The 225,303-nt window shown below is 62.7% G+C and carries 202 protein-coding genes, 1 tRNA gene, 6 rRNA genes and 2 riboswitches (2 of these 211 only partly in view); of the genes, 104 read left to right on the top strand and 105 right to left on the bottom strand.

Going from position 1 to position 225,303, the window contains the following annotated elements; translation table 11 throughout:
* On the bottom strand, positions 1-978 hold the 5' portion of the coding sequence (locus ACZ5G6_RS21430; RefSeq protein ID WP_223934798.1) for a sulfite oxidase. The gene continues 126 nt to the left of window position 1, outside the view; only the first 978 of its 1,104 coding nucleotides appear in the window; the start codon lies at positions 976-978; the stop codon falls past the left edge of the window.
* Positions 979-1,139: 161 nt separating this feature from the next.
* Positions 1,140-2,174 (bottom strand): aldo/keto reductase, encoded by a 1,035-nt coding sequence (locus ACZ5G6_RS21425; RefSeq protein ID WP_223934797.1) that lies wholly within the window; start codon positions 2,172-2,174, stop codon positions 1,140-1,142.
* 277 nt (positions 2,175-2,451) lie between these two features.
* Between ACZ5G6_RS21425 and ACZ5G6_RS21420 the strand changes: the two genes are divergently transcribed.
* The gene (locus ACZ5G6_RS21420) at positions 2,452-2,943 is read left to right on the top strand and encodes a flavin reductase family protein (RefSeq protein WP_498687981.1); all 492 of its coding nucleotides are present in this window, start codon (positions 2,452-2,454) and stop codon (positions 2,941-2,943) included.
* On the opposite strand, the gene ACZ5G6_RS21415 is transcribed toward ACZ5G6_RS21420, so the two are convergent.
* A complete protein-coding gene (locus ACZ5G6_RS21415) occupies positions 2,940-3,737 on the bottom strand; it encodes a hypothetical protein (protein ID WP_498687979.1) in 798 nt (265 codons plus the stop codon). The genes ACZ5G6_RS21420 and ACZ5G6_RS21415 overlap by 4 nt on opposite strands.
* 186 nt (positions 3,738-3,923) lie before the next feature.
* Between ACZ5G6_RS21415 and ACZ5G6_RS21410 the strand changes: the two genes are divergently transcribed.
* Positions 3,924-4,328 carry a YchJ family protein gene (locus ACZ5G6_RS21410; protein WP_498687975.1) on the top strand — a complete coding sequence of 135 codons (405 nt, stop codon included), beginning with the start codon at positions 3,924-3,926 and terminating at the stop codon, positions 4,326-4,328.
* Between the two features lie 4 nt (positions 4,329-4,332).
* Here the strand turns inward: ACZ5G6_RS21410 and ACZ5G6_RS21405 are convergent, their stop codons facing one another.
* Both ACZ5G6_RS21405 and ACZ5G6_RS21400 read right to left on the bottom strand, forming a co-directional pair.
* A complete protein-coding gene (locus tag ACZ5G6_RS21405) occupies positions 4,333-6,297 on the bottom strand; it encodes an acyl-CoA dehydrogenase family protein (RefSeq protein WP_498687973.1) in 1,965 nt (654 codons plus the stop codon).
* 62 nt (positions 6,298-6,359) lie between these two features.
* The gene (locus ACZ5G6_RS21400) at positions 6,360-6,662 is read right to left on the bottom strand and encodes a hypothetical protein (protein WP_498687971.1); all 303 of its coding nucleotides are present in this window, start codon (positions 6,660-6,662) and stop codon (positions 6,360-6,362) included.
* A 339-nt stretch (positions 6,663-7,001) separates the two neighbouring features.
* On the opposite strand from ACZ5G6_RS21400, the gene ACZ5G6_RS21395 reads away from it, so the two are divergent.
* From ACZ5G6_RS21395 to ACZ5G6_RS21385, 3 genes are read left to right on the top strand one after another with little or no spacing between them, the layout of a single operon-like run.
* On the top strand, positions 7,002-8,459 hold the full coding sequence (locus ACZ5G6_RS21395) for a DUF3375 family protein (protein ID WP_498687970.1): 1,458 nt from the start codon (positions 7,002-7,004) through the stop codon (positions 8,457-8,459).
* Positions 8,452-9,360 (top strand): DUF4194 domain-containing protein, encoded by a 909-nt coding sequence (locus ACZ5G6_RS21390; protein WP_498687968.1) that lies wholly within the window; start codon positions 8,452-8,454, stop codon positions 9,358-9,360. Before ACZ5G6_RS21395 ends, ACZ5G6_RS21390 begins: the two co-directional genes overlap by 8 nt.
* Complete coding sequence (locus tag ACZ5G6_RS21385) at positions 9,357-12,824, top strand: ATP-binding protein (protein WP_498687966.1); 3,468 nt, start codon at positions 9,357-9,359, stop codon at positions 12,822-12,824. Before ACZ5G6_RS21390 ends, ACZ5G6_RS21385 begins: the two co-directional genes overlap by 4 nt.
* Before the next feature lie 68 nt (positions 12,825-12,892).
* On the opposite strand, the gene ACZ5G6_RS21380 is transcribed toward ACZ5G6_RS21385, so the two are convergent.
* A complete protein-coding gene (locus ACZ5G6_RS21380; RefSeq protein ID WP_223934788.1) occupies positions 12,893-13,396 on the bottom strand; it encodes an FBP domain-containing protein in 504 nt (167 codons plus the stop codon).
* A gap of 385 nt (positions 13,397-13,781) precedes the next feature.
* Between ACZ5G6_RS21380 and ACZ5G6_RS21375 the strand changes: the two genes are divergently transcribed.
* The 6 genes from ACZ5G6_RS21375 (at position 13,782) to ACZ5G6_RS21350 (ending at position 19,951) form a co-directional block, all read left to right on the top strand.
* Positions 13,782-14,861, top strand: a complete 1,080-nt coding sequence (locus ACZ5G6_RS21375) for an iron-siderophore ABC transporter substrate-binding protein (RefSeq protein ID WP_498687964.1) — start codon at positions 13,782-13,784, stop codon at positions 14,859-14,861.
* 5 nt (positions 14,862-14,866) lie between these two features.
* A complete protein-coding gene (locus ACZ5G6_RS21370) occupies positions 14,867-15,982 on the top strand; it encodes a FecCD family ABC transporter permease (RefSeq protein WP_498687963.1) in 1,116 nt (371 codons plus the stop codon).
* Positions 15,983-16,005: 23 nt separating this feature from the next.
* A complete protein-coding gene (locus ACZ5G6_RS21365; protein ID WP_498691983.1) occupies positions 16,006-17,079 on the top strand; it encodes a FecCD family ABC transporter permease in 1,074 nt (357 codons plus the stop codon).
* Position 17,080: 1 nt separating this feature from the next.
* A complete protein-coding gene (locus ACZ5G6_RS21360) occupies positions 17,081-17,905 on the top strand; it encodes an ABC transporter ATP-binding protein (RefSeq protein WP_498687961.1) in 825 nt (274 codons plus the stop codon).
* A complete protein-coding gene (locus ACZ5G6_RS21355; protein ID WP_498687959.1) occupies positions 17,902-18,954 on the top strand; it encodes a siderophore-interacting protein in 1,053 nt (350 codons plus the stop codon). Before ACZ5G6_RS21360 ends, ACZ5G6_RS21355 begins: the two co-directional genes overlap by 4 nt.
* Positions 18,955-19,114: 160 nt before the next feature.
* Complete coding sequence (locus ACZ5G6_RS21350; RefSeq protein ID WP_498687957.1) at positions 19,115-19,951, top strand: SGNH/GDSL hydrolase family protein; 837 nt, start codon at positions 19,115-19,117, stop codon at positions 19,949-19,951.
* A 15-nt stretch (positions 19,952-19,966) separates the two neighbouring features.
* Here the strand turns inward: ACZ5G6_RS21350 and ACZ5G6_RS21345 are convergent, their stop codons facing one another.
* On the bottom strand, positions 19,967-20,254 hold the full coding sequence (locus ACZ5G6_RS21345; RefSeq protein WP_223934782.1) for a YciI family protein: 288 nt from the start codon (positions 20,252-20,254) through the stop codon (positions 19,967-19,969).
* A gap of 68 nt (positions 20,255-20,322) precedes the next feature.
* Here ACZ5G6_RS21345 and ACZ5G6_RS21340 point away from each other — a divergent pair, with 68 nt between their 5' ends.
* Positions 20,323-20,802: a MarR family winged helix-turn-helix transcriptional regulator gene (locus ACZ5G6_RS21340; protein ID WP_498687952.1), complete on the top strand. Its 480-nt coding sequence runs from the start codon at positions 20,323-20,325 to the stop codon at positions 20,800-20,802.
* Between the two features lie 49 nt (positions 20,803-20,851).
* A complete protein-coding gene (locus ACZ5G6_RS21335) occupies positions 20,852-21,616 on the top strand; it encodes an SGNH/GDSL hydrolase family protein (RefSeq protein WP_498687950.1) in 765 nt (254 codons plus the stop codon).
* Between the two features lie 12 nt (positions 21,617-21,628).
* On the opposite strand, the gene ACZ5G6_RS21330 is transcribed toward ACZ5G6_RS21335, so the two are convergent.
* The 3 genes from ACZ5G6_RS21330 to ACZ5G6_RS21320 are packed head-to-tail and all read right to left on the bottom strand — an operon-like array spanning position 21,629 to position 24,361.
* A complete protein-coding gene (locus ACZ5G6_RS21330) occupies positions 21,629-22,450 on the bottom strand; it encodes an FAD:protein FMN transferase (RefSeq protein WP_223934779.1) in 822 nt (273 codons plus the stop codon).
* The gene (locus ACZ5G6_RS21325; RefSeq protein WP_223934778.1) at positions 22,434-22,886 is read right to left on the bottom strand and encodes an FMN-binding protein; all 453 of its coding nucleotides are present in this window, start codon (positions 22,884-22,886) and stop codon (positions 22,434-22,436) included. Before ACZ5G6_RS21325 ends, ACZ5G6_RS21330 begins: the two co-directional genes overlap by 17 nt.
* Before the next feature lie 14 nt (positions 22,887-22,900).
* Positions 22,901-24,361, bottom strand: a complete 1,461-nt coding sequence (locus tag ACZ5G6_RS21320) for a ferredoxin reductase family protein (RefSeq protein ID WP_498687946.1) — start codon at positions 24,359-24,361, stop codon at positions 22,901-22,903.
* A 396-nt stretch (positions 24,362-24,757) separates the two neighbouring features.
* Between ACZ5G6_RS21320 and rpmB the strand changes: the two genes are divergently transcribed.
* From rpmB to rrf (ACZ5G6_RS21290), 6 genes are all read left to right on the top strand, one after another.
* Positions 24,758-24,994, top strand: coding sequence for a 50S ribosomal protein L28 (gene rpmB / locus ACZ5G6_RS21315; protein ID WP_011776361.1), 237 nt, complete (start codon positions 24,758-24,760; stop codon positions 24,992-24,994).
* Positions 24,994-25,161, top strand: a complete 168-nt coding sequence (gene rpmG, locus ACZ5G6_RS21310; RefSeq protein ID WP_003798558.1) for a 50S ribosomal protein L33 — start codon at positions 24,994-24,996, stop codon at positions 25,159-25,161. The genes rpmB and rpmG overlap by 1 nt, the downstream gene beginning before the upstream one ends.
* Positions 25,162-25,165: 4 nt before the next feature.
* Positions 25,166-25,471 (top strand): 30S ribosomal protein S14, encoded by a 306-nt coding sequence (gene rpsN, locus ACZ5G6_RS21305; protein ID WP_216927432.1) that lies wholly within the window; start codon positions 25,166-25,168, stop codon positions 25,469-25,471.
* A gap of 997 nt (positions 25,472-26,468) precedes the next feature.
* Positions 26,469-27,989, top strand: a 16S ribosomal RNA gene (locus ACZ5G6_RS21300).
* 544 nt (positions 27,990-28,533) lie between these two features.
* A 23S ribosomal RNA gene (locus tag ACZ5G6_RS21295) occupies positions 28,534-31,679 on the top strand.
* 160 nt (positions 31,680-31,839) lie between these two features.
* A 5S ribosomal RNA gene (rrf, locus tag ACZ5G6_RS21290) occupies positions 31,840-31,956 on the top strand.
* Together the 16S, 23S and 5S rRNA genes form the textbook arrangement of a ribosomal RNA operon.
* Positions 31,957-32,096: 140 nt before the next feature.
* Here the strand turns inward: rrf (ACZ5G6_RS21290) and ACZ5G6_RS21285 are convergent.
* Positions 32,097-32,474, bottom strand: a complete 378-nt coding sequence (locus ACZ5G6_RS21285; RefSeq protein WP_498687942.1) for a nuclear transport factor 2 family protein — start codon at positions 32,472-32,474, stop codon at positions 32,097-32,099.
* Between the two features lie 92 nt (positions 32,475-32,566).
* On the opposite strand from ACZ5G6_RS21285, the gene ACZ5G6_RS21280 reads away from it, so the two are divergent.
* From ACZ5G6_RS21280 to ACZ5G6_RS21240, 9 genes are all read left to right on the top strand, one after another.
* Positions 32,567-33,523, top strand: a complete 957-nt coding sequence (locus tag ACZ5G6_RS21280) for an RNA polymerase subunit sigma-70 (RefSeq protein ID WP_498687941.1) — start codon at positions 32,567-32,569, stop codon at positions 33,521-33,523.
* 462 nt (positions 33,524-33,985) lie between these two features.
* Positions 33,986-35,506 (top strand): 16S ribosomal RNA (locus ACZ5G6_RS21275).
* A 544-nt stretch (positions 35,507-36,050) separates the two neighbouring features.
* A 23S ribosomal RNA gene (locus tag ACZ5G6_RS21270) occupies positions 36,051-39,196 on the top strand.
* Between the two features lie 160 nt (positions 39,197-39,356).
* A 5S ribosomal RNA gene (rrf, locus tag ACZ5G6_RS21265) occupies positions 39,357-39,473 on the top strand.
* An 88-nt stretch (positions 39,474-39,561) separates the two neighbouring features.
* A complete protein-coding gene (locus ACZ5G6_RS21260; RefSeq protein ID WP_498687939.1) occupies positions 39,562-40,125 on the top strand; it encodes a GNAT family N-acetyltransferase in 564 nt (187 codons plus the stop codon).
* Positions 40,126-40,420: 295 nt separating this feature from the next.
* The gene (locus ACZ5G6_RS21255) at positions 40,421-40,708 is read left to right on the top strand and encodes an HU family DNA-binding protein (RefSeq protein ID WP_011776355.1); all 288 of its coding nucleotides are present in this window, start codon (positions 40,421-40,423) and stop codon (positions 40,706-40,708) included.
* A 142-nt stretch (positions 40,709-40,850) separates the two neighbouring features.
* On the top strand, positions 40,851-43,112 hold the full coding sequence (locus ACZ5G6_RS21250; protein ID WP_498687937.1) for a bifunctional copper resistance protein CopD/cytochrome c oxidase assembly protein: 2,262 nt from the start codon (positions 40,851-40,853) through the stop codon (positions 43,110-43,112).
* Positions 43,112-45,085 carry an NHL domain-containing thioredoxin family protein gene (locus ACZ5G6_RS21245; protein ID WP_498687935.1) on the top strand — a complete coding sequence of 658 codons (1,974 nt, stop codon included), beginning with the start codon at positions 43,112-43,114 and terminating at the stop codon, positions 45,083-45,085. The genes ACZ5G6_RS21250 and ACZ5G6_RS21245 overlap by 1 nt, the downstream gene beginning before the upstream one ends.
* 380 nt (positions 45,086-45,465) lie before the next feature.
* Complete coding sequence (locus ACZ5G6_RS21240) at positions 45,466-45,888, top strand: endonuclease domain-containing protein (RefSeq protein WP_498691982.1); 423 nt, start codon at positions 45,466-45,468, stop codon at positions 45,886-45,888.
* An 85-nt stretch (positions 45,889-45,973) separates the two neighbouring features.
* On the opposite strand, the gene ACZ5G6_RS21235 is transcribed toward ACZ5G6_RS21240, so the two are convergent.
* From ACZ5G6_RS21235 to ACZ5G6_RS21220, 4 genes are all read right to left on the bottom strand, one after another.
* Entirely contained in the window at positions 45,974-47,002 is a 1,029-nt protein-coding gene (locus tag ACZ5G6_RS21235) for a hypothetical protein (protein WP_498691980.1), read from the bottom strand.
* 160 nt (positions 47,003-47,162) lie between these two features.
* Positions 47,163-48,863: a helicase HerA-like domain-containing protein gene (locus ACZ5G6_RS21230; protein ID WP_498687933.1), complete on the bottom strand. Its 1,701-nt coding sequence runs from the start codon at positions 48,861-48,863 to the stop codon at positions 47,163-47,165.
* Positions 48,864-48,872: 9 nt separating this feature from the next.
* Positions 48,873-49,391 (bottom strand): GNAT family N-acetyltransferase, encoded by a 519-nt coding sequence (locus ACZ5G6_RS21225; protein WP_498687931.1) that lies wholly within the window; start codon positions 49,389-49,391, stop codon positions 48,873-48,875.
* Positions 49,388-51,307 carry an FAD/NAD(P)-binding protein gene (locus ACZ5G6_RS21220; RefSeq protein WP_498687928.1) on the bottom strand — a complete coding sequence of 640 codons (1,920 nt, stop codon included), beginning with the start codon at positions 51,305-51,307 and terminating at the stop codon, positions 49,388-49,390. The genes ACZ5G6_RS21225 and ACZ5G6_RS21220 overlap by 4 nt, the downstream gene beginning before the upstream one ends.
* Before the next feature lie 266 nt (positions 51,308-51,573).
* On the opposite strand from ACZ5G6_RS21220, the gene ACZ5G6_RS21215 reads away from it, so the two are divergent.
* Genes ACZ5G6_RS21215 through ACZ5G6_RS21185 form a run of 7 tightly spaced genes read left to right on the top strand, consistent with a single transcriptional unit; the run spans position 51,574 to position 58,835 of the window.
* On the top strand, positions 51,574-52,539 hold the full coding sequence (locus ACZ5G6_RS21215) for an amino acid ABC transporter permease (protein ID WP_498687926.1): 966 nt from the start codon (positions 51,574-51,576) through the stop codon (positions 52,537-52,539).
* Positions 52,536-53,435 (top strand): amino acid ABC transporter ATP-binding protein, encoded by a 900-nt coding sequence (locus tag ACZ5G6_RS21210; protein ID WP_498687924.1) that lies wholly within the window; start codon positions 52,536-52,538, stop codon positions 53,433-53,435. The genes ACZ5G6_RS21215 and ACZ5G6_RS21210 overlap by 4 nt, the downstream gene beginning before the upstream one ends.
* Positions 53,436-53,448: 13 nt before the next feature.
* Positions 53,449-54,429, top strand: coding sequence for an ABC transporter substrate-binding protein (locus tag ACZ5G6_RS21205; protein ID WP_498687921.1), 981 nt, complete (start codon positions 53,449-53,451; stop codon positions 54,427-54,429).
* Positions 54,426-55,592: an LLM class flavin-dependent oxidoreductase gene (locus ACZ5G6_RS21200; protein WP_498687920.1), complete on the top strand. Its 1,167-nt coding sequence runs from the start codon at positions 54,426-54,428 to the stop codon at positions 55,590-55,592. Before ACZ5G6_RS21205 ends, ACZ5G6_RS21200 begins: the two co-directional genes overlap by 4 nt.
* The gene (locus tag ACZ5G6_RS21195; RefSeq protein WP_498687918.1) at positions 55,576-56,409 is read left to right on the top strand and encodes a DUF1684 domain-containing protein; all 834 of its coding nucleotides are present in this window, start codon (positions 55,576-55,578) and stop codon (positions 56,407-56,409) included. Before ACZ5G6_RS21200 ends, ACZ5G6_RS21195 begins: the two co-directional genes overlap by 17 nt.
* Positions 56,406-57,473: an LLM class flavin-dependent oxidoreductase gene (locus tag ACZ5G6_RS21190; protein WP_498687917.1), complete on the top strand. Its 1,068-nt coding sequence runs from the start codon at positions 56,406-56,408 to the stop codon at positions 57,471-57,473. Before ACZ5G6_RS21195 ends, ACZ5G6_RS21190 begins: the two co-directional genes overlap by 4 nt.
* Positions 57,474-57,482: 9 nt before the next feature.
* On the top strand, positions 57,483-58,835 hold the full coding sequence (locus ACZ5G6_RS21185) for an NtaA/DmoA family FMN-dependent monooxygenase (protein ID WP_498687915.1): 1,353 nt from the start codon (positions 57,483-57,485) through the stop codon (positions 58,833-58,835).
* A gap of 178 nt (positions 58,836-59,013) precedes the next feature.
* Here the strand turns inward: ACZ5G6_RS21185 and ACZ5G6_RS21180 are convergent, their stop codons facing one another.
* The 3 genes from ACZ5G6_RS21180 to ACZ5G6_RS21170 are packed head-to-tail and all read right to left on the bottom strand — an operon-like array spanning position 59,014 to position 61,635.
* Entirely contained in the window at positions 59,014-60,213 is a 1,200-nt protein-coding gene (locus tag ACZ5G6_RS21180; RefSeq protein WP_498687914.1) for an FG-GAP repeat domain-containing protein, read from the bottom strand.
* 59 nt (positions 60,214-60,272) lie between these two features.
* On the bottom strand, positions 60,273-60,716 hold the full coding sequence (locus tag ACZ5G6_RS21175; RefSeq protein WP_498687913.1) for a GNAT family N-acetyltransferase: 444 nt from the start codon (positions 60,714-60,716) through the stop codon (positions 60,273-60,275).
* 31 nt (positions 60,717-60,747) lie between these two features.
* Positions 60,748-61,635 (bottom strand): helix-turn-helix transcriptional regulator, encoded by an 888-nt coding sequence (locus ACZ5G6_RS21170; RefSeq protein WP_498687911.1) that lies wholly within the window; start codon positions 61,633-61,635, stop codon positions 60,748-60,750.
* A gap of 118 nt (positions 61,636-61,753) precedes the next feature.
* Between ACZ5G6_RS21170 and ACZ5G6_RS21165 the strand changes: the two genes are divergently transcribed.
* Both ACZ5G6_RS21165 and ACZ5G6_RS21160 read left to right on the top strand, forming a co-directional pair.
* The gene (locus tag ACZ5G6_RS21165; RefSeq protein WP_498687909.1) at positions 61,754-62,641 is read left to right on the top strand and encodes an aldo/keto reductase; all 888 of its coding nucleotides are present in this window, start codon (positions 61,754-61,756) and stop codon (positions 62,639-62,641) included.
* A gap of 89 nt (positions 62,642-62,730) precedes the next feature.
* Complete coding sequence (locus ACZ5G6_RS21160) at positions 62,731-63,660, top strand: threonine/serine dehydratase (protein ID WP_223934757.1); 930 nt, start codon at positions 62,731-62,733, stop codon at positions 63,658-63,660.
* A 90-nt stretch (positions 63,661-63,750) separates the two neighbouring features.
* Here ACZ5G6_RS21160 and ACZ5G6_RS21155 read toward each other — a convergent pair whose 3' ends face one another.
* On the bottom strand, positions 63,751-64,731 hold the full coding sequence (locus ACZ5G6_RS21155) for an ABC transporter substrate-binding protein (protein ID WP_498687907.1): 981 nt from the start codon (positions 64,729-64,731) through the stop codon (positions 63,751-63,753).
* Between the two features lie 273 nt (positions 64,732-65,004).
* Here ACZ5G6_RS21155 and ACZ5G6_RS21150 point away from each other — a divergent pair, with 273 nt between their 5' ends.
* The 3 genes from ACZ5G6_RS21150 to ACZ5G6_RS21140 all read left to right on the top strand — a co-directional run bounded on the left by ACZ5G6_RS21150 (position 65,005) and on the right by ACZ5G6_RS21140 (position 69,871).
* On the top strand, positions 65,005-65,994 hold the full coding sequence (locus ACZ5G6_RS21150; RefSeq protein ID WP_223934755.1) for an LLM class flavin-dependent oxidoreductase: 990 nt from the start codon (positions 65,005-65,007) through the stop codon (positions 65,992-65,994).
* Positions 65,995-66,105: 111 nt separating this feature from the next.
* Positions 66,106-68,742, top strand: coding sequence for a trehalase-like domain-containing protein (locus tag ACZ5G6_RS21145; protein ID WP_498687904.1), 2,637 nt, complete (start codon positions 66,106-66,108; stop codon positions 68,740-68,742).
* 154 nt (positions 68,743-68,896) lie between these two features.
* Complete coding sequence (locus ACZ5G6_RS21140) at positions 68,897-69,871, top strand: IS481 family transposase (RefSeq protein ID WP_223936064.1); 975 nt, start codon at positions 68,897-68,899, stop codon at positions 69,869-69,871.
* 26 nt (positions 69,872-69,897) lie between these two features.
* On the opposite strand, the gene ACZ5G6_RS21135 is transcribed toward ACZ5G6_RS21140, so the two are convergent.
* Positions 69,898-70,824, bottom strand: coding sequence for an AEC family transporter (locus ACZ5G6_RS21135; RefSeq protein ID WP_498687901.1), 927 nt, complete (start codon positions 70,822-70,824; stop codon positions 69,898-69,900).
* Positions 70,825-70,983: 159 nt separating this feature from the next.
* The gene (gene panD / locus ACZ5G6_RS21130; RefSeq protein WP_223934752.1) at positions 70,984-71,418 is read right to left on the bottom strand and encodes an aspartate 1-decarboxylase; all 435 of its coding nucleotides are present in this window, start codon (positions 71,416-71,418) and stop codon (positions 70,984-70,986) included.
* A 255-nt stretch (positions 71,419-71,673) separates the two neighbouring features.
* Between panD and ACZ5G6_RS21125 the strand changes: the two genes are divergently transcribed.
* The gene (locus tag ACZ5G6_RS21125) at positions 71,674-73,014 is read left to right on the top strand and encodes a phosphoribosyltransferase family protein (protein WP_498687899.1); all 1,341 of its coding nucleotides are present in this window, start codon (positions 71,674-71,676) and stop codon (positions 73,012-73,014) included.
* Complete coding sequence (locus tag ACZ5G6_RS21120) at positions 73,011-74,339, top strand: erythromycin esterase family protein (protein WP_498687897.1); 1,329 nt, start codon at positions 73,011-73,013, stop codon at positions 74,337-74,339. The genes ACZ5G6_RS21125 and ACZ5G6_RS21120 overlap by 4 nt, the downstream gene beginning before the upstream one ends.
* Positions 74,340-74,368: 29 nt before the next feature.
* Here the strand turns inward: ACZ5G6_RS21120 and ACZ5G6_RS21115 are convergent, their stop codons facing one another.
* The 4 genes from ACZ5G6_RS21115 to ACZ5G6_RS21100 are packed head-to-tail and all read right to left on the bottom strand — an operon-like array spanning position 74,369 to position 79,527.
* Entirely contained in the window at positions 74,369-75,904 is a 1,536-nt protein-coding gene (locus ACZ5G6_RS21115; protein ID WP_498687895.1) for a rhamnulokinase, read from the bottom strand.
* An 8-nt stretch (positions 75,905-75,912) separates the two neighbouring features.
* Positions 75,913-77,952, bottom strand: a complete 2,040-nt coding sequence (locus ACZ5G6_RS21110) for a bifunctional aldolase/short-chain dehydrogenase (RefSeq protein WP_498687893.1) — start codon at positions 77,950-77,952, stop codon at positions 75,913-75,915.
* 4 nt (positions 77,953-77,956) lie between these two features.
* Positions 77,957-79,123: an L-rhamnose isomerase gene (rhaI, locus tag ACZ5G6_RS21105; RefSeq protein WP_498687890.1), complete on the bottom strand. Its 1,167-nt coding sequence runs from the start codon at positions 79,121-79,123 to the stop codon at positions 77,957-77,959.
* Positions 79,120-79,527 carry an L-rhamnose mutarotase gene (locus tag ACZ5G6_RS21100; protein ID WP_498687887.1) on the bottom strand — a complete coding sequence of 136 codons (408 nt, stop codon included), beginning with the start codon at positions 79,525-79,527 and terminating at the stop codon, positions 79,120-79,122. Before ACZ5G6_RS21100 ends, rhaI begins: the two co-directional genes overlap by 4 nt.
* 124 nt (positions 79,528-79,651) lie before the next feature.
* On the opposite strand from ACZ5G6_RS21100, the gene ACZ5G6_RS21095 reads away from it, so the two are divergent.
* Positions 79,652-80,668: a LacI family DNA-binding transcriptional regulator gene (locus tag ACZ5G6_RS21095; protein ID WP_223934747.1), complete on the top strand. Its 1,017-nt coding sequence runs from the start codon at positions 79,652-79,654 to the stop codon at positions 80,666-80,668.
* Positions 80,669-80,728: 60 nt separating this feature from the next.
* Here the strand turns inward: ACZ5G6_RS21095 and ACZ5G6_RS21090 are convergent, their stop codons facing one another.
* The 7 genes from ACZ5G6_RS21090 to xylA form a co-directional block, all read right to left on the bottom strand.
* Positions 80,729-81,625, bottom strand: a complete 897-nt coding sequence (locus tag ACZ5G6_RS21090; RefSeq protein WP_498687884.1) for an aldose 1-epimerase family protein — start codon at positions 81,623-81,625, stop codon at positions 80,729-80,731.
* Entirely contained in the window at positions 81,622-83,142 is a 1,521-nt protein-coding gene (gene araA / locus ACZ5G6_RS21085; protein WP_498691979.1) for an L-arabinose isomerase, read from the bottom strand. Before araA ends, ACZ5G6_RS21090 begins: the two co-directional genes overlap by 4 nt.
* A gap of 35 nt (positions 83,143-83,177) precedes the next feature.
* The gene (locus ACZ5G6_RS21080; protein WP_498687882.1) at positions 83,178-83,885 is read right to left on the bottom strand and encodes an L-ribulose-5-phosphate 4-epimerase; all 708 of its coding nucleotides are present in this window, start codon (positions 83,883-83,885) and stop codon (positions 83,178-83,180) included.
* Positions 83,882-85,585, bottom strand: a complete 1,704-nt coding sequence (gene araB, locus ACZ5G6_RS21075; RefSeq protein ID WP_498687880.1) for a ribulokinase — start codon at positions 85,583-85,585, stop codon at positions 83,882-83,884. Before araB ends, ACZ5G6_RS21080 begins: the two co-directional genes overlap by 4 nt.
* 206 nt (positions 85,586-85,791) lie before the next feature.
* Entirely contained in the window at positions 85,792-86,778 is a 987-nt protein-coding gene (locus ACZ5G6_RS21070; RefSeq protein WP_498691977.1) for a LacI family DNA-binding transcriptional regulator, read from the bottom strand.
* 68 nt (positions 86,779-86,846) lie between these two features.
* Complete coding sequence (gene xylB, locus ACZ5G6_RS21065; RefSeq protein WP_498687878.1) at positions 86,847-88,277, bottom strand: xylulokinase; 1,431 nt, start codon at positions 88,275-88,277, stop codon at positions 86,847-86,849.
* Between the two features lie 115 nt (positions 88,278-88,392).
* Entirely contained in the window at positions 88,393-89,580 is a 1,188-nt protein-coding gene (gene xylA / locus ACZ5G6_RS21060; RefSeq protein ID WP_498687876.1) for a xylose isomerase, read from the bottom strand.
* Between the two features lie 82 nt (positions 89,581-89,662).
* Between xylA and ACZ5G6_RS21055 the strand changes: the two genes are divergently transcribed.
* The 3 genes from ACZ5G6_RS21055 (at position 89,663) to ACZ5G6_RS21045 (ending at position 92,417) form a co-directional block, all read left to right on the top strand.
* Complete coding sequence (locus ACZ5G6_RS21055) at positions 89,663-90,928, top strand: ROK family transcriptional regulator (RefSeq protein WP_498691976.1); 1,266 nt, start codon at positions 89,663-89,665, stop codon at positions 90,926-90,928.
* Between the two features lie 138 nt (positions 90,929-91,066).
* Positions 91,067-92,182 carry a YihY/virulence factor BrkB family protein gene (locus ACZ5G6_RS21050; protein WP_498687874.1) on the top strand — a complete coding sequence of 372 codons (1,116 nt, stop codon included), beginning with the start codon at positions 91,067-91,069 and terminating at the stop codon, positions 92,180-92,182.
* Positions 92,163-92,417 carry a hypothetical protein gene (locus ACZ5G6_RS21045; protein ID WP_498687872.1) on the top strand — a complete coding sequence of 85 codons (255 nt, stop codon included), beginning with the start codon at positions 92,163-92,165 and terminating at the stop codon, positions 92,415-92,417. The genes ACZ5G6_RS21050 and ACZ5G6_RS21045 overlap by 20 nt, the downstream gene beginning before the upstream one ends.
* 23 nt (positions 92,418-92,440) lie before the next feature.
* Here the strand turns inward: ACZ5G6_RS21045 and ACZ5G6_RS21040 are convergent, their stop codons facing one another.
* The 4 genes from ACZ5G6_RS21040 to ACZ5G6_RS21025 all read right to left on the bottom strand — a co-directional run bounded on the left by ACZ5G6_RS21040 (position 92,441) and on the right by ACZ5G6_RS21025 (position 96,097).
* Positions 92,441-92,620: a hypothetical protein gene (locus tag ACZ5G6_RS21040; protein ID WP_223934737.1), complete on the bottom strand. Its 180-nt coding sequence runs from the start codon at positions 92,618-92,620 to the stop codon at positions 92,441-92,443.
* 257 nt (positions 92,621-92,877) lie between these two features.
* Complete coding sequence (locus ACZ5G6_RS21035) at positions 92,878-93,717, bottom strand: sugar phosphate isomerase/epimerase family protein (RefSeq protein ID WP_498687870.1); 840 nt, start codon at positions 93,715-93,717, stop codon at positions 92,878-92,880.
* Positions 93,714-94,928, bottom strand: a complete 1,215-nt coding sequence (locus ACZ5G6_RS21030; protein WP_498687868.1) for a dihydrodipicolinate synthase family protein — start codon at positions 94,926-94,928, stop codon at positions 93,714-93,716. The genes ACZ5G6_RS21035 and ACZ5G6_RS21030 overlap by 4 nt, the downstream gene beginning before the upstream one ends.
* On the bottom strand, positions 94,928-96,097 hold the full coding sequence (locus tag ACZ5G6_RS21025) for a Gfo/Idh/MocA family protein (protein ID WP_498687866.1): 1,170 nt from the start codon (positions 96,095-96,097) through the stop codon (positions 94,928-94,930). The genes ACZ5G6_RS21030 and ACZ5G6_RS21025 overlap by 1 nt, the downstream gene beginning before the upstream one ends.
* Before the next feature lie 198 nt (positions 96,098-96,295).
* Here ACZ5G6_RS21025 and ACZ5G6_RS21020 point away from each other — a divergent pair, with 198 nt between their 5' ends.
* A complete protein-coding gene (locus tag ACZ5G6_RS21020) occupies positions 96,296-97,321 on the top strand; it encodes a LacI family DNA-binding transcriptional regulator (protein ID WP_498687864.1) in 1,026 nt (341 codons plus the stop codon).
* A 134-nt stretch (positions 97,322-97,455) separates the two neighbouring features.
* Positions 97,456-97,776 (top strand): alpha/beta hydrolase, encoded by a 321-nt coding sequence (locus ACZ5G6_RS21015; protein WP_498687862.1) that lies wholly within the window; start codon positions 97,456-97,458, stop codon positions 97,774-97,776.
* Here ACZ5G6_RS21015 and ACZ5G6_RS21010 read toward each other — a convergent pair.
* A complete protein-coding gene (locus tag ACZ5G6_RS21010) occupies positions 97,757-98,530 on the bottom strand; it encodes a sugar phosphate isomerase/epimerase family protein (RefSeq protein ID WP_223934732.1) in 774 nt (257 codons plus the stop codon). The genes ACZ5G6_RS21015 and ACZ5G6_RS21010 overlap by 20 nt on opposite strands.
* 229 nt (positions 98,531-98,759) lie before the next feature.
* On the opposite strand from ACZ5G6_RS21010, the gene ACZ5G6_RS21005 reads away from it, so the two are divergent.
* The 3 genes from ACZ5G6_RS21005 (at position 98,760) to ACZ5G6_RS20995 (ending at position 100,987) form a co-directional block, all read left to right on the top strand.
* Entirely contained in the window at positions 98,760-99,200 is a 441-nt protein-coding gene (locus tag ACZ5G6_RS21005) for a TraM recognition domain-containing protein (RefSeq protein ID WP_223934731.1), read from the top strand.
* Positions 99,201-99,215: 15 nt separating this feature from the next.
* Complete coding sequence (locus tag ACZ5G6_RS21000; protein WP_498687859.1) at positions 99,216-99,644, top strand: DUF4913 domain-containing protein; 429 nt, start codon at positions 99,216-99,218, stop codon at positions 99,642-99,644.
* A gap of 293 nt (positions 99,645-99,937) precedes the next feature.
* Positions 99,938-100,987 carry a PDDEXK nuclease domain-containing protein gene (locus ACZ5G6_RS20995; RefSeq protein WP_498687858.1) on the top strand — a complete coding sequence of 350 codons (1,050 nt, stop codon included), beginning with the start codon at positions 99,938-99,940 and terminating at the stop codon, positions 100,985-100,987.
* Between the two features lie 500 nt (positions 100,988-101,487).
* Here the strand turns inward: ACZ5G6_RS20995 and ACZ5G6_RS20990 are convergent, their stop codons facing one another.
* Entirely contained in the window at positions 101,488-102,342 is an 855-nt protein-coding gene (locus ACZ5G6_RS20990) for a LysR substrate-binding domain-containing protein (RefSeq protein ID WP_223934726.1), read from the bottom strand.
* Positions 102,343-102,498: 156 nt separating this feature from the next.
* On the opposite strand from ACZ5G6_RS20990, the gene ACZ5G6_RS20985 reads away from it, so the two are divergent.
* Positions 102,499-103,884 (top strand): MFS transporter, encoded by a 1,386-nt coding sequence (locus ACZ5G6_RS20985; protein ID WP_223934725.1) that lies wholly within the window; start codon positions 102,499-102,501, stop codon positions 103,882-103,884.
* 67 nt (positions 103,885-103,951) lie between these two features.
* Here ACZ5G6_RS20985 and ACZ5G6_RS20980 read toward each other — a convergent pair whose 3' ends face one another.
* The 5 genes from ACZ5G6_RS20980 to ACZ5G6_RS20960 all read right to left on the bottom strand — a co-directional run bounded on the left by ACZ5G6_RS20980 (position 103,952) and on the right by ACZ5G6_RS20960 (position 107,517).
* Positions 103,952-105,127, bottom strand: coding sequence for a N(5)-(carboxyethyl)ornithine synthase (locus ACZ5G6_RS20980; RefSeq protein WP_498687854.1), 1,176 nt, complete (start codon positions 105,125-105,127; stop codon positions 103,952-103,954).
* Entirely contained in the window at positions 105,124-105,258 is a 135-nt protein-coding gene (locus ACZ5G6_RS20975; RefSeq protein WP_263422337.1) for a hypothetical protein, read from the bottom strand. Before ACZ5G6_RS20975 ends, ACZ5G6_RS20980 begins: the two co-directional genes overlap by 4 nt.
* Positions 105,259-105,341: 83 nt before the next feature.
* Positions 105,342-105,803, bottom strand: a complete 462-nt coding sequence (locus tag ACZ5G6_RS20970) for a nuclear transport factor 2 family protein (protein WP_498687852.1) — start codon at positions 105,801-105,803, stop codon at positions 105,342-105,344.
* A gap of 153 nt (positions 105,804-105,956) precedes the next feature.
* Positions 105,957-106,030: transfer RNA gene (locus ACZ5G6_RS20965), tRNA-Gly, on the bottom strand.
* A gap of 80 nt (positions 106,031-106,110) precedes the next feature.
* A complete protein-coding gene (locus ACZ5G6_RS20960; protein ID WP_498687850.1) occupies positions 106,111-107,517 on the bottom strand; it encodes a M15 family metallopeptidase in 1,407 nt (468 codons plus the stop codon).
* Positions 107,518-107,866: 349 nt separating this feature from the next.
* Between ACZ5G6_RS20960 and ACZ5G6_RS20955 the strand changes: the two genes are divergently transcribed.
* Positions 107,867-108,310 (top strand): SRPBCC family protein, encoded by a 444-nt coding sequence (locus ACZ5G6_RS20955; RefSeq protein WP_498687848.1) that lies wholly within the window; start codon positions 107,867-107,869, stop codon positions 108,308-108,310.
* Here ACZ5G6_RS20955 and ACZ5G6_RS20950 read toward each other — a convergent pair whose 3' ends face one another.
* Positions 108,311-110,029 carry a CAP domain-containing protein gene (locus ACZ5G6_RS20950; protein ID WP_498687846.1) on the bottom strand — a complete coding sequence of 573 codons (1,719 nt, stop codon included), beginning with the start codon at positions 110,027-110,029 and terminating at the stop codon, positions 108,311-108,313. It abuts the gene before it with no gap.
* Between the two features lie 370 nt (positions 110,030-110,399).
* On the opposite strand from ACZ5G6_RS20950, the gene dcd reads away from it, so the two are divergent.
* Positions 110,400-110,975, top strand: a complete 576-nt coding sequence (dcd, locus tag ACZ5G6_RS20945; RefSeq protein WP_216927188.1) for a dCTP deaminase — start codon at positions 110,400-110,402, stop codon at positions 110,973-110,975.
* A gap of 46 nt (positions 110,976-111,021) precedes the next feature.
* On the opposite strand, the gene ACZ5G6_RS20940 is transcribed toward dcd, so the two are convergent.
* The 3 genes from ACZ5G6_RS20940 to ACZ5G6_RS20930 form a co-directional block, all read right to left on the bottom strand.
* Positions 111,022-112,221 (bottom strand): cation:proton antiporter, encoded by a 1,200-nt coding sequence (locus ACZ5G6_RS20940; RefSeq protein WP_223934719.1) that lies wholly within the window; start codon positions 112,219-112,221, stop codon positions 111,022-111,024.
* A gap of 6 nt (positions 112,222-112,227) precedes the next feature.
* Complete coding sequence (locus ACZ5G6_RS20935; protein WP_216927152.1) at positions 112,228-112,710, bottom strand: cation:proton antiporter regulatory subunit; 483 nt, start codon at positions 112,708-112,710, stop codon at positions 112,228-112,230.
* A gap of 65 nt (positions 112,711-112,775) precedes the next feature.
* Positions 112,776-114,179, bottom strand: coding sequence for an MFS transporter (locus ACZ5G6_RS20930; RefSeq protein ID WP_223934718.1), 1,404 nt, complete (start codon positions 114,177-114,179; stop codon positions 112,776-112,778).
* A 201-nt stretch (positions 114,180-114,380) separates the two neighbouring features.
* On the opposite strand from ACZ5G6_RS20930, the gene ACZ5G6_RS20925 reads away from it, so the two are divergent.
* Genes ACZ5G6_RS20925 through mnhG form a run of 6 tightly spaced genes read left to right on the top strand, consistent with a single transcriptional unit; the run spans position 114,381 to position 120,653 of the window.
* Positions 114,381-117,383, top strand: a complete 3,003-nt coding sequence (locus ACZ5G6_RS20925; protein ID WP_498687842.1) for a Na+/H+ antiporter subunit A — start codon at positions 114,381-114,383, stop codon at positions 117,381-117,383.
* Positions 117,380-117,880, top strand: a complete 501-nt coding sequence (locus tag ACZ5G6_RS20920) for a Na(+)/H(+) antiporter subunit C (protein WP_223934716.1) — start codon at positions 117,380-117,382, stop codon at positions 117,878-117,880. The genes ACZ5G6_RS20925 and ACZ5G6_RS20920 overlap by 4 nt, the downstream gene beginning before the upstream one ends.
* Positions 117,877-119,445: a Na+/H+ antiporter subunit D gene (locus ACZ5G6_RS20915; RefSeq protein ID WP_498687839.1), complete on the top strand. Its 1,569-nt coding sequence runs from the start codon at positions 117,877-117,879 to the stop codon at positions 119,443-119,445. The genes ACZ5G6_RS20920 and ACZ5G6_RS20915 overlap by 4 nt, the downstream gene beginning before the upstream one ends.
* Positions 119,442-120,008, top strand: a complete 567-nt coding sequence (locus tag ACZ5G6_RS20910) for a Na+/H+ antiporter subunit E (protein ID WP_223934714.1) — start codon at positions 119,442-119,444, stop codon at positions 120,006-120,008. The genes ACZ5G6_RS20915 and ACZ5G6_RS20910 overlap by 4 nt, the downstream gene beginning before the upstream one ends.
* A complete protein-coding gene (locus ACZ5G6_RS20905) occupies positions 120,005-120,283 on the top strand; it encodes an MrpF/PhaF family protein (protein WP_223934713.1) in 279 nt (92 codons plus the stop codon). Before ACZ5G6_RS20910 ends, ACZ5G6_RS20905 begins: the two co-directional genes overlap by 4 nt.
* Positions 120,273-120,653: a monovalent cation/H(+) antiporter subunit G gene (gene mnhG, locus ACZ5G6_RS20900; RefSeq protein ID WP_223934712.1), complete on the top strand. Its 381-nt coding sequence runs from the start codon at positions 120,273-120,275 to the stop codon at positions 120,651-120,653. Before ACZ5G6_RS20905 ends, mnhG begins: the two co-directional genes overlap by 11 nt.
* Here mnhG and ACZ5G6_RS20895 read toward each other — a convergent pair.
* Positions 120,650-120,910: a DUF4235 domain-containing protein gene (locus ACZ5G6_RS20895; RefSeq protein WP_223934711.1), complete on the bottom strand. Its 261-nt coding sequence runs from the start codon at positions 120,908-120,910 to the stop codon at positions 120,650-120,652. The two genes, mnhG and ACZ5G6_RS20895, sit on opposite strands and share 4 nt — an antisense overlap.
* Positions 120,911-120,946: 36 nt before the next feature.
* Positions 120,947-121,624 carry an NUDIX hydrolase gene (locus tag ACZ5G6_RS20890; RefSeq protein WP_223934710.1) on the bottom strand — a complete coding sequence of 226 codons (678 nt, stop codon included), beginning with the start codon at positions 121,622-121,624 and terminating at the stop codon, positions 120,947-120,949.
* A gap of 203 nt (positions 121,625-121,827) precedes the next feature.
* Positions 121,828-121,964: riboswitch (TPP riboswitch) on the top strand.
* 80 nt (positions 121,965-122,044) lie between these two features.
* On the opposite strand from ACZ5G6_RS20890, the gene ACZ5G6_RS20885 reads away from it, so the two are divergent.
* The 5 genes from ACZ5G6_RS20885 (at position 122,045) to ACZ5G6_RS20865 (ending at position 127,948) form a co-directional block, all read left to right on the top strand.
* Positions 122,045-122,665, top strand: coding sequence for an ECF transporter S component (locus tag ACZ5G6_RS20885; protein WP_498687830.1), 621 nt, complete (start codon positions 122,045-122,047; stop codon positions 122,663-122,665).
* Entirely contained in the window at positions 122,665-124,263 is a 1,599-nt protein-coding gene (locus tag ACZ5G6_RS20880; RefSeq protein ID WP_498687829.1) for an ABC transporter ATP-binding protein, read from the top strand. The genes ACZ5G6_RS20885 and ACZ5G6_RS20880 overlap by 1 nt, the downstream gene beginning before the upstream one ends.
* On the top strand, positions 124,260-125,054 hold the full coding sequence (locus tag ACZ5G6_RS20875) for an energy-coupling factor transporter transmembrane component T family protein (RefSeq protein WP_498687826.1): 795 nt from the start codon (positions 124,260-124,262) through the stop codon (positions 125,052-125,054). The genes ACZ5G6_RS20880 and ACZ5G6_RS20875 overlap by 4 nt, the downstream gene beginning before the upstream one ends.
* 116 nt (positions 125,055-125,170) lie before the next feature.
* The gene (locus ACZ5G6_RS20870; protein WP_223934706.1) at positions 125,171-126,694 is read left to right on the top strand and encodes a UDP-N-acetylglucosamine 1-carboxyvinyltransferase; all 1,524 of its coding nucleotides are present in this window, start codon (positions 125,171-125,173) and stop codon (positions 126,692-126,694) included.
* A 39-nt stretch (positions 126,695-126,733) separates the two neighbouring features.
* Positions 126,734-127,948, top strand: a complete 1,215-nt coding sequence (locus ACZ5G6_RS20865) for a glutamate--cysteine ligase 2 (protein WP_498687824.1) — start codon at positions 126,734-126,736, stop codon at positions 127,946-127,948.
* On the opposite strand, the gene ACZ5G6_RS20860 is transcribed toward ACZ5G6_RS20865, so the two are convergent.
* Genes ACZ5G6_RS20860 through ACZ5G6_RS20845 form a run of 4 tightly spaced genes read right to left on the bottom strand, consistent with a single transcriptional unit; the run spans position 127,945 to position 130,434 of the window.
* Entirely contained in the window at positions 127,945-128,541 is a 597-nt protein-coding gene (locus ACZ5G6_RS20860; RefSeq protein ID WP_498687822.1) for a hypothetical protein, read from the bottom strand. The genes ACZ5G6_RS20865 and ACZ5G6_RS20860 overlap by 4 nt on opposite strands.
* 10 nt (positions 128,542-128,551) lie before the next feature.
* Complete coding sequence (locus tag ACZ5G6_RS20855) at positions 128,552-129,760, bottom strand: O-succinylhomoserine sulfhydrylase (RefSeq protein ID WP_223934703.1); 1,209 nt, start codon at positions 129,758-129,760, stop codon at positions 128,552-128,554.
* Positions 129,761-130,171 (bottom strand): rhodanese-like domain-containing protein, encoded by a 411-nt coding sequence (locus ACZ5G6_RS20850; RefSeq protein WP_223934702.1) that lies wholly within the window; start codon positions 130,169-130,171, stop codon positions 129,761-129,763.
* Positions 130,168-130,434 (bottom strand): DUF1737 domain-containing protein, encoded by a 267-nt coding sequence (locus ACZ5G6_RS20845; RefSeq protein ID WP_223934701.1) that lies wholly within the window; start codon positions 130,432-130,434, stop codon positions 130,168-130,170. The genes ACZ5G6_RS20850 and ACZ5G6_RS20845 overlap by 4 nt, the downstream gene beginning before the upstream one ends.
* Before the next feature lie 14 nt (positions 130,435-130,448).
* Positions 130,449-130,560: riboswitch (SAM riboswitch) on the bottom strand.
* A 166-nt stretch (positions 130,561-130,726) separates the two neighbouring features.
* Here ACZ5G6_RS20845 and ACZ5G6_RS20840 point away from each other — a divergent pair.
* The 3 genes from ACZ5G6_RS20840 to ACZ5G6_RS20830 are packed head-to-tail and all read left to right on the top strand — an operon-like array spanning position 130,727 to position 134,699.
* Positions 130,727-132,055, top strand: a complete 1,329-nt coding sequence (locus tag ACZ5G6_RS20840; protein WP_498687817.1) for an NtaA/DmoA family FMN-dependent monooxygenase — start codon at positions 130,727-130,729, stop codon at positions 132,053-132,055.
* 2 nt (positions 132,056-132,057) lie between these two features.
* Positions 132,058-133,653, top strand: coding sequence for an aromatic amino acid ammonia-lyase (locus ACZ5G6_RS20835; RefSeq protein WP_498687814.1), 1,596 nt, complete (start codon positions 132,058-132,060; stop codon positions 133,651-133,653).
* Positions 133,650-134,699, top strand: coding sequence for a PLP-dependent cysteine synthase family protein (locus ACZ5G6_RS20830; RefSeq protein WP_498687812.1), 1,050 nt, complete (start codon positions 133,650-133,652; stop codon positions 134,697-134,699). Before ACZ5G6_RS20835 ends, ACZ5G6_RS20830 begins: the two co-directional genes overlap by 4 nt.
* A 102-nt stretch (positions 134,700-134,801) precedes the next feature.
* On the opposite strand, the gene ACZ5G6_RS20825 is transcribed toward ACZ5G6_RS20830, so the two are convergent.
* From ACZ5G6_RS20825 to ACZ5G6_RS20815, 3 genes are read right to left on the bottom strand one after another with little or no spacing between them, the layout of a single operon-like run.
* Complete coding sequence (locus ACZ5G6_RS20825) at positions 134,802-135,374, bottom strand: cupin domain-containing protein (protein ID WP_498687810.1); 573 nt, start codon at positions 135,372-135,374, stop codon at positions 134,802-134,804.
* Positions 135,367-135,771, bottom strand: coding sequence for a PAS domain-containing protein (locus ACZ5G6_RS20820; protein WP_223934696.1), 405 nt, complete (start codon positions 135,769-135,771; stop codon positions 135,367-135,369). Before ACZ5G6_RS20820 ends, ACZ5G6_RS20825 begins: the two co-directional genes overlap by 8 nt.
* A complete protein-coding gene (locus ACZ5G6_RS20815; RefSeq protein WP_498687808.1) occupies positions 135,768-137,435 on the bottom strand; it encodes a GMC oxidoreductase in 1,668 nt (555 codons plus the stop codon). The genes ACZ5G6_RS20820 and ACZ5G6_RS20815 overlap by 4 nt, the downstream gene beginning before the upstream one ends.
* Before the next feature lie 425 nt (positions 137,436-137,860).
* Between ACZ5G6_RS20815 and ACZ5G6_RS20810 the strand changes: the two genes are divergently transcribed.
* Complete coding sequence (locus ACZ5G6_RS20810; protein WP_223934694.1) at positions 137,861-138,349, top strand: carboxymuconolactone decarboxylase family protein; 489 nt, start codon at positions 137,861-137,863, stop codon at positions 138,347-138,349.
* 117 nt (positions 138,350-138,466) lie between these two features.
* Here the strand turns inward: ACZ5G6_RS20810 and ACZ5G6_RS20805 are convergent, their stop codons facing one another.
* Positions 138,467-139,921, bottom strand: a complete 1,455-nt coding sequence (locus tag ACZ5G6_RS20805; RefSeq protein ID WP_498687806.1) for an amino acid permease — start codon at positions 139,919-139,921, stop codon at positions 138,467-138,469.
* A gap of 251 nt (positions 139,922-140,172) precedes the next feature.
* Positions 140,173-141,114 carry an aminodeoxychorismate lyase gene (locus ACZ5G6_RS20800; RefSeq protein WP_223934692.1) on the bottom strand — a complete coding sequence of 314 codons (942 nt, stop codon included), beginning with the start codon at positions 141,112-141,114 and terminating at the stop codon, positions 140,173-140,175.
* A gap of 83 nt (positions 141,115-141,197) precedes the next feature.
* Here ACZ5G6_RS20800 and cls point away from each other — a divergent pair, with 83 nt between their 5' ends.
* On the top strand, positions 141,198-142,670 hold the full coding sequence (gene cls / locus ACZ5G6_RS20795) for a cardiolipin synthase (RefSeq protein ID WP_223934691.1): 1,473 nt from the start codon (positions 141,198-141,200) through the stop codon (positions 142,668-142,670).
* Between the two features lie 3 nt (positions 142,671-142,673).
* Here the strand turns inward: cls and pabB are convergent, their stop codons facing one another.
* The 3 genes from pabB to ACZ5G6_RS20780 all read right to left on the bottom strand — a co-directional run bounded on the left by pabB (position 142,674) and on the right by ACZ5G6_RS20780 (position 146,036).
* Positions 142,674-144,725 carry an aminodeoxychorismate synthase component I gene (gene pabB / locus ACZ5G6_RS20790; RefSeq protein ID WP_498687803.1) on the bottom strand — a complete coding sequence of 684 codons (2,052 nt, stop codon included), beginning with the start codon at positions 144,723-144,725 and terminating at the stop codon, positions 142,674-142,676.
* The gene (locus ACZ5G6_RS20785; RefSeq protein WP_263422336.1) at positions 144,722-145,225 is read right to left on the bottom strand and encodes an arsenate reductase/protein-tyrosine-phosphatase family protein; all 504 of its coding nucleotides are present in this window, start codon (positions 145,223-145,225) and stop codon (positions 144,722-144,724) included. The genes pabB and ACZ5G6_RS20785 overlap by 4 nt, the downstream gene beginning before the upstream one ends.
* Before the next feature lie 187 nt (positions 145,226-145,412).
* Positions 145,413-146,036, bottom strand: coding sequence for a TetR/AcrR family transcriptional regulator (locus tag ACZ5G6_RS20780; protein WP_498687800.1), 624 nt, complete (start codon positions 146,034-146,036; stop codon positions 145,413-145,415).
* 100 nt (positions 146,037-146,136) lie between these two features.
* Here ACZ5G6_RS20780 and ACZ5G6_RS20775 point away from each other — a divergent pair, with 100 nt between their 5' ends.
* Positions 146,137-146,454 (top strand): hypothetical protein, encoded by a 318-nt coding sequence (locus ACZ5G6_RS20775; RefSeq protein ID WP_498687798.1) that lies wholly within the window; start codon positions 146,137-146,139, stop codon positions 146,452-146,454.
* 363 nt (positions 146,455-146,817) lie between these two features.
* The gene (locus tag ACZ5G6_RS20770) at positions 146,818-147,924 is read left to right on the top strand and encodes an IS110 family RNA-guided transposase (protein ID WP_498685838.1); all 1,107 of its coding nucleotides are present in this window, start codon (positions 146,818-146,820) and stop codon (positions 147,922-147,924) included.
* Between the two features lie 458 nt (positions 147,925-148,382).
* Here ACZ5G6_RS20770 and ACZ5G6_RS20765 read toward each other — a convergent pair whose 3' ends face one another.
* The 3 genes from ACZ5G6_RS20765 to uriH are packed head-to-tail and all read right to left on the bottom strand — an operon-like array spanning position 148,383 to position 151,833.
* The gene (locus ACZ5G6_RS20765; protein WP_498687796.1) at positions 148,383-149,354 is read right to left on the bottom strand and encodes a ribokinase; all 972 of its coding nucleotides are present in this window, start codon (positions 149,352-149,354) and stop codon (positions 148,383-148,385) included.
* Positions 149,351-150,799, bottom strand: a complete 1,449-nt coding sequence (gene uriT / locus ACZ5G6_RS20760) for a uridine transporter UriT (protein WP_498687794.1) — start codon at positions 150,797-150,799, stop codon at positions 149,351-149,353. Before uriT ends, ACZ5G6_RS20765 begins: the two co-directional genes overlap by 4 nt.
* Positions 150,799-151,833: a uridine-preferring nucleoside hydrolase UriH gene (gene uriH, locus ACZ5G6_RS20755; protein WP_498687792.1), complete on the bottom strand. Its 1,035-nt coding sequence runs from the start codon at positions 151,831-151,833 to the stop codon at positions 150,799-150,801. The genes uriT and uriH overlap by 1 nt, the downstream gene beginning before the upstream one ends.
* Before the next feature lie 157 nt (positions 151,834-151,990).
* On the opposite strand from uriH, the gene ACZ5G6_RS20750 reads away from it, so the two are divergent.
* Complete coding sequence (locus tag ACZ5G6_RS20750; protein WP_498687791.1) at positions 151,991-153,025, top strand: LacI family DNA-binding transcriptional regulator; 1,035 nt, start codon at positions 151,991-151,993, stop codon at positions 153,023-153,025.
* A gap of 23 nt (positions 153,026-153,048) precedes the next feature.
* On the opposite strand, the gene ACZ5G6_RS20745 is transcribed toward ACZ5G6_RS20750, so the two are convergent.
* A complete protein-coding gene (locus ACZ5G6_RS20745; RefSeq protein ID WP_223934683.1) occupies positions 153,049-153,675 on the bottom strand; it encodes a LysE family transporter in 627 nt (208 codons plus the stop codon).
* A 177-nt stretch (positions 153,676-153,852) separates the two neighbouring features.
* On the opposite strand from ACZ5G6_RS20745, the gene ACZ5G6_RS20740 reads away from it, so the two are divergent.
* Positions 153,853-154,926, top strand: coding sequence for a DNA polymerase IV (locus ACZ5G6_RS20740; RefSeq protein WP_498687790.1), 1,074 nt, complete (start codon positions 153,853-153,855; stop codon positions 154,924-154,926).
* A gap of 40 nt (positions 154,927-154,966) precedes the next feature.
* Here ACZ5G6_RS20740 and ACZ5G6_RS20735 read toward each other — a convergent pair whose 3' ends face one another.
* From ACZ5G6_RS20735 to ACZ5G6_RS20715, 5 genes are all read right to left on the bottom strand, one after another.
* Entirely contained in the window at positions 154,967-155,950 is a 984-nt protein-coding gene (locus ACZ5G6_RS20735; protein ID WP_498687788.1) for an aldo/keto reductase, read from the bottom strand.
* A gap of 18 nt (positions 155,951-155,968) precedes the next feature.
* Positions 155,969-157,189: an RNA polymerase sigma factor gene (locus tag ACZ5G6_RS20730; RefSeq protein WP_223934681.1), complete on the bottom strand. Its 1,221-nt coding sequence runs from the start codon at positions 157,187-157,189 to the stop codon at positions 155,969-155,971.
* Between the two features lies 1 nt (position 157,190).
* The gene (locus tag ACZ5G6_RS20725; RefSeq protein ID WP_498687786.1) at positions 157,191-157,550 is read right to left on the bottom strand and encodes a YciI family protein; all 360 of its coding nucleotides are present in this window, start codon (positions 157,548-157,550) and stop codon (positions 157,191-157,193) included.
* Positions 157,551-157,666: 116 nt separating this feature from the next.
* A complete protein-coding gene (locus ACZ5G6_RS20720) occupies positions 157,667-158,482 on the bottom strand; it encodes a methyltransferase domain-containing protein (RefSeq protein ID WP_216926768.1) in 816 nt (271 codons plus the stop codon).
* A 70-nt stretch (positions 158,483-158,552) separates the two neighbouring features.
* Positions 158,553-159,065, bottom strand: a complete 513-nt coding sequence (locus ACZ5G6_RS20715) for a MarR family winged helix-turn-helix transcriptional regulator (RefSeq protein ID WP_223934678.1) — start codon at positions 159,063-159,065, stop codon at positions 158,553-158,555.
* Positions 159,066-159,228: 163 nt separating this feature from the next.
* Here ACZ5G6_RS20715 and ACZ5G6_RS20710 point away from each other — a divergent pair, with 163 nt between their 5' ends.
* The gene (locus ACZ5G6_RS20710; protein WP_498687783.1) at positions 159,229-161,400 is read left to right on the top strand and encodes an MMPL family transporter; all 2,172 of its coding nucleotides are present in this window, start codon (positions 159,229-159,231) and stop codon (positions 161,398-161,400) included.
* A 5-nt stretch (positions 161,401-161,405) separates the two neighbouring features.
* On the opposite strand, the gene ACZ5G6_RS20705 is transcribed toward ACZ5G6_RS20710, so the two are convergent.
* The 4 genes from ACZ5G6_RS20705 to ACZ5G6_RS20690 all read right to left on the bottom strand — a co-directional run bounded on the left by ACZ5G6_RS20705 (position 161,406) and on the right by ACZ5G6_RS20690 (position 165,384).
* Positions 161,406-163,655, bottom strand: a complete 2,250-nt coding sequence (locus tag ACZ5G6_RS20705; RefSeq protein WP_498687782.1) for a PEP/pyruvate-binding domain-containing protein — start codon at positions 163,653-163,655, stop codon at positions 161,406-161,408.
* Positions 163,656-163,684: 29 nt separating this feature from the next.
* Entirely contained in the window at positions 163,685-164,167 is a 483-nt protein-coding gene (locus tag ACZ5G6_RS20700) for a GNAT family N-acetyltransferase (RefSeq protein WP_498691974.1), read from the bottom strand.
* A gap of 68 nt (positions 164,168-164,235) precedes the next feature.
* Positions 164,236-164,583, bottom strand: a complete 348-nt coding sequence (locus ACZ5G6_RS20695) for an ArsR/SmtB family transcription factor (protein ID WP_498687780.1) — start codon at positions 164,581-164,583, stop codon at positions 164,236-164,238.
* 60 nt (positions 164,584-164,643) lie between these two features.
* Positions 164,644-165,384, bottom strand: a complete 741-nt coding sequence (locus tag ACZ5G6_RS20690; RefSeq protein WP_498687778.1) for an aquaporin — start codon at positions 165,382-165,384, stop codon at positions 164,644-164,646.
* 45 nt (positions 165,385-165,429) lie between these two features.
* Between ACZ5G6_RS20690 and ACZ5G6_RS20685 the strand changes: the two genes are divergently transcribed.
* The 4 genes from ACZ5G6_RS20685 (at position 165,430) to ACZ5G6_RS20670 (ending at position 169,127) form a co-directional block, all read left to right on the top strand.
* Positions 165,430-166,104, top strand: a complete 675-nt coding sequence (locus ACZ5G6_RS20685) for an arsenate reductase/protein-tyrosine-phosphatase family protein (protein WP_498687775.1) — start codon at positions 165,430-165,432, stop codon at positions 166,102-166,104.
* Between the two features lie 180 nt (positions 166,105-166,284).
* Positions 166,285-166,707, top strand: coding sequence for an arsenate reductase ArsC (locus ACZ5G6_RS20680; protein WP_498687773.1), 423 nt, complete (start codon positions 166,285-166,287; stop codon positions 166,705-166,707).
* Between the two features lie 28 nt (positions 166,708-166,735).
* Complete coding sequence (gene trxB / locus ACZ5G6_RS20675) at positions 166,736-167,725, top strand: thioredoxin-disulfide reductase (RefSeq protein WP_498687771.1); 990 nt, start codon at positions 166,736-166,738, stop codon at positions 167,723-167,725.
* A 28-nt stretch (positions 167,726-167,753) separates the two neighbouring features.
* Positions 167,754-169,127 (top strand): FAD-dependent oxidoreductase, encoded by a 1,374-nt coding sequence (locus ACZ5G6_RS20670; RefSeq protein ID WP_498687769.1) that lies wholly within the window; start codon positions 167,754-167,756, stop codon positions 169,125-169,127.
* Positions 169,128-169,130: 3 nt separating this feature from the next.
* Here ACZ5G6_RS20670 and ACZ5G6_RS20665 read toward each other — a convergent pair whose 3' ends face one another.
* Together ACZ5G6_RS20665 and ACZ5G6_RS20660 are read right to left on the bottom strand one after the other, a co-directional pair.
* Complete coding sequence (locus tag ACZ5G6_RS20665) at positions 169,131-169,988, bottom strand: prephenate dehydratase (protein ID WP_223934668.1); 858 nt, start codon at positions 169,986-169,988, stop codon at positions 169,131-169,133.
* A 114-nt stretch (positions 169,989-170,102) separates the two neighbouring features.
* The gene (locus ACZ5G6_RS20660) at positions 170,103-171,515 is read right to left on the bottom strand and encodes an aldehyde dehydrogenase family protein (protein ID WP_498691972.1); all 1,413 of its coding nucleotides are present in this window, start codon (positions 171,513-171,515) and stop codon (positions 170,103-170,105) included.
* A gap of 162 nt (positions 171,516-171,677) precedes the next feature.
* On the opposite strand from ACZ5G6_RS20660, the gene ACZ5G6_RS20655 reads away from it, so the two are divergent.
* Entirely contained in the window at positions 171,678-172,328 is a 651-nt protein-coding gene (locus ACZ5G6_RS20655; protein ID WP_498687767.1) for a LysE family translocator, read from the top strand.
* Here ACZ5G6_RS20655 and ACZ5G6_RS20650 read toward each other — a convergent pair whose 3' ends face one another.
* Entirely contained in the window at positions 172,329-172,919 is a 591-nt protein-coding gene (locus ACZ5G6_RS20650) for a TetR/AcrR family transcriptional regulator (RefSeq protein WP_223934666.1), read from the bottom strand. It abuts the gene before it with no gap.
* A gap of 123 nt (positions 172,920-173,042) precedes the next feature.
* Between ACZ5G6_RS20650 and ACZ5G6_RS20645 the strand changes: the two genes are divergently transcribed.
* From ACZ5G6_RS20645 to ACZ5G6_RS20630, 4 genes are all read left to right on the top strand, one after another.
* Entirely contained in the window at positions 173,043-175,040 is a 1,998-nt protein-coding gene (locus ACZ5G6_RS20645) for a primary-amine oxidase (RefSeq protein WP_498687764.1), read from the top strand.
* A 20-nt stretch (positions 175,041-175,060) separates the two neighbouring features.
* On the top strand, positions 175,061-175,504 hold the full coding sequence (locus tag ACZ5G6_RS20640; RefSeq protein ID WP_498687763.1) for a hypothetical protein: 444 nt from the start codon (positions 175,061-175,063) through the stop codon (positions 175,502-175,504).
* A 98-nt stretch (positions 175,505-175,602) separates the two neighbouring features.
* Positions 175,603-176,907 (top strand): APC family permease, encoded by a 1,305-nt coding sequence (locus ACZ5G6_RS20635; RefSeq protein ID WP_498687761.1) that lies wholly within the window; start codon positions 175,603-175,605, stop codon positions 176,905-176,907.
* The gene (locus ACZ5G6_RS20630; protein ID WP_498687760.1) at positions 176,882-177,694 is read left to right on the top strand and encodes a hypothetical protein; all 813 of its coding nucleotides are present in this window, start codon (positions 176,882-176,884) and stop codon (positions 177,692-177,694) included. The genes ACZ5G6_RS20635 and ACZ5G6_RS20630 overlap by 26 nt, the downstream gene beginning before the upstream one ends.
* A gap of 7 nt (positions 177,695-177,701) precedes the next feature.
* Here the strand turns inward: ACZ5G6_RS20630 and ACZ5G6_RS20625 are convergent, their stop codons facing one another.
* The 15 genes from ACZ5G6_RS20625 to ACZ5G6_RS20555 form a co-directional block, all read right to left on the bottom strand.
* Positions 177,702-178,604 (bottom strand): sigma-70 family RNA polymerase sigma factor, encoded by a 903-nt coding sequence (locus ACZ5G6_RS20625; RefSeq protein ID WP_498687758.1) that lies wholly within the window; start codon positions 178,602-178,604, stop codon positions 177,702-177,704.
* A gap of 17 nt (positions 178,605-178,621) precedes the next feature.
* Complete coding sequence (locus ACZ5G6_RS20620) at positions 178,622-179,080, bottom strand: carboxymuconolactone decarboxylase family protein (RefSeq protein WP_498687757.1); 459 nt, start codon at positions 179,078-179,080, stop codon at positions 178,622-178,624.
* A 159-nt stretch (positions 179,081-179,239) separates the two neighbouring features.
* Complete coding sequence (locus tag ACZ5G6_RS20615) at positions 179,240-180,466, bottom strand: pyridoxal phosphate-dependent aminotransferase (protein WP_498691971.1); 1,227 nt, start codon at positions 180,464-180,466, stop codon at positions 179,240-179,242.
* A 52-nt stretch (positions 180,467-180,518) separates the two neighbouring features.
* A complete protein-coding gene (locus ACZ5G6_RS20610) occupies positions 180,519-181,448 on the bottom strand; it encodes a PASTA domain-containing protein (RefSeq protein WP_498687755.1) in 930 nt (309 codons plus the stop codon).
* Positions 181,449-181,502: 54 nt separating this feature from the next.
* On the bottom strand, positions 181,503-181,979 hold the full coding sequence (locus tag ACZ5G6_RS20605; RefSeq protein ID WP_498687753.1) for a hypothetical protein: 477 nt from the start codon (positions 181,977-181,979) through the stop codon (positions 181,503-181,505).
* Positions 181,980-181,985: 6 nt separating this feature from the next.
* Positions 181,986-182,546: a hypothetical protein gene (locus ACZ5G6_RS20600; RefSeq protein WP_498687751.1), complete on the bottom strand. Its 561-nt coding sequence runs from the start codon at positions 182,544-182,546 to the stop codon at positions 181,986-181,988.
* Positions 182,533-185,166: a baseplate J/gp47 family protein gene (locus ACZ5G6_RS20595; RefSeq protein WP_498687750.1), complete on the bottom strand. Its 2,634-nt coding sequence runs from the start codon at positions 185,164-185,166 to the stop codon at positions 182,533-182,535. Before ACZ5G6_RS20595 ends, ACZ5G6_RS20600 begins: the two co-directional genes overlap by 14 nt.
* Positions 185,163-185,597: a GPW/gp25 family protein gene (locus ACZ5G6_RS20590; RefSeq protein ID WP_498687748.1), complete on the bottom strand. Its 435-nt coding sequence runs from the start codon at positions 185,595-185,597 to the stop codon at positions 185,163-185,165. Before ACZ5G6_RS20590 ends, ACZ5G6_RS20595 begins: the two co-directional genes overlap by 4 nt.
* A gap of 13 nt (positions 185,598-185,610) precedes the next feature.
* Entirely contained in the window at positions 185,611-185,949 is a 339-nt protein-coding gene (locus ACZ5G6_RS20585) for a hypothetical protein (protein ID WP_498687746.1), read from the bottom strand.
* Between the two features lie 3 nt (positions 185,950-185,952).
* Positions 185,953-187,473: a phage baseplate assembly protein V gene (locus tag ACZ5G6_RS20580; RefSeq protein ID WP_223934652.1), complete on the bottom strand. Its 1,521-nt coding sequence runs from the start codon at positions 187,471-187,473 to the stop codon at positions 185,953-185,955.
* Positions 187,470-188,228: a CIS tube protein gene (locus tag ACZ5G6_RS20575; protein ID WP_498687743.1), complete on the bottom strand. Its 759-nt coding sequence runs from the start codon at positions 188,226-188,228 to the stop codon at positions 187,470-187,472. Before ACZ5G6_RS20575 ends, ACZ5G6_RS20580 begins: the two co-directional genes overlap by 4 nt.
* 1,139 nt (positions 188,229-189,367) lie before the next feature.
* Positions 189,368-189,847: a phage tail protein gene (locus ACZ5G6_RS20570; RefSeq protein WP_159708998.1), complete on the bottom strand. Its 480-nt coding sequence runs from the start codon at positions 189,845-189,847 to the stop codon at positions 189,368-189,370.
* A 1-nt stretch (position 189,848) separates the two neighbouring features.
* Positions 189,849-191,288, bottom strand: coding sequence for a phage tail sheath family protein (locus ACZ5G6_RS20565; RefSeq protein ID WP_498687742.1), 1,440 nt, complete (start codon positions 191,286-191,288; stop codon positions 189,849-189,851).
* A gap of 35 nt (positions 191,289-191,323) precedes the next feature.
* On the bottom strand, positions 191,324-191,965 hold the full coding sequence (locus tag ACZ5G6_RS20560) for a hypothetical protein (protein ID WP_498687740.1): 642 nt from the start codon (positions 191,963-191,965) through the stop codon (positions 191,324-191,326).
* 334 nt (positions 191,966-192,299) lie between these two features.
* Positions 192,300-193,148: a helix-turn-helix domain-containing protein gene (locus ACZ5G6_RS20555; RefSeq protein WP_498687739.1), complete on the bottom strand. Its 849-nt coding sequence runs from the start codon at positions 193,146-193,148 to the stop codon at positions 192,300-192,302.
* Between the two features lie 109 nt (positions 193,149-193,257).
* On the opposite strand from ACZ5G6_RS20555, the gene ACZ5G6_RS20550 reads away from it, so the two are divergent.
* Positions 193,258-194,109: a phytanoyl-CoA dioxygenase family protein gene (locus ACZ5G6_RS20550; protein WP_498687737.1), complete on the top strand. Its 852-nt coding sequence runs from the start codon at positions 193,258-193,260 to the stop codon at positions 194,107-194,109.
* A gap of 17 nt (positions 194,110-194,126) precedes the next feature.
* Here ACZ5G6_RS20550 and ACZ5G6_RS20545 read toward each other — a convergent pair whose 3' ends face one another.
* A complete protein-coding gene (locus ACZ5G6_RS20545) occupies positions 194,127-195,059 on the bottom strand; it encodes an NAD-dependent epimerase/dehydratase family protein (RefSeq protein ID WP_498687735.1) in 933 nt (310 codons plus the stop codon).
* Between the two features lie 135 nt (positions 195,060-195,194).
* On the opposite strand from ACZ5G6_RS20545, the gene ACZ5G6_RS20540 reads away from it, so the two are divergent.
* The 3 genes from ACZ5G6_RS20540 to ACZ5G6_RS20530 are packed head-to-tail and all read left to right on the top strand — an operon-like array spanning position 195,195 to position 197,705.
* Positions 195,195-195,929, top strand: a complete 735-nt coding sequence (locus tag ACZ5G6_RS20540; protein ID WP_223934644.1) for a TetR/AcrR family transcriptional regulator — start codon at positions 195,195-195,197, stop codon at positions 195,927-195,929.
* Positions 195,930-195,970: 41 nt separating this feature from the next.
* Positions 195,971-196,777, top strand: a complete 807-nt coding sequence (locus ACZ5G6_RS20535; protein WP_223934643.1) for an oxygenase MpaB family protein — start codon at positions 195,971-195,973, stop codon at positions 196,775-196,777.
* On the top strand, positions 196,770-197,705 hold the full coding sequence (locus ACZ5G6_RS20530) for a DUF817 domain-containing protein (RefSeq protein WP_498687733.1): 936 nt from the start codon (positions 196,770-196,772) through the stop codon (positions 197,703-197,705). Before ACZ5G6_RS20535 ends, ACZ5G6_RS20530 begins: the two co-directional genes overlap by 8 nt.
* 3 nt (positions 197,706-197,708) lie before the next feature.
* Here ACZ5G6_RS20530 and ACZ5G6_RS20525 read toward each other — a convergent pair whose 3' ends face one another.
* Positions 197,709-199,016 (bottom strand): LuxR C-terminal-related transcriptional regulator, encoded by a 1,308-nt coding sequence (locus ACZ5G6_RS20525; RefSeq protein WP_223934641.1) that lies wholly within the window; start codon positions 199,014-199,016, stop codon positions 197,709-197,711.
* 398 nt (positions 199,017-199,414) lie between these two features.
* Between ACZ5G6_RS20525 and dnaK the strand changes: the two genes are divergently transcribed.
* The 4 genes from dnaK (at position 199,415) to ACZ5G6_RS20505 (ending at position 203,439) form a co-directional block, all read left to right on the top strand.
* Positions 199,415-201,280 carry a molecular chaperone DnaK gene (gene dnaK / locus ACZ5G6_RS20520; protein WP_498687731.1) on the top strand — a complete coding sequence of 622 codons (1,866 nt, stop codon included), beginning with the start codon at positions 199,415-199,417 and terminating at the stop codon, positions 201,278-201,280.
* Positions 201,281-201,282: 2 nt separating this feature from the next.
* Complete coding sequence (locus ACZ5G6_RS20515) at positions 201,283-201,942, top strand: nucleotide exchange factor GrpE (protein ID WP_498687729.1); 660 nt, start codon at positions 201,283-201,285, stop codon at positions 201,940-201,942.
* Between the two features lie 89 nt (positions 201,943-202,031).
* The gene (locus ACZ5G6_RS20510; RefSeq protein ID WP_498687728.1) at positions 202,032-203,006 is read left to right on the top strand and encodes a DnaJ C-terminal domain-containing protein; all 975 of its coding nucleotides are present in this window, start codon (positions 202,032-202,034) and stop codon (positions 203,004-203,006) included.
* Positions 203,007-203,016: 10 nt separating this feature from the next.
* A complete protein-coding gene (locus tag ACZ5G6_RS20505) occupies positions 203,017-203,439 on the top strand; it encodes a heat shock protein transcriptional repressor HspR (RefSeq protein ID WP_223934637.1) in 423 nt (140 codons plus the stop codon).
* Positions 203,440-203,444: 5 nt separating this feature from the next.
* On the opposite strand, the gene ACZ5G6_RS20500 is transcribed toward ACZ5G6_RS20505, so the two are convergent.
* Entirely contained in the window at positions 203,445-203,843 is a 399-nt protein-coding gene (locus ACZ5G6_RS20500) for a nuclear transport factor 2 family protein (RefSeq protein WP_223934636.1), read from the bottom strand.
* Positions 203,844-204,116: 273 nt separating this feature from the next.
* On the opposite strand from ACZ5G6_RS20500, the gene ACZ5G6_RS20495 reads away from it, so the two are divergent.
* Complete coding sequence (locus ACZ5G6_RS20495; protein WP_498687726.1) at positions 204,117-204,884, top strand: carboxymuconolactone decarboxylase family protein; 768 nt, start codon at positions 204,117-204,119, stop codon at positions 204,882-204,884.
* Positions 204,885-205,028: 144 nt separating this feature from the next.
* Positions 205,029-205,331, top strand: coding sequence for a DUF3040 domain-containing protein (locus tag ACZ5G6_RS20490; protein WP_223934634.1), 303 nt, complete (start codon positions 205,029-205,031; stop codon positions 205,329-205,331).
* Positions 205,332-205,352: 21 nt separating this feature from the next.
* On the opposite strand, the gene ACZ5G6_RS20485 is transcribed toward ACZ5G6_RS20490, so the two are convergent.
* Both ACZ5G6_RS20485 and ACZ5G6_RS20480 read right to left on the bottom strand, forming a co-directional pair.
* Positions 205,353-205,811 (bottom strand): hypothetical protein, encoded by a 459-nt coding sequence (locus ACZ5G6_RS20485; protein WP_498687722.1) that lies wholly within the window; start codon positions 205,809-205,811, stop codon positions 205,353-205,355.
* A gap of 101 nt (positions 205,812-205,912) precedes the next feature.
* Entirely contained in the window at positions 205,913-206,533 is a 621-nt protein-coding gene (locus tag ACZ5G6_RS20480; protein WP_498687718.1) for a CG0192-related protein, read from the bottom strand.
* Positions 206,534-206,642: 109 nt separating this feature from the next.
* Here ACZ5G6_RS20480 and ACZ5G6_RS20475 point away from each other — a divergent pair, with 109 nt between their 5' ends.
* The 3 genes from ACZ5G6_RS20475 (at position 206,643) to ACZ5G6_RS20465 (ending at position 209,126) form a co-directional block, all read left to right on the top strand.
* Positions 206,643-207,005 carry a hypothetical protein gene (locus ACZ5G6_RS20475; RefSeq protein WP_223934631.1) on the top strand — a complete coding sequence of 121 codons (363 nt, stop codon included), beginning with the start codon at positions 206,643-206,645 and terminating at the stop codon, positions 207,003-207,005.
* Positions 207,006-207,285: 280 nt separating this feature from the next.
* Positions 207,286-207,951, top strand: a complete 666-nt coding sequence (locus ACZ5G6_RS20470) for a GntR family transcriptional regulator (protein WP_498687715.1) — start codon at positions 207,286-207,288, stop codon at positions 207,949-207,951.
* The gene (locus ACZ5G6_RS20465; protein ID WP_498687713.1) at positions 207,948-209,126 is read left to right on the top strand and encodes an MFS transporter; all 1,179 of its coding nucleotides are present in this window, start codon (positions 207,948-207,950) and stop codon (positions 209,124-209,126) included. Before ACZ5G6_RS20470 ends, ACZ5G6_RS20465 begins: the two co-directional genes overlap by 4 nt.
* Before the next feature lie 60 nt (positions 209,127-209,186).
* Here ACZ5G6_RS20465 and ACZ5G6_RS20460 read toward each other — a convergent pair whose 3' ends face one another.
* Positions 209,187-212,645: a DEAD/DEAH box helicase gene (locus ACZ5G6_RS20460; RefSeq protein ID WP_498687709.1), complete on the bottom strand. Its 3,459-nt coding sequence runs from the start codon at positions 212,643-212,645 to the stop codon at positions 209,187-209,189.
* A gap of 165 nt (positions 212,646-212,810) precedes the next feature.
* Here ACZ5G6_RS20460 and ACZ5G6_RS20455 point away from each other — a divergent pair, with 165 nt between their 5' ends.
* Positions 212,811-213,659, top strand: a complete 849-nt coding sequence (locus ACZ5G6_RS20455) for a DMP19 family protein (RefSeq protein WP_498687707.1) — start codon at positions 212,811-212,813, stop codon at positions 213,657-213,659.
* Positions 213,660-213,969: 310 nt separating this feature from the next.
* Positions 213,970-214,917, top strand: coding sequence for a type IV toxin-antitoxin system AbiEi family antitoxin domain-containing protein (locus ACZ5G6_RS20450; RefSeq protein WP_498687704.1), 948 nt, complete (start codon positions 213,970-213,972; stop codon positions 214,915-214,917).
* Between the two features lie 98 nt (positions 214,918-215,015).
* On the opposite strand, the gene ACZ5G6_RS20445 is transcribed toward ACZ5G6_RS20450, so the two are convergent.
* The gene (locus tag ACZ5G6_RS20445) at positions 215,016-215,552 is read right to left on the bottom strand and encodes a COG4315 family predicted lipoprotein (RefSeq protein ID WP_223934625.1); all 537 of its coding nucleotides are present in this window, start codon (positions 215,550-215,552) and stop codon (positions 215,016-215,018) included.
* A 151-nt stretch (positions 215,553-215,703) separates the two neighbouring features.
* Here ACZ5G6_RS20445 and ACZ5G6_RS20440 point away from each other — a divergent pair, with 151 nt between their 5' ends.
* Together ACZ5G6_RS20440 and ACZ5G6_RS20435 are read left to right on the top strand one after the other, a co-directional pair.
* Positions 215,704-216,201, top strand: coding sequence for a sigma-70 family RNA polymerase sigma factor (locus ACZ5G6_RS20440; RefSeq protein ID WP_498687703.1), 498 nt, complete (start codon positions 215,704-215,706; stop codon positions 216,199-216,201).
* Positions 216,198-216,872: an anti-sigma factor family protein gene (locus ACZ5G6_RS20435; protein ID WP_223934623.1), complete on the top strand. Its 675-nt coding sequence runs from the start codon at positions 216,198-216,200 to the stop codon at positions 216,870-216,872. The genes ACZ5G6_RS20440 and ACZ5G6_RS20435 overlap by 4 nt, the downstream gene beginning before the upstream one ends.
* Before the next feature lie 3 nt (positions 216,873-216,875).
* Here ACZ5G6_RS20435 and ACZ5G6_RS20430 read toward each other — a convergent pair whose 3' ends face one another.
* The 4 genes from ACZ5G6_RS20430 to ACZ5G6_RS20415 form a co-directional block, all read right to left on the bottom strand.
* On the bottom strand, positions 216,876-217,358 hold the full coding sequence (locus tag ACZ5G6_RS20430) for an SRPBCC family protein (RefSeq protein ID WP_223934622.1): 483 nt from the start codon (positions 217,356-217,358) through the stop codon (positions 216,876-216,878).
* Positions 217,359-217,751, bottom strand: a complete 393-nt coding sequence (locus tag ACZ5G6_RS20425) for a hypothetical protein (protein WP_498687700.1) — start codon at positions 217,749-217,751, stop codon at positions 217,359-217,361.
* Positions 217,752-217,772: 21 nt separating this feature from the next.
* A complete protein-coding gene (trmB, locus tag ACZ5G6_RS20420; RefSeq protein ID WP_498687698.1) occupies positions 217,773-218,678 on the bottom strand; it encodes a tRNA (guanosine(46)-N7)-methyltransferase TrmB in 906 nt (301 codons plus the stop codon).
* Positions 218,679-218,749: 71 nt separating this feature from the next.
* On the bottom strand, positions 218,750-219,196 hold the full coding sequence (locus ACZ5G6_RS20415; protein ID WP_498687696.1) for a hypothetical protein: 447 nt from the start codon (positions 219,194-219,196) through the stop codon (positions 218,750-218,752).
* 135 nt (positions 219,197-219,331) lie between these two features.
* On the opposite strand from ACZ5G6_RS20415, the gene ACZ5G6_RS20410 reads away from it, so the two are divergent.
* Positions 219,332-220,609 (top strand): MFS transporter, encoded by a 1,278-nt coding sequence (locus ACZ5G6_RS20410; protein ID WP_498687694.1) that lies wholly within the window; start codon positions 219,332-219,334, stop codon positions 220,607-220,609.
* Positions 220,610-220,971: 362 nt separating this feature from the next.
* Entirely contained in the window at positions 220,972-222,078 is a 1,107-nt protein-coding gene (locus ACZ5G6_RS20405) for an IS110 family RNA-guided transposase (RefSeq protein WP_498685838.1), read from the top strand.
* Positions 222,079-222,403: 325 nt separating this feature from the next.
* Here ACZ5G6_RS20405 and ACZ5G6_RS20400 read toward each other — a convergent pair whose 3' ends face one another.
* Together ACZ5G6_RS20400 and ACZ5G6_RS20395 are read right to left on the bottom strand one after the other, a co-directional pair.
* Positions 222,404-223,696 (bottom strand): MFS transporter, encoded by a 1,293-nt coding sequence (locus tag ACZ5G6_RS20400; RefSeq protein ID WP_498687693.1) that lies wholly within the window; start codon positions 223,694-223,696, stop codon positions 222,404-222,406.
* Positions 223,697-223,727: 31 nt separating this feature from the next.
* Positions 223,728-224,948: a M20 metallopeptidase family protein gene (locus tag ACZ5G6_RS20395; RefSeq protein WP_498687691.1), complete on the bottom strand. Its 1,221-nt coding sequence runs from the start codon at positions 224,946-224,948 to the stop codon at positions 223,728-223,730.
* 138 nt (positions 224,949-225,086) lie between these two features.
* Here ACZ5G6_RS20395 and ACZ5G6_RS20390 point away from each other — a divergent pair, with 138 nt between their 5' ends.
* Positions 225,087-225,303, top strand: the 5' portion of a protein-coding gene (locus ACZ5G6_RS20390; protein WP_223934615.1) for an Lrp/AsnC family transcriptional regulator. 821 nt of this gene lie beyond the right edge of the window; 217 of the gene's 1,038 nt are visible here — the first part of the coding sequence; its start codon is at positions 225,087-225,089; its stop codon lies beyond the right edge, outside the window.

The following is a 225,303-nucleotide window of genomic DNA, read 5'->3' as shown; positions in this document are numbered from 1 at the left end:
CGGGCTCGCGACCCAGACCATGGTCCATGAACGCCAGGCAAAGTCACCTACTGCGGGTTCCAGGTGGGCCGGCATCCACTCGCCGTCGATCCCCACCTCCACCCGTTCCACTTCTCCGTGCCCTGACCACGCCCTGCCGTGCAGCATGACAGGACCAGCATCGACTACCCGGCGTCGGGTAAAGAAGTCAGGAATCCCTGGGGGCACCATCAGGGATCGGACGCGAATATGTGTCACCGGCAAGCCTGGCCCATCGGGCCCCTGGAGATAGTGATACGCAACTGCCTGTTGGAATCCCATGAAACGTGAAGTCACTGCCTCAATGGACGTCAGCCACTTCACACTTGCCATCCCATACCAGCCGGGCACCAGGAGCCGCAGCGGGAAACCGTGCTGGATCGGTAGCGGGTTGCCGTTCATGGCGTAGACCAACATGACTTCAGGGTGCATCGCTTCGGCGATCGAAAGACTGCGGGCGTACGGCTCCTCGACCCCACCTTGGATACCGCTGTCGGCGCCCGTAAAGACAAGTTCGACGGCGTCACTCGCCAACCCTGCCTCCTCCAGCAGTGGTGCCAAAGGAGTTCCGGTCCATTCTGCTGTGCCTACGGCTCCCAGCACCCACGGTTGGCTGAGGGGGCGAGGCTGCAAGAGCGAACGTCCGTTGCCTGCGCATTCCAGGGTGACTGGCATGGTGACAGCTGGCCGCGCCTTGATGTCGTCGAGACTCAGTTCCAAGCTGTGATCAACCGCGCCACCGAGTCGCAGGCGCCATGCCTCAGCGGATACGTGCGGGATATCGAAGTGAATCAGCAGGTAGTGCAGCCCGGCCGGCGTGATGTCGTCGTGAAGGGCTTCGAGCGGCATTGAATGGTTGCGGCCGGAGAGCTGCAGCTCTTCGTGGGTCAGGGGACCTTCGGTCGGCTGTCCCGGGATGACGGCTTTCGCCGCATCTTGCTTGACATGGGGTTTGGACATGGGAGGCGGCGTTCTACTGGACCTGACGCTGCGGCGTGCCGCAGCACTTAGGACAAGGATCACGCCATGGTCCAATGCCGTCAATAGGCGATTGTGGGGCCTGCTTTGCGTGCTTGCGGAAGACTGAAGCGCGCAAAGGGGGCCTGGCAACGCAAAACCAGCTACCGGCGTCGAAGTTCCGGGTACTCGAGGTGGGGAGCAACCGTGCCGGCGTCCCGTTCAAGGAAGTTGACTGCGGGGGCCACGATGTCATCGATTTCATCCAAAACGGCTTCGCTGAGCACCACGTCGGCGGCCTTCAGGTAGTCCGTCAGATGCTCCTCGGTCCGCGGTCCAATGATCACGCTGGTGACGGCGGGATGATTCAGGGCGAAGCCCACAGCAAGCTGGATGAGGGTCAGCCCGTACCTCGCGGCCAGCTGTGCGAGTGCGTCCGCCGCGTGCAACTTGCCCTGATTGAAGGGAGCGCTCACGTCGAACCGGCCCGGCACAGCGGCCGAACGTGAGCTTTCGGGCTGACCGGCGCCCACGCGGTAACCGCCAGCCAGCCACCCGCCGTCGAGCGGTCCATAACTCAAAACCCCGACGCCGTACTGCTGGGTAATGGGGAAGACGTCGCGTTCGTTGGCGCGAACCAAAAGCGAATATGGGACCTGGTCCACAACCGGTGGCGTCAGGTGGTTGGTGTTCGCAATCCACTGTGCCTCCACCAGTTGCGCAGGGCTGAACACCGAGGTGCCGTAATAGAGGATCTTGCCCTGCCGGATGAGATCGTTCAGGGCAGTGATGGTCTCAAGGAGATCGGTGTTGTAGTCGGGGCGGTGCGCTTGGTAGAGGTCGATCCGGTCTGTGTTCAGCCGCCTCAAGCTATCCTCCACAGCCCGGACAATCCACCTTCGCGAGTTCCCCGCATGTGCTGGATTTGATCCCATTTGGCCATGGAATTTGGTGGCGAGGAAAACGTCGTCGCGCCTTCCATGGATTGCCTGGCCCACCACGACTTCGGCCTCGCCCTGCGAGTAGATATCGGCGGTGTCGATGCTGGTGATGCCACCGTCCAGTGCCGCCTGGATGATGCGGATGCTCTCCGCAGGGCCGGTGGGAGCCGTGCCCGTGCCGAAGTTCAAGGTACCCAGCGTGAGCGGGCTGATCAGGGCGCCAGTGCGTCCAAGCGTTCGTAGCTCGTTGAGGCTCATGTCGGCTTCCTGTGGTGGGTCAGTGGTTTGGGAGCGGTGGGTCAACCGTCATCAATAGGATGTCCAATCGAGGCTACACACGGCCGTGGGACGCCCAAATGCAAACGGTAGAACTTCTTCGTTTTTCGTCTTGCGGGGTAATGGAAGGGGCCTTACTTCGCGACATTTCTTGACACGCGGCAACACAAATGTCTTCCGAATCAACAAATATTGCCGTTCCCGGAAGCGGGTGAATTATGGGAAAGGAACTCAATCGACGCACGAAGGGGACAGCAAAATGACACAGACGACGGTAGAAGAAACGGCGGCCATCAAGGCTGCATTTGCGCAGTTCCCGTCTGGAGTCGCTGCCTTCAGTGCCATGGTGGATTTCACGCCGGAGGCCTTGGTGGCATCGTCCTTCACCGTGGGCGTGTCATTGGAACCGCCGCTGGTGATGTTCGCGGTGCAGAACTCCTCCACAACGTGGCCCAAGCTCCGCCAGGCAAGAAGGCTGGGCGTGTCCGTGCTGGCCGAGGGCCAGGAAGCGGCCTGCCTCCAGCTTTCCTCCAAGACCCGGGACCGCTTTGCCGGATTGTCCACCAGCGTCAGTGACTCAGGAGCAGTACTGATCGACGGCGCCGTGCTGGGCTTCGAATGCGAGGTGGTCTCGGAGACGCCAGCCGGGGATCATGCGATCGTTGTCCTGGAGGTCAAGGCGACCACCATCAACCACGAATCCAAGCCACTGATCTACCACGGAGCAGCGTTCCGGCAGCTTGCTGCTTAGGAGTTGCGGCTGGCCCCGCTGAGCGAACCCTTACGGATCGGGCTCGAAGACTTTCCATTCTTGGAAGTGTTCGGGCCCGTTTTCTTAGGGCCGGCGTCCGGTGCCTTTGGGGCGGGTGGCTCGCCGTTGCTGGAGGGTGGTGTCGGCTCGCCCACCTCGCGGACGGTCACTTTGATGGCGGGTGGCTGCTCTGCTTTGGCTCGCGCGGCCGCCCTCTGTTCAGCTTCGGCAACGGCGTCGGCCCAGTCCTTTGCAAGCACGGGAGGTTCCTTGCTGGCGGCCACGAGCAATGGGTGGTGAGCGGCCTGCGTTTCAACCGCTTCTTTAACCTGGGTCGGCTTGGGCAACTTCCGGGGGCCGGCCTTCCACCCACCGTCCTTGAGGGCAGAAGAGGCGCCTGAGAGCCGGCGTCGAACATCCCCAAGGATGTCCTTTTTGGGTTCCGCGGCGACAGCACTGGGCTCAGGAGTAGCAGCTACCTCGGGAGTGGGTCCGGCAGGAACGTAGGCAAGATCTTCAAGAGGCGACGCAACAGGGTGACTGGAGTAATCGACGTCGTCACCCGCCAACGCGGGTACGTGTTCGGGAGCCGGGGGCAAGTGGACGATGGTGACTGTTTCCTTCTTGGGGAAGATCCCCACCATCGCCAAAAGAATCACCGACACAAGCCGTCCAACTCCGGCAACTACCAGAGTGATGATGACGATTATCCCGAGCCCAAAGAACATGAGGACAGCCATCCCCACTGTGCCCAAATACGTCAGGTTGATGGCGAGTGTTGTCGGATCCTCCACGTAGCCTCCCCTGGCTGTCGTTTTGTGATGCGCGCATTGCCCACCCAGCTTGCACATCTAGCCTACGGTCCAGCACTGACGGAATCACGCCCCGCACCACACTCTGGCAGGGTTGTTTCGAAGCTGTTATACGGCGTGGGAAAATATGTTGCCCAGCTCTCATTTTCAGCCTCGGATTGGGACCACATGACCCCAGATATCAGCCGACTCCGCAACGGAGTGTGCCCCTGCCTCTCCGGGGAGCAGTACGACGATTGTTGTGGGCGCTTCCACCGTGGGGACGCTGATGCGCCCACGGCCGAGCAGCTGATGCGCTCCCGGTATTCGGCGTTCGTCATCCTGGATCCGGAGTACCTCCTGCGGACGTGGCACGCGTCTACCCGCCCCGCGTCCCTGGATCTGGACGCCGACACGCAATGGCGCAGGCTCGACATCCTGGGTACGGCCAAGGGCGGGCCCCTGGACACCAGCGGGACCGTTGAGTTCGCCGCGCACTACAGGTCCGACGGCGAACGCGGCGTCCAGCGTGAACGCAGCCGCTTCGTGCGGGAAGGCAAACGCTGGTACTACGTGGACGGCGACGTCCTTTAGCGGGCTACCGATACTTACGGTGCAGGTTCTCCTTGCTTGAGGCGCCGGGGGACGCATCCGCGATCCACGGCCCGGTTCCCTCGGACTGGTCCAGGACCCCGGCTTCAAGCCAGGCGTAATCGCCGGCAAGAACCTTGCGCGAAAGGTGATGGTCGCCGTCGTCGGTGTTCCGCCAGAGCTGATCAAAGTATTCGTCCACCCGCACGCGGGCCTGTTCACAGTAGGCCTCGGCGAGTTCAAAGGCGGTAGCGCCGTGTTCCGGGTGGGTGCGCAGCAGCATTTCGGCGCGTGAGCAGCACGCGGCCATCGCGAACAGTTCGGCGCCGATGTCCACAATCCTGCCCAGGAACGCTTGCTTGTGCTCCAGCTTCGCCTGCCAGCGGCCCATGCCGTAGAAAGTCTGCCTGGCGAGCCGTCGCGAGGACCTTTCAACAAACCGCAAGTGCTTGCCCAGGCGCCCGAACTCACCGTAGGACCGCGGGTCCATGCCTGCCCCGGCCACGAGTTTCGGCAGCCAGCGGGCATAGAAGCCAGAAGCCCCGACGGCGGCCCGCGCCTTGTCTTGCAGGCTGGCGTCCGCTGAGGCGAGGTCGCCCGCGGCGGCAAGGTGTGCGTCCACGGCTTCGCGTGCGATGAGGAGTTTCATGATCTCGCTGGAACCCTCGAAGATCCGGTTGATGCGTAGATCCCGGAGAAGTTGTTCGGCGGCCACGGCGCGTTCGCCCCGGGCTTCAAGGGACTCTGCGGTTTCAAAGCCACGGCCGCCGCGGATCTGAACCAGCTCATCGGCTATCCGGCAGCTCAGTTCCGTGGACCACAGCTTGGCCAGCGCGGCTTCGATGCGGACGTCCTTTTGGCCCGCGTCGGCCATCTCGGCCGATAGTTCAAACACAGCTTCCAATGCGAAGGTGGTGGCGGCGATGAATGCAATTTTCTTCCCCACGGCCTCATGCTTGCCCACAGGCCGGCCCCATTGTGTCCGCGCGTTGGACCATTCGCGGGCAATCTTCAGGCTCCACTTCCCAGCGGCAACGCACAGGCCGGGGATGGAAAGGCGTCCCGTGTTGAGCGTGGTGAGGGCGATTTTGAGACCCTGGCCCTCGCGACCCAGCCGGTTCTCCACCGGCACACGCACCTGGTGGAAACGGGTCACACCATTCTCAATCCCGCGCAGGCCCATGAAGGAGTTCCTGTTTTCCACGGTAATGCCGGGGGAGTCCATCTCCACGACGAACGCGGAGATGCCGCCCTTGCGGGTGGTACCGTCGGCGTCGGTGTGGGCCGGAACCCTCGCCATGACTACTACGAGCTCGGCGATCACCCCATTGGTGGTCCAGAGTTTCACGCCGTCCAAAAGGTAAGACCGGCCGTCGTCGGAAAGAACGGCCGTGGCGCCCATGCGCGCGGGGTCGCTGCCGACGTCGGGCTCCGTCAGGAGGAAAGCAGTAATGGCGCCCGCCGCGCAGCGCGGAAGGTATTCCTGTTTCTGCTCGGGTGTGCCGAATTCCTTCACCGGCTCAGGAACGCCGATGGATTGATGTGCCGAAATCAATGCGCCAAGGCTCGGATGGACGGAGCCCACAAGAGCAAGTGCACGGCCGTAGTAGACCAGGGACAATCCCAGGCCGCCGTATTCGCGGGGGATTTTCATGCCGAAAACGCCAAGGTCCGCAAGGCCCGCAAGGTATTCGTCGGGGATCTTTGCGTCGCGTTCGATCACCCGGCCGGACATGGACCTGCAGAACGCCTCGAGTTTGGCCATAAACTCTTCGCCGCGCTCCACGTCCTCCATTTTGACTTGTGGCCAGGGGTGGATCAGGCTGAGGTCAAAGCTCCCCAAGTACAGGCCCTTGGCGAAGCTGGGCCGGTTCCATTCAGTTTCGCGGGCGGCCTCGGCAACGGCACGGGCTTCTTCTGCTGTGGCGTTGACGCTTGCGGCGGTGAGACTGCTGTCAGTAGCGGACGTCATGGGAAAACTCCTCTAGCCGGTTGTGCCGGATGGAGCCAGGGTCCGCCTCGGGTGGGAACCCTTCAGCTGTCCCTCAATGCTACCCGCGAGTAGCTACCCGTGCTAGGGGACACCTGTGGCTGGAATTCGGCCGGGATTTCCACTTGTCCTGCGTGGTGGACCAGGCTGTCCCAAGCGAAATTGATGCCATGTACCAAGCCGCCCAGGACCCCCTTGACGGTGTACCAGGCCATTCCCATAGCGCCGATGAGAATGATTGTTGCCATTGCTGCTGCTGCGATAAAAGCCACCAAAATTGCAGCGAAGGCCAGCGTTCCAATGAATACGTAAGTGGCTGTTTCAAGGGCGGTAAAGTCGAAATCCATGGTTCCCCCTATGCGACACTGCGTGGGTAGACGCGGCGTGGCTGCGTCGATGGATCTGACACTAGGGGTGGGCGTAGTTTTCGGCCAGCACAGAATCGCGTCGCAGGCGTGTCGATATGGGATCGAAATCGAACCGGGCGGTATGTTACGGAATGGTTGCGGCGAGTCGCTTCCGGAGCGTGCTTGGAAGGCTCGACGGCGGGCCGCCCCTGGATCGTACTTGGAAGGCTCGACGGCGCCACTTCGGCGCCCGCCGACGTGGCGCCGACGCTCTGCGTTAACCTTGTACGGGGCAGTTTCCGCTGCCAGCCAGGTTTCGCAGCAGCTGAAGGAGAGTAGTTGTCCCGTTCAGCCATGTCCTCCGCCGACGCCATCAGTGCAAGGCTCCGCGACCTCGAACAATTGACCAAGGGCCCGGCATGGGCGCTGACACGTTCGGCTCCGTGGGTGATCGCGGTGCTTCAGGCTTCCTTCACCCGCACCCGGCCGCAGCTTCCGCTGGAAGAGTTCCATGCCGACGTCGATGCTTTCCTTGAGCAGCTCCGCCGCCAGGAGCCGGGGCTGGGCGGCCAGCAGAACGGCAAGGCATTCGGCGATGAATGGACACGCAAGCAGTTCCTGACGCGCCGTAACCAGTCCGGCCAGATCGTCTATGAAGTGACCGAGGCTGCAGCCCGCGTGTTGGCGTTCCTTGACAGCCTTTCCAGTGAGCGCTCCACGCTGAACGGCTCGCGGTTGGGCACCCTCCTGGGCGATGTTGAGAAGCTCGCCAATGAGACCAACCCGGACCAGAGTGCACGTTTGGAAGCCCTCGAAGAGGAAATCCAGGAGCGCCAACAGCTCGTCGAGGACATCAGTTCCGGCGAATTCGATGGGCTGCTGGACGACGAAGAAGCAGTGGAGGCCGCCGGTAACATCCTCGACCTCGCCGCCAGCCTGCCGGCGGACTACAAGAAAATGCGCGACCGCATCGAGGAACTGGTGGGCGAGCTCCGCAACCAGATCATCGAGGAATCGCTCAGCAAAGGCGCCACCATGGCCCAGGTTCTGGAAGCCGACAAGCGCCTGCGCCAGAGTCCTGAGGGCCGAACATTCCGCTCGTTCACGGCTTTCCTGGAGGACCCTCAGCAGCAGTTGCGTTTCCGTTCCGCCATCGGCGAGGTACTGAGCCGGCAGTTCGCGGACGAGCTCTCGCATGAGGACCGCGAAACACTGAAGAACCTCGTGGCCGAACTGCGCACGCAGCACAGCCAGATCCAGCGGATCTACGGCAAGCTCTCCGAAAGCCTCAACACCTACATCCAGAGCGACGACGTCCGCCAGTCGGTCAGCCTGCGGAAGGTCCTCGCCGAGGCCGAGCAAGCCATCCGATCCATGCCCTACGAACGTGACCGACCCGGCCTGGTGCGCGGACCCGTCCTGTACAACGCAGGGTTCGAGTCGCTGGCCATGGTCAAGCTCTTCGACCCCGACGAATTCGCCACCCCACCCCGCCTGGCAGATCCCATCGCCTTCAGCGATTCGGATCGCGTGCGGTCTGCCCGCACCGGAAAAGCGAGGCCCGACGTCGTCCGCGCCGCCATGGCGGGTTCGGCCACCTTGGGCGAGGCGTGGGAAAACCTACCCGCCGAGGAACGGCACATCAACACTGTCCGATCCCTGCTGTCCATGGCACTGCACAGCGGCGCGGCCTTCGACCGCGCCGCCTGGGAACACATCGACTTCGAACAAATCGACGGCAGCATCCGCACTGCGTACTTGCCCGTCGTCACGCTGAATGAGGATTCTGATGACTGAGGAAATCACGACGACGGAAGTCACGACGACGGAAGTCACCGGCGATGAGCACGGCACCGTTGAGGCGGCTGAAGTCCCGGCCGAAACCGCTGCTCACGTCAGCCACTCCGATCAGTTCCGGGTCACCCCGCGGGACACGTTCGTTGATGGCGCGGCCCTTTTCCCTGGCGACACGGGCGTGCTGCCAATGAAGGTCCGTCACGCGCTGGTCAAGTTGCTGAAAGGCCCCTACATCGACGGCGGCCGCGACGAGAAACTGTGGACCACGCTCCTGGACAACCAGCTGATCCTCCGCAGCCGACTCTCGGAGCTGTTCCTGTCATTGCAGTTGGACCATGACCGCAAGATCGCCGTCCTCCGTCCCGTTGACCCGGAGATCGTCGGCGCCAGCTCCCGGTCAAGCATCCTCCGGCAGCAGCGTGCACTGAGCCGCGTGGAAACCATCGTCCTGCTCCGCCTGCGCCTCCTCCTCGACCGCCACGTCACGGCCCAGACCGACCCCACCATCACCCGCGAAGAGATCTCGGACCTCGTGGCCAATTACACCCCCGCCGGCCAACAAGATGCCCTCCGCGACTCCGACGTCGTCACCCGCACCATCACCAAGCTCCTGGCCCGCCAACTCGTCCTCCCCACACCCCTGGACGACACGTACACGATTAGCAACGCCCTCCCGCTGGCCCTCCCGTTCGAAAACATCGGCGACATCCCAGCCCAAATCGAAGCCCTCGTGGCAGTAGCGGCTGACGAGTCGGGCACAGAGCCGTTATTGGACATCGACGCAGAGAACTCCGCATCAGACGAGGGCGACTCTGATGGTGGGGACGACGACGCCGAAGGGGCGAGGCCGGTATCCATCGCGCAGGCTTACGCAACTGACGCTGAAGGGACCACGAAGTGACCATCGCAAGCATGCTTCCGCTCGGCGAGCTGACGAACCCGGGTCAGATGCGTTTGGCTCTGGTACAGGTAGTCAACTGGGGCACCTTCCACGGGGCGCACACCATGCACGTGGACCGAAAAGGTACCCTGCTGACGGGCAATTCCGGCGTCGGCAAGTCCACGTTGTTCGACGCCATGCTGCGGGTGTTCGATGCCCGTCCACGCTCCAACGAGGCCGCTGCACAGCGTTCCGGTGGCGCAGTGGAGGACAAGAGGACCACGTTCACGTACATGCGCGGCAAGGTTGGTGATAAGGCCGTCGGTGATGGCTCGGCCAGTGCCTTCCAGCGCCCTGGTGCCACGTGGTCCGCCGTCGCGCTGACGTTCGATAACGCCGCTGGCACGAAGGTGACGGTCTCCGCGCTGTTTGACCTGCCCAAGAACGGCACGGAGTCGAGCGTCGGCCGGTTCTACGTGATCGACAGCAAGCCCCTAGACCTGGAGGCCATCGAGGGGATTGCCCAGAAGCGTTTCACCAAGGGCGCGCTGGAATCGATTTTCCCGGACGGCCAGGTGTTCGATGTGCACAAGGCGTTTGCTGAGCGTTTCCGCCGGCTGCTGGGCATCAATTCTGACCAGGCGCTTCCGTTGCTCCGCGTGATCCAGGCCGGCAAGGGACTTGGCGGCAGCGTCAACACATTCTTCCGGGACCAGGTGCTTGATGCCCCGGCCACGCTGGCTGCCGCGGATGATGTGGTGGAGGAATTCAGCAACCTCATGTCCATTCGGCAGCGGCTGGAGGACGTCCGGCAACAGCGCGATCAGCTGGCGCCGGTCCCTGGGCTGAACAAGGATTACGCGCAGGCGTTGCTGGACGCGAACCGCCTGCGTGAGCTGGCCGGCGAGGAATTCGAGGCGTACAAACAGCAGCTCGCTGTGACTGTGCACGCCAAAACGTTGGCGCGTTTCAAGGAGTTGGCGCAGTCCAAGGCGCAGGAACTCGCGGCTGAGCGCACGGTCCGGGACGACTTGGCCAAAGAGCTCCGTGATCTTGAGCTGGACTACAACAACCGTGGCGGCAACGCGATATCGGCGATCGAGCAGTCGCTGGAAAACGCTCGCGTGGGCTTGAAGTTGCGGCAACAAGTGGAGGACTCAGCCAAGAAGGCGCTGGCCGACGCCGGACTGAACATTGAGTGGTCAGCCGAGGGCTGGGATCAGGCTCATGAGCAGGCTGCTACCCGTTCGGCAGAGTTGAAGGACGATTCGGAGGCCTTGAAGGAGCTCCGTTTCGAGGCCTTCGACGGCCATGCAACCAAGAAACGCGAGCTGGCTGCGGCTGAGCAGGAGCTGCGTTCGCTGCGGTCGCGCAAGTCCCTCTTGCCGCCGTCGAGCATTGAAAACCGTGCAGCGATCGCAGCCGCAACGGGCATCCCCGAGGAACGGATGCCGTTCGGCGGTGAGCTCATCGATCTCGCCGAGGGCCAGGATCAGTGGCGTCCGGCCGCAGAGCGCGCGCTGCGCAACCTGGCCACCACGCTGCTGGTTCCGGGTGAACACTTCGCTGCGGTCACGCGGTACCTGAACGACAACACGGTGCGCGGCGCGCTGCGCGCGGTGGATGTGTCCAAGCCGCTCGCCGGTGGGGCGCTGGCCGTGGAAGACGTGTCCGACGGCGACCTCTTGACGAAGTTGAGCATTCTCACCTCGGGCGCCAATGCAGACGCCGGGGAATGGATCCGTGAGCGGATCGCGCTGGACTTCGCCTACCCGTGCGTTGAGGATCCCGACGAGTTGGCGTCGATGGACAAGGGCCTCAGCCTGGGTGGCGTGGTCAAGCGCAACCGGCACACCGTGGAGAAGGACGATCGGTTCACGAGCCGTCAGGACTACGTGCTGGGGTTCGACAACGCGTCGAAGCTGGAACTTGTGGCCGCCCGCGTGGGCGAGCTGGAAAACGAAATGGCCAAGGCCGCGGAATTGGCGCAGAGCCGTGAAGATTCCCACCAAGGCATGGCCCGGCAGTTGGAAGCCCTGCGCCGGGTGGCTGAGGACGAACGGCCGTGGGAGCAGGTTTCCGCAGCGGTAGCAGCAGATGAATTGGCCCGGATCGAGCAGCGCCTTGCCGATGCCTTGGCTGCGCAGGCGGATCTTGAACCGCTGCGCGCCAACATTGAGGCCGTTCGGGAAAAGCACCAGTCCTCCACAGGTGCCGCAGCTGTGCTGCAAAGCGAGTACAAAGCCCTCGACCACCAGATGACCACGGCTGACGGCCTGCTCGATGCGGCGAGGTTGAAGCTTGAGCAAGCACCGCCGTCGGGCTCTACCGTTGCCGCTTTGGAACCGTACTTCGCTGGCGCCGCCGACGTTACGCAGCTCTACGAGCTGGACAACCTCGCCAATAGCGTTCGCAACAAACTGCTCGATGAGTTGCACGCAGCGGAGTCGCGGAGCCAAGCGACCGCCGAGCGGCTTACGCGCATTTTCGAGGGCTTCGTGCGCGACTGGGGTAGCGCCATCAGTGCCGACCATGGCACGTCGATCGGGGCAGCCGGGGACTTCGAATCCCGGTACCACGCGATCGTGAGCGACGGTTTGCCGGCCCAAGAGGCCGAATTCCGGTTGTTCTTCAACCAGCGCACGCACGAGTCCTTCAGTACGCTCCTGCATCTGCTGGACGAGGAACGGCGCAGCATCACAAGCCGCATCCTGCCGCTCAATGGCATCCTCTCCGAGGTCAACTTCCACGAGGGCAGCTTCCTGGAACTGGACATCAAGCAAACGCTTCCGGCCACGGCCAAACAGTTCAAGGATGCGATCCAGAATGCGCTGAAAGCCAAGCACACGCGCCCGTCGCGCAGCGCTGCTGCCACGGCTTCAGACGTTGACGACGACGCCGAGCTCACCGCCCGCTACAAGTCGCTGGAAACCTTGGTGAAGAGGCTCGGATCGCAGACCCCGGAGGACCGCCGCTGGCGTGCCGAGGTGTTGGACGTCCGCGGGCACTTGTTTATCCAGTGCAAGGAGCACCGGGAGGTGGCCGCGAAGTCGGCGAAGACCGGCAAGGCGGGCAAGAAGAAGACCGAAGTCTTCATGCATGCCGATACCGGGTCCATGTCCGGTGGTGAGCGCCAGCGTTTCACAGCGTTCATCATGGCCGCCGCCTTGAGCTACCAGTTAGGCATCGCGGAGCAGGGCTTCACCACCTACGGCACCGTGATGATGGACGAGGCCTTCGTCCTGGCCTCCGAGGAATTCGCAGGTGCTGGCATCAAGGCGCTCCACGAGTTCGGATTCCAGTTGTTGCTCGCCGCGCCTGAAAACGTGATCGACCTGTCGCGGCACCTCGGCTCCGTCACGGAAATCCTTCGGGACAAGCGCACCAATCGATCGGGCGTCCTGACCGCTCCCGTCATTGCAGGCCCGGGAGAGCCTGGCGCGTGGCGGTCCGAGGCGAACCCCGTGGACATTGTCCTCCGATAAAGCAACGCGGGGTCACTTATGGTCCATGGTGGAGACCCTAATGGGCAATAAGTGCCCCCGCGTTGCCTTTAGCGGGTGGAGGTCCCGCGGACCCGGTCCAGGAACTGGGCAGTCCGTTCCTCCAGGCCGGCGATTTGCCGAACCACGACGACGGCCGGGTCCGGGTTGATCTCGTTGACCGGCGGTTCCTTGCGGACGTTGGAACTGCAACCAAACTCGGCGCAAATCAGTGTCCCTACGGTGTTGCCGTCCTTGCCGGACTGTCCGGCCTTTTTGGCAACCCACAGGTAGACGTCGTCCTTGGAGAAAACGTCCCGGCACAGTTCACAAAGGACCACGCGCTTCTTCCCCGAACCACCCTCAGGAGCCCGCAGCATGATTCCCGTGAGCTGTCCCCTGTGGGAGACCACCAGGTAACCGCGTTGCGGCATCTTCTCATCGCGCCAGCCGAGGAACTCCAGGTTGTCCCATTCGATGGTTTCAATATCGCGGGGAAGGTTGAGCTTGGCGGCCTCGGAGCGGCTGGCATTGATGAATGATGAACGGATTTGTTGGGCAGTGATTTTCTGCATGGCAAAGCTTCTTTCGGGGTTGATCGACGTCGCGCAAACAGTAGGGCGCGAAGTGGCAAGGAGCGTCGGTCATCCGTGAAGGCAGGCATAGCGAAGGAAACCCCGCGTGCTTGGGGTGCTTACCTGGAGTGCTTGTACCTAGAGGGATGCCGACGTGTGAGGAAGTGCCAAGCAGGCCAAAATGGCCACCTCGCCAACCATGGCTGCAGCAACTGATGCAGTGCGCACGCTCATCTCCTCGTCGTTCTCTTTGGAAGCGGTAGTCCGCTGCCGATATCTTAGCAATGCCGCGCCAGGCAGGGATTACGTGACGCAAACGTTTCGTAATTCTTCGAAGGCTAGGCTAGCCTTACTTAGGTTCGCATCACTTACCCTAAGGAGTCCCGTGGCTTCCCTTCTTCCACGCCGCGCCCTGCTGAAGACTGCAGGCACCGCGACAGCCGCCCTGGCCGCCGTCGCCTTTTCCCTCACCGGCTGCTCCACCGGCCCCACAACGTCCACCCCGGCGTCCGAGCAAGCTGTAAGCGCCCAGTTCCCTGTGACCATCAAGCATGCTTTCGGTGAGACCACCATCAAGGAACAGCCCAAGCGTGTCGTCACCATCTCATGGGTCAACGACGACGTCGCGATCGCGCTGGGCGTTGTGCCCGTAGGCGTTCCGAAGAACGAGTGGGGCAACAACGACAAAGGCTCCACCCCGTGGAAGGATGCAGCGCTGGAGAAGCTCGGGGCCGGCTTCGGCACCGACAAGGCCCCGGTCCAGTTCTCCGAGGCCGATGGCATCAACTTCACCGAGATCGCAAAGCTCAACCCGGACGTCATCCTCGGCGCCTACTCCGGCCTCGAAGAAGCCGACTACAAGAAGCTTTCGGAGATCGCCCCCGTAGTGGCCTACCCGGAGCTGGCTTACGGAACGCCGTGGCAGGAAAGCACCACAATCATCGGCAAGGCCCTCGGCAAGGAGGCCGAAGCCAAGAAGCTGATTGAAGACACCGAGGCCACCATCAAGGACAAGGCATCCAAGTTCCCGCAGATCGCCGGAAAAACCTTCATCTATGGCAACGTCGATCCCGCAGAGCCTGCATCGAACGGCTTCTACACCGCCAACGACAACCGTCCGCGCTTCCTCTCCGAAATCGGCATGAAGCTCGCCCCGGTCGTAGAGAATGCCTCGGGCGACTCCAAGGAATTCTTCGTCCCGTGGTCTGCCGAAAAGGCCAACGAGCTCGAAGCCGATGTCTTCGTAACCTGGGTCGCTGATGACGCCACAGCCGCAACCATCAAGGCCGACCCGCTCCTGGGCCAGATCCCGGCCATCAAGAAGGGCTCCTTCATTACCGACGCCGACCAAACCCTGACGCTGTCCCTCTCTGCCTCCTCGCCGATCAGCCTGCCGTGGGCGCTGGACACGTTCCTGCCGCGGTTGGCGAGCGCGGCGGACGCAGCCGCCGCAGCCGGTAAGTAACTGCAATGAAACTGAGTACGACGACGGCGGCTTCCGCAGGGCAGGATACCGGCACCTTGGTGCCGGGCAGCCAGCGAGGCATCAGCCCTCGGACCGACGCAGCCGGTGGGGGAACCGGCGCGCGAACAGCAGGCAAGCGCACCGCCTGGCTGCTGGTCGCCGTCGTCGTACTCGCATTAACCTGCGCCGCATCCCTGGCGATCGGCGCGCGCGGTCTTCCCCTGGCAACCATTTGGGAAGCCGTCACCAACTTCAATCCGCAAGACGGCAACCACGCCGTGGTCATTGCCCGAATTCCCCGCACAGTGCTTGGCTTGCTCGCGGGTGCTGCGCTTGGCTTGGCTGGCGCAGCGATGCAGGGCGTGGCCCGGAACCCGTTGGCCGACCCCGGCATCCTGGGCCTGAACGCCGGTGCGGCCCTCGCCGTGGTGACCGGCATCTATGTTTTTGGCGTCAGCTCGCTGACCGGCTACATCTGGTTCGCCTTCTTCGGTGCCGCAGCTGCCGCCGTCGTCGTCTATGCGATCGCCTCAACGGGCCGTGACGGTGCGACGCCGGTCAAGCTCGCCCTCGCGGGGGCGGCACTGAGCGCTGGCCTGTTCTCGCTCATGAACGTCATCCTGGTCTCAAGTCAGGACACCCTGGACCGATTCCGGTTCTGGCAGGTAGGCAGCATCGGCGGCCGCGACTGGTCCGTCCTCCTGCCGGCACTGCCCTTCCTGGCGGTCGGCGCGGTGATCGTCCTTGCAGGCGGGCGTATCCTTAACAGCCTTGCTCTGGGCGACGACATTGCGCGGGGCCTTGGCCAGAACGTCGCGCTGGCTCGGGGCATCACCGGGCTGGGCATCGTGCTGCTCTGCGGATCAGCCACCGCCCTGGCCGGGCCGATTGGGTTTGTTGGCCTGGTGATTCCGCACGCGGTCCGCTCCCTGATCGGGCCGGACTACCGCTGGATCCTGCCATTCTCCGTGATCTCTGCCCCCATCCTGCTCATTCTCGCCGACATGATCGGCCGGGTGGTCCTGCTTCCCGGAGAAGTTCCGGCCGGCATCATGACGGCGCTTGTTGGAGCACCTGTCTTCGTCTGGCTCATCCGCCGCGGAAAGGGGGCCGGACTGTGAGCGCCCTCGATTCCCGCGCCGAGATGGCAGTTAATACCAATGATTCCCGCAAACATCCGCATTATCTGCCATCTCGCGTGCTGAGCCCGACGCTTTTCCTGGGCCTGGCTGTCGTCGTCATGTTCGCGGTGTATGTGCTCCTGGGCAGCTACACCGTGACCATCCCGGACTTCTTCAAGATCGTCACCGCACACTTGGCCGGCGGCGAGAAGATCCCCGGCGCCAGTTTCATCGTGATGGAGCACAAGCTGCCCCGCGCTGTTGTTGGCACTCTGATCGGCGTGGCATTCGGCCTGTCCGGGGCACTTTTCCAGACCATGCTCCGCAACCCGCTCGCGAGTCCGGACATCATCGGCATCAGCTATGGCGCCAGCGCGGCAGCCGTGACGGCAATCGTGATTTTCGGCGCTGGTGGAGCCGTGGTCTCGTGGGCCGCACTAGGTGGGGCACTCGGAGTTGCGGCCATCATCTATGCGATTTCGCGGGGAGGCCGGTCCCGCGGGGGAAACCGGGGCAACGCTGCGGGCAACCGCCTCATTCTTGCGGGTGTGGCCATTGCCGCCGCACTGACCGCGGTGGTCAACTTCCTCATGACCCGCGCGGACATCCGCACGGCCGCGGAAGCGCTCGTATGGCTCAACGGTTCACTGAATTCGGCCAATTGGGAGCGCATCGCCGTGCTGGCTGCATCGTTGCTGGTCCTGGTGCCGGCCGTCATGGCCCTGGCCGGCCCGCTGCGCATCCTGGAACTCGGCGACGACGCCGCTGCGGGGCTTGGCATCAAGGTCGACGCCGCGCGGCTGGGACTGGTGCTGACCGCCGTCGGACTTGCCGCCGTCGCGACCGCCGCCGCCGGTCCGGTAGCGTTTGTCGCCTTCCTGGCGGGATCGATTGCCCGCCGCCTCGTGCGTAAACCAAGCCTCCCGGCGTCGGCCTTCACCGGTGCGTTAATCGTGCTCGCCGCAGACTTCGTTGCCTCCAACATTGCCCCCCTGATCCTCGACGGAACCGTCCTCCCGGTCGGCGTCATCACAGGCGCCCTGGGCGCCCCGTTCCTGCTGTGGCTGCTGGTCACGTCGAACCGAAAGGAAGCCTGACATGGCCGTCCTTAATGCCAAGGACCTGACGCTGCAATACGAGCAACGGAGGGTTGTTGAAGGTCTCTCCACCGAAATCCCGGAGGGCAAAGTGACCATGATCGTGGGCGCCAACGCCTGCGGCAAGTCCACGCTCCTGCGCGGGTTGTCGCGACTGCTCAAGCCTGCCGGTGGTGCCGTTACACTCGACGGCAAGGACATCCACTCCCGTCCCGCCCGCGAACTCGCCCGTACGCTTGGCCTGCTGCCGCAGCACCCCACCGCGCCGGATGGGATCACAGTCCGCGACCTCGTGGGCCGCGGGCGGTACCCGCACCAAGGGTTTTTCCGGAGTTGGACCGCGGGTGACGACGCCGCGGTGCAGCGCGCGCTCGAAGCCACCGCAACGCTGGAACTCGCTGAGCGAAGCGTCGACGAACTGTCCGGCGGTCAACGGCAGCGCGTCTGGATCGCGATGGCCTTGGCTCAGGAGACGGAAGTCCTCCTGCTGGACGAGCCCACCACCTACCTAGACCTCGCACACCAGGTGGAAGTCCTGGACCTCGTAACCGACCTCAACCGCAGCCGCGGCACCACCGTGGCGATCGTCCTCCACGACCTCAACCTGGCCGCCCGCTACGCAGACCACGTCATTGCCATGAAGGGCGGGTGCATCGTGGCCGAAGGCCCTGCTCCCGACGTAGTGACGGAGGAACTGGTCTACAACGTCTTTGGTCTGGAATCCCGTGTGGTTCCAGACCCCATTTCAGGCACGCCCCTCATCGTCCCGATCGGACGCCACCACGCACAGCCCGCTTCAACCAACGAACTGGAGATCGCCTCATGAGTGCACAGCCGACACGGGCCACCGCGACTACCGCAGTGGAGCCCATGACCCTGGCCTTCGACGTCACAGTGACCGCGGTGCAGGAGCTGGGGCCGAACTTCCGTCGGATCACGTTCGGTGGCTACTCCCTGCGCGGCTTCGGCGTGGCAGGTGACACTTTGGACCTCCGTGTGAAGTTGATGATTCCTTCCTTGGACGAGGCCGGACAGCAGATCCCGCTGCCGGAATTCAAGATGGAAGAAGCCGGTTGGTACCAGGAATGGCTGGCCATGGATGCTGCCGTGCGGGGAGCCATGCGCACCTACACCGTTCGTTCGGAACGCCTTGATGCCGTGTACCCGGAGATCGACATCGACTTCGTCATGCACTTCGAGGACGGCCACGGCGGCCCTGCCGCCAGCTGGGCGAAGGCGGCGAAGCCCGGTGACGCCCTCACCATCATCGGCCCCAACAACCGCGCAGCCCAGTGCACCACAGCCGGAGCCTACGGCGGCATCGAATGGCGGCCTGGCCTTGCACAGCGTGTACTGCTGGCCGGCGACGAAACCGCAGTCCCCGCCATCAGCGCGATCCTTGAAAGCCTGCCCGCCGACATGACCGGCCACGCGTTCCTCGAGGTACCCGAAGCCGGGGATTTCCAGGACATCAGCACCGCCGCCGACATCGAAATCACTTGGCTGGCCCGGGGTGCAGCCATCGGACGCTCCCGTCCCCACGGCGAACTCCTCAAGGAAGCCGTTGCAAAGGCCGTTCCCGTGCCGGGCTGGGTTGGCCTCAAGTGCACTGAAGCCGCTGCTGGACCCGAGCCTGAAGACGTCAATGTCGACCAGGAAATCCTCTGGGAAACCCCGCAACGCATGGACGCCGCAGCCATCGAAGCCAGCAAGAACCCCACCCTTCCCGCCGGCGCGCTGCCGTTCTACGCGTGGATCGCGGGGGAGGCCTTCGTCATCAAGGAAATGCGGCGGTACCTGGTGCGGGACGTTGGTATCGACCGCAAGCAAGTGGCGTTCATGGGTTACTGGCGACGGGGCAAATCGGAGGGGTAAGCGTTCTGTTCCGCAGGGTCCGCCGCAGAGACGGTTTTGCCGTCGCCTTCCGATGCTCTCTCACTTCCTGTCGGTTTTTGACGGTTGCTCTCTCACTTCCTGTTCGTCCTGTTCACTTTGGGTTGGTGGGGGTGTAACCGCAGGGGGTTACCGTGGCCGGATGCGGGACGGTTACGCGGCTGGGAAAAACGGACGACGGCGGTATGTCGCCCTTGGAGATTCCTTCACCGAGGGTGTGGGGGACCCAAGTAAGGTCCTGCCCAATGGGGTCCGCGGCTGGGCCGACAGGGTGGCCGAGAAGTTGGCGAAGGCGCAGCCGGGCTGGGAGTACGCGAATCTCGCCGTGCGCAGCAAGAGGCTCCGGCACATCATCGATGAACAACTCGAGCCGGCACTTGCCATGCAACCCACGCTCGTCACTCTCTACGCTGGCGGAAACGACATCCTCGATTTCGGCACGGACATGGACGAGCTCCTCAATAACTATGAAGAGCTGGTCGCCCGGCTCGCCGAAACCGGAGCCACGCTGGTCCTCTTCACTGGCTTTGACGTGAAGGTCTCAGCCGTCCTGGAACCGTTTAAGAAACGCAACACCTTGTACAACCAGCGGGTCCGCGACGTGGCCGCGAAATACGGGGCCATATTGGTGGATTACTGGTGCTTCGACGCCTACAAAGACTCACGGATGTGGGCATCGGACCGCCTTCACATGTCCAAAGCGGGCCACAAGTACCTGGCAGCCCAAGTCCTGGACCACTTGGGAGTCCCGCACAAGATTTCTCCGAAGGAGTGGGAACCGCCCACGCGCGTGGGACTCCGCGAATGGGAACGCAGGCAGCGCCGCTGGATCCACGACTGGGTTCTGCCACTGTTTGGACGCAAACTACGCGGAGTCACCCTGGGAGACGCGCTGAGTCCGCGTTGGCCGCAACCGGTGAAAGTCCCACGCAAGGGTGGCCTGAAGAAGCTGATGGAAAAGCGGCAGGCTACGCGGTGAAGCTTCCAGCAAATCTCAGCTGTCCAGCAGGACTTCGTAGCCCTCGGCCACGCTGGTCGCCGTGAATTCGATGATCTCGAACTCGGCTACTCCGTTGCTGTAGAACGGATCCTTGGCCAGCGAGTCATCCAGCGTTGCCCGGTCCACCTTGGACAGCAACACACCTCCGGTGGCTGGAACGCGACGTCCCGACGCGAGGAACACACCGGCGTCGAACGCGTCCTTAAGCCAGGCCATGTGGCCTGGCCGGTGGAAGTCGACGATTTCGTCGGGAACTTTGTAGGTCAGGGAGACAACAAACATGCCGCCAGCCTATCGGTTGCGGCTGAAGCGGGGCCGGGCAAACCGGCTAATTCTCCTAAGATGGATCCATGACTGAACCCCGCTGGCTCAATGCCGACGAACGCCGTGCATGGTTGGCCCTCTTGAGTATCAACACCCTGCTCCCCTCGGCGTTGGATACGCAGCTTCAGTCTGCTGGAAAATTGTCGTTGTTCGACTACAACGTCTTGGCGATGCTCTCGGAAACCGAGGGCCGGTATCTGCCCATGAGCGAGCTCGCCGCGCGCACCAGTGCCTCGCTATCGCGCCTGTCGCATGTGGTCACCAAACTCCAGAAGCGCGGCTGGGTGGAACGCCAGGCACACCCTCGTGACGCCCGCGTCACTGTCGCCCACCTGACCGAGGCTGGCATGTCCACCGTTGTGGCCCTCGCTCCAGGCCACGTTGAGTCCGTACGGGCGCTGATGCTCGATTCGCTCTCGCCCGACGACGTCGCGGACCTCGCGCGCATCGGCGAGAAAATCGTCTCCCGGCTGGACAATAACCACTGGATCCTGCGCGAGTCGTAGCTCTATCCGTGTTTTTACGCAGGGGTCGAGCTAGTGGCAGACTGACGGCATGGATTTTTCTGCCCGCTATGTTGCCTTGGGGGATTCCTTCACCGAGGGCGTCGGCGATGACGACCCCACCGGCCCCAACGGTGTCCGGGGGTGGGCAGACGTCGTTGCCCGGCAACTGGCCCACAGCAACGAGGACTTCGGCTATGCCAACCTCGCCATCCGCGGCAGGAAGCTCCGCCAAATCATGGCAGAACAAGTGGACGCCGCCGTCGCAATGAAACCCACGTTGGTGACGATGTACGCGGGAGCCAACGACATCCTGCGGCCCAAGGTCGATATTGACTCGCTTTTGGAGGATTACGGCGCCGGCATCGCCAAGTTAAGCGCGACCGGCGCCACCGTTGTGCTCTTCACGGGATTCGATGCCCGCGGTTCGAAGGTTTTTAGCACGATGCGGGGCCGGACCGCGATCTACAACGAGCTGCTCCGTGAAATTGCCGAGAACCATGGTGCCCTCCTGGTGGATTACTGGCGGTTCGATGAGTACTACGACGTCAGGATGTGGGCGCAGGACCGGATGCACATGTCGACCGCGGGCCACGTTAATATGGCAAAGCGGGTGCTGGACGTCCTGGAGCATGAGCACGTGCTTGAAGTCCCCGACCTCGCTCCGCTTCCCACATTGAACCGGTCCGAAGCTATCCGGGCGAACGCGCGCTGGGTCCGGGAATTCGCTGGCCCTTGGGTGATGCGCCGCGTGCGGGGTACGTCGTCGGGCGATGGACTGAGCCCGAAGTATCCGTCCCTGATCCGCCCGGTGTAGTTGAGGCCGGGCTCAGGCAGCGTTACGGAATCCTGGCGTGGCGAGCATGGTTCCGGTCCTGCCAACCGCGAGCACTTCGACGCCCCACTTCTCAACCGCTTGATCCAAAGTGGGCGGCCCGCCTGAGACGATCGCCGTGGCCAGGACATCAGCCGTGACAATGTCCTGCGCCGCCACGGAAACCTGAAGGAACTCCGGGCGCCCTGGGCCAACCGCCCAGATGTGTTCTCCCCGTTCAGCCGATCCTGACGTCGCCAGGGCTCTCATTCCGCCGTCGGCTGAGCCGCTTAGGCTGTACGTGCCCAGCAACGTCTGGCGGTCGAATGGATCCACAATGCCGGCCAGCCAGGGTTCACGAACCTCACGTGAGGCACTCGAAGGTCCTGGCGATCCACTCACCAGTACGTCCCCTCCGGCGTTGAGGCACCAGTCGCGCAGTCCAAGCGCAATCAAGGACAGCTCAGCCTCGCGCATGGCGTGGGCTTTCACGATCCCCGACAGGTCCAATGTGCCGTCCGGTCGTTCAGCAGTGAACGCACCGTTGGTGGCCAACCGCCATTCGGAGGCCTCTACATAACGGGCCTGCATTGACTCCGAGGCATACGCCAATGCCAGCTCGCCCCGCGCCAGACGGCTCGCTTCGGACCCCTCCCGGTAGAGGCTGAAAGTCAGGTCGAGCTGCGTGAATATCTCTTCCACGACGTCGACGGCGGACTCCAGTTCGTCGACAGCCGTCTGGGGCGAGGTGCCGCTCGCCACAGTCAAGCTCACCACGGTGCCCATGCTGCGGAACGTACGCGCCCGGAGCTGTTCGACGTTAAAAGTTGGCTGCATCGAGGGCCGCCTGGAGGGAGGTGAGATAGGCCTCGCTTGTGACCGTCGCGCCACCGACGGTTTGTACGTTGGCTGATTGGGCCTGCAGGACTTCGGAACGCAGTACCGGGGCAGCACGGCTGCTGATCTGTGCCGACTTCCGTTCGGCATCCGTGAGCTGCAGGGCAGTGACTTCGGTGATCTTTCCGTTTTGGATTGTCACCTGCACTTGGACCGGGCCGAAACGGGTCTGGACCGACGCGCCGTCGTAGGTTGCCGCCGTCGAGCTTCCCGCGTTGTTGCCGCCCTTGGCAGGGGTGTTGCCGTTCGTGGCCGAACCGCCTGCCGTGGCGCTGCTGCTCAGGCTGGTGGTGGTGGATGTGCCTGTTTCGGCCACATGGGCTCCCGATTGCCAGCCTGCGAGCAGGATGCCCGCGGACGCCAGGGCTGTTGCCATTGCTGCCCGGATTCTCACCAGTCGAACCTTTCGTAGTGGAGTTGTTCCGCAGGTAGACCCGCGGACTGTAGATCCTGGACCACGTTGCTGGCCCAGCTGGCCGGGCCGCAGAGATACACGTCGGCGTTGGCCACGTCAGGGACATAGGAACGGATCGTGCAACCGGCCTGGACAGCCGATTGGGGGAGCCATGAGCCGGGACCTGCGGAGCGCGGACCGGTGAGGTGGAAGAGGGTTGCACCCCGGGTTTGGCAAAGGGCCATGATTTCCTGCCCGAGGAAGAGCTCCGATTCGTCGTGTCCGCGCAGCAGGACCGTTGCGTTGCCTGGCTCGAACGGCGTGGATTCGAGCAGCGCGCGGAGGGGTGTAATGCCGATGCCTGCGCCGATGAGGACTACTTTGTTGCGGCTCCTCGCTGCTGTGCTGAAGATTCCGTATGGTCCTTCGATGGCAACTTTGGTACCTGGTTTGAGCCGTGCCAGGCGGGCTGAGCCGTCGCCGAGGTTCCGGACGGTGATGCGCAATTTTCCAGGCGCCGAAGCCGTGCCTGGGACGGGCTCGGCGGAGAGGCTGAATGGGTGCGGCTGCCACCAATAGCCCGGGACCAGGAACCGCCAGAAGAAGAACCTGCCGCCGGAACCGGCCAGCTCGTTCAGGTGCAGCCCGGTCATTTCAATGCTGAACACGTCGGATGAGACCCGAACGACGCGGCTCACCGTGAGTTGGTGCCGGAACGTCGCCGCGATGGGCTCGATGACCCGGTTGTAGAGCAGGGCAGCGCCGGTCGCGATACAGATGGCCAACCAGTACCAGCGTTGCCACGTACCTTCCGCGAATAGTCCACCCACGCTGAACTGGTGGGGTATGGCGGTGGCAACGGCCGCATACGTCAGCAGATGAACCACGTACCAGAACTCGTACGGGAAGCGCCGGCGCACTGCCACCAGCGACGTCACCACAACGGCGATAAACAACACCATCGAAACGAACGCCAACCACATGTCCGGTACGTTGACCCAGAGGGAGATTGACTCGCTGATCGGGTCCAGTCCTTCGGCCGCGCCGTACCCAATGGCTATGAAGATTCCGTGCGCGAGGAGCAGATACAGCGCGGGCTTGCCCAGTGATTTGTGGATCTCCACTGCGCGGTCATGGCCAAAAGTGTTGTCGATAAAGGGGATCCGGGCCGCGAGGAGCACCATGAGGAGCACCAGGTCCATGCCAACCAATCCGGCCACGATTCCCAGGGCCGTTGCCGCTCCTGCGAGAGAGGAAAATCCGCTTGCACCGCCGTCGGCCAGCCACAAAGCCACTGCCGCCACCGGCGACAACCACCCAAGGAAACCGAGGATGTCGGCCCGGGCCCGCCGCCGTCGGGCTTGCATCCGAAAGAGTTCGACGGCGGCTGGTGCCGTCAATGGGCCCGGCGCCGCGGACTGGTCGGCACGCGAAACACGTGAGAGAAGCGATGTCATGATCCAAGACTCGCCAAGCATCCTTTCGTTCTGCTGTGAAAGGCCTTGGGGAGGCCTTATGATTCCTGATTGGTCTTAATTTGGCCTGACCCGTAGAATAGTTAGGCGCTAGGTAGTGCGGATCGTGTGCAATTGCTCCGGTTGGCGGTGAAGTCAGTCTGACTGACATCCCGATGGCCGGTAGTTAGGGGCTCAAGTTGCGTGCATTCCTGTATTCGCCCGGTATCCCAGGACTTCTTCCAGTGGTTTCCACTGCACGGTTCTGAGGCCCAACCTTCTTCGCCGCATTTGATGCGGAAACTACCGAAATGGTTTGGATCGGACGCGAACGCTGCCTGTCGCACGGTAACGCAGGAACATCTGCACGCCGTTACATTCAATCTTTGGAGGAGAGTCATGGCAGCACACTGCCAAGTGACCGGGGCCGAGCCGGGCTTTGGACACAGCATTTCGCACTCGCACCGCCGCAACAAGCGTCGGTTCGACCCGAATATTCAGAAGAAGCGCTACTGGGTTCCGTCCCTGCGCCGTAACGTCACCCTGACCCTGTCAGCCCGTGGCATCAAGACCATCGACGTACGCGGCATCGACTCTGTCGTCGCCGACATCCTGGCACGAGGAGTAAAGCTCTAATGGCAAAGGACAAGGACGTACGTCCGATCATCAAGCTGAAGTCCACCGCGGGCACGGGTTACACCTACGTAACGCGCAAGAACCGTCGTAACGACCCGGACCGTCTGGTCCTGAAGAAGTACGACCCCAAGATCCGCCAGCACGTCGAATTCCGAGAGGAGCGCTAAACACATGGCAAAGAAGTCCAAGATTGCTCGCAACGAGCAGCGCAAGGTCATTGTTGAGCGTTACGCTGCCAAGCGTCTCGAACTGAAGAAGACCCTGGTTGACCCCAACGCGACTGACGAAGCACGCGAAGCTGCACGCCTCGGCCTGCAGAAGCTGCCCCGCAACGCCTCCCCGATCCGTCTGCGTAACCGCGACCAGATCGACGGCCGTCCCCGCGGCACCTTCCAGAAGTTCGGTATCTCCCGTGTTCGCTTCCGCGACATGGCTCACCGCGGTGAGCTCCCGGGTATCACCAAGTCTTCCTGGTAATCACGAAGCTCTGAAAGGGCCGGTAACTGTTATGGTTGCCGGCCCTTTCTGCGTTTAAGCGTGCTTGTTGCTGAAGGAGGCTGGGTGGTTGCTGCGAAGGCGGACGGTTGGTGCGAAGGCGGCGGTCATCCTCTGCGCGTTCGCTCGTGCCTCGCTTGGACGCGCGCTGCCGGGTGACCGCCTCCTTTGGTTGTTCTCTCACGTCCTGACGTTTTTTGAGCATCGCTCTCTCACGTAATCGTTGTTTTCGAGCATCGTTCTCTCACATTGCGACGGGTGGGGGGTGTTCTCTCACGTCGTGAGGTTTTTTGGGCGTCGCTCTCTCGGGTAGTCGTGGTTTTTGGTGGGGTTGTTGGGGACGTTCGACGGCGGTAGTTGGCGTTAGTGCCTGGCGGCCTGGGTCGTGGGGCTTGACCCGTGTGACGGGCTTCACGGTAGTTGTTTTGGCGATTCCGGGCTGGTGCTAAGCCCTGGATGGGGGTGTTTGGCGTGTGTTTGCGGGGTTTTTGGGTGGTGTTGGGGTGGATTTGTGTGGGGGCTTGTGGGCGTGTAATGTCTTCTGAGTCGCCGCGAGTGAGACAGCTTGGAGCTGGAAGCCGTGGGGGCCGACCCCCTTTGATAACAGCCTGGAATATGGCGCGCTTTTGGGCGTGCGGGTAGCCGGGTGGGGCCGAGGATCGGATCGGGAATCGCGGGAACGCTGATTTGCCAGGATGCGGTTGTTCGGGTAAGTTTGAAAAGTTGCTCCGGAGCGATCCAGTGGCCCGTTTGGGTTGGTGGTGGTACAGCTTTGGAATAGTGACCTGTTGTTTGAGAACTCAATAGTGTGCCAAGTTTGTTGATGCCGATTGTTTTATTGATTGGTTGAAATTATGGCCGGATTGCTGCGCACCCCCGTGTGTGGTGGTCTGGTTTTCAGCTGGTTTCGAATTTTGTGCAGCCATGGTCCGTCGTTATTTCCGGTGGGTGTGGTTGTGTCTGTTTGATTTTTTTGTTTTCAACGGAGAGTTTGATCCTGGCTCAGGATGAACGCTGGCGGCGTGCTTAACACATGCAAGTCGAACGATGATCTCCAGCTTGCTGGGGGGATTAGTGGCGAACGGGTGAGTAACACGTGAGTAACCTGCCCTTGACTCTGGGATAAGCCTGGGAAACTGGGTCTAATACCGGATATGACTCCTCATCGCATGGTGGGGGGTGGAAAGCTTTTGTGGTTTTGGATGGACTCGCGGCCTATCAGCTTGTTGGTGGGGTAATGGCCTACCAAGGCGACGACGGGTAGCCGGCCTGAGAGGGTGACCGGCCACACTGGGACTGAGACACGGCCCAGACTCCTACGGGAGGCAGCAGTGGGGAATATTGCACAATGGGCGAAAGCCTGATGCAGCGACGCCGCGTGAGGGATGACGGCCTTCGGGTTGTAAACCTCTTTCAGTAGGGAAGAAGCGAAAGTGACGGTACCTGCAGAAGAAGCGCCGGCTAACTACGTGCCAGCAGCCGCGGTAATACGTAGGGCGCAAGCGTTATCCGGAATTATTGGGCGTAAAGAGCTCGTAGGCGGTTTGTCGCGTCTGCTGTGAAAGACCGGGGCTCAACTCCGGTTCTGCAGTGGGTACGGGCAGACTAGAGTGCAGTAGGGGAGACTGGAATTCCTGGTGTAGCGGTGAAATGCGCAGATATCAGGAGGAACACCGATGGCGAAGGCAGGTCTCTGGGCTGTAACTGACGCTGAGGAGCGAAAGCATGGGGAGCGAACAGGATTAGATACCCTGGTAGTCCATGCCGTAAACGTTGGGCACTAGGTGTGGGGGACATTCCACGTTTTCCGCGCCGTAGCTAACGCATTAAGTGCCCCGCCTGGGGAGTACGGCCGCAAGGCTAAAACTCAAAGGAATTGACGGGGGCCCGCACAAGCGGCGGAGCATGCGGATTAATTCGATGCAACGCGAAGAACCTTACCAAGGCTTGACATGAACCGGAAAGACCTGGAAACAGGTGCCCCGCTTGCGGTCGGTTTACAGGTGGTGCATGGTTGTCGTCAGCTCGTGTCGTGAGATGTTGGGTTAAGTCCCGCAACGAGCGCAACCCTCGTTCTATGTTGCCAGCGGTTCGGCCGGGGACTCATAGGAGACTGCCGGGGTCAACTCGGAGGAAGGTGGGGACGACGTCAAATCATCATGCCCCTTATGTCTTGGGCTTCACGCATGCTACAATGGCCGGTACAAAGGGTTGCGATACTGTGAGGTGGAGCTAATCCCAAAAAGCCGGTCTCAGTTCGGATTGGGGTCTGCAACTCGACCCCATGAAGTCGGAGTCGCTAGTAATCGCAGATCAGCAACGCTGCGGTGAATACGTTCCCGGGCCTTGTACACACCGCCCGTCAAGTCACGAAAGTTGGTAACACCCGAAGCCGGTGGCCTAACCCTTGTGGGGGGAGCCGTCGAAGGTGGGACCGGCGATTGGGACTAAGTCGTAACAAGGTAGCCGTACCGGAAGGTGCGGCTGGATCACCTCCTTTCTAAGGAGCTGCTAACAACTGCTGGTGTCCGTGTATGCGGGTGCGTGGTGGTTGTCAGTGTTGCCCATTGCGCAGGCGTCTGTTCTGCGGTGGGTGCTCATGGGTGGAATATCAACGAATCAAAGTTTTTTGGCATGGCCTTTACCGGTTGTGTCCTGGTGCCAGTACGGCAACGCCTTTTTCTGCTTTTGTGGTGGTGGGGTGTTGTCAGGAACGTGCCGGGGCGTGGATTGTGTGGGTTGTGTTTGGCGCACTGTTGGGTCCTGAGGCAACAGGACCTTTTTGCAGCAATGCAGGGGGGCACAGTTCTGGTGTTTCTTCTTGTTCCTGCTTCCGGTATTGCCGGTCACTGTTATCAGCCCCGTGTTGTGGGTTGTGGTGTCCGGGGGTCTGGTTGATGGGGTTGTTGTTTGAGAACTACATAGTGGACGCGAGCATCTAGAACACACACACGTGTGTGTGTGTTCTTACAGCAATTTCTTATGAATGAACCTTGGGCCCAAGTGGCGCATGGTTCTCTCGAGTAAGTTTATTGATCTTGTGTGGTCAAGTTTTTAAGGGCACACGGTGGATGCCTTGGCATTAGGAGCCGAAGAAGGACGTAGGAATCTGCGATAAGCCTGGGGGAGTTGATAACCGAGCGTTGATCCCAGGATGTCCGAATGGGGAAACCCCGCACAACGCTGCAAGGTGATTGTGTGACCCGCATCTGAACACATAGGGTGCGTGGGGGGAACGCGGGGAAGTGAAACATCTCAGTACCCGCAGGAAGAGAAAACAAGAGTGATTCCGTTAGTAGTGGCGAGCGAACGCGGATCAGGCTAAACCGTTTCCATGTGTGATAGCCGGCGGGCGTTGCATGGGCGGGGTTGTGGGACTTTCCGTACTGGTTCTGCCGGACTGGTGGGGTGTGTAGTGCAGGCATAGGTGAACGGTCTTGAAAGGCCGGCCAGAGAGGGTGTGAGCCCCGTAACCGTAATGTTGTGTACCGCCTGGAGAGGATCCCAAGTAGCACGGGGCCCGAGAAATCCCGTGCGAATCTGTCAGGACCACCTGATAAGCCTAAATACTTCCTAATGACCGATAGCGGACCAGTACCGTGAGGGAAAGGTGAAAAGTACCCCGGGAGGGGAGTGAAACAGTACCTGAAACCGTGTGCTTACAATCCGTCGGAGCCAGTCTGATTCTGGTGACGGCGTGCCTTTTGAAGAATGAGCCTGCGAGTTAGTGTTACGTCGCGAGGTTAACCCGTGTGGGGTAGCCGTAGCGAAAGCGAGTCTGAACAGGGCGAGTGTAGTGGCGTGATCTAGACCCGAAGCGGAGTGATCTACCCATGGCCAGGTTGAAGCGACGGTAAGACGTCGTGGAGGACCGAACCCACTTCAGTTGAAAATGGAGGGGATGAGCTGTGGGTAGGGGTGAAAGGCCAATCAAACTCCGTGATAGCTGGTTCTCCCCGAAATGCATTTAGGTGCAGCGTTGCGTGTTTCTTGCCGGAGGTAGAGCTACTGGATGGCCGATGGGCCCTACAAGGTTACTGACGTCAGCCAAACTCCGAATGCCGGTAAGTGAGAGCGCAGCAGTGAGACTGTGGGGGATAAGCTTCATAGTCGAGAGGGAAACAGCCCAGACCACCAACTAAGGCCCCTAAGCGTGTGCTAAGTGGGAAAGGATGTGGAGTTGCGAAGACAACCAGGAGGTTGGCTTAGAAGCAGCCATCCTTGAAAGAGTGCGTAATAGCTCACTGGTCAAGTGATTCCGCGCCGACAATGTAGCGGGGCTCAAGTACACCGCCGAAGTTGTGGATTTCACACATTGCCCTAGCCTTCGTGGTTCAGGGGTGTGGAGTGGTAGGGGAGCGTCGTGTGGGCAGTGAAGTCGCGGTGGAAACCAGCGGTGGAGCCTACACGAGTGAGAATGCAGGCATGAGTAGCGAAAGACGGGTGAGAAACCCGTCCGCCGAATGATCAAGGGTTCCAGGGTCAAGCTAATCTGCCCTGGGTAAGTCGGGACCTAAGGCGAGGCCGACAGGCGTAGTCGATGGACAACGGGTTGATATTCCCGTACCGGCGAAAAACCGCCCATGCCAAGCGGGGGATACTAACCGCCCGGAGCCTGCCCTATCACCCTTGTGGTGTGTGGGTTTTGGCCGAGCGCGGGACCTGATCCCGGGAGGTAAGCGTATTAACAGGTGTGACGCAGGAAGGTAGCCGGGCCGGGCGATGGTTGCCCCGGTCCAAGGATGTAGGGTCAGGGATAGGCAAATCCGTTCCTGTGTGTTTCGAGCACGATCCTGAGATCTGATGGGACTCCCGTAAGGGGGGATCCGGTGATCCTATGCTGCCAAGAAAAGCATCGACGCGAGGTTTTAGCCGCCCGTACCCCAAACCGACACAGGTGATCAGGTAGAGAATACCAAGGCGATCGAGAGAATTATGGTTAAGGAACTCGGCAAAATGCCCCCGTAACTTCGGGAGAAGGGGGGCCTGCCCCGTGATACAGACTTGCTCTGTGGAGCGGGTGTGGGCCGCAGAGACCAGGGGGAAGCGACTGTTTACTAAAAACACAGGTCCGTGCGAAGTCGCAAGACGATGTATACGGACTGACTCCTGCCCGGTGCTGGAAGGTTAAGAGGACCGGTTAGCCACCTTGTGTGGCGAAGCTGAGAATTTAAGCCCCAGTAAACGGCGGTGGTAACTATAACCATCCTAAGGTAGCGAAATTCCTTGTCGGGTAAGTTCCGACCTGCACGAATGGAGTAACGACTTCCCCGCTGTCTCAACCATAAACTCGGCGAAATTGCAGTACGAGTAAAGATGCTCGTTACGCGCAGCAGGACGGAAAGACCCCGAGACCTTTACTATAGTTTGGTATTGGTGTTCGGAGTGGCTTGTGTAGGATAGGTGGGAGACGTTGAAACCCGGACGCCAGTTCGGGTGGAGTCATCGTTGAAATACCACTCTGGTCACTTTGGACATCTAACTTCGGCCCGTGATCCGGGTCAGGGACAGTGCCTGATGGGTAGTTTAACTGGGGCGGTTGCCTCCTAAAAAGTAACGGAGGCGCCCAAAGGTTCCCTCAGCCTGGTTGGCAATCAGGTGTCGAGTGTAAGTGCACAAGGGAGCTTGACTGTGAGAGAGACATCTCAAGCAGGGACGAAAGTCGGGACTAGTGATCCGGCGGTACATTGTGGAATGGCCGTCGCTCAACGGATAAAAGGTACCTCGGGGATAACAGGCTGATCTTGCCCAAGAGTCCATATCGACGGCATGGTTTGGCACCTCGATGTCGGCTCGTCGCATCCTGGGGCTGGAGTAGGTCCCAAGGGTTGGGCTGTTCGCCCATTAAAGCGGTACGCGAGCTGGGTTTAGAACGTCGTGAGACAGTTCGGTCCCTATCCGCTGCGCGCGCAGGAAATTTGAGAAGGGCTGTCCTTAGTACGAGAGGACCGGGACGGACGAACCTCTGGTGTGTCAGTTGTACTGCCAAGTGCACCGCTGATTAGCTACGTTCGGATGGGATAACCGCTGAAAGCATCTAAGCGGGAAGCTCGCTTCAAGATGAGATTTCCATACACAATTTGTGTGAGAGGCCCCCAGCCAGACCACTGGGTTGATAGGCCGGATGTGGAAGCGAGGACCAAAGACTCGTGAAGCTGACCGGTACTAATAGGCCAACAACTTACACCACACACAAACACTGCACGCGTCCACTATGTGGTTCCCGAACAACAACACCGTTGCTCACAGGAACAAACACAACTAAATAACAACACCACAATGTTGTAACCACAAAACTTCCCACCCCCACCGGACCACAACCGGCAAAACAGGGGGACGGGTAACAAGGTTACGGCGGTCATAGCGTGGGGGAAACGCCCGGTCCCATTCCGAACCCGGAAGCTAAGACCCACAGCGCCGATGGTACTGCACCCGGGAGGGTGTGGGAGAGTAGGACACCGCCGGACACACATTAGGTAGAGACCCCCCAACCCACACCAGGTCGGGGGGTCTCCCACATTTAAACCAGGCAAGCCCCGACCCTCACGGCCGGGGCTTGCCCCATTTAACACCTCCTTCCCGCTGGCATCGGGAGGAGTCATCGCCATCACACTCCAACGACGTCGCCACGCGCCAAAGCGAAAGGCAGACGATCGAAGATGATATTGATCTCGGCGATCTCATCGTTCTGTATGCGATACAGCTCTGCGCCCGGAGCGCTCGGAACTGCCAGATTGGCTGTGTCGTACATGAGCAGTGCTTCGTCGTCGGTGCCGTAAACCGCAAGAAGCTTGGAGTTTGTGAGTGAAGCAGCAAAGGGCTCCATGAATGCCCGGACAGCGCCCCTGCCGTTTATGGTGCCGGACGGCGCATGGCAGGTGACATCCTCGGCTAAGTGCTTGGCCGCCAAGTCCAGGTTGCCGGCTGTCCAAGCCCGATGGTAGGCCACCGCGATCTCGACGGCCCTGGCCTGTTTTTCAGACATGGTCTGGTTCCTTTCTTAGAGGGTTACGTTTGTATAGACACCACGGCTCAGCAGATCGGAACGCCCAAGTGTGTACGTGCCAAGATTGAACCGTGACGTCAGCGGAGTTGGAGGCCGCCCGGGCCGGCGATGAAGAGGCCTTCGCGTCTCTCGTTGCGCCCTTTCGCCGGGAACTTCATCTGCACTGCTACAGGATCACAGGGTCTGTTGATGATGCAGATGATGTACTGCAGGAGGTGTTGCTTGCCGCCTGGAAAGGGTTGCCTGGATTTGCCGGTCGATCGTCCTTGCGGACTTGGCTCTATCGGATTGCCACTACTCGTTCGCTCAACGCGCTAAGAGACCAAGGTCGCCGTCCTCGTCCCGCCCCTGCACCTCCCTTCGAGCCTCCGACACCGAACGACCGATTCGACCTACCGCATGTGCAGCCCTACCCCGATCTATTGGTCGACGAGCTTGATCCTGCTGCGCAGGCGGTTGCCCGCGAAAGCGTTGAGCTCGCATTTGTGGTTGCGCTTCAACGGATGCCGCCGCGCCAGGCTGCGGTGTTGATCCTCTGCGATGTGCTGGATTTCACCGTTGCCGAAGCTGCGGAGATGGTCGCGGTAGGCGCGACGGCGGCGAAGGGTCTTCTTCAGCGTGCCCGCTCCGCCAGATCCGCTGCAGGGTCACTCACGACCGGAGCAGACCACCATGATTTGGCCCGAAAGTTTGCGTATGCCTTCTCGCGGGACGACGTCGAGGCCGTCCTTGAGCTCCTCACCGATCAATGCTGGCTTGCCATGCCTCCGGCCAGCGAACTTTACGTGGGCCGGCACGCCGTCGGGAGTTTCCTTCGTGCCAGTGCGGCTGGGCGCCCTGGCGGCAACTATGCGCTGACCGCTGTCACTGCCGGTGGTAGGCCTGCGTTCGTCTGCTATCTGCAAGGCCGGGCCCGGGGGCTCCTGGTGATTGAGCCAACCCAGGTTGGAGACAAGATCGCGTCGATCATGCGATTCCTTGACGATGGCCTGCATCGACAGTTCGGGATGCCTGACTTTCTTGCGTGAAGAGACAGGGGCAATGGCTCATTGACGAGTCCGAAAGGAATGCCCGACGGCGGTTTGGCGGGGTTTGGGGGGTGTGTTTGGTGGTTGTTGGGGTGGATTTGCGTTGGGGTTGTGGGGCGTGTATTGTTTTCTGAGTCGCCGGGTGCGAAACGGAAAGCCGGAAGGTGTGTACGGTTCGGTAGGCGGCCAAAAATAACTCTTCTTTTCCAATGGCCTTGTTGGGTGCGCTGCTTTTGTGGTGCGCTGTGCGGGGTGATGTTTTGGAGGGTCTGTTGTTTGAGAACTCAATAGTGTGCCAAGTTTGTTGATGCCGATTGTTTTATTGATTGGTTGAAATTATGGCCGGATTGCTGCGCACCCCCGTGTGTGGTGGTCTGGTTTTCAGCTGGTTTCGAATTTTGTGCAGCCATGGTCCGTCGTTATTTCCGGTGGGTGTGGTTGTGTCTGTTTGATTTTTTGTTTTCAACGGAGAGTTTGATCCTGGCTCAGGATGAACGCTGGCGGCGTGCTTAACACATGCAAGTCGAACGATGATCTCCAGCTTGCTGGGGGGATTAGTGGCGAACGGGTGAGTAACACGTGAGTAACCTGCCCTTGACTCTGGGATAAGCCTGGGAAACTGGGTCTAATACCGGATATGACTCCTCATCGCATGGTGGGGGGTGGAAAGCTTTTGTGGTTTTGGATGGACTCGCGGCCTATCAGCTTGTTGGTGGGGTAATGGCCTACCAAGGCGACGACGGGTAGCCGGCCTGAGAGGGTGACCGGCCACACTGGGACTGAGACACGGCCCAGACTCCTACGGGAGGCAGCAGTGGGGAATATTGCACAATGGGCGAAAGCCTGATGCAGCGACGCCGCGTGAGGGATGACGGCCTTCGGGTTGTAAACCTCTTTCAGTAGGGAAGAAGCGAAAGTGACGGTACCTGCAGAAGAAGCGCCGGCTAACTACGTGCCAGCAGCCGCGGTAATACGTAGGGCGCAAGCGTTATCCGGAATTATTGGGCGTAAAGAGCTCGTAGGCGGTTTGTCGCGTCTGCTGTGAAAGACCGGGGCTCAACTCCGGTTCTGCAGTGGGTACGGGCAGACTAGAGTGCAGTAGGGGAGACTGGAATTCCTGGTGTAGCGGTGAAATGCGCAGATATCAGGAGGAACACCGATGGCGAAGGCAGGTCTCTGGGCTGTAACTGACGCTGAGGAGCGAAAGCATGGGGAGCGAACAGGATTAGATACCCTGGTAGTCCATGCCGTAAACGTTGGGCACTAGGTGTGGGGGACATTCCACGTTTTCCGCGCCGTAGCTAACGCATTAAGTGCCCCGCCTGGGGAGTACGGCCGCAAGGCTAAAACTCAAAGGAATTGACGGGGGCCCGCACAAGCGGCGGAGCATGCGGATTAATTCGATGCAACGCGAAGAACCTTACCAAGGCTTGACATGAACCGGAAAGACCTGGAAACAGGTGCCCCGCTTGCGGTCGGTTTACAGGTGGTGCATGGTTGTCGTCAGCTCGTGTCGTGAGATGTTGGGTTAAGTCCCGCAACGAGCGCAACCCTCGTTCTATGTTGCCAGCGGTTCGGCCGGGGACTCATAGGAGACTGCCGGGGTCAACTCGGAGGAAGGTGGGGACGACGTCAAATCATCATGCCCCTTATGTCTTGGGCTTCACGCATGCTACAATGGCCGGTACAAAGGGTTGCGATACTGTGAGGTGGAGCTAATCCCAAAAAGCCGGTCTCAGTTCGGATTGGGGTCTGCAACTCGACCCCATGAAGTCGGAGTCGCTAGTAATCGCAGATCAGCAACGCTGCGGTGAATACGTTCCCGGGCCTTGTACACACCGCCCGTCAAGTCACGAAAGTTGGTAACACCCGAAGCCGGTGGCCTAACCCTTGTGGGGGGAGCCGTCGAAGGTGGGACCGGCGATTGGGACTAAGTCGTAACAAGGTAGCCGTACCGGAAGGTGCGGCTGGATCACCTCCTTTCTAAGGAGCTGCTAACAACTGCTGGTGTCCGTGTATGCGGGTGCGTGGTGGTTGTCAGTGTTGCCCATTGCGCAGGCGTCTGTTCTGCGGTGGGTGCTCATGGGTGGAATATCAACGAATCAAAGTTTTTTGGCATGGCCTTTACCGGTTGTGTCCTGGTGCCAGTACGGCAACGCCTTTTTCTGCTTTTGTGGTGGTGGGGTGTTGTCAGGAACGTGCCGGGGCGTGGATTGTGTGGGTTGTGTTTGGCGCACTGTTGGGTCCTGAGGCAACAGGACCTTTTTGCAGCAATGCAGGGGGGCACAGTTCTGGTGTTTCTTCTTGTTCCTGCTTCCGGTATTGCCGGTCACTGTTATCAGCCCCGTGTTGTGGGTTGTGGTGTCCGGGGGTCTGGTTGATGGGGTTGTTGTTTGAGAACTACATAGTGGACGCGAGCATCTAGAACACACACACGTGTGTGTGTGTTCTTACAGCAATTTCTTATGAATGAACCTTGGGCCCAAGTGGCGCATGGTTCTCTCGAGTAAGTTTATTGATCTTGTGTGGTCAAGTTTTTAAGGGCACACGGTGGATGCCTTGGCATTAGGAGCCGAAGAAGGACGTAGGAATCTGCGATAAGCCTGGGGGAGTTGATAACCGAGCGTTGATCCCAGGATGTCCGAATGGGGAAACCCCGCACAACGCTGCAAGGTGATTGTGTGACCCGCATCTGAACACATAGGGTGCGTGGGGGGAACGCGGGGAAGTGAAACATCTCAGTACCCGCAGGAAGAGAAAACAAGAGTGATTCCGTTAGTAGTGGCGAGCGAACGCGGATCAGGCTAAACCGTTTCCATGTGTGATAGCCGGCGGGCGTTGCATGGGCGGGGTTGTGGGACTTTCCGTACTGGTTCTGCCGGACTGGTGGGGTGTGTAGTGCAGGCATAGGTGAACGGTCTTGAAAGGCCGGCCAGAGAGGGTGTGAGCCCCGTAACCGTAATGTTGTGTACCGCCTGGAGAGGATCCCAAGTAGCACGGGGCCCGAGAAATCCCGTGCGAATCTGTCAGGACCACCTGATAAGCCTAAATACTTCCTAATGACCGATAGCGGACCAGTACCGTGAGGGAAAGGTGAAAAGTACCCCGGGAGGGGAGTGAAACAGTACCTGAAACCGTGTGCTTACAATCCGTCGGAGCCAGTCTGATTCTGGTGACGGCGTGCCTTTTGAAGAATGAGCCTGCGAGTTAGTGTTACGTCGCGAGGTTAACCCGTGTGGGGTAGCCGTAGCGAAAGCGAGTCTGAACAGGGCGAGTGTAGTGGCGTGATCTAGACCCGAAGCGGAGTGATCTACCCATGGCCAGGTTGAAGCGACGGTAAGACGTCGTGGAGGACCGAACCCACTTCAGTTGAAAATGGAGGGGATGAGCTGTGGGTAGGGGTGAAAGGCCAATCAAACTCCGTGATAGCTGGTTCTCCCCGAAATGCATTTAGGTGCAGCGTTGCGTGTTTCTTGCCGGAGGTAGAGCTACTGGATGGCCGATGGGCCCTACAAGGTTACTGACGTCAGCCAAACTCCGAATGCCGGTAAGTGAGAGCGCAGCAGTGAGACTGTGGGGGATAAGCTTCATAGTCGAGAGGGAAACAGCCCAGACCACCAACTAAGGCCCCTAAGCGTGTGCTAAGTGGGAAAGGATGTGGAGTTGCGAAGACAACCAGGAGGTTGGCTTAGAAGCAGCCATCCTTGAAAGAGTGCGTAATAGCTCACTGGTCAAGTGATTCCGCGCCGACAATGTAGCGGGGCTCAAGTACACCGCCGAAGTTGTGGATTTCACACATTGCCCTAGCCTTCGTGGTTCAGGGGTGTGGAGTGGTAGGGGAGCGTCGTGTGGGCAGTGAAGTCGCGGTGGAAACCAGCGGTGGAGCCTACACGAGTGAGAATGCAGGCATGAGTAGCGAAAGACGGGTGAGAAACCCGTCCGCCGAATGATCAAGGGTTCCAGGGTCAAGCTAATCTGCCCTGGGTAAGTCGGGACCTAAGGCGAGGCCGACAGGCGTAGTCGATGGACAACGGGTTGATATTCCCGTACCGGCGAAAAACCGCCCATGCCAAGCGGGGGATACTAACCGCCCGGAGCCTGCCCTATCACCCTTGTGGTGTGTGGGTTTTGGCCGAGCGCGGGACCTGATCCCGGGAGGTAAGCGTATTAACAGGTGTGACGCAGGAAGGTAGCCGGGCCGGGCGATGGTTGCCCCGGTCCAAGGATGTAGGGTCAGGGATAGGCAAATCCGTTCCTGTGTGTTTCGAGCACGATCCTGAGATCTGATGGGACTCCCGTAAGGGGGGATCCGGTGATCCTATGCTGCCAAGAAAAGCATCGACGCGAGGTTTTAGCCGCCCGTACCCCAAACCGACACAGGTGATCAGGTAGAGAATACCAAGGCGATCGAGAGAATTATGGTTAAGGAACTCGGCAAAATGCCCCCGTAACTTCGGGAGAAGGGGGGCCTGCCCCGTGATACAGACTTGCTCTGTGGAGCGGGTGTGGGCCGCAGAGACCAGGGGGAAGCGACTGTTTACTAAAAACACAGGTCCGTGCGAAGTCGCAAGACGATGTATACGGACTGACTCCTGCCCGGTGCTGGAAGGTTAAGAGGACCGGTTAGCCACCTTGTGTGGCGAAGCTGAGAATTTAAGCCCCAGTAAACGGCGGTGGTAACTATAACCATCCTAAGGTAGCGAAATTCCTTGTCGGGTAAGTTCCGACCTGCACGAATGGAGTAACGACTTCCCCGCTGTCTCAACCATAAACTCGGCGAAATTGCAGTACGAGTAAAGATGCTCGTTACGCGCAGCAGGACGGAAAGACCCCGAGACCTTTACTATAGTTTGGTATTGGTGTTCGGAGTGGCTTGTGTAGGATAGGTGGGAGACGTTGAAACCCGGACGCCAGTTCGGGTGGAGTCATCGTTGAAATACCACTCTGGTCACTTTGGACATCTAACTTCGGCCCGTGATCCGGGTCAGGGACAGTGCCTGATGGGTAGTTTAACTGGGGCGGTTGCCTCCTAAAAAGTAACGGAGGCGCCCAAAGGTTCCCTCAGCCTGGTTGGCAATCAGGTGTCGAGTGTAAGTGCACAAGGGAGCTTGACTGTGAGAGAGACATCTCAAGCAGGGACGAAAGTCGGGACTAGTGATCCGGCGGTACATTGTGGAATGGCCGTCGCTCAACGGATAAAAGGTACCTCGGGGATAACAGGCTGATCTTGCCCAAGAGTCCATATCGACGGCATGGTTTGGCACCTCGATGTCGGCTCGTCGCATCCTGGGGCTGGAGTAGGTCCCAAGGGTTGGGCTGTTCGCCCATTAAAGCGGTACGCGAGCTGGGTTTAGAACGTCGTGAGACAGTTCGGTCCCTATCCGCTGCGCGCGCAGGAAATTTGAGAAGGGCTGTCCTTAGTACGAGAGGACCGGGACGGACGAACCTCTGGTGTGTCAGTTGTACTGCCAAGTGCACCGCTGATTAGCTACGTTCGGATGGGATAACCGCTGAAAGCATCTAAGCGGGAAGCTCGCTTCAAGATGAGATTTCCATACACAATTTGTGTGAGAGGCCCCCAGCCAGACCACTGGGTTGATAGGCCGGATGTGGAAGCGAGGACCAAAGACTCGTGAAGCTGACCGGTACTAATAGGCCAACAACTTACACCACACACAAACACTGCACGCGTCCACTATGTGGTTCCCGAACAACAACACCGTTGCTCACAGGAACAAACACAACTAAATAACAACACCACAATGTTGTAACCACAAAACTTCCCACCCCCACCGGACCACAACCGGCAAAACAGGGGGACGGGTAACAAGGTTACGGCGGTCATAGCGTGGGGGAAACGCCCGGTCCCATTCCGAACCCGGAAGCTAAGACCCACAGCGCCGATGGTACTGCACCCGGGAGGGTGTGGGAGAGTAGGACACCGCCGGACACACATTAGGTAGAGACCCCCCAACCCACACCAGGTCGGGGGGTCTCCCACATTTAAACCCACCAAACAAAACGGCTAGAGTCGCAGGATGACTCTGACTCGAGACTTGGATGTCCCGTCCGGGAATGCCGTAAACGGGAATGTCCACCTTCGGATTTTGTCCTTGTCTGATGCGGGGCCCTTAGCAGCCGCGTATAGCCGGAACGCAGAGCACCTCGCGCCGTGGGAGCCAAGGCGCAGCGCCGCGTTCTATACAAGAGCCGGGCAAGAGACCATCGTTCGGAGCAAACTGGATCAGTATGCGGCAGGCACTGAGCTGCCGTGGATAGTTCTGCATGGTCGGGATGTCATAGGCATGATTACTTTGACGGGCATAGTCCGCGGTCCGTTCCTGAACGCCAACCTTGGCTATTGGGTGGACCACGCATTCACCGGCAAGGGCATTGCCACTTCCTCGGTGGAGGCAGTTCTCTCCATGGCGGGAGGGGAACTTGGTCTCCACCGTATCCAGGCCGCAACCTTGCTGGACAACGTAGCCTCGCAGGCGGTTCTCAAGCGGTCTGGCTTCAAGCGGATCGGCATGGCACCCTCGTATCTCCACATCGCAGGCGAGTGGCAGGACCACGTCTTGTATCAGCGAATTCTCTTCTGATCCACACTTGTCGGATGCTCCGAAGCTGCGATGGCTAGCGGCGCGCAGCTAGTGGTGGTGGCTGCCGGCGTCGTGAATTTATACCTGTGACTGGTGGGCTGTTCGGCGCCGTAGGGTACGCCATTGGCGGTCCCGACCCCCAAAAACCTTGAAAAACCGGTGATTTTGGTCAAAAAAGCGCGGAAACACGCGGAATTTGCTGGCCATGCCGGTGCAAGCTGGTAAGTTTTCGAGCAGTGGCTTGCTCGCGTTCCGCTTGAAAGCTCAAAAAACGTATTAGTCCAGGAGGACGTAAATGGCTAAGAACCGTAGTGAACTCGTTGCAGAGGTAGCAGGCAAGGCTGGCACCAGCCAGGCAGCCGTCAACTCCGTGCTCGATGCACTGTTCGAAGTTTTCGAGACTTCTGTTGCCGCTGGCGAGAAGATCACCATCCCGGGCTGGCTCGCAGTTGAGCGCACTGACCGCGCAGCACGCACCGGCCGCAACCCGCAGACGGGCGAAACCATCCAGATCGCCGCCGGCCACAGCGTTAAGCTGACCGCAGGCTCCAAGCTGAAGGCTGCTGTCGCCAAGAAGAAGTAGTTCTCTTCGGCGAACGCCTGAAAGGGGGCGGCAACCAACTGGTTGCCGCCCCCTTTTTGCTGTTTGGGGTGCCCATGCCCACTTCTCCTCCCCAAATGCTTCCCGATTCGCAGCCCGGCCACAGGTAACGGACAATGGATAGGTGCCATCAGCAAGAAGCTCCGCAACTGCCCCATCGCCTGTTCCCAAGCCGGGAGCGCGGGGAGGCAATGCCGTCGCGGGTATTTCCCTCCCGTGGCAGCTTGCGGGTCTGGCGGTGCTCTTCCTGACATTGGCCGCGGCCCTCATCTTCTCCGGGGCGTCAGCTGCCCGCCAGGTCTCGGACCCAGGGGTGTTGGTCCGGTGGGGCTTGCCCTTCGCGAAAGCTGTCCACAACGTTTCCGTGGCCACGGTTATTGGTGGCTTGGTCTTCGCAGTCGGAATCCTGCCCAAGAACCTCAAGGTATCGCGATCCCGTGAGAAGGATCTTGAGGAGCCGGAGCATCCAGCTTTCGCACGCGCCCTTGCCGTTGCCGCTGCGGCAGGCGCCGTATGGACGCTGTCCGCAGTAGCGGTCCTGGTACTGACCTACGCGGATGTTGCGGGTCAGGGACTTTCCGGCGACGCTGAATTCACCCGCTCACTGGTGTACTTCATGACGGACATTGAGACGGGCAAGGCCTGGCTGTCCATCACCATCATTGCCGCGGTGGTCACCACTGCGCTGTTCGGCGTCCGTTCGTTGACCGGGCTCGCGTTCACGCTCCTGCTGGCCCTGATCGGCCTGGTTCCCACTGCGCTGATCGGTCACTCTTCAAGCTCCAGCGACCATGAAGGTGCCATCAACTCCTTGGGCCTCCACTTGGTGGGCGTCTCCACGTGGGTGGGCGGCATTATCATGCTCGCAGTCCTTTCGGGCTTACTCACTGGTTCCCGAGCTTCTGGAACGAACGACATCACCGAGCCGACCCTCCGACGTTTCTCGGCCCTGGCAGGCTTCGCCTTCGTCCTGGTATTCGCCTCCGGCGTGATCAACGCCGCCATCAGGGTTACCAACCCCGCTGATCTTTTCGGCTCCCCCTACGGCCAACTCATCGTTGCCAAAGCCCTTGCCACGCTGGTGCTGGGCGGCATCGGCTTTATGCACCGCCAGTGGGTCATTCCGCAGCTCGGCAAGAGCGGATCGATGTCTGCCCGCCGGGTGCTGTGGCAGCTGGTTTTGGTTGAGCTGCTGGTGATGGGCGCGACGTCGGGCCTCGCCGTTGCGCTGGGACGCTCGGCCCCGCCGCAGCCCACTACTTACGCGCCGGACGCCTCGCCGGCCTTTATCCTGTCCGGCTATGAGCTTCCTCCTGAACTTACGCCGGAGCGATGGCTTACCGAATGGCGTCCTGACTGGCTGTGGGTCGGAGTAGCGCTATTCGGCGCTGCCTCCTACATCCTGGGGATCATCAAGGTCCGCAAGCGCGGTGACACCTGGTCCTGGTTCAAAACAGTGAACTGGATTATCGGGTTCGTGATTCTCACATACATCACGTCGGGTCCACCAGCCGTCTATGGCAGGGTGCTGTTCTCTGCCCATATGGTGGATCACATGGCCTTGACCATGGTGGCACCGATCTTCCTGGTGCTTGGTTCACCGGTGACCCTTGCGCTGCGGGCACTCCCTTCCCGGGGTGAAGGTGCTCACGGTTCGCGCGGCCTTCGGGAGTGGTTGCTGCTGTTCGTGCATTCCAAGTTCTCCCAGGTGGTCACGCACCCGCTCTTCGCCGCTGCGAACTTCGCCGGATCCATCGTGCTGTTCTACTACTCGGACCTTTTCGGCCTGGCGATGCGGGAGCACGTAGGCCATGAGCTGATGAATCTGCACTTCCTGTTGACGGGCTACATTTTTGTCCTGAGCATGATCGGCAGCGATCCACTCCCGCGCCGGGCCCCGTACCCAATGCGCCTGCTGTTGCTGCTTGCAACCATGGGGTTCCACGCGTTCTTTGGAGTGGCCATCATGGGCGGTACTGGACTGCTGGCCGCCGACTACTTCGGAAACCTGGGCCGGACCTGGGGTGCATCGGCCATAGCAGACCAGCAAATGGGCGGTGCCGTGGCCTGGGGCATTGGTGAAGTGCCCACCTTGCTGGTGGCAATCGGCGTGGCCGTCATGTGGTCGCGCTCGGACGAACGGGAGACCCGCCGGGTGGATCGGGCGGCAGACAGGAATAACGACGCCGACCTCAGTGCTTATAACGATATGTTTGCCCGGCTCGCCGACCGCGATGCCAAGATGGCCGGCAGGACAGCCCAAGCCACCCGGACGGCTCCGGCCGAACACTCCGCAAAGGACAGCGCGCCGGAGCCGGACCGCGAAGTCCAACCGGACAGCACCACCGGGCAGACCGAACGAAACACCAAGCTGGAAGGACGCTGATGAGCGAAACCGTACGTACCCAACACCGGGTCCGGGCTTCCGAACTGGAGGGCCGCGGCTGGCTCAACACGGGCGGCAAATCCCTGGATCTCGAGTCCTTGCGCGGAAAGATCGTGCTGCTCGATTTCTGGACCTTCTGCTGCATCAACTGCCTGCACGTGCTGGACGAGCTGCGACCCCTTGAGGAGAAGTACTCGGACGTCCTGGTGACGGTCGGCGTGCATTCGCCCAAGTTCGAGCATGAGGCGGATCCCGTCGCTCTGGCCTCTGCCGTTGAGCGCTACGAAATCCACCACCCTGTGCTGGATGACCCTGAACTCGCCACGTGGAAGGCCTACACGGCTCGCGCATGGCCCACCTTGGTGGTTGTGGATCCCGAGGGCTACATCGTTGCCCACCTTTCCGGTGAGGGTCACGCAGATGGCCTCGCGGTGCTGCTCGAGGAACTTGTTGCCGAGCATGAAGCCAAGGGAACCCTTCACCGCGGCAACGGTCCCTACGTTGCTCCGGTGCCGACGTCGGGCACTTTGCGCTTCCCCGGAAAAGCGACGCAGCTCGCCAACGGCAATTACCTCGTGGTGGACTCCGGCCACCACCGCCTGGTGGAACTCCGCCCCGATTTGAAGACCGTGGAGCGCGTCATCGGCTCCGGCACGAAGGGGTACTTGGACGGGCAAGCGGAGATCGCGCAGTTCAACGAACCGCAGGGCGTGACTCTGCTGCCGTCGGAGCTCGCTTGGAAGCTGGGCTACGACGCCGTAGTCGCCGACACCGTCAACCACCGCCTGCGTGGAGTCACGCTGAGCTCGGGTTACGTGCAGACGCTCGCCGGAAAAGGCGTGCAGCGACTGCTCGACGCCGGTCCGGCCCGCGTGACGGATGCCGGCGCCGGTACATGGTCTGAACACCACGACGGCGGTCCTGCAGACTTTGCGGCCGACGCCATCGATGTTGGGGTGCTTGGCCTCGGTACCGGGGTTTCCTTGTCCTCGCCATGGGACGTGGTCTGGAGCGAAAAGCTGCAGCGCGTTGTCATCGCCATGGCAGGAACCCACCAGATCTTCGCCTTCGACCCCCTGGCCAACGAGGTCTCCATCCTCGCCGGCTCCGGGCTTGAGGGCCTGCTGGATGGCAAGGCCGAGGAAGCCTGGTTTGCCCAGTCGTCCGGCCTGGCCATCGACGGCGAAGGCAACATCTGGGTGGCTGACTCGGAAACGTCGTCCTTGCGTCGCCTGATTGTCAGCGATACAGGTGTGACTGTGGAAACCGCCGTGGGCAAGGGTCTGTTCGATTTCGGGTTCCGTGACGGCGATGCGAGCGATGCCCGCTTGCAGCACCCCTTGGGCGTCACCGTACTGCCGGATAATTCAGTGGCCATCGCGGACACCTACAACGGTGCCGTTCGCCGGTACGACCCCGCTACTAAGTCTGTGTCCACCTTGGCGAGGGGCCTCGCTGAGCCCAGTGACGTCGTCGTGGTCCAGGTGGAAGGCAGCGATCCGCTGCTGATCGTGGTGGAGTCGAACAAGCACCAACTTGTCCTGGTGCCGATCCCCAAGGAAGCCCAGCAGGTGGATGAGGGCGCGTCGCAGACGCATCGGCCCAAGAGTCCGGTCACGCCAGGGAACCTGGAGCTCGCAGTGCGTTTCAAGGCTCCTACGGGCCAGAAGCTGGATGACCGTTGGGGTGACCCCACGCAGCTCAAGATCTCCTCCACTCCGCCGGAACTGCTGCTCTCTGGAGGCGGAACGTCTGTGGGACTCTTGCGCACTCTTGAGTTGTCTGCCGATGTTCCCGAGGGCATCCTTCACATCACTGCCCGCGCGGCGGCATGTGATGGACCCGAGACCACAGACGGTGAAATTCCGGACCACGCAGCCTGCCACCTGTACCAGCAGGACTGGGGCATTCCAGTGATCCTGCAGGCCGACGGTGAATCCGAGCTGGTGCTCGATCTGCGCGGCATGGACTAGGCCTGCTGAAGTGGCCCGGGTTTGACCCTTGAGAGGGAGGACCCGGGCCTCCTTCATGCCCACAGCCTCTCCGGAACTGGGCCAGCTGTATCGAGCGCATAGAGCGGGGAGTGCTGGGTCTTCCTGGTGCGGATCCTGAGTTTGTTGCGGCAGCCAAAGCGAGATCGCTACTGACGTGCGCGTCTGCTGCAGGCCGTTATGGCCTATGGCTGCTTCACCAACCAACCGAGCCCCACTATTGGCAAAGCAACGGTCGGCGAGCGATCGGATGCGTCAGCCACCGCCTGCCTCTGTCCCAGCCTCGGCACGAACCGTTCGTTGCACTGCCGGATGTCCTATTGCACGCGCTGCTTTGCCTGCCCGCGTTGGAATCACTTGTGATGGTCGAAAGTGCCTTCATTCGCGGCGACATCACAGCGGAATACCTGCGGCGACACCTGGTGGGCAACCGGTGTGGGCGGGCCCGTGAAGTCCTTGCCAAAGTTGATCGTGGGGCGGGTTCCTTGATCGAAACCTTGGCGCGTGTCCTGTTCAGGGATGTGGGGATCCGGACAGAGACCCAGGTCTGGATCGACGGCATAGGAACTGTGGACTTCCTCCTTGAGGGCTTCCTGATCATCGAAATCGACGGGCTGGCGTTCCATCTGAATCCGCGTCAGTTCAAGAAGGATCGTCGGAGGGACAACGAGGCGATCCGGCAGGGCTTGTTGGTGCTGAGGTTCTTCTACGACGATGTGGTCCACACGCCGGATGCGATGCTGTGGCACGTTCGTGAGGTCCTTCGCCGGGGCCGCTTGGTGTAACCAGCCCAGTTTTGGGCCGCTCCGTGCGGGCCCAAGCTTAGACTGCGCGCCTCAGGTGATGAAAGGTGGGCCAGCGCGACGCGGCCTAGAAAGTCAGCATCGGGGTGACTGTCACGGTGTTGTTGTCCGTGTCCAGCTGGGTGGTGAAGCTGAAATCGTGCTCCACGTTGAGGTCGTTGACCAGGCCCGTGAACAAGTTGACCTCGCGGGCGGACACCCTTGCCTTGCCGTTGAGCGGGGCTACGACCCACTTGCCACCGAAGGGTTCGATGGTGATCTTGGGGTACTCGGTAATTTCCCACTTGATGGTTCCGTCCACGACGCGCGCGTTGCTGGCGTGGTAGAACGGGCAATCAGGTTGGAGGCGCTGTTGCTCTGTGGCTTGGGCGGCACAGGTGTCCAGGAACTCCCGCACTTTAGCTGCGACGGCTTCGTTCATGGCTTTGGTTGACCGGGTCTGCAGGTTCAGGGGTGCCTGGCCGCCGTCGCGGCTTGAAACGAGGGCAGAGGCTGCGGGAGCCTCGAAGTAGGTGCCATTGAGGCTGGCTTCGTATTTGCCGGGGTAGAACACGGCAAAGGTGTTGCGGCCGTTGGGCATGTTCACGGGGACGCCGTTTAGCGCTGCCTCGCTGGAGTTGACCACCGTGACTTCAATGGTGGGCAACGTGATGGGAACAAACGCCCATTTGCCGAAGAACAACCACTGGGTTCCGGTGCGCTCCATCAGGAATTCGGTGTGGAGCCGGTTACCGTCCAAGGTGTAGTCCACGGGCACGGCAACACGGTCGGTGCCCCTGGACTCAGCATTTCCCAGTTTGATGTCCGAAAGCTTTGAGGCCGCCGTTTGCAGGGCCGTGCCGTCGAGCATGGCGGCATTTGCGCTGGGCACTTTTGCCCGCAACAGACCCAGGGCTTGCTCACCTTCGCCCTTCTGCAAGGCGTCTAAATACTCCCGGACAGGCTGTTGCGGACTGGCCACGGAGGAGCTCACCAGGTTGATGCAGACGATGGCTCCGGCGGCAGCAAGCATCAGACCGAGCAGCCATCCGGCTGCGGTCCTGACTATCGCTTGACTCAACTGCACGCCCTTTACGTTACCTGCCGCGGCAGCGATAGCTGTGCAGGAGGGCTTCAGCGTGACCTGCGAAGACGGTTCGTCAAGAGCCCGACGGCGGGTGGCAGCACGCGCTGCGGCCACCCGGCGTCGTGGTTCCGGCAGCTAAAGCGCCGTGCATTCGGCGGCCAAGCGTCATGCTTCCGGCAGCAAATAAGGACTAGCGGCGGCGCCGCGTGGAGGTACCGAAAACGCCGCGCATGAGGTCGCGGCCAAGCTGGGTGCCGATCGACCTGGCCATGCTCTTGAGGCCACCGCCCAACGCCCCGCCAAGGACGCCGGCGAGGTCGCCCAGCATGCCGCTGTCCTGCTGGGGCGCTGGTGCCGGCGCCTGTGAAGGCGGGGCAGGCGCAGGGGCAGGGCGGGAGCTCGGGCGGCCGAGGATCTCCTCCTCGATGCGGCGAGCTTCGGCGTCGATGTCGTAGGGGGAGCCCCCGGAAGCGCCGGGACCGGACGAGCTGCCCGGAACCGGCGGCAACCCCGGTGCGGCGTCGCCCGTGGAGGGTACGGCGTTGCTGGTGAGCTTCTCGTAGGCGGAGATGTTGTCCAGGGCCGTACCGTACTTGACCAAGAGAGAAGACGAGGCAACCGTGCTGCGGATGAGGTCGTCGGTGCTGGGACCCATCACGGATTCGGGCGCACGAAGCCGGGTGAGGGCAACGGGTGTGGGCGCGCCTTTTTCGTTCATCACGGTGATGACGGCCTCACCAATGCCTGCGGAGGTGAGCGTCTCTTCGAGGTCGTAGTCGCTGACGGGAAACGTGGACACAGTGGCCTTGAGTGCCTTGGCATCCTCCGGTGTGAATGCGCGAAGGGCATGCTGGACCCGGTTGGCGAGCTGGCCCAGGACATCGGCGGGGACGTCTTTGGGTGTTTGGGTGACGAAAAAGATGCCGACGCCCTTGGAACGGATGAGCCGGACCGTGGTGGTGATGGCCTCGAGGAAGGCCTTGGAGGCGCCGCTGAAGAGCAGGTGTGCCTCGTCCAGGAAGAACACCAGCTTGGGCTTGTCGAGGTCGCCGGCTTCGGGGAGGTCCTCGAACAGGTCGGCCAGGAGCCACATGAGGAACGTGGAGAACAGCAGGGGCTTGGTCTGCAAAGTGGGCAGCTCAAGGCAGCTGACCACGCCGCGGCCATCGGGCGCCGTGCGGAGGAGCTCTGCGGTATCGAACTCCGGTTCGCCGAAGAACCTTTCCATGCCCTGCGCCTCAAGCGTCACCAGCTCCCGCAGGATGACTCCGGCAGTGGCTTTGGAGAGTCCGCCAAGATCCTCCAGCTGTTCCTTGCCCTCGTCCGAAGTAAGGAACTGGATGACGGCACGGAGGTCTTTGAGGTCGATCAGTTCCAAGTTGTTCTTGTCCGCAAAGTGGAAGATCAGTTGAAGGCTGGACTCTTGAGTGTCGTTGAGGTCCATGATGCGCGAGAGCAGGATGGGCCCGAACGAGGTGATGGTGGCGCGGATCGGGATTCCGTTGCCGTCCCCGCCCAGGCTCAGGAATTCAACGGGGAAGTTCTTTCCCTGCCACTGCTGGCCCAGGGCCTCAGTGCGTGCGGTCAACTTTTCACTGCCGGTTGCCGCCGTTGCCAGTCCGGAAAGATCACCCTTGATGTCCGCGAGGAAAACCGGAACACCCGCCGTCGAGAGCTGTTCGGCGATCATGTGCAATGTGACCGTCTTGCCGGTACCGGTGGCGCCCGCCACGAGGCCGTGGCGGTTCATCATTGCGAGCGGGAGCCGGACCTGGGCCTCTTTGTGGATTTCACCATCCACGATCGCCGCACCCAGCTCGATGGTGGCACCTTGCAGGGTGTACCCCTGCTGGATGGTGGCAAGTTTTTCAGCAGTGGTTTTGTTGGCCATGCGCATAGCTTAGCCGGGCAGTGCAAGATCCTTGCTGAACGCCAAATGCTTGATTTCCTCCGGGTCTGCGGCGAGGTCAAAGAGTGCTTTGTAGCCTGTGGCCAGATACAGGTTCTTGGCCTCGGGCTGGCGCGGGCCGGTGGTGAGGTAGAGCTTCCTGTAGCCCCGGCGTCGTGCCTCGTTTTCCAACTCTGTGAGCACGCGCCGTGCCAGCCCGCGACGACGATGCGCAGAGTGGGTCCAGATTCTCTTCAGCTCCGCGGTGTGCTCGTCGTAACGCCGGAACGCACCGCCGGCAACGGACTCGCCGTTCTCCTGGATGATGATCAGGGCACCATGCGGCGCTGCGAATTCCTCGGCCGGGTAGCGGCTCAACTCCTCTGCGGCGCCCCCGGTGCCGAACAGGGTCCCGTAGCGGGTGTCATATTCGACGGCGAGTTCGTCCAGGAGCGGACGCACGCGGGGATCGCGCATGGGCAGGCTAAGGACGGAAAGGCCCGACGTCGGCAGGGTTGGCGTTGTGGTCATGTCAGGCCTTTCGTAGTTGGGCGGGCAGCAGCAACGGTGGTCAGGATCCTGCGGGCCAACGCGTCGTTTTCCCGGAAAGGCGCCGCATTGGTGTTGGGGCGGGCAAATGCTCCCGCGCCCCAGCCGGACGTCCACGGTCCCACCGCAAACAATGTGTCCTCTGCTGTACCAACAGGTGACAGGACCTGGTGATTCCCGGAGACCAGGAGTTTGCCCGTGGAGTGCGCACCCTCGGAGGTAAGCAGCCTCTGTTCGGTGCCCCGTCCGGCGTCGTGCAGGTCTGCCAGGGCGGGATTCGCCGAACGTTCCACGGACGCTGACGGCAATCGTGCCTCGATGTATGCGGAAGCATCCACCACCACAGGCGACTGGAAGGAGCCAGCCACAAACCGGCCCGTTGATTCGTCGGTGCGTACCCACATGCCCGACCCCAGGAACTTCAGGAACCCGGCCCGGTGCAGTGCGAGCATTTCACGCAGACGGTGTGGCGGCGGCCCGGAATCCACGAAGCTAAAGAAGCCGTGCCACCAGCCGTGGATCGCCTGTTGGGAGCGTGCATTGAGCCGATCCTGCGGGACCAACCGGCCAAGGTCCATGTAGACGAACAACAACGCGGTGAAGAGTGCGAGTGTTTCGGAATGGTCAGCGCTGGTTCGGAGGTCTAGATCGTGTTGGATGTACGCGGCCACCGAGCGCTGCACAGCCTCGTGATCGGCGAAGGCGCAACCGCTGAGGGGGTGGTCCAGGGCTTCGAGGTCCAGGTGCAGCGCGGGATCAGGGACCGAGAACTCAACCAGCTCTTCCCGTGCGCTGCTGTACCAGTCCACAGCGTCGAACCTCGCCTCGAAGCTGGCCCACGTCCCCAAGACCCGCGACGGGTAGCCCGTGAAGATCTCGCGGTAGTAGGCATAGCCGGCATCCTTGGCAATCAATGGCCACAGTTGGGATCGGAAATCCAGTTCCTGGTGATTGGCCAACAACGCATCAACAGCCGCGGCCGTGAAGTACCGCGGCCGTGCGATCGGCTCACCGCGCAGCACTGAGGAAATCTTGGAGTGGTACGGCACGCCGCGTCGTGAACCTACCCAGAGACTCGGTTCGGCGCCGGAGGGCACGTACTTGAGTTCGCCGTCGGGCCTTTCCACGAATCGGCCGCCGCGGCCCTCGAACAGCAGCACCAACAGATCGACGAACGCGAGCCCCATGCCGGACACGATCACGTCCTGGCCAGCTTCAATTCCTGAGTAGTCCACGTCCGTTGTGTACGACGGCGGCGCATGGAACCCACCGTGGCGGGCAGCAAATTCGCTGAAGCGGGCGGACTCGTCGTCCGGCAGCGAATCGGTATGGCCCAGGGCGTAAACCACGACGTCGGCCGTCACCTCTGCCCCGGAAGCCAACCGCACATAGTGCGCCCCGGCGTCGGACGAGCGCTCGACGGCGGTAGCCGTGTCCCGGTGGACCGTCACGATGACCTCGGACCCCAGGGCGGTGACTGACCGACGGAAGAACCATTCGAGGTACTTGCTTTGCAGTTGCCGGGTGGGAAAGGACGCAGGAGTCAGGTCGCGAAGTTGCGCGAGAAGGTGCGGTTCCAGCGCGGGCACGTCGCGGATGCTCCCATCCAGCACACCTGCTGCCCAGGTGGCCAGGCCGGGGCCGTCGACGGGAGGACCGTCGCACGCCACGGACGCGTCGGTGAACATGGTGACGTCCGCGGCGGTGGAGTTCAGCAGCAGGCCCGGGCTCTGGTCATAGCGCCAGATCCTTCCGGAGCCCGGCTCATACGGCTCCACGATGTGAATGTGCAGCGGCCCATCGAATAATCCGGGCCGGCTCGCTGCCAGTCTTTCCAGGACGCCGGCCGTGCGCGGGCCGCCGCCGATGAAGGCGATGGCTGGAACTGGTGACGGCATGGAATCTCCTGAAAATACAGCGGGTGGTGCAGCCCAATCTAGGGAGGCGATGCCGCCCCGGTCGAGGAGCTGGTAACGGCCGTTCACTGCGCGTCATCCAGCGTTAACGGGCGCAAAATTCAGACTCATATGGCGTTGCGTGAAGTCCCGTGAACCCGCGCTAAGTCCAGTGAAGAAGTGCAAATTTCCGCCTTGCTGGCCGTCCCGTGCGCACCTAGATTGGCAGCCATCCGATAGTCAACAACCGATCTGAAAAGAGGTGGCGCATGAGTGCGATCGCACCGCCTGCCACGGCAGAAACTGCACCTGCCACCACGGATTACTCCGACTACAAACTGGTCCCTGCCCGGCACCCGTGGCGATGGGTGGGTACTGTCCTGGTGGCTGCGGGCGTCGCAGCCATTGCGTGGTCGCTTGTCACAAACCCCCGTTGGGAGTGGGGAGTGGTGGCGCAATGGTTCACGGCACAGTCCGTGGTGAATGGCCTGGTGGAAACGCTCAAGCTCACGGCGATCTCCGGAGTGTTGGGATTCGTCCTGGGATTTATCCTTGCCCTCATGCGCTTGTCCGCGTCGCCGCTGCTGGTCTCGGTTTCCTGGACGTTCTCCTGGATTTTCCGCTCCACGCCGCTGCTGGTCCAGTTGTTGCTTTGGTACAACCTCGGATACCTCTACGAGAAGATCAGCCTGGGCATCCCTTTCACAGACGTCCGCTTCTTCGAGGCCCAGACCACCACGCTCATCAGTCAGTTCGCAGCCGCAGTCCTGGGCCTGACCCTCAACCAGGCTGCCTACTCCGCAGAGATCATTCGTGGCGGCATCCTCTCGGTGGACCAAGGCCAGCTCGAGGCAGCTTCCGCACTGGGCATTCCCGCCTGGAAGCGCTCCACACGGATCGTGCTGCCGCAGGCCATGCGCGCCATCCTGCCCAACGCCTTCAACGAGATCATCGGCCTGGTCAAGGGCACGTCGATCGTCTACGTCCTGGCGTACTCGGAGCTCTTCTACACGGTCCAGGTCATTTACAACCGGACCCAGCAGGTGTTGCCGCTGCTGCTGGTCGCAACACTCTGGTACGTCGTCATTACGTCCGTGCTGAGTGTCTTCCAGTACTACATCGAACGCCACTTCTCGAAAGGCGCGGTACGCAACCTCCCGCTCACCCCGCTGCAGAAGGCCCGGAAGTTCTTCGCCACCCACGTAGCTGTTTCACCCACAAAGGACGTCCGATGAGCATCATCGCCGCACACAAAGAATCCACGACGACGGGAAAGGTCGCAGACGAAACCCAGGCTGAAGCTCCCGCTGGCGCTCCTGCCAGCACGACGACGGCACAGCCCGCCGCTGCCACCCGTGGACAGGTGGATATCACCAACGTCCGAAAGTCCTTCGGCCCTACCGAAGTCCTCAAGGGTGTTTCCTTGTCCGTCCCGCCAGGCGGTGTCGCGGTGATCGTAGGACCGTCCGGCTCCGGAAAGTCCACACTGCTGCGCACCATCAACCACCTGGAGAAGGTGGATGGCGGCTTCATCACCATCGACAACGAGCTGGTGGGCTACCACGTCCGTGGGAACAAGCTCCATGAACTGCGTGAGAAGGACATCCTCAAGCAGCGCACCAACATCGGCATGGTTTTCCAGAGCTTCAATCTTTTCCCGCACCTCACCGCCCTGGAAAACGTCATCGAAGCGCCAATCGTCGCCCAGAAGCGATCCAAGGCTGAAGCCAGGAAGCGTGGCCTGGAACTCTTGGACCGGGTGGGCCTGAAGGACCGGGCCGATGCCTTCCCGCGGCAGCTCTCCGGTGGCCAGCAACAGCGGGTCGCGATTGCGCGGGCACTGGCACTGGACCCCAAGATCCTGCTCTTCGATGAGCCCACCTCGGCGTTGGACCCCGAACTGGTCAATGAGGTTTTGGACGTCATCCGCGAACTCGCCAAGTCAGGCACCACGTTGATCATCGTGACCCACGAAATGGGTTTTGCCCGGGACGTCGCGGACACCGTGGTGTTCATGGACCAGGGCCAGATTGTTGAGTCCGGCACGCCCCAGGAAATCTTTGGCAACCCCCGTGAAGAACGCACCCGAAGTTTCTTCTCCAAGGTCATCGAACCGGCTTTCAACATCTAGGAAGAAGTCCTCCATGTTTCGCATCACCCAAAGCAAACTCCTGGCACTCGCTGTACTGCCCGCCGTCGTACTTCCTGCGCTCGCCGGGTGCTCCGATCCTGGTGCGTCGGCAGCCAAGCCGGAATCTGAAGCCGCGAAGAACGGCATCGTCTACAACACCTCGGTGGACCAGAACCGGATCCGCGCTGACAAAGATACAGCCGCTGCAGCCAACGTTCCCGCACCAATCGCCAAGGACGGCAAGCTGACGGTGGCCACCACCGCGGGTTCCATACCCCTGTCCTTCCACGCCACGGACGACAAGACGCCGATCGGAGTGGAGGTGGACATCGCCCAGCTCGTGGCCGACAAACTGGGCCTGGACCTGGACCTGCAGGTGACGTCGTGGGAGAACTGGCCGCTCAAGACACAGTCCGGCGATTTCGAAGCCGTGTTCTCCAACGTGGGCATCAACGCCGCCCGCGTGAAGCTGTTCGATTTCTCCACCTACCGCGCCGCGTACATGGGCTTTGAAGCGAAGAAGAGCTCCAACTATGACATCAAGGGGCCGGACGATATTTCCGGCTTGAAGATTTCCGTGGGCTCGGGTACCAACCAGGAGAAGATCCTCCTCGCGTGGAACAAGGAACTGGAAGCCAAGGGCAAGGCGCCTGCCACGTTGCAGTACTACTCCTCGGACGCCGACACCATCCTGGCCCTGTCCTCCGGCCGGACTGACCTGAACCTGGCTCCGTACCCGTCTGTGACCTACCGCGAGAACACCCGCGACGACCTCAAGGTGGTGGGCAAGGTCAACGCAGGCTGGCCTTCCGAGACCCTGGTAGCTGCCACCACGCTCAAGGGCAACGGGCTGGCTCCGGCAATCACGGATGCCCTTAACTCCACCATCAAGGACGGCTCCTACGCCAAGGTCCTGGAACGTTGGGGCCTTTCTGAAGAAGCCTTGCCGGAATCCAAGACTGTCACTGAAGCTACGTTCGGAGCAGGCAAGTGAAGTTCCAGGTCCTGGACATCATCCCGCACCTGAAGAATCCAGTGACTGGAGAGATCGTCTCCACGGCCGACCGCCTGAACCAAGTAGTGGAGACAGCCCGCCGCGCCGAGGACCTCGGTTTCGACAGTTTCTCCGTGGGGGAGCGGCACGCTGGCGAGTTCGTCTCGTCATCCCCGACGACGGTCCTCGCCGCGGTTGCCGCTGTCACCAGCCGCATCCGTTTGCAGACCGGCGTCACCGTCCTGTCGGTGCTGGATCCAGTTCGCGTGGCCGAGGACTACGCCACGATTGACCAACTGAGCCGTGGCCGTCTGGAACTGGTGATCGGCAAGGGCAACGAGGTACTGCAGTACCCGCTCTTTGGCTTGTCCCTGGACGACCAATGGGAACTGCTCGCCGAAAAGTACGCTCTGCTGCGCTCGCTGTGGCGCAAGGAGAGCGTCACGTGGTCCGGCAAGTTCCGCCCTGCCTTAACGGAACCGACTACGACGACGCCACGCCCCTTCGCGGGGTCGCCCCGGATTTGGCACGGCTCGGCTACAACCTTGACATCCGCTGCGCTCGCGGCCAAGTGGGGCGATCCGCTGTTCACGGCCAACGCCATCCAGCCCCGGGAGAACTACAAGGTCCTGATCGACCACTACCGCGAGGAATACGAGCGCCACGGACACGATCCGCGCCACCAATACCTCGGCTCCGGGAGTGGTGCCGGCGGCGTATTCATCGCGGACACCACGCAGGAAGCGAAGCGGCAGTACGGTTCGGTGTACGAGGCGCTCACTGTTGGGCGCAATGTTCCCGGCAACAACTCGCCGTTCCGGGATATCGACCATGCCGTGGCCGAGGGGCCAGTGTTGGTGGGCAGCCCGGAGCAGGTCATCGACAAGATCCTCAGCTACCACGCGCTGTATGAGCATGACCTCCAATCGATCTCGCTGCCCACCACGCTGCCCTTCGAACAGCAACTGGAAATCCTTGAGCGCTTCGCGTTGGAGGTCATTCCGGCCGTGCGCGCAGCGGCACCCACCACCCTTTGGGAAACCGGCGACCCGTTCGCTGGACGCCCCGAATTTGCAGGCGCTACCGAACCCGACGCCGCAGCCACCGTCACCGCAGACCACGCCTTCAACAGGAGCGATAACGCATATGTCTACGCACACTGAAACAGCACTCGAGGCCTTTGAAGAAGACTGGCAGGAATGGCACGCCGCCCACGAACGCCACCGTGCCGACATCCACGGCTTTCTCGCCGTAACCCACCTGCACTGGCTCACCAACGAGGCAACCCCGCTGGAAGGCGTCCCGGGCATCTGGAGTGCGGAAGCCGACGTCGTACGGGTTGTCCTGGAGTCCGGAGAAAGCCTGCAGCAGGACGGCGTTGAACTGAACTCGGACGCAGGTAAATCGCTGGAGTTCGGTCCGATCGAGGAACGCGGCGGCATAAACCTGGTCTCCGGTAACACCGTGATCGAGGTAGCGAAGCGGGGCGGTGAGTACATCGTTCGGCCTCGGAACCCGGAAAACCAGTTGCTGCAGAACTACCAGGGCACACCTGCCTACACGCCCAATGCTGCGTTCGCCGTGGCCGGTACGTTCGTGCCGTTCGAGGCACCGCGCCCCACAACCGTGGGTGCCGCCGTCGAGGGTATCCAGCACGTTTACGAGGCACCGGGTGAGATCCGGTTCAAACTTGCCGGACAGGAATTGGCTCTGACGGCATTCAACGGCCACGCGCCGGGCTCGCTGTCCCTGCTGTTCACGGACCAGACCTCGGGCAAGACCACGTATGCGGCCAACCGCTCGCTCTCCGTGGTTCCTGCAGCGGATGGCACCGTGCAGCTCGATTTCAACCGCGCCGTCAACCTGCCGTGCGCCTACACCGATCTCGCCACCTGCCCGCTTCCACCCGCGGAGAACCGGCTGCCCGTGGCTATCGAAGCAGGCGAAAAGATTCCCTACGAACGACAGGACCAGAAATGAGCTCTACTGAAGAAAAAGCAGGCGGATTCCTGGCTATCGAACTCGATGGCGCCGGTTATGAGAGCCTCGCCCGCGCTGTCCTCGCCGCCGAGTCAGCTGGCTTCCACGTCGCCACCTTCGCGGATGCACCGGCCCCAGGGAGGGTCAATGCTCTCCAGCGTGCAGCCTACGCCGGGCCCCTCACCAGGAACATCGCCCTGGTTCCGGAAGTGGACACCGTCTACACGGAGCCCTTCCACATTTCCACGCAGCTCGCGAGCCTGGATTACGTGTCCGGCGGCCGAGCCGGCTGGATCGCCACCGCAGCGAACTCGCGCGAGGCCGCTGCCGCCGTCGGGCGTTCCATCGTCGAAGGTGACGCGCTGGCTCAGGAAGCTGCTGCGTCCATCGAGGTTGGCCGCCGATTGTGGGATTCCTGGGAGGACGACGCCGTCATCCGCGACGTCGCCACCGGACGGTACATCGACGTCGACAAGCTTCACTACGTGGACTTCGAAACCCCCGCCGACTTTGCTGGCCCTGCATATTCCGTGAAGGGGCCGTCCATCATCCCCAGGCCGCTGCAGGGCCAGTTGCCTGTGCTCGCCGCTGCCTCCCTGGTGGGCGACGGTCTGGTTTCGGTGGATGCCGTGGACGCTGTGCTGGTGTCTGCTCCGACGCCCGAACTGCTGGCAGCCGAGGTCCGCGACGTGCGGGCCCGGCTCGCTGCTTCCGTTGCGATTGTTGCAGAGCTCGACGTCGTCCTCGACTCGCGGGGGCAGGCTGCGGCTTCGCGCTTGGACACCTCGCAGGACGACGGCCGGGCGCGGTTTGTCGGCTCGGCGGCCGGTCTAATTGGGCTGCTCGACTCGCTGCTCAAGGAGGCCGACGGCGTCCGTCTCCACCCGGCTGTCCTGGACGTGGAACTGGAAGAACTGTCCCGGCTGGTGTTGCCCGAACTCCGCCGGCGCGGGTCTTTGCGTGCACCGATCCAGGATGGAACGTTCCGTGAGCTGCTGGGCGTGGGGCCAGCGGAGAACCGCTATTCGACGTCTGCCGCGGCCACTGCTGCCGCCGGAAAGTAAGGGATCACCATGACACAGCACAACCGTGCTATTTTCCAGCCGAGTGGGCAGATCCAGTTCGGGATCTTCTTCCAAGGCGTCAACTCCGGCACCATCTGGAAGGCGTCGGAATCGGGTTCGCAGACCGACTTCGAATCCTTCCGCCACATCGTCCAGACCGCCGAGCGTGGAAAGTTCGCCGCGTTCTTCCTCGGCGAAGGCCTGCGCCTCCGTGAACACCTTGGCCGCCCGCACGCCCTGGACGTGGTGGGCCGCCCTGACGCTCAGACCATGCTCGCCGCCCTTGCCGCGGTCACCACGAACATCGGGCTGGTTGCCACCCAAAACACCACGTACAACGATCCCGCGGACCTCGCGCATCGCTTGTCGTCGCTGGACCTGATTTCCGGTGGCCGCGCAGCGTGGAACGTGGTCACTACAGACAACGCGTGGACTGGAGCCAATTTCCGTCGTGGGGGATACCTCGACCACGCCGACCGCTACAAGCATGCCGAAGCGTTCGTCGAAACGGCCAAGCGGATTTGGGACTCGTGGGAGACATCATCCGGACCGGCTCGCCGGGTGCTTCACGAAGGCCAGCATTACACCGTGGACGTCAGCCCGCGCCTGCCGCGAAGCGCCCAGTACCGGCCCGTGCTGTTCCAAGCCGGCGACTCCCCGGAAGGCCGCGACTTTGCAGCCCGCCAGGCAGATGTGATTTTCTCGGCCCACCCCAAGTTCGACGACGCCGTGGAATTCCGACGCGACATCGTGGCGCGCTCGGTCGCTGCGGGCCGTGGGGCCAATGCCGTGCAGATCATGCCAGCGAGCGAGTTCATCCTTGCGAGCACTGACCGGGAAGCGCAGGAGAAAAAGGCCTGGGTCCGCAGCCTCCAGATTGGTCCGCAGCAAGCGATCGCATACCTGGAGCAGTTCTGGGGCCGCGAACTCACTGAGTACGATCCCGAGGGTCCGCTCCCGGAGATTGACCCGGTGGTCGAGGAGACCTCGGAGACGCGCGGCAGCGGCTTCCATGGCGCGAAGGCACGCCAGCTTGCAGACCAGTGGCGGGCCGAGGCCAAGGACAAGGGCCTCTCAATCCGCCAGTTCGTCACCTCCCGCACCGCGCGGGTAGATGCCACCTTTACCGGTTCCTACACCGCCGTGGCCGATCACCTCGCCGAGTTCGCCCGCGTTGGCGCCGTGGACGGGTTCAACATCTCGCCGTGGCTCATCCCCACAGGCTTGGACGACATCGTGAACCACCTGGTGCCCGAACTTCAGGAACGCGGCGTCTACCCCACGGAATACCGCGGTACCACGCTTCGCGAAAACCTGGGGCTTGAGACCCCGGTGCGTTCTCCTGAGCGGGTGGGGGCCTGATGGGGGCTGCATTTTCTGCTGGATCATTCCTTCGGCGGGCTCGAAAACTCGCGGTTCTAAGCGGATCCCACCGTGTGGATCGTGGAATGATCCAGCAAAATCCTGCCGCAGAAGTTGAGGGGTGGCGTGCAACCATCAGCCTCCAACTGGCGGTGTGGGGACAGGCACTCTAGCCAGGCTAGAGGAGTTCCCTGAACACATTCCAGCCGTTGCCGATGGGTCCATACGGGCCCCAGAGGACTCCGGTGGATGCCCCTGCGGAATATGTGACCAAGTCGCCGTTCGCGTTGATGGCCGCAAGATCGTTGTACCGTGAATGGCTGAAGCTGCCCAGGCCTGCGATCTCAGTGAACGTGTTCCAGCCCCCACTGATCATGCCGGAGGATTCCCAGCCTCCTTCGCCATCAGTCCTGTAGATGTAGAGGTAGCCGCTTCTGTCCCGGGCGTAAACCTCTACGGGGCCGTCGCCGTTCATGTCCCCGGCCGTGATGATCTTGTCCATGACTTGCCAGCCTTGTCCAACCTTGGACCGGGCGAGCCAACCACCCTCTCCGTCGCCTGGGTATAGGTAGAGATTGCCGGCGGTGTCCCGGGCCAGGACATCGTTGGTGCCGTCGCCATTGAAGTCGCCGGGGCCGGCAAGTGCGTCGAAAATTTCCCACCCCTGACCTACTTGGAGGCGTTCAAGCCAACTACCCTCGCCGTCGCCCGGGTAAAGGAAGAGGCGGCCGGCAGCGTCCGTGGCAAGAAGATCGTTGAACCCGTCGCCATCGAAATCACCCGGCGAGAAAACCTCGCCCATGGCATCCCATCCCTGGCCGACCTGCCTCGGTTCGTCCCATTCCCCAAAGTATCGGGGGCACGCGCCCTCGCAACTGCCCGGGACGTAGGTGTAGGTACGCGGATACAGGAGGAGCTTGCCGTCCTGGGTGCGTGCAAGGGGCTCGAAGTTGCCGCGTCCCGTCCAACCCATTGCCCTTGAGGATGCCTTGACGGGTGCCATGTCCGCGCTGACCCGGGTTTCGTCCGGGCAGTTGGCCTCTTCCGGTGTGGAAGGGTGGACCCTCAGGGAAATCCGGTGGTTCACGTCCACTGGCAGGACCCTTAGCGTTTCGCCCTGGCGTTCCGGCGGTAAGGACACCCCGTCCCGGAGCCACTCCACGGTGTAGCCGTTCGGCGTGGTGCCATCAGGGTTCTTGCAACCGGAATAGTCGTAATCGAACTGCTTGCGGAGTTCAGCCCCGACGTAGGGAACCCCATCGATAATCGCCGTCGGCCCCACCGATGGACTGACTGGGGCCGCTCCCAGCATGCCCGCTCCGATGACGATTGTTGCTGCTGCGTAGATTGCCTTGCGCGTGCGAGTGATGATCCCCACTGTGTTCCCCCGGAAGCTGGCGTCGATGTGATGACGTTACCGTAATTGGGGTGAGCCGGTCAGGGGTTGCCGGGCGCCAGCATGAAGACGTCGATCGGGTCCTCGGATTCCAGCACGAAGCCATGCCGCTCATAGAGGTGGCGCGCAGCGCTTCCCTGCAGCACGTTCAGACGGAAGGGCCTCTCATCCACGGAGGCCGCCATGACGTGCCGAAGTACAGCACTGCCCAGCCCTTTGCCCTGATGGGCCGGAGCCACATAGAAGTGCTCAATCCACCGGGCGTCCGGCTCCTGGCGGACTGCGATCACCCCGGCATCCACGCCCGCAGTGTGGATCACGTACGTGTGTTCCGGCTGGAAGGCTTTCAGGAAGCGCTCCCGGACACGCACTGGATCCCAGCGACCCAGACGTTCGAGGTCCGGACGCATCACCACGGCACGAAGCTCGGCGATCCAGATGGCATCGGAACTGTAAGAGGGGCGCAAGGTGAACTCGGGAGGCACGTCTCCCAGCCTAGATGGTCCTGCGCAGGCCCTACTCCTGCACAGTGGCGTCTTCGCTGGCCTCTTCGCTAATCCGCTGGGTGACCACCCAACTGGCGAGCACCTTCAATGCGTCTTCCGAAGGTGTCCCGGGGTCTGCGGTGTACACGTTGATCCGCAGCCCGGGGTCCGCGGACAGCTCGAGGGACTCAAAGCTCAGGTCGAGGTCGCCGACGATCGGGTGGTGGAGCCGTTTACGGCCCGTGCGGTGGTACTTCACATCGTGCCGGGCCCACCTGACCCGGAATTCCTCACTACGTGTGGAGAGCTCCCCAATCAGATCAGTGAGGTCCTTATCGTAAGGATTCTTCCCTGCTGTAGACCTCAGCACAGCAACAATATCGTCCGCGCTGCGCTCCCAGTCTGCGAAGAATTGGCGTGCCTTGGGATTGAGGAAGGTGAATCGTGCGCTGTTGGGAGGGGTTGTTTCTTCGGCCATCAGGTCCATGTAAAGGGCTGCGCCAAGGTCGTTGGCAGCGAGGACATCGCCGCGGTCGTTCCGGACCCACGCCGGCGCCGTCGTGATGGCATCAATGACCCGCTGCACGCTTGGCCGGACCGTCCTTGGGCTGTGCTTCCGCCTCACCCGTGGCGCGGCGGCGGCTGCGCGTGCCAGGTCGAAGAGGTGGGCTGTCTCGGCGTCGTCGAGCTGCAGGGCGCGGGCGAGCGCCTCAAGGACACTGTCCGAGGCGCCGGAAAGGTTTCCGCGCTCAAGCCGTATGTAGTAGTCGATGCTCATGCCGGCCAGCATCGCTACTTCCTCGCGACGCAGTCCTGCAACGCGGCGGTTGCCGCCATAGGCCGGCAGCCCCGCGGCGTCGGGCTTGATCCTTGCCCGCCGGGAGGTCAGGAACTTCCGTACGTCCTCGCTATGGCTCATGAGAGCAACGCTACGCCGTCGGCAATGGAGCGAGGGAGGGTCTGACATTACTTGGCACGCCCAAGGGGGTAATGACGGGCACTCCCACAGCTCGGCAAGCCTCAATAGCGTGAACATCATGACTATTGAACTAACCCTCAACAATGGCGTCACGATGCCGGCACTCGGCTTGGGCGTCTTCCAGAGCGCACCCGAGGAAACGACGGCCGCCGTCGAGACAGCCCTTGCCACGGGCTACCGGCACATCGACACCGCCGCTGCGTACGGCAACGAGCGGGAGGTAGGTCAGGGCATCCGTGCATCAGGCTTGCAGCGGGAGGAAGTTTTCATCGAGAGCAAGGTCTGGGTCAGTGACTACGGCTACGAGCAGACGCTGCATGCGTGGGACAAGGCAGCCGGCAAGCTCGGTGTCGATTACCTTGACCTGTTCATCCTGCACCAACCCGCCCCGGACCGGTTCGAGAAGACCATCGAGGCATACAAGGCGCTTGAGCGACTACTCGAGGACGGGCGCGTCCGCTCAATTGGTGTCAGCAACTTCATGCCGCACCACCTCAAGGAATTGCTCGCCTCAACCGACATCGTTCCCGCGGTAAACCAGATCGAGCTCCACCCTTACTTCACGCAGGCCGATGTCCAGAACGCGGATGCAGCAAACGGTATCCTCACCCAGGCCTGGTCACCGATTGGCGGAATCACTTTCTACCCGGGCTGGGGCGGGGAACGACGGAACGTGATGGAAGATCCCGCCATTGCAGCGATCGCGCGGACCCACGCCAAGACACCGGCCCAGGTGATGATCCGCTGGCACTTGCAGCAAGGCCGATCAGCGATTCCCAAGTCGACCAACCCACAACGCATCGCGGAGAACTTCGATGTCTTTGACTTCGAGCTCAGCACAGAAGAGCTCGCGGCCATCGACGCATTGGACCTCGGCGTGCGCAATGGGCCGGATCCAGACGTCGCCCGCCCGGAGCGCTTCGCCATGGTGATCCCCGAGGCCTGAGCGTCGAACTCCGAAACCCCCAGCACCACCGCAGTCCCAGCACCACTGTCCGAACCATAGGATGAAACGGACGAAAGGTGCAGCAAACGATGGTCACACGCGAAGAAGTAGAAGCAGCGTACTCACGGACGGCAGGCTGGGTACGCCACACACCAGTGGCCGAGAGCGGCAACCAAGAGCCGTACCACCTGTGGTTCAAGTGCGAGTACATGCAGCACACCGGAACGTTCAAAGCCCGCGGCGCCTTCAACCGGCTGCTCACGGCCCGGGAGAATGGCGAACTGAATCCGGAGATTGGCATTGTGGTGGCATCCGGGGGCAACGCTGGCCTGGCCAACGCCTACGCGGCGTCCAAGCTCGGAGTTCCTGCGACCGTGTTCGTCCCCGAGGCTGCGCCGGCCAACAAGGTCCACAAGTTGTTCGCCAGCGGTGCCCGCGTAGTCCAAGGGGGCACCGAATACGCCGAGGCCTACGCTGCAGCCGTCAAGTTCGCCGAGGAAACCGGCGCGATCTACTGCCACGCCTACGATCAACCCGAAATCGTGGCCGGCGCGGGCGGCGTTGGCCTTGAGCTGCTGGACGAACTGCCCGACGTCGATACCATCCTCGTTGCTGTGGGTGGCGGAGGTTTGATGGGTGGCATTGCCGCTGCGGTGGAAGGCCGGGCACATGTGGTGGGTGTTGAGCCTGAGACTGTTCCCACGCTCCACACTGCCTTGGCCAAGGGTGAGCCAGTGGATGTGGCAGTCTCCGGGATTGCCGCGGATTCCCTGGGCGCCAGGCGGGTTGGCGAGATCGGATTCGGTGTTGCCCGCCGCACGGGCGTGCAGAGCGTGCTGGTCAGTGACGAGGACATCGTCCAGGCGCGCCGCAAGCTGTGGGAGGAGCACCGCATGGTGGTGGAGCATGGAGCGGCGGCAGCTTACGCGGGGCTGCTCTCAGGAGCGTACGTGCCTAAGGACGGTGAGACTGTCGCCGTCATTCTTTGCGGCGCGAATACGGATCCAGCGCACTTTTAGGACGTCCCAGAGCGTCCAACGCAAGAATCCCCGCCGGTTGGTGTCCGGCGGGGATTCGACGTCGGCAGGTCTGCCCTGCCACAGCGGTTCCTACTTCTTGGGCAGGCCTGCCGGGTTCAGTTCGGACGCCGGGATGGCCTCGGACGAGAGTCCCCAACGGTCCAGGATCTTGGCGTAACTGCCGTCCTTGATGAGGTGGTTGATGGCAGCCTGCGCTGCCGCAGCAAGGCCGTTGTCCTTCTTGGTGGTGAACGCGATCTCGGCCTTCAGTGGCCAGCCGCCGTTGAGCGTGCCCACTTCTTTGGTCTTGCCATCCTTGGCGGCCTTGTAGGCGGCGGAGGCGTTGGGCCCGAACGTCAGGTCCGCGCGGCCCGACTGGAGGGCGAGCTGGGAGGCAGAGTCGTCGTCGTAATACTGGAACTCAACCGGCTTCAAACCGTTCTTTTTGTTCTCCTCGTCCCAGCGCACCAAGATGGCTTCCTGGTTAGTGCCGGAGCCGACGATCACGCGCTTGCCAGCGACGTCCTTGGCCTCCTTGACCTCTGAAATATCCGAGTCGGCCTTGGCATAGAAGCCCAGGAGGTCATTGCGGTAGGTCGCGAAATCGAATTTTTCCTTGCGTGCTTCCGTGACTGTGACGTTGGAGAGGACAGCCTCATACTTGCCGGACTCGACGCCGAGGGGCCAGTCGGCCCAGGCCACCGGCAGCACCTCAACCTTCAGGCCCAGGCTCTCACCGATTGCATAGGCGAGGTCCACTTCGTTGCCGATCAGCGTCTTGTTGTCCGTGGCGAACGTGCTCAGCGGGGGAGTGCCGCCGGTGGTCACCACGGTCAGCTTGCCGTCGGCCTTGATGGCGTCCGGAACCAGCGCGGCAGCCGCGGAGTCCACTGTCACCTTGATGCGGTCCTGCTGCGGCGTCAGGTTGAACTCCTTGGGAGCGCTGGAAGAAGCGTTCGACGACGGTGCTGTCGCCGCCGTCGCGCCCGGATCCGAGCAGGCGGCGAGCCCCAGTAGAGCCGTAGCGGCCAGCGCCGCGGTCAGGCCGGTCTTGGCTGCAAAACGTGCCATGGTTTCCCCTTATTTTTCCCACACATTGGGATGTCTGATGCGTACTTGTGGCTGCAACTATCCGGCAGGGCGGGAACGCGGTCAAAGCGCTCCGAAACGCAGGGATACCGGGGGTAACTGCGGTTAATCGGGAGTCGAACAGGGTCACAAACGTCCGGAATAGCCTGCAGCGACGCAACTCACAGAAATAAGCCGGGGACCGCCGTCGTTGTGGCTAGAGTGCCCGCCAACCAATAGTGCGGGTGCCGCGAAACGTACCGAAAGGCATTCCCCGTGACTGTTCCTCTTTCCATCCTGGACCTGGCAACCATCGGAAAGGGCCAGACTGTGGCGGAAAGCCTGGCGGGCAGCGTGGCCATGGCGCAGAAGGCGGAAGAGCTGGGCTATCGCCGGGTCTGGTATGCCGAGCACCACAACATGTCCGCCATCGCGTCGTCGGCCACGAGCGTCCTGATCGCCCATGTCGCCGCCCACACGAACACCATCCGGCTTGGGGCCGGTGGCGTCATGCTTCCCAACCACTCGCCGTTGACCATCGCTGAGCAGTTTGGCACCCTGGAGACGCTGCACCCCGGGCGGATCGACCTCGGCCTGGGACGGGCCCCCGGCAGCGACCAGAACACCATGCGTGCGCTTCGCCGCGACCATACGTCCTCGGATGCTTTCCCACAGGACGTGCTGGAACTGCAGGGCTACCTCACCGGCCCCACCCGCATCCAGGGAGTCGAAGCGACGCCGGGCAAGGGCACGAACGTACCGCTGTACATCCTGGGCTCCTCGCTGTTCGGAGCGCAGTTGGCTGCCCAGTTGGGCCTCCCGTACGCCTTCGCGTCGCACTTCGCGCCTGCCGCGTTGCAGGACGCAGTGGCCATCTACCGCAGGGATTTCAAGCCCTCGGAACAGCTGTCCGAACCGCACGTCATCGCCGGGGTCAACGTCACGGCAGCTGACAGCAATGCCGAGGCCCAGGCAATCCATCTCGCCGTGAAGCGTGCCCGTGTCTCCCTGTTCTTCGGCGGCGGCCGACAGTTCACGGACGACGAAGCGGATATGGTGCTGGATTCCCCGCAAGGCCAGCACATTGCGCAAATGATGAAGTACTCCGCCGTGGGTACGCCGGATGTTGTGCGTGATTACCTTGACGGGTTCGCCAAGCACGCTGACGCGGACGAACTCATCGTTGCCCACCAGAGCATTGGCACCGAGGAACGCCTGCGGTCTGTGGAACTCGTGGCTGAAGTTGCAGGGCTTGTACCGGCCTAGGAACCGGCCCCGAATATAAATTCGAAAGCTTTACGCATTTGCAATGATTTAGGCATGACGCCGAAACTCCACAGGCGGAGACTATAGCTATCCGCTGTGGAAGGATCCGCCATGCCCACGCCCCTCAACCAGTCAGCCGCAGACTCTGCGCTGCTGATGAATTCGCTACCGCTTGGCCTGCTCCGGACCTTGCTCCGGACGGACGCACAGCAGGGCATCACACCGCAGTTGATGGTGGAGCTGAGGGCTATTGCCCGCGTCCCGGGTTTGCTGGTGGCGTGCAATTATGGTGGCACGCTTTGTTCAGCCGAAGGAGTTTCCACGGAAACTCTGCCGTTGGACAGCGCGGCGGTTGCGCTCCGGGCGCTCGCAGCCCTTCCCAATACTCATACGGCCATCATTTCCGGCAGGTCCTTGAGGGATCTGGCTGCGGTCTCCAGGTTGCCGGCAGAGGTTCATTTGGTGGGTTCCCACGGCGTTGAGTTCGACATGGGCTATGCGTACAGCCTGTCCCTGGCCACGGAAACTCTTCTCCAGCAAGTAGCAACGGCCTTGACCGAAGCGGTCGCCTTCGAGAAAGGCATCAGCATCGTCCGTAAGCCGGTGGGCGTTGCTGTCCACACGCGGCCCGCGACGCCTGAAGTAGTGGAGCGTGTCATCTTCCGCTCCCAGCAGATCGCCATTGAGTACGGGCTCTACTTCATCATCGATGGCTCCGTGTTGGACCTTACTGTGGAGGAACCGGCCAAGGGCCAGGCCTTGGAGCAGCTTCGCTCCCGCTTGGGGGTGAGCGCTGCGCTGTACGCGGGAGACGCAGCAAGCGATGAAAAGGCACTCGCCACCTTGCGGGGACCCGACCTTGGCCTTCACGTCGGTCCCGGGAGTACGACGGCGGCACACACTATTCCGGATCCGGAAGCCTTTGCGCGCGTGCTGGCTTTGTTGTTCGAACTGCGGCGGGCCTGGCTTTTCGGCGAGGACGCGGTGGGGCTCGAACGGCATTCGATGATCGGAAACGGCTCGTCGACGGCGTTGCTTACCCCTGACGCCAAGGTTTGCTGGATGACCCACCCCCTGCCGGATTCCGGGTCCCTGTTTGCACATATCCTGGGCGGAGAGCCGGCAGGCCACTTCAGCATCGAGCCGGTCAAGCCTTCGCAAGTATTGGCCCAGCGCTATGTGGACAACACCATGATCGTGGAGACCCGCTGGGCCGACGTCACAGTGACGGACTACCTCGAGCCGGCGCCCGAAGGCATCACCAGCCTGGTCCGCGTTCTTTCCGGCACCGGCACCGCGCGGATAGTGTTCGCGCCCCGGCCGGACTATGCCACTGCGCCGTTCGGCATGGAGATCCGTGGCGAGGAAGTCCACATCATGGGTACATCGGATCCCATCATCCTCTCGGCGCCCGGAGTTGCCTTCCAGATCAGCAGTGATGGCAGGTACGCCACAGCCACCGCTGAAGTGCCACTGCAATATGGTCCCGTTGTGCTGAACCTGCGCTGCGGTGACACCGAGCCGCCGCCCGCGGACCCGACTGGAGAGCCGACCCGGCGTGCCGCCGTCGGGCAGTCTGCCCGGGAGTGGGTCAGGACGTTGCAGCTACCCACCATCAAGACTTCCCTGGTGCGGCGGTCGGCCCTGGTGCTGAGGTCGCTGGTGCACGAGCCCACCGGCGCTGTCCTGGCCGCTCCAACCACATCGCTGCCGGAGGGTATCGGCGGGACTCGCAACTGGGACTACCGGTACTGCTGGCTGCGCGACGGGTCCATGACCGTCAACTCGTTGGTGAGCTTGGGCTCCACGGACGAGGCCGATGGATTCCTCCGCTGGCTTGGCCGCATCCTGGAGACCGCGCCCGGGCCGGAGTGGCTCCACCCGCTTTACTCGGTGACCGGTGCTCCGCTGTCCACGGAAGCGATCGTGGAGAGCCTTCCGGGCTACGCCGGTTCACGACCGGTGCGGATCGGGAACGCGGCGGACCACCAAGTGCAGTTGGACGTCTTCGGGCCGATTGCCGAGCTGATTCACGATCTTGGCGAGCGGCGCGGGTACTTGCCGGACGAACACTGGTTCCTGATGGAGCAGATGGCCCACGCTGTCATTGCCCGCTGGCACGAGCCCGACCACGGAATCTGGGAAGCCCGCCGACCGCCACGGCACCACGTTTACACCAAGGTCATGTGCTGGGTGACGCTGGACAGGGCCTTGCGGACTGCTGCCTTGCATGGCCGCGTGCCGCACGCGGATTGGGCGCCGACAGCCGCAAAGATCCGCAAGGAGGTCCTCCGGAAGGGCTGGGACGAGTCCGCGCAGTCCTACACCGTGGCCTACGACAGCCCGGACCTGGACGCCGCGGTTCTTCATATCGGCTTGTCCGGCCTGCTGGATGTGCAGGACCAGCGGTTCCTGGATACCGTGACGGCGGTCGAGCGCGAATTGCGTGTGGGTCCCACCGTCTTCAGATACAGGTACGACGACGGCCTGCCGGGTTTGGAGGGCGGCTTCCACATCTGCACTACCTGGCTGATCGAGGCATACCTTGCTGTTGGGCGCTTGGATGATGCGCTGGAGTTGTTCAACCAGCTGGTGGCTCTGTTTGGTCCTACGGGCCTGCTTCCGGAGGAATACGATCCTGCCTCGGAAACGCACCTGGGCAACCATCCGCAGGCCTACTCGCACCTGGGCTTCATCCGGTGTGCGCAGCTCCTGGACCATTATCTGGCCAGCGCAGATGTGGAGTAACCCAAGTAGGTCGCAGTTGAGCGCGTTTTGACGCCTCTAAACGGCGTTAACTGCGACCTAGTTGTACTGAGTCAGGACGTTGGTTACATCGTGAATAGGTGAAGACCTCTTAGGTTGGTGGTTACCACACACAGCCAACGACTAAGAGGTCTTCATGTCCCACCGTAATGCCCGCTTGACCCCGACCGGTAGGCGGATCCTTATCGAGCGCGTCCTCGCCGGCCGTCCCGTGGCCCATGTGGCCAAAGAAATGGGCATCTCAAGGACCTGCGCGCACCGCTGGATCAGCCGGTACCGCACCCATGGCTGGGCCGGCCTCGAGGACCGCAGCTCCCGCCCAAGGTCGTGCCCACACGCGACTTCTGCTGCGCTGGTTGCCGATGTCCTGACCCAGCGCGTGAAGCACCGCGAAGGGCCAGCGGGCCTGGCAGCCCGGTGCGGGACGAGCGCCCGGACGGTCTCCCGGATTCTGACCCGCGCGGGCATGCCCCGGCTGTGGGACCTGGACCCGGTGACCGGGGAACGGATCCGGGCATCCCGTGCCACGGACCGCCGGTACGAGCGCGACGCTCCCGGAGACATGATCCACATCGACGTCAAGAAACTAGGCCGGATTCCCGACGGCGGAGGCTGGCGGGCAGACCCGAACCAATCCGCCCGCAACCACTCAACAGGCCATACAAGGGTCGGTTTCGACTACGTCCACGTGGCCGTCGATGACCACACTCGTCTGGCCTACGCCGAGGTCCTGCCCGACGAGAAAGGCCCGACCTGCGCAGGGTTCCTCACCCGGGCCGCAGCGGCCATGGCAGCCAACGGCGCGCCAGTCAGACGGGTCATGACCGACAACGCCTTTGCCTACCGGTTATCGAAAGATTTCCAGGACGCACTCGCTGCACTGGGCGCCAAGCACGTCCTGATCAAACCCCGCCATCCCTGGCAGAACGGCAAAGCAGAACGCTTCAACCGCACCCTTCAAGAAGGCTGGGCCTACCGGCAACCATTCACTTCCAACCAGGCCCGGACAGACGCCCTGCAGCCATGGCTAGACTTCTACAACAACCACCGGCCGCACGGCAGCCTCGGAGGCAAACCACCCATCAGCAGGTGCAAACAACCTACTGACTGAGTACACCTAGTTGGGCGGACGGCCTTTTAGGTGAGGAGCAGCGCCACGGCGATCATCGCGGGCACCGCGACGATTGTCGTGATGAGCACCGTGTCCTTCGCGACCGTGATGCCGGCGCGGTAGCGTGTGGCGGCGACAAACACGTTCTGGGCCGTCGGGAGCGCTGCCGTCACCACCACGGCGAACAAGGCGTGCCCGTCCATACCCAGGGCAAAACGGGCAAACACGTACGCGATCAAAGGGTGCACGAACAGCTTGAACCCGCTGGCTAGCAGAGTGTCCAGGCGGCGGCAGGCATCCTTCTGCAAAGGCCTTGACCCATTCAGGCTCATCCCGAATGCCATCAGCATGGCCGGGATTGCGGCTCCGCCAATCAAGTGAATCGGTTCCATAATGAGCGTGGGCACTTGAAAACCCGTTCCTGCCACAAGAAGTCCAAGCCCCGAGCCCACGATCATCGGGTTCTTCACGATCATCAGCAGGAAACGCAGGGGAGTGGTGCGGTGGGTACTCGTGCTGGCGTCGAGGGCCATCAAGTACAGGGGTGTGAAGAACGCGAGTTGGAAGATCAGGAGCGGCGCAACGTAGCTCGCGTCACCCAGGACAAACACCGCAATCGGAATGCCCAGGTTCGCGGAGTTTGCCAGTGATGCACTCATTGATGACATCAGGGCCTCGGGCATGGTGCGCTTCAGCCAGAACTTCACGATCAGGAAGAACAGCAGGCCCGTGATGATGGCACCCACGGCGGTGACCAGCAGCGGAGCGGCAAACACCTCGTGCAGCTTCGCCTTGCTCAGAGTTTCAAAAAGCAGGGCCGGGCTTGCGACGAAGAACGTCAACGAGCTCAGGACGGAGCGGGCATTCTCGCCCAGGATCCCACGACGTCCCACGAACATGCCCACCAGGATGATGGCCCACACCACGAAAAACCCTGACAGGACGCCGATCATGAGGGCGTGCTGGCGGGGAGATGTTGGGTCACGAACAACAGCCTAGCCACATTCACGTGCTGAGTAAGCGTTTTCTGGCGAGAGTTCCGTCATGCGGACATTAAGCGAGCGACGTCGGCACTCACTTGAGTGCCGACGTCGGGCGTAGCTTTGGCCGGTTCAGCTGCTGAGGTGGGCCGCGTTGCTAAGGGCGTGCGGGGGCCGCATGAGCCCGGGGGTGTGGCCCTCGGCGGGGTCGTTGCCGAGCTGCAGGATCTTGTTGTCCCGTCCGACGTGGACAACCCTGGGCTCGTAAGCGCGGGCCTCCTCGGTGGTCATCTCGGCGTAGGTGATGAGGATGACGACATCCCCTACGTGAACCTGGTGGGCAGCAGCGCCGTTGATCCCGATGACGCCGGAACCGCGCTCGCCGGCGATGGTGTAGGTCTCCAGCCGGGCGCCGTTGGTCACATCTACGATGGAGACGAGTTCGCCCGGAAGGATGTCAGCCGCGTCAAGGAGGTCAAGGTCGACAGTGACCGAACCAACGTAATGAAGATCGGCATGGGTCACCGTTGCACGGTGGATCTTGGACTTGAACATTGTGCGGATCATAATGCGATCAGTTTAGCGCGGCACCCTCATCCGGCGCTGTGACGTACCAGACGTTCCGCTTGGGCTGGTCCCACCCCGGATCGCTCCGGTCCCCGGCGCGCCATGAGGCTCTTCCCCGATGGAGTTAGCCGCTCCCTAAGCCCGAAGGTGGGTCTTTGTGCTCTGGAAAGCAGCCTTCTGCCGGCATTGACTGGAGGATGCGGGCGGAGAACGCCCGGAGACCCAGTGCATTCAGCGGCCGGAGGGATGAGGAACGTGATCGGCTTTCTTGACAGGACCGACGCTGGCCAGCGCCTGGGCCAGCGGCTGGCCAGGCTGCGGGGACTGGATGTTGTGGTCCTGGGTTTGCCACGCGGTGGTGTGCCCGTGGCGTTCGAGGTGGCCAAGGCCCTCGACGCGCCGCTTGATGTGATCGTTGTTCGGAAACTGGGGGTTCCTTTTCAGCCCGAGCTTGCAATGGGCGCCATCGGCGAGGGCGGTGCGAGGGTGCTCGATCCCCAGGTCATTTCAGCGGCCCGGATCACCTCGGAAGACCTGGCGATGGTGGAAAACAAAGAGCGTGAACGCCTTGGGCAACGATTGGACCGATACCGTCGGGGAAGGCGCCGGACGGACCTTCACGGGCGCACGGCCATTGTGGTGGACGATGGAATTGCTACTGGTTCGACGGCGCGCGTGGCCTGTCACGTTGCCCGGGAACTGGGTGCTGCGCGGGTGATTCTGGCGGTGCCGGTGGCGCCTCCCCGGTCCGCCGATTCATTCCGGGAGGCGGACGACGTGGTGTGCCTGATTACTCCCCGGGACTTCCAAGCAGTGGGTTCCTACTATCAGGACTTCTCGCCCACCGAAGATGAGGAAGTCGTGCGGCTGCTCGACGCTGCAAGGTCGCGGCATCGGATCCGGAACCACGACGCCGCAGACGAGGAGGCCAACGTAGAGGTGGAAATTTCAGCCGGTCAGGTGCAGCTGCGCGGGAGCCTGCACCTGCCCGCAGGGTGTGAGGGCGCCGTTCTTTTCGCGCACGGCAGCGGTAGTAGCCGGCATAGTCCACGCAACAGGTTTGTGGCTTCGGTCCTTCAGGATGCCGGATTCGGGACGCTGCTGATGGACCTGCTGACACCGTCTGAGGAGGTCAACCGCGCCAGTGTATTCGACATCTCCCTGCTTGGACAACGATTGGCGTTGGCCACCCGGTGGCTGAGGACTCGCCAGCATGGTTGGTCCGGGCGAATCGGCTACTTCGGGGCAAGTACAGGAGCGGCGGCTGCTCTCTGGGCGGCCGCCGAACCGCAAGCCGACATCGCCGCTGTCGTTTCCCGTGGCGGGCGCCCGGATTTGGCCGGTGCCCGGCTCGTCACCGTGCAAGCGCCCACCCTACTGATAGTCGGAGGGGCGGACACCCAGGTGCTGGCCTTGAACCGGCAGGCCATGAGGCAGATGCGGGCGCCTACACGGCTCGAAATAGTACCTGGAGCGACCCATCTCTTCGAAGAGCCCGGGACCCTGGCCCAAGCGGCCGACCTGGCAGCCTCGTGGTTCAGCCGATACCTCTTTGCGTCCCGGCAAGGAGACTACGTTGGGGAGATGATGAGATGAGTATTGGAACCGACCAAACCGTTCACCTGTCGTCGCTGGAACTCGAGGAGATACGGTCCCTTGCACGTCCCATCGACACACCGGACCGGGATCTGGACGGCTTGGCTGAGTTGTGCGCCCCTGCCCGGTTCGTCTGCTTGGGAGAGGCGTCGCATGGCACGCAGGAGTTCTACCATTGGCGGGCAGCACTGAGCCAGCGCCTCATCCAGGATTTCCAGTTCAGTTGGATCGGGGTCGAGGGTGATTGGCCGGATTGCTGGCGCATCAACCTCTGGGTCCGCGGCCTGGCCAACCAGGATCTCGACGCGCGGCAACTGCTGGCCGGATTCCAGCGCTGGCCCACATGGATGTGGGCCAACACCGAGGTGGCTGGCTTCCTCACTTGGTTGCGTGACTGGAACCTCGCACAGCCGGAAGACAGGCGCACGGGCTTTTACGGACTGGATGTTTATTCACTCTGGGATTCACTGCGGGAAGTGTTTGCGTGGCTCGATGCCAACGAGCCCGATGCCGTTCCCGCAGCCTTGAAAGCGTGGCAGTGTTTCGTTCCTTTCCATCAGGACCCGCAGCGGTATGCCGTGCACACGCGGATGGTCCCGCAGTCCTGTGAGGCGGACGTTACTGCGCTCCTGTCCGAGGTGCACCGGCGGACCCTCGGCCACGTCGAGGATGATCCTGCGGCTTTCGACGCGGTGCAAAACGCCATGGTGGCAGCCAACGCCGAGCGCTATTACCGGACGATGATCAGGGGCGACCAACAGTCCTGGAACATTCGTGACCACCATATGAGCGACACCATAGACCGGCTGGCGCGCCACCACGGTCCCGGCTCAAAGGGGCTGGTGTGGGCGCATAACACCCATGTAGGCGATGCCAGGGCCACAGACATGGCATTGGACGGGATGGTCAACATCGGGCATCTGATGCGAAGGCGCCATGGTGGGGCGGTGGTCCTTGTTGGATTCGCGTCCTTCCAGGGCACCGTAACCGCTGCCCACGTTTGGGGCTCCCCGGAGCAGGTCATGAACGTTCCCGAGGCGGTGCCAGGCAGCCACGAATACCTCCTCAATGCTGCGTTGCCGGGACCGGCGGCAATGGCGTTCGGCCCGGGGCGCGCTGGCCGATGGCTTAACTCATGGCGTGGCCACAGGGCCATTGGCGTGGTGTACAACCCTGACCGGGAAAAGGGAAACTATGTTCCCACCGCCATGGGCAGGCGATACGACGCATTGCTGTGGTTCCCCCAAACCCATGCACTGCGGCCCATCCACCATGAGCACCTGCCCGTGGAGCCTGAACTGGAAACCGAGCCGAGCGGGTTCTAGGCATGGGCCTTGGGGTTCAGGTCCCTGCCTTAGCCCGCCGCGGACAGCGGTGCTTGGCCGGCGGTATCTTCGGTCCGGCCTGCATCGGGCCATGCCGGTTCGTAGCGTTCCAGCCGGGTTCCCGCGGCCACGAGTTCGCGTAGCTCAGCCAGCCCACCTTCGACTACACCCGCAGCGCGGGCCTGCATCAGGACGTTGCCCAGTGCCGTTGCCTCAACGGGGCCGGCGACTACGGGTTTGCCTGTCGCATCTGCCGTGAGCTGGCACAAGAGGCCGTTTTGTGAACCGCCACCCACGATGTGCACCACGCTGGTGCTGCGTCCGGTGAGCCGTTCGGCGTCGGCCATTGTCCGGGCGTAACCGGCCGCGAGGCTGTCCATAATGCAACGCACGACGGCGGCGGGCCGGTCCGGGAGCAGTGCACCGGTGTTGCGCGCGGCTGAGCGGATGCGGTCCGGCATGTTGTCCGGCGCGGTGAAGACGGGATCGTCGGCGTTGATCTGCGGTCCGCCGGCGGGGAGTGCTGCCGCGGCGTCGAGCAATGAAGTCAGCGATTGGCTGAAGCCTTGGGCTGCCCACGAGCGTTGGCATTCACTCAGCAGCCAGAGCCCGCCGACGTTGCGAAGGTAGCGGATGGTGCCGTCCACGCCGCGCTCGTTGGTGAAGTTGGCCTTGCGGCTGGCTTCGGTCAGGACGGGATGGGGGAGTTCCACCCCCACGAGCGACCACGTACCGGAGGAGATATAGGCGAAATCCTGGTTCTGCGCGGGCACAGCTGCTACGGCCGAAGCAGTGTCGTGCGAACCGACGGCCACCACCGTGGTATCGGCGTCCAGGCCCGTTTGCTCCAGGATCGCCGGCAGCAGCGCGCCCACGGTTTCGCCGGGCTGGATCAGGGGCGGGAAGATCTTCCGAGGCAGGCCCAATGCGTCCAGGAACTCTGTGGCCCACTCTCCCGCAACAGCGTCAAAGAGCCCCGTGGTGGAAGCGTTCGTGGCCTCGGTGCGACGCTCGCCCGTGAGCAGGAACGCGATCAGGTCCGGAATGAGCAGCGCCTGCAAACCGTCCAGATTCGGTTCGGCCGCGAGTTGGTAAACGGTGTTGAACTGGAGGTACTGCAAGCCCGTGGTGGCGTAGAGACGGGCAGGGTCAATGACCGAATGCACTCGTTGCACGGTGCCGCGGCTGCGCTCGTCCCGGTAGCTGTAAGGAACAGAGACGAGTTCCCCGGCCTTATTGACCAAGCCGTAGTCGACGGCCCAGGTGTCGATGCCGATGCTCGCGATGCGCTCGCCGTTTTCCTGCGCTACAGCAGCGGCAGCGGCCAACCCCTTGAGTACCTCAGCGAAGAGGGCGTCGAAGTCCCAGTGGAGGCCGCCGTCGAGCTCCACCACCCCGTTGGGGAAGCGGTGGATGGTCTCGAGGGAAACGCCGGAGCTGGGTGAGACGCGGCCGAGCATGACGCGGCCGGAGGAGGCCCCGATGTCGATGGCTGCGAACACGCTCTGAGAGGACACCGCCCCGGCGAGTGCCGGGGCGGTGTTCGTGGTGGTTCCGTTGGTCACTGTTGGTCCTAGCGGAGGAAGGCTGCTGCCACGCCAGCGTCCACGGGGATGTGGAGGCCGGTGGTGTGGGAGAGCTCGTTGCTGGTGAGCACGGACGCTGCGTTGGCGACGTGTTCGGGGAGGACTTCGCGCTTGAGGAGGGTTCGCTGGGCGTAGTACTTGCCCAGTTCCTGCTCGTCCACGCCGTAGACCGCGGCGCGCTTGGCGCCCCAGCCGCCGGCGAAGATACCGGAGCCGCGGACCACGCCGTCGGGGTTGATGCCGTTGACGCGGATGCCGTACTCACCCAGTTCCGCGGCGAGCAGGCGGACCTGGTGTGCCTGGTCTGCCTTGGTGGCGGAGTAGGCGATGTTGTTCGGACCGGCGAACACGGAGTTCTTGGAGGAGATGTAGATGATGTCTCCGCCCATGCCCTGATCGATCATGACCTTGGCCGCGGCCTTGGAGACCAGGAAGGAGCCCTTGGCCATGACGTTGTGCTGCAGGTCCCAGTCCTTCTCGGTGGTTTCCAGCAGCGGCTTGGAGATGGACAGGCCGGCGTTGTTGACCACCAGGTCCAAGCCACCGAACGCGAGTACAGCTTCCTGGATCGCGGCAGCGATCTGGGCTTCGTCGGTCACGTCGGCCTGGACACCGATGGCGACGTCGGACCCGCCCAGTTCCTCGGCTACCTTTTGCGCGTTCTCAAGGTTCAGGTCGGCAATCACTACACATGCGCCGTCGGACGCCAACCGGGTAGCGATCGCCTTGCCAATTCCCGACGCCGCACCGGTCACCAGCGCGATGCGCGTGGCGTGGGACTTTGGCTTGGGCATGCGGGCGAGCTTGGCTTCTTCCAAGGCCCAGTACTCGATGCGGAACTTCTCGGATTCCTCGATCGGGGCGTAGGTGGAGATGGCCTCGGCGCCGCGCATCACGTTGATGGCGTTGATGTAGAACTCGCCGGCCACGCGTGCGGTCTGCTTGTCCTTGCCGAAGGAGAACATGCCCACGCCGGGGACCAGCACGATCGCCGGGTCAGCGCCGCGCATGGCCGGGCTGTTTTCGTCGGCGTGCCGGTCGTAGTACGCCTGGTAGTCCTCGCGGTACGCCGTGTGCAGTTCCTTCAGGCGGTCTACTGCTTGTTCCAGAGGGGCGTCGGCGGGCAGGTCCAGGACCAGGGGCTTGACCTTGGTGCGCAGGAAGTGGTCCGGGCAGGAGGTGCCCAGCGCGCCGAGCCGCGGGTGCTCCGCGGACGCAAGGAATTCAAGTACGACGGGGTCATCGCTGAAGTGCCCCAGTTGCGGTTTGTCCGTGGAGGCCAAGCCGCGGATCACGGGAGCGAGGGCGGCTGCCTTGGCTTTGCGCTCAGCTTCCGGGAGGGCGCCGTAGCCCGGGAGCTTGGCACCGAAGGGCTCGGCCTTGCCGTTCTCCGCGATGAACTTCTCGGCCGTATCGATGATCCAGAGCGAGTTGGCCTCGGCCTCTTCGCTCGTGGCGCCCCACGCGGTGATGCCGTGGCCCCCAAGGATGGTGCCGATGGCCTGCGGGTTGGCTTCCTTGATCGCGGCGATGTCCAGGCCCAACTGGAAACCGGGACGACGCCACGGAACCCACACCACTTTGTCGCCGAACACCTTGGACGTCAGCGCTTCGCCGTCCACCGCCGTCGCAATCGCGATGCCCGAGTCCGGGTGCAGGTGGTCAACGTGGGCAGCGTCCACCAGCCCGTGCATGGCAGTATCGATCGACGGCGCGGCGCCGCCCTTGCCGTGCAGGCAGTAATCGAACGCGGCCACCATTTCGTCTTCGCGCTCGACGCCGGGGTAAACATCCTTCAGTGCCTGCAACCGGTCAAGCCGGAGGACAGCAAGGTTCTCGGCCTTGAGCGTGCCGAGGTCGCCGCCGGAGCCCTTGACCCAGAGGAGTTCGACGTCCTGGCCCGTGACGGGGTCCTTCTCGGTGCCTTTGGCGGAGGTGTTGCCGCCGGCGAAGTTGGTATTCCGCTTATCCGCGCCAAGGCGGTTGGAACGGGAAATCAGGTCTTCAACAGTCTTATTCGTGGTCATGCTCTTAAGCGCCCCATCCGGCTTGCTGGCCGCCTGCGCGGTCCTCGTTGATCTTCTTCTGGTAACCGCTGGCCTTGTAGGCAGCGATCGGGTCGGCGGGCAGGCCGCGGGATTCGCGCCACTCGGCCAGGACCGGGCGGACGTCGGTGTAGAAGGCATCGTTGAAGATGCCGTTGGCGGCCAGGACATCCCCGGCACGCTGCGCTTCGGACAATGCAGCGGTGTCCACGAGCAGGGCACGGGCCGTCATTTCCTGGACGTTCAGGACCGAGCGGATCTGGCCCGGGATTTTCTCTTCAAGGTTGTGGCACTGGTCCAGCATCAGTGCGACGCCGGAATCCTTACCGAAGCCGCCACCACGGATGACCTCATGCATAATCCGGAACAGCTGGAACGGATCAGCCGCGCCAACAATCAGGTCATCGTCGGCGTAGAAGCGGGAGTTGAAGTCGAAGGAACCCAGCTTGCCCAGGCGCAGCAGCTGCATCACGATGAACTCGATGTTGGTGCCCGGTGCGTGATGGCCGGTGTCCAGGCAAACGAACGCCTTCTCGCCTAAGGCCAGGGTCTGCGCGTAGGACGTCCCCCAGTCTGGAACATCGGTGTGATAGAAAGCCGGCTCGAAGAACTTGTACTCCAGCACCAGGCGCTGCTCGTCACCGAGGCCTGCGTAGATTTCCTGGAGGGACTCGGCCAGGCGGTCCTGGCGGCCGCGGATATCGTCCTGGCCCGGGTAGTTGGTGCCATCCGCCAGCCAGATCTTCAGGTCCTTGGACCCTGTGGCGTGCATGATCTCGATGCATTCCAGGTGGTGATCGATCGCGCGGCGGCGCACGGACTCGTTGGAGGATGTCAGCGAGCCGAACTTGTATTCGTCATCCTGGAACGTGTTGGAGTTGATGGTGCCCAGTCCAACGCCCAAGCCCGCGGCGTACTCGCGCAGGGCGGAGTAGTCGTCCACCTTGTCCCAAGGAATGTGGAGGGCAACAGTGGGAGCCAGGCCGGTGAGTTCGTGGACCTTTGCGGCGTCGGCAATCTTTTCCTGGACGGTGCGCGGAGTACCCGGGGTGCCGAAGACCTTGAACCGGGTCCCGGAGTTTCCGTAGGCCCAGGACGGCACTTCAATGGCCAGTTCCCCGAGACGGCCCAGGGCCGATTCTGTGGTGTTCATGCTTGTTCCTTCTGGTAATCGTGGGCTGAGTCTTTGTTTATGTGTGCGGCGGCGGGGTCACCTATGACGACGCCCGCGGTGGCCAGTTGGTCCTCAAGGTTGAAAACTTCTTCGACGATTTCGAAGCCTTGGTCCGGCGGGAGCTCGCTGTTCGCGAACAGCGTGGCCATCTCGGCCTGCCAACGGGCGTTGACGTCCGTCATGGCCATCCGGGCTTGAGCGGCTTGGTAGTCGTCGCATTCCAGATAACCGATGAGTTGACCATCGGGAGCCAGGAACAACGAGTAGTTGTTCCAGCCCGCGTCCTTGAGGGCGCGCAGCATTTCCGGCCAGACGGCTGCATGGCGAAGCTTGTATTCGTCCATCAGCTCCGGCTGGACGGAAGAGCGGAAACAGACCCTCATGTGCGGTTCTCCAGGTCACTCGTCTTTGAATCGTTTCATTTGTTACGATTCAAATTACCCTCGCACGAAGGGGGGTGTCAAGGCGTTTCCTGCAGATCGATCACAACAGCGGAGATTGGAAAGCATGTCCCAAACAGCGAGCATCAAAGACGTTGCCACCCACGCCCAAGTAGCCGTGGGAACTGTTTCCAACGTGCTGAACTACCCGGACAGGGTGTCCCAACGGACCAAGGAGCGCGTCCTCAAATCCATCGCTGAACTCGGCTTCGTGCGCAATGATGCTGCCCGCCAACTCAGGGCGGGACAGAGCCGGACAATCGGGCTGATCGTGCTGGACGTCGGGAACCCCTTCTTCTCCTCGGTGGCCCGCGCGGCCGAGGATGCCGCCACGGCCCTGGGCAGCGTGGTGTTGGTAGGGGACAGCGGCCAGGATGCTTCCCGCGAAGCGCACTACATGGACCTGTTCCAGGAACAGCGAGTCCAAGGACTGCTTATTTCGCCCGTTGGGGACGTTGGCGATCGGATCGACACCCTCCGCGAACGCGGCGTTCCCACTGTGCTCGTGGACGAACTTGCGGATACGGACCGCTGCAGCTCGGTCTCCGTGGATGACCAGGAAGGTGGCTATCTGGCCGCCAGGCACCTGCTGGACACGGGCCGCCGTCGTCTGGCTTTTGTCGGCACCCCATCAATTCGCCAGGTGGCCAACCGACTTACCGGCGCGCAGCGTGCCGTAGCAGAAGTAAAGGGTGCCACTATTGAGGTCCTCGACTCCGCCGGACAGACGGTCCTGGCGGGACGACAAGTGGGCAATGCTTTGGTGGAGCGCGAGCCGGAACTGAGGCCAGAGGCCGTCTTCTGCTCCAACGACCTCTTGGCACTGGGCGTCATGCAGTCGTTGACTATGTTGCGCACTGTGAAAATCCCCGAGGATATTGCCCTCATTGGGTACGACGACATCGACTTCGCGATTTCCGCCGTCGTGCCTTTGTCCTCCATCCGCCAGCCCACCGAGGCGCTTGGCCGCACGGCGATCGAGCTGCTCGCGGAGGAACAGGAGAGTGGCGGCACCAAACACCGTGCCGTGGTGTTCACGCCGGAGCTCGTGGTGCGCCAAAGCACGGCCGGCGCCCCCAAGTAGGTCGCAGTAGTGCGCGTTTTGACAGCTCAAAACGCACACTACTGCTACTTAGTTGGGTGACTAGAGGGCGTAGATGCTCCACGCAGCAGTGTGCTCAGTGCCGGGTTCCAGCCGGATCAGGTCAGTGCCGCTGTTGAAGGCGTCGGGCGGGCAGGTCATCGGCTCCACCGCCAGGCCCAGCCGGCCCGGAATTGGTGCTGGCTTGTCTGCCGTATGGATCTGCAGCCACGAACAACTTTCGTCCCAGGACATCCCGACGCCGGTGCCCGCCGGGTCCCGCAGCGAGAGCCGCGCCAGCCCGCCGTCGAACGTTATGCCGGGGAAGGCGTGGTCGATTTCGGTGCTGCCGATGGGCCGCGGTGTGCGGAAGTCGAAGGCATGGCCTTCCACGCTCGCAGCGTTCAGGGGAAGCAGCCTGTCCGGAGTGACCTCCAAGAATGAATCCGCAGCAAAATTCAGGATCCACTCATCCAGCGGCGAGGAGCCGGCCATAAGGTACGGGTGCGGACACACTCCGTAGGGTGCCGCAGAGTCCCCTGCATTCCGTGCCGTCAGCCGCGTGTGCAGCCCACCATCGTCCAGCACGAAGTGGGCGTCGAGCTCCAGCACAAACGGATAGCCCGCCGTGGGCCCCACCGTGCACGTCAAAGTGAGCGAACCGGCGTCGTGCTCTTTCAGCCTCCAATCGAGCGGGAAGGCGAGGCCGTGCAGCGACGTTTGCCGCTCGGGTTCGTTGATCGGCAGGTGTTGCACCTTGCCGTCGAAACGGTAGGTGCCGTCCGCGATCCTGTTGGGCCACGGCGCTGCGATGATGCCGCGATAGTCCGGGATTGGTTCGCCGGCAGCGAAGGGAACCACGAGGTCGCGGCCCTCGAACGTGAGCCTCCGAAGGGCGGCCGCCCGGGCGGTGACGACCGCTTCGTAGCCGCCCGATCGGAGGATGAACTCGGTACTCACAGGCCGCCGGCCAGTTTGTAGTAGGCGGCGTTCCAGTTGAGTTCCTTCTTGAATTGTTTGATGGTGGTGTCCTCGTCGATGGTCAGGAGCTCAGTCCTGGCGATTTCGGCGAAGTCTTCGAACACCTCCAGGCCAACCTGCGTGGAGAGTACCGTGTGGTGCGCGGCGCCAGCGGTGAGCCACGCTGCGGCCGACGTAGCGAAATTGGGCTTCGGCTCCCACAAAGCGCGGGCCACCGGAAGGTTGGGCAGGGGCTGGTCCAGGTCCACGACGTCCACCACGTTCGCGACCAACCGGAACCGATCGCGCATGTCGGACAAAGCGACCACAATGCCCGGGCCGGCGTCCGTGTCGAACACCATGCGGACGGGGTCTTCCTTGCCACCAATGCCCAGCGGGTGGATCTCGACGCGCGGCTTCTTCGCAGTCAGGGACGGGCAGACTTCGAGCATGTGCGCGCCCAGGATCTTCTCCGAGCCGGGCTCAAGGTGGTACGTGTAGTCCTCCATGAGCGAGGCGCCACCGGGCAGCCCGGCACCCATGACCTTGGCGGCGCGGACAAGAATGGCGGTCTTCCAGTCGCCCTCGGCGCCAAAGCCGTAGCCGTCAGCCATCAGGCGCTGGACTGCCATGCCGGGAAGTTGGCGCAGCTCGCCCAAGTCCTCGAACGACGTCGTAAACGCGGCCGAGCCGTTCGCCTCCAGGAAGCTGCGGAGACCGAGCTCGATCCGTGCGCTGTACCGCAGCGACTCGTGGCGGGCACCGCCTGCCTGCAGCTCCGGCACCACCTCGTAAAGCCGCTCGTATTCGGCAACCAGGGCGTCGACGTCGGACTCTGCGGCGCCGTGGACGGCGTCGGCGAGCTCATTGACGGACCAGGTGTTGACGGAGACGCCGAAACGCAGCTCGGCTTCGGTCTTGTCGCCTTCGGTGACTGCTACGTTGCGCATGTTGTCGCCAAAGCGTGTCAGTTTCAGGGTCCTGACGGCGGCCCAACCGGCCGAAGCGCGCTGCCACGCGCCCACCTGGCGGGCGACCTCCGGGTTGGAGACATGCCCGACGACGGTCTTCCGCGGCACGCCGAGACGGGACTGGATGTACCCGAATTCGCGGTCGCCGTGGGCTGCCTGGTTGAGGTTCATGAAGTCGAAGTCGATGTCCGCCCAAGGCAGGTCACGGTTGGCCTGCGTGTGCAGGTGCAGCAGCGGTTTGCGCAACGCGTCCAGGCCCTGGATCCACATCTTGGCCGGGCTGAACGTGTGCATCCACGCGGTCACACCGATCACGGAATCGTCGGAGTTCGCCTCCAGTGCGGTGCGACGGATGGCGTCGGAATCGGTGAGGACCGGCTTCCAGACGAGCTTGACGGGTACGTCCGAGGATGCGTTGAGGACGTTGGCGATCTCCTGCGACTGCGCTGCGACCTGCTTGAGGACGTCCTCGCCGTAGAGGTGCTGGCTTCCCGTGAGGAACCAGACCGCGTAGTGCTCCAGGGAAGTGTTGTTGGCGGTGGGCATTTTCATGGCTCCTGAAAGTGTGGTGGACGTCCGCTTTAGCGGCCGTAGACGTTTTGGTAGCGGTTGTAGAGCGACTCGATCTTGGCCTGGTCAATGGGGAGCGGCTCGCCGAGTTGTCGGGAGACGTGGACCGTCTTTGCCACTTCCTCGCACATCACGGCAGCCTTCACCGCGGACCTGGCGTCCTTGCCGATGGTGAAGGGGCCGTGGTTCTGCATGAGCACTGCGGGGGAGTGGGAGTTCTTGAGGGTCTCCACGATGCCCTGTCCGATCGAATCGTCTCCGATCAGCGCGAAAGGGCCTACCGGGATCGGACCGCCGAACTCATCGCCCATCATGGTCAGCACGCACGGGATCTCCTCGCCACGGGCGGCCCAGGCAGTGGCATACGTGGAATGGGTGTGCACCACACCGCCGACCTCCGGCATGTGACGGTAGACGTAGGCATGTGCTGCAGTGTCCGATGATGGCGAGAGGTCCGGGTTCCCCCAGTCCACGGTTCCACCGCTTCCGATGTTGATGCCCCTGACGGGAGTCCCAAAGAGATCCGTGACCACCATTTGCTCAGGCGTCAGCTCGTCATAGGAGATGCCGGAGGGCTTGATGACCATGAGGTCGTAGCCGGGGATCCGGCCGGAGACGTTGCCCGCAGTCCAGACAACCAGCTTGTAGCGGGTCAGCTCGGCGTGCAGTGCGCAGACTTCGCGGCGGACTTTGGCGATGGTTTCCAGGAGGGTGCTCATGCGTTGACCCCTTCGGTGATGGTGGCATGTGCAGCACGCTGAATAGCCTTGAGGCGGTGCATGACGCTGTTGGTGCCGCGGCCGAAGTAGTCGTGCAGGGCCCGGTATTCCTGGAAGAGTGCCTCGTAGGCGGTGACGTTCTCCGGGATTGGCGTGTAGACAGCGCCCGGGGCCGCTGCCATGGATGCAGCAGCTTGGCGGATGTCCTTGTACTTTCCGGCCGCTACAGCTGCGTGGATTGCGGAGCCGAGTGCGGGTCCCTGCTCTGAGCCGATCGTAGAGAGCTGAAGTCCGGTGATGTCCGCATAGACCTGCATCAGGAACTTGTTCTTCAGGAGACCGCCGGCAACGATGAATTCCTTGACGGGCACACCCGAATCGCGGAACGCATCCACGATTGTGCGGGTACCGAAAGCAGTGGCCTCCAGCAGCGCCCTGTACGTGTCCTCGGGCTTTGTGGCCAGGGTTTGGCCCACCACGACGCCGGAAAGCTCGTGGTCCACCAACACCGAACGGTTTCCGGAGTGCCAATCCAGGGCGATCAGGCCGTGCTCGCCAATGGCCTGCTTGCCAGCAAGTTCAGTGAGGTATTCGTGGATGCCGAGGCCCTCTTCGGCCGCGGCCTGGTGGTACTCGGGAGGGACGCCGTTCTTGGTGAACCAGCCGAAGATGTCCCCAACTCCGGACTGTCCCGCTTCGTAACCCCAGAGACCGTCAACAATGCCGCCGTCGACAACCCCACACATGCCAGGGACTTCGCGCAGGACGTCGCCGTTCATGACGTGGCAAGTGCTGGTGCCCATGATGGCCACGAGCTGCCCCGGCTCAACAGCGTTGGCAGCGGGTGCGGTGACGTGGGCGTCCACGTTGCCGACCGCCACTGCGATTCCGGCCGGGAGTCCGGTCCAGGCGGCAGCCTCTTCTGTGAGGTACCCGGCGGCATCGCCCAATCGGCCGATGGTGTGCTCCAGCTTTTCGGACACGAAGCCCTTGAAATCAGGATTGAGCGCGGCGAGGAAATCTTCCGACGGGTACTTGCCGTCCTGGTAGATGCCCTTGTAACCAGCGGTGCATGCGTTGCGTACGTAGCTGCCGCACAGCTGCCAGACGATCCAGTCGGCCGCTTCAACCCAATGGTCCATGGCGCCATAAACTTCGGGGTCCTCTTCAAGGAGCTGCAGGCCCTTGGCGAACTCCCATTCCGAAGAGATCAGGCCGCCATATCGGGGAAGCCAGGCCTCCCCGCGTTCCTCGGCGAGCTTGTTGATGCGGTCGGCCTGTGGTTGGGCCGCGTGGTGGCGCCACAGCTTTACGTAAGCGTGGGGACGGTCCGCGAAGCGTTCCAGTTCGTTCAGCGGCGTGCCGTCCGCCGTCGTCGGGACCATGGTACAAGCGGTGAAGTCCGTAGCGATGCCCACCACGTTGGCGGGGTTGATCCCAGCATCGGCGACGGCGGCCGGTACTGCATTGCGCAGGACGTCGCGGTAGTCGTTGGGCACTTGGAGGGCCCAGTCGGCGGGGAGCCGCTGACCAGTTGTGGGCAGCCGCTCGGATACGACAGCGTGCGGGTATTCGAACACGCCGTTGCCGAGTTCCGCACCGTCCGAGACACGCACAACGACGGCGCGACCGGACAGGGTGCCGTAGTCCACGCCGATGACGAACTGCTCGTCGAGCGGGAGATTTTCAGAGGTATTCATGGGGTCTCCATCCGGCTGGCCAAGGCCTCATTGCCGGGGGTTGGGTGGAAGAAACGAAGAAGGTCTGATGCAATTGTTAGCGCTCACAACTTTGATGTCAAGAGGATGGGCGTCATGTGGGACTGTTTCAGACACTCTGACCCAACTAGGTCGCAGTTGAGCGCGTTTTGCGTGCTCAAAACGCGCTCAGCTGCGACCTACTTGGGTTAGGTGGTGACGGGGGGCGCTGTGGTGGCCCGGATGATCAGGCGGGGCTTCACTGTGGCGGGCGTACCGGTGTCGCCGGTCTCCAGACGATCCAGCAGCAAGCCGATGCAGCGCTGGCCGAGCTCCTCAAAGTCCTGCGCAACAGTGGTCAGCGGCGGAATGAAGTACGCGGACTCGGGTTGATCGTCGAAGCCCACCACGCTGATGTCCCCCGGGACCAGCACGCCGCCTTCGCTGAAAGCCCGGAGGACCCCCAGCGCCATCTGGTCGTTGGCTACGAACAGTGCGGTCACGGAACGCTCGGCGGCGATTTTCAGGCCTTCGCGGTAGCCGCATTCGGCGCTCCAGTCACCCTCGATCAGGGTGCCGGGTTCGAGCCCTGCCTCGGCGAGGGCATCGCGCCAGCCTTCTGTCCGGGCAGCGGCGTCGATCCAATCGGCAGGTCCAGACAAGTGGCCGATTCGCTTGTGCCCCAGCTCCAGGAGGTGTTGGACGGCAAGCCGCGCCCCTTCGCGTTGGTCCACCGTGGCCCCGGTGAGCATTTCGTCGCCAACGGAACCGACAGCAACCAAAGGCACCTGGGTGGTGATGTCCTTGAGGACGTCAAAGGTCCCAGGGTGCGGCACTGTCACAACGATGCCGTCCACGCCTTGGTCCATGAAGTGGGCCATTGCGTCCTTGATGGTTTCAGGCGTGACTTCCCGCAAACCGGCGACGCTGACAAAATAGCCTGCGTCCCTGGCCGCCTGCTGCACTCCGAGGAGGGTATGGGACGGGCCGTACTGCGCCAACTCGCTGCCCAGCACGCCGATGGTCTGGGAGCGCCGGGTCACCAGGCTGCGTGCAGCGGTGTTGCGGCGGTAGCCAAGTTCAGTGATTGCCTGCTCAACGCGCTCCCGGGTCTTTGAGCTCACGTTGGGGTGGTTGTTCAGAACACGGGACACGGTTTGGTGGGAAACGCCGGCAACGCGGGCGACGTCCTCCATGACAGGAGGCCTGTTTGGTGCGGATTGTTCAGTGCTCACCCTGTCACGATAGAGCACATACGCGGTGATCAGCCCATGGCTGCCTTGGTGGCGTAATGGCGGTACCTCGTCAAGAACTCCGGTGTGCCGGAGCCCTTGTGCGGAGCGACTTCGATTCCTTCAAGGGACCAATCCGGCAGCTTGCCTGTCAGGACACCGACGGCTTGCCGGGCCGCGCCGTCTGCCACGTATTCCCCCGGAGCAGGCACGAACACCGGCAACCCGAAGACCTCGGCGGCAACCTTCTGCACGGCTTCGGACTGGGCACCGCCGCCCACCAGGATGATGCGTCGGGCCGCCACGCCTTGCGCCTGGAGGGCGGCGAGGCCATCGGCCAGGGAGCACACAACACCTTCGACGGCGGCCCTGGCCAGGTTGGCCGCGGTGTAATTCGACACTGTGAGCCCATGGAGGGATCCTGTGGCGTCCGGAAGGTTGGGGGTACGTTCGCCCTCGAAATATGGCACAAGGGTCAGGCCGCCTGCGCCCTCAGGGGCTGACAGTGCCAGTTTGGCGAGTTGCTGCAAATCCACCCCGAGTAACGCAGCGGTGGCATCAAAAATTCGAGTGGCGTTGAGTGTGCAGGCAAGGGGCAGGTAGTTCCCTGTGGCATCGGCAAATCCTGCTACCAGGCCACTCTGATCCCGGGACGGGACGTCGGAAACGGCGAACACAGTTCCTGACGTGCCGATGGAAATAACAACATCCCCGACGCCGGCGTTGACGCCCAGCCCCGCCGCGGCGTTGTCACCTGCACCTGGCCCGATCAAAGCGCCATTGGGCGTCTTGCCGGCAGTTTCCAAAGGCCCGACGACGGCCGGCAGCACCGGGACATGGCCCAGGGTGCTCTGCAGGACTTCCGGTAAGTACTCGCCACTGCTTGCAACGAAGTATCCGGTGCCCGAGGCGTCGGACCGATCAGTGCGGAGCAACTCCAAAGAGGATGGACCTGTGCCCGGCCCATGACCGGCCAAACGCCAGGAAAGCCAATCGTGTGGAAGGCAAACGGCTGCAGTGCGCCGGGCATTGTCCGGTTCGTGCCGGGCAAGCCACCGAAGTTTGGTGGCCGTCAGCGATGCCACAGGCACGGTCCCTGTGCTGGCGGCCCAATAAGCAGCTCCAGCCACGGCGTCACCTTGGCCAGCTTCAAGAATCAGCTCTTCCGCGTCCAGTGCGGACCGGGTGTCGTTCCACAGCAGTGCTGGGCGGACCACGTTTCCGGATTCATCCAGGCAGACCATCCCGTGCTGCTGGCCACCCACGGCGACGGAATCGACGTCGTCCAAGCCGCCCGCCTGGTTGATGGCTTCCTGAAGGGCGGTCCACCAATGATCCGGATGGACTTCGGTACCTTCAGGGTGTGAGGCTCGGCCCTGACGCACCAGGGCGCCAGTGTCTGAGTCCCTGATGACCACCTTGCAGGACTGGGTGGAGCTGTCGATCCCGGCTACGAGAGGCATGCTTTTGTTCCTTTGGGGGACCGTCGCCGGGACTGGCAGTCCGGTAAAACGAGGGACCTTGCCTGGCCCGGCGACGGAATTGCGATGGGTTGGTTCTTCTTACGGGGTGGTGCCTTTAGCGGGCCCCGAGAAGGTGCTCGATGGCCAACTGGTTGAGGCGGACGAAGGCGAACGAGCGCTCGGCGGCCTTGTCGGCGTCGAACGCTTCGAAGGCGCTGGCGTCAGCCAGCAGGTCCGCGGTGGTTTCGCCGGCGTTCAACGTGGGCTCGCCCAGCTCGAACACGCCCGAGGCAGTCAGCGCTTCCTGAACTTCCGGATCGGCGCGGAAGGCGAGGGCGCGTTCCTTCAGGAGCAGGTACATGGACATGTTGGCCTTTGCCGATTCCCACACGCCGTCGTAGCCGTCGGTGCGGGACGGCTTGTAGTCGAAGTGGCGGGGCCCGTCATACTTGGGTCCGCCGTTGGGGAAGCCGTTCTCCAGGAGGTCCACGGTGAAGAAGGCGCTGGTGAGGTCGCCATGGCCGAAGACGAGGTCTTGGTCGTACTTGATTCCACGCTGGCCATTGAGGTCGATGTGGAAGAGCTTGCCCGCCCACAGGGCCTGGGCAATGCCGTGGGTGAAGTTCAGGCCCGCCATTTGTTCGTGGCCGGTCTCCGGGTTAAGGCCCACGATGTCGCCGTGTTCCAGCTGGGCAATGAAGGCTAGGCCGTGGCCAACGGTGGGCAGGAAGATATCGCCACGAGGCTCGTTCGGCTTGGGTTCCAAGGCAATCCGCAGGCCGTAGCCCTTCTCCTTGATGTAGCCGGCGGCGGTGTCCACGCCTTCCTTCATGCGGTCCAGCGCTGCGGAGAGGTCCTTGGAACCGTCGTATTCGCTGCCTTCGCGGCCACCCCACATCACGAAGGTCTCTGCGCCAAGCTCAGCGGCGAGGTCGATGTTGCGCAGGATCTTGCTCAGGGCAAAGCGGCGGACGGAGCGGTCATTTGAGGTGAATCCGCCATCTTTGAAGACAGGGTGGCTGAAGAGGTTGGTGGTAACCATCGGCGTCTTCAGGCCGGTTTCGGCCAGGGCGCCCTTGAAGTTCTTGAGGATGAGGTCGCGCTCCGAGGCGCTGGCATCGAAGGGGACAAGGTCATTGTCATGGAAAGTGATGCCATACGCGCCAAGTTCACTGAGCTTGTGCACGGCTTCCACAGGGTCCAGGGCCGGCCGGGTCGCTACGCCGAACGGGTCGGCGCCAGTCCAGCCGACGGTCCAAAGGCCAAAGGTGAACCGGTCCTGGGGGGTTGGCTGCGGGGTCATTGTTGCTCCTTTGCAAAGCGGCGGGGAGGCCATGGATGTAAAGCACTCCAATTAGTTTTCAATCTGAACTATATGGGGGATGATGGATCATGGTCAATGGAAACCAGCGAAAAATCTTCCAAGCCCTGAGGAGGCTGCGCGAGTGAACGAACAAGCTGCCCCGGGGCGCGTGGGTGACGTGCGCCGTCGTAATCTTTCGCTCGTCCTGGACTCGATTGCCCGCACGGGCGATGCCAAGCCCAGCCGCGCGCAAGTGGCCGCTGGAACGGGGCTGACCAAAGCCGCTGTATCCAGTTTGGTGGCCGATCTGGTGGAGTCTGGCCTTGTGTCCGAGGTTGGCCTGTATCGCGATGGAGAGCGCGGGCGTCCTGGGCAAGGGCTCGAGCTAAGCTCCCGGCGAGGCGTTGTCGGTATGGAAATCAACGTCGACTACCTGGCCGTTGGCCTGGTGGACCTGGGCGGGAAGTTGCGCTTTAGCTCCACGGTGGAGTCCCGCAACCGAGGGCTCAAACCGGCTGCCGTCATGGAGCAGTTGGGTGAGCTGGCCAGCCAGGCCAAGGAAGCAGCAGCAGCTGCCGGCATCACCATCCTCGGAGGCGGACTTGCGGTTCCCGGCCTGGTGGATGACCAGCGAAATGTCGTGTTGTCCGCCCCAAACCTCCATTGGGAGCATCAACAATTGAATCCGCAGGCGTTGCTGGAAGGCGCGCCACTTGGTGTCCGGCTGTCCAACGAGGCAAACAGTGCTGCCCTCGGTGAGCTTTGGTACGGCGGTGGTCCGGCGAACTTCCTCTACGTTTCCGGCGAGGTTGGCGTTGGTGGCGGGGTCATTATCGGTTCGGAGCTTTATACGGGGCCTGGCGGTTCAGCGGGAGAATTGGGCCACATCGTGGTGCATCCCGAAGGGCCTGCGTGTTCCTGCGGAGGGGCCGGCTGCCTGGAAACGTTCGCTGGGCAGGAAGCCATTTTTGAGGCTGCCCATATCCCCGAGGGGTCCCTTGCGGAGCGAACCGGACTTCTGCTCGCGGCGTTGGCGGCGGATGAACCGCGCGCCACGAGTGCGGTTCACGACGCCGGGCGGTACTTGGGCGTCGCGCTCGCCTCTTCTGCGCGTCTCATGGACATCGAGGCCGTAGTGCTTGGTGGTCACTTTGCCGTGCTCGCCGATTGGCTTAGGCCAGCAGTGCTCTCGAGTTTGGAAAGGTATGCGCCCGGGCTGCTGGAGCCCGAAAACCTCACAGTCTCCCGATTGGAGCACTCCGGGACGCTACTGGGCGCGGCGGGCCAGGTGATCCGCACTGTGATTGAGTCACCTTTCGAATTCCTCCCGGCGGGCAAGCTCGCGTAGGGCATCTTTTCGCCGGAGAGTGCATGGGTATTCCCGGGGGATTGCGGGTTCCCCCAAGACTTCCATGGGAATCATCAGCATGCTTACTATTAATGGGTCAGTTTGTTCGCGCATGCCCTACCCACGAACAGGTGTCCCATGACTACTCAAGACTCGCCACACACCAGCACAGCGAAGGCAGATACCGCGCCCGCCCCTGAAGACGACCGCAAGCCGGACAGTCTCAAGGACCTGGGCAAGCCCACATGGATGTATATCGCCAAGAGGACGCTGCGGGAGTTCAGCAAGGATCAATGTCCTGATGCAGCCGCCGGCCTGACCTACTTTGCCGTGCTCTCCCTTTTCCCCGCGCTTTTGGCGCTGGTTTCCCTTATCGGCATCTTTGGCGACGCGGGGAAAACCACCGCGGCATTGCTGGACATCGTGCAGCAGTTCGCCCCCGGACCCGGCGTAGACGCCATGCGGCAGCCCATCGAGGAACTGACGCGCTCCAATGCGGCCGGCTTCGCACTGGTCTTTGGCATCCTGGTGGCTGTGTGGTCGGCCTCCGGCTACACCACAGCCTTCAGCAGGGCGATGAACCGCGTGTATGAAGTGGATGAAGGCCGCGGCTTCGTGAAACTGCGCGGCACGATGCTCGCCGTTACCGTCGTCGCACTCGTGGGCGCGGCACTGGCCGCCGCGATGCTCGTCCTGAGCGGTCCGGTAGCGGAGACAATCGGTAAGGCAATCGGCATGTCAGAAACATTCCTGACGGTGTGGAACATTGCCAAATGGCCGGTCCTGATTGTGTTGGTGGTCATTGTCATCGCCGTGCTGTACTACTTCACCCCCAACGTCAAGCAACCCAAGTTCCGTTGGATGAGCCCGGGTTCCCTTATCGCCCTGGTAATTTTTGCCCTGGCATCGCTGGGCTTCGGCTTCTACGTTTCGAATTTCAGCAATTACAACAAAACATATGGAACGCTGGCAGGCGTCATCATCATGTTGCTGTGGCTCTGGATCCTGAATATGTCGCTGCTTTTCGGTGCGGAATTTGACGCCGAGATGGAACGCGGGCGTGAATTGCAGGGAGGCATTGAAGCCGAAGAGAGCATCCAACTCCCGCCCCGCGATACCAAGCGCAGCGACAAGCAGCAGAAGCAGGAAGATGAAGTTATCCGCCGCGGGCAGGAACTACGGGAAAACCACGACGACGATGCCCGCTCCAACGAATCCCAGGAACGCACAGCAAATGCCGAAGACAGGAAGTGAACCTCAGCGCGTCGACGCGTCCGGCACCACGCGCAGGAAGCTCAAGACCGTTCGCGACGGCGACAGAGTGGAAATCCACGGTGAGGTTTTCCGTGTCAGTTCCGTCCAGCCCGAGGAGGGAACCCGGAACATCCGGGTGGAGTTACAGGCGAACGACGGCGGCAGTCTCACCTTGATCGGTGTTCCCCGTGCCCAGGTCCACGTGGCAGTCACGCTGCAGCCAGTCACGCTGTAGCACGCCTCGAGCTGTAGTGCGGATTACGCCCCTGCAGGAAAGCCCTGGTCGGCATCATCCCACCAGCCCTCCCAGGCGCTGGACGACAGGCGCTCGGAGGCGAAGGCGGCTGCGGGTGAATTTTCTTCAGGGGAAGCGCCTGAGGATCCGCTGTGGCTGCTGCTGGCGTCCAGAAAAAAGTTGAGGGTCTTCAAGAGCATCATGGTGGTGTCCTTTCAGTGGTTTCGTGGACCTCTTTGTCCAGGTGAAACCAGCGTAAGTGGCCATTGTTTCCTCTCATCGACGCAATGTTTCAGCTGTGTACCACTTATCTAACATGGGCATTCCGCGTCTCCACGCTGAAACAAACAGGGTGTGCACGATGCAAGAAAGCGAGCCCCTGCCGTGACCGGGCAGGGGCTCGCTTGCTTTGGGGTGGTCCTCCTGCGGAGCTTAGGGCCCCCGCAGGAGGACCACGTTCTTAGGCGTACGGGAGGACGAGCTCCGCGTAGCGCTGCTTCATGGTCTCCAGGACCGTGTTTCCATCGGCGTCCCAGATCTCCTGGTTGAAGATTTCAACCTCGATGTCGCCCGTGTATCCGGCATCCCTGACCCAGGTGCCGATGGTCGCGAAGTCGATGACGCCGTCGCCCATCATTCCGCGGGACAACAGCGCGTCCGCAGCGATCGGCAGGTTGAAATCGCAGACCTGGTAGGAGGCAATGCGGTTTTCGCGGCCCGCGCGTTCAATCTGCGCCTTCAGTTCCGGGTCCCACCAGACGTGGAAGGTGTCGACGGCGACGCCCACTGCCTTCGCGTCGTACGGCGCGGCCAGGTCCAGGGCCTGGCCGAGCGTGGAGATGAGGGCGCGGTCCGCGGCGTACATCGGGTGCAGCGGCTCGAGGACCAGGCGAACGCCATTTTCGGAAGCGAAGGGAACGAGTTCCTCAAGCCGGTCCGCTACACGCTGACGGGCCGCGACCACGTCCTTTTCGCCGGGCGCGAGCCCGCCGACCACAAGGAACAACTCCTGGGTGTCCAACACAGCTGCTTCACGGACGGCGTCGAAGTTGTCAGCCAGTGCAGCGGCCTGTCCTTCAGCGTCGGCAGCCGTGAGGAAGCCGCCGCGGCACAGCGAGGAAACGCGAAGGCCGGCGTCCTTGATGAGCTTGGCCGCCTTGTCCAGCCCTGCCTCGGCAACCCGGTCACGCCACGGGCCGATCGCGGGAACGCCTGCACGGGCACAACCGTCAACGGCTTCGGCCAGGGTCCACTTCTTGGTGGTGGCGCTGTTCAGTGAAAGCCTCGAGAAGTCACTCATGCGCCCACTCCGTTGATCCTCAGGTAATCGGACATCCGGAAGGCTGCCAGCGAGGGGTCCTTCAGCAAGCCGGCCTGATCTGCCAGTTCGAAGGTCTTGGCCAGGTGCAGCACGGAGCGGCCAGAGTGCAAGCCACCGACCATCTGGAAGCCGGGCTGTTTGCCGTTGAGCCAGGACATGAACGCGATGCCCGTCTTGTAGTAGAACGTGGGTGCGCTGAAGATGTGCTTTCCGAGCTCACGGGTGGAGTCCAGGATGGCGCGCGCTTCTGCAGCGTTACCGGCGTCGTACTTCTGCAGGGCAACCGAAGCAGCGGGGTAGATGGCAGCGAAGATGCCCAACAGGGCGTCCGAGTGGTGGGTGCCGTCGCCGTCGATCAGCTCCGGATAGTTGAAGTCGTCGCCGGTGTAGAGGCGGACGCCTTCCGGAAGGTTGGCGCGGAGGGCGACCTCGTGGGAAGCGTCCAGCAGCGAAACCTTCACGCCGTCAACCTTGTCCGAGTGCTCGCGGATCAGGCTGAGGAACGTTTCCGTTGCCACGGAAACATCGTCGGAGCCCCAGTATCCGGCCAGCGCGGGGTCGAACATAGTGCCGAGCCAGTGCAGGATGACGGGCTGATCGACTTCCCGCAGCAGCGTCGAGTAGACGTGCAGGTAGTCGTCGGCGCCGTTGGCCACCTTGGCAAGGGCGCGGGATGCCATGAGGATGACCTTGGGTCCAGCTTCGCTGACCACGGCGATCTGCTCGCGGTAGGCATCGATGACGGCTTGGATGCCGGCAGCGCCGTCCGGAAGGGCGGCGATGTCCAGCTGGTCGGTTCCGGCACCGCAGGAAACGAGGTCCCGGACGGACTTGCCTGCAGTTGCCGCATTGCCTGCAGCCACCACTGAGGCGGCTTCGGCGCCGGTGCGCTTGATGAGCTGCTGGGTGGCTGCCCAGTCCAGGCCCATGCCACGCTGTGCGGTGTCCATGGCGTCGGCAACGCCCAGGCCGTAGGACCACAGCTCGTGCCGGTACGCCAGGGTGGCGTCCCAGTCGAGCTGAGCCGGAGCGCCGGGGGTGTTGTCAGCGGCGACTTCCGGGATGACGTGCGCTGCGGCGTAGGCGCGGCGAGCGGTCATGGGAGCGCCCGGCTTGACCCACGCAGTGGCGGGCTGAAGGCGGTACTCGCGGGTGCCGCCGTCGTTGGTGGGAAGAATCAGTGACGTCATTAGAGGGTGATCTCCGGGATGTCGATGGTGCGGCGCTCTGCCGAGGACTGCAGGCCGAGCTCGGCCAGCTGCACGCCGCGGGCAGCGGACAGCAGGCCGAAGCGGTGCTCGCGGCCGGCGACGACGTCGCACAGGAATTCTTCCCACTGCAGCTTGAAGCCATTGTCCAGTTCAGCGTTGGCCGGGACTTCCTGCCACTGGCTTCGGAAGGATTCGGTGACGGGCAGGTCCGGGTTCCAGACCGGCTTGGGGGTGTGGGCGCGCTGCTGCGCAACGCACTTGTTCAAACCGGCGACGGCGGAACCGTGCGTGCCGTCGATCTGGAACTCGACCAGTTCGTCGCGGTAGACGCGGACGGCCCAGGAGGAGTTGATCTGGCCGATGACGTCGTCGCCACCCGGGGTAACGAGCTCGAAGATGCCGTAGGAGGCGTCGTCCGCGGTGGCCTTGTATTCCTTGCCGGCCTCGTCCCAACGTGCCGGGATGTGGGTGGCGGTCTTGGCGTTGACGCTCTTGACCTTGCCGATGATGCCTTCGAGCACGTAGTTCCAGTGGCAGAACATGTCCGTGGTCATTCCGCCGCCATCTTCCTTGCGGTAGTTCCAGGACGGGCGCTGTGCTGCCTGGACGTCGCCTTCGAAGACCCAGTAGCCGAACTCGCCGCGGATGGAGAGAATGCGGCCGAAGAAGCCTTCGTCCACGAGACGGCGGAGCTTGACCAAGCCCGGGAGGTACAGCTTGTCGTGCACGACGCCGGCGGTGACGCCGGATTCCTTGCCGATCTGTGCGAGCTCGATTGCTTCTTCCAGCGTCTCGGCCGTCGGCTTCTCGGTGAAGATGTGCTTGCCGGCGCGCATTGCCTTCTTCAGGGTGGCGGCGCGGAGGCTGGTCATGGAGGCGTCAAACACGATGTCCACGGTGGGGTCCGCGATGACTGCGTCCAGGTCCGTGGACCACTCGGAAACCTTGTGGAGCTCCGCCAGCTCGCGGATCTTGGCTTCGTTGCGGCCAACGAGGATCGGTTCCACCTGAACCTTGGTGCCGTCTTCGAGGGTGAATCCACCGGCATCGCGGATGGGGAGGATGGACCGCAGCAAGTGCTGGCGGTAACCCATACGGCCAGTGATGCCGTTCATGGCGATGCGGATCGTCTTTGTTTCGTAGCCCATGTTTTCTCCAGGTCCTTGTGTGCCGGCCGCTGTGCGTTGCCGGTGTTTGCATTTCCAGATGTGGGAAAGCGCATTCCCGCTGCAATCGATCATGCACTACACCGCGCCATGTTGGCAAGCGCTTTCCCAAAAATGGCTGGAGGCTGCCATAATTTCTTCTAGCGCCAGTCTCGATGGCTTGCAGAAAAGGAGGGCCTCGTGGCCGCCAGCACACTGAGTGAAGTTGCCCGTCTGGCAGGGGTTTCCTTGGCCACGGCGTCCCGCGTCCTCAATGGTTCCACCCGTAAGCCCGCAGAGGATATTGCGGAGCGCGTCCGCGACGCCGCCGAAAAGCTCGGCTACGTCCCCAATGCCCAGGCCCAGGCGCTCGCAAAGTCCAGCTCAGGATTGATCGGCTTGATTGTCCACGACATCGCCGATCCCTACTTCTCCGCCATTGCCCGCGGCGTCCAGGAAGCAGCCCGGCAGCAAAACCGCATGGTGCTGTTGGCCAGCACATCCGGCGCTCCATCGGATGAGCGGGAAGCTGTGGCAGCCTTCGCCGCACGCCGCGCAGATTCAATCGTCATTGCCGGTTCACGCTCAGCGCGACCCGAGGACAAACAAAGCAACGTGGAGCTCGCCGCCGAGTTGGACCGCTATTGCCGCAATGGAGGGCATGTAGGGGTGGTGGGGCACCCGATCGTTGGTTCCACTACCGAAGAGGGCTACCACGTGATTGAGGTGCCCAACGAAGACCTCGCGGCGAAGCTTGCTGATGAACTGGTTGCCTCGCATCAGGGCGCCTTCGTGATTATTGGCGGCCCCGAGGGACTCTTTACGTCCGACGACCGCATCCGCGGCTTTCAGCGCGGACTTTCCGACGCCGGACGGCCCCCTGCCGAGGTCATCCGTACCGGCTTTGATCGTGCCGGGGGATACGATGCCGGGTTGGCGCTGGCCGAACGGATCAAGGCCTCGGACGAACGGCTCTGCATTTTCGCGGTCAATGACGTCATGGCCATCGGCGTCACCGCCGCATTGCGCGCAGAGGGTGTGTGGATTCCCCGCGATGCCACCATCGCTGGTTTTGACGACATTGAAACACTGCGCGACTTCCGTCCCGCCTTGTCCACCGTGTATCTGCCGCTGGAGGACATTGGGAGGCTTGCAGCAGGTGGCACCGAGGGCGGCTCGGTGGGTGGTTCCGTCAAGCTCCGCAGGAGCACGGAAGTCCCGGCTTAGAGCCCCGCATGGCCGCTGATCCCAGGAGTCCCGGAGCATGAACCGAGCAATTCAGGACGACGGCGGCCGCCCCGGATCTTTCCGTGCTGTGCTACCCGGTGATTTCCTTCATGGATTCGGCCCATAGGGGGTCGGTGGACAACTTAATCGGACCTGAGGGCGGTCCTGAGCTGCTTCGACGGCTATCCGCCGAGCTCCATGTCAGCGCTGCCACGCCTCCGGCGTTCCTATGGCACACTGCCGAGGACGAAGCCGTGCCTGTGAGTCACAGCCTGGCGTACACCGCGGCGCTGAGCCGGGCCGGCGTACCGGCGGAACTCCATGTTTTTCCGCAGGGCGTGCATGGGCTGGGCTTGGCTGGCGGGACGCCGGGCGCCGACCAATGGCCAGCCTTGTGTACTGCTTGGCTCGGCCGGATGGGCTGGGTTGCTGGAGTTAGTCCTCGCCCAGCGTGATGGCGTGCAGGAAAGCGGCATCGTTGTGCACGTTCTCCGGCAGATCGTCTTCAACGAACTCCAGCATGATGTCCATGTCCCTTCCGTTGCCGCGAAGGACATCGGAGACGGTCTGCCAGAGGAGCTTGCGCGACCTCAGCGGATGGCGTTCTGCCTCTGGTCCCCAAGAGAAGCAATGCACGCCGACGACGTGAGGCAGCACTTGGTGAAGAGAATCCAGCGCCTGCTGGTCAGTGAGTCCGACGGCGGGCTGCCAGTAGGTGCCGACGTTTGCGTGATCGACGCGGCGCAGGAGCTCGAGGGTGGTTTCAGGGGAGTCGGTGAGTGTTCGACCGTGATATTCGAAAGCGATGCCGATCCCTCGGGCCGCGGCCAGATCGGCGATGCGTTGCGTGTCCGTAACCACCGCGTCCCAGTGCTCCGGGCTGGCGTCGGCTGAACCCAGCTCCCCGGCCCAGACCCGTATCCGCGGGGCACCGAGCGCGGCGGCGAGGTTGAGGACGGGCTCGAAATCGCCGAAAGCTCCCGCTCGGTAATAGGAACCGAGCGACAGGACGCTGAGGCCCGCAGCCTCGGTGGCCTCCTTGGCATGAGCAGCAGAGGCGGCGTCGCTGACGTGGACATCCGTACCCCACTCGATGCCGGCCAGACCTGCGCCCGAGGAAATTCGGACGACGTCGTCAATCCCCAGTTCGCGGAGAGTGACGGAACAAATTCCAGGCGTGAGGTCAGCCAGCGTCGTGATATCGATCATTGGTTCAGGATAGCGGGAATGCGCTTACCGTGCGGGTGTTGGCAGGAAGAGCCGAACTGGTGGTGGAACCCGCTCTCCTACGTCACCGACGAAGAGAAGGCCTACAAACTCACGCAGCACTTCTCCGTCGGCTCCCCTGTGCCCGGGTCAAAGCCCGACGCCTACTTCGATCCCAAGGCTGAAGACATCCTGTCCGCGGACTTCCTCGCGGCCACACTCGGGGATCGTCATGGGGATCCTGCAGTCCTGGTCCCAAGGCGTGGAGCTGTGGGGAGACGCGAACATGCGGAAAATCTGGTCAACGGCGAACGTGAAGGTCTACGGCGGCGGCGTGGCAGAAGAGGGCTTCCTCCGCGCACTCTCGGACCGGATCGGTGACTATAGCTACATCAACGTCTCCACGTCCTCAGGCAAGTCCGGTTCCAGCCGCTCCCGGCAAGAGGGCAAGGAACGCATCTTTGACGTTTCCAACCTTGCCGAACTCGACCGCGGCGGCGCCGTGGTCCTCGCCTCCGGCGCACCCGCCACGCTCGTCCGCACGATGCCCTGGTACACCGGACCCCACAAGGAAACGGTGGAGGCATCCATCAAGAAGTACAGCCCGCGCCCCGAAGAACCAGCCGTCCCGGTTCCAGCGGCACCTGTAGCCAATCCCTGGGTCACGAAGTAGGAAGGGTCTGCACTCATGACGAATGACTTTGACCTCTACGACACAGACACACCGGCCCCAAGCAAAGCTGACCAGAGTGCCGAGAAAGAACCGGAGCTCGTCTACGGCTCCGCCGAAGAATTCCTGCATGAGCAGCTGCTGCCCACGTACGTCCGCAGCGTCACGGGAAAGTCCGCGAAGTGGTGCATCGAGTGGTACTTCCACCCGGAAGCCGTCTCACGTGTGGCGGCTCTGTGGCGTTCATGGGAGCACCTGCGCCTGGATCCCGCTACCGGTATGAGCGTCTGGTGGCGGGACCATGCAGACCATCACATGAGAGTCCTCCTCGACCCCCAAGGTCCCTTCTACAACTGCGACATGAAAGAACACCGCGACCCCGAACATCTGGAACCCAAGAAGGCTCCGGCGGGCTGGTTCCCCGATGTACGAGCCTTCCAGGCGTGAACCCGGTCCGCCATCAGAGCCAGACTGACGACAAAGACCCCGCGAAAATCAAATGAGAGACAACTCCAAATAGCGCCACAGGCTGTGGCACATTTGCCGAAGACATGTCCAGGACCTGGGACAGGTGGGTACTACTGGGACATGGCAGCGACGTTGACGGCTTCCCCAGTGCAGAGCGACCGGCCGTAGCCGCGGTATCCAGGGGCCGTGCTAGAAGTTCTCCGTTTTCAAGTGTCCAGACACCGTCTGGACACTTGAGCCATGGTGTCAGTGGCGCACATTAGGGTGGACTGATGACCGACTCGCGTGACCTGGACCTTCCCGCTGGCTACCTGGACCTTCTCGAGGATCTGAAGGCAACAGTCAAAACGGCAAGGACCCGGGCGCTTCGGACCATCAACACACAGCTCATTGAGCTGTACTGGGCAATAGGCCAAGGAGTTCGGCAGCAACAGGAACAACAGGGCTGGGGGAGCGGAGTTATCAAGCGTTTGTCCTCGGACCTGCGTGCCGAGTTCCCTGAGATGAAGGGCCTCTCGCCCAGAAACATTCAGTACATGACCACGTTCGCCGGAGCCTGGCAGGACGGTCCAATTGCGCAACAAGCTGTTGCGCAATTGCCGTGGGGCCACGTTACTGTCCTTCTGGACAAGGTGGGCGCACAGGAAAAACGTACTTCGTACGCAGCGGCAGCCGTCCAATACGGGTGGTCCAGGAATGTCCTGCTGAACATGATCATGAACCGAACTCTTGAAAGGACCGGCGCAGCTCCGTCCAACTTTGCGCAACAGCTTGTTGCGCAGGACTCCGAGCTTACCCAACAAATCGCGAAGGACCCCTACAACTTCGAGTTCCTGGGCTTGTCCGGGGAAGTCGCTGAACGCGAACTGGAACTGGCTTTAACCAGTCGGATCACCGAAACCCTGCGCGAACTGGGACCAGGCTTCGCTTTCGTCGGGCGGCAAGTCCACTTCGACGTCGACGGCGACGATTACTACGTCGACATGCTGTTCTTCCATATGGACCAGAACAGATACGTGGTCATCGAACTCAAGACAGGAAAGTTTCAGCCGGAGTTCGCCGGCAAACTAAACTTCTACGTCGCCCTCGTCGATGACATGCTCCGCCGCGAGCACCACAACGAAACCATCGGCATCCTCATTTGCGGCACCAAGAATGACCGCAGCGTCCGATACAGTCTCGGGCGCTCTACCTCGCCGATGGCCGTCGCGGCCTACACCTACGACAAACTCCCGGCAGACGAGAAGGTAGCACTGCCCAATGAGGGTCATGTTGTCGCCGCGTTGGAATGGGCTGAACCTGGGGCGGACCCAGAAGACTGAGCCTTCGGACCCGCTGACGCCGATAAGCACCCTTTCGTTAACCCGATTTGGGGGCGGGTCCGGCGGCGCACCGGGCAACAGCCTTGGCGTGTAAGCATCAACGGGCTCGAGGTACCGTGCAGGCAGATAATTCCGCTGGACTCCAAGGTTTCCCTGACTCGGATTCGCATTTGATGCATTCTGAGAGCATTTTTTGCAGACGTATCGGAGGCGTCGTGGACCCCTTGGAAGGCCGGCTGATCAGGCTTCCGCTGTGTCAGGGAGCCTTTTCCGCGGACGCGGTGTTTGAGGACATGCAGTCGAGGTGCGGCTGCGGGAGAACGACGCCGAATTCAACCAAGAGGGTTCTATCCCGCGCAGCACCGCGAGCAGCTGTGGGGTATCCGCAAGTGCATCATCAGTGACGGCAGTTTTGTAGTCCGCCGCCAGCGGTTCCTCATAATTGCCGAGAAGTCGGTCGGGAGCAGTCGTTGTGAGGGTAGCCCATACGCTTGGGGACGCTAGTTCGATTTGCTCAGCGCCCTGCCCATGATTGCCTGCGTCAGGGCGTCGATTACCTCGGCGTTGGCCAGGGGATTGCGGATCAGCGTGAAGTCGACGTCGCCCACGGGCGGGAGGTCGAATCGCTGGGTGATCACCTTCAGGTCCTCAGGTACGAGTGAAGCCGGCATCACCGCCACGCCGATACCTGCGCGGACGGCGGCCAAGACTCCGCTGATCTGCTTGGTGCTGCACGTGATGCGCCACGTGCGGCCGGCGGCTTCCAGGGCGTCGATGGCCAACTTCCGGCTCAGGCTGGGGGCCGGGTATGCAATCAGCGGCACGGGCGCGCCCGGTTCCAGGACGGTTTGCTCAACTCCGACCCATGCGAAGTTGTCATGCCGGACCACAGTGCCTTCCTTGGCGCCAGCCACCCACTTGACGAACACCAGATCCAGTTGCCCGGCGTTGAGGCGCTTGTAGAGCTGGTCACTTTGGCTGACGGTCAGTTCCAGGTTGATCTGTGGATACAGCTGCCTGAACTCGCGCAGGATCCGCGGCAGGCCTGTGATGGCGAGGTCGTCCGCCGTGCCAAATCGGAGGCGGCCGCGCATCGCCGAACCGGAAAAGTAGCGTGCAGCGGAGTCGTGGGCTGCAAGGATGCTGCGGGCAAACCCGGCCATGGCATCACCATTGTCCGTCAGCCGGACTTCCCGGGTGTCGCGGGCAACGAGGACGCGCTTGGCTGCGGCTTCGAGCTTGCGGACGTGCTGGCTCACGGTTGGCTGTGCGAGTCCCAATCGCTCGGCCGCCTTGGTGAAACTCAGGGTTTCAGCGACAGCAAGGAAGGAGCGGAGCTGGACAGGTTCAAACACGGAACTCCTCAAGCGCTGGGTCGAATTACTGTGGAAGCGCAGGAGCCTCATTGCGATCCGCAATGCTAGTTATAGGCGCAATACGCTTCCATAATTGCTGCTGGCAACCATAGCGTTAAAGGCATCCCACCGAAACTCTCGATCCGAGGACTCCCTTTGGCACCCCCACCGCCATCAGCGGCAAATGTCAGCCAGCCCATCATCGATTCCCTGTCCGCGCCGCAGACGCCGGACACCGTCACCCAGCCACTCGCCGTCGTGAGTGAAAAGCTGCCCTGGCGGCACACCTTCATCTCCTTGAAGGTACCCAACTTCAGGATCTTCGCAATTGGCCATTTCATTGCCGTGATTGCGATCTGGATGCAGCGTATTGCCCAAGACTGGATGGTGCTCCAGCTCTCTGGTTCCGTCACCGCGGTCGGAATTACCGTGGCGCTGCAGTTCATGCCGTCGTTGTTCCTTGGCCCGTGGGGCGGCATGATGGCCGACCGCTTCGCCAAGCGAAAGATCCTCATCATCTGCCAGTCCGCGGCGGCCGTGCTTGCTGCCACCTTGGCGGCGCTCTCCCTCAGCCATCGCGTGGAAGTCTGGCATGTGTATGCAATCGCCCTGGTGCTGGGCTTTGTGACCGTCCTGGACCAGCCGGCGCGGCAGGTGTTCGTCAACGAACTCGTAGGTCCCAAGTACCTGCGCAATGCCATCAGCGTCAACTCAACAACCTTCCAGCTCGGTGGCCTGATCGGCCCGGCGCTGGCGGGATGGCTGCTCACGGCTGTGGGCGCCGGTTGGGCATTCGCCGCCAATGCCGTGGCGTGCTGCTCCACCGTTGCCATGCTCCTGATACTCCGCAAGGAACAGCTGCACCTTAGCCGGCCGACGCCCCGCAAGAAGGGCATGCTGCGCGAAGGCCTCCAGTACGCGCTGAGCAAGCCCACCATCTACTGGCCATGGTTGATGGCCGGATTCGTGGCGGTTTTCGCGATGAGCCTCCCGGTGCTGCTTGCCGCCTTTGCGGACCACGTGTACGACGCCGGGGCCGGAGGCTACGGCCTGCTGAACGCGATGGTTGCGCTCGGTGCGCTGGTGGGGGCGGTGACGTCCACACGACGTCGTCAGCTCCGGTTGCGGTCGGTGGTGCTCTCGGCGGGGCTATATGGCTTGATGCTCTGCCTATCATCCGTGATGCCGTCCATGGTCTGGTTCAGCGCCTCGATGGTCCTGGCTGGATTCTGGTGCCTCATGTTCCTCACCGCGGCAAACCAGATGGTGCAGACCAGTTCCAACATGAGCATTCGCGGCCGGGTAATGAGCCTCTACCTGGTGGTCCTCATCGGCGGACAGGCAATTGGTGGGCCCGTCATGGGTTGGCTGGCCGAACACCTTGGGCCGCACTTGGCCATCCTTGTGGCTGGTGGCGTGCCGGCAGCGGCGGCGGCTGTTGTCGCCGTCGTACTGGCACGGAAGGCATCCCTGCACATCAAGGTGGACCTGCGTGACCGGCGTCGAGTGCTACGGATCGTTGACCGGACGCAAGCTGCATAGCTGGGCGCACTGAAAGGCAGTGCGTGCGGCGGAACTGCATGCACTGCCTTTTGTCCCGGACGGGCCGTTAGGCTGCGGGCGCTTGTACCGCAGCCCGTACATGGGGGTATTCCGCCGAGCGTCCCTGGAACTCCAGCACATCCGGGTTTTGGATGACGCCCTCGCGAATCTCGATCGCACGGGAGATCGTCTCATTGGTGTCCCACGCGTCCGGACCTGCGGCCACAGTCTCCAGGAACGGCAACAAGGCCTCGCTGATCTCCCAGCTGGCCGAGTTCCACAGGTATGAAGGGCTGTGATCAACGGCGTAGTAGTTGACGTGCCCGCCCACCCGGAACATGGGCTCATCGAAGGTAGTTGAGCGTGCCCAACTGAAGCCCATGCCGGGATCGCAGGAAACGTCCACGATCAGGCTGTCCGGCCGGAATTCTGCCAGGTCCTCAGTTCGCAGATACGTTAGCGGGGAGTTGGGGTCCTGCAAGGTGCAATTCACCACAATGTCTGCCGCAGCGAGGAACGGGGCCAAAGGCTTGCGACCACCATCGGTGATGACCTGGCTCAGGAATGGTGCGTTGTTGTCGTGGTCGAACTGCACGATCCGCACCGAGTGGATCGGGGATCCGACTGCGGCGACACCCCTGTTTGTCAGGACCTGGACATCATGGACGCCATGGGCGTTCAAGGCTGTGACGGCGCCCCGGGCCGTGGCGCCAAAACCGATGACCACAGCCGTCAGGCGACGACCGTAATCACCCGTGGAACCGGTCAAAGCCAACGCGTGCAACACGGAGCAGTAGCCGGCGAGCTCGTTGTTTTTGTGGAAGACGTGAAGTCCAAAGCCGCCGTCGGCAGCCCAGTGGTTCATGGCTTCGAACGCGATGAGCGTTAGTTTCTTATCGATCGCGAGCTGGGTGATCGCCTCGTCCTGAACGCAGTGTGGCCAGCCCCAGAGGGTCTGCCCGTCGCGGAGCTCGGCAAGATCCTCGGCCTGCGGCTTCGGCAGCAGAATGACGTCATTTTGGGCAATGAGCTCCCGCCTCGTGCCAAGCCCGCCGACAAGCCCGGCGAGTGTGCTGTCCGGGACACCAAAGCGTTCGCCGTAACCATATTCAAGGCGGAGCCGTTGGCGCAGTTCCGGAGCAATGCGCCCAAGATGCTGCGGGTGGATCGGTAGCCGTTGCTCGTTGGGCTTCAGCGAAGAACCCAGGACGCCAATGCTTAGCGGACTTTGCGCCCCAATCACTTTTTATTGCCGGTTGCGGGTTTCGCGGCCGCAGTGTCGGGCGACTCGGCAGCGCGTTTGTCCGCGCGCTTTTCCTTGATGGATTTACTGGACTTCTTCGATGCAGCTTGGCGCGGTGATTTGTCGCCCATGATCGCTCCCTAGAGCGGAGCCGAAATGGCTCCTGACTCCTGACGATACACCCCTCACCTGAGCAGCTTGGTATCCGGCTGACTCACTGCGCTGGCTCGACGGCTGGCCGGCCATGCGTTACTCGGTGGCTGACGCGGTCCGCGGTGTCATCAACGCGAACGAAGTGCTCCACAGGCTCCATGTAGAAGCGTGCACTGTTAATGACGCTCTCTTCCACGCCGAAAATGATGACGCCGGTGAGCTCATGCGGCGTGCCATCCCGCCACGAGCCCTGCATGTGCAGCTCTGTCCATGCCTGGTTGCCGGCCACGCTATGGGACACCAATCGAACTCTGATGTTCGGCACCCCTGTAAAGAGCTGCTCCCAGTTGCTACGGATGGCGTCCCTGCCCGTGAAGCCCCTGGTGGGGTGGGCGGGCGTCTCATTGACGTAACCCGGCGCAAAACATTCGGCCAAGGCTTCCAGATCGTGCTTGTTCGTGGCTTCCAGCAGGCGGTGGATGACGGCGAGTGGACCCGCCTCAGCATCGTCGGTGAGAGTCATTGGGGACCTCCCGGATAGGTGGATGTATCTACGAGTTTAGGCTCAAGGGCCGCCCGGGTCGACGGGTGCGGGGCCTTATCTGGTGCGTGCGCGGGTCAGGACCATACGGCTTTCCAACAAGATGACCCCCTACCCGGAGGCAAGGGGTCATGATGGAGCGGGCGACGGGAATCGAACCCGCGTATCGAGCTTGGGAAGCTAGCGCTCTACCATTGAGCTACGCCCGCGTCGCTGTCGGCTATTCGCCGGAGCGAGTCCTAGCTTAGCGCAGTTGCGGGGCTCTTCATGACAGGCGCGCATGCCATGTCTACTTGAAGAGCATTAGGCCGTTCCAGCCGGATCCAACCTGCGCGTAGGTGGTCCAGGAGGCCCTGCCGAGACCGTAGTTGTAGAGGTTGCCATCGGCGGTTTGGGCAGTGATGCCGCGCGTACCCGCGCCGGTCAATCCGAAGCTCGGCAGCAGGACGCGCATGTACTGCCAGCCTGTGCCAACAGTTGTGGCCGGCCCGTAGAAGCCAGCCCAGCCGTCTCCCCGGTAGTTGATCAGGGACCCGGAAGTTGTCCTTGCAAGGATGTCGTTCGCGCCGTCGCCCTCCCAATCGGCCATGGTCAGTTCCAGGCCGTTCCAGCCCTTGCCGATGACCTGCGGAGCGCTCAGCGCCCCGCCGAATGTGTTGGGGTAATAGCGCAGCACACCGTCCGGGAAATATCCGACGACGCCGGGCCGGCCGTGAGCGTGCGTCCACTTGCCGACGGTGATGGTCATGCGATCCCAGCCGCCGTTGCCCACCACGACCTGTCCGGCGAAGCCGCCTCCGGGGAGGCCACGATAAACGCCCAGGACGCCGTTGTTCCACTGCGCAAGGATGTCGTAAATGCCGTCAATGTCCCAGTCCACCACGAAGCCTTGTTTCAAGCCGGTCCAACCCGAACCTATCTGGACGGGTGCAGCATAACCTCCTGCCGCCGTCGCGGGGTAACGCAGCATCCGGCCGGAAGAGTCTGCCGCTACGAGGTCGGCGCCGGACTTGATGCTGGCAGCGGCTGCCGGGTTTCCGGCGAAGTAATGCTCGAGCGTCGGGAATCCCCGCCGGTTCATGTCGGTGGCCAGCGCTACGCCAACGTAGCGCAAGTGCCAGGGCTCGTAGCTGTAGCCGGTGGTGCCCGTGTAGCCCTCGGGGTACCGGACGATGAAGCCGTACTTATGGGCGTTCGCTGCCACCCATTTGCCGGCCGCTGTGTCTCCGAAGCACGTACTCAGGCCACAGGAACCAGCAGCATTGCCGATGTCCATGGCGAGGCCGGTCTGGTGTTCGCTGTACCCGGGACGTGCCGAGATGGTGTCGGCATAGGCCTGGCCATAGATGCTGACGTAGTACGAATAGACCTGCTGTTGCTGGGCATAGGACCGGTATCCGCTCACGATCGACAGGCCCCCGGTCCCGGCGTCGGCCGCTCCCTGGAACAGGCCGTTGAGCCAGGCAGCGGCTTCGGCCCGCAGAGACTGGCCCGAGCCGCGGGCATTGACGAGGTCGCCAGGGGCGTAGCTTGCGGGATTCAGGGGCCTGGATTTATTGACAAGGACCGAAAAGCTGGCAGGGTCCCCGATGGGGTCCACGCTTGGCAGCGGGTTCACCGTGGTGGGTGCTGCCACTTTGTTCGCGGATGAGGATGCCGCCGTAGATGCCGCAGCCGCGGGTACCGTTGTTGGCATTGCCGCCGCAGGCGCCGCGGTTATGACTCCGCCAGCCACCGCTAGTGCGAGGAAGGCGGCGCAAGCGGCCAGTCGTCGTCGTGCGTTCCCTGGGACAGAGTTCCCGCAGACAGACGGATGATTCAGTACTCGCATTACGCCCCCAATTTGGTTTTGCCAGCCGCACGAACTCTACCCGGCCCGGGACTATGTGTCAGCTGTGTCTCAGATACGCCGCCAGGTAACCATTCGGTCAAGGCTCGTTTGTCTTGTGTCGCAGGCAAGCGCGGCTGACTATTCTGAAGGTGTTAGCTGCAGTGTATGGGGAACCGGGCTACGACATTCGAACCGTACGCCGAAAGAGGTTTCCGTGGCATTTGCAGCTTATGAAGTGGTGATCAGCAGGGATGCCATGACCGTTTATGGATTCCTGATGGACGGCATGAACAACTCCCTCTGGCGCTCGGGCGTGCGCAGCATCTCGCTTAGATCCGGTGTCCGTGGCCAGAAGGGCGCGGTCTACCAGCAAACGCTCACCGGCCCGGGGGGACGGCCCATCGCTGCTGACTTCGAGATTACTGAGGCCCGGCCCGGCGCAGAAGTGCGCTTTGCGGTGGTGGCCGGACCCGCCCGGCCTACGGGCGGCTACTACCTCAGCACCGAGGGCAAGACTACGCGGCTCAGGTTCGCCCTGGAGTATCACCCCAAGGGCCTGCAAAAACTCATGAACGGCATGATCCAGAAAACGATGGAATCTGAAGTTGCCCAGTTGGAGCAACTCAAGACCGTCATTGAGTCCGACTCCGCGGCTTGATTACTGTGCCAGCTTGAAGCCGCTCCATCCGCCGCCGACGATGACCGGCGTCGTGAGGCCGCCCGAGGTGAGGTCCCAGTACTCCAGCACTCCATTAGTTCCGAGTCCAGCAATGCCGGTGGTGTTTGCGCCCGTCACTCCTTGAAGTGAACGCAAACCGGCGTAGTCGGTCCACGCCGCACCCACCACAGGCCTGGCCTCCTGCTTTGGGAGGCCCAGTCCGCTGCCGCGGTACAACCTCAGGTACCCATTGGGCTCGACGGTGAGGAGGTCCTGGAAACCATCCGCGTTGTAATCAACCATGCTGAGCCGGACGGCCTTGTTGCCTGTTCCGATCGCTGCCTGGGTGCGGATGTATGTCATTCCGGAATTCTTATAGAACCAAAGCCCCCCGGATCCGTCCATCGCCACTATTTGTGGGAGCCGGTTGTTTGCGCACCAAGGGCCCACGGCTATATTGAGGGACTCCCACCCCTGGCCCAGGACTCCAGGGGATCCGAAGCCGCCTGACTGCATGCCCGGGTACACCAGGAGTGCACCGTCCAGGCGTTGGGCGATGAGGTCAAAGACGCCGTCACGGTCCCAATCCGATACGAACAGTTCTTTGAGTCCTGTGAAGCCGATTCCGATCTTGCGGGCGGAGCCATACTTGGCGTTGCCCAGGGACGGGTAGGAGTAGACCGTCCCATCCGAGCTGATGGAAACAAGGTCTGCGGCGCTGCGGATGGCCGCCGCGCCCAGGTCCACGGTAGGCGGCTGGTACTTGCCTCCGGGTTCGCACACACCCACTGGGTCTGTGGGCGGCACCACCGTCCCGCCTGGCCGCGTCGTAGTTCCGGCAGGCAACGTGGTGTAGCCGAAGAAGTTGACCACGCCCCACAGCGTGTAGCGGTTGGGGGTGGTTTGCCAGTTGCCGTCCGTATACGTGATCCCGATGCCCATCACATTGAAGCGGGGATCACGCAGCAGGGCGTCGTGGCCCGGGGAGCCCTTCCACCACTCCACGAGTTGGGCAGCGTCACGATCCCACCGGACAGCAATGACCTCACCCGCGCCGTTGTTCGGGTTGAGCGCGCGAGGATCCGTCCAGAAATTGGCCCGGTGCTGGATCACTTCGCGGCTGGCGATGCTGTTCGACCATTCCTGGGCCATGCTCGCCACTGTTGCGTGATACTTCACCGGGGCAAGGCCCAGAGACGCGCGGTAGCTGTTGATGGCGTTGAACACCGTCAGGATGGCCGCGGTGTTGTCGTCCGGGAGTAGCGCAAGGGCTCCGTTGTCCGGATCCGGATCGCTGCTTGGGGTCTTGCCGGGGAAGGGGGTGGGTGTGGGCGTGGACGTCGTTGAAGATGGAGTGGGCGTGGGTGGGGCTGGCGTTGGTGACGGCTCGGAAGCCGTTTGTGACGGCGTAGATGTTTGAGTTGGTGAGGGTGTTGGCGACGGCGTCGTTGTTTGAGTTGGTGGCGCAGTTGGCGTCGGTGATTCCGACGGACCAGGTCCTGCGGCAGGTGCTGTTGGCGTCGGGACGGATGTTGGGGAAGCGGCCGACGGCGGTGCCGGCGCGGCAGGAGGAGTGGGGGCTGCTGGCTCGCTGGCCTCTGGATTCCCGGAATGAGTGCCGTCGGAGGAAGGATCGTCGGGGCCCCATAAGGGCCCGATGTTCGGCACCGGAGGGGGCGTCTCAACAGTCGGATCTACTGCGATCGGTCTAGTCGGCATACCGCTTTCGAAACCGGGACTCGTCCCCGGCGTAGGGTCGCCGCTGGCTTCTCCACTGGCCGCGGGGGTACCTTCCAAAGGTGCGGGGGCCGGCGTCGTGCGTGTCTCGGGGGCCGTGAGGCCGGAAGGGACGCTGCCCGAAGAAGTAGTGCCGCCGCCAGGTACTGCCTCTGTAGCTGGCAGGATTTGGCTCGACGCGGCTACCAATACGGCCAGCGCGCCAGCCAGCACGATAGCCGCAGGCGCTGACAATTTCCCCACAATTACCCCGCGAATGCTCGTTGCCCCCAAGTACGGGCGCGGCTTTACATGTCCGGGAACTATAGTCCCATGGGGCGGCCCGGACAATGCATGGGGTATTTTTGATGCTGTGCTGATCTCTGACCGCGATATTCGTGCCGAAATAGACTCCCAACGGATTGTCCTTGAACCGTACGATCCCGCGATGGTTCAGCCGTCTTCCGTGGACGTACGGATTGACCGGTTTTTCCGGCTCTTCGACAACCACAAATATGCCCACATCGACCCCGCCGAGGAGCAGCCTGAGCTGACCCGGTTGGTGGAAGTGGAAGGCAATGAGCCATTCATCCTGCACCCGGGCGAATTCGTACTCGGCTCCACCTACGAGACAGTGAGCCTGCCCGACGACATCGCTGCCCGCCTTGAGGGTAAGTCTTCCCTCGGCCGGCTTGGTTTGCTGACGCACTCCACAGCGGGCTTCATCGACCCCGGCTTCTCCGGGCACGTCACTCTGGAGCTTTCCAACGTGGCCACGCTGCCCATCAAGCTGTGGCCGGGTATGAAGATCGGCCAGTTGTGCTTCTTCCGCCTGACATCCTCGGCGGAGCACCCCTACGGTTCCGGTGAATACGGCAACCGCTACCAAGGCCAGCGCGGACCCACCGCCAGCCGCAGCCACCAGAACTTCCACCGGACTGCCATCTAGCCGGAAACCGGCTGGGTGCCAGGCGCTGACCGTCAGGCGCCAACCGTCAGGCTGTGGCGCGCTCCGCGGCGCGCGGCGGTGTGCGGGGGCTCTTGCGGAGTGCCTTGACAACAGGCTCCACGAAGCGGGCTGCAAGCGGACCCAAGATGGCCATGATGAGGACGTAGGCCGTAGCCAGGGCGGCGACTTCGTCCGGCACGGCTCCCGACGCCACCGCCAGGCCAGCAATGACGATGGAGAACTCGCCACGCGCAATCAGGGCGGCTCCAGCGCGGAAGCGGCCGGGCATTGCGATGCCCGCACGTTTGGCTGCCCAGAATCCCGTGACCATTTTGGTGGCGGTTGTCAGCAGGGCGAGCAGCAGTGCCCACCCCAGGACGGGCGGGATGGACGTTGGGTCGGTGTTGAGGCCGAAGGCAACGAAGAAGATTGCCGCAAACAAGTCCCTCAGCGGCTCAAGGATGCGGGTGGCATTGTGGGCTGTAGCGCCGGAAATGGCGATGCCGAGCATGAATGCACCCACTGCCGCGGAGACCTGGAGGGCGGAGGCGATGCCGGCTACCAAGAGGGCCAAACCGAGCACGTTCAGCAGAAACACTTCAGAGTTCTCGCTGTGAACGGCTTGGGAGACACGGTGTCCATGCTTGAGCGCGATGATCAGTACCACCGTGACGACAGCCAGCGCGATGCCCACTGTCTGCAGGCCGCCCAGGAACCCGACGCCGGCAAGGATGGCAGTGAGGATGGGCAGGTAGATGGCCATGGCGAGGTCCTCGAAAACGAGGATGGAGAGCACCACGGGAGTTTCACGGTTACCGATCCGCCCGAGGTCCGTGATGACCTTGGCGGCGATTCCCGATGACGAGATATACGTAACGCCACCCATTACGATGGCGCCCACAAGACCCCAGCCCAGAAGAACTGCTATTCCGGCGCCGGGGATGAAATTCAGGATGAAGTCCAGGACACCGGCCTGCCACGAACGCCTGAGCCCGGTGACCAGTTCTGAGGCGGTGTATTCCAATCCGAGCATCAACAGCAGCAGGATGACGCCAATTTCTCCTGAAAGATGGGCAAACTCATGCATGCCATCAAGCCTGACGAAGCCGCCTGCACCGAAGGCCAAGCCACCCACAAGGTAAAGCGGAATGGGGGACATGCCGATCCGGCCCGCTAATCGAGCAAGGAGACCGAGGCAGAAGACGACGGCCCCCAGTTCAACGAGGGCTAGTGCGAGCGGATCCATGGCGGGTCAGCCGTTGCGGAGGATATCGGCCGCCGAGTCGAGGCCTTCCTGGGTGCCAACCGCAACGAGCAAATCGCCCGTGTGAAGTACGACGTCGGGTGCGGGCGAGGGGACGACCTCGCCTTCGCGCATGATTGCAACGATCGAGACGCCGCTGCGGGTACGGACCTGGGCTTTGCCCATGGGCTGGTTCACGAACGGAGAATCGGGGGTGATGGAGAACTGGCGGGTCACGATGCCAGGGATCTCGCGGTGGGCTTCTGCCAGGCGCATGGCGATGTGCTGCCCGCCGAGGAGGTTGCCCAGCGTTGCGGCTTCATCTGCCGTGAGGGGAATGGAAGCCTGGCACGTGTCCGGGTCATCCCAAGTGGACACGAAGAGTTCGGTCTCGCCTTCGCGAAGCTCCACGACACCGATGCGACGGCCCGAGGCCGTGACGAAATCCTTACGGACCCCAAGGCCCGGGAGTTCAGTCTCATCCACGTTCATATCTCCACCCTAACTCTGTTGGAACTGCACTGGTACGCCGTTCGCGCCCAGCTGTCGCAGTGAAGTCAGTGATCCGGCACCACGGCGATTTGGGTCTTGCTGGGCGGCTTCACCGGCAGGATCACCAGAAGGCCGGCAAGCAGGACAACCATGATGCCGAGGATGCCCCATCGCTGGGCTCCACCTTCTTCAACAATCGGAGCGGCAATTGTGATGCACAGGGTGAAGAGGGTGGGTGCAAGGAAGCTGACAGCCCGGCCTGTGGTGGCGTAGAGCCCGAAGAGCTCTCCGGACTCACCCTCCGGTGCGAGCCTGGCAAGGTATGCCCTTGACGAAGACTGGGCGGGGCCGACAAACAGGCACAGGAGCAGGCCGAAGATCCAGAAAGTGTTGGCGGCGGGCCAGCTGCTTCCGAAGAAGACATAGTTGCCGTTGCCAAGCACGAGGATGAATGTGCCCGCGATGAGCAATCCCACCAAGGAGAGCACGATGACTGCCTTCGGGCCGATTTTGTCGTCGAGGAAGCCGCCGATGATTGCGCCAACGGCTGCGACGACGTTGCCGAAAATTGCGAAGAAGATAACTTCTTTAAGTTCGAAACCGAACGTTCCGGCTGCGATTACTCCGCCGAACGTGAAGACCGCTGCGAGGCCGTCGCGGAAGATCGCGCTGGAGAGCAGGAAGTAAATGGTGTGGGGACTGGTGCGGTAGATGGCTGCGATGCGCCGGAACAGCAGTCTGTACGATGCGATGAAGCCCAGGGAAGCGGTGTCCTTCTTGACGGAAACTTCCGGAACGGCAATCAGCACGGGCAAGGCGAAGACGAAGAACCACAGGGCCGAGAAAATGGCCACGAGCCGGATGTTCAATGATTCTTCAGTGGACGCACCGAACCATTCGAAAGACGGCTGGACGAAGAGTTGCAGCACCAGCAGCAACGCAACGATCCCACCGAGGTATCCCATGCCCCAACCAAAGCCGCTGACCTTGCCGATATTTTTGGGCGTGGAGATCTGGGCCAGCATTGCGTTGTAGTTCACGCCGGCAAACTCGAAGAAGATGTTGGCAAGTGCGATCAGGGAAACGCCCAGGAGGAGGAATCCTGGTTGCGGAAACACAAAGAAGCACAGGGCGGTGAGTACGGCCGTGGCTGCGGTGTTGACTCCGAGCCAGAGTTTGCGGCGTCCGCCGGCATCAGAACGTTGGCCTGTCACGGGTGCCAGCAACGCGATGGCCAGGCCCGCGACAGCCAAGGCAGCACCAAGCGCGGCAGACGCGGTGTCCTCCCCGCCGAAGGCATTTGAGGTCAAATAAACGGTGAAGACAAACGTGGTCATGATCGCGTTAAAGGCAGCCGAGCCCCAATCCCAGGATGCCCACGCGAGGATCTGGCCCTTCTTGGAAGAAGCAGGTCCGGAGGCAAGCTCGGATGCTGGGTGGGAGGCTTCGGGAACTGCGGCCGCGTTCATAGCCTGAATGCTATCGGGACTCTGACAGTGGCGGGCAGATGACAGACCGCTATGTGAATAACGCAGCGGGAATTCATTCGCAGCCCCATCGGCTCCGGACAAAAACTGTCCGGCCCGCTTGATAAACTGGTCCAACTGAACCCAACGTATGACCGCCTGCTCCAACTTTTGACAATTCGTTCCTGACTTTGCGGAGAAACAGTGATCACAGTTCTCGCCATCACCTTTGTAGCGGCAACTGTGGCGCCCTTGATTTTCAGCAAACTTGGTCGGAATGCCTTCTATGTCCTGGCAGCAGTTCCCGCGGCCGCCTTCGTGTGGCTGGTTCTCCAATACGGGCCCGTATATTCCGGCGGCGGCATAGAAGAAGTATTCCCCTGGATCCCAGACCTGAAGCTTGAGTTTGCTTTCAGGATGGATGCGCTCGCATGGGTCATGTCAGTGCTCATTCTTGGCATTGGCTCGCTGGTCCTGGTCTATTGCGCCCGGTACTTCAAGAACAAGGATCCCGGGCTCGGCGGTTTCGGGGCCCAACTCCTGGCCTTTGCCGGTGCGATGTTTGGGTTGGTGACGTCCGATGACCTCCTGGTGTTGTTCATCTTCTGGGAGCTCACCACCGTCCTGTCATACCTGCTCATCGGTTACGCCCGGACCCGCCTGGCCGCGCGTCGATCGGCCCTCCAAGCGCTGATGGTCACCACGGCCGGCGGGTTGGCAATGCTCGTGGGCTTGATCATCCTGGGCCAAGCGGCCGGAACCTACCGGATCTCCGCCATTCTGGACAAAGCCGGGACGCTCGTGAACGGAACCACCAGTGGGATGGTGGGGGCCGCCGTCGTTCTCATCCTGGTAGGTGCCGTGACCAAATCGGCGCTGGTGCCCTTCCACTTCTGGCTTCCGGGTGCCATGGCGGCCCCAACCCCGGTGAGCGCCTACCTGCATGCCGCGGCCATGGTGAAGGCCGGTATCTACATCGTCGCGCGCCTGGCGCCGGGATTCGCGGACTCGCAATTCTGGCTGCCGATGGTTCTGGGCCTTGGCCTTGCCACCATGTTGATTGGCGGGTACAGGGCCCTCCGGCAGACGGATATCAAGCTTATCCTCGCCTACGGGACGGTGAGCCAGCTCGGCTTCCTCACCATGGTGGTGGGGCTGGGCAGGGCTGACGCCGCCCTCGCGGGGCTTGGGCTTCTCCTGGCCCACGGCTTGTTCAAAGCCGCACTGTTCCTGGTGGTCGGGATCATCGACCACCAATCCGGGACCCGCGACATCCGTAAGCTCTCTGGCGTCTTCCAGTCCTCGCGAGCCCTCGGGGTAGTGGCCGCGATCGCGGCCGCATCCATGGCAGGGGTGCCGCCGCTGGCGGGTTTCGTGGCCAAGGAGTCCGTGTTTGAAGCCTTCGTGCACTATGGGACGGGCGCCGACGCAACCGCTTGGGGCGTATGGATCCTTATCGGGCTCGTGATCGGTTCCATCCTCACCTTCGCGTACAGCGCGCGTTTCATGTGGGGTGCCTTTGCCGCCAAGTCCGGTGTGGAGCGCACACCGTTCAAAGCCATCAAGCCCGCCTTCCTTGCCGCGCCCGCGCTTCTGAGTTTCCTCAGCATTGTTTACGGGCTGTGGCCCGCGCCGGTGGACAGTTGGATCCAGCCGTACGCCAGCCTGTTCGCTGAGGGGGAGGGAGCGGTCGACGCCGGACACCTGGCTTTGTGGCATGGGCTCACTCCCGCTCTGGGACTGACCGCGATCACGTTTGTGGCTGGTGCCGCAATGTTCTATGGCCGCAACGTTGTTTCACGCGTGCAGGGCCTGGTTCCCGATTGGGTGGACGGCGACCGCGCGTACCAACATACGATTGGCGCATTGGATGACGTCGCGGTGTGGGTCACGGGCCGCACCCAGCGTGGTTCGCTGTACTTCTACCTGACCGTCATCCTCACAGTTGCCTTCGCAGTACCGCTCACGGCCCTGATCCTGAACAACAAACCTCTGCCGGACGGTGTCTATTTCATCGATCCGAACTCTCCGTTGCAGGTGATCGCGGGGGTGGGGATCGTGGTGGGTGCGCTGGCTGCCGTCCGCGCCAACAAGCGCTTCCTGGCGGTGCTCATGGTCTCTGTCACGGGTTATGGCATTGCACTCATGTTTGCCCTGCAGGGTGCGCCTGACCTCGCACTGACCCAGATGCTGGTGGAAACCATCGTGCTGGTGGCCTTTGTTTTGGCAATGCGCAGCCTGCCCGCCGAACTGCGCGACCGTACGGGGGGCCGCCTCCGGGTGATCCGCGTGATTGTTGGCGCCGCGTTCGGTATCACCATGATTTTCGTGGCCATCTACGCCATGGGTGCCCGCGTGGCTACGCCCGTCTCCCTTGAATTTCCGCGGCTGGCCTACGAAGGCGGCGGGGGCCTGAACGTGGTCAACGTGACCCTCGTGGACATCCGCGCGTGGGATACCTTCGGCGAAATTTCGGTCCTGGCAGTGGCCGCCACCGGCGTCGCCAGCCTGATTTTCGTGCGTAGCCGCGGCGATCGCATCAAAACCTCAGAGGCAGTGCCAGCGGGCAGCGTGGGGCGGCGCACCGGCGTCGACCGTGACTCCCGCGACGGTGCCCGGCTGGCAGTGGCGAGGAAGTTCACCGACGTGACCCGGGATGCCTGGCTCGTTGCCGGCAGGACGCTGGCCCCGGAGCGCAGGTCGATCATCTTTGAAGTGGTCACCCGGCTGATCTTCCACTCGATGATCGTCTTTTCCATCTACCTTCTCCTGGCCGGCCACAACCTTCCGGGCGGCGGCTTCGCAGGCGGCCTGACCGCCGGACTTGCCCTTACCATCCGATACCTTGCTGGCGGCCGGTTCGAGTTGAGCGAGGCAGCGACAGTAAGTGCGGGAACACTTTTGGGGACGGGACTCGCGACGGCGGCGGCGTCCGGTTTCGTGCCGCTCTTCCTCGGTGGACAGGTGTTCCAGAGCGCGATCATCGAGTTCTGGCTGCCCGTGTTCGGCGACGTCAAGTTCGTCACTTCCACGATTTTCGATATCGGCGTCTACATCGTTGTGGTGGGACTGGTTCTTGATGTCCTTCGCAGCCTGGGCGCCGAGATCGACGAGCATTTTGAAGGGAAGGGCGCGAAAGCCGGAGAGATTAAGGTCGCCGAGCCTGAACCCGCTGAAACTGCCGCTTCGGCGAAAGGCAACCCATGAGCATCAACCTGACCCTGTTGATCGTCATGGGTGTCTTGTATGCCTGCGGCATCTACCTGATCCTGGAGCGCAGCCTGACGCGCGTCCTGCTGGGCCTGATGCTGCTCGCCAACGCGACCAACCTGCTGATCCTCAGTACGGGAGGGTACGCCGGACTCGCGCCGCTGTTCACCAAGGACACAGCGCCCGGCGAGTACAACGACCCCCTGCCACAGGCATTGATCCTGACATCCATCGTCATTTCGTTTGCCGTGACTGCCTTCATGCTTGGCATCATCTACCGGACATGGGCCTTGGCGCGGCAAGACGAGATCCAGGATGACATCGAAGACCGCCGGGTTGCCAGGACTCCGAGCTTCGACGCGGAAGACGACGCCATTGTCCCGCTGGAAACATCTGAGTTCGCGATAACTCCCGCAAGTCCCGAGGACCGTGCCAGGCCGGATGCGACCGAAACCCCCAACACCGCTCGAAGCCAGGAAGGAGGCAGCGCATGAACCTCGCAAACCTGTCGCCGCTAGCCGTCCTCCTTCCAATCCTCGGTGCAGCCCTCGCGTTCGTGCTGATCCGGCATACTGCTGCCCAACGGGTGGTCAGCATCGTGATCCTCAGCGCGACGCTCCTGCTCGAATGCCTGCTCCTGGCGTCCGTGTGGGACGGCGGAACAACCTCCGTGACGCTGGGTGGTTGGCTGCCGCCGTGGGGCGTGGTGTTGGTGGTGGATCAGTTCTCCTCACTCATGCTGGTGGTTTCCACCGTGGTAAGCCTCGCGGTCCTGATCTACGCCACCGGGCAAGGCATGGCTGACGGTGACCAGGAAGCACCGGTCTCGATCTTCCACCCCACGTACCTGATCCTGGTGGCTGGCGTGTCCAATGCCTTCCTGACAGGTGACCTTTTCAACTTGTACGTGGGCTTCGAAATCCTGCTGACGGCAAGCTATGTGCTGATGACCCTTGGCGGGACGGGGCCCCGTATCCGCGCTGGGGTCACCTACGTGGTGGTGTCTGTGGTGTCCTCAGTCCTGTTCCTCATTGCCATCGCCATGATTTACGGAGCTACGGGGACCATCACCATGGCGGACCTCGCCATCAAGCTGGCCGAACTGGATCCAGGCACGCAAAACCTGCTCCACGTGATGCTACTGGTGGCGTTCGGAATCAAGGCGGCCGTGTTCCCGCTGTCCTTCTGGCTTCCTGACTCATATCCAACCGCACCTGCCCCCGTCACAGCCGTTTTCGCGGGCTTGCTGACGAAAGTGGGTGTCTATGCCATGGTCCGCACCGAGACACTCCTGTTCCCTGGCGATACCCTCAACGTGCCCCTCATGGTGGTGGCGCTGCTGACCATGGTGGTGGGCATCCTTGGTGCTTTGGCGCAGAGCGACATCAAGCGTCTCTTGTCGTTCACCCTTGTCAGCCACATCGGCTACATGGTGTTCGGCTTGGCAATGTCGTCCGTGACCGGCCTTGGCGCGGCAGTCTTCTACGTGGCACACCACATCACCGTGCAGACCAGCCTGTTCCTGGTGACGGGCCTCATCGAGCGGCGGGGCGGATCGTCATCGATTGACCGCTTGGGTGGCCTGGCCAAGCTCTCGCCACTCCTTGCCTTGCTGTTCTTCGTCCCGGCAATGAACCTCGCTGGCATCCCGCCCTTCTCCGGCTTCCTCGGTAAACTCGGGCTCCTTCAGGCGGGTGTGGCATTGGGGACGCCGCTGGCCATCGTTTTGGTGGTGGGCGGCGTGGTCACCAGCCTCCTGACGTTGCTGGCAATAGCCCGTGTTTGGAACAGGGCATTTTGGCGCAAGCCGGAGGACGCAGAGTACCCCGACCCCGTGCTTCTGACGCCAGGCAACGTGGGAGTTCTCCCCCGGACAATGGTGGGCTCCACCGCGGGCCTTGTGGCCTTCGGTGTCGCGCTCACGGTCTTTGCCGGCCCACTCTTCCATTTGGCGGACGGCTCGGCGGAAATCATGCTGGACCGCACGGCCTACATCCACTCAGTCCTGGGAGACTCCGCGGAGGTACCACCCGTGGCTCAGCCGGGGGCCGCCAAGTGAGCCGTAAACCGATCTCCTTCCGCACTGAACTGCCGCTGCTGGTATGGCTGGTCATCGTCTGGGGCGCCCTGTGGCGGGACTTCAGCCCAGGCAACCTGCTGTTCGGCGCACTCATTGCCGTGCTGGTGGCCAAGTTCTTCTACCTTCCGCCGGTGGAGCTCAGCGGCAGGTTCAATGTGCTGCGCGCCCTTTCGTTCGCCCTGGTTTTCCTGGGCAAAGTGGCGGCAGCGAGCTTCCTGGTCCTCTACCTGGCCGTGGCAAAAGGGCCCAAAGTACGCAGCGCCGTCGTCGCTGTTCCGTTGCGCAGCCATTCGGACCTCATGGTGACGGCCACCGGCCACGTTATTTCCCTGATCCCGGGCTCGCTGGTGGTGGAAGTGGACCGCTCGACGTCCACGCTGTACCTGCACGCGCTCAATATTTACGAGGATGCTGATATCGACAAGATCCGCCGGGAAGTACAAGACATCGAGGCGGCGCTGATCCGGATCATGGGAACGCGCGAAGAACTCGATGCGCTCAAAGCCGAATCGCATCCGGGCATGGAAGGGGCAGCGTCGTGAAGGAACTCGTCCTTGTGGTCACTGCAGTGATCCTGAGCTTGGCCGCGGTGGGAGCGATCGTCCGCATCGCGATCGGCCCGTCCTTGTTGGACCGCGTTTTGGCGTCGGATGTCCTGCTGGCCATCCTTGGGGCCGCACTGGCAATCGACATGGCGATGAACCGGCATCTGAACAACCTGGTGTTGCTGGTGGCTCTCGCGGTGATCGGTTTCATAGGCTCTGTGACATTTGCCCGGTTCGTAGCGGACCGGAGGGATCACAGCAATGAGTCCTGAAGCGAGCGGTGTGGATGCCGTCATTGATGCTGTGACGGCTGTGTTCCTGGTGGTGGGTGCCCTGATGTCGCTCGGGGCAGCCGTTGGCCTTCTGCGGTTCCCCGACCTCATGAGCCGCATGCACGCGGCAACCAAGCCCCAGGTGCTGGGCTTGTTCCTGCTGCTGGCCGCGATCGGCCTCCAGATGCGAACCTGGTGGGTGTGGCCTGTCCTGCTTGTGGCCTGGATCTTCCAGCTGCTTACGGTTCCTGTCTCGGCGCACATGGTGGGCCGCTCCGGTTACCGCACCAAGCACGGGCACCGTGAACTGCTCACCAAGGATGAGCTTGAAGCAGTTGTCCAAAGGGCGGCAGGCGACGATTCTACCTAGACGATGTCGTGCGTCTTGGCGAACCGGGCGATTGCACGCTGGGTGCCACGGCTCGCGAAAACCTGGATGAGCGTACTGACGAAGGCCGAAATCAGAGCGAAGGACAAGGCTGAGCGGAGGCTCGTTTCCATGTCATCGTTGCCCTTGGGCGGCTTGTTGCCGGTGGCCTTTTCCCAACCCTTGTTGACCAATTTGGTGCCGACGAATCCGGCCCCCAGGCTTACTCCGGCACCCAGCAGCTTGAAAAAGAGGTTCATGCCCCCAGCCTAGCCTCAGATCCTGGCGGCTTGGGACTAGCGGCGGGTTTCCCGTTCCTTGAGGAAAGCTGCCATGGAACCTCGTGGGGCCAGGACAGGAACAACGGCGTGGTCGGCTGACCAGACAGCATCCACGGTTCCGAGACCGGCAATTTCCTTGAGCAGGTAATACGTGGGTGGCATCAGTTGCAAGTTACCGGCGGCCTCGGCTGTCAGAATCCCGTCCACGGGCATCCAGAGTGATTGCCACGCTTCAGTGGTCTGATGCTGGGGCTGTGCGTCCGGAGCAGGCTTGGCCACATAGAAGTACGTATCGAAGCGCTTGGGCATGTCCGTGGGCGTGACCCAGTTGGCCCAAGGGCGTAAGTCCGACGGCTCAAGGCCAAGTCCGGCCTCCTCCCAAACCTCGCGCAAAGCAGCGGTGAGAACCATGCCTGACTTTGCCGGGGCCTGTTCGGGATTGACGGCGATGGAGCTCAGGTGCCAGTCTGCGGCATGCCGTTGGAGCAATTCAGCCGGATAATCCCAGCCATCCTGGTCTGCGGCATCAACGCGACCTCCCGGAAAGACCACCATTCCGGCAGCGAAATCCATGGTGGCTACCCTGTGCTGGACGAAGGCCTCAAGCCCGCCCGGGGCATCGCGGAGCAGGATAACGCTCGCAGCCAGGCGGGGTTGGGGAACTTGCTTGTCCGTAATGGGAAGGTCGGTCATGAAATGCCCCTTTGCCGCGTCGATTCTGCTCGATCATTCTCTCAGGTCTGGTTGTGGGGCCTGGCGTGCGTGCCAAGGCGGGCGAATGGGGCGCAGAACGGGCCCCGCAACGCAGGAGTCGGGGAGCCAACCGCTTTATGACCAGCCCAAGGAGCCCCCGAACACCCACAGGTGTAAACTGAACCACGCCCATAAGGGCAGATTAATAACGACAGGGGAGCGCCGCCGTCGGACCTTGCAGAGATGCAGGAGACGCGAGGGCGCTGAGAGTGCGGACAGCCGCAGACCCTCGAACCTGATCCGGTTAGTACCGGCGCAAGGGAGTCGAGCTTCTCAGAGTGTCCGGATCCGGACGGCGAAAGCCGGCCGGGAGGTTCCGGGGAGCACTTTCCCCTCCTGTAACCTCAGGAGGCAGAAAAAATGACCACGGCAAGCGTGAAGAAGACCAGTTATAGCTGGCGTGTTGTAGACATCGTGGTGGCAGCATTGATTGCCATCGCCGGCGGCGTGATCTTCTGGGCCTGGTCCCAGGGCGCCGCAATCGTATCCATCCCCATGAACGTCACGTATCCGCCGCTCACCGGTTTGATCGCCGGTGGTTGGATGATCCCGGCTGTCCTGGGCATGCTCATCATCCGCAAACCGGGCGCAGCCCTGTTCTGCGAAGCCGTCGCCGCCACCGGTGAACTCATCATGGGTTCCCAGTACGGCACCACCGTCCTCATCTCCGGTGTCCTGCAGGGGCTCGGAGCTGAACTCGTCTTCGCCGCGTTCCGGTACAAGAAGTTCAACCTGTCCACTGCACTCCTTGCAGGCGCGGGCTCCGGACTCTTCTGCGGTCTCAACGATTCCTTCCTGCCCTGGGGCTGGAACATCGCCTACGAAGCAATCGACAAGTTGGCCTACATCGCCTTCACTACGCTGTCCGGTGCGATCATCGCCGGCGCACTGTCCTGGGTTGCCACGCGCGGGCTGGCCAAGACCGGCGTCCTAAGCTCCTTCGCGTCGCGCAAGGCTGCTTCGGAGCCAGTCTTCAACTAATGCCTGCGAAAGAAAGCAGCAACCAGGTCCGCCCTGCCGCCATTACCGCCCAAGGGTGGGGATGGCGGCATGCGGGCCGTTCCGCGCCCGCCATCCAGGACCTCGATCTCCGGATCGAGCCCGGCGAGCGTGTGCTGCTGCTGGGTCCTTCAGGCGCTGGCAAGTCGACGTTGCTGCATGCCCTTGCCGGCGTGTTGGGTGACGAGGAAGACGATTCAGACGAGTCCGGCTCGCTGTTGATCGACGGCGTTGTTCCCCGTGAACAGCGTGGCCGCGCCGGTCTGATGCAGCAGGATCCGGAAACCCAAGTGGTGCTCTCCCGGGTGGGCGACGACGTCGCGTTCGGCGCCGAGAACCTGGCCGTCCCGCGCGGGGAGATATGGGCGCGCGTCCATGAAGCGCTCGACGACGTCGGGTTGCGCACCGCTGCTGGCGGCGGCCTGCCCCTGGACCATCCCACGGCAGCGCTCTCCGGGGGGCAGAAGCAGCGCCTTGCGTTGGCTGGCATCCTGGCGATGCGGCCCGGGCTGATCCTGCTGGACGAACCTACGGCCAACCTGGATCCTGCTGGAGTCCTTGAGGTTCGGGACGCCGTGCAGCGCTGCCTGGACAAGACCGGCGCCACGTTGGTTGTTGTGGAACACCGTGTGTCCGTTTGGAAGGACCTGGTGGACAGGATCGTAGTCCTCCAGCCCGGCTCGGCGGGAGGCGGCGTACTTCTGGATGGCCCACCGGATCAGGTTCTCTCCGAAGCCCGCACCATGTTGATGGCAGCGGGAGTGTGGGTGCCGGGATACGTTCCAGCCACTCGCGCCCGCAGGACCACAGCTCAGGAATTGGACGGCCATGAATCCACCGCGCAGCTCCTCCTCGTGGCACAGGACCTGGCTGTTTCCCGCGAGAAGCCCGGCCGTCGCGGCTTCAGAACCATCCGGCCCGTTCCCGTGCAGTCGGGCATCACTGCTCAAGTGAGGTCCGGCCAGGCGCTCACCATCACCGGGCCCAACGGTGCCGGCAAGTCCACCTTTGCGCTCACGTTGGCCGGCCTTTTGGCGCCCGTGGACGGCAAGGTGAGTGCCGCCGTCGAACTTTCCGAGGGAGCTGGAATCGATCCCTTCAAGTGGAAGGCGGATCAGCTGATTTCGCGCATTGGCACTGTGTTCCAGGAACCGGAGCACCAGTTCGTCACGGGCAATGTCCTGGATGAGCTGATGTTCGGGCCAAAACATCTGGGACATGGTGAAGAACGCGTGGATGAATTGCTGGAGCGTTTGCGGCTTACGCATTTGGTGGACGCGAACCCCTACACCTTGTCCGGCGGCGAGAAACGCAGGCTGTCCGTGGCCACGGTGCTTGCAGCCCACCCGAAAGTGCTGGTGCTGGACGAGCCAACGTTCGGCCAGGACGCCAATACCTGGGCCGAACTGGCATCGTTCCTGTCGGAACTCCTTGACGCCGGAACTGCCGTTGTCTCTGTGACTCACGATGAGGAATTCAGCGCGGTCCTTGGCGGTACGGAGCTGCGGCTGGATCCGGTGACGCAAGTGCTCCCGGACCCGCACGGCGAGGAAGCCCGCCAGGAAGCCGGTGCAGCATGAGGGACGCCCTGAACCTCCGCGGCAACCATGCCCTCCTCACCCGCGCCAACCCCTTGATTAAGTTCGTCTCCGTATTTCTTATTTCGCTGGTTCTGGCGTTGTCGATCGACTGGGTATCCGCTTCCACGGCACTCGTCGCCGAGCTGGCTCTGTTCCCCTTGGCTGGGCTCACGCTGCGGCTCCTGTGGCAACGGGCATGGCCTCTCATCATCGCGGCGGCGATTGGCGGTTGGAGTACCGCAATCGTGGCGGCTGACAGCGGGTCTGTACTGCTCGACGTCGGACTCTGGTCCATCAGCGAAGGTTCCCTTCAACTGGGGCTGGGATTCACGCTGCGCGGTTTGGCGATCGCGCTGCCAGCGATCCTGCTGATGACCTGCACGGATCCCACCGATTTGGCTGATGCGCTGGCACAGAAGGCAAAGCTGCCACACCGCTTTGTCCTCGGGTCGCTGGCTGCCATGCGCTTGGTGGGTTTGATGGCGGAGGAATGGCAGACAATCGGCATGGCCAGGCGGGCCCGCGGGGTGGGTTCGCAGGGCAGCCCGCTGCAACGGCTGAAGGCAACGCTTGGGCAGAGCTTCGGGCTGCTGGTTCAGGCAGTTCGGCGGGCTTCCCGGCTGGCCGTCACCATGGAAGCGCGTGGTTTCGGTGGCGGACAACGAACGTGGGCCCGGGAATCGACGTACTCGCTCCTGGACGTGTGGGTGCTCCTTGGCGGCCTCGTCATCGCTGCCGCTGCGGTACTGACCGCCATTGGCGCGGGCACGTGGAGTTTCGTCTGGCGTTAGGGTTTGAGCTGGGTCTTCTCGAGCCAGATATCGCACGATGCGGGTATGGTGTGAGGTTTCTCGCTCAATCGGCATTTTGCGCACCACTTCTAACTCACTTGTGATATTTCTTGTGTATGACGCAACCTACCGCCGAACATGTTGGCCTCCTGCTCCGCAACGCGCGAAGCGAAAAGGGCTGGACGCAGGGGCAGTTGGCTTCTGAGCTGGGAACCAGCCAGAGCGCTATCGCCCGAATGGAGCAGGGCAAGCAGAATCTCAGCCTCCGAATGATCGAACGGCTGGAGGCCATCTTCGGCCGCTCCATCGTCAAGGTCGGCAAACCGCAGATGACGCACCTCCGGGTGGAGGGCGGTCACACGCTCTCCGGCGAAGTGGATGTCAACAGCAGCAAGAACGCCGGCGTGGCCCTGTTGTGTGCCAGCCTGATCAACCGGGGCACCACCACGCTGCGTCGCTTGGCACGTATTGAAGAAGTCAACCGGATCGTTGAAGTGCTGACGTCCATCGGCGTCGAATGCACCTGGCTCAACGGCAGCGACCTCCGTATCCGCCGGCCCGAGGTCCTGGACCTTGAATCGATGGACGTGGAGGCGGCCCGCCGCACACGAAGCGTCATTATGCTGCTCGGCCCGCTCCTGGACGAGACTGCCGAATACCTGTTGCCCTACGCCGGTGGATGCGACCTGGGCACGCGAACTGTTGAGCCCCACATGCAGGCGTTGCGCCAGTTCGGGCTCACGGTTGGGGCAAAGTCGGGCTTCTACTCCGTGGTGGCGCCCCCCGCCGATGGGCTCGACCGTTCCTTCGTCCTGTCCGAACGCGGCGACACCGTCACCGAGAACGCGATCATGGCCGCCGCGCACCGCGAGGGCAGCACCGTGATCCGCAACGCGAGCCCCAACTACATGGTCCAGGATCTCTGCTTCTACTTGCAGGGCTTGGGTGTCACCATCGAGGGCGTCGGGACTACCACATTGAAGATCACCGGCCGGTCAGCCATAGACGTTGACATTGAGTACTTCCCATCCGAGGATCCCATAGAGGCCATGAGCCTGATCACCGCGGGCATCGTGACGAACTCCGAGGTCACCATCCGCAGGGTTCCCATCGAGTTCATGGAAATTGAACTCGCCACCCTGGAACAGATGGGCCAAAAGCTCGAAATCTCAGGTGAATACATGGCGCGCAACGGCCGGACGCGCTTGGTGGACGTCACCACCAAGCCCTCCGAGCTCCACGCACCGCAGGACAAGATCCACCCCATGCCGTTCCCGGGGCTCAATATCGACAACCTGCCCTTCTTCGCCGTGATCGCCGGCAACGCCGAGGGCCAGACCATGATCCACGACTGGGTCTACGAGAACCGTGCCATTTACCTGACGGAGCTCAACAAGTTGGGCGCCCAAGTGCAACTCCTGGACCCGCACCGGATCTACGTCAACGGACCCACCAAATGGCGCGCCGCGGAGATTGGCTGCCCGCCGGCCCTGCGTCCGGCAGCGTGCCTGCTCCTGGCTATGTTGGCGGCCCGTGGAACATCGGAGCTTCGGAATATCTACGTGATTGAACGTGGCTATGAGGATCTGGCTGAGCGCTTGAACACCATCGGCGCCAAGGTGGAGTACTTCCAGGACTAAGCATGCGGTTTCTCCTGCCGAATGAAGCAGAATGGTCCCATGCGGACTTTCGGGGTTGAGGAAGAGCTACTCATCGTCGATCCTGTGACGGGCGAGCCCCTGGCCCTCGCGGATGCGCTGCTGGCTGGCACGGAATCACCCCCTGAAACCGGGACGGGCCTGAGCCAGGAACTGAAGCTGGAACAGATCGAAACCCAGACCCGTCCTTGCCATAGCTACAGCGAGCTCCTGCAGCAGATCCGGCGTGGACGTGCGATGGCCAATGACGCTGCCAGGAAGCACGACGCCCGGGTGGCCGCGATTGCCACCTCGCCCCTGGCTAAGAACACCCATACGACTCCTGATCCCCGCTTCGCCGTGATGCTTGAACGCTTCGGTTTGACGGCCCACGAGCAACTGACCTGCGGCTTCCATGTGCACACCGCCGTGGAGTCGCCTGAAGAGGGCGTGGTCGTCCTGGATCATATCCGCGACAAACTCGCTGTGTTGACGGCCATCAGCGCCAATTCACCGTACTGGCGCGGGGTGCCCACGGGTTTCGAGAGCTACAGGATCCAGGCGTGGAACCGTTGGCCAACATCCGGCCCTTCCGCTGTGTTTGGCTCGTTGACTGCCTACCGGCGGATGGTCCAGCGCCTCCTCGAGACCGGGGTGCTCCTTGACGAGGGCATGATTTACTTTGACGCCCGCATCTCCCGCAACCATCCCACCGTGGAAGTCAGGGTGGCTGACGTGTGCCTCCGTTCGGAGGACGCAGCCCTGGTTGCGGTGTTGGTGAGGGCTTTAGTGGAGACCGCTTCCCTGGAAATGCTCGACGGCGTTGAGCCCGCCTCGGTGCCGACAGCCCTGCTCCGGATGGCGAGTTGGCAAGCGAGCAACTCTGGATTGCGCGGAGACCTCCTGGACATTGGCGACTTCCGTCCCCAACCGGCAGCTGATGTGGTTTGGGCGTTGGTGGATTATCTGAGCCCTGTCCTGGACGACCAAGGTGAACTGGAGCTCGTGAAGGCCGGAGTCTCGGACATCCTCGAACGCGGGAACGGAGCCCAGGAGCAACGCGAAGCCGCAGAGCGTTTCAACAACAGGCAACTTGATTCACAAAATCTGCCGGGAAGTCCGCCCAGTGATGAGGCCTTGGGAGCGGTGGTGGGACATGCGGTGAAAGTGACGGTCCGTGGTGCTGCAGCAGATGCACGTAAGGACCCTGCCCTCAACCGAACCGCGCCCCTCCTGACAAGGGTCCGCAGGCTCTAGGTTTCCGCTGGGTCAGTCCCATCCCACGTCATCAGGTACGCCCCCGCCAAGCCCTCGACGAGGTAGAACACGAACGGCGGGATGTCCTTCTTTGCCACAAGGATGGCGCCGTAGATCGGCGCGCTGGCTGCGGCCGTGACTCCGATCCACCGTTTGGTGGGCAAGGAAAGAAGGCTCCCGCCGAGAGCAGCCAAAGCAAGAACGTGGAGCCCGGAATAGGCAAGGAACGGCGCATTCGATCCACGGCCATAGGCAAAGCGTTCCAGGTCCGAGGCGCGGCGGGACAAACTGGAGACAAAGAGCGGAGCACCTGCGAGTAAAGCGGCCGCGGCTGCAACAGCCCACCGCTTGGCCCGTCCGCCCGGAACACCACGGGCAAATGCTGCGAATCCAACGGGTACAGCGGCAGTTCCGGCCGCGGCGAGGTGCTGCCCGACCACCCAGCCACGCTGGCCGGCCTTGAGCATGCGAAGACGTTCGGCGGCGTCAGGGGTGACGTAAACACGCGATACCGGCGAGATACCCACAAACCACACCACCGTGCCGGCAACGATGACCGCTCCGGCACGGCGATAGGGGTGATTGCCGCTCATGGCAGCAAGGTTAGACCTGTTTGAGGGCCTTCTCCAGATCCAGGATGAGATCGTCTACATCTTCCAAGCCAACGGACAAACGGACCACGCCGTCACTCAGTCCAATTGCCGCACGACCTTCCGGCCCCATTGCCCGGTGGGTGGTGGTGGCCGGGTGCGTGATGAGGGACTTGGAGTCGCCGAGGTTGTTCGAGATGTCGATGACGCGCAGGCCGTCCAGCAATGCGAAGGCGGCGTCCTTGGCGGAACGCCCGGAAGAGGGCAGCAGCTCGAAGGTCAGTACGGTACCGCCGGCCTTCATCTGCTTGGCTGCAAGCTCGTACTGGGGGTGCGATTTCAGCAAGGGGTACTTGACCCAGCTGATGGCAGGTTGCTGCTCAAGCCATTCCGCGATTTTCAAAGCGGAGGCCGAGCTGTGGTTCACGCGCAAGCCGATGGTCTCCAGGCCCTTGGTCAACACCCAGGCGTTGAACGCGGAGAGTGAAGGTCCGGTGTGGCGCATCAACTGCTTGACCGGGCCATCGATGAATTCCTTGGTGCCCATGATTGCGCCGCCGAGGACACGTCCCTGGCCATCGATGTGCTTGGTGCCGGAATACACGATGACGTCTGCGCCCAAGTCACCGCAGCGCTGCAGCAGGGGAGTGGCAAAGACATTGTCGACGACGACAGTCGCCCCTGCGGCATGCGCCAGCTCGCTGACGGCGGCAATGTCCACGATTTCCTGCATGGGGTTCGAGGGCGATTCGAAGAAGACGGCGGTGGTCGGTTCGGAGAGGGCGGCACGCCACTGCTCGAGGTCCGGACCGTCGACGAACACTGTTTCAACGCCCCAGCGCGGCAGGATCTCGTTGAGGATGACGAAGCACGAGCCGAACAGGGAGCGGGCGGCAACCACGCGGTCACCGGCAGCCAACAGGGCACCCAAAGCGGTGAAGACCGCGGACATGCCGGACGCCGTCGCAAAGCATGCCTCGGTGCCTTCGAGCAGGCGCAGCCGCTCCTGGAAGGTGGCCACGGACGGGTTGCCGTAGCGCGAGTAGACGAAGCGTTCGTCCTCGCCGGTGAAGGCGCGTTCGGCGGCGGCAGCGGATTCGTAGACGAAGCCGGAGTTCAGGAAAACGGGTTCCGACGTTTCCTGGAAGTTGGTACGGTCAAGGCCGCCGCGTACTGCCTGTGTGTCAGGGCTCCAACTGGCGGCATCAGGATTGAAAGTCACTTAGTCGGTCCCCAGGTTGGTCGGCAGGCCACGGTTCTTCCAGCCGTTGATGGTGCGTTCCCCGTAGCGGTCCGGGTCGCCTTCGAAGCCTTCGAGCACGTTGTAGGCGGTAAAGCCAGCCTGCGTCGCGGCGATGGCCGCGGAGATGGATCGCTGGCCTGAGCGGCAGATGAAAACGAGTTCCACGCCCTCGCCCTCGGGCGCCTGCTGCTGCAGTTCCTCAAGGAAGCGGGAGTTGGGGATGCCGCCGGCGAGGTTCCACTGGATGAACAGGGGATCGTTCTCCGTGGCCTTGGTGTCCGGGATCCCGATGTGGGCCCACTCGCCCTCGGTGCGGACGTCCACCAGGATGGCGCCTTCTTCCAGCTTTGCCCACGCGTCCTGCGGGGTCAGGTCACCTGCGTAACTCATGCGTGTCCCTCGAATGCTTCGTCGTCTTCGTAGTTCTCCAACTGGTCAACGGCATTCGCAACAGCGGCGTCTGCGCTGGCGATGGCAGTGGGCAGGACGACGGCCTGCGCCACGATGATATCCGTGCCATTGAAGGCGGCGGCCGGGCTGCCGTGGAGCACGTAGCCTTCGGCGAGGGCCGCGGTGATCCGCTCGCAGAATTCACGGGTATCCGGACCTGTGATCAGGCGGTAGGAGAGTTTTTCTTCAGTGGGTTCAGGCATTGGCTGGTGCTCCTCAGTCACGCTTGCAGTTCGAAGTGTCGATACGCCGAGTAGTCACCTGAGGCACCCCGCCGGAGAGAGGGTTGCCGACCAGCAAGTCAGGGCTTGGCGCTGGTGCTCATTACTCAAGAAAAACGTAACATCCCGCGGCTGCAGCCCGCACTTGCAAGCGGTTGCGCAGCCGTCATGTTGCGTAACCGGCTGGTGCTGGGGTACCAGCCCAAATGTGACGTCCCGGGAGCATAATTGACGCAGGACGACCCCCTGTAACTTCGCATGAAATCAGGTCGCGGTGAACGGACAAGACAGTTCTACACTCAAGCCCATGCTGCATTTTGGATGGTTCGTGGGGCACGGTTTCGGCGTCCAGGGCTGGGGCACTCCCGGATATAGCCTGGGCTACGACTGGAAGAAGCCGGCCCTGTATCAAGAGGCCGTCCGGGCCTTCGAACAATCCGGGCTTGACCTGTTCATCATCGAGGATTCCCTCACTGTTCCGGACACCTATGGCGGCACTGCCGAGGTTTCACTGGCGCATGCCTCCTTTGCGCCCAAGCATGATCCCTTGGCGCTGGTCCCGTACCTTCTTTCGGCAACCAAGCACCTGGGGATCGTGCCCACGGTCAGTGCATCGTTCTATCCTCCCTTCACGGCGGCCCGCCTCCTGGCTACGCTCCAGCATTTCTCCGAGGGGCAGCTGGGCTGGAACGTTGTTACCTCCGGCAGCGACCTTGCGGCGCAGAATTATGGGCTGGACCAGCAGATCGAGCACGACCTGCGATATGAGAAGGCGGAGGAATTCGTCGACGTCGTCCGGCGGCTCTGGCGGAGCTGGGAACCTGGCGCTGTGCTTGAGGACGTTGAGGCCGGCGTGTTCGCGGACCACACCAAAGTGCACCCCATCAACCATCAAGGTGACTTCTTCAAGGTCCGGGGCCCGTTGAATACCGCGCCCTTGCCGGAGGAGCCCGTGCTGGTGCAGGCCGGTGCTTCGCCACGCGGCAAAGCCTTCGCGGGTGGGCACGCGGATGTGGCGATCGCCTTGGCGCGGGGCGTTGACGGCATGAAGGCCTACCGGGATTCCATCCGTGCCGAGGCCGCCAAAGCTGGCAGGAACCCCGATGACGTCAAGGTACTTTTCGTGCTGAAGCCCACCATAGTCGGCTCATCAGCCGAGGCCGAGGAGTTGCGGGCGCAGCGCCGGGAGCTCACCCAGCGTGACATCGACAGCCAGCTCAACTCGATCTCCTACCTCTCGGTGATCGATTTCAAGCAATTCGACCTCGATGCGCCGTTGCCTGAACTGAGTACCAACAGCAACCAAGGCACGTTGGAACACTTCGCGAAGGCAGCGCCCCCGGGGTCTACCCTGCGCCAGATCCTGCAAGCACGCAGCGGTGGTGCCGGCGATTCGATCATCGGCACGGTTGGTGAAATCGCGGATTACCTTGAGGAGACCGGCGAGGCCGTGGGTGGCGACGGCTTCCTCTTCTCCGGCTTTGTGGACCCCGTGACCGTCCATGGCGTGTTGGACAAGCTCACTCCCGAACTGCGCCGCCGCGGCCTGTTGAGGAAGAGTTACGGCAACGGCGGCTTCCGCCAAAACCTCCTGGACTTCTGACGATGTCCTCCGAGCCCAGGGCCCTGCTGATTGGGACGTCGCCTGTGGACGCCCGAAGCGTTGCCCTGGCCGCGCTGGATCCGGCGTTTCACGTGAAACTCAACCAAGATGCGTTGTCTTTGCTGGGTCGCTCACGGGAAGTGCTGGAGCGGGCTTCGACGTCCGGGGAGAGAATCTACGGCCTCAATACCCTCCTCGGATCCGGACGCGATACAGCTGTGGAGGAGAAGTCGGTCCTGGCGTACCAAATCCAAGTAGTCAGGTATCACAACAGTGGCGTTGGCGCTTACCTGGACCGGCCCTCGTCCCGGGCCGTGATCCTCGCCCGGCTCATCGGCTTCAGCCGCGGCGGATCCGGAGTGCGGCCGGAGACAGCCCAGTTCTATGCGGAACTGCTCAACCGTGGGGTTCTTCCCGCCATTCCGCGCGAAGGCTCAGTCGGCTCGTCGGACCTCACCCAGCTGGCCGCCGTCGCCGCCGTTGCAATAGGTGAGGGTGAAGCGTTCGACGCCGATGGCACTTTGGTGCCTGGGTCAAAAGCGCTCGCCGACGCCGGTCTCCAGCCCCTGCGGCTCGCGCCCGGTGAGGCCCTGGCCCTGGTCAGCGCCAACGCTTACTCGGTAGGCGCCGGGACCCTGGCATTGGTGCGCCTGCAGCACGTGGCGGAACTCGCCGACGTCGCGCTTTCCCTGTCGCTTGAGACCATCGCAAGGTACGACGGCGGGGGGAACCTCAGCCCGTTTTCGCCGGCTATCCAGGCGGCCAAAGCGGTGGACGGGCAGAAAGACTCGGCCGCCGCGGTACGTCATCTGTTGCGCGGCGGATGGTTGGAGGACGTTCGTCCCGAAGCATCGGTGCAGGATCCTTTGTCATTCCGTTCTGCGCCCCAGACGCATGGAGCTTTTCGTTCCCTGGTTTCACAGCTCGGCGATGCGTTGAACGTGGAGCTGAACGGGCGCGGCGACAACCCTTTGGTGGATATCGAAAGCGGGCAGATGGTGTCCGGTGGGAACTTTCAACCGATGCAGCTGGCTCTTTCCTTTGAGGGGCTGCGGCTGGCGTTGGCGCACGTTGGGATTTCCAGCGAGCGGCGCATCGCCAAGCTGTATCCGCCGCAGCGGGCAATCCGGGCGAGGCACCTGGAGGCTGCGTCCTCTGACGCTGCGCTGTCTGCGTCCGGGCCGGCCGCAGGCCTTGTGCAGGAGGAGTTGCCCGGGCTGCTCTGGTATTCCGCCGCTGGGCTGCTGTCCGAACTGAAGTTCCTGGCAGCGCCGGCGACGCTCGGGGCACCCACCCTCTCGGCCGACGTCGAGGATCACTCCACCTTGGCCCCGTTGGCTTTGCAGCAACTCGAAAGCTCGTTGGAGGCCTTGGAGAAATTGCTTGCTATCGAGGCCTTGACGGGGTCATATCTGCTGCTCGAAGCAGGTGCCGCGCAGCCGCTCGGAAAGGGGACAGGCGCCGTCGTGGGTCGGCTGGCCGACGTGCTGGCGGACCGGCCGTCGGCTCCGGACCTGGTGGAGCGTGCGCGGCGTGAGTTGCGCGACGTGGTGGCGCAGGAATTGCCGGCTACGGGTGAAAAGGAGGGGACAACGTGAGTACAGCGATCCGCAAACATGGCATACACGCGGCGGCAGGTTTGCCGGACGGGCTGGATGCTTCCGTGCTGGACAAAGTGGGCAATACTCCGCTGGTGAAATTGGAAGCCCTGGGCCGTGGATTGGGCAGCACCATCCACATCAAGCTTGAGTCCGAGAACCCGGGCGGATCCATCAAGGACCGTACGGCGCTGAGCATGGTCCGGGCTGCCGAGCGCTCAGGGGAGTTACAGCCGGGCGCAACCATTGTGGAGAGCACTTCCGGTAATACCGGGATCGGACTGGCGCTCATTGGGCGGCTGACCGGCCATCCCGTTGTAGTGGTCACGGGCGACACCATCTCCCAGGAGAAGCTCGCGGCGCTCCACAGCTACGGTGCGCGCGTGGTCCTGACGGACTGGAGCGCACCCTCCGAATCCCCCGAGAACGCCCGCGCCGTGGCGGCGCGAATCACTGCCGGGACTCCCAGCGCGTGGCGGCCCATGCAGTTCGACAACCCTGCCAATCCTGCCGCGCATTACCAAACCACGGGTCCGGAGATCTGGGAGCAGACCCACGGTTTGGTGACGCATTTCGTGGCTGGCATCGGAACTGGTGGGACCATCAGCGGCAACGGCCGGTTCCTGAAAGAAAAGGTTGCGGCCTCGCGGCCGGGCGGACACCTTGAAGTGGTGGGCGCTGACCCCTACGGCTCCACCTACAGCGGTGGACATCCCGGGGAGATCCTGGTGGACGGCGTGGGTAATTCCTGGCCCGAGGCTGAATGGCCCAAGGCCTTTGACCGGTCCATTGTTGACCGGTTCCTGCGTATCCCCAACGACGAGGTCTACTCCACGGTGCATCGGCTCCTCGACGAAGAAGGGCTTGCGCTGGGTCCATCGTCCGGACTCGCGGTGGCTGCTGCCCTGCGTGTGGCCCGGGCCGCACCCCACGGTTCGGTAGTGGTGGCCATAGCGCCCGACGCCGGAACGAACTACCTGAGCAAGGCCTTCAACCCGGTGTGGCTGGCAGAGAACGGAATCCATCTGGCCCGCGACGCCGACTAGGACGCTCTCTCACTTCCAACGGCTTTTGGGCGGTTGCTCTCTCACTTCCCATCCCGCCCACAGGGTGCGCCCGCCATCGAACGGGCGCACCCCGGGCGGCCCTTAGCCGGCTGCCAGCCTCCTGATCAACTCGGCCTGATCGGGGAACTGCGCCACGAGTGCCTCCACATCTTCGCTCGTGGGTTTCGCAGAATCCGTCGGTTCATAGCCGGGGGACAGGCTGCAGCTGACCAGGGCGAAACCGGCGCCAGCCAACTCAGCCCCAAACCACGTGGAATGCGGCGCTGCTCCATGCAGAATCTCACCAGCCTCCGGATCCGGGCCGAACACCGTTGACGAGTAGCCTTCAACCTGCCCAAAGACGTGCAACCGGATGGGTGCGCCCAGATGGAAGAACCACAGTTCGTCCTGCTTCAAGGTGTGCAATTGGAGGACTTCCCCCGCCTGCAGCAGGTACCAGTTGGAGCTGTACAGCGGATGGTCACTGCCAAAGCGCGGTGGCAACGCCGGGCCCGCGATCAGCTCGTCGCTCACCATTGCCGGCGCGAACCAGCCGCCAACGCCCGACGGCGTCATGTCCAACCGCTTGATCCATTCCTTCGCATCCGGGCCGGCGGAGTCCCGGCTGGCGGAGTGGATGCCCGGGCTTCCGCCTGCCAGATCCACGTCAGTCATTGGGTGGATCCGCCAGTGAGAAGCAGACAGTGATCCCGATGATTGCCCCCGTGTCCAGCGACCGAAGGAGCCCTTTTTGGGTAACGATGTCCACGTTCACCGTCCCGCCATCCTTCAACGGAACTTCGATCACCTCGTGGAAATTGAGCAAGGGCTTTCCACTGGCCATCACTTCCTTGTCGTGTGCAACATGGGCTGCCCGCGAGTCCTGATGCCCGATCAACTGGTCCTTGGTCATCCCCACAAGGTCGGCGAAGTTCTGGTTCACCCACAGAAAGACGGAGTTGGCGTCCTTGACCACCCAATAGACCCCATCCTGCCTGTCCAGAACGTCGGCGACTGTCATCGGCGGCAAAGTGGGCAGGACTGCCGGATCCAGGGCCGGAACCGCGGTCACAGCGCAACTCCCGTGCCGCCGTCGGCCTCCAACCGCTCGGCGAGGTCCTGCGTCAACGCAACCATGGTCATGGTTGGGTTCCAGGACCCACCGGTAGGCCACAGCGAACCGCCCGCGACATAGACGTTTTCGACGCCGTTGAGGCGGTAGTCGGTGCCTACGGTGGAGTCCTCTTCGTCACCGATGGGAAGGCTGGAGCTCTCGTGCACGAGTCCCGGGACGCGGCGCTCGGGAATGCTGGGTCTGTCCGAACCCCAGGTTCCGGTGTCCGGGTCGCCGTGCCAATACTCCACGCGATCCGCGCCGTCGGGCGACAGGACGCGTTCCAACATTTGGAAAGTGCCCTCGTCCATGGTGTCCCACGTGGCATCGTCCGTGGAGTTGGCCAGCACCTGAAGAGTCACGTTGTTGGTGGGGTCCGCTCCGCCGGAGTAGCGCAGGTGGTTTTCCGCGTTATCGATGTCCAGTTCGCCCAGTACCGCGCATACGAACACCAAGTAGTCCTCTGAGGACTGCAATTGGGCCAGCGAGGCGGTGGCGACGACGTCCGGTGCATAACGCTCGGACTTCTGGGCGTTCTTGTCCGGGCTCCGATCCGAAAGCACTGAGAGCTGCACGTGGTACTGCATGCCAGCAGGACTCATGCCTGCCATGTAGATGGCTGCCAATTCCAACTCGCCCAGGGCCTCGCTGAACTCGAAGTCCTTGCGAGGGACCCTTGCCACGACAGACGTGATGAAGTGGGCGCTGAACTGTTCACCAACTCCGGGCACTTCCGGGAAGGAATTGAGGACCAGTGTGGCAGGTGGCAGCGTGCCCATTGCCAGCACCAGGTTTGCATCGCCAATGTTCACCACGCCCCGGCTCGTATCGAGCGCTGTGGCCCGTCCATCCTGCTGGATGATGCTGTTCACAGTGCAGTCTGTAACGACTCGGAGTGGCGATCCCTTGCCTGCCGCTGCCAGGCGTTGCTGCCTGTCCGACAGTTCAAGGAGCACCGACGGCGTGGAGAACTTGGCGAAGTCAATGCCTGAGGTTGCGCCTGAAGCTGCAGCCAGCGGTGCCGGCATGGAGCGGGTGGCGGAGTCAATCTTGTGCAATCCGGTTGCCAGCCGGTCCTGAAGCGCCTTCTGCATTATCCCGTAGACCGGGCGTGTGTTGTTGATGAGATCCACGACGTCGGCAGACGCACCGGCGTCGATTTGGTCGGCGCTGACCACGTTCAGAAGATCCTCTGCCGTGGTGAAGTGCGCCTTTGCGGCGTCCATGACGGCACGTGGCCACCCACGCATCTCATCCTCCTCAGGGCGCGGACACCAGGCACTCCACATAATGGAGCGGCCACCATAGAAGGGAACCATGCCGTGCTGCCAAGAGATCTTGCCCGCAGGTTGGTTGGCCGTGGCGGCAGCCAGCGTCCACGGGAATGTTTCAGAAAGCCCGCCCAGGGTCTGGCGATAGGGCAACGGGAGGTTCTGGAAATGCTGCGGCAGGAAGAACGGGCCGCGCTCAATAACGAGGATCCGCGCTTGGGGGTTAATCGTCAGCGTCCTTTCTGCGAAGGCATAACCGCAGAACCCGCTGCCGATGACAATATGATCGAATTGTTCCGTCTCGCGGACGTCTTTCCATTCTTCCTGGCTGAGGAAAAATACGTGGTCCATCACCTTCTGCGGAGATGGGTTCTGGGGTCCGGGCGTGGGAAACCCGTGGTTGAAATTCTGGGACGAAGAAACTGCACTCACAATGATGCCCTCCATCAACATTTCTGCTTTCACGGCAGAGTGAAAACAGGGTGTCCTGCCGGACGGAGAGGGAGTTCTCCCGCCCCAGCAGGGATCACTGCGCCTCAGTGAACCACTGTTGGAATGGGCGCGCAATAGAAACTGCGAGCCGATTTATATGGGTGTTGGAAGGGGGATCCGTTGGCTGTGACTAGTAGTCAAGTACCATTTGTTGTGTTGTGGTGAATCGGTCATAAAAAGTCGATAATGCGCAATCTGCGGAAGCGTTTTCTTCTGCCAGGTTCGCGAACGCGAGGATGCGTCCAGGGAGCCTGGACTCAAGGCCGGTGCGCTAGGCTCCAAGCATGCCTGAACAGGAAACAAAAGCACGTCTCGCCGGCTATCTGGATAAGCAACAGCCCGAGCTCTACGCAACGCTGGGCCACTACGCCCAGCAGGTGATTGGGGAAGCCGACCGCACAGGTGTCCCGCGTCGGACCATAGAACTACTGAACTATCTTGCCTCGCAGATCAACGGCTGCGCGTTCTGCCTGGACCTGCACCATCGCCGGGCGTTGGGATACGGCGAAACAGAACAGCGGTTGTCCTTGGTGGCTGTCTATAAGGAAGTGGCACTCTTTGACCCGGCCGAGCGTGTCGCCATGGAAATCACTGAGCAGATCACCCGCATGAGTACTTCGCGGCCGAGCCCCGAACTCTTCGAGCGGGCCCGGCAACACTACAACGACGAGCAAATCAGTGTGTTGTGCATGGCGGCCATTGGGATCAATGCCTTCAACCGCTTGTCCATCCTGAGCGAGCACCCAGTGCGGGTGGCCAAACCCAAAGCCTGAACTCAGCAAGCCCTGCTGCTTCCTGACCCACTTTCAAACGACATCAGCCCCTAGGCAACCTGGAGTGGTTGCCTAGGGGCTGATTCGCTGCCAAAGAAGGTCAGGAAGGCACAGCTACTAGACGCCAACCGCCTTCTTTAGCGACCGGCGTCGTCCGTACTTGAAGTAGAAGAACGCGTAGCAGGCCCCTACGAACGGGATGCCGAACAGCAATGCCGCTACCTGGTTGGGGTCGAAAGCAATACCGATCAGGGACACAACGCACAGTGCGAACGCCAGGATCGGAACCAGCGGGAAGAACGGCGCCTTGTATGGGAGCGTGCTGAGGTCGCCGCCGTTCCTGACAAACGTGCGCCGGTACACGAAGTGCGAGGCCACGATGGACATCCACACGCCCACAGTTGCAAAGCCGGCGATGGAGACGAGAACCAGGTACACGGTTGCAGGCGCCACGATGCTGCTGATCAGCGAAGCAAGGCCACCGAGCATGCTTACGCACAGGGCAATCATCGGGATGCCACGCTTGGTGAGCTTCCTGAATGCCTTGGGTGCGTGTCCTTCGTCAGCCAGCGAGAAGAGCATGCGGGCACAGGAGTAAAGTCCGCAGTTTCCAGCCGACAACAACGCTGTGATGATCACGAAGTTCATGATGTCCGCAGCGAAAGGAATGCCCAGCATTGAAAAGACAGTGACGAACGGGCTTTCGTCCACGCTGACCTTCTCGTAGGGGATGGTCGCCGCGATAACGGTAATCGCGCCGACAAAGAAGATCATGAGACGGATGACCGTGGTCCGCATGGCTTTGGGAATGTTGGCGCCGGGATTGGATGTTTCGCCCGCGGCGACACCGATCAGTTCGGATCCCGAGAAGGCGTAGAACACTGCAAGGCAGGTGACGAAGACGCCCGTGAAGCCGTTGGGGAACAGCCCTTCGGGTGTGCTGAAGTTGCTCGTGAGCGACGGGTAGTCGCCCGCGGCGAGCGGATGGAAGCCCATCAAAGCGGCGCCGCCCAGAATAATCAGGCCGACGACGGCGGCAACCTTGATGAGTGCGAACCAGAACTCTGATTCACCAAAGACGCGCGATGAAATGGCGTTCAGCGTGAACAGGACGCTGGCGAAAATGAAACACCAGATCCAGACGTCGACGCCCGGGAACCAGCGTTGCATGAGCAGGCCAGCGGCTGTAAATTCCGAGCCCAGCGCCACTGCCCAGCAAAGCCAGTAGAGCCAGGCTGTGGCGAAGCCCGTGGCGGGTCCGATGGTCCGGGCGGCGTAGATGTGGAAGGCACCTGAAACGGGGAACGCAACGGCGAGTTCCCCGAGGCATGCCATCACCAGGTAGACCACTACGGCTCCAATGAGGAACGCGAGAACGGCGCCCAAGGGGCCCGCAGTGGCGATGGTGTAACCCGAGCTGACGAACAGGCCTGAGCCGATGACGCCGCCCATGGCAATCATCACCAGGTGCCGGGCCTCCATGGACCGGCGTAGTCCTGTCTGTGCGGTGCCAGTCTGCGACTGCGCCTCGGGTGCCGATGCCTCGGCTGTTGTGGGGGAGCTGTGTCCCATATTCCCTCCGGGAAGTTAGCCAGCAAAGTTTGAAGTGGTGCCAGGTGGACGTGATCCAACTAACACGAGAACAAGATTCATCACATGACGGACGCCCATTTCAAGGAGGATAAGGAACGCGATTGAACCCTTGTGAAGGTCAATGCTGAGACCAAGAGTTCCTTATCAATGAGTCATGCGAGCAATTACTCTACTTGTCATCTGCTAAGTTCCAAGCGGAGCAGGGTGGGCCTCAGTCTGGCCGGCCGGAATTACTCGATCCCGGCAAACAGCTCATTCAGTTCGGCAGTGAGCTGCTTCCGGACAGCGGGGGTGCCGATCTCCTGGCCGTTGATGTGATTCACGGGCGCGATCAAGCGGATGCTCGAAATAAGCCAAACGGCATCCGCGTGAAACAGGTCCTGAGGTACCAGCGGTCCGTAGCCCAATTCCCAGCCGGCAGCCTTCGCGGCGGCGAACAGCGCGCCCTGCGAGGTGCCGGGGAGAATGCCGCTATCCAGTTGCGGCGTGATGAGGCGGCGAACAGTCCTGACGGAACCCCCGCCGTCGTCCACTGTCTCAAGGTGGGCCAGCAGCACAGTGGATGTCGGCCCCTCAAGAACGCGGCCATCCGTGGAGGTGAAGATTGCGTCATCGGCGCCCTGCTTGTGGGCGTAGCGCAGCGCAGCCATGTTGACGGCGTAGGAGAGCGTCTTGGCGCCCAGCAGCAGCCACGGTGCGCGCTCGCCGGCGTCGGTGTCGAAGCCGCGATCCAGGAGGACGACGTCGATGCCCGTCTCGCGCTGCCGGCGACTGCCAGCGGGTGAGGGCGAAGCCTGGACCCAGCACGTGGGGCCCGCAGCGCCTTCGACACCGCGGGTCACGATCAATTTGACGACAACTTCGTCCTCTTCGGGCGTCGGAGCGGGATGGACGGTGCGGAACTCCGTGATCGCCGTTTCAATTGCCCGCCGCCAAGCATCCTGCTCCGGGATCGCCAAGTCCAAGGCCGCCGCGGAAGTGCCCAGGCGGTTTAGGTGTGCCTGTACTTTGCGCGCCCTGCCCTGCACGGCCAGAAGGGACTCGAACACGCCGTCGCCACGGGTAGCGCCGAGGTCAGTAGCCATGAGCTGGGGCTGGCTGGAATCGGCAATGCGGCCGTTTTCGAAGGCTGGGTCCAAGAAAACGAGGACCGTGGGGGCAGGAGAAGTCATGTTCCCAGCTTAGTGCGGCCCTCCTGCAGGGCGGGCGGATAGGCTGTGGTCACCGTTAGTTCTTGGACCGTGGGGGTTGTGTAGTGCTTTTTCCGTTTCCGATTGGCCCGGAGTGGACCTGGCTTATAGGTGCTTGGGCCATTGCGGAAGTCATCATGCGCATCGTGCTACTGGGGATCATTCCCGGGAACCGTCGCCCCACTACGGCCATGGCCTGGCTTCTGGCTGTTTTCCTGGTCCCGACCGTTGGGTTCGTGCTCTTCCTGCTTTTTGGCAATTTCCGTTTGTCCAAGCGCCGGCGTGAGCAGCAGGAACAAGTGAACCATCGTGTTCGCGCTGTCACCTCTGACCTGGCCGACCCCGTAAGCAACTATCCTGGCCCGGAGTGGGTGAAGTCCGCCGGTGAGTTGAACCACCGCCTTGGCTCGCTGCCCATGGTCGATGGCAACAAGGTGGAGCTTATTCCTGGCTACGAAGAGTCCATCAAGGCCATGGCCGAGGCAGTCCGGGGCGCTACGGACTATGTCAACGCAGAGTTCTACATCATGAGCAGCGACTTCGTAACGGATGAGTTGCTCACTGAACTGGAAAAGGCCGCCGAGCGGGGTGTTACCGTCAGGCTGCTCTTCGACCACATCGGAACGCTGCGCATCAAGGGCTACCGCCGCTTGGTCCGCCGGCTCAAGGCAGGCAAGATCCAGTGGAAGCGGATGTTGCCGCTGCTGCCCATCCACGGCCAATGGCGCCGCCCGGATCTCAGGAACCACCGCAAGATCCTGGTCATCGACGGGATGCTGGCCTTCACGGGCTCGCAGAACCTGATCGAGCCCTCCTACAACAACCCGAAGCATCGCCGTGCGGGTCGTCAATGGGTTGAACTCATGGCCCGGCTTGAAGGGCCGATTGTGGCCACCCTCAACGTAGTTTTCGCGACCGACTGGCTCAGCGAAACCGATGAATCACTCGAGAGCCAGCTGCGCCTTCCCGCCCGACCCTCCCCGGGACAGGTCACGGCCCAGGTGGTCCCGAGCGGGCCAGGGTTCGCGACGGAGAACAACCTGCGCCTGTTCAACACGCTGATCTACTCGGCGCAGCACAGGATCTCCATCTGCAGCCCGTACTTCGTGCCTGATGACTCCCTGCTCTATGCCATCACTACCGCTGCCCAGCGCGGCGTGGATGTGGAGCTCTTCGTCTCCGAGAAGGGTGACCAGTTCCTTGTCCACCACGCCCAACAGTCCTACTACGAAGCACTGTTGGAAGCAGGTGTCCGCATCTACCTGTACCGTGCGCCGTACGTACTCCACGCCAAGCACTTCACTATTGACGACGAGGTTGCGGTTCTTGGTTCCAGCAATATGGACATGCGCTCCTTCTCCCTGAACATGGAGGTTTCGGTGATGCTCCTGGGCGCCGAAACCGTGAACCTCATGCGAGCCGTGGAGTCCACGTATCGCGAGGTATCCCGTGAGCTTACGTTGGATGACTGGATGGATAGACCCCCTTTGGCCAAGTATGTGGATAACGTCGCGAGGTTGACGGCGACGCTCCAATAGTCCTCAGCCGGGGAAGTCAGCGCCCAGGGTGGATAACACACCAAAAGCCTTGGTCCGGATCTCTTCATACTCGTCATCGGCCACCGAATCCGCGGTGATTGCCCCTCCGATGCCCAAGCTAAGCGTGCGCCTGCCGTCGCCGTCGGGATTCACCACCAAGGTACGGATCACGACGGCCAGGTCCGTGGCAGCGTTCAGCGAGAAGTAACCGATTGCGCCTGAATAGATGCCGCGCGGACCGGCCTCAAGCTGGTCAAGGATGTCCATGGTGCTGATCTTCGGCGCCCCGGTCATTGAGCCCGCCGGGAAGGCGGCAGCCAGGGCCTCTGCGCGCGGAGCCCCCGGGCGAAGGTGCGCGTCCACGGTGCTCACCATTTGATGGACTGTGGCGTAGCTTTCGATCGCGCACAACCGGCTGACCGTCACCGAGCCCGGAATGGCGAAGTGGCTCAGGTCATTGCGCAGCAGGTCCACGATCATGATGTTTTCGGCGCGGTCCTTCAGCGAGGTCTCCAGGTCGCGGCGCAGCTCGGCGTCCTCCGTGGGATCGGCGGAACGGCCACGCGTCCCCTTGATCGGTTCGGCCCGCATGCCGCCGTCGGAGAGAATCCGGAGGAAGCGTTCAGGCGAGGTGCTCGCGACAACCAGTTGGCCGAACCGAAGGTAGCTGGCGAAGGGTGCCGGATTGCGGCGGCGCAACGCCCGGTAGCTCTGCCACGGGTCGATCCCGCCGGCTTCGGCTTCGAGCATGGTGGTCAGGCAGACCTCGTACGAGTTGCCTTCGCTGATTTCATGCTGGGCGTCGGCGATCTTTCGCTTGTAGTCCGACGCGCTGTCACGGCAAGTAAATTCGGGAGCCGATCCGGAAGCGGGCTCGACGCCGGAAGCGGGCTCGACGCCGGAAGCCGGGGCGGCTGAAGCAGCCCCGACGGCGGCTCGAGCCTCGCGCAACCACTCATCGGCGTCGGGCGCGACCAAAGCGAGCAGCCACACAGTGTGCTCGCGATGATCCAGCACCACGGCCCGCCCAGCGAAGAGCAGGGCGGCGTCCGGGGTGTCGGCCTGGACGTCGTTGCCTCCGGTTTCACGTTTGAGCTCGTAGCCCAGGTAGCCCAGCCAGCCGAGCGTGAACTGGCAATCGTAGCCGCGGGGTGCTCGCACGGCCCGGCGTCCCCACACAGAATCGAGCCAGCGGAAGAACGGGCCGGAGGTTTCCACCGTGGCTGTTCCGGCGGTCACGTGGGTGGTTCCCCCGCGGTGTTGGACGGACTGGCCGAACGTGCCGCCGTCGTCCGCCAAGATGCTGAAGCGGCTGCGGCCCGCAGCCTGGGATGTCCCTGAAACCACGGACGCGTTGGAGGAATCCAACCAGACAGCGTTGGTCGAGGAGCCGTAAAGGCTCTGAAACAGCGCTTCGGCGTCAGGTGCGGCGCTGATCATTTCGGACCGGAGCTGCAGGCCTCGACGCGCGCTCAGTTCGGGCGAGAGGATCGCTGCCAGCGACGGCAGGTATCGCATGGCCTGCAGGACGTCGTCCGGGGCGTTGCCATCCGCGAGGTTTTGGACGCGGATGTCTGCGGCGCCCATGACAGGGTCCGAGTCCAGCCAGACGTCTTCCTGGGCAGCCCATGTGTCCCAGTATGGCTCGTAGGTGTCTCCGTCGCGCGCCAACGCCCGACGACGGCGATCGTCACCGGGGGATTCGACCCAAACGACGGCGTCCAGCATGGGGCGCGCGGCGTTTGCTGCTGCTCCAACACCCTCGACGATCACGATTTCGGCTGGCAGCGTTACATGCAGCGCGCCGTCGTAATGCTTTTCCCAATCCCAGCTGACCCACTCCGCTGCTTCCCCTTGGCTCAAGGGCGTCAGCACCGTTGCGACGTACCTTTCGATGCCTGTTGCCAGGCCGTTCCACCCGGGATAGATGTCTTCAAGGTGGAAAAGGGAAACCTTGTGGTGCTCCCGAAGACGGGCCGCCAACTCGACGGCCAGCGTGGTCTTGCCCGCGCCGGACCGCCCGTCCACGGCGATGATCACGGGTGCAGGGGTCATGACATAGAGGTTACCTGCTGGTGCTCGGTGGCTTCGTTTCGGGCGTCGTTGGCGCTACGCCCGGAGTCTTCCGCAATCGCGGCTCCCACGTGCCGCACGATGCCGGGAACAGCGGCTTTGATGAGGGTCCAGGTGTTGTCGAAGTCTGTGTGGCCGCCGTACCAAGGATCCTCGATGCCCAAATCCAGGGAGCTGCGCCCGGCCATCATTGGATCGAAGCTGCGCAGCATCCGGACCTTGGCCAACGATTCACGATCCGGGGCACCCTCCTGGAGCCAGCCGAAATGATCGACGTCCAATGCCAGGATGAGATCCCGCTCAGCGAACCACTCGCGCCTCCACTGGCGGGCGACGTGGTCCTCGGAGGCGATGTGGTGGGCCGTCAGTTTGCGGGCCGCGCGGGGATCGATGGGGTGCCCAACCTCGTACCCGGTGGTGCCCGCTGAGTCGACCACTACCAGCTTGCCGAGCCCTTCCGCTTCGAAGGCTTCGGTAAGCATGAGCGCTGCCATAGGCGAGCGGCAGATGTTTCCAGTGCAGACCGTGATGATGCGGTATGGGCTCGTCGTTGAGTACATGCAGCAAGCATGGTTGATGGCACCCCCTCTTGGCTAGGGGCGACTTCACAACAAAGTCACTTTTCCTGTCAAGGCTGTCACAGGGTGTATTGGGCGGGCTGCGAAAGGGCTACTGGAGCGCTGGAGTGGGCGCCGTGTCTGCGCTCGCGGCTTCGGCGGCCAGCGCGGAGGCAGCCAGGTAGACGGTGCGTACGACGGCGGCGCGTCGCCTTTCGAGGCGGCCGGGGTTGTTCCCTGCCATGAGTCCATCGAGTGCGGGCAGCACGGGGGCGGCATCGCAAAGACTCACGATGGTGATGAGGAGATCGCCGGCGTCTTCCTTGGATATTCCGGGCAGGGCTGCAATGGTGCTGTTGACCTTGGACGCGCAGTTGGCCATTCGTTTGGGCAGGCCCACAACTTCAGTGCCGCGTTCCAGGCCTTCCCAGAAGAGGAGGCGCGGCGCCGTCGCATCTTTTTGGTGGTGGTCAAAGAGCCGGCCTGCGTAGTCAGCCATGGCCTCTGGACCCTTTCCCTGGATGGGAACTTGGTCCATGAGGGAGCTGAGAGCGGCCACGATAACCGCGTCAAAAAGGCCGTTCTTGTTGCCGAAGTACTGGTAGATGCGTTCTTTGTTGACGCCCGCCTCTGCGGCGATGCGATCAATGCGGGCCCCAGCAAGTCCGCGCGTGCAAAACTCGGACGTCGCAGCCTCAAGCAGCAGCGACTTGGTGCGCTCTGTGTCCCATGCCATAAGTACCAGATTACCATTTCCCAACTAGGTAGTTGTAATTGCTGGCGAGTGTGGTTATTGTGAGACAAAGCTAATTGCAACTATCTGGTTGGAGAATGCCATGGCAGCCCAAACAACGTCTGAAATCGCCGCCCAGTCCACATCACCCGCAGTCCCGGCCCGCCCGAAAGTGCCGTCCGTTCACACGAGGGCACTGATCACCTGGCTCGCGATCTTCCCCCTGGTCTCCCTCGGGATGTTGCTGCTCGGTCCCCTCATGGAGCCTTGGCATCCTGTCCTGCGGGCACTCCTGCTGACGGCGCTTGTGGTCCCGGCGGCGGTCTACGTTGTGGTCCCAAAGCTCATGGCCGGCCACGGCGCCCTCAGCCGCAGGGCGGTGGAGCGCTCGGCCCAACGCGCATCCCGCAAGTCCCGTTAACCCAACTAGGTCGCAGTTAAGCGCGTTTTGAGCCCGCAAAACGCGCTTAACTGCGACCTAGACGATATGTATGGGCTGGCTGCGGTTTGGCTGGTTGGTTTCCTTCTGAGGGGGCGATTGTCGCCGGGCAAGGTTTCGGAGCGCCAGCTTTGGGCGGGCCTTCGGGGGGTTTGTTTGTTGATGGCGCTCCGGAGCCTTGCCCGGCCGGGTCTGGCCCGTATCAGAAGGACGTGTGGGGTGGGGGTTCCGGCGGGCCAGGGCTATGGGTGTGGGGCTGGAACCTTCTCTTCAAAGCATCCCGTGGGTTGCCCCAGACTCGTTTTAGGGGGGTAGAGCCACATTTGAAGTTTGGAGGTTCCAGCTATGTTTGAGCGTACTCATGTGGGCTTGGATGTCCACGCTTTGACTGTCGTCGCGTGCGCGATTGATGGTCAGACCGGCGAGATTTCCCGGGCACGGCTGACGCCGGACCATCAGGAGATTCTGGGATGGATCAAGACACTGCCGGGCCCGTGCCAGGTGGTGTATGAGGCCGGTCCTACCGGTTTTCCGCTGGCAAGGGCTTTGCTGGCTGCTGGGATCGAGTGTCTGGTCGCGGCTCCCTCGAAACTCCAACGCCCGCCCGGGGACAGGGTCAAAACAGACCGCAACGATGCCTTGCATCTGGCCCGGTTGTTGAAACTGGACCAGATCACCGAGGTCACGGTCCCGAGCCCCTCTCAGGAAGCTGCCCGGGACTTGGTCCGTGCCCGCGAGGATATCCGTGGTGATCTGATGCGCGCCCGGCACCGGGTTTCCAAACTCCTGCTGCGCCAAGGCATCCACTACACCGGCGGCAGAACCTGGACCCATGAGCACTTGTCCTGGCTCTACTCCCAGAACTTTGACTCACCGGCACTGCAACTGGCCTACGACCTCGCCGTGGAGTCCGTCATTGAAACACTTGTCCGCCGTGACAGGGCCGATCAAGCCATCCGGACCATGGCCTATGACAGCGAATACACTCCCGTGGTGCGCTCTTTGGAGTGCTTGCGGGGTGTCTCCACGCTGACAGCGTTCGGTCTGGCCGTCGAAATCGGCGACTGGACCCGCTTTACCGGCTCGACGATAGGCGCGTATCTCGGACTCGTTCCCAGCGAGAGTTCATCTGGCGGGCACCGCTCCCAGGGATCCATCACGAAAACAGGCAACACCCACGCCCGCAGGCTCCTGGTCGAAGCGGCCTGGCACCACCGCCGCGCCTACACCCACCCCTCCAAAGAGCTGCTGTCCCGTTGGGAAGCGGCAACCCCCTGGGCAAGAGCCCGTGGCAAAGCCGGCAACAAACGCCTCCACGAACGCTGGCTCGTTTACCAGGAACACCGGAAACGTCCCGTGATCGCCGATGTCGCGATCGCCCGCGAACTTGCCGGGTGGTGCTGGTCACTGGCCAGTGAAGCCCAACGGACAACGCAACACCAAAACCTCTAAACGTCCGGGGGAGCACCCGCACAAAAGGAGGGGACCACCGGTTACACCGGCAGCGCTTGGAGCAACCCGCGACCCAACTATGGGCAACCATCAAGGCCACGCCCGATCCCTAGAGAAGCGATAATCTCCAGGCCGGACACCTCGTCCTGCGGTAATCAACCCGCGCATATTAGTCTGACCACGCCGTCGCCAACGACACGCTGGACCCCCCGAACACAAGCACACCCCCGGACCAAAAAGGAAGCGACCCCGGAACCAACCCGGGATCGCTTCCCCACGCCCATTGACAAACGAAACTACATATTAGTCTGACCACGCCGTCGCCAACGACACGCTGGACCCCCCGAACACAAGCACACCCCCGGACCAAAAAGGAAGCGACCCCGGAACCAACCCGGGATCGCTTCCCCACGCCCATTGACAAACGAAACTACATATTAGTTGGGTGCCGCGCTGGGTTAGGACGTGCGCGCAGCCTCGACTTCTTCACGGCTCGCGTAGGCGGCCTGGGTACCCTTCTTCGTGGCGGCCAGCGCGGCAGCCACTGAAGCGAACCCTGCGGCGTCGACGAGGGATTCGCCCGCGGCCAGACGGGCAGCCACGGCTCCCGTGAAAGCGTCACCGGCACCCGTGGTGTCCACGGCCGAGACGCGGGTAGGGGCGATGCGCGTGATCTGGTCCTGAGCACCCCGGGCCAGCGAATCCAACACGACAGAGCCGTGGGCGCCCAGGGTTACGAGTACGCGCTGCAAACCCCGGTCGGCAAACTGGCTCCGGACAGGCTCCCATGCTTCGGCCTCTGCGTCGGCGTCGGGAACGTCGGCTTCACTTCCCAGGAACAGTGAGGCCTCATGCGCATTGACCAGCAGCACATCGCTCAACTCCGCCAGAACCTCCGGCACCTCTGCGTAAGGCGAGAGGTTCAACACGACGGTAGCGCCGGCGTCGTGCCCCGCTTGCGCAGCGGCAATCACGGTGTCGATCCCCACCTCAAGGCAGAGGCAGACCACCGCGGCTTCTTCGAAGACGTCCTCCGCCGCACGCACGTCCGCCGGAGTCAGTGTGCCATTAGCCCCGGCCGAAATGATGATGCTGTTCTCACCGCTGGCATCCACCGAGATGACCGCTACGCCGGTGGCAGAGTCCGAGCGGCGGACCCGGGTGACGTCCACGCCTGCGCTGGCGGTGGAGTCCAGGAGCATGGTGCCGTTGGCGTCATCGCCCACTGCGCCCACCAGGCTGACCTGCCCGCCGAGCTTGCTGGCGGCAACCGCCTGATTGGCACTCTTCCCGCCGGGATTGACGGCAAAACCATTTCCGTGGACCGTCTCGCCCGGGTTGGGAAGGCGGTCGCAGTAGATGGTCAGATCGGCGTTCAGGGAGCCGACGACGACGATCCCGGCCCTGGGCGCGCTGGTTTCCCTGCTCATGCGGGAACCTTCATTTCTGAGGCGTCGGTGACTTCGGCATCCACGGGCTTGGGAATCAGCAGCGAGGCTGCGAAGGCGGCCAGGGTGATAGCGAGGCCCACCGCGACAACGGTGAGGTAGGACCCCTTCGCGTCACCCAGTGTGGAGGTCGCAACGAGGACGGCAGGCAGGACCAGGAAGCTCAGGCCGGCGCCGAGGTTAAAGGCGCCCGCGTTCATTCCGGGGAGGAAGCCGGGGTTGCCCTGCGGCGAGAGGACCACGCCCAGTCCGTTCAGCATGATGTTGACGGTACCGGCGTACATGATGCCCAGCAAGGCCGTGCCCACGATCATCAAGGGCAGGCTGTTGAGGCCGAAGAACGCGATGATGGCCAGTGCCACGAGGCTGCCCACCAGGCCGATGCGAAGGACCTTCGTGTAGCCGAGGACCGGGGCGAGCCGGCCGCTGATGGGCCCGAAGACCCAGCCCAGCAGTGCGTACGGTGTCAAGATAATGAGCGACATCTCGGTGGGGCCCACGCCGAAGCCCGGATCAGCCGCCTGGACGTAAGCCGGGACGATCCCATTGATCACCGCGAAGATGCCGGTCATGGTGAGGGTAGTGGTCAGCAGCGGGGCCCAGGTGGAGCGCTGGCGCAGGTGCACCGTTTCCACCATGGGCTGCTTGGCGCGCTTCTCCACGGTCCAGAACGAAAAGAATGCGACGGCGGCAACCAGGATGAGGGCGGCTGCGAGGGTCAAGGTGGCGGCGTCGAAGGCCGTGGCCAGCTTGGAGCCTTCGTTCAGTGCTGTCAGCAGTGCGCCCACGGCGATAACGATGAAGAAGACGCCCAGCCAGTCCATGGTGGTTCCGGCGGCGGGCTTGCTTTCGCCGGCCAGGACGGCGATCAGAACCGTAGCCACGAGCGCCAAGGCAACCATGAGCCAGAAGATGCTGCGGAAGCCGAAGTTCTCGGCAAAATAGCCACCCACGAACGAGTCGACTCCAGCCACGCCACCATTGACCGCCGTGATGAGGCCCATCAGGGTGCCGTACTTGCGGGGATTGCTCACTGCTGAGCGGAGCATGATGAGGCAGAGCGGGACGGTGGGTCCGCTGACGCCTTGGATGATCCGGCCCACGAAGAGCCAGGTGACATCCGGTGCGAGGGCGGCGATGACTGACCCAATAGCCATCAGGAGCATCATGCCTACGAGGATTTTCTTGCGGCCCACGATGTCGCTGAGGCGGGGGAGGAAGAGGGAGAACAGGGCTGCGGCCGTGAAGAACCAGGTCTGTGAGAGGCCGATAGTGGCTTGGTCGGTCTGGAGCTCATTGCCCATGGTGACCAAGGCGGGGCTGAGCATGGAAGCGTTGAGCTGGAAGGCAACGCAGGCTGCCAGCAGGGCGACCATGAGGGCCGTGACGTTGCCGCGCGTGGATTTGGTTTCTGCGGGGATGGACATTACTTGGCCTCTCCTGCAGCGACGGTCTCGGTGGCGTTAGCGCCGGCGTCGTGCGTTGGTTCGCCAATCCGTTCGATCGCATCGGTGACCAAATCCCAGAACTTCTTGTGGTCCAGGTCAACGGCCACGGACGTGTGGCAGTCCTCCGGGGCGGGTGCGCGGAAGTCCGCAACGGTCATGCCTAGGGTGAGCTTGCCCTGCAGCTCGATGTCCACGGGCACCTTGCGTGTGGTCATCACGCTGGGGTCGATGACGTAGGCCACCGCGCACGGATCGTGGACAGGCGGGTAGTCAAAGCCCTGGGCGTCCTTGTAGGTCTTCTTGAAGAATTCCATCAGTTCCAGGACGAACTTGGCCGGCTTGGTGCCGATGCCTGCGATCCGGTCCACAACCTCGTCCGTGGCCAATGCTTGGTGCGTGAGGTCCAGGCCAACCATCACAACAGGCCACTTTTCGTTGAAGACGATGTGGGCGGCCTCGGGGTCGATGATGATGTTGAACTCGGCAACGGCACTCCAGTTGCCCACGTGGTAGCCGCCGCCCATGAGGACAACTTCCTTGACGCGCTCAACGATCCGCGGCTCCTTGCGGGCGGCCATCGCGATGTTGGTGAGGCCCGCTGTGGGGACCAAGGTGACCGTGCCCGGCTCATGCGCCATGACAGTTTCAATGATGAGGTCGACGGCGTGACGCGGGTCCAGCTCGATGGCGGACTCGGGCTGCTCGGGCCCGTCCATGCCCGAATCGCCGTGGATGCTCGGGGCAGTCTCGATGGTGCGGACCAAGGGGCGGTCACAGCCCGCTGCGAAGGGAACGCCGGTGATGCCAGCGATCGTGGCTACCGAGAGGGCGTTGCGCGTGACCTTTTCGAGGGTCTGGTTGCCCACCACGGTTGTCACTGCGAGGAGCTCGATGTCGGGGTTGCCGTGGGCCAGCAGCAACGCCACTGCGTCGTCATGGCCGGGGTCGCAGTCAAGAATGATCTTCTTGCGTGTTGTGATGGGATTGGGGTCCACGTTTTCTCTCCACGTCATTGGGGCCTGCCAGGTTCTTGCCCGCAGCAGGGCGGTAAGCATTCAGAGGAATTCTGGCACTGCTTTATGGGTCACGTCAAACGCTTAACGTGAACTGCGTTAAGCGTTTGATGCCTTGGGGCAGTTGTTCGTGCTGCAACGACGCTACGATCGATGCATGGATACCTTGGATCGGCGGAACGCCCGCGCGCCCCGTGTGACGGCTGCGATGGTGGCTGCCCGGGCCGGGGTTTCCACTGCCACCGTCTCATTGGTGGCCAACGGTAAGACGCAGGGGCGGGTATCCGAGGACAACATCTCGCGGGTCCGGTCCGCCATCGCCGAGCTTGGCTATGTGGTGGACAGCATCGGGAGTTCGCTGGCCCGCGGAGTCAGCTCAATCGTGATCCTGGTGACGCCCGATGTCTCCAACCCCTTCTTCGCCAATGTGATCGCGGGCGTTCGGGAATCCCTGGGGCCCGAGTATCAGTTGTTGCTTTCGGTGACGGACGCGGGCGAGTCGCCGCAGGCCGACGACGTCCGCAAGTTGTTGGCACTCCGCCCGGCCGGCCTGCTGGTAGGCGCCCCCAGCGCTGAGTTCCTGGAGGACCTGTCCGCGGCCGGACCGCTGGTGCTCCTTGACGCGCCGGGGCTGGATTCCTTCGCGCCGTCTGTAAACCTCGACGTCGCCCACGGCGCGCGTGAGTTGGCCCGGCACCTCGCAGCGTCCGGACATACCCGCGCCGCCTACGTGGACGGCATTACCGGCACCACCACTTTCCACCTCCGCAGGGAAGCTTTCCTCGAGGAAGCCGCCGCGTGCGGGCTTTTGGTGGCCGATGGGCATGTCATCAGTACCGCGATCGACGTCGGTGCTGCCGCCGCCGCGTTCGCCGACGCATGGCCGCAGTGGCAGCGCGAGGGGGTGACCGCCGTCGTATGCGGTACCGACACCCACGCTTACGGCGTGCTCCAGGAAGCGCGCGTGGCGGGTGTCCGGATCCCGGCCGAATTGGCTGTGGCGGGCTTCGACGATCTCCCCTATTCGGCCACCAGCAATCCCAGCCTGACGAGCGTGCACCTGCCGGCGACCCCGCTGGGACTTAAGGCGGGGGAGCAGCTTCGCAGGCTCATGGAAGGCCTGGTGCTGGAGGAGCCCCATGTGACGCTGGAAAGCTCGCTGGTGGTTCGGGGATCTACGTCCCTGAGTTAGTGCCCCGGGGCTTTTTGGCTCGGTTAGTGGATGGTTGCGAGCAGGATGCCCACTAGGACAAACAAGCAGCCGAATACACGGTTAAGGACCTTCTGGCCACGCTCATCGTGGGTGAAGCGCTGGAATGAACGTGCTGCAAGAGCGAAGAAGAACCACATGACCATGATGTCGATGAACAGAATCGTGGCGGTCAGCACTGCATATTGCTGGAGCAGCGGCTCCTCTGGCCTGATGAATTGCGGCATGAAGGCAAGGAAGAACACGATCGCCTTGGGGTTCAGCAGGTTCACCCAGATGCCGCGCTGGAACATGGACAGGCCGGACTCGTTCTTCTTGCTGGCGACTTCCTCCTTGTCCAGATCGGGCTTGTGCAGGAACTGCCGGATGCCCAGGTACACGAGGTAGGCCGCGCCCGCGTACCTGATGATGTTGAAGATCACAGGCGAGTTGGAGACCAGCACGCCAACGCCGAGGGCCACGATCACAATGTGGATGACCAAGGCCACCTGCTGGCCGAGGATGCCCCAGATGGAGCGGCGGAAGCCTGAATTGAGCGAGTTGCTCATGGTGAAGATAGCGCCGGCGCCGGGAGTGAAACTGATCAGGGTGCCGGCGCCAACCAGGGCCAGCCAAAGAGAAAACTGCACCATCTCAGCTTATGCCGGTGAGGTGGGTGGTCCTGACCCGGGCCCTGGAGATGTGGCCCACGTACCTTCCCGACCCACTTTGGCCACTCGAGGCCCGGAATGAGCCCGGAATGGGTTGATTTCCGCAGGGTCGGCGTCCAAAGAGAGTCAGGAAGCCACGGCTTAGGGCAAACTGGTCCGGTGAGCGGAATCCCGTGGGTGCTGCACGTTGATCTCGACCAGTTCATTGCGGCTGTCGAAGTACTCCGACGGCCTGAGCTCGCGGGCAAACCGGTCATCGTGGGCGGCAGGGGAGATCCCACGGAACGGGCTGTGGTTTCCACGGCATCCTATGAAGCCAGGGCGTTCGGCGTGGGTTCTGGAATGCCCCTGCGCATCGCAGCGCGGAAAGTGCCAGATGCCATCATCCTGCCCGTGGATCAAGAAGCTTACCTGGCAGCCTCGCACGTGGTGATGTCCACTCTGCGGGAGCAACCCGGCGGCACCGTGCAAGTGCTGGGCTGGGACGAAGCTTTTGTGGGCGTAGAAACTGATGACCCGGAGGACTACGCGAGGCGGGTTCAGGCTGCGGTCCTGGAACGAACCCGATTGCACTGCAGTGTGGGCATTGGCGACACCTTGGTCCGCGCAAAGAATGCGACGGATTTTGGCAAACCAGCCGGCATTTTTCGGCTCACTAAAGAGAACTGGCTCGATGTCATGGGAAGCAGGCCAACCAAGGAGCTGTGGGGCGTTGGACCCAAGGTGTCTGCCCGGCTGGCAAAACTAGGGATCACCACAGTCGCCGAGCTTGCCGCCGCCGATCCCCAGGATTTGGTCCCGGAGTTCGGTCCCAAGATGGGCCCTTGGTATGCACAGCTCGGACGGGGAGAGGGCGCCAACGAGGTGGACGACACCCCGTGGGTGGCCCGGGCACACGGACGTGAGACCACGTTCCAGCAGGACCTCACGGAACCCTCCCAGATCAGCGACGCCGTCAAGGATCTGACAGCCCGCGTCCTTGAAGACGTGGCAGCGGAGGGGCGCCCGGTTGTGGGGCTAACCCTCAAGGTCCGGTATGCCCCGTTCTTCACCAAGACCTACGCAAGGAAGATTCCCGAGACGTTCGACCGGGACGAAGTCCTCGCACAGGCCCTGGATGTGACGGCGCGGATCGAGCCGGACCGTCCGATCCGGCTTCTGGGACTCCGCGCCGAAATGGCGATGCCCGACGACGCCCGCAAGGGACACACCCCGACGCGCAGTGGTTGGTGACACGCCGTCGGGTTTCAAAGGCCCGACGTCGGCCGGCCGGTTACCAGCGCGGGTGGATCGCTTCGCGGAAGTAGCGGTCGTAGATGTCCCGTACGCCACTGGCGAGACCGGCGCCGACGTCCTGCATTGCTCCCGCCTCAGCGTTCGCATGGGCTTGTACTGAGGAACGTGCTCCCGGGATGACCGTGGTGACGCCGTCCTGGGCGATCACCCAGGCGAGGGCCGCTTGGGCGGTGCTGACGCCGTCGGGCACCAAGCCGCTGAACTCCTGGGCGGCCTTCACACCGGTGGCGAAATCAACGCCCGAGAAGGTCTCTCCGACGTCGAATGAGGACCCGTCGCGGTTGTAGTTGCGGTGGTCGTCCTCCGGGAACTCGGTATCCGGTGTGTACTTTCCCGACAGCAACCCGGAGGCCAGAGGAACCCTGGCGATGATGCCAACCCCGGCCTGCTTTGCTGCAGGAAGCACCTCATCGAGGGGCTTCAGCCGGAAGGCGTTCAAGATGATCTGCACAGATGACGTATTCCCGCGGTTGATGGCTTCAACAGCCTCGTCAGTCCGCTCGACGCTGACGCCATAATTGCGGATGGCACCTTCGGCGACGAGGGTGTCCAGTGCGTCGTACACCTCATTCCGGCTGTAGACAGCGGTGGGCGGGCAGTGCAATTGGACGAGGTCCAGTGTGTCCTGCTGCAGGTTCCGCCGCGAGCGGTCCGTCCACGCGCGGAAGTTGGTGAGGGTGTAGTTGTCGGGCACCTGGTCCACGCGGCGGCCCATCTTGGTGGCAACCATCAGGTCCAGCCCGGGATTGGCGCGCAGGAAGCGTCCGATCAACTGCTCACTTCGCCCATCGCCGTAGACGTCGGCTGTGTCGAAGAAGTTGACGCCGCCGTCAACCGAGGCCTCCAGGACGGCAAGGGCATCTTCCTCTGTGACGTCACCCCAGTCCGCACCGAGTTGCCACGTGCCTAGTCCAACGGTTGACACCGATCGGCCGGTCTTGCCAAGTATGCGTTGTTCCATGGTCTTGACTATATGGGGTCACACCTGGTCCATGCGCGACACTTTATCCATCAGGTAGCGGCGCTCCTGCAGGCTTCCCGTCTTCTTGGCCGCGGCAAGGTAAGCGGTTTTGGCCTCGGCATTAGAACCGGACAGCTCCAACAAATGTCCTCGAACGGCATCCAGACGGTGGGTCCGCCCGATCGACGAATCCAGCCCGGCCAGCAACTCAAGCCCAGCGGCGGGCCCCTTCACCATGGCGACAGCCACGGCACGATTCAGCGTCACCACAGGACTGGGCGCTACGGCATCAAGGACTGTGTACAAGGCGAGAATCTGCGGCCAGTCCGTTTCGGCATCAGACGGAGCTTCCGCGTGTACGGCAGCGATCGCTGCCTGAAGTTGGTACGGCCCGGCTGCGCCACGTCCGAGTACGGAAGACAGGAGAGCGATGCCTTCATCGATCTGACCGCGGTTCCATAAACTGCGGTCCTGTTCGGATAGCGGCACGGGCATCCCGTCAGCCAGGGCGCGGGCGGCACGGCGGGAGTCCGTCAGCAACATCAGCGCGAGCAAACCAGTGGCCTCGAGCTCGCCCGGCGCGGCGCTCACCAGCAGGCGAGCCAACCGGATCGCTTCAGTGGTGAGGTCTTCGCGTTGCAGTGAGTCGCCCGAGCTTGCCGCGTAGCCTTCGTTGAAGATCAGGTACAAGACGTGAAGTACGACGCCGAGCCTCGCCTTACGCTCGGACGCCGGCGGCATGTCGAAGCGGGCTCCGGCCTTCTGGATCGTCTGCTTCGCACGGCTGATTCGCTGGCCCATGGTCGCTTCGGGGACGAGGAAAGCAGAGGCGATTTCCGCCGTCGTGAGTCCTCCTACGGCACGGAGCGTCAAGGCGAGTTGCGATGGTGCGCTGATCGAAGGGTGGCAGCAGAGGAACATCAGCGTCAGGGTGTCGTCGGCGTCAGATGCGGCGGCTTCCTCGAAATTGGCCTCCATCGCGGCGACGCGCTCCTCGCGGGCGCGGCGGGCGCTTTCGCTGCGCCATGCGTCAACAAGCCGGCGCGATGCGACAGCCAGCAGCCATCCTTTGGGGTTGTTGGGCAGTTCCGATGGCCATTGCAGCGCAGCCTCGAGGAGGGCCTCCTGGACGGCATCCTCGCAGGCGTCGAACTGGCCGTGTTTGCGTGCCAGCACGCCGAGGACCTGCGGCGCCAATGTGCGCAGCAGGTCCTCGATGTCGCGTGGGGAAACGGTCAAACTAGACCTCCGGCGGACCGTCCGGGATGGCGCGGAGCTCAACCACCTGCGAGTACTTGACGATGCTCGAGCAGATTTCCACTGCGCGTTCCTCGCTGGCTACATCCACCACCCAGTACCCGATCAGCGATTCCTTAGACTCGGCGTACGGCCCATCGGTGGTGATGACGCCATCCGGGGTCTGCTTGACCAGCTTTGCCGTGCCGGGGTCGGCCAAGCCCGCGTTGAAGACGAGCTCGCCGGACTGAGTCAGGTCCTTGTCGATCTGGATCATGAACCCGATCATTTCCTTGACCCACTCCGGGTCGGCGGTTTCCATCATGCCCTCGGCGGATCCGAACATCATGATCATGTATTTCATCTCAAACTCCTTATGAAGTGGCGCCCTGTTTGGGTGCTTTCACTCATGGGTCGGAACGGCGGGGCGCTTTTCTACAAGGTTCGGCAAAGTTTCTTTTTTTGGGTCAGGCCACGCGCTTACGCCCGGGCGATCACCTCGCCGTTGGGAATGAGGAAGTAGCCATCCTCCGTGGCTCCCCAGCGGTGCCAACCCGCGGCGATCCGGGCGAGGTCCGCCTCGTTGGCGAACCCGTATTCGAGGGCCTGCTCGGCAAAGGCGGAGTGGAGGACACGCTCGCTCCACACCCGGGACTGCCATGCCCGTTGCTGGGCTGTGGCGTAGAGCCAGTTGCTGCTGCTGGGTGCCACCTGAGCGAAGCCTGCCTGCTGCGCCCACGAGACCAGCCGACGGCCGGCATCCGGTTCGGCACCATTGCGCCGGGCGATCTTCTGGTACAGCTCCATCCAGTCATCGAGCTCGGGGACCTCCGGGTACCAGCTCATGCCATGGAAATCGGCGTCGCGTACAGCCACGATCGCACCCGGCTTGGCCACGCGGCGCATCTCACGCAGGGCAGCTACGGGATCTGTCAGGTGCTGGAGGACTTGATGGGCATGGACGAGATCGAAGGACTCGTCCTCAAATTCAAGATCGTAGATGTTGCCGGTGCGGAACTCTACGTTTTCCACGCCGCGGTCCTTCGCCAGTTCCGTTGCTTGGGCGACGATGTCCGCCGAGCGATCCAGGCCGATGACCTGCGCCGGCGCAACCAGCCCCGCGAAATCGCAGGTGATGCTGCCAGGTCCGCACCCGACGTCGAGGACCGACGTCCCCGGGGTGAGATGCGGAATGACAAACGCGGCCGAATTCTCGGCCGTCCGCGAGGCGTGGGCCCGGACAACCGACTCGTGGTGCCCGTGGGTGTAGACATCTTCAGGCTGCTGCGCGTTCATAGGGAAACGCTAGCCCAACCGGGTCGCATTTGTGCGCGTTTTGAGCGGGCGAAACGCGCACAAATGCTACTCAGTTGGGCGCGGGGCGGGAGGCTTCCTCGCGTGCGGTAACTGTTGCTTCAACCATGTCGGTCATGAAGCGTCGGACGACATCCAGCTCGTCAGCGCTGTATGCGCCCATGGCCTTGCCCATGCGGAGGGCCAATGGCATGAACATGGCGCTTCCGTCCTGGTAGGCCTTGGGTGTCATCACCAGCTGGACCTGGCGCCGGTCCGTGCCGAGACGTTCGCGCAGCAAGTGTCCCGAAGCGTGGAGCCGATCCACCAGCGCCGTAGTGGCCGGAGAACTCAGGCGCAGTTCGGTGCGCAGGATGCCGGGTGTAACAACCCGGCCCGCGGCAGAATGGCGCATGATCACTGCCAGGGCGTTGAGGTCCGTCCGGTGCATGTCGTTCCTGCCGCCGGCGGCGTCTACATAGTGGTTGGCTTCCAGGGTGAAGTCCTGGAGGAGCCGCACCAGGTCTTGGGGCGCGCCCGCTTCGGGGCGTTCGCCAACGGGCCGCGGACCTGGATTCTCTGACATCCTTGCCTCCCGCCTGCGTTCGACCGTGATTAGTGCCGTGTCGGATATTACTCCCAGGGCAACAGGAACCGGGCATCTGTACTTGTTCACTCTTGGAATAGTTCCATGATAGAGATAATCTATGGTGGAATAAAGGCTCACTCAAGTCTCGGAAGAAGGACCCATGAACCGGCAGAAGATACCGTTCTGGCTACGCTGGCTGGCACCCGTTGTGCTCGTCATCACCTGGCTTGGCATCGCAGGCGTTGGCGGCCCAACGTTCGGGCGCCTGGACGAAGTCTCCTCCAACGATCAGGCTTCCTTCCTTCCCGCAGGAGCCGAAGCGACAGAAGCCAGCAACTGGCAAGCGAAGTTCCGGGACACTTCGGAGATCCCTGCAGTGGTCATTGTCGAGAACGACGCCGCCTTCACCCCGGCCCAGCTGGGCGAAGCAGCCCAGCTGAAAGCCGGCATCGAGGCACTCAAGCTGGGGAGCGCCGTCGTCGGGCCTCTTCCCTCGGAGGATGGCAAAGCCGTCCAGTTCATCGTGCCGATAGCGTCCTCAGATGAGCTGCGCGGCAAAATCCAGGAGCTGCGTGACCTAGTTCAGCCAGGCGCGCCGGAGGGAACGCGCGCCTTCGTCACGGGCCCAGCCGGCCTGACCGCTGACCTGGTGAACGCGTTCGGAGGCATCGACGGCATTCTTCTGCTCGTCGCCCTGGGCGCCGTGTTTGTTATTTTGCTGCTCGTGTACCGCTCACTGGTGCTGCCTCTGGCTGTGCTCTTGACGTCAGTCTTTGCCCTCTGCGCAGCAATTCTCCTGGTGTTCGCCATGGCCAAACTGGGCTGGATCCAACTGAACGGCCAGAGCCAAGGCATCCTGTCCATCCTTGTCATTGGTGCAGCCACGGACTATGCGCTGCTTTACGTGGCTCGATTCCGCGAGGCCCTGACCCACACCACCAACCGTACGAAGGCAGTGCTCACGGCATGGAAGGCCTCGTTCGAACCGATCCTGGCCTCCGGCGCGACCGTCATCATCGCGCTGCTCTGCCTGCTCTTCTCCGACCTGAACTCCAATAAGGCGCTGGGCCCTGTGGCCGCCGCCGGAATCCTTTGCTCGCTGTTCGCAGCGCTCACGCTCCTTCCGGCGCTCATGGCGTTGTTGGGTCGCGCCGCCTTTTGGCCTTTCCGTCCCAAGCTCCTGCCCGACGACGAACGCGAACCCGAGCTGGTTACCGGACTTGAGGGGCAAAAGGGTCTGTGGCGCGCCACTGCTTCCCTCGTTTCCCGCCGGCCCCGGGCCGTATGGGTGGCTTCGGTCCTGCTCCTCTTGGTGGCCTCGGCGGGCGTCCTGCAATTGAAGGCCAACGGCGTTCCCCAAACGGACGTCATCCTCTCGGCTTCAGACGCCGTGGACGGCCAGGACGCGTTGGCGCGGCACTTCGACGCCGGCAGCGGCAGCCCCGCCGTCGTTGTCGCCTCCGCAGATGCCGCGCAAGAAGTCCTTGACAAGGTCAAAACGGCCGATGGCGTGGGCGACGCCTACCTTCTGGCCGACGGAAATGTACCCATCACGGGCGCGCCCGGCACTTCCACGGATCCCGCTGTCCGTGACGGCAAGGTGCTGATCAATGCAACGCTCGGCTCTGCTGCTGACTCGATAGAGGCGGAGGAAGCAGTGAAGTCGCTGCGTGTGGCCGTGAAAGAGGTCGACGCCGGCGCTTTGGTTGGCGGAGTCACTGCCACGGCGTTGGACACCAACACCACCGCGCAACGCGACTTGGTGGTCATCATCCCCATCGTCCTGGTGGTCATCCTCTTCATCCTGATGCTCCTGCTGCGCTCCATTGTGGCGCCTGTGCTGCTGGTGTTGTCCGTGGTGCTGTCCTATGCGGCCGCCATGGGTGTCTCGGCCTGGGTCTTCAACGGAGTCTTCGGATTCTCAGGTGCTGATGCCACTGTTCCGCTCTTCGGGTTCGTCTTCCTGGTGGCCTTGGGTGTGGACTACAACATCTTCCTGATGAGCAGGGTTCGCGAGGAATCGCTGAAACACGGGACACGGCCAGGAATCCTGCGTGGCTTGGGCGTTACGGGCGGCGTGATTACGTCGGCGGGTGTGGTGCTGGCTGCTACTTTTGCCGCCCTGGGAGTCATTCCCATCATGTTCCTGGTGCAGCTGGCGTTCATCGTGGCCTTCGGTGTGTTGCTGGATACCATTCTGGTCCGTTCACTGCTTGTTCCAGCACTCGCTTACGACATTGGAAACCGGATTTGGTGGCCAGGGAAGCCCGGCCGCTACGCTGGCGCGGCGGCGCTTCCCCGTGAGGAGCAACGGACGCCGGTGGTTCGGTAAATTCGTCATTCGGCCGGAACGACGTAGCCGGCGCCTCCATCAACGGTGACCCGTTGGCCCGTCCTAAGCTGCCGGGTTGCGTTGCCGGTTCCGACGACAGCGGGTATTCCGTACTCGCGAGCAATGAGCGATGCGTGGGCGGCGAGGGTTCCGCCGTCGGTGACCACAGCAGCAGCCCGCGCGAAAAGGGGTGTCCAGGCTGGCGCGGTGGATCGGGCTACGAGTATCTCGCCTTCAAGGAAGCTGTCGAATTCGTCCAGCCCTGACATGACGCGCACCGTGCCCGTGGCGCGTCCGGTGCTGGCAGGGTGACCGACAATGGCACCCGCGGGAAGCTCGTGGGTGGTCCTGGCGGCGTCAACTGCGCTCGCTATGGGATCGCCTCCGAACCTGCCGGGTTGGCCAATGATGAGTGGTGCGTCCAGGCGCCGTTGCATCTGCCAGGCCGCACGGCGGGTCCCTACCCTCTCCCTGTAATTGGCTGAAGCGTTCAGCACTTCATTGAGATGGAGGAAATGGACGTCCTGCGGGTCATTGATAACTCCTGCAGCAGCGAGGTTTTCTCCCAGCCGTTGAGCGCACCGGCGCAAAGCCGGCCATCCCAGCGTGAGGTGTGAAGACTGTTCCTCCCGTAGGGCGGAGTAGTACCGGGCCATCGTCAGGAGGGAATCAAATCGGGCGAGGTCTCGGGGAACATCAAGCAGCACCTCCCGGGCCGCCGCTTCGGCTGCGTTCCGCTGGGCATCAAGCGACTCTCTGCCTGCGGAGGTTGAATCCGTTTCCCGGCTCCGGATGCCGGCCTCGCCGAAGGTGGGGTGGTACCAATCGAGGGAGTAGACGGCCGATTCCGATGGTGTCGCAGTGCTGCCCTTGCTGCCCGTGAGGCCGCGGAGGAGTGCCTGATGGCCGAGCCGCCCTGCTGGCGTGTCACTCAGGGGACCAGCCAAGTGCTTTTGCCAGAACCTGGCCAGGGCCGCTTCCATTTTCCAGGCAGATCCGCCCACAACGGCCAAGGACCACAGGTAGATTCCCGCCTGCCGGACGATGCCATCCACGAGCTCGATGAGCCTCGCCGCGGATGCTGTGTCCACCTCCTGCTCGGCGTTGCGCACGAGTTCCCGATACTCGGGCAGCAACTGGTCTCGCCATTTCAGCTCCATCCCATGGAGAATAGCGCGGTGTGCCGCAGCCGGATTGCGGGAGACCCGGAGGAGGACGTTGAAAAGGAACCACGGCAGACGACCGCGGCTTCGAACTATCAACGGCGCCACAATCCTTGGGGACGGAATCGGCGGGGCGTTGTAGTACCAGCCATTGACGGAGCCGTAACGAAACGGCACCCGCACCTGAATATCATCCTCCATGCCGTCGAGGTACCCGGCCTCGATCCGGGGCAGAAGCCAGTCCTCGAACAGCGGCGTCATGGGATCTGGAAGCCATTCACCGAGCCTGAAGTTCCGTGCCCATAGGCCTTCGCCCGGAGCTGTCCAAACTACTGGCGTGGGAAGCGCCGTCATCGGGCGGGCCTGAAGAAGGAATAGTGCACCGTCCTGGTCCAACGCCCACTCGATGTCTTGAGGCACACCCGCACGTTCGTGGAGCCGACGGGCCAGCGCCGCTACTTCCCGTGCTTTTTCCGGGGTGAGGATGGTACCGCCCCGGTTGCACGTTGTTTCGCTGCCGTTCACGGTCCATTGCTCTCCAATTGCCTCACCGGACACAAGTGATTCCCCAAGACCGGCAACGGCCGTGACGATGGTTTGGTCGGAGTCTCCAGTCAAGGGGTTGGCGGTAAAGGCAACACCTGCGGCCTGGGGCTGGACCATCTGCTGAACGAGTACTGCCATTGTGGGGCTCGCCGCGTCGCCGCGGACAGCAGCTCCGCGTGCAGCCTCATACGCGGCGACTCTTTGCTCCCCGGACGAAGCCAGGCAATGCCTAACCGAATGCTCCAAGTCATTGAGCTCAACGTTCAGCAGGGTCTCATAGAGTCCTGCATAGGAAGCGCCCGCGAGGTCCTCAGCGGTGGAAGAAGACCTGACAGCGTACGGCCCCGGGCCTATCCTGGCGGCAGCAACTTTCAGCGCGCCCGCGAGGCTATTGCCGAGTTGCCCCACCACTTCTGACGTGACGACGAACCCCGCTGGCACCTTGAAACCCTCTGCCGTGAGCTCGGAAAGAGTGGCTGCTTTGCTGCCCAACACCGCCCGGTCCGCGCTCACCGAGCCAAGCTGCGGAAGCTCACTGATAGCCATGGCCCTCCCTCGTCGCAGACACTTCCGGTTCAGACAGTGGCGGAGCGTCTTTCGATCATGATCGTGTCCCGCCATTGTCCCGCCAGTGGGCCAAGAGGCATCCGGGCAATTCGATTCCGTCGGCCGACAACCGTAAAGCCCTCCGCGACATGGAGCCGGAGGCTCGCTTCATTCTCGGGAAAGACGCTGGCCTGGATCGTCCAGATTCCTGCTTCTTCCGTGGACGTGACCAGCGCACGGAGAAGGACCTTGCCTACGCCCAAACCACGGGCCTCCCCAGCCACGTAGATGGAGTGCTCCACGACACCCGCATACGCTGCACGCGAGGAGACGGCGGATACGGCTGCCCAGCCGAGGATCCGGCCTCCTGCTTCAGCGACGAGCCGGTGATCCTTGAGCCTTGTAGCGTCGAATTGCTCCCACCCAGGAGCAACGGGCTCGAACGTGGCGTTCCCGGACTCGATGCCTTCAGTGAAGATCTCCCTGACCACCGGCCAATCAGGCGGGGTCATTTTGCGGATCCGGACCTCGGTGTCGGCCAATGACGGGGCGGTGGGTGTTGTTCCTGCAGTCTCTGTTGTCATAAGGTCTCCAGGAGGCCGGAAGCCCGCTCAATGGCCCCTGGCACCAAGGAATAGTACGCCCAGGTGCCCCGCTTTTCGCGGTGCAGAAGGCCGGCGTCCACCAGGATCTTCAAGTGGTGTGAGACCGTCGGTTGACCGAGGTCCAGGGGTTCAGTGAGATCGCAGACGCAAGCTTCGCCGCCGTCTGCGCTTTTGACGATGGACAACAGACGGAGCCGATTGGGATCGGCCAGCGCCTTAAACACGGATGCGCGGAGCTGAGCCTCATAGGCATCGAGGGACCCTGTTGATGGTGGACAGCAGTCCTTGTCCGTAGCCGGTTCGAGAAGTGGCAGCGAGGTCATCTATCCATTATGCCGCAACATTGACATTCATCAATGTATGGCTCCGCGGTGCCCGCCAGCTTAGCGGTCCGCGCCTTCGGCCGTATGCGGGATGACAACCTCGCTGGCGGCACGCCCGGCCGTTGGGAAGAGCAGGAGCAGAAGCGCCACACCCAAGGCTGCCCCAACGAGCTGCGCGACGATGAACGGAGGCGCGGATCCCGGTGCGATGCCGGCGAACGTGTCGCTGAAAATCCGGCCGAGTGTGACGGCTGGGTTGGCAAATGAAGTTGAGGACGTGAACCAGTACGCGGCGCCGATGTAGATGCCCACAGCCGGGGCTGCCAGGACACCCCTTTTCGTGGCGGCGAGGGCGAAAATCAAGAGGATCAGTACTGCGGTGGCAACGATCTCGGCCAGAAGGTGCCCGGGTGTTGCGCGTTCCTTGCTGGAAATGGTCGTTCCGACCTCGAACATGGCGTTTGCCAGGGTGCTGCCACCGATCGCCCCGAGCACCTGGGCGGGTATGTACGCGCCGAGGTCCGCAAGGGTCAGTCCGGAGCCATTCCGCCGCCCAAGGAACCAGTCCGTCAAGGACACTACTGGGTTGAAGTGAGCGCCACTGACAGGCCCGAACACCAGGATCAGCACTGTCAGTCCGAGTACTGTTGCCGTGCTGTTTTCCAGCAGCTGCAGGCCGATGTCAGCGGGCGACAGCTGTTGAGCGGCGATCCCGGACCCAACAACGATGGCAACCAGCAGAGCGGTACCTAGTAGTTCGGCGATGGCACGACGCCACAGGGGTGGCTGGGGTGAAGTCATGGGAATAGCTTGACGCAAGGAATTACCTCAGTCAAAATTGAATCAATGAATATTGAAGCAGTTGACATCTTTCAGGCGCGGGTAGCCAGGCATGCTGCCCTCGCCGATCCAGCGCGTCTGCGCATAGTGGACCTGCTTACCTTAGGGGACTTCTCTCCAACGGAATTGCAGGCTGAATTGGGCATGCCCTCCAATCTGCTCTCCCATCACCTGCGCACCCTTGAGGAGGCGGGCTTGGCAACCCGCCACCGTTCGGAGGCGGACAAGCGCCGCAGCTACCTCCGCCTCGCCGCCGACGCTTTCGAGGGCCTCGTACCCGGCATCGCCCATGACGCACGTCGAGTCGTGTTCGTCTGCACCCGCAACAGTGCCCGCTCTCAACTGGCCAGTGCCCTTTGGCGGCAGGCCAGCACCGTACCCTCGGCCTCGGCTGGAACGCACCCCGCTGACAGCATCGCCCGTGGAGCCATCGAGGCAGCTCAGCGCCATGGCCTGGATCTGCCCGACCTTGCTCCCCGCGCGCTTGATGAAGTGGCGGATGCCACCGACTTCATCGTGACGGTCTGCGACAACGCCCACGAAGAGCTGATCGGCCTCGACGGAATCCACTGGTCTGTCTCGGACCCCTTGAGGGAGGGTACCGCAGCAGCCTTCGACAAGGCTTTCGAAGATATAGCCCACCGCGTCAATGAGCTCGCGCCCCGCGTCGTCGCCGCTTAGGATCGGCGCCCTGGAACCCAAACATTGACAATCATCAATCTATCGCCCGATACTTCTCTATATCGATCACCATCAATATCCCTCCGTCGATATGTCTATTAGAGAGCTTTACGGCTAGGGCGCATGACTCCACACCGCACCAATCACTCGTTCACACAACACATTCCAGGAGAAAGCCCCGTGAGTACCGAAACCGCCAAGAAGCCGTCCGTCCTGTTCGTCTGCGTACACAATGCCGGCCGGTCCCAGATGGCTGCCGCGTTCTTGACCACCCTCGCCAAGGGCGGGATCGAGGTCCGCTCCGCCGGTTCCCAGCCCGCCGACAAGGTCAACCCGGCCGCCGTCGAGGCCATGGCCGAACTGGGCATCGACATGTCCGCCGAAATCCCCAAGGTACTCACCACAGAAGCCGTCAAGGAATCCGACGTCGTCATTACCATGGGCTGCGGTGACGAATGCCCGTACTTCCCCGGGAAGCGGTATGAAGACTGGGTTCTGGAAGACCCGGCCGGCCAGGGTGTTGACGCGGTGCGGCCTATTCGGGATGAAATAAAGACCCGCATTGTGGGCCTGATCGACTCCCTCATCCCTGCCTCCAAGTAATCCGGCTTCCCGCATAGGAGTGATTCTCGTGAGTAATGACGTCAGTACCGAACAACTGATCATTATCGGCTCGGGCCCGGCCGGCTACACCGCGGCCATCTATGCCGCCCGCGCTGGGCTGAACCCCTTGGTCCTCGCGGGATCGGTCACCGCCGGTGGTGCTTTGATGAATACCACCGAGGTCGAAAACTTCCCCGGCTTCCCTGGTGGCATCCAAGGCCCCGAGTTGATGGACGGACTCCAGGAACAGGCTGAGAAGTTCGGTGCCCGCATCGTGTTCGACGACGTTACTGAGGTCGATCTCAAAGGTCACCTCAAGCGCGTGGTCACTGGCGCGGGGGAGACGCATGAAGCACCCGCCGTCATCCTCGCCACAGGCTCGGCCTATAAGGAACTCGGCCTGCCCGAAGAGAAAAAGCTCAGCGGACACGGCGTCTCATGGTGCGCCACCTGTGACGGATTCTTCTTCCGTGAACAGGACATCATCGTGGTGGGCGGTGGGGACTCCGCCATGGAAGAGGCCACGTTCCTGACACGTTTCGGCAAGTCCGTAACTGTGGTGGTCCGCAAGGGTGAACTCCGCGCGTCGCGCATCATGGCCCAGCGGGCCAAGGACAATCCCAAGATCACATTCGCCTGGAACTCAGCCGTAACCAGGATTCACGGAGACACGAAGGTTACCGGCGTGACCCTGACGGACACCCGCACTGGCGAAACCCGGGAGCAGGCCGCCACAGGGATCTTCGTAGCCATCGGGCACCTGCCACGGACCGAACTGGTGGAGGGGCAAGTGGACCTTGACGCCGAGGGGTACATCAAGGTGGACTCACCCACCACCTGCACCAACATCTCTGGCGTCTTCGCGTGCGGCGATGCGGTGGATCACCGGTACCGCCAGGCCATCACTGCCGCCGGCACTGGCTGCGCCGCCGCGCTCGACGCCGAACGATTTCTGGCGGCGCTTGAGGATGCCCACAGTATAGCTACGGCACTGGTGGAAGAACCCACCCACGCCTGAGCGGATCTTCAGAATGAAAGAGGACACCATGGATTCAGCGAAGAACCTTGCCGTTGCGGTGATCGGCGCCGGCCCTGTGGGACTGGCCGCAGCAGCGCACTTGCTCGAACGCGGCCTCGAGCCTGTCATCTTTGAAGCTGGACCCTCTGCAGGTGCCGCCATTGAACAATGGCGCCACATCCGGCTCTTCTCGCCCTGGCGGTTCAACATCGACGCCGCTGCCGTCCGCCTCCTCAAAGCATCCAACTGGGAATCACCACGCCCCACGGCACTCCCTTACGGCGGGGAACTCATCGACAACTACGTCACCCCGCTGGCAGGTATGTCGGCCATCGCTTCCCGGCTGCAGACCGGTGCCCGCGTGATCGCGGTGACCCGTCTTGGACTGGACAAGACGCACGTCCGTGACCGCGACACCACTCCCTTCCTCGTCAGGGTTGAACACGCAGACGGCGAAACCCGCGATCACATTGTCGGTGCCGTCATCGACGCCTCCGGCACGTGGTCAACCCGCAACCCACTGGGCACCTCAGGCTTGCCGGCCATTGGCGAAGACACCGCGGCGGACCGGATCTCCTCGCCCCTGCCGGACGTTATGGGCCGGGACCGCGCCGCCTTTGCCGGTCGCCGCGTCCTCGTCGTGGGCGCAGGACACTCGGCCGCTAACACCCTGATCAACTTGGCGGACCTTGCCAAGGAAGAGCCCAACACGCGGATCATGTGGGCCGTGCGAGGCGGCTCCGCGGAGAAGGTCTACGGCGGCGGAGACGCGGATGGACTGCCGGCCCGCGGCCAGCTCGGCTCCCGGCTGCGCCGGCTCGTCGAGGCCGGCAGCATCGAACTGTACACAGGCTTCGGCATCGCCAGCCTGAAGACTCTCGACTCCGGGCTGAGCGTTGAATCCATTGACGGGCGCACGCTGGACGCAGATGTCATCGTTCCCTGCACCGGCTTCCGCCCTGACTTGGAGGTGTTGCGCGAACTCCGTCTCAACCTGGACCCCGCTGTTGAAGCACCCATCGAGCTTGGCCCGCTGATCGACCCCGAGTTCCACTCCTGCGGCACAGTTCCGCCTCACGGGGCCAAGGTTCTCTCCCACCCCGAGAAGAACTTCTACATCGTGGGTATGAAGTCCTATGGCCGTGCCCCGACCTTCCTGCTGGCCACGGGCTATGAGCAGGTCCGTTCCGTCGCCGCCGCCCTGGCTGGTGACCACAAAGCAGCGGACACGGTCCACCTGAAACTGCCCGAAACCGGGGTTTGCTCCACCGACGCCGGGACCAGCTGCGACGTTCCCGCCACCGCTGTCAACGAAGAAGCGAAGACGGGCTGCTGTGCGACACCCGAACCCGCGTTCATCGGCTTCCCGACCGGACTTGAGCACGGCCGATCCGGGAACTAGTCGCTAGGCGTTGACGGTGTTACGTGCGCGATAGCCGTCGGCGGCGTAGACGCCCAGAATCCGCACCTCCGTGGTGAAGAATTCCAGCTCTTCAAGCGCACGGCGGAGGCGTGCGTCCGCAGGGTGCCCTTCGACGTCGGAGATAAACATGGTGGCTGCGAACTCGTTACCCACCATGTAGCTCTCAAGCCTGGTCATGTTCAGGCCGTTGGTCGCAAAACCGCCGAGTGCTTTGTAGAGAGCTGAAGGGACGTTGCGGACACGGAATACGAAGCTCGTGATTGCGGGGCCCGGGAGCTCCTCTTTGGTGGGGATTTCGCGTTCCCGCGCCAGGACTACAAAGCGTGTGGTGTTGGTGGGGTCGTCCTCGACGCCGGATGCCAGCACCTCCAGGCCATACAAGCCTGCGGCCAGTGGGGGAGCGAGGGAAAGCTTGCGGGGATCGTTCCAGTCGCGGACTTCCCTGGCTGATCCGGCAGTGTCTCCGGCGATAACTGGCTTGAGGCCCGCTTCCCGGATGATCTTGCGGCACTGGCCCAAAGCATGGATATGGCTGTGAACCTCTGTTGCGCCTTCAATGGTGCTGCCAGGAATGCCCAACAGGTCGAAGCGAATCGGCAAGAAGTACTCGCCCACGATTTGCAGCTTGGACTGGGGAAGCAGCACGTGAATGTCAGCCACACGTCCAGCGATGGAATTCTCAATCGGGATCATCGCCAGCTCGACTTCGCCCGTGGAAACCAGTTCAAACGCGTCCTCAAAGCTGGCGCACGGCACGCTTTCGAGTTCGGGGAACATTTCCTTGCACGCGAGATCCGAATTGGCTCCCGGCTCACCTTGATACGCAATCTTCTGGGCCATGATGCTCATGCTTTCACGCGCGGCGCCGGGCCACCCAACTGAGTCGCAGTTGATGCCGTTTTGAAGGCTCAAAACGCGCTCAACTGCGACTCAGTTGGGTGAGCACAAGAGGGGTTAGCCGTTGATGATCTGCGGGACGCCCAGGGCTTTGAGGCCTTCGGCGCCGAACTCGAGGCCGTAGCCGGACTGCTTTGCGCCACCGAAGGGGATGCGCGGGTCCACTGCGCCGTGCTTGTTGATCCACACCGTCCCGGCCTGGATGCGGGAGGCGACCTCTCGCGCCGCACTCACATCGGAGGACCAGACTGAGGCGCCCAGTCCGACGTCGAGCGCGTTTGCTTTGGCGACCGCCTCATCAACGGTGCTGTACTTGATGATCGGCAGCGCGGGTCCGAACTGTTCCTCGGCAACGAGCGGGTTGTCGTTGTCGATGTCGGCAACCAGCGTGGTGGGGTAGAAGTTACCGGGCTGATCGGCGTCGGGGTTGCCGCCGAGCAGCACCCGGGCACCGGATGCGCGAGCAGCCTCCACCAGGCGGGCCACGATGTCGTACTGCTGGCGGTTCTGCAGCGGGCCAAGGACGTTGTTCTCGTCCAGGCCATTGCCCATCGGCATCGCCTGGGCAACCGCCACGAGCTCGGAACATACGGCGTCGTACTGGGACTCGTGGACGTACAGGCGCTTCAGGGCGGCGCAGGTCTGGCCGGTGTTGATGAAGGCGCCCCAGAACAAACCCTCAGCAATTGCTTTGGGGTCCGCGTCGGGTAGGACGATGCCGGCGTCGTTGCCGCCCAGCTCAAGGGTGAGGCGTTTGACGGTGTCAGCGGAGGAGCGAATGATCGCCTTGCCCGTGGCGGTGGAGCCGGTGAACATGACCTTGCCGATGGCGTCGTGCGCGGCCAGCGCTTCGCCGACGTCGCGGCCGCCGGATACCACGGTGAGCAGGCCTTCGGGCAGTTCCTGGTTGATGATCGAAGCCAACGCCAGCACGGACAAGGGCGTGTATTCGGAGGGTTTGACCACCACGGCGTTGCCCATGCGCAGGGCGGGGGCGATCTGCCAGATGGTGATCATCATGGGCCAGTTCCACGGGCCGATGGCACCGACGACGCCGATGGGCCGGTAGTGCAGCTCGGCGTGGGTTTCGCCGTCGTCCACTACGGTTTCAGGGTCCAGTGGCGTGGCGGCGGTCGCACGGAGCCAGGCGGCGCAGGCGCCGACTTCGAAGCGGGCATTCGGGCCGTTGAGCGGTTTGCCTTGCTCGCGGGAGAGCAGTTGGGCGAGTTCTTCTGCAGAGCGTTCGACGGCGTCGGCGGCCCTCATGAGCGCGGCGGACCGGGCGTCGTGGCCCAAGGCAGCCCAGGCAGGCTGGGTGGCACGGGCAGCGCCAATGGCGGCCTCAAGGTCTTCGACAGAATGAACCGGTGCTTCGCCGACGGCCTCTCCCGTGGCAGGGTCAAAGATGGTGCGGCTGTTCTGGCCCGGGGCCGGGGTGATCGAGGCCAGCAGGGCGTCGTAAGTCTCCATTGGTACTCCGCTCAGGTAGTAAGTCTTGGCGGCCAGTGAGGCGCGCGGCGATGTCTCCAGTGTGGTTGGCGTCACGTGGAAGGGTCTTGTCGATGCACGAACAGCCCTTGACGGGAAGCGAACGCTTTCCAGCGAACCCCTCCATGCCGGATAATTTGGCGGGTGACTCTTGCTTCCCTCGCTGCCTTTGCCGGCCTCTGCCTGGTCCTGTCCGTAACGCCGGGTCCGGACACCTTTCTGGTCCTCCGCATTGCGTTGAACCGTCCCAGCGCCGGAATTGCTGCGGCGGCGGGTTCTGCCGTGGGCGCGATTGTTTGGGCTGGACTGGTGGGCATTGGCCTCGCTGCCATCCTGGAGCAGTCCGCGGAACTGTTCCGCTGGGTCAAGATCGCAGGTGGCCTGTACTTGCTGTACCTGGGCGTTTCTTCGTTCATCAAGTCCAGGAAAGCGGCCAGGGCAGCCAAAGCAGGCGGCGAGGCAGAGGGCTCCAACGCGCCTCTCCCATACAGCCGGCTCTCGGCCTTGGGAGCTGGGGCATTGTCCACTCTTCTGAACCCCAAGGTTGGCCTGTTCTACTTGGCCGTGGTCCCGCAGTTTATCCCGCACGGCGGAGACACCATGGGTACCTCGCTCATTCTGGGCATCGTGCTTGCAGTCATTGCCTTCGCGTACCTGTCGATGATCGCGGTGGTGGCGTTCAAGGCGATGCGGTGGCTCAAGCGCCCCAAGGTGAGTACCGCCGTCGAGCGTGTCAGCAGCGGTGTGATCGCGGGACTGGGCGTCGGTGTTGTGGCGTCGGGGGCCACCAGTTAGCTAGCCCGCCAGCAGCGTCAGATAATTCTCCAGCTGCCCTGCAAGGTCCTGGGAAAAATGTTCTGCAGGGGAGAGTGCTGCCACGATTTGGGCACCAAGCATCATGTTGAGCAGGTGATCGGCGACGGCGGCGTCCCCAATGGGGGCGTTGATCTCACCGGCCGCTCGGGCTGCTGCGGTATGGACCGTGATCGTGTTGTGCCACTGCTTCATGGACTCGGAGTGCAGGGCCGCCATGTCTGCGTCGTTGAGGGCCTTCTGCCAAAAGGGGATCACGATGCGGGCCTCATTGACCCGTTCTTCGTCCAGCGGCAGGACTTCGGCGCAGAACGCGCGGAGGGCTGCTATGCCAGCCAAACCGGAGGTCATGGTGGCGATGCGCTGGTTGGTCCGGTTGAAAACGTGGCCAAACGCAGACGTCAGCAGCAGATCCTTCGTGGGAAAGTAGGGCTTCAGGGCGCCGTTGGCAAAGCCGGCTTCCTCGGCAATTTCCCGCATGGTGGCGCCTTCAATGCCCAATCTCGCAATGATCCGCCAGGTTGCGTCCACCAGCTCGAGGCGTCGCTGATCATGGTCCACAATCTTTGGCACTAAGCGGGCTCCCTGAAAATTTTTGACGGACAGGTCTTGTGACCCATCTTACGTTTTGGTTATTCTCTACACCTATAGAAAATAAATCCTGACCCCATCATAGGTCCCGGACAAGAGGCAGCCATGACGCCCACAGCAACTGAGACAGCCAATGACGCAGCCGTTGAGGAAACCGAGTACCGCCTTGCTACGGGCTCGGAAATATCCCTGGTACAGGGGATCCTGCAGGCCGGCGGACACCTCGGCGCTGAGAAGCGCATCGCTTACCTGGGGCTCGTGGACCCCGCCCGCCGCCAGGCAAAGGAAGATCGCCGCTTCCGCGTTTTCATTCACGACATTTCCGGCGGTGCTCCGACGGACGTCCTGGTGTCGGTGACACACGGTGAGATCCTGTCCGCAACAGAACTGGACACCAAAGTCTCCGGCGAACTCCCCGTCCTGGAGGAAGAGTTCGAGGTTGTGGAGACGCTCCTCGCCACAGACGAGCGCTGGCTCGCCGCCCTTGCTGCACGCGATCTGGACGTGGAAAAGGTTCGCGTGGCCCCCTTGTCCGCGGGCGTTTTTGAATACGACGAGGAACGCGGCCGCCGCATCCTTCGTGGCCTCGCCTTTGTTCAGGACTTCCCGGAGGACAGTGCTTGGGCCCACCCTGTGGACGGGCTCGTGGCGTACGTAGACGTGGTCAACAAGGAAGTCACCCAGGTGATCGACCTCGGCGTCATGCCGATCCCGGCCGAGCATGGAAACTACACGGATCCTGAGCTGACCGGACCCCTGCGGACCTCCCAGAAGCCCATCAGCATCACGCAGCCAGAAGGCCCGAGCTTCACTGTCACGGGTGGCAACCACGTGGAGTGGGAAAAGTGGAGCGTGGACGTCGGCTTCGACGTCCGGGAAGGAGTTGTCCTCCACAACCTCGCTTTCCAGGACGGCGACAAGAAGCGCCCTATCATCAACCGTGCGTCCATTGCCGAAATGGTGGTGCCCTACGGCGATCCCTCACCCATCCGGTCCTGGCAGAACTACTTCGACACCGGCGAATACCTCGTGGGCCAGTACGCCAACTCCCTGGAACTCGGCTGCGATTGCCTGGGTGACATCACCTACCTCAGCCCTGTCATCAGCGACGCCTTCGGCAACCCCCGCGAAATCCGCAACGGTATCTGCATGCACGAGGAAGACTGGGGCATTCTGTCCAAGCACTCCGACCTCTGGACCGGAATCAACTACACCCGCCGCAACCGCCGCCTGGTGATCTCCTTCTTCACCACCATCGGCAACTACGACTACGGCTTCTACTGGTACCTGTATCTGGACGGCACCATCGAGTTCGAAGCCAAGGCCACCGGCATCGTGTTCACCAGCGCCTTCCCTGACGGCGGCTCGGACAACATCTCCCAGCTCGCGCCCGGCCTCGGTGCCCCGTTCCACCAGCACCTCTTCAGCGCCCGTTTGGATATGGCCATTGACGGTTTCACCAACCGCGTGGAAGAAGAGGATGTGGTCCGCCAGGCCATCGGCGAAGGCAATGAGCGCGGCAACGCATTCTCCCGCAAGCGCACAGTCCTGACCCGCGAGTCGGAAGGCGTCCGGGAGGCCGACGCACGCGTAGGCCGGACCTGGATCATCTCCAATCCCGAGTCCCTCAACCGCTTGGGCGAGCCGGTCGGCTACAAGCTTCACGCCGAGAATCAGCCCACGCTGCTGGCCGATCCCGCATCCTCGATCGCGCGCCGCGCAGCCTTCGCCACCAAGGACCTCTGGGTCACCCGATACGCCGACGAGGAGCGCTACCCCACGGGCGACTTCGTCAACCAGCACTCCGGCGGAGCAGGTTTGCCAGCCTACGTCGCCCAGGACCGCGAGATCGACGGCCAGGACATCGTGGTTTGGCACACCTTTGGCCTCACGCACTTCCCGCGTGTGGAGGACTGGCCGATCATGCCCGTGGACACCGTCGGCTTCAAGCTGCGCCCTGAAGGCTTCTTCGACCGCAGCCCGGTGTTGGATGTGCCAGCCAACGCCGCTGGCGCAGCCTCGTGCCACAGCTCCGCTTCTGGCTCCGATGCTGGTTCCGTGCATGGCGACCCGCACGGCGAGCCCGCTGGACATTGCCACTAGAAGCGCCCGGGGCAAACGCCATGATGACGACGGAGGGACGGGTCCGGTCAGCCGGGCCCGTCCTCCATCCCCGGATCTGCGCGGCCCTCACGGTTGTGTCATGCGCCGTGCACTTCTGGCTCGCAGCCTCGGGACACCACGGCGCATGGCTCGGCATTCTCATGATCGGACTGGCAGCCGTGTGTGTCCCGTGCGCAGTGCACATTTGGCGGCACAGCCGCGTCGGAGCACTCCACCAGGTCACCATCTCGGCCGTGGCGATGATCGGCCTCCATGCCGTCTTACTGCTGGGAGCGGGCGGCGCCGGCCACGCCCACGGTGAGCGCCCGACGTCGAACGCTGTTGATACTTCCGGCGCCGCCGGACTGTTGCTGGTGATCGGACTGGAAATCACGACGGCGTTGCTCGCGGCCACGCTGGTAGCGCGGCTCCGGCGTCGGGCGCAGATAGCTGTTGCTTCCTGACCGGAAGCGCCAGCCCCGCAAGAATTCGGCAGGATATTGTCCCGAGCAGGCAGTTTTCCTGCTTGTTGCACCCGACCCGAACACTGTTCAGTAGAAGTGTGAATAGAGCTGTCAGTAATTCGGGCAAAACGGGCCTTGGGTTGTTCAGGGCAACCGGGATTTATGTAGGTGCCATTCTGGGCTCGGGGGTGCTGGTTCTGCCCGCTATCGCCGCCCAGGTTGCCGGGCCGGCGTCGTTATTGGCGTGGGCGTTGCTGCTGGTGTTCTGCACGCCTGTGGCATTCAGTTTTGCGGAAATGTCCAGGCAGCAGCCCGACGCCGGTGGGATCGCCACGTTCGTGACCCGCGCTTTCGGGCAGCGTGCCTCAGTTGTGGCCGGCTACCTCTTTTACTTCGCCATTCCGTTTGGGGCGCCCGCAACCGCGGTGATCGGCGGGGAGTACATCGCGCATGCCATGGGCGGTGGGCGGGAGACAGCCCTGATCGCGGCCGGGTTCATCCTGGCGGCAGGTTTCCTGAGCAACGCGGTGGGGATCCGGGTCTCCAGCAAACTTCAACTCCTCCTCATGGTCCTGCTCGTGGCGTTGCTTGCGCTCGCCGTAGCCGTCGCGGCGCCCTACGCCAAGGCAGAAAACTTCGTGCCCTTCGCCCCGAACGGTTACTGGGCCGTGGGAGGCGCAGCGAGCCTGCTTTTCTTCTGTTTCGCAGGGTGGGAAGCAGTGACGCATCTTGCCGGCGAGTTCCGCCACCCCGAACGCGACCTCAAGCGGGCCACCTGGCTGACGCTCGTCGTCGTGGGTGTCGTCTATATCGGCTTGGTGGCAGCGTGTGTCGCCGTCCTCGGTCCCGGACTCGCGGGTAGCAGCGTCCCGGTGGCCGAACTGTTGGCGAAAGGATTGGGACCCGCTGCAGCTCCGGTGACGGCCGTAGCGGCAGCCGTTTTGACGTTCGGACCACTGAATACTTTCGTGGCGGGGGCCAGCAAGCTTGGTGCCAGGTTGGCGTCCGACGGCGTGCTGCCGCGGCCTTTGGCGCGTGGCGTGGCTGCCGGGGAGGTGCCCTCTGTGAGCCTCGGCGTGCTGGCTGCCATGACGTCGCTTTCCTTTGCCTTGGCCGCTGGAGGGCTCCTCAGCATGGAATTCCAGATCGGCGCCGCATCGGCGTGCTTCACAGCTGTGACTGCTTTTGGCCTGGCCGCAGGCGTGCTCCTGTTGCCCCGTGGAACCGCGGCCTGGTTCGGCGTGATCGTCGCCGCCGTCGTGATGCTCGTGGTCCTGCTGTTCAGCGGCTGGGCGTTGCTGGTGCCGGCCGGACTTGGTGCTGCGGCATTGATGGTGGGGCGCTTGTATTTGAAACCCCCGGTGCCACAATTGAGCCATGGCCGCAGCGTGGTCAATTCGTGAAGGGTTCCGCAGCGGGCCTGACCCTGATGCCCTGCGCCGTCCCTTCTTCATTGCGGCCGTCGTTGTCTTTGCCCTGGTAGTCCTGGCTGAGGTGGGTATGTCGCTGTTGCTGGGGCAGACCGCCGTCGATCCCGTCTCGGCAAGCGATGCCAACAATTTGGGCGTCCCGCTGGATGTCTTCCTCAAGACCCAGCGGGCCGACGCCGAACCGCCAGGTGCGGGCATTGGATTCCTCGCGTTCCTGGATGGCTTGCTGCTGTTCACCGTGGTGATGCTCGGGCTCAGCCTGATCATCGATCTTCGAACATATGGCCGGATCCAGGGGGTCACGACGTTCATCGTGACGCTGCTGTGGGTCATCGCCGCGTTCTTCACGGCAATGTTGGCGCTGGCGAAACTGTTCCTGATGATCGGGTTATTTGTGGCAACCCCGTTTGGAACCATTGCGTACCTGGCCCTCTGGGGAAGCTTTCCTGAAGGGCAGGCAGCGGCAATTCTCGGTCTCTTGCTGGTGCTGAAAATCGTGTTCGCGGTGCTGTTGATCCTGAGCCAGCCCAAGTTCCTCAAAGTCACAGGGCTGGTGGTGCTGCTGGTGGTTTCGGTGCTGCTTCAGGTGATCCTCGGGCTCATCCACGGGTTCCTACCTGGGCCACTTGTGTCCATCGGGGATCAGTTCTGGGCGTTGATCACTGTGGTGGTGGCTCTCGTGTGGGCGCTGATCATGCTGATTGCGTCGATTCCGGCAATCATCAACGCCCTGCGCGTGAGCGGTTCGGCGGGGGACTGAGTCGGCCCTACGGCCCGTCCAGCGAAATCCGGGTCAGCTTGTCCGGGTTGGCAAGCTGGCGGAGCTCCCGGACGCTCCCGTCGAGGCCGCCGTCGATCAGCAGGACGTCGCAGCGGCCCTGATGCCTTAGCAACACGGCAGCTTCGCCGTTGACCTCGATGATCCGGGAACGGACGGGCTGTACTGGATCGAAAGCGGCTGCTTTGCCGAGGATGCCCGCGAAGAACCGCCCGATCCGCTCCGCCCCGAACACGGGATTCATGGCACTCTTGACCTTGCCACCACCGTCGGCCCATAGCACCGCGTCCCGGTCGAGCATTGCCACTACAGTGTCAATGTCACCCTGCTCGATGGCTCGTACCAGCTTCTCCAAGGCCGCGCGGTCCTTGGTCCTGGGAGCGGGAGCGTCCGGGTCGATGTCCAAGCGGCGCTCGGCCCTGGAGATCATTTGGCGTACGGCGGTTGGGGTCTTTTCCAGGATGTCCGCGATTTCCGGCGCGGACATCCCAAAAGCGCGGTGGAGCACCAGAGCAGCCCTCGCCTCCGGAGCCAGCTGCTCAGCCAAGTGAAGCAAGGTCAAGGACAGCAGCTCGCGGTTGGCCACGGTTTCTTCCGGAAGCCTGGAAGTGTCTACCGGTTCCGGCAACCAAGGGCCGGTGTAATCCTCGCGCACAGCGGCGAGCTGGCGCACCCGGTCAACGGAGCGCCGTACGCACACTGTGGTCAGCCACGCGGGCCAGGATTCCACGCCGTGGCCGTCCGCCTTGCGTTCCTGCCGGACGGCATCGATGGCAACCTCGGAGACGACGTCCTCGGCATGGCCGAAATCTCCCAACATCCGGTAGGCGATTCCCAGCAAACGATTCCGTTCGCTCTGCCACGCAGCAGTGGCCGATACCGCAAGACTCATGCCCTCCACGCTACCCCTCAGACGATCGGGTTCTTCTCATCTACCGGCGGCTCCATCTGCGTGCTCACGGCAATCCTGTTCCACACGTTGATCGTGGAGATGGCAAGGACCAATCCGCCCATCTGGCTGTCGTCGAAATGGGTGGCGGCCGCATTCCAGATCTCGTCGGTAACGGTGTCAGGCCCCAGCTGGGTTATGGCGTCGGTCAAGGCCAGCACGGCCTGCTCGCGGGCATCGAAGAACACCTTCGAATGCTGCCACGCCGCCACGGCATGCAGCTTGCGGGCAGGAATCCCGCGCTTCCTGCCGTCCGTGGCATGCATGTCCACGCAGAAACCGCAGCCGTTCAAGATAGAGGCGCGGAGCTTGATGATTTCGTACAAGTCGGGATCGACCGACTTTCGGGCGTAGCCTTCCAGCCCGATGACAGCGGCGTAGCCGAGTTTGTTGCTGTGGCCGATATTGATGCGGGTCATGCTGTTTCCCTTCTGTGGTGGTGCCTTACATCAGGGTTGTCGTCAGGGACGACGGAAGTGTGACAGCTTTCAGGACCTTGTTAGAGTCGGTGCGGGGGAGCTCGATCTTCTGGGCAGCCATGGCATGGCTGCAATTGATGACCCAGGCATGATGGCGCTTTAGTCCACCGGGCGGTTCCTGTACGCGGCGAGGAAATGCTCAATCCTCCGCACAGCCTCCTCGATGTCCTCCACGGTTGGCAGGATCACGAAGCGGAAGTGGTCCGGCGTGGGCCAGTTGAAGGCCGTGCCGTGCGAGACAAGGATCTTCTGTTCCTGCAGAAGCTGGAGGACGAACTTCTCGTCGCTCTCGATCGGGTAGATCTCCGGGTCCAACCGGGGGAACAGGTACATTGCGCCAGCCGCGGGGACGCATGAAACGCCCGGGATTGCCGTCAACAACTTCCACGCCAGATCCCGTTGCTCACGCAGGCGGCCGCCGGGACGGATCAGTGCCTCGATGCTCTGGTACCCGCCCAGGCAGGTTTGGATTGCGTGCTGGGCGGGAACGTTGGAGCACAGCCTCAGCGACGCCAGCAGCTCCAAGGATTCCCGATACGCAGCGGTTGCAGTCAATGGTCCCGTCACGGCAACCCAACCTGCACGGTAGCCGGGCATGCGGTAGGCCTTGGAAAGTCCGCTGAACGTCAGAACCGGGATGTCTTCCGCTACTGCGGCGGTATGAATGTGCGGTGCGTCGACGTAGCGGATCTTCTCGTAAATCTCATCGGAAAACAGGACGAGATCATGCTTCCGCGCCAGCGCCGCGAATTGCTCAAGGATGTGCCGGGGGTACACGGCACCCGTGGGGTTGTTGGGGTTGATAATCACGATCCCGCGTGTGCGCGGGGTGATCTTCGCTTCGACGTCGGACATGTCCGGCCACCAATTCTCGTCCTCATCGCAGAGGTAGTGCACGGCGTTGCCGCCGGTGAGCGTCACCGCCGCTGTCCAGAGGGGGTAATCGGGAGCCGGTACGAGGATCTCGTCACCGTTCTCCATGAACGCTTGCAGGGTCATGGAAATGAGTTCGCTGACGCCGTTGCCGATGAACACATCCTCGACGCCGATCGTCATCAGTCCGCGCGTCTGGTAGTACTGCGAGATCGCGGTCCGTGCGGAGAAAATACCCTTGGAATCGCTGTACCCCTGGGCCCCGCGGATGTGGTGGATCATGTCCACAACCACGGACTCCGGCGCTTCCAGCCCGAACGGCGCTGTGTCCCCAAGGTTCATCTTGAGGATGCGGTGCCCCTCGGCTTCCATGGCCTTGGCCGCCTGGAGGATGGGACCACGGAGTTCGTAGCGGACATTCTGGAGTTTGCTGGAGTGCTGCATCGGACGCATGGTTGATCTTTTCATGGCAGCTGCCCGGCAAGGCAAACTGGTCCCGAAATAGTCATGGGTTCAGCCGTACCTCGCACAGTTGGGGGTTGCTCACGCAAATGTTTACTGGATCAAGGATGATGCTGGACCTCAACTCAGTCCGCACCAAAACAAGAGCATTGACGTTGACTTTGGTGCCGACGTCGGGGTTGACGCCCACCACAATGCACCTCATCAGGGAAAGGGGAGGAGAGGTTTGGCACGCGGAACCCTGGGTGAAGTCCAGTTGAAGTTGTGCGGCCTGGAAGGCGTTCCGGGCTGTTTCAATCCGTGATCCCAGGACACTGGGCACGGTGGCCTTTACGGGCACCGCAATTTCCAGGTTGACCGTGCTGCCGCGGCCCACCTTCTCACCGCCCGCGGGACTCTGGTTGACTACCGTACCTTCGGGCGAGGCGCTCTCGATCTCGCTCGTGGCTGCTTTGAAGCCGGCGTCCGTGATGATCTGTACCGCTTCAGCCTGTGGCTTGGTTTTCACGTCCGGAACGTTGGCGTCCTTGAACATGAAATACAGGATTACGCCGATAACGGCCAGCAGCACCACACCCCCGATGATGACCCACAACCAGGGGAATCCCGGCGTCGGCTTTGGCTGTACGGCTGCGGGAACCGTCAAGGTGACCACGTGCGCCTGGTCCGCGTAGTCTTCCGGAGCGTCGTCGGCGGAGTAGGCGATCAGCTTCACGGGGTAGTTGCCCTCGGAAGCCCCCGCGGTGTCGAAATTGACCACGTACTGTTCGGTGGCCCCGGCGGCGATGGTCCGCAATGGGTTGGGAATGGTGGTGTACGTTTTCGACGGCGGATTGGTCACCTGCCCGGGGAACGCGCCGAGCACCACGCGCTCGGAAGTGGTGGAGCCGTTGGTGACGGAAGCTGTCAGCGAACCCTTCCCCTCTTTAAGGACGACATCCGGGGAGCTCAACGTCATGGTGATGGCGGTCATGGCACAACAACTCCTGGGATCGCGGTTTGTAGTTTCGGTGCACAGCAGCTCATCTCAGCCTCCAGCCTTCTGGATTAGCAACACACAAGTCCCCAGGCCGGGACACACGATGCCCAGCTGTCCGCCCGAGGTTCCGAAGGTCAGGTCCACGGTCTTCCCTGGACCTGAGTTCTGCTCAGCCCGCGTGCCCTGCACAAACAGCGAGACGACCACTGCCTGCTGTGGTGCGAGCCTTGCCCGCTTGGTGGGAGGCCCGAAAGGGAACGGGCCCCCACCGAACTCCTTCACATCGAACACACACGATCCGGTAACTACCAGTTGCGTGTCCGACGCCGAACACGAACCGCCTTGCACGGACAGGTCTGCCGACGTGAGTTGCGCGCCGGCGGCGGCATTGGCGAAACCGCGCTGCCAGTCCCGCGCCGCATCGTTGTTTCCGCCACCGCAACTGACGCCGAACACCAGCACCAAAAGCGCGATCACTCCACAGGCAACCACCACAAGAATCGGCGTGCGGTTCTCCCTATTCATGCGCCGTCACCGTTCATCCCCCCGCACCTCAACCTCATCCGTCACATGCGCGGGCTTCATGCCTTTGACGATTCTGCGGATCAACTCCAGCTGCCCACCCGCTTCCGCAGGCACCAGCACCCGGATATGGAAGGCGCCGGGGACGGACTCGACGTCGAACCCCGGCACCCCCGTGGCCAGGTGCAGGAAGCGGGTGAGCCCGTCCACTGTGCCCCGACGCGCAGAGAGCTGCGCGGCGGCCGCGATGAGTTCCCGCTGCCGGGAAATAGGAATGGCACCGGTCCCTGGAATGACGCCGGATCCAGCGCCGCCCTCCGGCCCGGGCAGCGTCAACCAGTCCAGGTCCACCCAACGCGAGAGAAAAGGAATCAACGACGACGGCGCGCGGCCAGGATCGGGAACGGTATGGATGCGGTCCAAGACCTGCCGGACGGGCTCATGCATGTCCTCGGCCACGGCAAGCAGGGCCTGCAGGGGAGAGCTGGTATCGGCGGCCACCTGGAAAACCTCCGGCAGGACCTTCAGCAGCTTGGACTCGGATGGCCCCCTGGGCTCAGCCGTTGCCATGGACCACCTCGATCCTGTGGTCACCCGAGCAGAAAAGCCAGGTGTCGGGCAGCGTCACGACGTCGTCCACAATGCGCCGTGTGCAGCTCTCCCATTGACCAGCGTTGTCCCTGCTGCGATACACGCCTTTGGGACCGGCAGCGAGGACCAGGGACTTTCCGTCGGCAAGGATCGCGCCGGATACCGACCGAACCGGCTCGAAGCGGGTGCGGTCCCGAAGCGGCAGATCGCAGTTAACGTCCGGCACGCTCCACTGCGCCGACGCCTGGCCAAGTTGCAGCCGGAGCACACCGCCGCTCTGGGTAGCGGCGTAGGCAGCATCGCCCATCACGTGCACACCCCAGCAGCTTCCCCCGGTCCAGCCAGTGCTGAACTGCTCCCACGAATCCATGAACGTGTCATCGAAATCGGTACGGCCCAGCTCATCGATCTTCAGCCGCAAGCATCCCGTCCCGGTCCCTTCCGGCACTGCGCGGCCGAGCCAGACATAGCTCGCGCCGCCGTCGTACTGGATGGTCATGCAGCGGATGTCCTCGCCGGCCGCCTTGACCTGCTTGAAGCTGCCCGCGGTACCGGCGTCGGGAGAGAGCCAGACGCCAGCGGACGCCTCGGCAGCTACCACAACACCGGTCCGCCCGCGGACGTCAACCAAGGCGTCCACGGCGTAGAAACCGCGATCCGGCTGCGACGTATCCACCACGTTCTGCACGGGAATGGCCCCTTGGCTCATGGAAAGTTCGTATAGTCCGCGCTCGCCGGCAAGCAACAGCAGCGGCTCGCCTTGGCGGTCCACCCAACACAAATCGGCGACGACGAACCCCAGCTCGGCTGCTTTGCGCCAGGATTCGCCGAGGTCCTCGCTGATATAAATGCGGGAACCAGTGCCGGACACCGTGCTGACGGCCACCATGCCCGGATGCCGCTCTGGACCCACCCGGCCAGGTGCGGGAGAACGGAAGGGAGCGATGGCGCGGACGGTTTCTTCGGCACCGTCATCGGAGGCATCTTCAAACTCCGCGCAAGCTTCCCAACCGTCGGTGGCGTTGGTTGTGCGGAACAACGTACCGCGCTGGGCCACGAACCACGTTTTGTCCTGGCCTTCAGCCTGTACCAGGGACACGGCATCACTGTCCGGAACTTTGTCCACTTCCAGCCTGACCCGGTCCACATACTGAACGCCCGGCTCGGCCTCCTCCATAGCGCGATACAGATTGGAGACGCGCAGTGGCTTGCCGAAACCGGATCCATAACTGGAGGGGTCCGGGCTCAGCGGACTGATCCCTTCAGACAGGCGGCCCACGATCCTGGACTTCACGGCCTCGGCATCCTCATCGGGACGGACAACGATCCGCGCATCCACCAGCACTTGTTTGTAGAGGCCCCAGCGCACTACAGGCTCAGCGCCAACCGTGGACCGCCTGCGGAGATATTGTTCCACCTCCGTGCGCACATCGTCGCGTGCGTGTGACATAAGGTCCGCTGCCCGTAACGGTTTGACCGCCCCTGCCCTGCTGCCTGGAACGAACGGTACCAGCACAATTTCCACTTCCCCCGGCCGTGCAAACGCCCACAGGTCCTTGCGCGTGAACGCCCTCGCACGGCCCACCCCGCCGTGGCGACGTGCCAGGACCTCGTAGTCCCGGACAGTGACTGCGCGGTCGCGGGCTTGGAAATCCTGGGGCGCGCGCCTAAGGGCGTTCTCCAAAGACTCGCCATCGCGGCCCCCGGTAGCTGGTTCAGGATTAGTGACCTTGGCACCCGGAACAGGGGAACGCAACACCGTGAGCTGACCCGCGCCCACGTTGCCGCCCGCACCGCCACCGCTGCGGTACCAAGCGCGAACCTCGGCGCCCGCCCCTGGTACCAAGGGGCCCTGCCCGGTTTCCGTCCGCCCCTTGGACTCATCGTCCCACCAAGCGAACATGGCGACGCCGGCACTTCGATCAATCCGCACCGGCATCTCGCCCGGCCTTGCGTCGGCGAACGCCTCCACTTCCTTGCAATACCGGAACGGCTTTCCGTCTACAAGAACAGCCTCGCCACTGCTCAGCCGCGTCCCTGCCGGAACTTCGACGGCGATCGCCAGCCCCGCGCCCGAGACGATCGGTGCGTTGGGGATCACGAAGCTCTGGCCTGGCCTGCCGGTCCCCGTACCAATCGGTACCGCGTCATACATGGTGACATCGGCTGCAGGGACCATCACACTCGTCATGCCGGGCGCCAAAGTGACTGCCGCCGTCGTCGTAAATAGTGGCTGGGGTGAGCCGGGAACGCCGGGCGGGCAGCTGACCTGTGTGCCCCTGGGGATACGGATTTCCTGATCCATGGTTGTGCCTGTGGCGGATGAGCGACTGAATTCCAGCATCGTTTCCGCCGTGCTCGGCGGGTAAAGGGACGTGCCCAGGAGATTCAAGTAGACGGCGTAGAGCTTGTCCGGCACGCGGTTGAGCCGGTACATGAGGGTGTCCGTAAGGTATGCGAAGGCCTCGACGATGGTGATGCCGGGATCGTGGACGGAGAGGTCCGTCCATTCGGGGGCGATCTGCTGGATCCGTTCCCGGGCACCGGCCACGAGGTCCGCGAAGCTCCGGTCATCCAGGTTGGGCACGGGAAGACTCATGCGGCACCTCCGGATTCCACGGGCAGGGCAATGGCGATCTCGTCCTCACGTTGCGTGGTGCGGACTCGATACTTCAACCGGACTTCAAGGACTTCGGGGTCCTCCGGCGACCGTGACGCGTCAAGGGACAGGACGGTGATGCGCCGCTCCCACTGCTCCACGGCCCGGGCTACGTAGTGGATAGCCAGGCCTGCCGTGGTGTCGTCGGCCGGAGCAAACGCCAAGCGGAACAAGTGGCAGCCGTACGTCGGGCGGTTCACCCGCTCGCCGGGTCTGGTGCTCAGCAAGAGGAGCAGGGCTTGGCGGATGGAGGCCGCGTCCGTAACAGTCGCCATCCTTCCTGCCGGCGTGATGCGCAGGCCCGGGACGCCTGCGGTGGCGTCGAAGTCCGGATGGACGAAAGCAATCGAGGTGTAGCGTGCGGCGCTCATGCCAGTGCCTTTTTCATGAACCCGACCCCACCAACGTTTGGCCGGGCCGGCGCACGTTGTACTTAACTGCGCCAGGAGGTGTGCCGTCGGTGAAGCCCTCCACAGTGTCCAGGCAGACGGCCTTGCCCCCGATCCTGATAAAGGTTGAGTAGCCCATCGTGACCGGCAACGTCTTATTGCACGGCTTGATGTTGATGCCGATATGCGGGCACATGCTGATGTTCCGGCCTTGGGGATCCGTTGCCACCAGGATGGGTGACTGTTTGATGCGGACCCACTCCTGCGAGGGCACGTTCTCCACTTTGCCGTCGTGCCCGCACCGCAGTATGGCTTCCTTGACCAGAATCTTCACAGCTTAGGCCTCCTCGAAGTCGACTGATTTCGCGCGGATTTTCATGGCTTTACCCGGAGCTTCCAGCACCAGGTCCGTGGCAGCGGTGATGCGGAGCTTGTCCGGCCCCAGCTCCACAGACGAGCCGTGTCCGTCCGTGAAGCTCAAGGTGCGGGCACCGCCGTCGAGCATTATTTGTTGGCCGTCCGCACCCCGGAATGTGTATCTGCTTTCGCGGGGTGTATTGACGTTGTTGTCCGGCGTCTGCTCGCTGCCATACAGGCCGCCGAGGATGATGGCCTGGGCCGGATCCGTGGCAGGAAGGAGGACCAAAACGTGGTCACCAGGTGCAGGCGGGGTGACCATGCCCTTTCCAGGACCGGCCGCTGACATGAGCACGGGAGCCCACCCGGTGTGGAGGTCGGGATACGCCGGTAGCTGCACGCGGGCACGTCCCCGGGCCTCGGGATCATCCACGTCCACTACCGTGCCCAAGGTGAAGACATCCGGCTGCCTCTCGGGGACCGGGACCGGTGGGCGTGTGGTGAGGGTGGTCTCATAGCCTGAGCCGTCCAAACGGTGCGAGGCGCTCGCGATCAGGTACGTTCCCTCAATGGACGGCGCAACCCCCTTGATCCTGACGCGCCCACCCGCCCTAAGCCGGGGATTACCCTCGGCCACGAACACCGCCGTGACCTGCCCGGCCATCCGGACGTCGAGCTCGGACTGCGCCAATCCGTTCGCCTCATCGGTTGACTCGAGCAGTTCGTTGTCTCTCCGGAGGTTGCCGCCTGCGCCCACGCTGGACAAGGTTGGGTCCGCTGTGACGCCGGCTTTGGCGTCACTGCTGCTGGTTTCGGCTTGTTGGACTGAGGCGTCCTCCGCACGCCAGCCGGTGATGGTTGCGGCCGCATACGCTGGTTCCTGGCTGAGCTCAATCTCTGCCGAATGAAGGGATACCCCCAGCGTGAGCTCCAAAGGTTCGCCCTCGCCGTCTAGTCCCGTGAGCCTGAGGGCGCCGTCATGCACAACAGGGTAGGCGCCCACCCGGGCGCTCTGTTCCACCAGGAGACTCAGGTCGGTGCGGGCGCACTGGTACACCTGGCCGAGCTTCGCCCCGCCGCCCACTACGTCCAGTCCGGTGCCTTCGCAAAGTTTCCGTGCCAAGCCTGCGAGATCCACGTCCTCGTGCAGCCTGGTGAATTGGCGCTTCCTCAGACGGTGCAGGGCATCATAGGCCCGGATGCGGATTTCTTGTCCGAGGTTGGCCCCGTAGCTGAACTCCACCACGGTCACCTCACCCACGAAGAGTGGGGTTCGATGGCCACCGAGCTCCACCCTGAGGGCATCACCGGGCGCGGGATCCACGCCACCCCTCGCCGCAGCAGTCCTGCCCGGACCGGGTCGCCAGCTGATGAGGCACTGGGCTGGCCTTGCCAAAGAACCCAGCACCTGGACTGAGACGATGGCCGCTGTTTCTGCGGTTGTCAGTCTTCGTCTACCCAAGCTGACTATGAGTTCGGGAAGGCCCTGGACTTGCCTCATGGTGTTTCACCCACCGGCGGGACGGCAAGTGGCCCGCTGAAGTGCGCGGGATCGTCGATGTTGTTGTACTCCAGGAGCAGCTTCCATAGCAGTGGTGTCCCGAAGGCTTCTACGGAAAGTCGCCCCAGCTCCGCCGGCGGCACCTCGGGAAGGAGCACGCCGCCGTCGGGCATTGCTGCGTTCCTGTCCGTGCTGCCATCTCCGGTGACCGCCAGCGTGTCCACGGGGGGGGCCGTTAGATCCACGGCCGGGAGGCGCTGGGCGAGCTCGTAATTCTCCCCGCCTTCCTCGTCGGCAGACTGGCCCACGCGCACGAAGACCATCCGCATCCAGGACCTGAGCGGTGAACCGTCCGGGGCGAAACGGTCGAAGCGTTCCGCCACTTCGGTCACGATTCCGGGCACATTCCACGCTCGGCCCCACACAAACCGGACCGACGGCGGCCTCCGTTGGCGCTCCACCTCCGCGCTGTTCTCTGCGAGCGCCCAAATAGGCCGGGTCATTTGCCGCACATCCTGCACATGGAACGACGCCGGCGCGAGGTCGACGTCGAAGAGCAGGTCCAGCCTCAGCTCCGTGTGGCCGCCTCCCGTGAAGAGCAGGGGGTCATCGGCCAATCCGCTGCCGCTGAGTTTGCCGCCCGCACTTCTCCGGGGCTCCACACCGGCCGAGCGCTGCATCACCACCGTTTCCGGGTTCAGCAGGCAGCCAAGGTGTTCCCCGGTGTCCTCGATCAGGAAGGCGACGCGTTCCATGTCAGACCGCCAACTGTTCGTCGGTGAGGCGGGCTTGGCGGGCTAATGCTTCCGTTAGAGGGGTTGTTGCTGGGTTTGTCGTGCTTGCTGAGGGCATGGGTCGCTGGGCGAGTTCCGGCCAATTCCCCTTCAGGGCCGGCGCGGGGGTGTGGCTCTCGGTTCTGCTGGGCTTGCCCTGGGGTTCTGGGGTGTGCGTTGGGTGTTGTGTGTGTTGTGCGTGTTGTGGGGCTTGCTCTGCGCTCTCTGTTGGCCGCGAAGCGCGCATATCGGGCCCCGCAACGGGTGGTGCGGTGCTGGGGGTGTGTTGTGGGGCTTGCTCTGCGCTCTCTGTTGGCCGCGTAGCGCGCATATCGGGCCCCGCAACGGGTGGTGCTTCGGTTCGAGTGGTGCGAAGGCGCAGCGAGGGCGTGCGTTGTGGGGCTTGCTCTGCGCTCTCTGTTGGCCGCGTAGCGCGCATATCGGGCCCCGCAACGGGTGGTGCTTCGGTTCGACTGGTGCGAAGGCGCAGCGAGGGCGTGCGTTGTGGGGCTTGCTCTGCGCTCTCTGTTGGCCGCGTAGCGCGCATATCGGGCCCCGCAACGGGTGGTGCTTCGGTTCGACTGGCGCGAAGGCGCAGCGAGGGCGTGCGTTGTGGGGCTTGCTCTGCGCTCGCTGTTGGCCGCGTAGCGCGCATATCGGGCCCCGCAACGAGCGAAGTCCCCGGTAGGAGAGTGCTAGTGGATGGGTGGGCACTCGTTGACGTGTGGGCGTCAGGGGTCACAGGGTTGCCGGGTGGGGGAGTCTCGCCTGCCGGAATGTGTTGTGGGGCCTGCTTTGCGCGCCAAGAGCGCCCCAAGGCACGCAGAGTGGGCCTCGCAACGGGAGGGGTGTTGGTCGGGGCGCCGGGAGGAACCAACCCGGCATCGCGCAGTAACTGGACCCAGTGCTCCGGTGCGCCTTCCACGTTCAGGCCGCGCACCGCCGTCGAACTTTCCACCGAAACAGGCTCCGAAGCCGAAGCCGACGCCCAAACCGAAGCCGAAGCCGACGCCCCGGAAGAACCCGGACGCGCGTCCGAGCCCCGAGCCGGTCCACGATCCAGCCACGCGGCCACGACCCGCAACCGGTTCGCAGCCGCACGCCGCCAGGAAAACCCGGACTCAGGCGACGGGAGCGCGGGCATCGTCGAGCTCCAGGCGGTCGTACGCGATGCTGAGCGATTCGATGGCGAGGTCCTTGCCCAGGGCGTCAAGGGGTGCGCCGAACCAGTCGCATGGCCAGGCCCCGAGCAAGTTCCAGCGCCGGACTTCCACCGAGCCGGCGTCGTTGAGCATGGCGATGGAGACGTTGCGCCGCTCGACTTTGCCGTCCACTGCTTTGAAGAGCCATTGCAGCATTTCGGTGGAGTCCGTGAGCCCGTACTTCAAAGTCACCGGCGTGTATTCCACCTGTCCTGGAATGACCCGCACTGTGCTGTTTTCGCCGCCGGAGCGGTAGAGGATGCGGTCGATCTTCAGCCCGAGGCCCTCCACTTTGGTGAAGTGCCCCTGGACCACGCCTTGGATAACGAGTTTGAAGTTGTAGGCCCGGTACGGGTCCACCACGTTGCCGGGCTGGGCGGCAGGCGTTGGGGTTGTCATGTCAGGCTCCTGCGCTCTCTGTCTCACTGGTGTTGTCCGCCGATTGCATGAGCTTGAAGATCACGAACTCGGCCGGTTTCACGGGTGCGATCCCGATCAGCGTGACCACTTGCCCGGCATCGCGGACCTCTGGAGGGTTGGTTTCTTCGTCACACTTCACGAAGAAAGCTTGTTGAGGAGTAGTCCCCAGCAGGGCGCCATCCCGCCACACGTTGGTCAGGAATGCGCCGATGTCGCGCCGGATCGACTTCCACAGCGTGTGGTCGTTGGGCTCGAACACCACCCAGCGTGTCCCGTCCGCCACCGACTCCTTGATCATGTTGGTCAGGCGCCGCACGTTCACGTATCGGTATTCACTGGCCTCGGGAGCCTTGGTCCGGGCGCCCCAAATCCGGATGCCCTCGCCCGGGAAGTACCGGATGCAGTTCACGCCGGCAGGGTTCAGGACCTCCTGCTCGCCCCGGCTGACCCGCCGCACGAGGTCGATCGCGCCCTGGATGGGCTCGTTGGCTGGCGCCTTGTGGACGCCGCGGGTGGAGTCAACGCGCGCCCACACCCCCGCGATATGGCCCGACGGCGGCTGCGTCACCTTTTTGCCGGAGACGGGATCGATCATCACGATCCACGGGAAATACAGGGCCGTGTAGCCGCCGGGGGACTGCGGGGCGCCGAGGTCCTGCTGGTCGCCGGCTTCGGTATCCGAATCAGCCGAGCGGCTCGCTGAGGGCCGTGGTGAGTCCGGCCAGTCGGGGGAGTCTGAGGAGACCGAGGAGGAGGACGACGGCGTGCTGTCGCTGGCTTCTGTGCCTGCGGTTGCCTCAGGCGCGTCTTCGGCTTCGCCGGCGTCACCCGAGCCAGCGTCGCCCGGGCCGTCGTCATCACCCGAGCCGTCATCCGCCGTCGTGCCTTCTTCGCCGGAGTCCGAATCCCGCGCACCCACCGGAACACCCGACGTCGCGGCCCTGGTGAGTGCCCCGACGTCGTCTACTTTCTCGACGGTGTCCATGATGGCCATGCGGTCCTGGCGGAGCGGGTGCTCCACATGCGCCGCCAGTGCCGCATAGGATTCGGCATCCGCAAAGCCCGGCGCAGCCACCATGGAGATGTCGTCCACGGCCTCGAAGAGCGTCAGTCCCGTAGGCGCAGCAGCCGTGCCGGTGAGGCTGCCGTTGGCCCCAATGTTCACTACATAACAACGGCTTCCTCCGTTTGAGAAGAAGCCGTAAACAGCGTTGGAGAGCGGTGTGCCCGCTGTCGCCTTGCCGACATATTGGTCCACGAACTGCGTCCAGTTGTCCAGCACACGGAGCTCATCCACCAAGGCGTCCTCGTCCGGAGCCACGCCTACGAACGCTGCAATGCTGGTGTTGACCTGCCCGATGGCGCGCGCGCCGCTGGGCACCTCCTGTACATAAACGCCTGGCGCCTGATAGTTCGCCATGATGCGCTCCCTTTCCTGCCCGCTTCAGCGGGTGCTCAGGTCCACCGGATGATGACCGGCAGGCTGCTGGTGCTGGCCGAAACTTCCCTTTCCGTGCCGCGTACTGCTACGGCAAAGTGCTGGAGTTCATCCGCCGAGGCCAGGACCTCGAAGTGGCCGGTCGCATCGCTGACGACTGCCGTGGCGGAGGAATGGGCGTGGATGTAAGCGTCGGGGATGCCTTTGTTGTGGACATCCACGAGCCGTCCGTGGATACGGCGGGCAACGCCGGTCTTGGCAATGAGTGGCTCAAGGACAGGAGGTCCGGAGGGCTCTTCGAAGCGAAGGGCGACGGGGATGCGGACCAGGAATCCCAGTCCTTGCCGGATAGCTCCGGAGTATTCCTCAGGCCGGAATTCTCCCATGGACACAACCGAATACTGGCTGTGACGTTCCACGGCCAGGAGCAGTTGCTCCATGTTGTCCAGCTGTTCGGGGCCGTGGCATTCCACCGCCACCCGCAGCTCAAGGTCCAGGACCGGGCCGTCGCGACGGGACCTTCCCACACGGTTGAGCGTGACCGCATGGACGGTGACCGGAGCATCCGGTGAGGGAACGGCGGCGTCGGGTGAGCCGTCGTCGAATCTTACGCGCTGGGGAGTGACGGCGTCGGAAAGTACCCCCAGTAGGTCGGTCAACGACGAACGCACATAGCCCACGGCAGAACCCAGAACTCGAAGGGAGACCAGAAATGCAACTGGGACTAGGTTACTCCCGCTGTTGCGCGTAGTCACTGGGGAAACAGGGGTAACTCCATTCGATTGAGGCAACCCAACTGAGTCGCAGCAGATGCCCTTTTGGGCGCTCAAAAGGGCATCTGCTGCGACTTACTTGGGCGACGCCGTTCGGTGCTGACCGCAAGAAGTGCTGGAGCGCGAGCTGTTCGCTGCGGTTCCTGCCGTGATGTGACAGTTCGGAGCTGCCTGATGCGGGCGGATTAGAGTTCGAAGGCCAACAGGCTGCTCCGCAGGGTCATCCGGGCAGGTCAGTCCTGTGGTGTTCCCGGCGGAACTTGCTCGGCGAAGACCCGGTCTTCTTGGTGAAGAGCCGGCTGAAATAGGCGGGGTCGTCGTAACCGGACAGCGAAGCGATCCTCTGAACGGGAAGGTCTGTATCAGCCAGGAGTGACTGGGCCCGCGACATCCGAAGCTGGATGATGAGCTCCTTGGGTCCTACACCGGTGGCGGTTTGCACTGAATGCCGGAGATCGGGAACCGAGACGTTGAGCGAGGTAGCCAACTGGGACAAGGTGAGCGGCAAGTGAGCTGCCTCGCGAAGTGCGGAGAGTAGTTTGTTGTCGCCTGAGCGGGGTTCGCTGGGGGCCGGGCTCCGCCGCATACCCGCTTCGATCAGCACCCGCTGGCAGAGCACGGAGGCGTCAAGATCACCGTGCGGTCCGCCCGTTGAGAGAGCTGCGCGGAGGGCCGGGAAAAGTCCAAGAGCCGATTTCAAGGCAACCTCCGAGGAACCACTTAGAGGCACCAAGGGGTGACTCCGCGCGAAGCACCCCAGCTCCTCCATTGCTCTTGCCGCTGGCCCCGTGAACAGCAACCAGTGTTCGTTCCACCCTTGGGATCCCGGGCCGTAGCCGTGGGTGACTCCGGGGAATAGCCAAATGAGCGCAGGGGCTTGCACCGCCAAACGCCTGCCATTCTGGGTGAAATGACCCGTTCCTCCGGACACGATGACCAGGGCATGACTGCTGAGCATGCGCCCGGAGAAGGAAGGCAGCGGACCGCGTTGCTCCCCGGCGCCCAAACAGGCGAGGCCCAGGTCGCGGAGCGGGAACGCCGGATGCCGGTACGTCGACCAATCGTCCATGGGCCAATGCTGCCCTTGCCAAAGCCTCAAGACAAGCCGGACAAAAGTCCAAGTCTTTCTAACTAGGAGTCCATTCACTTGGCTGTCCGCCACTGACAAGGTGGGAACCATGTTGACTTCGAATGGCTATGCTCTGGACGAATCGGATTCCCGATTGGGTGAGCTGGAACAGGTGCCGGATTCCGAGCGAGGGGACCGGGACGCATTGTGGGCGAGGCTCCGCAGGGACGGATACCTGTACCTGAAAGGACAACTGAACAGGGGGCAGCTCCTGGATTTCAGGGAGTTCTACTTCGGCTCGTTGCGCGGAGCCAACGTGTACGCGGAGGGCACGGATCCACGTGAGGGCATAGCAGCACCGGGAGACGTGGATCGGGAGGCATTGCGCCGCGGCCTCTTCGACGTCATCGTTCCGGGACCGGAGTACCAGGCCCTGTGCACGGCAGAGGGCATCGCTGGCTGGTTTGCATGGTTCCTGGCGGACGAGGTGCATTTACATCGACGGAAGATCATCCGACATGCCAAGCCTGGTGACAGCGGCATAGGAACGGCCACCCAGGCTCACTACGATTTGGTGTATCTCCGTGAAGGCAGCGATCGTGTGCTCTCCATGTGGATTCCGCTGGGCGATTGCCCCCGTGAGCGGGGTGGCCTGACGTATCTGGAGGGGAGCCATCATTGGGTGATGGCCGGCGAAAGGGAAGGGACGCTGAAGATGCCGGCCGCATCAATCACTGCGGATCTTCCCGGCTTGGCGGAAGAGCGCGACGCAAGGTGGCTTGTGACTGACTACGAGGTTGGCGACGTCGTGGTCCATTCGGCGCACATTGTTCACGCTGCGTTGGACAACGTGGACCGCAGCGGCACCATGCGCCTGTCCACGGACATCCGCTACCAGCGGCTCCGCGAACCTATCGATTGGCGCTGGCAGGAGCACTGGAACTACGACGACGGCCTCTGACCCTGCGCACGCTGCGGCTACTTGGCCTGGGGAACAGCATCCCGCCACCACGCCACAGTTGCCGCCGCGGCTTCCGGGAGGGGCGTTGGCTCAAGGCCCAGGAGTTCTTGGCTGCGCGATGAATCCATGATGAACGGCCGCTCGAACTGGTACAGCATCTCGGCAAGCTCGCGCATGTCCGTCGAGAACACGCCCAGGGTTCGCAGCACCCAGCCAGGCAGGACGCTCATCTTTGGAATGGCCACACCCGCGGCCATTGCGTGCGTGCTGGCAAGCTCCCGCTGCGTCAAGGCCGGGCCCGTGGGTGCGTGCAGCACGGTGTTCCAAAGCTTCGGATTCCGCGCTGACGCGATCATGGCTGCTGCGAGATCGGGCACGTAGGTAAAGGAGTGCGGCTGGTCAGCGCTCCCCATGACCTGAACCGTTTTCCCCGCCAGAACCAATGGCACCATCCGCTCGCCGCCGTGGGCCATCTTCACCCGAGGACCGAAGAAGTCTCCCGCCACCACGCTCACGGTATCCGCCACATGCGCCTGGCGCGCCTTCAGCAGCCCAGTCCGGACGCCGCGCTTGCCGCCCGACGCCTCGCGCGGACCCGCCTCGGTCATTACGTGGTCCGGCTCGCTGTAGGAGTAAAGGCTTTCGGGAAAGACGACGACGGTGCCCGCGGCTGCCGCTGCGTCCATCACCGTTTGCTCGGCCCGGGGGAGTTCGGCCGCCCAAGCAGCAGCGCGGTAGGCCGATCCGTGAATGCAATGGAAGACGGCCTCGGCGGCGTCGAAGGCTTGGCTGAGTTGGGCGGGATCCGAGACATCCACGCGCAGGCGCTCAACAAGGGGGTGGTCCGGTCCGCTCCCGGATCGGGTCAGGATGCGGACGTGGTGTCCCTGTCCGGCGAGTTGCTCCGCGACAGTCCAGCCGACGGGACCTGCTCCTGTGACGACGTACATGGTGGGCGCTCTTCCTATGTGATGGCTAAAGCGAGAGCACTGCTCTCAAAATCCAGAATGATCGCAAACTTCTCTAAAGTCAAGAGCGCTGCTCTCGTTTGTTGACGGCGCTCTCGTCTGTGGCAAGCTGGAGCCGTGAACGCCGCCGATCGAACCTTGAAGAAGACACCCAAGCCACCAACTCCCCGCGAGCGGGCACGTGCTCAAACCATCGCCGATATTGTGCGCCTGGGCCGCGAGCATTTGGCGGTCCATGGCGCGGCTGCCCTCTCGCTGCGGGCCGTGGCACGGGACCTTGGCGTGGTCTCGTCCGCTGTCTACCGCTACGTCGAGAACCGCGATGAGCTGCTAACGCTCCTGCTCATCGACTGCTACAACGAGCTCGGCGACGAAGTGGATGCAGCCGTAGCGGCGGTCCCTGAGGATGATTTTGCCAGCCAGTTCCGTGCCCTGGGTAAGGCGGTTCGTGCGTGGGCGCTGCGCGAACCGGCCAGCTACGCACTGCTGTTCGGAAGTCCCGTGCCCGGATATCAAGCGCCGGGGGAGCGCACCACGGGACCGGGAACGCGGGTAATCCTCCGCTTGGTGGGCATTTTCGACGCCGCGTACACGGCTGGTGCGCTGAACGCAGAGGTGACTCCCGCCGTCGTCATCCCACCAGCTTTGGCAGCAGACATGGCGAACATCCGGACTGAACTGGGCCTCACAGTGCCGGACGCCGCGCTCGCGCGGGGCGTGCTGGCGTGGACGTCGGTGTTCGGGGCTGTCAGCTTCGAAGTGTTTGGCCAGTATGGGGCCGATACGTTTGCTGCGCGCGACGAACTGTTCGAACATCAGCTGCTCGTACTCCAGGGCATGGCGGGGCTGTGACCAGCGGGTCTGTGACCAGCTGCAGACGATAAAGTATCAAGATGGGTGGAGGGCTTGCTGACATCGGCGCGGAGGGCATACTGCTCGCCGGTGCCGGGCGTGCCATCCTCCTCCAGGTCGCGGATCCCAGGGTTGGTCACGGCGTCGCCGATCACAGCGACTTTGCCCAAAGGCCGCAGGATCGCCTCCGGGCCACGCTGACTTACGTTTACGCGATTGTTTACGGAACAGACGAGCAAGTTGCCGCGGTTCGACGCGCAGTTAACCGCGCCCATGCTCCGGTGCGGCGGAACCCTGATGATGCCACAAAGGGCTACAACGCGTTCGACCCCGAATCTCAGCTGTGGGTTGTGGCCACCCTGTACGACACCGCCGTCACCGTATACGAGCAGGTGCACGGACAGCTCGACGACGATACCGCCGACCGCATGTACCTCGACTATGCGCGCATCGGGACGGCTCTGCAGCTTCCAGCGGATATGTGGCCCGCCGATCGTGCGGCCTTCGCTGAATACTGGTCGGCGCACGTGGATCGGCTGCGACCAGATGAAAAAGCCCGCAAGGTAGCCGAGGACCTGCTGTATCCGGCAGGTGGGCCGGCACTCATACGCCTGGCCATGCCCCTTGCCCGCTTCCTGACCGCTGGCCTGCTTCCTGATCACCTCCGCGAAGGCTTCGGCTTGGAGTGGACTCCCCGTGATGACCGCCGCTTCGAGCGGACAATGCGGTGGCTCGGTCGCGTCTATCCCCGGCTTCCGCAGCGGATACGGCACTGGCCCAGGGACTACTACCTGAGCCGTCTGGAGACCACTCCGGCCAAGAGCAGTGGCAGGGCTGGCAATGCGTAATTCGACCTCGGTGGAACAAGCCATCGATGACCTTGCGCACCGTTATCTGCAGCATGCCCGCGGGGGCCCGCTCCGCTTGCGACTGACCGAGTTCGTGGTGTTCGGACTGAAACAGGCATGGGCCTGCGTGTTCGGTGCAGCGTTGCTCGCGGTAATCATCGCAGTCCGCCTCTGGTACCCGCACGACGCCAGCCTGGCCAGAAATGACTTCCTGACCATCGCCGCCGTCGTCATCCAAATCCTGATGATCGGTTTCAAGCTGGAGACGCTGCGTGAATTGCGGGTGATACTGCTGTTCCATGCGGTGGGGACCGTCATGGAGCTGTTCAAGACGGACGTGGGCTCGTGGTCCTACGAGGCCGAGGGCTTCCTCCGGATCGGTGGTGTTCCGCTGTTCAGTGGCTTCATGTATGCGGCCGTGGGCTCCTACATGGTTCGTGTCTTCCGGCTCTTTGACCTCCACTTCGACCGCTATCCGTGGCGATGGATCACAGCTATCGTGGCGGCCGGGATCTACGTCAATTTCTTCTCGCACCACTACATCCTTGACGCGCGCTGGGTGCTGCTTGCCGCCGTCGTGCTCGTCTACGGCCGCTGCGTTATGCACTTCCGCGTGTTCCGTAAGCGCTTCCGGATGCCCATCCTGGTGTCTTTCCTGCTGGTGGCACTGTTCATTTGGTTCGCCGAGAACATCGGCACGTGGTCCCACGCGTGGCTGTACCCGAACCAGTTGAAAGGCTGGCAGGCGGTCTCGATCGACAAGCTCCTTGCATGGTTCCTGCTGATGATCATCTCCGTGGTGCTCGTGGCGTGGGTGTACAAACCCGAGCCGCCCTTGGGCCGGTCCCCTGACGACACCCAAACACCTGACGCCACCCAAATTCGCGGGGGACACGCGGATATCAGTGTCGCCCGCCCGCCGGAGTGACGCTTATCCTTTTGCTCGGTGAGCCCCTCCGTCGTTGGCGACCAGGACATAGAGGGCTCGTCGGGATTCCATCCCCGTCTTGCGGAAAGCGTTGTAGATGTGATTTTGGACCGTTCTGGGGCTGATTCCCAACTGCTCTGCGATTTCAATGTTGGTCTGAAGACCAGCCATGGAAGCGATACGAGTCTCCCGCTCCGTAAGGGTCCCGAACGTTCGCCCTTGCGAATTTTCAGTCACAGGGGTTGCGACGTTCTGACCGGGATCACCCGTGGGGAGGCTGCTTGTCTGCGACGGATGCGCCAAGGGGGCGATCGAGCCTCGGAGTGCTCGTATTTCCCTAAGAGTGGCGTCTCGTCGGAAGAAATCGACTATGACTTGCGGACTAATTGCAGCCTGCGGGTTGACGCTGTGGCCATCGACTGTTCGGAGGAAGCCGCGCCGTTCCAATTCGTCAAGAATGTGGTTGTCAACCACGGTTTCCAGTACGTCCATCGGCACATTTCCGATAATTGCGGCCGTTCGAAGACCGCTGTACTCCTCAGGTTCGAGGTCCTTCAGTAGCCCCTCAACCGTTCCGCGCAAGTGTTGGTTCCAAAGTGAATCGCCGGCGATGTGCCATTGTCCTCGTCGGAGGACAAGGAGACCGCTTAGTCGGGCAGTGTCGGCAACGCGCATCGCAACTTTCGGGTAGCCGCCGGACATGGCGAGAATCCTGGTAGTGGTTTCGTTGGCGGGTGCGGCTCCCAGCATTTGTTCAAGAAACGCGTGCACTTGTTCGAACTGCATTGGCGCGATTTGGACGATTGCTTCCGTACCTATATCGAAGAGCGCAGATTGACCTCCTGAAACTCGTTCGCCCTCCAACGCTGTGGCAATCAGCAGGCATCCGTATTTTTGTCGCGTTGCCTGCAGGAATGCCATCGACTGACCGTCAAGATGGCCGATGTCGTCAACTATCAAAACTTGGTTACAAGAGGTTTCCAGAACGCTTGCGGCGCTTGTGAGGTCACTGCGGAGTCCATGCTGAGGATCCAATCCGAAGTGCAACGGAGAGGAGTGCGGGCGGCCCCCATGCGGCGCCACCGCGCCTATGACGTGGGCTCTTGCGCCGGACTTCTTCAGTGCTGACGCGGCATGATGGGCGACCGTGGTTCGGCCGCTGCCCGGTTGCCCGACGATCCGCACACTGACGTTTCGCTCGATGTACGCCAGAACGGTGGCGATCGTCTGTGAGAACGCAAGGTCAGACGGCGCGGGCTGCCTCCTGCAGAGATCTGCCGCCTGGACACGTGGTTCCTGAGGTTCTGCCATCTCATCTACTTTCCGCGCTGCGCTCGGGTCCGCCGGGACCCTGACGAGGTTGCTCTTTAGTTGCAGCCCTTTACGAAATAGGTGCATTTACTGAGCACTTCGTGACGGGAAGCCGAAAAACCAGATGCTGAACACTCGGATAGTCGCGTCGGCCTGCCCGTTCACCGTAGGCGAAACCAGCCTTTCCATTCGCGTGATTCCGGCATTCTTCCAACCGTGAAACTCAAAGTTGAGCGTACTGGACTCAACTTTGGATTGACATTGAAACGAGGTTGAGTACAGTTGAGTGCAGAACGCTCAACTAGCCGATTGTTGAGTGGGCTCCCGATAATCCAGCCGCCCAGCGGACCGGTGCCGGGAGGCAATCTCCAACATCGGCCATTGAAAGGAAACAAGATATGTCACGTGCAGTAGGTATCGACCTCGGAACCACCAACTCCGTGGTTTCTGTCCTTGAAGGTGGCGAGCCCACCGTCATCGCCAACGCAGAAGGCGGCCGCACCACGCCTTCGGTCGTTGCGTTCTCCAAGTCCGGCGAAGTCCTGGTTGGCGAAATCGCCAAGCGCCAGGCCGTCAACAACATCGATCGCACCATCGCTTCCGTCAAGCGCCACATGGGCACCGACTGGTCCGTCGCCATCGATGACAAGAAGTACACGCCCCAGGAAATCTCCGCGCGTATCCTCATGAAGCTCAAGAACGACGCCGAGAGCTACTTGGGCGAAAAGGTCACCGACGCCGTGATCACCGTTCCGGCATACTTCAACGACGCCGAGCGCCAGTCCACCAAGGAAGCCGGTGAAATCGCAGGCCTCAACGTCCTCCGCATCGTCAACGAGCCCACTGCGGCTGCACTGGCATACGGTCTGGACAAGGGCAAGGAAGACGAACTCATCCTGGTCTTCGACCTCGGTGGCGGTACCTTCGACGTCTCCCTGCTCGAGGTTGGCAAGGACGAAGACAACTTCTCCACCATCCAGGTCCGCGCAACCGCCGGTGACAACCGACTCGGTGGCGACGACTGGGACAACCGCGTGGTCGAGTGGCTGCTGAGCCAGCTCAAGATCAAGGGCATCGATCTCTCCAAGGACAAGATCGCACTCCAGCGTCTGCGTGAGGCTGCAGAGCAGGCCAAGAAGGAACTCTCTTCCTCCACCAGCACCAACATCTCCCTCCAGTACCTGTCCGTCACCCCCGACGGCCCGGTCCACCTGGACGAGCAGCTGACCCGCGCCAAGTTCCAGGACCTCACCAAGGACCTGCTGGACCGCACCAAGAAGCCGTTCCACGATGTCATCGCTGAAGCAGGCATCAAGGTTTCCGACATCGACCACATCGTCCTCGTGGGTGGTTCCACCCGCATGCCCGCTGTCTCCGAGCTCGTGAAGGAACTCGCCGGCGGCAAGGAGCCCAACAAGGGCGTCAACCCGGACGAAGTTGTGGCCGTTGGAGCCGCACTCCAGGCCGGTGTCCTGAAGGGCGAGCGCAAGGACGTCCTCCTCATCGACGTCACGCCGCTCTCCCTCGGCATCGAGACCAAGGGTGGCGTCATGACGCACCTCATCGAGCGCAACACGGCTATCCCCACCAAGCGTTCCGAGACCTTCACCACCGCTGACGACAACCAGCCGTCCGTGGCCATCCAGGTCTTCCAGGGCGAGCGTGAATTCACCCGCGACAACAAACCGCTGGGCACGTTCGAACTGACCGGCATCGCTCCGGCACCGCGTGGCGTCCCGCAGGTCGAGGTCACCTTCGACATTGACGCCAACGGCATCGTCCACGTGTCTGCAAAGGACAAGGGCACCGGCAAGGAACAGTCCATGACCATCACCGGTGGTACTGCACTGTCCAAGGAAGACATCGACCGCATGGTCCGTGAAGCCGAGGAGCACGCCGCAGAGGACAAGGCCCGCCGCGAAGCTACGGACACCCGCAACTCCGCTGAGCAGCTCGCCTACTCTGTGGACAAGCTGATCGCCGACAACGACGACAAGCTGCCGGAAGAGGTCAAGACCGAGGTCAAGGCCGACGTCGACGCCCTCAAGTCCGCGCTGGAAGGCACCGACGACGCCGCCGTCAAGACTGCGTTCGAGAAGCTGCAGGCTTCCCAGACCAAGCTCGGCGAAGCCATCTACTCGCAGGCAGCCGCAGCTGACGCTCCTGGTGCCGGTGCTGAAGGCGCTCCGGCCGGCGAGAAGAGCGCTGCGGACGAAGACATCGTCGACGCTGAAATCATCGACGAAGACGAAGCGAAGAAGTAGCCATGCCCCACCACGGCAACGACGCAGAGCACTCTGAAGGAAATGAGCAGCGCAAGCCGGTGATTCGGGACAACCGCAAGGTTGACCCGGAAACCGGGGCTGCCCGCCACCCCGAAGGCGAAGCTGCTGCTCCCACCGAAGGCAACGCCACTTCCACGGAAGGTGACGCTCTGTCCCAGGCTGAGGAAATCCTCAACGGAGTACAGGTGCCGGCTGAAGAATCGGTGGCTCCCGGCGCCGCAGCTGAAGCCCAGGCAGCAGAGCTCCGCAACGACCTCCTGCGCCTTCAGGCTGAGTACGTCAACTACCGCAAGCGCGTCGAACGCGACCGCGCCGTGGCAGGAGAAATGGCCGTCATCGGCGTCCTGAACTCCCTGCTCCCGGTGCTGGACGACGTCGACGCCGCCCGCCAGCACGGTGACCTCGAAGACGGCCCCTTCGCCGCCATCGCCACCAAACTGGAGAATGCGTTGAAAACGTACGGACTGGAACGCATCGCGGAAACGGGTGTCGAATTCGACCCCACCATCCACGAGGCACTCATCCAGCAGCCAGGCGAGGACATCGACGTGGACACGGTCAGCCAGGTGCTGCGCTCCGGATACCGCTCAGGCGAGCGGGTCCTGCGTGCGGCCCAGGTCATCGTGGCTGTACCGGCTTAGTACCCTTCTCGAGATGGCAGTTTGTGACAGTGTTTGAGTAAAACATTGGCACGAACTGCCATCTCGTTCCCCAACGAAAGGAAACGCTCTTGGCCAGCCAGGACTGGGTTGAAAAGGATTTTTACGCGATCCTTGGTATCGCCAAGGACGCGTCCGACGCGGATATCAAGAAGGCTTACCGCAAGCTGGCGCGGCAGTATCACCCGGATACCAACTCCGGGAATGCTGCTGCTGAGAAGAAGTTCAAGGACATTTCCGAGGCTTATTCTGTCTTGTCGAGTCCTGAGGACCGGCAGCAGTATGACGCCATCCGTGCAATGGGTGGTGCCCGGTTCGCTCCCGGTGCGGGGGCCGGGCGTGGTGGTGCCGGGGCCAACGGCGGGTTCGAGGACCTGTTCGGTGGTTTGTTTGGTGGCGGCGCGCGTCAGCCTGCCGGTGCCGGTGGTATTCCTCCGGAGTTTGCTGACCTGTTTGGTGGCGGCTTTGGTGGAGGCCAGACCGGGTTCCAGCGGGCACCGCAGAAGGGCTCGGATCGCACTGCGACGACGTCCATCTCGTTTGCCGGTTCCATCAAGGGCACCACGGTGAGCTTGCGGGAAAGCAACGGCCACGTGATCGACGTCAAGATCCCTGCGGGCATCAAAGACGGGCAGAAGGTCCGGCAACGCGGCAAGGGCAACGTTGGTCCGGCAGGCAACGGCGATCTCATCATCACGGTGAACGTGAAGCCGCACGAGTTTTTCCAGCGCGACGGCGACAACATCCGCATCCACGTTCCCGTCACGTTCGCCGAAGCTGCGCTGGGCGCCACCATCGAGGTTCCAACGCTCGACGGCGACACCGTCAAGGTACGCGTCCCGGCCGGGACACCGTCGGGTCGCACCCTCCGGGTCAAGGGCCGCGGCGTGAAGACGTCCAAGGCCACCGGTGACCTTCTGGTGACTATCGACGTCGCCGTTCCCCAGAACCTGAACAAGGAAGCGGAAGAGGCTGTGAAGGCATTTGCTGCCGCGACCACCGATGCCAACCCGCGTCACGACCTGGCCGCGAAGGCCCGGTTGTAAGGAGACGGTCATGGCAATCGACGTCAACCAGCCGATCTTTGTCATCTCCGTCGCCGCGGAGCTTGCCGACATGCATCCGCAGACGTTGCGCCAGTACGACCGCTTGGGCATCGTCTCGCCCAGCCGCGCGCCTGGGAAGTCCCGGCGGTACTCCCAGAACGACGTCGACAAGCTGCGGGAGGTTCAGCGCCTCTCGCAGTCCGGCGTCTCGCTGGAAGGCATCAAGCGCATTTTGGACCTTGAAAACCAAGTAGCTGCGTTGCAATTCCGGGTAGCCGAGTTGACAGAAGAGCTGACCCGGCGCCGGAGCCCCTTGGACACCCGCATTTTCGCAGCGGGAGCAGCCGGCGACGTCGTCAGCCTGGCCCGCGGTCAGCGCCCGCGTGGGCGGTCGCAAGCCGTTGTGGTGTGGAGGCCGCGGCCTGAGCAATAAGGCCCCTACCCCGTCACGGTGTCGGCGTGCCGGTGCACCACCTTCCACCCGCCGTCCTCGCGGCGATAAACCTGCGTGGCTCGTAAGACATATGTTCGCGGTTCACCGTTGACGGACGCCGAGGTGTGCTCCAGGCCTACGGTGTAGGCCATATCTCCCACGACGTCGTATGACTGCAATTCGAACTCATATGAGAGGCAGTCGGAGAAGCTCTTCCCAAGGCCGGTGAAGAGGTCGTTCAGGGCATGCTGCCCCAACGCGTTGCGCCACGCACCCAGCACACTGACCGGTTCGTTGCGGGACCAAATCGCCCGGCGTGGCGCCGGGTCGCCGTTGTGGAGGGCCAGTTCCGCGTGTCGCAGATCGGACGTGACCCATGCAAGGAAATCTTCGCGGTCGCTCATACCCCCAGTATGCTCCGGCGCTTACCCGCACGGGACCCCACTGCGGGCGAGGGAGGTACTCCCGGAACCTGTAACAGGGGACACTCCCGCGCCGCCACCAAAAGGAGTGTCATTGATAGGTGACCTCAACCAGCAATACCAGCCAAATCGCCGCTTCGCCCCCGTAAGACACCCATCTCCGGACGGTTCGCCCTCGCCGTATCCATGTGCGCTGGCCCAGGCCCGTGGCCGGCAATGACATCGCCTAATGATTCAATGAAAGAGAGGCCCACGATGGCACCCAGCGAAACCGCACAACGCAATCACGACGAACTCTTCCCCGGTCAGCTGCCCGCCTTGGCTGTTACCGACCCCGAGCTCGTGGAGGTTTTCAACAACTTCGCCTTCGACGAGGTTTTGAGTCACGGAAAACTGGAAACCAGGACGAGGCTCATGGTTCAGCTCGCCTCTCTTATCGCGTCGCAGGGACTGGGGGAGTACCGCGCGTTGCTAGGCGCCGCCCTTACGGTGGGGGTGACCCCGGTAGAGGTGAAGGAACTTGTCTACCAGGCAGTCCCGTATGTCGGCATGGGCAGAGTTTCCGATTTCTTGCACGCCACCAACGAAATCCTCAAGGAGTACGGGGTGGAGCTGCCTGTGACGGGCCAGTCCACCACCACGCCGAAAGACCGGGGGGAGAAAGGCCTGGCTATCCAGAGGGAGATCGCAGGCGCAGAACGCATCGATGACATGCGTGCCGCTGCTTCCGCTGATGAGATGCACTTCCAGGACTACCTGGCGGGAAACTGCTTCGGTGATTTTCTGACACGTACCGGCATCGACGTTCCCACACGTGAACTCCTCACACTGTCCATGCTCATTTCCCTTGGCGGCTGCGAGCCGCAGGTCAAGGGGCACGTTATGGCCAATCTGAACGTAGGAAACAGCCGCGGGGTGATGCTCGACGTCATCACGCAATTGCTGCCCTATATCGGGTACCCCCGTACGCTCAACGCGCTGCGCGTACTCAACGAGACGGCCCCGGCACCCGAAGCCGGGTAGGTCTGTTCAGGCTGGCTTCTGCTGTGGATAGTGGCCACAAAAGGACGATAATAAAGTCATAGCACGGCAAGAAGGGCACGTGCTGGTGGTTGGCGTGTAGGCGCTGGAAAGCGTCCTATGCTCGTGTAGTGAGGGAAGATTCCGATGTCGTTGTCGGATGAAGAACGCAGGAGTTTGGAAGAGCTTGAGAGGGATCTCGCTTCATCGGATCCTGACTTGGACCTTCAGCTGAAGTCGGGGCGCCCGCGCGGTGCGGTGGCGCGCTCAGTTTTTGGTGTCCTGACAGTTTTGGCCGGTTTCGCGATGGTCATTGCCGGCATCATCACGCAACTCGTCATTGTGGGTGTGGTCGGATTCCTGCTGGCAGGAGCAGGCGCCTACTTACTATTCAGCCGGATGGTCCTCAGGAGAAGGACACGGCGACACGAAGACGGCAAGCCGGACTAATACGGCAGAGATCCCGCAGCTTCAGTACGTCTCCGGGGGCACTTCCGTAGACGACGCAGCGGGGTCGCCCTGGGTGGAAGCGGTCGTCGTCTGCGTCGCTGGCTTGGCAGGGACGGGCTCGCCGGGAGGCACCATCATCCGCCATGCGAGCACCAGGCCCGCCCCGACGCCAGCCGCAGCAAGGGCAACCAGCCATCCGCCACGGCGTGAACTCCGCTGACTGGTTCGCCGACTCAAAGTCTGCGTTGTCCTCTTTACGGCTCTGGCAGCTGTACGCTGAGCCCTTTTTGCGGCCTTACGGTTTCCAGTCAGCGTGAGCATGACGCCGTGCACCACAGATGGGACATCGGCATGATTGATCCGGGACAACGCCCATCCCACAACTGCATCCGCTTGTGACGACGTGCCCTCAGCAGCATGCTTCACCCACTCGCCGGCGAGGTCCTGGACTGCGGGAATGATGTTTTGTGCTTTGTACATGTGAACCCTTCACAGAGTAGATGGCCCCGTTGCCAGACTACGCCGAGGGCTGCTGGACCAACAGGTGCCCCAACACAATGCCCTTTAGGCGCGGTGCCCCTTTAGGAACGCACCAGGGCTGCCAGCTCCACCGGGTTCTCCAGACCGGCCCACTTGCCGGTGAGGATCAACTCGCTGTGGACCTCAGCGGCGACATCCACAACCCGGGCAACCTTCAAGCGAAGCTCACCTGCGTCAATGATGGTCACGCCACTGCCCGATACCGGGGCCGAGGCACTTAAGGCGGGAACACCGGCGTCGAGCGTTCCGCTTCCCTTCACGTTAACCGTGCTGGGCCGGGGCTCACGCTCGCCGTCGACGATCAGTGCGGCTTCTTCCTGGCCCGTGAGGATCGCCGTGGCGAGGGCTTTGACATAAACGGGATCGGCGCAGGCGTCATAGACCCACCTCTTGCCGAGGACGGAGTGTTCCATGGTGCCGATGAGCCATTCTTGAGCGCCGGCCAGTTCATAACCCCTGTAGCTCAGGGGGACCTGGTAGATACGTTCTCCCGCGGCGACGACATGCGTCTCGAGTCCGACCTCGCCCGCGGGGTCGTCAAAACGGTAAGCCCCAACGAGCTCCGGGGCGCCATCCTGGATGAACCAGGGCTGCGTCGGCAGGTAACCAGCGATGAGTTCGAGCTTGGACGGGGACAGGGTTGCCTTGTGAATGATCGCCATGTTCTCCAGCCTAGGCCAGGGAGGGGTGCTGTTCGATACGGGTCCCAATGCGCGGCCTCGCCCTTGCTCTGTTTACAATCGAAGGGACGCGCCGACTATTGAGGGAATCATGAAGAAACTCACCACTGTCCTGATCGCTGCCGGGCTGCTTGCCACGGCATCAGCTTGCTCCTCGCCGCAGCTGACCACCGCCGAAACGTGTGACCGGGTGGGTGTCGCCGTTGCCAGCCTCCCGAGCAACGCCAGCAAGACCGCGACCATTCGCGTCGCAAACGCCATCCGCCCCATTGAATCCGTTGCCTCCAACGAGATGAAGCCCGTGGTCACGGCCATCCTTGAATACTCGGATGAACTCGTGAAGGAAGAGCCGACGGACGCCAAGGCGAAGGAAGACCGCGAGAACAAGATGGGCGAGCTCTCTGCCGCTTACCAGGAAGCCGGCACCAAGTATGGCGAGCTCTGCCGCGGCTAACGACGCCCGCGGCCCAGCAGCCCTTGAATGCGACGAAGGGGACCAGTTGAACTGGTCCCCTTTTTGCGTCTGGAACCGGACGGATGTGAGCGAGCATCCGATTGGGGTCAGGCAACCTTGGATGTTCTCTCACATCAAACCGCCAAAAACCCGGATGTTCTCTCACATCAAACCCTCTAGGGAAGGATCTGCGCGCGCCTCATGCACGGAGATTTGGAAGGCATTTCCTCACGGTGTATAGATGTATACAAGTACACATTTCTAGCCCAAGGAAGCCCCCATGGCCCATCAACAACCACGGAACACCGGGGCACACCTCGTTTACAGCGAGCTGAAACGCCGGATCCTCAGCCTGGAGCTCAAACCAGGTGAGCGCGTTTACGAGCCCGCCATGGCTACCGCGCTGCAAGTCAGCCGTACCCCGCTGAGGGAAGCTATCCGGCGCTTGATTTCGGAGAGCCTCCTGGAGCAGCAAGCCACCGGGGGAGTGGTGGTTCCGGCGCTGGATGAGACGGCGATTGCCGAACTGTACGACGTTCGGGCAGCACTGGAATCGTTGATGGCCCGCGAAGCGTGTGCCAAGGCGACGGCGGACGATATCGAAAAGCTGCAGGGCATCCTTGAACGAAATGCGGCCATGGTGGGATTCGCTGATGAAGCCATGAAATACGGGGTGACACTGCACGCCACCATCGCAGGTATCGCCGGGAATTCGTGGGCACAACGCTTCCATGACCAGATCTCCAGCCAGGTTGAGAGATACCGGCATTTCACCAACAATTCCGGTGAGCGCCGGGAACAGGCTCTTGCCGATCACCGCGTACTCGTGGAAGCCATCGCATCAAAGGAGCCAGACAAGGCGGCGAAGATCGCGTTCGAGCACGTCATCGCCGCCCGTGACGAGACGATGCGTGCCATTTCAGGCGCGGGCCTTGTGGTCGAATGATCGGCGAACTCGGACGACGCTCGTCCACGGCACTCCTGATCCACTCGGCCCTCATCCAGGCCGTCACCTTCCTGGTACGGCCAGCCACCAGCTACCGGGCCCTGGAACTCGATGTCCCCGGGTTTGCACTCGGTCTTCTCGCTGCCAGTTACGCAGTCTTCCCGCTACTCCTCGCGCTGCCGATTGGCGGACTGGTGGATCGCCTCGGTGAGCGTCGGCTCATGGCGATCGGGTCCGCCGTCGTGCTGGGTTGTTCCGCTTTTCTGCTGTTCTTCGGAACGTCCGTTCCCGCGTTGGTGGCCGGAACTGCGCTTCTTGGCGCCGGGCAGTTGGCTTGCGTGGTGGGGCAGCAGGCGGTGGTTGCGAACAATGCGAACTCCACCCGGCTCGATTCGGCCTTCGGGTACCTGACGTTCGCAGCCTCGTTGGGCCAGGCCCTTGGTCCGCTGGCCATTTCGCTGGTAGGCGGCGCTTCTGTGCGGCCTAATACGCAGGCCATCTTCATACTGTCGGTCGGCATGGGCCTGGTGCTGTTCCTGACCACGTTCGTTATCTCCGGCCGAGTCAGTGGCCGGAGGAGCAAGGCCAAAACAGCGGACAGCCCTAAGGGTGGCGCCATGTCCTTGTTGAGAACGCCGGGCGTGGTCCGGGCATTGGCAACGAGCGCCACGGTGCTGGCAGTGGTGGACCTTACGGTGGTCTACTTGCCTGCGCTTGGCGCTGAACGGGGCCTGACTGCGGCCACAGTCGGTCTCATGTTGACTGTTCGCGCCGCGTTCTCGATGGTCTCCCGAATTGGGCTTGGCAACATGTCCCGGAAGTTGGGACGGATGAGGTTGCTGGTCCTGAGCCTTGCGGTTTCCACGGCCTCGCTGGCGGTAGCGGCCATTCCGATGCCCGTATGGCTGCTGTTCATTGTCATGGCATTCCTGGGCCTCGGGCTGGGAATCGGACAACCGCTGACCATGTCCTGGCTCTCAGCCCAAGCGCCCGAAGGGCAACGCGGACGCGCGCTGGCCTTGAGGCTCGCCGGGAACAGAGTGGGCCAAGTTGTCCTGCCGAGCGTCATCGGTGTTGTGGCGGTAGGTCTCGGTGCGGCGGGAGTTTTCCTTGCCTCAGCCGTCGCAGTGGGCGGAACGATGCTGTTGCTGCGCGGGGTGCGGTTGGACGACTGACCGGCATTAGTGCTTGCAATGAGGGCTCATAGAGCCACTAATGCGAGCTAGTTGGGGGGATTACTCCGCGAACAGCGCCGCCAGGTCCTCCGCCGTCAACGAGCCACCAGCCAGGGCGTCGCCTTCCATCACATCCGCGAACAGCTGCGACTTCTTGGCCTTCAGCGCCATGACCTTCTCTTCGATGGTGTCCTTCGCAACCAACCGGTAGACCATAACGTTCCGGGCCTGCCCGATGCGGTGCGTGCGGTCCACGGCCTGTGCCTCGGACGCCGGGTTCCACCACGGATCCAGCAGGAACACATAGTCAGCCTCGGTCAGGTTGAGTCCGAAGCCACCGGCCTTCAGCGAGATCAGGAACACGGGAGCAGCACCGTTCTTGAACTCGCTCACCACATCCCCGCGGTTCCGTGTGCTGCCATCGAGGTAGCAGTACTCCACGCCCTCGGCATCCAAACGCTCACGCACCTTGCCCAGGAATCCCGTGAACTGGCTGAAGATCAGCGCCCTGTGGCCCTCGGAGATCAGGTCTTCCAGCTGTTCGAACAGCACATCGAGCTTGGACGACCGCACTCCTGACAACGAAGAGTCCACCAGTGAAGCATCCAGGCTCAACTGCCGCAGCAACGTCAACGACTGGAAGATCGTGAAGCGGTTCTTGTTGACGTCGTCGATCAGCCCGAGGATCTTCTGCCGCTCACGCTGCAGATGTGTCTGGTAAACCTTCTGGTGCCGCGGGTTGAGCACGACCTCAAGGACCTGCTCCTGCTTGGGCGGCAGATCCTTGATGACCTGCTCTTTGGTGCGGCGCATCATCAGCGGACGGACACGACGCCGGAGCTTGCCCAACTGCGCTGAATCACCGTTCTTTTCAACGGGCTTTTGGTAGTTTTCCGCGAACCGTTTAGGGCTAGGGAACAGCCCGGGCGCCACAATAGACGTCAGCGCCCAGAACTCCATGAGGTTGTTCTCCAGCGGAGTGCCTGTGATGGCCAGTTTGAACCGGGCCGGCAGCTTGCGCGCACACTGGTAAGCCTTGGATTGGTGGTTCTTCACGAACTGCGCCTCGTCCAGCATGAGACCGGCCCATTGGAATGATGCGTAAGCATCGTAATCAATGCGGAACAAGGCATAGGAAGTAATAACGACGTCGGCGCCCGCCAATGCGTCGATGGGTGAAAGGCCGCTCTTGGCGAAGGTTTCACCGACGGTCCGCACCACGAGTCCGGGAGCGAACCGTTGCGCTTCGGCGGCCCAGTTGCTCACCACACTGGTGGGGGCCACCACGAGGAAGGGGGCCCGGGGCGGGCTGTCCGCGGTCATACCGCCGTCAGCCGTATCAGCAGCAGCAGCCATCTCCTTGGCCGCACAGATCAGCGCGATCGCCTGAACGGTCTTACCCAAGCCCATGTCATCCGCCAGCACACCGCCAAGGCTGTGCTTGAACAGGAAGCTGAGCCAGTTGAAACCTTCAAGCTGATACGGACGCAGCTCAGCGTTGAGGCCTGCCGGCAGCGGAAGTCCGGTCACGCCGTCGTCGAGCAGTCCGCCAACAGCTTCGCGCCACGCCGCGGCCTGTTCGTCAACGATGCCGAGCTGCGCGAGTTCGTCCCAGAGCCCGGCCTGGAAGCGGCTGATCTGCAGGGTGCCGTCCTTGTTGTCCGGGTTGTCCTGCAGGGAGCGGGCTTCGTCGATCAACGCACGGAGCTGGTGCAGTTCAGGCAGATCCAGGGAGAAGTAGGCGCCGCTGGGGAGCAGCATGCGGCTCATCCCGGCAGCCAAGGCTGAGAACACCGCGGCAAACGAGACGGGTTCGCCTTCGAGCGTGATGACGATGCCAAGATCGAACCAGTCGCCGCTCGCCGTCTCTTTGGTGGAAATGGAGACGACGGGAGCTTCGGCGGCCTCGCGGTAATCAGCGATGTCGCCGGAGGTCTCAACCACCACATCGGGCAGGTCCTTGAGCGTTGGCAGGACCTCCTCGGTGAAGGCCAGCGTGTCCAGTCCGGAAAGCTCAGCCGAAGCCGCGAGCCGCGGAGTGCCCCAGCCACCCGTGGCCGATTCCGCCAAGGCAGGAACCACGTCCCACGGCCGCCCGAGCGACTCCAGGATCCGGGCTTCCTCCGGGTCATCGCGGTAGCCGCGATCGTCGGGGTGCCGCCACAGCGGCTGAGCGGTGACCAACGTGCCGGACTTGTAATGCCACTCCCAGTGCAGCCGGACCTTATGGTCGGTGCCGTAATTGGCGAGCAGGGAGAGCGTGGGGACCGCCAGAGTTGGGAGTTCAACCGATTCATCCGCTGCCTTGACAGGCGTTGACTGCCGCAGCTTCGGGTAGAACGAGGTCAGGAACCGGCTCTCGTCCTCAGCCGGAATCAAGAGCGTCTCGCCCTCGGTGACAAACTCGAGCAGTTCGTCACTGACGCCGCCCTCAATCGGGGCGAGCGTGATCAGGTTGTTCTGCTGCGGCACCCCGGGCAGGGTTTCGGCACCCGAATGCGTGAAGAAGATCCCGTACGCCGGCTTGCCCAGGAAGCCCACAGTTCCGGCATCGATCTGCTCGCCGCCTACCGTCACCGACGGCGAAAGCTGCAGCCCGCCGTCGGGCGTTTGCTTGTGGTCTTTGGCGCCTGGCGCTTCAAGGCGCGCCAAACTAAGCCCGACGACGGCGGGTTGGGTCTCGACGTGGACAGGCTCACTACCAGCGGCGTGAATGAGCGGAATGCCGGCTTTTGAGGCGTCGGCGAGAAGCGCCCACAGGTTCTTGGCGGCAAAATCGTTCAGGCTCAACCACATGGCGCCCGACGGTTGCTGGCGACCATTGCTGGAACCATGCGCAGCGAGGAAAGTCTGAAGCCACTCGACGTGTGCCTCGTTGAATTCGCGGCGGAAACTGACGTAGCTGAGGTTGTTCCAGGAGACGTCGCCGCGGATCCATTTGCCCTTGGCTCCCATCATGACGGGGCGGGCCTTGAGTTGCCGGACGCTGCGCATGGGGTCGCGGCGGCCTGTGTAGGAGAAGTGGGCGGCCGGTTCCTCAACCTCGAACTGCAGGGCCAACGGAATTCCGGCAGTGCTGGGCGCAGTGCCTGGCTTCGCGATCAGCCTGTTGAGGGCTTGCTCCCATGCCGGCCGGGCGGAACCGCCCTGCTCGGAGGAAACAAGGCGCGAGGTCTGGATTCCGGGTGCTTGCGACAACAGCTGGGCGCGGATGGTCGGGTGGTCCTCAGCCGTGAAAAGCAACGCGGCCACATGCTTGCAATCCTTGCGGACCGGGCAGCTGCAAATTCCTACTGTGCAGCTCCAGCCACTGGGCTTTCGAACCAGCTTTGCCGACGTCGAATACGGTTGCGGACCGGTGCCGCGGACCTTGCCAAGCAAGAGGCCGGTGGCCGAATCGAAAGAAATTCCGCTCACGCGGCTGCCCATGGCATAGGCCAACCCGGCCGCCAAGGAGCGGTCGTTAATGGCAGGAGTCTGAATGGCCAGTTCCCAGGTTTCGTCTGTGTGGGACGGCATGCGTCGGGCTACTTTCGGCAGGAGGTTATCTGCTCAATCTTAGTCAGCAGAAAACGGCTCCCAAACTTCGCCCGCTGTTAACCTCTACCTCGATTGCGGCGCTGCTCCCACGCGTACGTTGAAAGGGTCCGGAGCACCAACAGCTTTCAGCAGTGAGGATTTCCCATGACTACCAACGAGTACCCCGTCGTCCTGAACAAGACCAGCTTCGAAGCCGGCAATGCAGACGTAGTGGATTCCAACGTCAATGTCGTGAACCAGATGTACCAGGAGCTCCTCAACAGCGACGAAATCGCGCCCGCTGCGCTCAACAGCTACTTTGTTGACTTCTACCTGACCCAGGCACTGGCCGGTGGATTCGCCCAGTACGTGTTCACCGCTCCCGAGCGTGAAGAGCTGGACGCCTATGTGCGGGCCGGTTTGGAAGGCATGGGTGCCACACGGCACCTGGACCTGTTCAACCGTACAGCTGCGGCCTTTGATGAGTTGAGCGAGGGCGAGGCCGAGGCCTACCTCGACGGCGACCTGGACGAGTCCGAAACCCCTCTCGCGGCTGTTGTTGTGCTGGACGAGCTGGACGGCGAATTCGAGGCATTGCTGGAAGAGGAAGACATCATCGAACTCAACGCCGCTTACCTCCGGAACCAGTCCGGGTTGTTGGTTCTTTCCGACGGGGAGTTGGAAGCACACATTGCCGGGCGAGTTGCCCTGATTCCAGACCTTGCCGAGCGCCAGGCTGAAGCAGACGAAGAAGCCCTCGCCAACGCGCCCGAGTTCGAGGTCATCATCCGGGAACTGTGCGACGTCGCCGGCTACGCGCTCCGGAAGATCACCATGGGGGACCCCAACTACGAGCACGACGGCGTGAAGACCCTCGCCTGGCACTTCTCCACCGACCACGGCGACTACATCATGGTGGAGGACGACGAGGAAGCCTTCATGATCCACCCGGAGACGAAGGAAATCATCGCTGCCGTGGAGTTCGAGGAGTCCGAGGAGCTCACGGACGCGTAAACCTCACCTCGCCTCGCCTCGCCTCGCCGAGATCGCCGGAACGCTGCGGGATCGCCGTAGCGTTCCGGCGATCCTGGCGCGTTCCCACGACGTCCCGCAGCATGAAATCGGCGTAGCCCGGGGATCTGACCCATGACCCGATGGTAGCCCGAGCGCGTCGTGTACTGTGGGCGAACTTCGCTGGAACACTGCGGCCACGCAGGCAAACCTTCCGCGTTCTCGCACCGTTTCAGCGGTATCGGCGCTCCGTTATCCACATAACGTGCCACGGTGCTTCTGCGATCCCATGTGAGCTCGCCATGCTGAATCGATGGATCCAACACCTACTGAAACCGCCGTCCTGAAAGCCCGTTCACTACCCGAGCGCGGGAACATGTGGCGAACCGACGAGTTGCTCCGCCTTGGTCTCAACAGTCGAGGCATCAAGGCGCTGGTGGACTCCGGTGAGGTGCGTCGTTTGAGGTACGGCTGTTATGTCAGGGCGAGCAGGTGGAACGCCCTGGGTGCGAGAGGACAAGCCAAGGCACGGATTGTGGCGCACGCTCATGGAACCCTGACAACGTCAACGCGTGGCTTCGTCTACAGCCATCTTTCGGCGGCACGACTCCATGGTCTGTTCCTATGGGGTGTGGAGGACAAGGTTCATGTCCTGCACCAAACCAGGCCTTCCTCCGACCGTTGGGGCAGGGATGTCCGGGGACACACAGAAAAGTTCACCGAGGACGACGTCGTGGAGGTTCAAGGGCTGCGTACGACGAGCCTTGAGCGAACCATTTCCGACTGTGCCAGGATGCTTAGTTATCCCAAAGCGCTGGTGATCATGGACCATGGGCTGAGACTGGGGGCAGACACCAGCACACTTTCAAACATGGCTGCGGCGTCTGCCGGAAGGCGGGGAATTCGTACGCTGCGCAAGGCCTTGGACAACGCGGATACCCGCTCCGAGTCTGCGGGCGAAACGCTGACCCGTGAGTTGCTGCAAAGGCTGCGGATTAAGCCACCACAGCCACAATTCGAAGTTCAGTCCCGCTTAGGGCGCCATCGCATGGATTTCGCATGGGACGAGGAAAAGCTGGCCTTGGAGTTCGACGGACGAACCAAATACTTCGACTACAAACCTACGGATGAGGTCATCTTCCAGGAGCGGCGACGGGAGAAGGCACTTGTTGAGGAGGGCTGGCGGTTTATTCGTGTCGAATGGCAGGACCTCTTTCAAGAGCGCGCCTTTAAGGAGCGCATACTTCGGGCGTTCAGGTGATGGTGCCGGGCGTGAGTTCGCGGGAAACCTGCGCGCTCGCAGGGAAGGTTCCGGCTATACGGAAGGGTTCCCGCGAACTCGGCGGCGGAACCCGAACCTCAGTAACCCGACGCAGCCCCCTTGATCATCTCCCCACTCGGGCTGACCAGGTACCAGACACTTTGGACGCCTTGGCCGGTGACATCGCCCGGTGCTTTGTCCTTGGCGTAGTAGTACAGCGGCATGCCATTGAGGGTGACCTGCTTCTTCCCGTCAGGGGTAGCTATGGTTCCCACGGTGCCACTGACGCCTTCAACGGCTGGCTTATCCGACGTCGTCGTGAATACTGGCCAAGCCGTCAGGCAGGCGCCGGTGCAGGCGCTGGTTCCTGAGTCCTTGACGTCCTTGGTGAAGAAGTACAGGCTCATGCCTTTGCTGTCCACCACGATCTGCCCTGCGCTGGAAGATGCAACCTTCATCTCTGCACCCGCGGTGGCGGGACTGGAGGTAGGCGACACGGTGGTGGGTGCCGTCGAGGACGTGGCGGTGGTTGGAGCGGCAGAGGACGTAGTGCTCGTCCCCGGGCTTCCCGCGCAACCGGCAAGAGCCACGGCGAAAACCACTGCGCCGATTCCAACGCTGAGTCTATTTCTCATCTTTAGCTCCTTTGACGGGGCCGGCCGGGATGGGTCGGCGCTAACCCCTACGACGCCAGTGGGGGAAGAATGGTTCAAGCAGCTGAACCTTTTCCGCACGCGCGGCGTCGTATGGGGGTAGGGCAGCAGCAACAGTGCGAAGGAGGTGGCTATGCCGCTGGACGAGGACGTCGTGGCGGCGATTTACCGCGATCACGGCACGGCCCTGAAGCGCTTTGTACTCAGCTGCACGTCGGACGTACACCAGGCCGACGACGTCGTGCAGGAAACCATCCTCAAGGTCTGGCAGCATGCCCCGCAGATCACGGGCAGTCTGCGCAGCTACCTTTTCCGGACGGCCCGCAACGTCATCATCGACAACTACCGGAAGGCCCAGAGGCGCCCTGTTGAGGCAGGCGAGCACGACCTTCCAGACCATGTTGCGACCGAACGCGTTGATGAACTCCTGAACCGCGTCCTCATGGAAGAGGCGCTCCTGCGGCTCAGTCACGAACACCGCGAGGTCCTTGTGGCCCTGCACTACCAGCGGTTCACCGTCAGCGAGGCAGCACTGCAGCTGAACATCCCTGCCGGCACCGTGAAATCCCGGGCTTTCTATGCTGTGAAAGCCCTCCGAACAATCCTTGATGAAATGGGGGTGGAACGATGAACGGCAACTCCGTCCACCAATTGCTGGGCGCATACCTGCTGGGCGGGTTGGACCCCGAGGAAGCCCGCACCTTTGAAGAGCACCTCGCTGGATGTGCCCAGTGCCGGCGCGAACTCGAGCAGTTGGAAAGCCTCCCCGCGCTGCTGGACGCCGTTCCTGCCTCCGACGCCATCGCACTCACCCTCACGGGTACCGCTGGCGCGCTCTCACCCTTGGAACCGGGCCGGGAAGCTCTGCCGCAGAAAATCCTGATTGATCTTTCGGCACGTAGGAGAAAATCACGACGGCGGTGGGTGGCTTTCGTGGGGGCAGTCGCCGCTGCGTGCCTGGCACTTGGTTTCCTTGCGGGTCCGCTGCTGAACCAGCCACCAAAACCGGATGCCAGTTACTCGGTACAGTCCGAAACGGGGCTGCAGCTGACAGTAGGCATGGTGAAGAAGGCCTGGGGCACGGAGCTTGAGGTTGAAGGCAGGAGCATGCCGCTTGAAGGAACGCTTTACCTGTGGGTGAAGGGCCGGGATGGAGCGGAAGAGCGCACCTGCGGTTGGACAGCAACGCCGAGTGGTCGCATCAAGATCACTGGGGCTACGCCCGTGCAGCTTGGCGGCATAGCCGGTGTTGAGCTCCGGGATGAAGCCGAAAAGACAGTGGCCTCAATTTCGGTGCCGTAGATTTCAGTACCGTAGATTCGCCCGCAACTCGGCTACAAGTGCGGGGTCTTCGCAGGCGCGTGCAAATGCTTCGATCCGGCGTTCAATTTCGCGGCCCAACAACCAGCTTCCGATTCTCTCTGCCATGGGCTTCAGCCAGGCCGGGCGGCAGGAAAAGGTGTACTTCCAGACTGCCCGGGTGCCGCCGTCGTCGGGGGTGAACCGCCAGCCACCGCCGAAGTTCCCGAAGAACCAAGGCCCGGACACCATGGTCATCCCTACATTTCGGGGCGGGGTGTAGGAGACGTACTCGCTGACCATTTTCAGTCCCATGCGGGACACGGTTCGTGTACGCACGCCCTTGCCTGCTGCCTTGGCTCCGTCCACGAAGCTTTGGGCCGAAATGAACGGATCCCATCTGAGCCTGAATTCACCAGTGGTCTGCGAGAGTGCGAAAGCTGTTTCGGGATCCAAACGGATGAACCGCTCGGCGCGGACCTGTGGCATTCAGGACCCCTGCCCTGAACCAAGCACCAGGAGCACCATGAAGGCAACACCAAAAACGTTGACCGCCATGATAGCCAGACCGATGATCCCCGTAATGCGTCCGGCGTTCATGCGCCCAGCCCGAAATACGGCGATGAGCCCACTGACGACGGACACAACGGCAAGAACCACCGCAATCACCGCCAGAATAAGCGCACTGAACCACCACACGTCGTTGCCCGGGTTGTAGCGGCTCATCGCCGAAGCGACGGCGGCGACGCCCAGCGGAATGCTGACCACGGCGGCGACGGGCGAAAGCACTGCCGCGACGATGCTTGTGATGCCGGCACCCAACCCGGGTGTCCTGGACCGTTGAGGCTGCTGGTAGTGGTCAATCGATGGCTGATAGCTCATATTTCCCCCAAAGTACGTTGGCTAGATCTTGCGATACGTGAGGTCGAAAATCATTCGCCCGGCCTCGTGGGCTTTGTTCTCAAAGCTCGTGCGGATACGGCCCTCGAACCGGGGAGCCCAGCCGCCTTCCTCGTCCACGCCCTCGTTCGGCCCCGTGTGCTCAGTGCTGACAGGTGCCCGGCCTTCCCGCACGGGCGCCCCTCCAACAACGGACTCGACGCCGGACTGCCACACTTGCGTCAGCGGGCTCTCCTCACCACTGCGCTCGCCTTCGTGCATGTTCTCGAATTCCGTCGAGCCTGCCAGGACATCGCGGACGTGTACGGCGTAGTTGGACCAGTCGGTGGCAATGCGCCAGTAGCCACCCTTTTCCAGCGCCTTGGCAGCCACGGAAGCGAAAGCCGGCTGGATGAGGCGGCGCTTGTGATGCCGTGCTTTGTGCCAGGGATCGGGGAAGAATACCCAGAGCTCACTGACCGAACCGGCGGGAAGCATCGACTCCAAGACCTCGGGCGCATTGGCTTCCACCACCCGGACGTTGGTCAGGCCACGGCTGTTGATCTTGATGATGGTGTTTGCCAGCCCGGGCGTGTAAACCTCCACGGCCAGAAAGTCCTTGTCCGGATTCTGTTCGGCAGCATGGACCACTGCATCACCCAGACCCGAGCCGATCTCGACGATCAGGGGAGCTTTGCGCCCAAACACGGCCTCGGCGTCGAACGTGTAATCGGGGTGCACCGACGTGTTGGCGACGTGGCGCGGAACCTGGACGGCCCAGCGCTCGGCGTGCTCCTCCCACGCGGCCTGCCTGCGTCCCTGCAAACGGGTACCGCGGCGCACGAAGCTGACCGGCCGGCCACCGTAGGTTCCGAAGGAAGCCTGGCTACCGGGTGTGACTGGTCGGGGGGAATCTGGGGTTTCACTCATCGTTTCCAGAATACTTCGGTTCGGTCGGGGCAGCTGGCTGGCTCAGACGAGGCTGGATCCGTGCTCCGGCGTCAAAACAGGATCATGATGCGGTGCGTGGTAGAAATCCAGGCAGCAACAATTGCAACGTCCAGCCCGAGAACGCCCAGCCCGGCAATTCCTGTGAACCACGCCTTGGTGTGCCGCCCGGTTGGCGTGGGTCGTCGAGCCAGCGCCACCGATGCCGTGCCGAGTACCAAAGAAACAAAGCCGCACAGGGCCGGGAGGCTCCACAATACGGTCGGGGCAATCCAATCGTAAGGTCCCGCCTCAGAGGGTGGCCTGGTGAAAAACGCAACCAATAACGCCGCAGGCAATGTGACGTTCAGGTGTAAGAGCGCAGCAACGGCAAAGACGAGGCTGCCAATTCCTGCGTTTAGCCCAGGGGGCTGCTTTGGCGGGACGAGAACATATCCGATCGACGCCTCCGACTTTTTCGGGTTCGACGATGTTGGCGGGCGCAAAGAAGTTTGGTTCATGCCCTCAACGCTATGGACGCCGATGCGGCACAGACAGAGGTAATCCGGCGTATGTGGACAATCTTGCCGGCCTTCAACCCCGGTCACCTCACGCCCATAGGCAGCAGATCGGACACGGCTGACAGAATAGGACGTGTGACCTCCTCGAAGACTCCCGGCTACGCAGAGAAACCGGTCCTCCCCGAAATTGCAGTCGACGCTGAGATCGACGACGTCCCGCCGGCACCCCCTACGCAGCTGCGCTCCAAGAGGGGACTCGTCTACCTGGGCATCTGCTTGGTGCTGATCGGTTTGAACCTGCGGACGGTCTTCTCGAGCTTCTCAGCTGTCCTTCCGGAAATAACGTCCGACGCCGGCCTGCCGGGCTGGGCGATGGTGGTCCTGACTACCGTGCCCGTGACGTTGCTGGGTGTCTTCGCACCTCTCGCCCCGATCCTGGCTCGCCGTTTCGGTGCAGAACGGGTGCTGCTGGGAGCAATGGCTGTCCTTACAGCAGGATTGCTTCTACGGCCCGTGGACGTCCCGGGAGTGGGCCACCTGCCCACGCTTCTCGTAGGTACTGCAGCTTGCGGAGCGGCGATCGCGCTCTGCAACGTACTCCTGCCGGGCGTGGTCAAAAGGGATTTCCCGCACCGGCTTGGGCTCATGGGTGGCCTGTACACCACGGCAATCTGCGCCTCCGCAGCCCTTGGTGCAGGCTTCACGTATCCGGTTTTTGCGGCAACCGGCCAGTGGACTTCGGCGCTGTGGTCCTGGGCGCTGCCTGCCGCCGTCGTGCTTTTGCTCTTCCTTCCGCTGGCCGTCCGCCAGCACCCCGTACGGCACCACGCTGTGAGCGGCGGAGTCAACGTGTGGAGGTCCGCGGTGGCGTGGCAGGTGACTTTGTTCATGGTGCTGCAGGCCATGATGTCGTTCAGCGTGTTCGCTTGGCTGGCGCCGATCCTGAGGGACCGCGGCGTTGATGGCGGAACCGCGGGATTGATTGTTTCGGTGTCGATCGTCCTGCAGATGCTCGGTTCACTCTTCGCCCCTGCCTTGGCCACGCGGTTCAGTGACCAGCGGGTCATCAACACCGTAGTGGCCCTGATGACCGGCGGCGGCTTCGCCCTCAGCATCTTCGGTCCCACTGGGCTGATCTGGATCTGGACCGGACTGCTGGGCCTCGGCCAGGGATCGCTCACCGCGGTTGCCCTCACCATGATCATGGTCCGCACACGCGATGCCCATACCGCTGCGCACCTGTCCGGGATGATGCAGGGTGTTGGCTACGGAGTGGGATCGGTGGGAACGCTGCTCGTGGGACAACTGCACCAAGCCACGGGCGGATTCGCGGCGGCGGGAATCCTGTTCCTTGTGGTCGGAGCGCTGGCTGCCTTCTTCGGCTATCGGGCAGGCCGCAACAAGTTCGTCTAACCAACTAGGGGACAGCACATGTCGTAATGAGGGCTCATAGCGACGTGTGCTGTCCCCTAGACGATATGTATGGGCTGGCTGCGGTTTGGCTGGTTGGTTTCCTTCTGAGGGGGCGATTGTCGCCGGGCAAGGTTTCGGAGCGCCAGCTTTGGGCGGGCCTTCGGGGGGTTTGTTTGTTGATGGCGCTCCGGAGCCTTGCCCGGCCGGGTCTGGCCCGTATCAGAAGGACGTGTGGGGTGGGGGTTCCGGCGGGCCAGGGCTATGGGTGTGGGGCTGGAACCTTCTCTTCAAAGCATCCCGTGGGTTGCCCCAGACTCGTTTTAGGGGGGTAGAGCCACATTTGAAGTTTGGAGGTTCCAGCTATGTTTGAGCGTACTCATGTGGGCTTGGATGTCCACGCTTTGACTGTCGTCGCGTGCGCGATTGATGGTCAGACCGGCGAGATTTCCCGGGCACGGCTGACGCCGGACCATCAGGAGATTCTGGGATGGATCAAGACACTGCCGGGCCCGTGCCAGGTGGTGTATGAGGCCGGTCCTACCGGTTTTCCGCTGGCAAGGGCTTTGCTGGCTGCTGGGATCGAGTGTCTGGTCGCGGCTCCCTCGAAACTCCAACGCCCGCCCGGGGACAGGGTCAAAACAGACCGCAACGATGCCTTGCATCTGGCCCGGTTGTTGAAACTGGACCAGATCACCGAGGTCACGGTCCCGAGCCCCTCTCAGGAAGCTGCCCGGGACTTGGTCCGTGCCCGCGAGGATATCCGTGGTGATCTGATGCGCGCCCGGCACCGGGTTTCCAAACTCCTGCTGCGCCAAGGCATCCACTACACCGGCGGCAGAACCTGGACCCATGAGCACTTGTCCTGGCTCTACTCCCAGAACTTTGACTCACCGGCACTGCAACTGGCCTACGACCTCGCCGTGGAGTCCGTCATTGAAACACTTGTCCGCCGTGACAGGGCCGATCAAGCCATCCGGACCATGGCCTATGACAGCGAATACACTCCCGTGGTGCGCTCTTTGGAGTGCTTGCGGGGTGTCTCCACGCTGACAGCGTTCGGTCTGGCCGTCGAAATCGGCGACTGGACCCGCTTTACCGGCTCGACGATAGGCGCGTATCTCGGACTCGTTCCCAGCGAGAGTTCATCTGGCGGGCACCGCTCCCAGGGATCCATCACGAAAACAGGCAACACCCACGCCCGCAGGCTCCTGGTCGAAGCGGCCTGGCACCACCGCCGCGCCTACACCCACCCCTCCAAAGAGCTGCTGTCCCGTTGGGAAGCGGCAACCCCCTGGGCAAGAGCCCGTGGCAAAGCCGGCAACAAACGCCTCCACGAACGCTGGCTCGTTTACCAGGAACACCGGAAACGTCCCGTGATCGCCGATGTCGCGATCGCCCGCGAACTTGCCGGGTGGTGCTGGTCACTGGCCAGTGAAGCCCAACGGACAACGCAACACCAAAACCTCTAAACGTCCGGGGGAGCACCCGCACAAAAGGAGGGGACCACCGGTTACACCGGCAGCGCTTGGAGCAACCCGCGACCCAACTATGGGCAACCATCAAGGCCACGCCCGATCCCTAGAGAAGCGATAATCTCCAGGCCGGACACCTCGTCCTGCGGTAATCAACCCGCGCATATTAGTCTGACCACGCCGTCGCCAACGACACGCTGGACCCCCCGAACACAAGCACACCCCCGGACCAAAAAGGAAGCGACCCCGGAACCAACCCGGGATCGCTTCCCCACGCCCATTGACAAACGAAACTACATATTAGTTGGGAAGCTGGGAGAAGCTAGTGCGTCAGGTCCTTGCCCTTGGTCTCGGGGATCGAGAAGGCGAACGCGATGCCGATCACCAGCAGGATCACTGCGTACACGTTGAACAAATAACCCTGGCCAATGCTGGCGAGCCAGGTCTGGAGGTACGGAGCCGTGCCACCGAAGGCAGCGACGCAGATGGAGTACGGGACACCGACGCCAACGGTGCGGATGTGCGTCGGGAACAGCTCGGCGTAGACGGCCGGGACAATGGACGCGCTGCCAGCGATGAAGAACAGCATCACGGACATGGACACGGTCAGCTGCCACGGCGAATCCTTGAGCAGCCACGTCATGGGGAAGTGCATGATCATGGCACCGATGGACGAACCTATCAGCACAGGCTTGCGGCCAATACGGTCGGACAGCTTGCCCCAGAACGGGAGTGCGGCGATGAATACGACATTGGCGATCACGCCGGCCCAGAGTGCCGCGCCGCGGTCCATCTTCAACGTGGTGGCTGCATAGCTCGGTGCCACGACGCCCCAGATGTAGTAGACCACCGTGAGGCCAACCGTGAGGCCGATGACCTGCAGTGCCTGCTTGCGATACTTCACGATCTGCGGCCACATCGGCAAGCGCTTTTCCTTGGGTGTCTCGGCCTCGAAGGCATGGGTTTCCTTCATTTTGGCCCGCATGAACAGGGCATAGATGCCAAGCGCGCCACCGATGAGGAACGGAATGCGCCAACCCCAGGCGCTCATGTCGTCCTTGGACAGGACAGCGGTGAGAATCGCGCCAAGCAGGGTTCCTGCGAGAATGCCGGCGGTGCCGGACGTGTAGATGAGCGTCGCCCAGAAGCCGCGCTTTTCCTTGGGTGCCATCTCGGACAGGTACGTTTGCGACGACGGCAGCTCACCACCGTGGGCAAGGCCCTGGATGAGCCTGGCAAGCAGGAGCATCACAGATGCGAACGCGCCCACAGCCTGGAACGTCGGAGCGATGCCGATGAGGAGGCTGCCGAGAGCGCCGAGGGCAACCGCTACCGTCATGGACGTCTTGCGGCCGATGCGGTCGCCGATCCAGCCGAATACGAAACCGCCAAACGGCCGGGCAACAAACCCGACGGCGAAGATCGCCAAAGTGGACAGCACAGCTGATGTGGGGTCGGCCTGGCTGAACAAGGCACTCGCGATGAACGGCGAGAACGTAGCGTAGATAGCCCAGTCGTACCATTCAACGGCGTTGCCGATGCCGGTTCCCACGAGCGTGCGCAGGTGGGATTTGTGGACCTTGACTTCGGTGGACGTTCCAACGGTGGCGGTCATGTGTTTCTCCAAGGTGGGATAGGGCAGGGAGTTAGTTGGCGGCGGCGAGGGCGGCGATGCGGGATACGGCGAGTTCGGCGTACAGGGCGGCGCCGTCGGTGAGGACGCCGTCGTCGAACGTCGCGTAAGGCGAGTGGTTGAAGGGCGACGTCGCGTGGTCGGTGCCGGGGGCAGCGGCACTGAGCCCGACGAAGGTTCCCGGGACTTCGGCCAGCACACGGGAGAAGTCTTCGGAACCACTCAAGGGAGTAGCCATCCGCGTCAGGCGGGACTCGCCGAACATGCCGGCGATGACCTTTTCCGCGGTGTTCGTCTCGTCCTCATCGTTGATAGTGAGGGGGTATTCCTGTTGGTAGTCCACATCAACCTCCAGGCCGTGGGCTGCAGCGATGCCTTGGAGCAGCTTGGGTACTACATCCATCATCTTCTGCCGTGACGCTTCGGAGAAGGTCCTGATGGTGGCTTCGATACGGGCGGTCTCCGGGATCACGTTCCGCTTGGTTCCGGCGTGGAGCACGCCGACGGTGAGGACAACGGGGTCGAACATGTTGAACTGGCGGGTCACCATGACCTGGAGGGCCGTGACCATTTCTGCGGCAGCGGTCACGGGGTCCTTGGCCGAATGGGGTGACGAGCCGTGACCGCCTGCGCCAAGCACGGTCACCACGAGCCCGTCCGAGGAACTAAGCATCACACCGTTCTTGGTGACGAACTGGCCGTGCGGTTCCAGCGAGGAAAACACATGCATTGCGTAGGCCGTGTCAGCGCGGCGGCCGGCAGCGTCCAGGACGCCTTCGTTGATCATGTAGCTCGCGCCGTCGTAGCCTTCTTCGCCGGGCTGGAACATGAGGACGACGTCGCCGGCCAGCTGATCGCGACGCTCAGCCAGCAGGGTGGCGGCTCCGGCGAGCATGGACGTGTGGAGGTCGTGACCGCAGGCGTGCATGGCGCCATCGATCCTGGAGGTGTAGTCAACTCCGGTGGTCTCCTGGACTGGAAGGCCGTCCATGTCTGCGCGCAACAACACCACGGGCTTCTCGGCCGACGCGTAAGCCGCGCCACCGCGGAGGACTGCGGTGACAGACGTCGTGTCCTTGCCCAGGGTGATCTCGTACGGGAGTCCATCCAGCGCCTTCAGCACCTTTTCCTGAGTGCGGGGGAGCTGCAGGCCGATCTCCGGTTCGCGGTGGAGGTCGTGGCGGAGGCGGACAATGTCGTTCTGCAGTTCCTTGGCGTCGGCCGCGATGGTCATGTGTTCTCCTGGTGTGCTCGGCTACAGGTCCTTATTGCAATTCTGTGGTGACTTGACTCACAATCTCGAAAACATCTATAAAAATGCATGAATCTCTCAAGAACGCAGGATTCATGCATCGTTTGCGAGAATGAACTCATGGAACTCAGTGAAGAGGATTTGCGCCTCATCAATGCCCTGCAGATTTCGCCCCGCATCAGCTGGTCCGACGCCGGCGAAGTCCTGGGCGTCCACGCCACAACCTTGGCCGCGCGGTGGGACCGCCTGAAGGCTGCCGGTGCGGCCTGGACTACGGCGCATCTCATGGGCGATCCGAAGAACATGTGCCTTGCCATGGTGGACATCGACTGCGAAA

Source organism: Arthrobacter sp. TmtSoilC51, assembly GCF_055388015.1.
The sequence above is the reverse complement of the archived record's forward strand: the minus strand, read 5'-3'. Positions and strand labels throughout refer to the sequence as shown.

Coding starts and splice junctions, on each gene's coding strand:
- ACZ5G6_RS20465 (WP_498687713.1), top strand. CDS start 207,948: ATGATCGGCGAACTCGGACGACGCTCGTCCACGGCACTCCTGATCCAC.
- ACZ5G6_RS20620 (WP_498687757.1), bottom strand. CDS start 179,080: ATGACCCGCATCAATATCGGCCACAGCAACAAACTCGGCTACGCCGCT.
- ACZ5G6_RS21215 (WP_498687926.1), top strand. CDS start 51,574: ATGAGTGCGATCGCACCGCCTGCCACGGCAGAAACTGCACCTGCCACC.
- ACZ5G6_RS20480 (WP_498687718.1), bottom strand. CDS start 206,533: ATGGCGATCATTCACAAGGCAACCCTGTCCCCGTCCAAGCTCGAACTC.
- dnaK (WP_498687731.1), top strand. CDS start 199,415: ATGTCACGTGCAGTAGGTATCGACCTCGGAACCACCAACTCCGTGGTT.
- ACZ5G6_RS20775 (WP_498687798.1), top strand. CDS start 146,137: ATGGCAGCCCAAACAACGTCTGAAATCGCCGCCCAGTCCACATCACCC.
- ACZ5G6_RS20685 (WP_498687775.1), top strand. CDS start 165,430: ATGAATATTGAAGCAGTTGACATCTTTCAGGCGCGGGTAGCCAGGCAT.
- ACZ5G6_RS20915 (WP_498687839.1), top strand. CDS start 117,877: ATGAACCTCGCAAACCTGTCGCCGCTAGCCGTCCTCCTTCCAATCCTC.
- rpsN (WP_216927432.1), top strand. CDS start 25,166: ATGGCAAAGAAGTCCAAGATTGCTCGCAACGAGCAGCGCAAGGTCATT.
- ACZ5G6_RS21205 (WP_498687921.1), top strand. CDS start 53,449: ATGTTTCGCATCACCCAAAGCAAACTCCTGGCACTCGCTGTACTGCCC.
- ACZ5G6_RS21135 (WP_498687901.1), bottom strand. CDS start 70,824: ATGATCGGCGTCCTGTCAGGGTTTTTCGTGGTGTGGGCCATCATCCTG.
- ACZ5G6_RS21195 (WP_498687918.1), top strand. CDS start 55,576: ATGTCTACGCACACTGAAACAGCACTCGAGGCCTTTGAAGAAGACTGG.
- ACZ5G6_RS20745 (WP_223934683.1), bottom strand. CDS start 153,675: ATGGTGCAGTTTTCTCTTTGGCTGGCCCTGGTTGGCGCCGGCACCCTG.
- ACZ5G6_RS21095 (WP_223934747.1), top strand. CDS start 79,652: ATGTCCCAAACAGCGAGCATCAAAGACGTTGCCACCCACGCCCAAGTA.
- ACZ5G6_RS20890 (WP_223934710.1), bottom strand. CDS start 121,624: ATGACCGACCTTCCCATTACGGACAAGCAAGTTCCCCAACCCCGCCTG.
- ACZ5G6_RS20530 (WP_498687733.1), top strand. CDS start 196,770: ATGCGTAATTCGACCTCGGTGGAACAAGCCATCGATGACCTTGCGCAC.
- ACZ5G6_RS21370 (WP_498687963.1), top strand. CDS start 14,867: ATGAAACTGAGTACGACGACGGCGGCTTCCGCAGGGCAGGATACCGGC.
- ACZ5G6_RS21225 (WP_498687931.1), bottom strand. CDS start 49,391: ATGACCACAACGCCAACCCTGCCGACGTCGGGCCTTTCCGTCCTTAGC.
- ACZ5G6_RS20835 (WP_498687814.1), top strand. CDS start 132,058: ATGTCCTCCGAGCCCAGGGCCCTGCTGATTGGGACGTCGCCTGTGGAC.
- ACZ5G6_RS21185 (WP_498687915.1), top strand. CDS start 57,483: ATGACACAGCACAACCGTGCTATTTTCCAGCCGAGTGGGCAGATCCAG.
- ACZ5G6_RS20885 (WP_498687830.1), top strand. CDS start 122,045: ATGACCACGGCAAGCGTGAAGAAGACCAGTTATAGCTGGCGTGTTGTA.
- ACZ5G6_RS21055 (WP_498691976.1), top strand. CDS start 89,663: ATGGATCATGGTCAATGGAAACCAGCGAAAAATCTTCCAAGCCCTGAG.
- ACZ5G6_RS20475 (WP_223934631.1), top strand. CDS start 206,643: ATGAAGAAACTCACCACTGTCCTGATCGCTGCCGGGCTGCTTGCCACG.
- ACZ5G6_RS20545 (WP_498687735.1), bottom strand. CDS start 195,059: ATGTACGTCGTCACAGGAGCAGGTCCCGTCGGCTGGACTGTCGCGGAG.
- ACZ5G6_RS20935 (WP_216927152.1), bottom strand. CDS start 112,710: ATGAACGTGGATGAGACTGAACTCCCGGGCCTTGGGGTCCGTAAGGAT.
- ACZ5G6_RS21155 (WP_498687907.1), bottom strand. CDS start 64,731: ATGGCACGTTTTGCAGCCAAGACCGGCCTGACCGCGGCGCTGGCCGCT.
- ACZ5G6_RS20395 (WP_498687691.1), bottom strand. CDS start 224,948: ATGACCATCGCGGCCGACGCCAAGGAACTGCAGAACGACATTGTCCGC.
- ACZ5G6_RS21035 (WP_498687870.1), bottom strand. CDS start 93,717: ATGAGTGACTTCTCGAGGCTTTCACTGAACAGCGCCACCACCAAGAAG.
- ACZ5G6_RS20435 (WP_223934623.1), top strand. CDS start 216,198: ATGAACGGCAACTCCGTCCACCAATTGCTGGGCGCATACCTGCTGGGC.
- ACZ5G6_RS21080 (WP_498687882.1), bottom strand. CDS start 83,885: ATGAGCACCCTCCTGGAAACCATCGCCAAAGTCCGCCGCGAAGTCTGC.
- ACZ5G6_RS20865 (WP_498687824.1), top strand. CDS start 126,734: ATGCGGACTTTCGGGGTTGAGGAAGAGCTACTCATCGTCGATCCTGTG.
- ACZ5G6_RS20930 (WP_223934718.1), bottom strand. CDS start 114,179: ATGAACGCGGCCGCAGTTCCCGAAGCCTCCCACCCAGCATCCGAGCTT.
- ACZ5G6_RS20860 (WP_498687822.1), bottom strand. CDS start 128,541: ATGAGCGGCAATCACCCCTATCGCCGTGCCGGAGCGGTCATCGTTGCC.
- araB (WP_498687880.1), bottom strand. CDS start 85,585: ATGAATACCTCTGAAAATCTCCCGCTCGACGAGCAGTTCGTCATCGGC.
- ACZ5G6_RS20490 (WP_223934634.1), top strand. CDS start 205,029: ATGTCGTTGTCGGATGAAGAACGCAGGAGTTTGGAAGAGCTTGAGAGG.
- trmB (WP_498687698.1), bottom strand. CDS start 218,678: ATGAGTGAAACCCCAGATTCCCCCCGACCAGTCACACCCGGTAGCCAG.
- ACZ5G6_RS20550 (WP_498687737.1), top strand. CDS start 193,258: ATGTTGACTTCGAATGGCTATGCTCTGGACGAATCGGATTCCCGATTG.
- ACZ5G6_RS21245 (WP_498687935.1), top strand. CDS start 43,112: ATGAGCGAAACCGTACGTACCCAACACCGGGTCCGGGCTTCCGAACTG.
- ACZ5G6_RS20450 (WP_498687704.1), top strand. CDS start 213,970: ATGGATCCAACACCTACTGAAACCGCCGTCCTGAAAGCCCGTTCACTA.
- ACZ5G6_RS21330 (WP_223934779.1), bottom strand. CDS start 22,450: ATGCAGCCAACTTTTAACGTCGAACAGCTCCGGGCGCGTACGTTCCGC.
- ACZ5G6_RS20605 (WP_498687753.1), bottom strand. CDS start 181,979: ATGAATAGGGAGAACCGCACGCCGATTCTTGTGGTGGTTGCCTGTGGA.
- rpmB (WP_011776361.1), top strand. CDS start 24,758: ATGGCAGCACACTGCCAAGTGACCGGGGCCGAGCCGGGCTTTGGACAC.
- ACZ5G6_RS20430 (WP_223934622.1), bottom strand. CDS start 217,358: ATGCCACAGGTCCGCGCCGAGCGGTTCATCCGTTTGGATCCCGAAACA.
- ACZ5G6_RS20715 (WP_223934678.1), bottom strand. CDS start 159,065: ATGTCAGAGAATCCAGGTCCGCGGCCCGTTGGCGAACGCCCCGAAGCG.
- ACZ5G6_RS20765 (WP_498687796.1), bottom strand. CDS start 149,354: ATGAGCAGGGAAACCAGCGCGCCCAGGGCCGGGATCGTCGTCGTCGGC.
- ACZ5G6_RS20700 (WP_498691974.1), bottom strand. CDS start 164,167: ATGACCCCGCCTGATTGGCCGGTGGTCAGGGAGATCTTCACTGAAGGC.
- ACZ5G6_RS21050 (WP_498687874.1), top strand. CDS start 91,067: ATGACTACTCAAGACTCGCCACACACCAGCACAGCGAAGGCAGATACC.
- ACZ5G6_RS20645 (WP_498687764.1), top strand. CDS start 173,043: ATGACGCCCACAGCAACTGAGACAGCCAATGACGCAGCCGTTGAGGAA.
- ACZ5G6_RS20960 (WP_498687850.1), bottom strand. CDS start 107,517: ATGCCAACAACGGTACCCGCGGCTGCGGCATCTACGGCGGCATCCTCA.
- ACZ5G6_RS20400 (WP_498687693.1), bottom strand. CDS start 223,696: ATGACCGCCACCGTTGGAACGTCCACCGAAGTCAAGGTCCACAAATCC.
- ACZ5G6_RS20630 (WP_498687760.1), top strand. CDS start 176,882: ATGGCCGCAGCGTGGTCAATTCGTGAAGGGTTCCGCAGCGGGCCTGAC.
- ACZ5G6_RS21340 (WP_498687952.1), top strand. CDS start 20,323: ATGACTGAACCCCGCTGGCTCAATGCCGACGAACGCCGTGCATGGTTG.
- ACZ5G6_RS20710 (WP_498687783.1), top strand. CDS start 159,229: ATGAACCGGCAGAAGATACCGTTCTGGCTACGCTGGCTGGCACCCGTT.
- xylA (WP_498687876.1), bottom strand. CDS start 89,580: ATGACCCCGCAGCCAACCCCCCAGGACCGGTTCACCTTTGGCCTTTGG.
- rhaI (WP_498687890.1), bottom strand. CDS start 79,123: ATGAACACCACAGAATCGGCCCTGGGCCGTCTCGGGGAACTGGCCATT.
- ACZ5G6_RS20570 (WP_159708998.1), bottom strand. CDS start 189,847: ATGACAACCCCAACGCCTGCCGCCCAGCCCGGCAACGTGGTGGACCCG.
- ACZ5G6_RS21110 (WP_498687893.1), bottom strand. CDS start 77,952: ATGACCACGAATAAGACTGTTGAAGACCTGATTTCCCGTTCCAACCGC.
- ACZ5G6_RS20590 (WP_498687748.1), bottom strand. CDS start 185,597: ATGAGCGCCGCACGCTACACCTCGATTGCTTTCGTCCATCCGGACTTC.
- ACZ5G6_RS21070 (WP_498691977.1), bottom strand. CDS start 86,778: ATGGAGGACGTCGCCCGCGTTGCCGGCGTTTCCCACCAAACCGTGTCC.
- ACZ5G6_RS20640 (WP_498687763.1), top strand. CDS start 175,061: ATGATGACGACGGAGGGACGGGTCCGGTCAGCCGGGCCCGTCCTCCAT.
- ACZ5G6_RS20995 (WP_498687858.1), top strand. CDS start 99,938: ATGACCGACTCGCGTGACCTGGACCTTCCCGCTGGCTACCTGGACCTT.
- ACZ5G6_RS20505 (WP_223934637.1), top strand. CDS start 203,017: ATGGCAATCGACGTCAACCAGCCGATCTTTGTCATCTCCGTCGCCGCG.
- ACZ5G6_RS20495 (WP_498687726.1), top strand. CDS start 204,117: ATGGCACCCAGCGAAACCGCACAACGCAATCACGACGAACTCTTCCCC.
- ACZ5G6_RS20815 (WP_498687808.1), bottom strand. CDS start 137,435: ATGGACCACGTATTTTTCCTCAGCCAGGAAGAATGGAAAGACGTCCGC.
- ACZ5G6_RS21320 (WP_498687946.1), bottom strand. CDS start 24,361: ATGACATCGCTTCTCTCACGTGTTTCGCGTGCCGACCAGTCCGCGGCG.
- ACZ5G6_RS21355 (WP_498687959.1), top strand. CDS start 17,902: ATGAGTGCACAGCCGACACGGGCCACCGCGACTACCGCAGTGGAGCCC.
- ACZ5G6_RS20720 (WP_216926768.1), bottom strand. CDS start 158,482: ATGAACGCGCAGCAGCCTGAAGATGTCTACACCCACGGGCACCACGAG.
- ACZ5G6_RS20595 (WP_498687750.1), bottom strand. CDS start 185,166: ATGAGTCTTCCCGTGCCCAACCTGGATGACCGGAGCTTCGCGGACCTC.
- ACZ5G6_RS20810 (WP_223934694.1), top strand. CDS start 137,861: ATGCCTGAACAGGAAACAAAAGCACGTCTCGCCGGCTATCTGGATAAG.
- ACZ5G6_RS20725 (WP_498687786.1), bottom strand. CDS start 157,550: ATGAAATACATGATCATGATGTTCGGATCCGCCGAGGGCATGATGGAA.
- ACZ5G6_RS21400 (WP_498687971.1), bottom strand. CDS start 6,662: ATGGATTTCGACTTTACCGCCCTTGAAACAGCCACTTACGTATTCATT.
- ACZ5G6_RS21240 (WP_498691982.1), top strand. CDS start 45,466: ATGGTCGAAAGTGCCTTCATTCGCGGCGACATCACAGCGGAATACCTG.
- ACZ5G6_RS20825 (WP_498687810.1), bottom strand. CDS start 135,374: ATGACTGACGTGGATCTGGCAGGCGGAAGCCCGGGCATCCACTCCGCC.
- ACZ5G6_RS20950 (WP_498687846.1), bottom strand. CDS start 110,029: ATGCCGACTAGACCGATCGCAGTAGATCCGACTGTTGAGACGCCCCCT.
- uriT (WP_498687794.1), bottom strand. CDS start 150,799: ATGTCCATCCCCGCAGAAACCAAATCCACGCGCGGCAACGTCACGGCC.
- ACZ5G6_RS20575 (WP_498687743.1), bottom strand. CDS start 188,228: ATGGAACGCGTCGCCTTCCTGATCGAGGACACCGGGGAACACCTTGGC.
- ACZ5G6_RS20920 (WP_223934716.1), top strand. CDS start 117,380: ATGAGCATCAACCTGACCCTGTTGATCGTCATGGGTGTCTTGTATGCC.
- ACZ5G6_RS20565 (WP_498687742.1), bottom strand. CDS start 191,288: ATGGCGAACTATCAGGCGCCAGGCGTTTATGTACAGGAGGTGCCCAGC.
- ACZ5G6_RS21140 (WP_223936064.1), top strand. CDS start 68,897: ATGTCCCACCGTAATGCCCGCTTGACCCCGACCGGTAGGCGGATCCTT.
- ACZ5G6_RS20850 (WP_223934702.1), bottom strand. CDS start 130,171: ATGAGTTACGCAGGTGACCTGACCCCGCAGGACGCGTGGGCAAAGCTG.
- ACZ5G6_RS20555 (WP_498687739.1), bottom strand. CDS start 193,148: ATGGACGATTGGTCGACGTACCGGCATCCGGCGTTCCCGCTCCGCGAC.
- ACZ5G6_RS20735 (WP_498687788.1), bottom strand. CDS start 155,950: ATGGAACAACGCATACTTGGCAAGACCGGCCGATCGGTGTCAACCGTT.
- ACZ5G6_RS20600 (WP_498687751.1), bottom strand. CDS start 182,546: ATGGCAACGGCTGAGCCCAGGGGGCCATCCGAGTCCAAGCTGCTGAAG.
- ACZ5G6_RS20405 (WP_498685838.1), top strand. CDS start 220,972: ATGTTTGAGCGTACTCATGTGGGCTTGGATGTCCACGCTTTGACTGTC.
- ACZ5G6_RS21285 (WP_498687942.1), bottom strand. CDS start 32,474: ATGTCTGAAAAACAGGCCAGGGCCGTCGAGATCGCGGTGGCCTACCAT.
- ACZ5G6_RS20705 (WP_498687782.1), bottom strand. CDS start 163,655: ATGGCTATCAGTGAGCTTCCGCAGCTTGGCTCGGTGAGCGCGGACCGG.
- ACZ5G6_RS21160 (WP_223934757.1), top strand. CDS start 62,731: ATGGTCACACGCGAAGAAGTAGAAGCAGCGTACTCACGGACGGCAGGC.
- ACZ5G6_RS21165 (WP_498687909.1), top strand. CDS start 61,754: ATGACTATTGAACTAACCCTCAACAATGGCGTCACGATGCCGGCACTC.
- ACZ5G6_RS20625 (WP_498687758.1), bottom strand. CDS start 178,604: ATGAGTCTTGCGGTATCGGCCACTGCTGCGTGGCAGAGCGAACGGAAT.
- ACZ5G6_RS20695 (WP_498687780.1), bottom strand. CDS start 164,583: ATGACCTCGCTGCCACTTCTCGAACCGGCTACGGACAAGGACTGCTGT.
- ACZ5G6_RS21365 (WP_498691983.1), top strand. CDS start 16,006: ATGGCAGTTAATACCAATGATTCCCGCAAACATCCGCATTATCTGCCA.
- ACZ5G6_RS20845 (WP_223934701.1), bottom strand. CDS start 130,434: ATGCCTGAACCCACTGAAGAAAAACTCTCCTACCGCCTGATCACAGGT.
- ACZ5G6_RS20660 (WP_498691972.1), bottom strand. CDS start 171,515: ATGGAGACTTACGACGCCCTGCTGGCCTCGATCACCCCGGCCCCGGGC.
- ACZ5G6_RS20670 (WP_498687769.1), top strand. CDS start 167,754: ATGGATTCAGCGAAGAACCTTGCCGTTGCGGTGATCGGCGCCGGCCCT.
- ACZ5G6_RS20455 (WP_498687707.1), top strand. CDS start 212,811: ATGACTACCAACGAGTACCCCGTCGTCCTGAACAAGACCAGCTTCGAA.
- ACZ5G6_RS21380 (WP_223934788.1), bottom strand. CDS start 13,396: ATGCAGAAAATCACTGCCCAACAAATCCGTTCATCATTCATCAATGCC.
- ACZ5G6_RS21145 (WP_498687904.1), top strand. CDS start 66,106: ATGCCCACGCCCCTCAACCAGTCAGCCGCAGACTCTGCGCTGCTGATG.
- ACZ5G6_RS21405 (WP_498687973.1), bottom strand. CDS start 6,297: ATGACGTCCGCTACTGACAGCAGTCTCACCGCCGCAAGCGTCAACGCC.
- ACZ5G6_RS20880 (WP_498687829.1), top strand. CDS start 122,665: ATGCCTGCGAAAGAAAGCAGCAACCAGGTCCGCCCTGCCGCCATTACC.
- ACZ5G6_RS21100 (WP_498687887.1), bottom strand. CDS start 79,527: ATGAGGGTCTGTTTCCGCTCTTCCGTCCAGCCGGAGCTGATGGACGAA.
- ACZ5G6_RS21255 (WP_011776355.1), top strand. CDS start 40,421: ATGGCTAAGAACCGTAGTGAACTCGTTGCAGAGGTAGCAGGCAAGGCT.
- ACZ5G6_RS20750 (WP_498687791.1), top strand. CDS start 151,991: ATGGATACCTTGGATCGGCGGAACGCCCGCGCGCCCCGTGTGACGGCT.
- ACZ5G6_RS21040 (WP_223934737.1), bottom strand. CDS start 92,620: ATGATGCTCTTGAAGACCCTCAACTTTTTTCTGGACGCCAGCAGCAGC.
- ACZ5G6_RS21000 (WP_498687859.1), top strand. CDS start 99,216: ATGACGAATGACTTTGACCTCTACGACACAGACACACCGGCCCCAAGC.
- ACZ5G6_RS20485 (WP_498687722.1), bottom strand. CDS start 205,811: ATGTACAAAGCACAAAACATCATTCCCGCAGTCCAGGACCTCGCCGGC.
- ACZ5G6_RS20975 (WP_263422337.1), bottom strand. CDS start 105,258: ATGGGCGACAAATCACCGCGCCAAGCTGCATCGAAGAAGTCCAGTAAA.
- ACZ5G6_RS21045 (WP_498687872.1), top strand. CDS start 92,163: ATGCCGAAGACAGGAAGTGAACCTCAGCGCGTCGACGCGTCCGGCACC.
- ACZ5G6_RS20870 (WP_223934706.1), top strand. CDS start 125,171: ATGACGCAACCTACCGCCGAACATGTTGGCCTCCTGCTCCGCAACGCG.
- ACZ5G6_RS20690 (WP_498687778.1), bottom strand. CDS start 165,384: ATGACTTCACCCCAGCCACCCCTGTGGCGTCGTGCCATCGCCGAACTA.
- ACZ5G6_RS20525 (WP_223934641.1), bottom strand. CDS start 199,016: ATGGCAGAACCTCAGGAACCACGTGTCCAGGCGGCAGATCTCTGCAGG.
- ACZ5G6_RS21210 (WP_498687924.1), top strand. CDS start 52,536: ATGAGCATCATCGCCGCACACAAAGAATCCACGACGACGGGAAAGGTC.
- araA (WP_498691979.1), bottom strand. CDS start 83,142: ATGCCCACCGCCAACAACACTTCCCTGGAGCACTACGCGGTCTGGTTC.
- ACZ5G6_RS20665 (WP_223934668.1), bottom strand. CDS start 169,988: ATGGCCCAGAAGATTGCGTATCAAGGTGAGCCGGGAGCCAATTCGGAT.
- ACZ5G6_RS21230 (WP_498687933.1), bottom strand. CDS start 48,863: ATGGCCAACAAAACCACTGCTGAAAAACTTGCCACCATCCAGCAGGGG.
- ACZ5G6_RS21335 (WP_498687950.1), top strand. CDS start 20,852: ATGGATTTTTCTGCCCGCTATGTTGCCTTGGGGGATTCCTTCACCGAG.
- panD (WP_223934752.1), bottom strand. CDS start 71,418: ATGATCCGCACAATGTTCAAGTCCAAGATCCACCGTGCAACGGTGACC.
- ACZ5G6_RS20780 (WP_498687800.1), bottom strand. CDS start 146,036: ATGGCATGGGACACAGAGCGCACCAAGTCGCTGCTGCTTGAGGCTGCG.
- ACZ5G6_RS20425 (WP_498687700.1), bottom strand. CDS start 217,751: ATGAGCTATCAGCCATCGATTGACCACTACCAGCAGCCTCAACGGTCC.
- ACZ5G6_RS21420 (WP_498687981.1), top strand. CDS start 2,452: ATGACACAGACGACGGTAGAAGAAACGGCGGCCATCAAGGCTGCATTT.
- mnhG (WP_223934712.1), top strand. CDS start 120,273: ATGAGTCCTGAAGCGAGCGGTGTGGATGCCGTCATTGATGCTGTGACG.
- ACZ5G6_RS20440 (WP_498687703.1), top strand. CDS start 215,704: ATGCCGCTGGACGAGGACGTCGTGGCGGCGATTTACCGCGATCACGGC.
- ACZ5G6_RS20535 (WP_223934643.1), top strand. CDS start 195,971: ATGGGTGGAGGGCTTGCTGACATCGGCGCGGAGGGCATACTGCTCGCC.
- ACZ5G6_RS20615 (WP_498691971.1), bottom strand. CDS start 180,466: ATGCGTCCGATGCAGCACTCCAGCAAACTCCAGAATGTCCGCTACGAA.
- ACZ5G6_RS21120 (WP_498687897.1), top strand. CDS start 73,011: ATGAGTATTGGAACCGACCAAACCGTTCACCTGTCGTCGCTGGAACTC.
- ACZ5G6_RS21025 (WP_498687866.1), bottom strand. CDS start 96,097: ATGGGCTACGAAACAAAGACGATCCGCATCGCCATGAACGGCATCACT.
- ACZ5G6_RS20580 (WP_223934652.1), bottom strand. CDS start 187,473: ATGAGGCAAGTCCAGGGCCTTCCCGAACTCATAGTCAGCTTGGGTAGA.
- ACZ5G6_RS21360 (WP_498687961.1), top strand. CDS start 17,081: ATGGCCGTCCTTAATGCCAAGGACCTGACGCTGCAATACGAGCAACGG.
- ACZ5G6_RS20460 (WP_498687709.1), bottom strand. CDS start 212,645: ATGCCGTCCCACACAGACGAAACCTGGGAACTGGCCATTCAGACTCCT.
- ACZ5G6_RS20895 (WP_223934711.1), bottom strand. CDS start 120,910: ATGAACCTCTTTTTCAAGCTGCTGGGTGCCGGAGTAAGCCTGGGGGCC.
- ACZ5G6_RS21325 (WP_223934778.1), bottom strand. CDS start 22,886: ATGGCAACAGCCCTGGCGTCCGCGGGCATCCTGCTCGCAGGCTGGCAA.
- ACZ5G6_RS21345 (WP_223934782.1), bottom strand. CDS start 20,254: ATGTTTGTTGTCTCCCTGACCTACAAAGTTCCCGACGAAATCGTCGAC.
- ACZ5G6_RS21350 (WP_498687957.1), top strand. CDS start 19,115: ATGCGGGACGGTTACGCGGCTGGGAAAAACGGACGACGGCGGTATGTC.
- ACZ5G6_RS20940 (WP_223934719.1), bottom strand. CDS start 112,221: ATGGATCCGCTCGCACTAGCCCTCGTTGAACTGGGGGCCGTCGTCTTC.
- ACZ5G6_RS21260 (WP_498687939.1), top strand. CDS start 39,562: ATGACTCTGACTCGAGACTTGGATGTCCCGTCCGGGAATGCCGTAAAC.
- ACZ5G6_RS21030 (WP_498687868.1), bottom strand. CDS start 94,928: ATGACGTCACTGATTCTTCCCACCAACGACGGCGGCACCCGCGAGTAC.
- ACZ5G6_RS20770 (WP_498685838.1), top strand. CDS start 146,818: ATGTTTGAGCGTACTCATGTGGGCTTGGATGTCCACGCTTTGACTGTC.
- ACZ5G6_RS20800 (WP_223934692.1), bottom strand. CDS start 141,114: ATGACTTCTCCTGCCCCCACGGTCCTCGTTTTCTTGGACCCAGCCTTC.
- xylB (WP_498687878.1), bottom strand. CDS start 88,277: ATGCCTCTCGTAGCCGGGATCGACAGCTCCACCCAGTCCTGCAAGGTG.
- ACZ5G6_RS20970 (WP_498687852.1), bottom strand. CDS start 105,803: ATGACTCTCACCGACGATGCTGAGGCGGGTCCACTCGCCGTCATCCAC.
- ACZ5G6_RS20415 (WP_498687696.1), bottom strand. CDS start 219,196: ATGAACCAAACTTCTTTGCGCCCGCCAACATCGTCGAACCCGAAAAAG.
- ACZ5G6_RS21005 (WP_223934731.1), top strand. CDS start 98,760: ATGGGGATCCTGCAGTCCTGGTCCCAAGGCGTGGAGCTGTGGGGAGAC.
- uriH (WP_498687792.1), bottom strand. CDS start 151,833: ATGACGTGGAGAGAAAACGTGGACCCCAATCCCATCACAACACGCAAG.
- ACZ5G6_RS21190 (WP_498687917.1), top strand. CDS start 56,406: ATGAGCTCTACTGAAGAAAAAGCAGGCGGATTCCTGGCTATCGAACTC.
- ACZ5G6_RS20805 (WP_498687806.1), bottom strand. CDS start 139,921: ATGGGACACAGCTCCCCCACAACAGCCGAGGCATCGGCACCCGAGGCG.
- ACZ5G6_RS21410 (WP_498687975.1), top strand. CDS start 3,924: ATGACCCCAGATATCAGCCGACTCCGCAACGGAGTGTGCCCCTGCCTC.
- ACZ5G6_RS21390 (WP_498687968.1), top strand. CDS start 8,452: ATGACTGAGGAAATCACGACGACGGAAGTCACGACGACGGAAGTCACC.
- ACZ5G6_RS20610 (WP_498687755.1), bottom strand. CDS start 181,448: ATGACCGCCATCACCATGACGTTGAGCTCCCCGGATGTCGTCCTTAAA.
- rpmG (WP_003798558.1), top strand. CDS start 24,994: ATGGCAAAGGACAAGGACGTACGTCCGATCATCAAGCTGAAGTCCACC.
- ACZ5G6_RS20470 (WP_498687715.1), top strand. CDS start 207,286: ATGGCCCATCAACAACCACGGAACACCGGGGCACACCTCGTTTACAGC.
- ACZ5G6_RS20515 (WP_498687729.1), top strand. CDS start 201,283: ATGCCCCACCACGGCAACGACGCAGAGCACTCTGAAGGAAATGAGCAG.
- pabB (WP_498687803.1), bottom strand. CDS start 144,725: ATGACCCCTGCACCCGTGATCATCGCCGTGGACGGGCGGTCCGGCGCG.
- ACZ5G6_RS20785 (WP_263422336.1), bottom strand. CDS start 145,225: ATGCTTACCGAAGCCTTCGAAGCGGAAGGGCTCGGCAAGCTGGTAGTG.
- ACZ5G6_RS20875 (WP_498687826.1), top strand. CDS start 124,260: ATGAGGGACGCCCTGAACCTCCGCGGCAACCATGCCCTCCTCACCCGC.
- ACZ5G6_RS20445 (WP_223934625.1), bottom strand. CDS start 215,552: ATGAGAAATAGACTCAGCGTTGGAATCGGCGCAGTGGTTTTCGCCGTG.
- ACZ5G6_RS21010 (WP_223934732.1), bottom strand. CDS start 98,530: ATGATCGATATCACGACGCTGGCTGACCTCACGCCTGGAATTTGTTCC.
- ACZ5G6_RS20500 (WP_223934636.1), bottom strand. CDS start 203,843: ATGAGCGACCGCGAAGATTTCCTTGCATGGGTCACGTCCGATCTGCGA.
- ACZ5G6_RS21425 (WP_223934797.1), bottom strand. CDS start 2,174: ATGAGCCTCAACGAGCTACGAACGCTTGGACGCACTGGCGCCCTGATC.
- ACZ5G6_RS21220 (WP_498687928.1), bottom strand. CDS start 51,307: ATGCCGTCACCAGTTCCAGCCATCGCCTTCATCGGCGGCGGCCCGCGC.
- ACZ5G6_RS21170 (WP_498687911.1), bottom strand. CDS start 61,635: ATGAGCCATAGCGAGGACGTACGGAAGTTCCTGACCTCCCGGCGGGCA.